This window comes from Ruegeria marina, from assembly GCF_900101475.1.
GTDB lineage: Bacteria > Pseudomonadota > Alphaproteobacteria > Rhodobacterales > Rhodobacteraceae > Ruegeria_B > Ruegeria_B marina.
The window spans coordinates 57,672-232,633 of sequence record NZ_FMZV01000006.1; the positions used below are offsets into that span (position 1 = coordinate 57,672).

The 174,962-nt window shown below is 63.8% G+C and carries 169 protein-coding genes and 1 tRNA gene (1 of these 170 only partly in view); 105 read left to right on the forward strand and 65 right to left on the reverse strand.

Translation table 11 applies throughout. The annotated features are described in order from the left end of the window. Nucleotides 1-102: the start of a hydroxyisourate hydrolase gene (gene uraH / locus BLT75_RS10315; RefSeq protein WP_093031120.1), read on the reverse strand. The gene continues 255 nt to the left of window position 1, outside the view; only the first 102 of its 357 coding nucleotides appear in the window; the start codon lies at nt 100-102; its stop codon lies beyond the left edge, outside the window. Between the two features lie 242 nt (nt 103-344). On the opposite strand from uraH, the gene BLT75_RS24065 reads away from it, so the two are divergent. The 4 genes from BLT75_RS24065 to BLT75_RS10340 all read left to right on the forward strand — a co-directional run bounded on the left by BLT75_RS24065 (nt 345) and on the right by BLT75_RS10340 (nt 5,371). Continuing rightward, complete coding sequence (locus BLT75_RS24065) at nt 345-1,808, forward strand: calcium-binding protein (protein WP_143028541.1); 1,464 nt, start codon at nt 345-347, stop codon at nt 1,806-1,808. A 181-nt stretch (nt 1,809-1,989) separates the two neighbouring features. After that, a complete protein-coding gene (gene puuE, locus BLT75_RS10330; protein ID WP_093030685.1) occupies nt 1,990-3,405 on the forward strand; it encodes an allantoinase PuuE in 1,416 nt (471 codons plus the stop codon). Beyond that, a complete protein-coding gene (locus BLT75_RS10335) occupies nt 3,402-3,890 on the forward strand; it encodes an ureidoglycolate lyase (protein WP_093030688.1) in 489 nt (162 codons plus the stop codon). The genes puuE and BLT75_RS10335 overlap by 4 nt, the downstream gene beginning before the upstream one ends. Before the next feature lie 68 nt (nt 3,891-3,958). Then, nucleotides 3,959-5,371 (forward strand): nucleobase:cation symporter-2 family protein, encoded by a 1,413-nt coding sequence (locus tag BLT75_RS10340; RefSeq protein WP_093030691.1) that lies wholly within the window; start codon nt 3,959-3,961, stop codon nt 5,369-5,371. Between the two features lie 98 nt (nt 5,372-5,469). On the opposite strand, the gene BLT75_RS10345 is transcribed toward BLT75_RS10340, so the two are convergent. From BLT75_RS10345 to BLT75_RS10355, 3 genes are all read right to left on the reverse strand, one after another. After that, on the reverse strand, nt 5,470-6,453 hold the full coding sequence (locus BLT75_RS10345; protein WP_093030694.1) for a type I glyceraldehyde-3-phosphate dehydrogenase: 984 nt from the start codon (nt 6,451-6,453) through the stop codon (nt 5,470-5,472). Between the two features lie 54 nt (nt 6,454-6,507). After that, nucleotides 6,508-6,828, reverse strand: coding sequence for a hypothetical protein (locus BLT75_RS10350; protein ID WP_093030697.1), 321 nt, complete (start codon nt 6,826-6,828; stop codon nt 6,508-6,510). 203 nt (nt 6,829-7,031) lie between these two features. Next, a complete protein-coding gene (locus BLT75_RS10355) occupies nt 7,032-7,859 on the reverse strand; it encodes a bifunctional allantoicase/(S)-ureidoglycine aminohydrolase (RefSeq protein WP_093031123.1) in 828 nt (275 codons plus the stop codon). 179 nt (nt 7,860-8,038) lie between these two features. Here BLT75_RS10355 and BLT75_RS10360 point away from each other — a divergent pair, with 179 nt between their 5' ends. After that, a complete protein-coding gene (locus tag BLT75_RS10360; RefSeq protein WP_093030700.1) occupies nt 8,039-8,392 on the forward strand; it encodes a hypothetical protein in 354 nt (117 codons plus the stop codon). A 197-nt stretch (nt 8,393-8,589) separates the two neighbouring features. Here the strand turns inward: BLT75_RS10360 and BLT75_RS10365 are convergent, their stop codons facing one another. The 4 genes from BLT75_RS10365 to BLT75_RS10380 are packed head-to-tail and all read right to left on the reverse strand — an operon-like array spanning nt 8,590 to nt 12,984. Next, a complete protein-coding gene (locus BLT75_RS10365; RefSeq protein WP_093031126.1) occupies nt 8,590-10,062 on the reverse strand; it encodes an aldehyde dehydrogenase family protein in 1,473 nt (490 codons plus the stop codon). Between the two features lie 37 nt (nt 10,063-10,099). Beyond that, entirely contained in the window at nt 10,100-11,554 is a 1,455-nt protein-coding gene (locus BLT75_RS10370; RefSeq protein WP_093030703.1) for an aldehyde dehydrogenase family protein, read from the reverse strand. Nucleotides 11,555-11,577: 23 nt separating this feature from the next. Continuing rightward, nucleotides 11,578-12,177: a glutathione S-transferase family protein gene (locus BLT75_RS10375; protein ID WP_093030706.1), complete on the reverse strand. Its 600-nt coding sequence runs from the start codon at nt 12,175-12,177 to the stop codon at nt 11,578-11,580. Between the two features lie 9 nt (nt 12,178-12,186). After that, nucleotides 12,187-12,984: an SDR family NAD(P)-dependent oxidoreductase gene (locus BLT75_RS10380; protein ID WP_093030709.1), complete on the reverse strand. Its 798-nt coding sequence runs from the start codon at nt 12,982-12,984 to the stop codon at nt 12,187-12,189. A 363-nt stretch (nt 12,985-13,347) separates the two neighbouring features. Here BLT75_RS10380 and BLT75_RS10385 point away from each other — a divergent pair, with 363 nt between their 5' ends. The 10 genes from BLT75_RS10385 to BLT75_RS10430 all read left to right on the forward strand — a co-directional run bounded on the left by BLT75_RS10385 (nt 13,348) and on the right by BLT75_RS10430 (nt 21,658). Continuing rightward, nucleotides 13,348-14,547, forward strand: coding sequence for an ABC transporter substrate-binding protein (locus BLT75_RS10385; RefSeq protein ID WP_093030712.1), 1,200 nt, complete (start codon nt 13,348-13,350; stop codon nt 14,545-14,547). 114 nt (nt 14,548-14,661) lie between these two features. After that, nucleotides 14,662-15,552: a branched-chain amino acid ABC transporter permease gene (locus tag BLT75_RS10390; protein ID WP_093030715.1), complete on the forward strand. Its 891-nt coding sequence runs from the start codon at nt 14,662-14,664 to the stop codon at nt 15,550-15,552. 12 nt (nt 15,553-15,564) lie between these two features. Continuing rightward, nucleotides 15,565-16,485: a branched-chain amino acid ABC transporter permease gene (locus BLT75_RS10395; RefSeq protein WP_093030718.1), complete on the forward strand. Its 921-nt coding sequence runs from the start codon at nt 15,565-15,567 to the stop codon at nt 16,483-16,485. Next, the gene (locus tag BLT75_RS10400) at nt 16,485-17,252 is read left to right on the forward strand and encodes an ABC transporter ATP-binding protein (RefSeq protein ID WP_093030721.1); all 768 of its coding nucleotides are present in this window, start codon (nt 16,485-16,487) and stop codon (nt 17,250-17,252) included. Before BLT75_RS10395 ends, BLT75_RS10400 begins: the two co-directional genes overlap by 1 nt. Further along, nucleotides 17,245-17,964 (forward strand): ABC transporter ATP-binding protein, encoded by a 720-nt coding sequence (locus BLT75_RS10405; protein WP_093030724.1) that lies wholly within the window; start codon nt 17,245-17,247, stop codon nt 17,962-17,964. The genes BLT75_RS10400 and BLT75_RS10405 overlap by 8 nt, the downstream gene beginning before the upstream one ends. 13 nt (nt 17,965-17,977) lie before the next feature. Next, complete coding sequence (locus BLT75_RS10410; RefSeq protein WP_176827923.1) at nt 17,978-18,880, forward strand: branched-chain amino acid ABC transporter permease; 903 nt, start codon at nt 17,978-17,980, stop codon at nt 18,878-18,880. A gap of 3 nt (nt 18,881-18,883) precedes the next feature. Then, nucleotides 18,884-19,774, forward strand: coding sequence for a branched-chain amino acid ABC transporter permease (locus BLT75_RS10415; RefSeq protein WP_093030730.1), 891 nt, complete (start codon nt 18,884-18,886; stop codon nt 19,772-19,774). Next, nucleotides 19,759-20,511: an ABC transporter ATP-binding protein gene (locus BLT75_RS10420; RefSeq protein ID WP_093030733.1), complete on the forward strand. Its 753-nt coding sequence runs from the start codon at nt 19,759-19,761 to the stop codon at nt 20,509-20,511. The genes BLT75_RS10415 and BLT75_RS10420 overlap by 16 nt, the downstream gene beginning before the upstream one ends. Continuing rightward, the gene (locus tag BLT75_RS10425) at nt 20,505-21,200 is read left to right on the forward strand and encodes an ABC transporter ATP-binding protein (protein WP_093030736.1); all 696 of its coding nucleotides are present in this window, start codon (nt 20,505-20,507) and stop codon (nt 21,198-21,200) included. The genes BLT75_RS10420 and BLT75_RS10425 overlap by 7 nt, the downstream gene beginning before the upstream one ends. A 17-nt stretch (nt 21,201-21,217) precedes the next feature. Then, nucleotides 21,218-21,658 (forward strand): FixH family protein, encoded by a 441-nt coding sequence (locus BLT75_RS10430; protein WP_093030739.1) that lies wholly within the window; start codon nt 21,218-21,220, stop codon nt 21,656-21,658. A 7-nt stretch (nt 21,659-21,665) separates the two neighbouring features. On the opposite strand, the gene BLT75_RS10435 is transcribed toward BLT75_RS10430, so the two are convergent. Continuing rightward, nucleotides 21,666-22,607 (reverse strand): LysR family transcriptional regulator, encoded by a 942-nt coding sequence (locus BLT75_RS10435; RefSeq protein WP_093030742.1) that lies wholly within the window; start codon nt 22,605-22,607, stop codon nt 21,666-21,668. 242 nt (nt 22,608-22,849) lie between these two features. Here BLT75_RS10435 and BLT75_RS10440 point away from each other — a divergent pair, with 242 nt between their 5' ends. The 5 genes from BLT75_RS10440 to citF are packed head-to-tail and all read left to right on the forward strand — an operon-like array spanning nt 22,850 to nt 27,345. After that, nucleotides 22,850-23,797: a glutathione S-transferase family protein gene (locus tag BLT75_RS10440; protein ID WP_093030745.1), complete on the forward strand. Its 948-nt coding sequence runs from the start codon at nt 22,850-22,852 to the stop codon at nt 23,795-23,797. Nucleotides 23,798-23,832: 35 nt separating this feature from the next. Continuing rightward, entirely contained in the window at nt 23,833-24,255 is a 423-nt protein-coding gene (locus BLT75_RS10445) for an ester cyclase (protein WP_093031129.1), read from the forward strand. A gap of 13 nt (nt 24,256-24,268) precedes the next feature. Then, nucleotides 24,269-25,018 carry a glucose 1-dehydrogenase gene (locus BLT75_RS10450; protein ID WP_093030748.1) on the forward strand — a complete coding sequence of 250 codons (750 nt, stop codon included), beginning with the start codon at nt 24,269-24,271 and terminating at the stop codon, nt 25,016-25,018. Beyond that, nucleotides 25,002-25,841 carry an HpcH/HpaI aldolase/citrate lyase family protein gene (locus BLT75_RS10455; RefSeq protein ID WP_245706471.1) on the forward strand — a complete coding sequence of 280 codons (840 nt, stop codon included), beginning with the start codon at nt 25,002-25,004 and terminating at the stop codon, nt 25,839-25,841. Before BLT75_RS10450 ends, BLT75_RS10455 begins: the two co-directional genes overlap by 17 nt. A 1-nt stretch (nt 25,842) precedes the next feature. Then, nucleotides 25,843-27,345, forward strand: coding sequence for a citrate lyase subunit alpha (citF, locus tag BLT75_RS10460; protein WP_093030751.1), 1,503 nt, complete (start codon nt 25,843-25,845; stop codon nt 27,343-27,345). Here the strand turns inward: citF and BLT75_RS10465 are convergent. Genes BLT75_RS10465 through BLT75_RS10485 form a run of 5 tightly spaced genes read right to left on the reverse strand, consistent with a single transcriptional unit; the run spans nt 27,342 to nt 32,582 of the window. Then, nucleotides 27,342-28,328 carry an NADPH:quinone reductase gene (locus BLT75_RS10465; RefSeq protein ID WP_093030755.1) on the reverse strand — a complete coding sequence of 329 codons (987 nt, stop codon included), beginning with the start codon at nt 28,326-28,328 and terminating at the stop codon, nt 27,342-27,344. The genes citF and BLT75_RS10465 overlap by 4 nt on opposite strands. A gap of 11 nt (nt 28,329-28,339) precedes the next feature. Continuing rightward, entirely contained in the window at nt 28,340-29,470 is a 1,131-nt protein-coding gene (locus BLT75_RS10470; RefSeq protein WP_093030758.1) for a mandelate racemase/muconate lactonizing enzyme family protein, read from the reverse strand. Nucleotides 29,471-29,481: 11 nt separating this feature from the next. Further along, entirely contained in the window at nt 29,482-30,378 is an 897-nt protein-coding gene (locus BLT75_RS10475) for an SMP-30/gluconolactonase/LRE family protein (RefSeq protein ID WP_176827925.1), read from the reverse strand. Further along, nucleotides 30,362-31,108, reverse strand: coding sequence for an SDR family oxidoreductase (locus BLT75_RS10480; RefSeq protein ID WP_093031135.1), 747 nt, complete (start codon nt 31,106-31,108; stop codon nt 30,362-30,364). Before BLT75_RS10480 ends, BLT75_RS10475 begins: the two co-directional genes overlap by 17 nt. A gap of 10 nt (nt 31,109-31,118) precedes the next feature. Next, on the reverse strand, nt 31,119-32,582 hold the full coding sequence (locus BLT75_RS10485) for an aldehyde dehydrogenase family protein (RefSeq protein WP_093030764.1): 1,464 nt from the start codon (nt 32,580-32,582) through the stop codon (nt 31,119-31,121). A gap of 112 nt (nt 32,583-32,694) precedes the next feature. Here BLT75_RS10485 and BLT75_RS10490 point away from each other — a divergent pair, with 112 nt between their 5' ends. From BLT75_RS10490 to BLT75_RS10540, 11 genes are all read left to right on the forward strand, one after another. Further along, nucleotides 32,695-33,699, forward strand: a complete 1,005-nt coding sequence (locus BLT75_RS10490) for a 2-hydroxyacid dehydrogenase (protein WP_093030767.1) — start codon at nt 32,695-32,697, stop codon at nt 33,697-33,699. A 25-nt stretch (nt 33,700-33,724) separates the two neighbouring features. Beyond that, entirely contained in the window at nt 33,725-34,501 is a 777-nt protein-coding gene (locus tag BLT75_RS10495; protein ID WP_176827927.1) for an SDR family NAD(P)-dependent oxidoreductase, read from the forward strand. Between the two features lie 267 nt (nt 34,502-34,768). After that, nucleotides 34,769-35,665 (forward strand): ABC transporter permease, encoded by an 897-nt coding sequence (locus BLT75_RS10500; RefSeq protein WP_176827929.1) that lies wholly within the window; start codon nt 34,769-34,771, stop codon nt 35,663-35,665. Beyond that, entirely contained in the window at nt 35,662-36,462 is an 801-nt protein-coding gene (locus BLT75_RS10505; RefSeq protein WP_176827931.1) for an ABC transporter permease, read from the forward strand. The genes BLT75_RS10500 and BLT75_RS10505 overlap by 4 nt, the downstream gene beginning before the upstream one ends. Nucleotides 36,463-36,466: 4 nt before the next feature. Continuing rightward, the gene (locus tag BLT75_RS10510) at nt 36,467-37,303 is read left to right on the forward strand and encodes an ABC transporter ATP-binding protein (protein WP_245706472.1); all 837 of its coding nucleotides are present in this window, start codon (nt 36,467-36,469) and stop codon (nt 37,301-37,303) included. Between the two features lie 70 nt (nt 37,304-37,373). Then, nucleotides 37,374-38,615, forward strand: a complete 1,242-nt coding sequence (locus BLT75_RS10515) for an ABC transporter substrate-binding protein (protein WP_093030779.1) — start codon at nt 37,374-37,376, stop codon at nt 38,613-38,615. Between the two features lie 41 nt (nt 38,616-38,656). Next, complete coding sequence (locus tag BLT75_RS10520; protein ID WP_093030782.1) at nt 38,657-39,568, forward strand: NAD(P)-dependent oxidoreductase; 912 nt, start codon at nt 38,657-38,659, stop codon at nt 39,566-39,568. Between the two features lie 24 nt (nt 39,569-39,592). Continuing rightward, entirely contained in the window at nt 39,593-40,750 is a 1,158-nt protein-coding gene (locus tag BLT75_RS10525) for a UxaA family hydrolase (RefSeq protein WP_093030785.1), read from the forward strand. Then, a complete protein-coding gene (locus BLT75_RS10530; RefSeq protein ID WP_093030788.1) occupies nt 40,747-41,058 on the forward strand; it encodes a UxaA family hydrolase in 312 nt (103 codons plus the stop codon). Before BLT75_RS10525 ends, BLT75_RS10530 begins: the two co-directional genes overlap by 4 nt. A 59-nt stretch (nt 41,059-41,117) precedes the next feature. Continuing rightward, nucleotides 41,118-42,230 (forward strand): tartrate dehydrogenase, encoded by a 1,113-nt coding sequence (locus tag BLT75_RS10535; protein WP_093030791.1) that lies wholly within the window; start codon nt 41,118-41,120, stop codon nt 42,228-42,230. A 12-nt stretch (nt 42,231-42,242) separates the two neighbouring features. Further along, complete coding sequence (locus BLT75_RS10540; RefSeq protein WP_093030794.1) at nt 42,243-43,070, forward strand: N-acyl homoserine lactonase family protein; 828 nt, start codon at nt 42,243-42,245, stop codon at nt 43,068-43,070. Here BLT75_RS10540 and BLT75_RS10545 read toward each other — a convergent pair. Further along, entirely contained in the window at nt 43,067-43,822 is a 756-nt protein-coding gene (locus BLT75_RS10545) for a FadR/GntR family transcriptional regulator (protein ID WP_176827933.1), read from the reverse strand. The two genes, BLT75_RS10540 and BLT75_RS10545, sit on opposite strands and share 4 nt — an antisense overlap. A 145-nt stretch (nt 43,823-43,967) precedes the next feature. Continuing rightward, nucleotides 43,968-44,432, reverse strand: a complete 465-nt coding sequence (locus BLT75_RS10550; RefSeq protein WP_093031141.1) for an Lrp/AsnC family transcriptional regulator — start codon at nt 44,430-44,432, stop codon at nt 43,968-43,970. Between the two features lie 153 nt (nt 44,433-44,585). Between BLT75_RS10550 and BLT75_RS10555 the strand changes: the two genes are divergently transcribed. From BLT75_RS10555 to yghX, 3 genes are all read left to right on the forward strand, one after another. Beyond that, on the forward strand, nt 44,586-46,970 hold the full coding sequence (locus BLT75_RS10555) for a transketolase (protein WP_093030800.1): 2,385 nt from the start codon (nt 44,586-44,588) through the stop codon (nt 46,968-46,970). Between the two features lie 294 nt (nt 46,971-47,264). Next, a complete protein-coding gene (gene gcvH / locus BLT75_RS10560; RefSeq protein WP_093030803.1) occupies nt 47,265-47,624 on the forward strand; it encodes a glycine cleavage system protein GcvH in 360 nt (119 codons plus the stop codon). Between the two features lie 75 nt (nt 47,625-47,699). After that, entirely contained in the window at nt 47,700-48,596 is an 897-nt protein-coding gene (gene yghX, locus BLT75_RS10565) for a YghX family hydrolase (protein WP_093030806.1), read from the forward strand. 2 nt (nt 48,597-48,598) lie between these two features. Here yghX and BLT75_RS10570 read toward each other — a convergent pair whose 3' ends face one another. Then, nucleotides 48,599-49,534: a 2-hydroxyacid dehydrogenase gene (locus BLT75_RS10570; RefSeq protein ID WP_093030809.1), complete on the reverse strand. Its 936-nt coding sequence runs from the start codon at nt 49,532-49,534 to the stop codon at nt 48,599-48,601. A gap of 132 nt (nt 49,535-49,666) precedes the next feature. Here BLT75_RS10570 and BLT75_RS10575 point away from each other — a divergent pair, with 132 nt between their 5' ends. Genes BLT75_RS10575 through BLT75_RS10590 form a run of 4 tightly spaced genes read left to right on the forward strand, consistent with a single transcriptional unit; the run spans nt 49,667 to nt 53,286 of the window. Beyond that, nucleotides 49,667-50,902 carry an acyl-CoA dehydrogenase family protein gene (locus BLT75_RS10575; RefSeq protein WP_093031144.1) on the forward strand — a complete coding sequence of 412 codons (1,236 nt, stop codon included), beginning with the start codon at nt 49,667-49,669 and terminating at the stop codon, nt 50,900-50,902. Between the two features lie 5 nt (nt 50,903-50,907). Beyond that, on the forward strand, nt 50,908-51,699 hold the full coding sequence (locus tag BLT75_RS10580) for a thioesterase family protein (RefSeq protein ID WP_093030812.1): 792 nt from the start codon (nt 50,908-50,910) through the stop codon (nt 51,697-51,699). A 58-nt stretch (nt 51,700-51,757) separates the two neighbouring features. Then, nucleotides 51,758-52,408, forward strand: coding sequence for a DUF1007 family protein (locus BLT75_RS10585; RefSeq protein ID WP_093030815.1), 651 nt, complete (start codon nt 51,758-51,760; stop codon nt 52,406-52,408). Beyond that, complete coding sequence (locus tag BLT75_RS10590; protein WP_093030817.1) at nt 52,393-53,286, forward strand: nickel/cobalt transporter; 894 nt, start codon at nt 52,393-52,395, stop codon at nt 53,284-53,286. The genes BLT75_RS10585 and BLT75_RS10590 overlap by 16 nt, the downstream gene beginning before the upstream one ends. Nucleotides 53,287-53,545: 259 nt before the next feature. Here BLT75_RS10590 and truA read toward each other — a convergent pair whose 3' ends face one another. Further along, the gene (truA, locus tag BLT75_RS10595; protein WP_093030820.1) at nt 53,546-54,334 is read right to left on the reverse strand and encodes a tRNA pseudouridine(38-40) synthase TruA; all 789 of its coding nucleotides are present in this window, start codon (nt 54,332-54,334) and stop codon (nt 53,546-53,548) included. 230 nt (nt 54,335-54,564) lie between these two features. On the opposite strand from truA, the gene BLT75_RS10600 reads away from it, so the two are divergent. From BLT75_RS10600 to BLT75_RS10610, 3 genes are read left to right on the forward strand one after another with little or no spacing between them, the layout of a single operon-like run. Further along, nucleotides 54,565-55,980, forward strand: a complete 1,416-nt coding sequence (locus tag BLT75_RS10600) for a YcjX family GTP-binding protein (protein ID WP_093030823.1) — start codon at nt 54,565-54,567, stop codon at nt 55,978-55,980. Next, on the forward strand, nt 55,977-56,417 hold the full coding sequence (locus tag BLT75_RS10605; protein WP_093030826.1) for a GNAT family N-acetyltransferase: 441 nt from the start codon (nt 55,977-55,979) through the stop codon (nt 56,415-56,417). The genes BLT75_RS10600 and BLT75_RS10605 overlap by 4 nt, the downstream gene beginning before the upstream one ends. After that, entirely contained in the window at nt 56,414-57,409 is a 996-nt protein-coding gene (locus BLT75_RS10610; protein WP_093031147.1) for a YcjF family protein, read from the forward strand. Before BLT75_RS10605 ends, BLT75_RS10610 begins: the two co-directional genes overlap by 4 nt. Before the next feature lie 82 nt (nt 57,410-57,491). Here the strand turns inward: BLT75_RS10610 and BLT75_RS10615 are convergent, their stop codons facing one another. Continuing rightward, complete coding sequence (locus BLT75_RS10615) at nt 57,492-57,905, reverse strand: group III truncated hemoglobin (RefSeq protein ID WP_093030829.1); 414 nt, start codon at nt 57,903-57,905, stop codon at nt 57,492-57,494. A gap of 131 nt (nt 57,906-58,036) precedes the next feature. On the opposite strand from BLT75_RS10615, the gene BLT75_RS10620 reads away from it, so the two are divergent. From BLT75_RS10620 to BLT75_RS10635, 4 genes are all read left to right on the forward strand, one after another. Then, the gene (locus tag BLT75_RS10620) at nt 58,037-58,747 is read left to right on the forward strand and encodes a VIT1/CCC1 transporter family protein (protein WP_093030832.1); all 711 of its coding nucleotides are present in this window, start codon (nt 58,037-58,039) and stop codon (nt 58,745-58,747) included. Between the two features lie 221 nt (nt 58,748-58,968). Then, nucleotides 58,969-61,908, forward strand: a complete 2,940-nt coding sequence (gene ileS, locus BLT75_RS10625; protein WP_093030835.1) for an isoleucine--tRNA ligase — start codon at nt 58,969-58,971, stop codon at nt 61,906-61,908. Between the two features lie 131 nt (nt 61,909-62,039). Next, entirely contained in the window at nt 62,040-62,492 is a 453-nt protein-coding gene (locus BLT75_RS10630) for a methylated-DNA--[protein]-cysteine S-methyltransferase (protein WP_093030838.1), read from the forward strand. Between the two features lie 68 nt (nt 62,493-62,560). Further along, nucleotides 62,561-63,019 carry a hypothetical protein gene (locus tag BLT75_RS10635; RefSeq protein ID WP_093031150.1) on the forward strand — a complete coding sequence of 153 codons (459 nt, stop codon included), beginning with the start codon at nt 62,561-62,563 and terminating at the stop codon, nt 63,017-63,019. A gap of 65 nt (nt 63,020-63,084) precedes the next feature. Here BLT75_RS10635 and BLT75_RS10640 read toward each other — a convergent pair whose 3' ends face one another. The 4 genes from BLT75_RS10640 to fsa all read right to left on the reverse strand — a co-directional run bounded on the left by BLT75_RS10640 (nt 63,085) and on the right by fsa (nt 66,376). Further along, on the reverse strand, nt 63,085-63,792 hold the full coding sequence (locus BLT75_RS10640; RefSeq protein ID WP_093030841.1) for a CDP-alcohol phosphatidyltransferase family protein: 708 nt from the start codon (nt 63,790-63,792) through the stop codon (nt 63,085-63,087). Nucleotides 63,793-63,857: 65 nt separating this feature from the next. Continuing rightward, nucleotides 63,858-64,778: a tyrosine recombinase XerC gene (locus BLT75_RS10645; RefSeq protein ID WP_093030844.1), complete on the reverse strand. Its 921-nt coding sequence runs from the start codon at nt 64,776-64,778 to the stop codon at nt 63,858-63,860. Continuing rightward, nucleotides 64,775-65,482 (reverse strand): DUF484 family protein, encoded by a 708-nt coding sequence (locus tag BLT75_RS10650; RefSeq protein WP_093030847.1) that lies wholly within the window; start codon nt 65,480-65,482, stop codon nt 64,775-64,777. The genes BLT75_RS10645 and BLT75_RS10650 overlap by 4 nt, the downstream gene beginning before the upstream one ends. 240 nt (nt 65,483-65,722) lie before the next feature. Next, entirely contained in the window at nt 65,723-66,376 is a 654-nt protein-coding gene (fsa, locus tag BLT75_RS10655; RefSeq protein ID WP_093030850.1) for a fructose-6-phosphate aldolase, read from the reverse strand. Between the two features lie 15 nt (nt 66,377-66,391). On the opposite strand from fsa, the gene BLT75_RS10660 reads away from it, so the two are divergent. Then, nucleotides 66,392-68,695: a primosomal protein N' gene (locus BLT75_RS10660; protein ID WP_093030853.1), complete on the forward strand. Its 2,304-nt coding sequence runs from the start codon at nt 66,392-66,394 to the stop codon at nt 68,693-68,695. Nucleotides 68,696-68,834: 139 nt separating this feature from the next. On the opposite strand, the gene BLT75_RS10665 is transcribed toward BLT75_RS10660, so the two are convergent. After that, complete coding sequence (locus tag BLT75_RS10665) at nt 68,835-69,896, reverse strand: YeeE/YedE family protein (RefSeq protein ID WP_093031153.1); 1,062 nt, start codon at nt 69,894-69,896, stop codon at nt 68,835-68,837. Between the two features lie 221 nt (nt 69,897-70,117). Between BLT75_RS10665 and BLT75_RS10670 the strand changes: the two genes are divergently transcribed. The 4 genes from BLT75_RS10670 to BLT75_RS10685 all read left to right on the forward strand — a co-directional run bounded on the left by BLT75_RS10670 (nt 70,118) and on the right by BLT75_RS10685 (nt 74,073). After that, the gene (locus BLT75_RS10670; protein WP_093030856.1) at nt 70,118-71,350 is read left to right on the forward strand and encodes an MFS transporter; all 1,233 of its coding nucleotides are present in this window, start codon (nt 70,118-70,120) and stop codon (nt 71,348-71,350) included. Nucleotides 71,351-71,356: 6 nt separating this feature from the next. Further along, nucleotides 71,357-72,751 (forward strand): MATE family efflux transporter, encoded by a 1,395-nt coding sequence (locus BLT75_RS10675; protein WP_245706476.1) that lies wholly within the window; start codon nt 71,357-71,359, stop codon nt 72,749-72,751. Beyond that, entirely contained in the window at nt 72,751-73,629 is an 879-nt protein-coding gene (locus tag BLT75_RS10680) for a 50S ribosomal protein L11 methyltransferase (protein WP_093030859.1), read from the forward strand. The genes BLT75_RS10675 and BLT75_RS10680 overlap by 1 nt, the downstream gene beginning before the upstream one ends. Nucleotides 73,630-73,728: 99 nt before the next feature. Further along, nucleotides 73,729-74,073 (forward strand): hypothetical protein, encoded by a 345-nt coding sequence (locus BLT75_RS10685; RefSeq protein ID WP_093031159.1) that lies wholly within the window; start codon nt 73,729-73,731, stop codon nt 74,071-74,073. A gap of 87 nt (nt 74,074-74,160) precedes the next feature. Here the strand turns inward: BLT75_RS10685 and BLT75_RS10690 are convergent, their stop codons facing one another. Then, complete coding sequence (locus BLT75_RS10690; protein WP_093030862.1) at nt 74,161-74,379, reverse strand: DUF1127 domain-containing protein; 219 nt, start codon at nt 74,377-74,379, stop codon at nt 74,161-74,163. Nucleotides 74,380-74,710: 331 nt separating this feature from the next. Here BLT75_RS10690 and ruvC point away from each other — a divergent pair, with 331 nt between their 5' ends. The 19 genes from ruvC (at nt 74,711) to BLT75_RS10785 (ending at nt 91,850) form a co-directional block, all read left to right on the forward strand. Next, complete coding sequence (gene ruvC / locus BLT75_RS10695; protein WP_093030865.1) at nt 74,711-75,208, forward strand: crossover junction endodeoxyribonuclease RuvC; 498 nt, start codon at nt 74,711-74,713, stop codon at nt 75,206-75,208. Beyond that, complete coding sequence (gene ruvA, locus BLT75_RS10700) at nt 75,205-75,879, forward strand: Holliday junction branch migration protein RuvA (protein ID WP_093030868.1); 675 nt, start codon at nt 75,205-75,207, stop codon at nt 75,877-75,879. The genes ruvC and ruvA overlap by 4 nt, the downstream gene beginning before the upstream one ends. Before the next feature lie 25 nt (nt 75,880-75,904). Beyond that, a complete protein-coding gene (gene ruvB, locus BLT75_RS10705) occupies nt 75,905-76,927 on the forward strand; it encodes a Holliday junction branch migration DNA helicase RuvB (protein WP_093030871.1) in 1,023 nt (340 codons plus the stop codon). Nucleotides 76,928-76,968: 41 nt separating this feature from the next. Next, on the forward strand, nt 76,969-77,592 hold the full coding sequence (locus BLT75_RS10710) for a TIGR02466 family protein (protein ID WP_093030874.1): 624 nt from the start codon (nt 76,969-76,971) through the stop codon (nt 77,590-77,592). A gap of 27 nt (nt 77,593-77,619) precedes the next feature. Further along, nucleotides 77,620-78,243 carry a hypothetical protein gene (locus BLT75_RS10715; protein ID WP_093030877.1) on the forward strand — a complete coding sequence of 208 codons (624 nt, stop codon included), beginning with the start codon at nt 77,620-77,622 and terminating at the stop codon, nt 78,241-78,243. Further along, the gene (gene ybgC / locus BLT75_RS10720) at nt 78,240-78,623 is read left to right on the forward strand and encodes a tol-pal system-associated acyl-CoA thioesterase (RefSeq protein ID WP_093030880.1); all 384 of its coding nucleotides are present in this window, start codon (nt 78,240-78,242) and stop codon (nt 78,621-78,623) included. Before BLT75_RS10715 ends, ybgC begins: the two co-directional genes overlap by 4 nt. Nucleotides 78,624-78,729: 106 nt before the next feature. Continuing rightward, on the forward strand, nt 78,730-79,425 hold the full coding sequence (gene tolQ, locus BLT75_RS10725) for a protein TolQ (RefSeq protein ID WP_093030883.1): 696 nt from the start codon (nt 78,730-78,732) through the stop codon (nt 79,423-79,425). A 3-nt stretch (nt 79,426-79,428) separates the two neighbouring features. After that, nucleotides 79,429-79,905, forward strand: a complete 477-nt coding sequence (gene tolR / locus BLT75_RS10730) for a protein TolR (RefSeq protein ID WP_093030886.1) — start codon at nt 79,429-79,431, stop codon at nt 79,903-79,905. Between the two features lie 9 nt (nt 79,906-79,914). Beyond that, nucleotides 79,915-81,045 carry an energy transducer TonB gene (locus BLT75_RS10735; protein WP_093030888.1) on the forward strand — a complete coding sequence of 377 codons (1,131 nt, stop codon included), beginning with the start codon at nt 79,915-79,917 and terminating at the stop codon, nt 81,043-81,045. Then, entirely contained in the window at nt 81,042-82,361 is a 1,320-nt protein-coding gene (gene tolB, locus BLT75_RS10740) for a Tol-Pal system beta propeller repeat protein TolB (RefSeq protein ID WP_093030891.1), read from the forward strand. Before BLT75_RS10735 ends, tolB begins: the two co-directional genes overlap by 4 nt. A gap of 89 nt (nt 82,362-82,450) precedes the next feature. Then, nucleotides 82,451-82,957, forward strand: coding sequence for a peptidoglycan-associated lipoprotein Pal (gene pal, locus BLT75_RS10745; RefSeq protein WP_093030894.1), 507 nt, complete (start codon nt 82,451-82,453; stop codon nt 82,955-82,957). Nucleotides 82,958-82,961: 4 nt separating this feature from the next. Next, the gene (ybgF, locus tag BLT75_RS10750) at nt 82,962-83,777 is read left to right on the forward strand and encodes a tol-pal system protein YbgF (RefSeq protein WP_093030897.1); all 816 of its coding nucleotides are present in this window, start codon (nt 82,962-82,964) and stop codon (nt 83,775-83,777) included. Then, nucleotides 83,774-85,027 carry a tRNA lysidine(34) synthetase TilS gene (gene tilS, locus BLT75_RS10755; RefSeq protein WP_425441133.1) on the forward strand — a complete coding sequence of 418 codons (1,254 nt, stop codon included), beginning with the start codon at nt 83,774-83,776 and terminating at the stop codon, nt 85,025-85,027. Before ybgF ends, tilS begins: the two co-directional genes overlap by 4 nt. A 78-nt stretch (nt 85,028-85,105) precedes the next feature. Then, complete coding sequence (gene ftsH, locus BLT75_RS10760) at nt 85,106-87,019, forward strand: ATP-dependent zinc metalloprotease FtsH (RefSeq protein ID WP_093031162.1); 1,914 nt, start codon at nt 85,106-85,108, stop codon at nt 87,017-87,019. Between the two features lie 114 nt (nt 87,020-87,133). Beyond that, the gene (locus BLT75_RS10765) at nt 87,134-87,709 is read left to right on the forward strand and encodes an MOSC domain-containing protein (protein ID WP_093030902.1); all 576 of its coding nucleotides are present in this window, start codon (nt 87,134-87,136) and stop codon (nt 87,707-87,709) included. Between the two features lie 165 nt (nt 87,710-87,874). Next, complete coding sequence (locus tag BLT75_RS10770; RefSeq protein ID WP_093030905.1) at nt 87,875-89,551, forward strand: formate--tetrahydrofolate ligase; 1,677 nt, start codon at nt 87,875-87,877, stop codon at nt 89,549-89,551. Between the two features lie 55 nt (nt 89,552-89,606). Next, a complete protein-coding gene (locus BLT75_RS10775) occupies nt 89,607-89,912 on the forward strand; it encodes a chorismate mutase (protein WP_093030908.1) in 306 nt (101 codons plus the stop codon). A gap of 43 nt (nt 89,913-89,955) precedes the next feature. Continuing rightward, on the forward strand, nt 89,956-90,846 hold the full coding sequence (folD, locus tag BLT75_RS10780) for a bifunctional methylenetetrahydrofolate dehydrogenase/methenyltetrahydrofolate cyclohydrolase FolD (RefSeq protein ID WP_093030911.1): 891 nt from the start codon (nt 89,956-89,958) through the stop codon (nt 90,844-90,846). A 254-nt stretch (nt 90,847-91,100) separates the two neighbouring features. Next, nucleotides 91,101-91,850, forward strand: coding sequence for a LytTR family DNA-binding domain-containing protein (locus BLT75_RS10785; protein WP_093030914.1), 750 nt, complete (start codon nt 91,101-91,103; stop codon nt 91,848-91,850). Between the two features lie 27 nt (nt 91,851-91,877). Here the strand turns inward: BLT75_RS10785 and pdeM are convergent, their stop codons facing one another. The 16 genes from pdeM to BLT75_RS10865 all read right to left on the reverse strand — a co-directional run bounded on the left by pdeM (nt 91,878) and on the right by BLT75_RS10865 (nt 107,915). Beyond that, on the reverse strand, nt 91,878-92,540 hold the full coding sequence (gene pdeM / locus BLT75_RS10790; protein WP_093031165.1) for a ligase-associated DNA damage response endonuclease PdeM: 663 nt from the start codon (nt 92,538-92,540) through the stop codon (nt 91,878-91,880). 41 nt (nt 92,541-92,581) lie between these two features. Then, nucleotides 92,582-94,990: a ligase-associated DNA damage response DEXH box helicase gene (locus tag BLT75_RS10795; RefSeq protein WP_093030917.1), complete on the reverse strand. Its 2,409-nt coding sequence runs from the start codon at nt 94,988-94,990 to the stop codon at nt 92,582-92,584. Nucleotides 94,991-95,057: 67 nt separating this feature from the next. Then, complete coding sequence (locus tag BLT75_RS10800; protein WP_093030920.1) at nt 95,058-95,867, reverse strand: NAD(P)-dependent oxidoreductase; 810 nt, start codon at nt 95,865-95,867, stop codon at nt 95,058-95,060. After that, nucleotides 95,864-97,171, reverse strand: coding sequence for an ATPase (locus tag BLT75_RS10805; protein WP_093031169.1), 1,308 nt, complete (start codon nt 97,169-97,171; stop codon nt 95,864-95,866). The genes BLT75_RS10800 and BLT75_RS10805 overlap by 4 nt, the downstream gene beginning before the upstream one ends. Nucleotides 97,172-97,279: 108 nt before the next feature. After that, nucleotides 97,280-97,828 carry a prepilin peptidase gene (locus BLT75_RS10810; RefSeq protein WP_093030923.1) on the reverse strand — a complete coding sequence of 183 codons (549 nt, stop codon included), beginning with the start codon at nt 97,826-97,828 and terminating at the stop codon, nt 97,280-97,282. 4 nt (nt 97,829-97,832) lie between these two features. Continuing rightward, complete coding sequence (locus BLT75_RS10815; protein ID WP_093030926.1) at nt 97,833-98,681, reverse strand: tetratricopeptide repeat protein; 849 nt, start codon at nt 98,679-98,681, stop codon at nt 97,833-97,835. 30 nt (nt 98,682-98,711) lie between these two features. Further along, on the reverse strand, nt 98,712-99,272 hold the full coding sequence (locus tag BLT75_RS10820; RefSeq protein ID WP_245706480.1) for a tetratricopeptide repeat protein: 561 nt from the start codon (nt 99,270-99,272) through the stop codon (nt 98,712-98,714). 37 nt (nt 99,273-99,309) lie between these two features. Continuing rightward, nucleotides 99,310-100,290, reverse strand: a complete 981-nt coding sequence (locus tag BLT75_RS10825; RefSeq protein WP_093030932.1) for a type II secretion system F family protein — start codon at nt 100,288-100,290, stop codon at nt 99,310-99,312. 10 nt (nt 100,291-100,300) lie between these two features. Continuing rightward, a complete protein-coding gene (locus BLT75_RS10830) occupies nt 100,301-101,269 on the reverse strand; it encodes a type II secretion system F family protein (protein ID WP_093030935.1) in 969 nt (322 codons plus the stop codon). Between the two features lie 11 nt (nt 101,270-101,280). Continuing rightward, a complete protein-coding gene (locus BLT75_RS10835) occupies nt 101,281-102,720 on the reverse strand; it encodes a TadA family conjugal transfer-associated ATPase (RefSeq protein ID WP_093030938.1) in 1,440 nt (479 codons plus the stop codon). 24 nt (nt 102,721-102,744) lie between these two features. Next, on the reverse strand, nt 102,745-103,983 hold the full coding sequence (locus BLT75_RS10840; RefSeq protein WP_093030940.1) for a CpaE/TadZ family protein: 1,239 nt from the start codon (nt 103,981-103,983) through the stop codon (nt 102,745-102,747). Between the two features lie 192 nt (nt 103,984-104,175). Further along, nucleotides 104,176-104,802 carry an OmpA family protein gene (locus BLT75_RS10845; RefSeq protein WP_176827939.1) on the reverse strand — a complete coding sequence of 209 codons (627 nt, stop codon included), beginning with the start codon at nt 104,800-104,802 and terminating at the stop codon, nt 104,176-104,178. A 16-nt stretch (nt 104,803-104,818) separates the two neighbouring features. Then, complete coding sequence (locus BLT75_RS10850; protein ID WP_093030946.1) at nt 104,819-106,225, reverse strand: type II and III secretion system protein family protein; 1,407 nt, start codon at nt 106,223-106,225, stop codon at nt 104,819-104,821. 194 nt (nt 106,226-106,419) lie between these two features. Further along, nucleotides 106,420-107,277: a Flp pilus assembly protein CpaB gene (gene cpaB / locus BLT75_RS10855; RefSeq protein ID WP_093030949.1), complete on the reverse strand. Its 858-nt coding sequence runs from the start codon at nt 107,275-107,277 to the stop codon at nt 106,420-106,422. Between the two features lie 171 nt (nt 107,278-107,448). Next, nucleotides 107,449-107,637, reverse strand: coding sequence for a Flp family type IVb pilin (locus BLT75_RS10860; RefSeq protein WP_093030951.1), 189 nt, complete (start codon nt 107,635-107,637; stop codon nt 107,449-107,451). A gap of 89 nt (nt 107,638-107,726) precedes the next feature. Beyond that, nucleotides 107,727-107,915, reverse strand: coding sequence for a hypothetical protein (locus tag BLT75_RS10865; protein ID WP_093030954.1), 189 nt, complete (start codon nt 107,913-107,915; stop codon nt 107,727-107,729). 354 nt (nt 107,916-108,269) lie between these two features. On the opposite strand from BLT75_RS10865, the gene BLT75_RS10870 reads away from it, so the two are divergent. Then, nucleotides 108,270-109,115 carry a lytic transglycosylase domain-containing protein gene (locus BLT75_RS10870; protein WP_093030957.1) on the forward strand — a complete coding sequence of 282 codons (846 nt, stop codon included), beginning with the start codon at nt 108,270-108,272 and terminating at the stop codon, nt 109,113-109,115. A gap of 44 nt (nt 109,116-109,159) precedes the next feature. On the opposite strand, the gene BLT75_RS10875 is transcribed toward BLT75_RS10870, so the two are convergent. The 5 genes from BLT75_RS10875 to tldD all read right to left on the reverse strand — a co-directional run bounded on the left by BLT75_RS10875 (nt 109,160) and on the right by tldD (nt 116,318). After that, entirely contained in the window at nt 109,160-109,789 is a 630-nt protein-coding gene (locus tag BLT75_RS10875; RefSeq protein WP_093030960.1) for a CoA transferase subunit B, read from the reverse strand. After that, on the reverse strand, nt 109,789-110,493 hold the full coding sequence (locus BLT75_RS10880; RefSeq protein ID WP_093030963.1) for a CoA transferase subunit A: 705 nt from the start codon (nt 110,491-110,493) through the stop codon (nt 109,789-109,791). The genes BLT75_RS10875 and BLT75_RS10880 overlap by 1 nt, the downstream gene beginning before the upstream one ends. A gap of 130 nt (nt 110,494-110,623) precedes the next feature. Next, a complete protein-coding gene (topA, locus tag BLT75_RS10885) occupies nt 110,624-113,275 on the reverse strand; it encodes a type I DNA topoisomerase (RefSeq protein WP_093030966.1) in 2,652 nt (883 codons plus the stop codon). 235 nt (nt 113,276-113,510) lie between these two features. Further along, on the reverse strand, nt 113,511-114,674 hold the full coding sequence (gene dprA, locus BLT75_RS10890; RefSeq protein WP_093030970.1) for a DNA-processing protein DprA: 1,164 nt from the start codon (nt 114,672-114,674) through the stop codon (nt 113,511-113,513). Nucleotides 114,675-114,896: 222 nt separating this feature from the next. Next, the gene (gene tldD / locus BLT75_RS10895) at nt 114,897-116,318 is read right to left on the reverse strand and encodes a metalloprotease TldD (protein ID WP_093030973.1); all 1,422 of its coding nucleotides are present in this window, start codon (nt 116,316-116,318) and stop codon (nt 114,897-114,899) included. Between the two features lie 177 nt (nt 116,319-116,495). On the opposite strand from tldD, the gene coxB reads away from it, so the two are divergent. The 12 genes from coxB (at nt 116,496) to BLT75_RS10950 (ending at nt 127,300) form a co-directional block, all read left to right on the forward strand. Next, on the forward strand, nt 116,496-117,332 hold the full coding sequence (coxB, locus tag BLT75_RS10900; protein ID WP_093030976.1) for a cytochrome c oxidase subunit II: 837 nt from the start codon (nt 116,496-116,498) through the stop codon (nt 117,330-117,332). Nucleotides 117,333-117,417: 85 nt separating this feature from the next. Then, nucleotides 117,418-118,374, forward strand: coding sequence for a heme o synthase (gene cyoE / locus BLT75_RS10905; RefSeq protein ID WP_093030979.1), 957 nt, complete (start codon nt 117,418-117,420; stop codon nt 118,372-118,374). Then, nucleotides 118,371-118,538, forward strand: coding sequence for a hypothetical protein (locus BLT75_RS24360; protein ID WP_176827941.1), 168 nt, complete (start codon nt 118,371-118,373; stop codon nt 118,536-118,538). The genes cyoE and BLT75_RS24360 overlap by 4 nt, the downstream gene beginning before the upstream one ends. Continuing rightward, entirely contained in the window at nt 118,538-119,113 is a 576-nt protein-coding gene (locus BLT75_RS10910; RefSeq protein ID WP_093030982.1) for a cytochrome c oxidase assembly protein, read from the forward strand. Before BLT75_RS24360 ends, BLT75_RS10910 begins: the two co-directional genes overlap by 1 nt. Nucleotides 119,114-119,135: 22 nt before the next feature. Continuing rightward, nucleotides 119,136-119,951 carry a cytochrome c oxidase subunit 3 gene (locus tag BLT75_RS10915; RefSeq protein WP_093030985.1) on the forward strand — a complete coding sequence of 272 codons (816 nt, stop codon included), beginning with the start codon at nt 119,136-119,138 and terminating at the stop codon, nt 119,949-119,951. A gap of 180 nt (nt 119,952-120,131) precedes the next feature. Continuing rightward, nucleotides 120,132-120,803, forward strand: coding sequence for an SURF1 family protein (locus tag BLT75_RS10920; RefSeq protein WP_093030988.1), 672 nt, complete (start codon nt 120,132-120,134; stop codon nt 120,801-120,803). 5 nt (nt 120,804-120,808) lie between these two features. After that, entirely contained in the window at nt 120,809-122,200 is a 1,392-nt protein-coding gene (gene thrC, locus BLT75_RS10925; RefSeq protein ID WP_093031172.1) for a threonine synthase, read from the forward strand. Then, a complete protein-coding gene (locus BLT75_RS10930; RefSeq protein ID WP_093030991.1) occupies nt 122,197-123,459 on the forward strand; it encodes a M16 family metallopeptidase in 1,263 nt (420 codons plus the stop codon). Before thrC ends, BLT75_RS10930 begins: the two co-directional genes overlap by 4 nt. Beyond that, complete coding sequence (locus tag BLT75_RS10935) at nt 123,459-124,043, forward strand: GNAT family N-acetyltransferase (protein ID WP_093030994.1); 585 nt, start codon at nt 123,459-123,461, stop codon at nt 124,041-124,043. Before BLT75_RS10930 ends, BLT75_RS10935 begins: the two co-directional genes overlap by 1 nt. 341 nt (nt 124,044-124,384) lie before the next feature. Continuing rightward, nucleotides 124,385-125,209 carry an MBL fold metallo-hydrolase gene (locus BLT75_RS10940; RefSeq protein ID WP_093030996.1) on the forward strand — a complete coding sequence of 275 codons (825 nt, stop codon included), beginning with the start codon at nt 124,385-124,387 and terminating at the stop codon, nt 125,207-125,209. A 39-nt stretch (nt 125,210-125,248) separates the two neighbouring features. Beyond that, entirely contained in the window at nt 125,249-126,685 is a 1,437-nt protein-coding gene (locus BLT75_RS10945) for an FAD-binding oxidoreductase (RefSeq protein WP_093030999.1), read from the forward strand. Nucleotides 126,686-126,865: 180 nt separating this feature from the next. Beyond that, entirely contained in the window at nt 126,866-127,300 is a 435-nt protein-coding gene (locus BLT75_RS10950; protein ID WP_093031002.1) for a DsrE family protein, read from the forward strand. Nucleotides 127,301-127,348: 48 nt separating this feature from the next. Here the strand turns inward: BLT75_RS10950 and BLT75_RS10955 are convergent, their stop codons facing one another. The 3 genes from BLT75_RS10955 to BLT75_RS10970 form a co-directional block, all read right to left on the reverse strand. Further along, a complete protein-coding gene (locus BLT75_RS10955) occupies nt 127,349-127,831 on the reverse strand; it encodes a fasciclin domain-containing protein (protein ID WP_093031005.1) in 483 nt (160 codons plus the stop codon). 168 nt (nt 127,832-127,999) lie between these two features. After that, nucleotides 128,000-128,539: an adenine phosphoribosyltransferase gene (locus BLT75_RS10960; RefSeq protein ID WP_093031009.1), complete on the reverse strand. Its 540-nt coding sequence runs from the start codon at nt 128,537-128,539 to the stop codon at nt 128,000-128,002. A 677-nt stretch (nt 128,540-129,216) separates the two neighbouring features. After that, a complete protein-coding gene (locus BLT75_RS10970) occupies nt 129,217-130,089 on the reverse strand; it encodes an S-methyl-5'-thioadenosine phosphorylase (RefSeq protein WP_093031015.1) in 873 nt (290 codons plus the stop codon). 311 nt (nt 130,090-130,400) lie between these two features. Between BLT75_RS10970 and BLT75_RS10975 the strand changes: the two genes are divergently transcribed. Then, nucleotides 130,401-132,035, forward strand: coding sequence for a SulP family inorganic anion transporter (locus BLT75_RS10975; protein WP_093031018.1), 1,635 nt, complete (start codon nt 130,401-130,403; stop codon nt 132,033-132,035). A gap of 113 nt (nt 132,036-132,148) precedes the next feature. Here the strand turns inward: BLT75_RS10975 and BLT75_RS10980 are convergent, their stop codons facing one another. Beyond that, the gene (locus BLT75_RS10980; RefSeq protein ID WP_093031021.1) at nt 132,149-132,787 is read right to left on the reverse strand and encodes a CatB-related O-acetyltransferase; all 639 of its coding nucleotides are present in this window, start codon (nt 132,785-132,787) and stop codon (nt 132,149-132,151) included. Continuing rightward, entirely contained in the window at nt 132,784-133,392 is a 609-nt protein-coding gene (locus BLT75_RS10985; protein ID WP_093031024.1) for a flavin reductase family protein, read from the reverse strand. The genes BLT75_RS10980 and BLT75_RS10985 overlap by 4 nt, the downstream gene beginning before the upstream one ends. Before the next feature lie 83 nt (nt 133,393-133,475). On the opposite strand from BLT75_RS10985, the gene BLT75_RS10990 reads away from it, so the two are divergent. The 10 genes from BLT75_RS10990 (at nt 133,476) to eda (ending at nt 144,980) form a co-directional block, all read left to right on the forward strand. After that, nucleotides 133,476-133,964, forward strand: a complete 489-nt coding sequence (locus BLT75_RS10990; protein ID WP_093031027.1) for a GNAT family N-acetyltransferase — start codon at nt 133,476-133,478, stop codon at nt 133,962-133,964. Nucleotides 133,965-134,020: 56 nt separating this feature from the next. Further along, nucleotides 134,021-134,779, forward strand: a complete 759-nt coding sequence (locus BLT75_RS10995) for an EcsC family protein (RefSeq protein WP_093031030.1) — start codon at nt 134,021-134,023, stop codon at nt 134,777-134,779. Between the two features lie 115 nt (nt 134,780-134,894). After that, on the forward strand, nt 134,895-135,398 hold the full coding sequence (locus BLT75_RS11000; protein ID WP_093031033.1) for an NUDIX hydrolase: 504 nt from the start codon (nt 134,895-134,897) through the stop codon (nt 135,396-135,398). A gap of 51 nt (nt 135,399-135,449) precedes the next feature. After that, nucleotides 135,450-135,887: a DUF1178 family protein gene (locus BLT75_RS11005; protein WP_093031036.1), complete on the forward strand. Its 438-nt coding sequence runs from the start codon at nt 135,450-135,452 to the stop codon at nt 135,885-135,887. A gap of 1 nt (nt 135,888) precedes the next feature. Next, nucleotides 135,889-136,527 (forward strand): SDR family NAD(P)-dependent oxidoreductase, encoded by a 639-nt coding sequence (locus tag BLT75_RS11010; RefSeq protein ID WP_093031039.1) that lies wholly within the window; start codon nt 135,889-135,891, stop codon nt 136,525-136,527. Nucleotides 136,528-136,778: 251 nt separating this feature from the next. Continuing rightward, entirely contained in the window at nt 136,779-138,017 is a 1,239-nt protein-coding gene (locus tag BLT75_RS11015) for an aspartate kinase (protein ID WP_093031042.1), read from the forward strand. A gap of 46 nt (nt 138,018-138,063) precedes the next feature. Beyond that, entirely contained in the window at nt 138,064-140,307 is a 2,244-nt protein-coding gene (gene ptsP, locus BLT75_RS11020; RefSeq protein ID WP_093031046.1) for a phosphoenolpyruvate--protein phosphotransferase, read from the forward strand. A gap of 779 nt (nt 140,308-141,086) precedes the next feature. Continuing rightward, a complete protein-coding gene (gene zwf, locus BLT75_RS11025; RefSeq protein ID WP_093031049.1) occupies nt 141,087-142,538 on the forward strand; it encodes a glucose-6-phosphate dehydrogenase in 1,452 nt (483 codons plus the stop codon). 2 nt (nt 142,539-142,540) lie between these two features. Further along, the gene (edd, locus tag BLT75_RS11030) at nt 142,541-144,346 is read left to right on the forward strand and encodes a phosphogluconate dehydratase (protein WP_093031052.1); all 1,806 of its coding nucleotides are present in this window, start codon (nt 142,541-142,543) and stop codon (nt 144,344-144,346) included. Nucleotides 144,347-144,350: 4 nt separating this feature from the next. Continuing rightward, nucleotides 144,351-144,980, forward strand: coding sequence for a bifunctional 4-hydroxy-2-oxoglutarate aldolase/2-dehydro-3-deoxy-phosphogluconate aldolase (eda, locus tag BLT75_RS11035; RefSeq protein ID WP_093031055.1), 630 nt, complete (start codon nt 144,351-144,353; stop codon nt 144,978-144,980). Here the strand turns inward: eda and BLT75_RS11040 are convergent. Continuing rightward, nucleotides 144,977-146,842, reverse strand: coding sequence for an ABC transporter ATP-binding protein (locus tag BLT75_RS11040; RefSeq protein ID WP_245706483.1), 1,866 nt, complete (start codon nt 146,840-146,842; stop codon nt 144,977-144,979). The genes eda and BLT75_RS11040 overlap by 4 nt on opposite strands. Before the next feature lie 158 nt (nt 146,843-147,000). On the opposite strand from BLT75_RS11040, the gene speB reads away from it, so the two are divergent. Beyond that, a complete protein-coding gene (speB, locus tag BLT75_RS11045; protein WP_093031058.1) occupies nt 147,001-147,978 on the forward strand; it encodes an agmatinase in 978 nt (325 codons plus the stop codon). Between the two features lie 52 nt (nt 147,979-148,030). After that, nucleotides 148,031-149,236, forward strand: coding sequence for a pyridoxal-phosphate-dependent aminotransferase family protein (locus BLT75_RS11050; RefSeq protein WP_093031178.1), 1,206 nt, complete (start codon nt 148,031-148,033; stop codon nt 149,234-149,236). 1 nt (nt 149,237) lies between these two features. Here BLT75_RS11050 and BLT75_RS11055 read toward each other — a convergent pair whose 3' ends face one another. Both BLT75_RS11055 and BLT75_RS11060 read right to left on the reverse strand, forming a co-directional pair. Further along, nucleotides 149,238-149,417 (reverse strand): hypothetical protein, encoded by a 180-nt coding sequence (locus tag BLT75_RS11055; RefSeq protein ID WP_093031061.1) that lies wholly within the window; start codon nt 149,415-149,417, stop codon nt 149,238-149,240. A 50-nt stretch (nt 149,418-149,467) separates the two neighbouring features. Then, nucleotides 149,468-150,574, reverse strand: a complete 1,107-nt coding sequence (locus tag BLT75_RS11060; RefSeq protein ID WP_093031064.1) for a pyridoxal phosphate-dependent aminotransferase — start codon at nt 150,572-150,574, stop codon at nt 149,468-149,470. A 91-nt stretch (nt 150,575-150,665) separates the two neighbouring features. On the opposite strand from BLT75_RS11060, the gene BLT75_RS11065 reads away from it, so the two are divergent. Next, nucleotides 150,666-151,736: an SMP-30/gluconolactonase/LRE family protein gene (locus tag BLT75_RS11065; RefSeq protein WP_093031067.1), complete on the forward strand. Its 1,071-nt coding sequence runs from the start codon at nt 150,666-150,668 to the stop codon at nt 151,734-151,736. Nucleotides 151,737-151,809: 73 nt separating this feature from the next. After that, on the forward strand, nt 151,810-152,592 hold the full coding sequence (locus BLT75_RS11070; protein WP_093031069.1) for a crotonase/enoyl-CoA hydratase family protein: 783 nt from the start codon (nt 151,810-151,812) through the stop codon (nt 152,590-152,592). 10 nt (nt 152,593-152,602) lie between these two features. On the opposite strand, the gene BLT75_RS11075 is transcribed toward BLT75_RS11070, so the two are convergent. The 5 genes from BLT75_RS11075 to BLT75_RS11090 form a co-directional block, all read right to left on the reverse strand. Further along, nucleotides 152,603-154,000, reverse strand: a complete 1,398-nt coding sequence (locus BLT75_RS11075) for an alpha/beta fold hydrolase (RefSeq protein ID WP_093031181.1) — start codon at nt 153,998-154,000, stop codon at nt 152,603-152,605. Nucleotides 154,001-154,073: 73 nt separating this feature from the next. Beyond that, nucleotides 154,074-154,406: a DnaJ family domain-containing protein gene (locus BLT75_RS11080; RefSeq protein ID WP_093031071.1), complete on the reverse strand. Its 333-nt coding sequence runs from the start codon at nt 154,404-154,406 to the stop codon at nt 154,074-154,076. A gap of 81 nt (nt 154,407-154,487) precedes the next feature. Further along, nucleotides 154,488-157,655 (reverse strand): valine--tRNA ligase, encoded by a 3,168-nt coding sequence (locus tag BLT75_RS11085; RefSeq protein WP_093031184.1) that lies wholly within the window; start codon nt 157,653-157,655, stop codon nt 154,488-154,490. Between the two features lie 29 nt (nt 157,656-157,684). After that, nucleotides 157,685-158,002 (reverse strand): hypothetical protein, encoded by a 318-nt coding sequence (locus BLT75_RS24080; RefSeq protein WP_143028545.1) that lies wholly within the window; start codon nt 158,000-158,002, stop codon nt 157,685-157,687. Between the two features lie 20 nt (nt 158,003-158,022). Further along, entirely contained in the window at nt 158,023-158,910 is an 888-nt protein-coding gene (locus BLT75_RS11090) for a phytanoyl-CoA dioxygenase family protein (protein WP_176827943.1), read from the reverse strand. A 104-nt stretch (nt 158,911-159,014) separates the two neighbouring features. Between BLT75_RS11090 and BLT75_RS11095 the strand changes: the two genes are divergently transcribed. Beyond that, nucleotides 159,015-159,926 (forward strand): LysR family transcriptional regulator, encoded by a 912-nt coding sequence (locus BLT75_RS11095; RefSeq protein ID WP_093031078.1) that lies wholly within the window; start codon nt 159,015-159,017, stop codon nt 159,924-159,926. Here the strand turns inward: BLT75_RS11095 and BLT75_RS11100 are convergent. Next, nucleotides 159,899-160,627, reverse strand: coding sequence for a dienelactone hydrolase family protein (locus tag BLT75_RS11100; protein WP_093031081.1), 729 nt, complete (start codon nt 160,625-160,627; stop codon nt 159,899-159,901). The genes BLT75_RS11095 and BLT75_RS11100 overlap by 28 nt on opposite strands. Before the next feature lie 159 nt (nt 160,628-160,786). On the opposite strand from BLT75_RS11100, the gene BLT75_RS11105 reads away from it, so the two are divergent. Further along, on the forward strand, nt 160,787-163,078 hold the full coding sequence (locus BLT75_RS11105) for a xanthine dehydrogenase family protein molybdopterin-binding subunit (RefSeq protein ID WP_176827945.1): 2,292 nt from the start codon (nt 160,787-160,789) through the stop codon (nt 163,076-163,078). After that, the gene (locus tag BLT75_RS11110) at nt 163,053-164,132 is read left to right on the forward strand and encodes a DUF2235 domain-containing protein (protein ID WP_425441134.1); all 1,080 of its coding nucleotides are present in this window, start codon (nt 163,053-163,055) and stop codon (nt 164,130-164,132) included. Before BLT75_RS11105 ends, BLT75_RS11110 begins: the two co-directional genes overlap by 26 nt. Before the next feature lie 237 nt (nt 164,133-164,369). Here BLT75_RS11110 and BLT75_RS11115 read toward each other — a convergent pair whose 3' ends face one another. Both BLT75_RS11115 and metF read right to left on the reverse strand, forming a co-directional pair. Beyond that, a complete protein-coding gene (locus BLT75_RS11115) occupies nt 164,370-164,855 on the reverse strand; it encodes a PaaI family thioesterase (RefSeq protein WP_093031087.1) in 486 nt (161 codons plus the stop codon). 61 nt (nt 164,856-164,916) lie between these two features. Continuing rightward, entirely contained in the window at nt 164,917-165,783 is an 867-nt protein-coding gene (metF, locus tag BLT75_RS11120; protein WP_093031090.1) for a methylenetetrahydrofolate reductase [NAD(P)H], read from the reverse strand. 97 nt (nt 165,784-165,880) lie between these two features. On the opposite strand from metF, the gene BLT75_RS11125 reads away from it, so the two are divergent. After that, nucleotides 165,881-166,786 carry a LysR family transcriptional regulator gene (locus BLT75_RS11125; RefSeq protein ID WP_093031093.1) on the forward strand — a complete coding sequence of 302 codons (906 nt, stop codon included), beginning with the start codon at nt 165,881-165,883 and terminating at the stop codon, nt 166,784-166,786. Between the two features lie 64 nt (nt 166,787-166,850). Here BLT75_RS11125 and BLT75_RS11130 read toward each other — a convergent pair whose 3' ends face one another. Then, nucleotides 166,851-167,891, reverse strand: a complete 1,041-nt coding sequence (locus BLT75_RS11130; RefSeq protein ID WP_093031096.1) for an NADP-dependent oxidoreductase — start codon at nt 167,889-167,891, stop codon at nt 166,851-166,853. Between the two features lie 177 nt (nt 167,892-168,068). On the opposite strand from BLT75_RS11130, the gene BLT75_RS11135 reads away from it, so the two are divergent. Beyond that, on the forward strand, nt 168,069-168,854 hold the full coding sequence (locus BLT75_RS11135; RefSeq protein WP_093031099.1) for an inositol monophosphatase family protein: 786 nt from the start codon (nt 168,069-168,071) through the stop codon (nt 168,852-168,854). A 51-nt stretch (nt 168,855-168,905) separates the two neighbouring features. Here the strand turns inward: BLT75_RS11135 and BLT75_RS11140 are convergent, their stop codons facing one another. Continuing rightward, a complete protein-coding gene (locus BLT75_RS11140; RefSeq protein WP_093031101.1) occupies nt 168,906-169,649 on the reverse strand; it encodes a rhomboid family intramembrane serine protease in 744 nt (247 codons plus the stop codon). Between the two features lie 125 nt (nt 169,650-169,774). Then, nucleotides 169,775-173,179, reverse strand: a complete 3,405-nt coding sequence (putA, locus tag BLT75_RS11145) for a bifunctional proline dehydrogenase/L-glutamate gamma-semialdehyde dehydrogenase PutA (RefSeq protein WP_093031190.1) — start codon at nt 173,177-173,179, stop codon at nt 169,775-169,777. 103 nt (nt 173,180-173,282) lie between these two features. On the opposite strand from putA, the gene BLT75_RS11150 reads away from it, so the two are divergent. The 3 genes from BLT75_RS11150 (at nt 173,283) to BLT75_RS11160 (ending at nt 174,686) form a co-directional block, all read left to right on the forward strand. Continuing rightward, nucleotides 173,283-173,771, forward strand: coding sequence for an Lrp/AsnC family transcriptional regulator (locus BLT75_RS11150; RefSeq protein ID WP_093031104.1), 489 nt, complete (start codon nt 173,283-173,285; stop codon nt 173,769-173,771). 30 nt (nt 173,772-173,801) lie between these two features. After that, the gene (locus tag BLT75_RS11155; RefSeq protein WP_143028546.1) at nt 173,802-174,365 is read left to right on the forward strand and encodes a tetratricopeptide repeat protein; all 564 of its coding nucleotides are present in this window, start codon (nt 173,802-173,804) and stop codon (nt 174,363-174,365) included. Nucleotides 174,366-174,600: 235 nt separating this feature from the next. After that, a tRNA-Leu gene (locus tag BLT75_RS11160) sits at nt 174,601-174,686 on the forward strand. The last annotated feature ends 276 nt before the right edge of the window (nt 174,687-174,962 follow it).

The window sequence follows — 174,962 nt, forward strand, 5'->3', positions numbered from 1 at the left end:
GCGCCGCTCGCTGCCATCCAACCTGTACAGTGTGATGTTCAACCCTTCGGCTGGGCACCCGCGGGCCGTGTCCAGTACATGAGTGGTCAGATATCCGTTCATCTCGGCCTCCTTGCTAACGCCGCCAGATTCCACGGCATCCCCCCTCTATGCAAATCCTGTTCGCCAGAGGCTGTTTCTGTTCCTTTTTGAAGATCACCGGCGATAATCCCTTGCAAACACGAGAAACAATGGATTGCGGGAAACTGGAAGCACGCTAATCTGGGTCTGTCTTGGTGCGACCGTTATTTGGTCAAGCGCCCAGGAATTATTTGAATTTAATTCGTGACGAGGGGAACTCGCAAGTGAACAACCTGACTGACATTCTGAGCCTTGAAACTTGGACCCAATATTTGAGCGGGCTGATGGCCTTCTCGGGAAACACCAGTCTGATCAATAACTTCAACTGGTCCGAGATTTCGAGCCTGACGGTAGGGCAATATCTGAACCTGATCGATCTCGCCGAGAATTTCCTCAACACGTTCGATTGGGGATTCCTGTCGGCGCAACTGCCTGTGATCCGTTCGCTTCTGGCGGGGAACGGCCTTTCGACTACGCAGATCGACCTGGCGATCGGAGTTCTTCAGGATTTCATCAATGGCGATACCTCGCTTATCACGGATGGTTTCAACTTCATCCGCCAGCAATTCGCCAATGTTCCGTTGGACACCCCGTTGCTCGATGCAATCGCGGGCAACTTCAACCCGGGCAATACGCCCAGTGCCGGTGCCGACCAACTGGACGGCGACGCAGGTGGCAACTTCATCAACGCGCAGGCCGGTAACGATACCGTCAACGGCGCCGGAGGCAATGACACGCTGCTTGGCGGCGATGGCAATGACAGCCTGAATGGCGGGGTTGGCAACGATGTCGCCTATGGTGGAAGTGGGCAGGACACCTTGATCGGTGGAGATGGGGCTGACCTGTTGGGCGGTGGTCCCGACAACGACCGGATCGAAGGCGGTGGCGGCAACGATCTCCTGTTCGGTGCGGGCGGCAACGATACGGTTCTGGGGGGCGACGGAGACGATGTCCTCGGCGGCGCCGGTGGCGACGATTCGCTTGATGGCGGCAACGGGAATGACGGTGTCTGGGGCTCTGACGGCAACGACACGCTTGCAGGCGGCGCCGGAGCCGACACACTGGGTGGAGCATCCGGCAATGACAGTCTTTCCGGCGGTGCGGACAATGACGATATCTGGGGAGCGGCCGGCGACGACACCGCTTCGGGGGGCATTGGCGATGATCTGTTGGGCGGATCGATCGGCAATGACAGCCTGTCCGGCGACGAAGGCAACGACGAGATCTGGGGGGCGGCCGGCAACGATACGCTGGCCGGCGGCGATGGCAATGACCAGATTGGCGGTGGCTCGGACGACGACCAGATCAGCGGAGGCAGTGGAAACGATCAGCTCTTCGGTGGCAGCGGCAACGACCAGATCTTTGGCGGCAGCGGCAGTGACACGATCTTTGGCGCGGCAGGGGCCGACACGATCAATGGCGGTGAAGGAGACGATGACATTTGGGGCGGCCCCGGTGGCGACCAGTTCGCATTTTCACCGGGCAACGACACAGTACATTTCTTCGCGGGTGCAGACGACGTAATCGACCTGACAACCACGGCGCAGATCATCAGCTTCACCGATCTGGTCGACAACCACCTGACCGAGGTTGGCGGAAGCGCGGTGATCAGTGACGGGCTGGGCAATTCGATGACACTGGTCAACGTCTCTTTGGCCTCGCTCGTCGCGGATGACTTCATCTTCTGAGCGCCGCTGGCCTGCTGTGCACAGCGGGCATCGCGACCAAGTCAAGCTGCCGGCCCCGCTGCGAATGTGGGGCCGGTATTTTTCATTTCCGAAAACTGCGTCAAATTGCATTTGATAAAGGGTCGCGATTTTCTGCGCTATTGAGGAAGTCATACACCCGGAAACTTGCAGGACCTTGCCCATGACAGCCCCCCGCTACCCGCGCGACATGATCGGTTACGGAGCGACACCTCCAAAGGCGAACTGGCCGGGCGGTGCCCGTATAGCGGTGCAGATGGTGCTGAATTACGAGGAGGGTGGCGAAAACAACATCCTGCATGGCGACGCCGCGTCCGAAGCCTTTCTGTCCGAGATCGTCGGCGCCGCGCAATGGCCGGGTCAGCGCCACTGGAACATGGAGTCCATTTACGAATACGGCGCGCGCGCCGGGTTCTGGCGGCTGCACCGGCTGATGAAGGACCTCCCCGTAACCGTTTATGGTGTAGCCACTGCGCTTGCCCGCTCGCCGGATCAGGTGGCGGCGATGAAATCGGCCGGCTGGGAGATCGCCAGCCACGGGCTGAAATGGGTCGAACACAAGGACATGCCCGAGGAGGAAGAGCGCGCCCAGATTGCCGAGGCGATCCGCCTGCATGCAGAGGTCACGGGCAGCCGCCCGCGCGGCTGGTATACCGGGCGCTGCTCTATGAACACGGTGCGCCTCGCCGCCGAGGCGGGGATGGATTACATCGCCGACACCTATGACGACGATCTGCCCTACTGGAAGCGGATCGGCGGGCGCGACCAACTGATCGTGCCCTATACGCTTGATTGCAACGACATGCGCTTTGCCACGCCGCAGGGGTTCAACTCGGGCGATCAGTTCTATGCCTATCTCAAGGACAGCTTCGACGCGCTCTATGCCGAAGGGGCAGAGGGCGCACCCAAGATGATGTCCATCGGCCTGCATTGCCGGCTTATCGGGCGTCCGGGCCGGGTGATGGCGCTGAAACGCTTCCTCGACTATGCGCGCGGACACGCGGACGTATGGTTCGCCACCCGCCTGCAAATCGCCGAGCACTGGGCGCGGGAACACCCGCCCGTGGACCGGGTGCGCCCGTCGGAAATGGACAGCGCCGATTTCGTGGCGGCCTATGGCGGCATATTCGAGCATTCCCCCTGGATCGCCGAACGTGCCCATGATTTGGAACTCGGCCCCGCCCATGACACGGCGGGCGGGCTGCACAACGCGCTTTGTCGCATGTTCCGCTCGGCCAGCACCGAAGAGCGTATGGGCGTACTGACCGCCCACCCGGACCTGGCGGGCAAGCTGGCGCAGGCCAGGCGGCTGACGGCGGAAAGCACCTCGGAACAGGCATCGGCCGGGCTGGATGCATTGACGGACGAGGAACGCGCCACCTTTACCCAGCTCAATACGGACTACGTCGCGCGCTTCGGCTTTCCCTTCATCATCGCGGTGCGCGACCATGACAAGGCGTCGATCCTCGCCGCCTTCCGCCGCCGCATCGACAATGACCGCGAGACGGAATTCGCCGAGGCCTGCCGGCAGGTCGAACGCATCGCTGAATTCCGCCTGCGCGATGTGCTTCCGTCATGAACCGCCGGATCCTTACAGAGCCGATCACGGTGGAGGCTTTCGCCCCTTTCGGGGATCTTCTCGATATCGCGGGTGAACCCGACAGGATCATCAACCAGGGGCAATGCGGGCGCTATCACGATCGCGCGCGGCTCGATTTCTTCGAGGGCCGTGCGGGGATCAGCCTGTTCGACGCCAATCCGCGTGCGCTGCCCTATACACTCGACATGGTCGAACGCCACCCGGATGGCAGTCAGGCCTTCATCCCGATGAGCCACCAACCCTTTCTGGTGATCGTGGCGCCGGACGAGGGCGGCCGCCCCGGCAGGCCGCGCGCCTTTGTCACCGAAGCGGGGCAAGCGGTGAACTATCACCGCGGCACCTGGCACGGGGTGCTGACGCCGCTGGCCGCGCCCGGCCTGTTCGCGGTGGTCGACCGCATCGGCCCCGGCGCCAATCTCGAGGAATTCTGGTTCGACGATCCGTATGAGGTGGTCGCCGGATAGATGAAGCCGCCCGCACAAGAAGAGGCGGCAAGGCCCCCGTGAGATCCAACAGAGAGGACAGAGAGATCATGGCCGACACTTCGATAGGGACGTCGGAGCAACTCCGCGACCCGAACTACACCCCGCCGCTCGCCAAGGCGGTGCCGCTGGGTATCCAGCATGTCCTGGCGATGTTCGTCTCGAACGTCACGCCTGCAATCATCGTGGCGGGCGCCGCCGGTTTTGGTTTCGGCTCGAACTCGCCGGACTTTCCCGAACTTCTTTACCTGATCCAGATGTCTATGCTGTTTGCCGGTGTGGCAACGCTGTTGCAGACGGTGACCATCGGGCGGGTCGGTGCGGGCCTGCCCATCGTGCAGGGGACCAGCTTTGCCTTTTTGCCGATCATGATCCCGCTGGTCGCGGGCAAGGGGGTGGATGCGCTGGCGGCGCTCTTTGGCGGTGCGATCATCGGCGGGCTGTTCCATTTCTGCCTTGGGTTCTTCATCGGACGGATCCGCTTTGCCCTGCCGCCGCTGGTCACGGGACTGGTGGTCACGATGATCGGCCTGGCGCTGGTCAAGGTCGGCATCCAGTATGCCGCCGGCGGCGTGCCCGCCATCGGCACGCCGGAATACGGCTCGCTTCTCAACTGGTCGGCGGCATTGGTGGTGATCCTTGTCACGCTGGGGCTGAAATTCTTCAGCCGCGGGATGCTGTCGGTCTCGGCGGTGCTGATCGGGCTGATCGCGGGCTATGTCTATGCGCTGCTGGTGGGCATGATCAGTTTCGAGGCGATCGGCACCAGCTGGAGCCGCGCCGCCGGGTTCGCCCTGCCGGTGCCGTTCAAATACGGGTTCGAATTCTCGCTGGCCGCGGTGATCGGCTTTTCGATGATGGCGGTGGTCTCGGCCATCGAGACGGTGGGCGATGTCTCGGGTATTGCCAAGGGCGGTGCCGGGCGCGAGGCGACCGACAAGGAGATTGCCGGCGCCACCTATGCCGATGGTATGGGGACCGCGATTGCGGGTCTGTTCGGGGCCTTCCCCAACACCTCGTTCAGTCAGAACGTGGGCCTGATCGCCATGACCGGCGTGATGAGCCGCCATGTCGTCACCATCGGCGCCCTGTTCCTGATCCTGTGCGGGCTGGTGCCCAAGGTGGGCGCGATCATCCGCACCGTGCCTATCGAGGTGCTGGGCGGTGGCGTCATCGTGATGTTCGGCATGGTGGTCGCCGCCGGTGTCTCGATGCTGTCGGATGTGGACTGGAACCGGCGCAACATGGTGATCTTCGCAATTTCGCTGTCGATTGGCCTGGGCCTGCAACTGGAACCCGGCGCGGTGCAACACCTGCCCGATACCGCGCGGATCCTGATGACCAGCGGCCTGTTGCCGGCCGCCGTGATTGCCATTGTGCTGAATCTCGTACTGCCGCAAGAACTGGGCGAGGAAGCGACCGAGGAGGTCTCGGGCGGCATGGCCGGACACGGGCGCACGTAGGGCCGGACAGGAGGCGGGGCGCTCCCGCCTCTTTGCCCTGCATTACGGATGCAGGGCACAAGACTTGGGCCGGGCAGCGCGCGGGGAGGTCCGCGCGCTCAGCCCGCCATCAGGCGCGCCACATCCAGCATCCGCGCCGAAAACCCCCATTCATTGTCATACCATCCGAAGACGCGGACCTGACGCTCGCCGATCATGCGGGTTTCCGGCCCGGCGACGATCAGGGATTCCGGCCGCGCGCGCAAGTCTGAGGACACCAGAGGCCGATCGGTCCAGCCCAGCACCGGCGCGGCGGCCACAGCCGCACGCAGGGCGGCGTCGAATTCGGCCTCGGATATCGGGCGCTGCAACTGTGCCACGAGGTCCACCGCCGAGACGCTGGCCGTCGGAACCCGCACCGCCGCGCCTGAGATCCGGCCCGCCAGATGCGGCAGCACCGCGTCGATCAGGTGGGTGGCGCTGGACGTGGTGGGCACCATCGACAGCGCGCCGGCCCGCGAGCGCGCGGCATCGCCGCGCGGCGCGTCGACCATCGGCTGGCTGTTGGTGTAACAATGAATGGTCGTCATGTGGGCGCTGGCGATGCCTGCGATTTCGTCGATCACCCGCGCCAGCGGCGCCAGAGCGTTGGTGGTGCAAGAGGCGTTCGACACGATCCGGGCATTGCCCAGCCTGTCCTCGTTGGCGCCCAGCACCACGGTGATCTCGGCCGCCGGAGACGGCCCCGAGATCAGCACCTTGCCCGCCCCGGCCGAAAGGCCCCGCGCCGCAACGTCGGATGTGCGCGCGATCCCGGTGCAGTCGAGCAGCACATCCACCCCCGACAGGTCCACTCGCGCCAGGTCGGCGCTGTGGGCCACCGGGATCTCGACTCCGTCCACCACCAGGACCTGATCCCCGGTCGCGACGGTGCCACGCCAGGGGCCGAATGTACTGTCGTATTCGAAGAGATAGGCACAGGTATCGAGCGGTGCGATATCGTTGATCAGCGCGAGCTCTATATCCTTGGCCTGCGGTGCAGCCATCAGCTGCCGCAGGATGGTGCGGCCGATGCGGCCGAATCCGTTGATCGCGATTTTCATGCGCCAGCTATGGCAGTTGCGCTGACCGACCTCAATGCCCCGGCGGCGCTGGACTCAACGGCAAGTGACCCGGGCAAAGAACTGGCCGGAAATGTTCTGGTAGAGCGTGTTGCGATCCACCGTGCATCCGGTCGCCTGCTGGACGGCAGCAATCGCCTGATGGGTGCGCAGCCGGGCGGGCGGCCCATAGGGGTTGAGGTTGTTCCAGTCCCGCGTGGCGCGGTAGACGACCGGCTCCTGCGACACTTGCGTGACGGCCCAGGTCCGGTTCATCACCCGGACGGTGATCGTCTCGTCCTGCGCGATGGCGCTTGTTCCGAAGGTGGACAGGGCGACCAGTCCGACCAGGGCCGGACGCATCAGACGCACATTCATGGTAGGGCCTCCTGTGCAATGCGACTACCTGCCCTGATTTGAGCAGATCGCGCGCGTTCTGAGAAGCCCCGGTGGACGTATGTATGGTCCGGGCGGTGAAGGTTGGAGTTCTGGATCAGCGCCTGTCGCCACCGGTGACGCGCCCGAGAGACCGGCTTGCGGCCGCCCACCGGACAGCCGCCGCCTTTTTCCTCTGCCCTGCCTTACCGCCGGGGCAGCACCATGTGCCGGTTCACGTCCTTGTAGAGCAGGTAGCGGAACCGCCCCGGCCCCCCGGCATAGCAGGCCTGCGGGCAGAACGCGCGCAGCCACATATAATCGCCCGCCTCGACCTCGACCCAGTCCTGGTTCAGCCGGTAGACTGCCTTGCCCTCCAGCACGTAGAGCCCGTGTTCCATCACATGGGTCTCGGCAAAGGGGATCACCCCGCCGGGCAGGAAGTTGACGATATTGACATGCATGTCGTGGCGCAGGTCCTCGGGGTCGACAAAGCGCGTGGTCGACCAGCGCCCCTCGGTGCCCGGCATCTCGCGCGGGACGATGTCCTGTTCGCGGGTGACGAAAGGCTCGGGCCGGTCGATCCCCTCGACCGCCTCATAGGCCTTGCGCACCCAGTGGAACCGCGCCGCAGGTCCCGCATGGTTGTGCAACTGCCAGTCGCAGCCCGCTGGCAGGTAGGCATAGCCGCCGGGTTCGAGCACGTGATCGGCGCCCGCGATGGTCAGCGTTACCGCGCCCTCGACGACAAAGATCACACCCTGCGCGCCGGGATCGGTCTCGGGCCGGGAGCTGCCGCCGCCGGGCTGCACCTCGACGATGTAATGCGAAAAGGACTCGGCAAATCCGCTGAGGGGTCGCGCCAGCACCCAGACCCGCGTCCTGTCCCAGAACGGCAGGAAACTGGTGACGATGTCGCGCATCGTGCCCTTGGGGATCACCGCATAGGCGGTGGTGAACATCGCCCGGTCGGTCAAAAGCTGCTCTTGCCCCGGATGCCCGCCCTGGGGCGCGTAATAGTTGGGATGTGCCATCTGTGCCTCGTTCCTGTCTTGTCCGCCAATCTGGAACACGCGGTTCCCCGGTCCTAGGGTGAAAGGCCCGATAGGTTCATTCGGGATATTTTGAAGATGACGGCATAGTCCGGCCTCTTGGTCTGTGCTGCGGCGGCGTGTAACGATGGCCGCAGAGCTGAACCGATTTCGAGGACCAGATGAAACGCGCAATTCTCATTTTTCTGACCGCGACCGCCATGATCCTTGCCGCCGGGGCCGGCGCCAAACCGTTGTCGCGGATCATTGCCGAACTTGGCCTCTCACCCGAAGATTTCCAGCTGATGGGCGCGGCCTCGCGCCAACTGGTGGTCGATGACCGCCCGGTCGTGGGGCGCGAGGCGACATGGGAGAACGCCGCCACCGACTCGCGCGGGTCCGTGCGGGTTGACGCGGTGCAGGGCGATTGCGCCGTGCTGCATCACACGATCCACCCGACCGGAGCCGAGCAGGCCAAGCTGATTGGCACCCGCCTGTGCAAGGGTGCCGACGGCGTCTGGATGATGACGCCGTAAGGAAGGGCTCCGGGCCGGGTACTTCGGTGTCGTTCATTGCCCGCGCGAAGGCTTGCCGAGTTCGCGGATGACCTGTTCGGACATCTGCGCGGTGCGGGTATAGCGGCATGCCGGGCGCGAGATAACTGAGTGGAATGTCCTGCAAAGGCCCCATGTGAGCCTGCGGAAAACACACCCCCTTGTATTGCGGTGCCGTCTTATCCGTGCCGCAGAACAAGGGTCCGCGTTGCGCTGAAATCGTAAAGAGCGGCGAAGCCCTTTTCGCGCCCATGGCCCGACTTGCCGATGCCGCCGAACGGCAGTTCCACACCGCCACCGGTGCCGTAGCCGTTGACATAGACCTGCCCCGCCGCGATCTGGCGGGCGACGCGCAGGGCGCGGCTGCCATCGGCGGACCAGACCCCGGCGACCAGCCCGTAGTCGGTGCCATTGGCCAGGGCGATGGCCTCGGCCTCGTCCCGGAAGGTGAGGAGGGCGAGAATGGGTCCGAAAATCTCATCCTGGGCCATCGGGTGGTCGGGGGGCACGGGGCCGTAGAGGCGCGGCGGGATGAAATGGCCGCCCGCCGGGGCGCCTTCGGCGATCCGGCCCTCGGCGATGAGCGGGATGCCATCGGCCTCGGCCATGGCGCAATAGCGTTGGACGCGCCGGTGCTGGGTGAGGTTGATCACCGGACCGAGTTCGGGGTTTTGCGCGGGCGCTCCCGCGACCAGCCGGGAAAAGGCGGCCCCGAGGCGGGCGGTAAAGCCATCGGCAATAGCGGCATCGACCAGCACTCGGGACCCGGCAGAGCAGGTTTGCCCGGCGTTCTGGACGATGGCGGCGATGACCGCAGGGACGGCGACATCGAGATCGGCATCGGCAAAGACGATCTGGGGCGACTTGCCGCCAAGTTCGAGCGTGCAGCCGATATGATGGCGGGCGGCGGCGACCTGAACCAGGGTGCCGACTTCGGGACTGCCGGTGAAGGAAATGAAGTCGATCCCACGATGGGCGGTGAGCGCCGCGCCCGCGATCTCGCCCCGGCCGGGCACGACGTTGATGGCGCCGGCGGGAAAACCCGCCTCCCGTGCCAGTTCGGCCAGATGCAAGGCGGTGAGACAGGCATCCTCGGCCGGTTTCAGGACCGTGGCATTGCCCATGGCCAGCGCTGGCGCAAGGCTACGGCCGACCATCTGTGCGGGATAGTTCCAGGGGATGATATGGCCGGTGACGCCGTGCGGCACGTATTCGGTGCTGGCGTGCAGGCCGGGGCGCATCGGTATGGTGATGCCGTGCACCTTGTCGGCGGCGGCGCCGTAATATTCGAAATAGCGCGCGGCGGTGTCGATATCGCCCCGGGCCTGGTCCAGCGGTTTGCCGGTATCACGTGCCTCCAATCGGGAGAGATCGTCGCGATGTGTCTCGATCACCTGGCCCAGGCGCGAGAGCAGGCGGCCGCGTTCGGTGGCCGAAAGCCGGCCCCAGGGGCCGGACAGGGCCCGGCGCGCGGCACCGACGGCGGCATCGATATCTGCGGCGTTCCCGGCTGCGATGCGGGCAAAGACGGCACCCGTTGCCGGATCGGTCACGTCGAGCGACTTGCCTGAGGCGGGCGGGTGCCATTCGTTGTCGATGAACACGCCGTTGAAACGGGTGATTGGGTCGGCGGCGCCAGGCGTGTCATGCATTGTCATGGCTTGGCGCTGCCTTTCCGGTTGCGGGTCGTCAGATTTTGACGGTGACCGTCTTGAGGTGCGAATAGTGGTGGATCGCCTCGATCCCCTTTTCGCGGCCATAGCCCGAGTTCTTGTGCCCGCCAAAGGGCGTCTGCACCGACATCGTGTTCCAGACATTGACAAAGATCTGGCCCGCATCGATCCGGTCGGCCACACGCAACGCGCGGGAGATGTCGCGGCTCCAGAGCGTTCCGATCAGGCCGTAGTCGCTGTCATTCGCGATGCGGATCGCGTCTTCCTCGGTGTCGAAGGGGATGGCAACGAGTACCGGGCCAAAAATCTCTTCCTGCGCGATGCGCATGGAGTTGTCGACATCGGCATAGACCGTGGGCTGGATGTAGAAGCCGTTCTCCTGGCCTTGGACCTCGGCCACCGCGCCGCCGGTCAATACGCGGGCGCCATCCTCCTTGGCGACCTCGAAGTAGCCCTGCACGCGCTGGAACTGGGCCGGGGTGATGATCGGACCCAGCGTTTCGCCCGGGACGATGGATTCGGTGGCCTTGGCGACCTTTTCGAGGAAGGCATCATAGACGGAGCGTTGCACCAGAAGACGGGTGCCCGCCGAACAGACCTGCCCGCAGTTGAGTGTGAAGCCCTTGACCGCCTCGGTGGCGGCGGAATCCAGATCGGCGTCCTCGAAGACGATGTTGGCCGATTTGCCGCCCAGTTCCAGCGTCAGCGGGATGATCCGCTCGGCGGCGATGCGACCGATGGCGCGGCCGGTGGCGACCGAGCCGGTGAAGGCGACCTTGCGCACGGCCGGGTGGCTGACGATGGCTTCGCCGACCTCTTGCCCGGTGCCGAGGACAATGTTGATCACGCCCTTGGGGAACCCCACTTCACTGGCCATGCGGGCCATTTCGATAGTGGTGCGCGACGTGATCTCGGACGGTTTCGCCACCACCACGTTGCCGGCCACCAGCGCCGGCGCGATGGCGCGGGCGGCCTGGTTCAGCGGCAGGTTCCAGGGCGTGATGATGCCGATCACGCCAAAGGGTTCGCGCTTGGTAAAGACATGCTGGTCGGGGGCGACGTCGAGCACATCGCCGGTGGGGAGATAGACAAGGCTGCCGTAGAATTCGAAATACTGGGCGCTGCCCTCGATCTCGGCCAGGGCGCCGGCCATGGGTTTGCCGGTGTCAGCGCGTTCAAGTTCAGCGAGGCGGTCTTTCTCGGCACGCATCCGGGCTGCCATGGCGAGCATCAGGCGGCCACGTTCGGCGGCGTTGAAACGGCGCCAGCCATCGGCGGCCGCCTGGGCCGCGGCAACGGCGGCTGCGACATCCTCGGACGTGCCGGCGGCGACGCGGTGTGACGGTGCGCCGGTCATTGGTGAGACATTTTCGATATAGCTGCCGCCCGATGGCGCCGTCGAGGCACCATCAATCCAGTGGTCATAGGAGGCAAGCGCCGTGTTGGTCTTTGCTTGGGCTTGGGGGTTCATGTCTGGCCTCTCTGGAACTGGGCTCAAATGAATGGCATGGTCGCTTCGACCGAAGCGCGGCCCTTCTGGCGCTCGCGCCAGGCGGCGAGGACGGGCAGATCGGCCAGCCAGTTGCGGTCGGGGTAGCGGAAAACGATATAGTCGAGGGCGGTGATCGCGGCGATGTTGGCTATATCGGGCCGCTCGGCGAAATCGCGCGGCGGGTTGGCGTCCAGCCGGGCCAGCCCCTCGGCCATGGTGCGGAACCGCTTGGCGCCCACCATGTCCGTGTCGAACCCGGGCGCCGACTTGCGGCCGATGATGACGGCCGTGGCAGCCTCGGCCGCGCCTAGAGCCGGGGCGGCGATGGAAAGCGTTTCGGCAAGACCCTGGGCGGGGTAGATCGGCACGTCGGGCGCGATCTGGTCAAGATAGCGCAGGATCAGGTGGGCCTCGGCGATGGCGTGACCATCATCGGTGATCAGTGTAGGCACCCGGCCAGCCGGATTGGCGGCAAGGAAATCTGCGGGGTCGGCCCAGGGATCGACGATCTGGATTTCAACCTTTTCGGACAGGCCCTTTTCCTCGATCGCGAGGCGAACCAGTCGGACAAAGGGCGATGTGGTGTTGGCGAAAAGTTTCATCTTCGAGCCTCACTTGACTTTGAGCGTGATGCCGCCATCCACCACCAGTTCGATGCCGGTGATGAACTTGGCTTCGTCCGAAGCCAGGAAAACGCTGGCCCAGGCGACATCCCAAGCGTCGCCCATGTGGCCGAGCGGCACAAGGGCGTCACGCTGGCGGACCATCTCCTCGGTCGAGCCGTAGACATCGGTGACATTGCCCATGTGGATGAGCGGCGTATTCATCAGTCCCGGCAGGATCGAGTTGCAGCGGATGCCCTTGCGGCCATAGTTCAGCGCGATGTCGCGGCTGAAGGCGTTCACCGCTCCCTTGGAGGCCGAATAGGATATGCAGGAATAGCCCAGCGAGTGGGTGGAGGCGATGGAGCTGATGTTGATGATCGAGCCGCCGCCCTGGCGTTCCATGATCGGCAGGATGTTGCGGCAGGTCAGGTAGATCGACTTGACGTTGATATCCATCAGCCGGTCCCATTGCTGCTCGGTCAGGTCCTCGGGGCCGCCCGGATCGATGATGCCGACATTGTTGTGCAGCACGTCGATACGACTGAATTTCTCCATTGCCTTTTTGACGGCGGCTTCGACGTCGGCGGCCTTGGATACGTCGCAGACGGCGGTTTCGACGATCCCGCCCTCGTCGCGGATGATCTGGGCAGTTTCTTCCACCGCTTCCGATTTCAGATCGAGGGCGAACACCTTGGCGCCTTCGCGGGCAAAGGCAACCGCAGCGGCCTTGCCATTGCCCCAGCCGGGGCCGATCGAGCCTGCGCCGGTCAGGAAAACCACCTTGTCCTTAAGACGATCACCCATCTGACATTCTCCGTTCTCTTGCAATTGAGGTTGGGCCGACAATCCCGCCCGCCGCCTGTGTGCGCAAATATTGTTGTGGTCTAGGGGTGATAGTTATTTTTTATACCGGGCTGTCTATCGGGCAGAGCGGTCATGCGGCGGGATGGCGTGACGGGATAAAATCGCTTTTTTTCATGTGTTTGTTGTTTTTCGCGGTGAGCTGCCAGCTGGCCGATATAAGAAAATCATCTGAGGGACATGGGAAATCGCTATTTGTTGACTGCATATTACGCACCTCATCCTGCTGCCACCGGATCATGGGCGGTCGATGGAATCTGAACGTGCCGATCCTTCCGGACCAAGACAGTCACCTGGAGGAGACACATGAAACTCAAATCTCTCATCACGGCCGGGATGATCAGTGCGTCAGCGCTGGCACTTTCGTCCGCGGCATTCGCCGCCGACAAGACCGTGCGCATCGTCGGCTTTGGCGCCAGCTCGGGCGTTGTGGGCATTTTCGGTCAGAACTCGGGCGCGGCCATGAGCGCGGCGTTCGAGAAGATCAACGCGGAAGGCGGGATCACGCTGGCCGATGGTTCGAAAGCGATGATCGAAACCGAATACTATGACGACCGCTGCAATGCCGAGGAGGGCATTTCGGTCCTGCGCCGGATCGCCTCGACCGATGCACTGGTCGCCATCGGTCCGACCTGCTCGAACGTGGCAGAACCGCTGTTCGGCATCCTGCAGGCCAAGGTTGACGACGCTGGCGATACCGGTCTGCAATTCCCGGTCTTCACCGACGTGGCGATCAAGGGCGGGCTGGCCGGTATCTCAGAATGGGTGTTCCGCAACACGCCGTCCGAGGCCAAGATGTATGATGACCTGTTTGCATGGATCCGCGAGACCTATCCCGATGCCAAGACCATCTATGGCGGCGTGGAAGAGGACTTCGCCCATTCGCGTTTCACCTGGTATTCGGTGATGAAAACCGCCGCTGAAGCGCATGGTTTCGAACTGGTCGGCGAGGCGCAATGGCTGCTGAACGACACCAACTTCTCGAACCAGGCGCGCGGCATGCGCCGGGCCGAACCGGACGTGGTGGCGATCTCGGCCCATCCGTTCACTTCGTGCGGGATGCTGCGCGAGATGGCGCGGCAGAAGATCCAGCCCAAGGTACTCGTTGGCCTGACCTCGTCGTCGAGCCTCGAGACGCTTTCGGGCTGCGCCAACGAGGCACAGGGGATCATCATCCCGACAAGCTTTGCCCCGGTGAATGACGAAGCGAAAGCCGCGGCTGAGGCGGTTGCCGCCAAGGGCGGTGCGTTGGACCTGCACAGCGCTGCGGCCTGGGAAAACGCCATGATCCTGCGTGACGTGATCAATGCCGCCGGCATCGAAGGAACACCCGACACGCTGGAAGCCGACCGCCGCAAGATCCGCGACGGGCTGGCTGCGCTGACCACCGCGCATGGGCTGTTGGGAGAGAACAAGCGGATGCCCGATGGCGAGGCCGTGAAGCCCTATGTCTTCGTGCATGCCCAGGGCAACGCCTGGGAAGTCGTTCACAACCCCGGCAGCTGAGCCGGATCGGCGGCGCGCGCGGAACCTCGTGCGCGCCATTCCCGCCAGTGCCCGGGCTGCCCCTGCTCCCCTGCGAAAACCGGCGCGGCCCGGGCCTCCTAAACGAGCGCCACAATGGATTATTTCTTCATCATCGATTTCGTGCAGTCGCTGGCCGATGGCCTCCTGTTCGGAACCACCTACGCGCTGATCGGGATCGGGTTCACCCTGATCTTCGGTGTGATGCGCAAATTGAACCTGGCCTATGGGGCAGCCGCCCTGGCGGGAACCTATGTGGGTCTTGGATTGTTCCTGACCTTCAACGCGCCGCCCTTCGTGGTGTTCCTGGCCTCTGCCATCGGGGCCGGTTTGATCGGCCTCGTGGTCTATTACTGCTGCTTCAGGTTCACGCCCGAGGCCCATCCCATGGCGTCGCTTCTGGCGTCGGTCGGGATGCTGCTGTTCCTTGAGGAAATGATGACCCATGTCAGCCACGGCATGCCACATCCCTACCCGTCGGTACTGAGCGGTGCGACGCTGGAACTGGGGGATATCTGGATCCGGGGCGACCTGCTTTTCGTGTTCGGCATCTGCGTCGTGGCGATGGCGCTCCTGTTCTGGCTGCTCTACCGCACGCCGCTGGGCCTGGCCACGCGGGCCGTGTCGCAACAGCCGCGCGCCGCTCAACTTTGCGGTATCGACAGTGCTCGTGTGAATGCGCTGACATTTGTTATCGCCGGTGTTCTGGGCGGCACGGCCGGGGCCATGACCGCCGCCGCCGTCGGGATCCTGTCGCCGATCATCGCGACCGGGCTTACCGTCAAGGGGCTGATCGTCGTTGTCATCGGCGGTCTGGGCTCGATCCCCGGCGCGATCATCGGCGGACTTCTCGTCGGTGCCGCCGAAAACATCTTCCTGTTGCTGCGCGGAGTCACCGAGCGCGACATCTACGTGATGCTGCTGCTCTTCCTCTTCCTCACACTGCGTCCCGGTGGCCTATTCGGCTCGGCCGCCACGCGCGATTGATCGGAGGCCCCGATGGATTTCTATTTCGGACTCTTGCAGATCTTCGGCGTGCACACGCTGCTCGGTCTCTCGGCCTATGTGGTTTTGCTGACCGGGCAGGTCAGCATGGCGCAGGCGGGCTTCTATGCGATTGGCGCCTATACCGCCGGAGCCGGCACCGCGATGTTCGGCATCCACATCCTGCCCGCAATCATCGTGGCCGGGCTGGTGACGGCGGTGATTGCCTGCATCGTCGGGTTCCCGGCTCTCAGGGTAAAGGGGTTGATGCTGGTCGTGGCGACGCTCGCCTTTGGCGAGATGGTGCGGCTCTTCTTCTTCAACCTGACATGGCAGGTTGATCGCGGCGGCGAGTTGGTTGGCCCGAACGGCGCCGAAGGTTTCCGTTCGATCCGCTACTTCCCCGAACATGGCTGGGAGGTGTGGCATGTGACGGCGTTCATCTGGGCCGTGGTGATCGTGGTGATGGTCGCGCTGTGGTGGGTCGACCGGACCCGTGCGGGTGCCGTGCTGCGCGCCGTCGGCCATGACGAAACCGCCGCGCAGTCGATCGGGCTGAACCTGACGGCGGTGAAAGTGGGCGCGATGACCGCCGGCGGCTTCATCGCGGGCCTGGGCGGCGGTATATATGCCCATACGGTGACGCATATCGAACATGGCGTGTTCGGCGTTCTGCTGGCTACTTTTGCCATCGCCTATCCGATCCTTGGCGGGCTCGGGTCGGTCTTTGGTACCGTGATCGCGGTGCTTTTCATTCAGGGGTTCCTGATCGAAGGACTGCGCTTCCTTGGCGACTGGCGGTCGCTGCTCTTTGGCGCGCTGATCGTGCTGGCGATGAACCTGCGGCCGACCGGCCTCTTGGGCGAACATGCGCCCCGCTGGTTCCGGCGCCGCAAGACCGGCTCCGAACCCCTCGAACTGAAGGAAGCCAACTGATGCTGACGCTGGAAAACCTTTCGAAGCTTTTCGGCGGTGTGCGCGCGGTCGACGATGTCAGCCTGACGATCCGCGAGGGAGAGATATTCGGCCTGATCGGCCCCAACGGGTCGGGCAAGTCAACCACGATCAACCTCATCACCGGGCTTTATACACCGACGACGGGCAAGGTGACGCTGGATGGCCACGACCTGACTGCGATGGCGCAACACGAACGCACCTCGATGGGGGTGGCGCGGACGTTCCAGAACATCCGCCTGTTCGGCAACCTGACTGTGGCGCAGAACCTTTGGGTGGCGCAGAACGGGCACGAACAACGCCGGGCGCATTTCCTGGCGCGCTGGTTCAAGGCGGGCGGCGAGCACGGACCGGATATCGAGGAACTGCTGCGGTTCTCGCAGCTGCATTCCAAGCGCGACCTGCAGGCCAATGCGCTGTCCTTCGGCGAGATGCGGCGGCTGGAAATGGCCCGTGCGCTGGCCTCGAACCCCAGGGTCCTGCTGCTCGATGAGCCGGCGGCCGGTGCCAGCCAGGAAGACGCGCAACTCTTGGCCGAACGCATCCGCGCGGTGCGCGACCGCGGCGTCACGGTTCTTCTGATCGAGCACATGATGGAACTGGTTATGGGCATCACCGACCGGATCGCGGTGCTGAATTTCGGCCGCAAGATCGCCGAGGGCAGCCCGGCCGAGGTGCAAATGAACGAGGATGTACGCGCCGCCTACCTGGGTGGCAGCCACAAGAACGAGGAGCTGGTTCATGCTTGAGATCCGCGACATTCACACCTCTTATGGCAAGATCGCGGCGCTGAAAGGGGTTTCGCTCGATATCGCCGACGGCGGGCTGACCTGCCTGTTGGGGCCGAACGGTGCTGGCAAGACGACCTTGATCTGGACCATCGCCGGCATCCTGAAGGCGCGGGCCGGGTCAATGAAGCTCGACGGCGAGGAAATCGCGGGGCTGCGGGCGCCGCAGATCGTCGGCAAGGGGATCGTGACCGTGCCGGAAAACAGGCTGGTGTTCCCTGAAATGACCGTCAGGGACAATCTGATCGCCGGTTCGTTCAGCCGCCGCAAGGACAAGGGCGGCGTGGCGCGGGACCTGGAAGAAGTTCTGGAACGGTTCCCGCGTCTGCGTGAGCGGGCGAACCAGGATGCCGGTACGCTGTCGGGCGGTGAGCAACAGATGCTGGCCGTTGGCCGGGCGCTGATGGCCCGGCCCAAGATTTTGCTGATGGATGAGCCGTCAACCGGTCTGGCCCCGATCATCGTCGAGGAAATCTTCCAGATCATCGGTCAGCTGCGCGATGAAGGAAAAACCATCTTCCTGGTCGAGCAGAACGCCCATATGGCCTTGGATTATGCCGATCATTTCTACCTGCTGGAACAAGGGCATGTGACCTTTGGCGGAGTGCCGGGCGAAGTGGACCACGACGAGTTGATCCAGCGCGCTTATCTGGGTGCGCGCAAGGCGAGCTGAGCGAGGCCGGGCCGTGCTACTCGACCTTGTACAGAACACCGTGGATGGGCTGGCCGTCGGTGCGGCCTACGGATTGCTGGCATTGGGTTTCACCCTCATCTTTGGCGTGATGCGGCGGCTGAACATCGCGTTCGGGCCGTCGATCATGATCGGGATCTTTGCCGGTGCCTGGCTGCACGCGGAATGGTCGGTGGGGATGGTGCCGGTGTTCCTGGCGGTGCTGGCAGGCGCGGTGATAACGGCGGCCTATGTCGAGCGGATATCCTTTGCCGCTATCCGGGGAGATGCGGCGCTGGCCTCGATGGCGTCGAGCTTTGCCATCTGGATGCAGCTGGAAGAGGCCGTGGCGCGCGTGTTTCCCGGCCGGACCTATGGCTTTCCCACTTTTGACGGGATGCCGATGATCGAGATCGGGCCGGTGCTGCTGAGGCCCGAGTACCTGGTCATGCTGGTCACGGCGGCGGCGCTGGTTGCGGCGCTGCAATGGGGGCTTGCGCATACGCGGTTCGGGCTGGAGTTGCGCACGCTGGCCGACCGGCCCGAGGCGGCGCGGGTTTCCGGTGTGAATGTGGCGCGGGTGGCGTTCCTGACCTTTCTTCTGGCCGCTGCAATCGGCGGCATCGCCGGCTTCCTGATTGCGGCGGCGGATGGGCAGATCACGCCCAAGATCGGATTGTGGGCGACGATTAAAGGGCTGATCGCCATGGTGATCGGGGGCCTCGGATCGCTGCGCGGCGCGCTCATTGGCGGGCTGGTTCTGGGCGTGGTCGAGGCTAATGCACAATGGTTCCTGGGCGCCGCCGGGCGCGAGATGACGACCTATGCTCTCTTGTTTCTGGCGCTGGTGCTATTGCCTGCGGGGCTGGCCGGGCGCACCGAGGCCGGCGCCCGGGCCGAGGCCGAGCGAAGGCTCTGAGCGATGGACTCCTACACGATCTCGGTGCTGTCGAATATCGGGCTGTTCTCGTTCCTGGCCATCTCGGCCTGGATATTGCTGATCGCGGGTGAGATCAGTTTCGGGCAACAGGCCTATTTCGCACTTGGGGCCTACGGCGCCGGGATTGCCACGGCGGTTTGGCAATGGCCCTTCGCACTGGGGCTGGGGTTCGGTATCGTTCTGGGCGCCGGAATCGGCGCGCTGGTGGCGTGGCCGGCGATGCGGCTCACCGGGGTGCATTTCGCGATTGCGACCTTGGCCTTTGCCGAGTTCCTGCGCAGCGGGCTGAACATCTTTCGCTACCGGCGCGAGGTCGGGGGCTATCTGACCGGGCCGGACGGCGCCAACGGGTTTCGCGATATCCGTTGGGCCTATGAGGCGGGGGTTGAGCCTCTGGGCTATCTGATCCTGATCGGTGGGTGCCTGCTGTCCGTCATCGCTCTGGTGGCCTGCCTGGCGCGGGGACGTGGCATGGCGCTCCTCCGGATCGTAGGAGAGGACCCGATCCTGGCCGCGATGCAGGGGATAAGCGTGGCGCGCGTGCGCATCGGCGCGGCGGCGCTGGCGGGCGGGGTCGCCGGGTTCGGCGGCGGGCTTTATGCCCATATGGCGACCTATGTGGAGCCGGCGCAGTTCGGAGTGATGCCGGGCGTACATGCGCTGGCCTATGGCCTGATCGGCGGGCTGGGCACCGTGTTCGGGCCGATCCTGGGGGTGCTGGTGGATATCGGTGCGCTGGAATCCCTGCGCGTCTTTTCTGGTTACCGGATGATCGTGTTCGGCGGGCTGGTGGCGCTGGTGTTGATCGTGCGGCCACGCGGGCTCCTCGACGAGGCGGCGCTGCGGCGGGGGTTGGCATGGCTGCGGCGCTAGAGATTTCCGGACTGACCCGCCGGTTTGGTGGTGTGACCGCTTTGGCGGGGGTGGATCTGAGCCTGCTTCCGGGCGAGGTGCTGGGCCTGATCGGACCGAACGGATCTGGCAAGACATCGCTGTTCAACGTGCTGAGCGGGCATTACGCGCCGGATGCAGGGGCCGTGCGGCTCGATGGCCGCGACATTGCTGGTTGGGCGCCGCGCCGGATCGCACGGGCGGGCGTGACCCGGAGTTTCCAGAACCTGCGGCTGCTCAAGCGGTTGTCGCTGTACGAGAATCTGCGCGCGGCGACCCATTCGGCGGCGTCAGGGCGCGAGTTGTTCTGGCAAAGCCGGGCGGCGAAGCGGCGTGAGCGTTCACAGCTGATGGATCTGCTGGCGCTCTTTGGCCTGGAGGACAAGGCCGATGACGCGCCGGGTGCGCTGACGCTGGTCGAGATGCGGCAACTGGAGATCGCGCGGCTGTTGGCGGCGCGGCCTCGGTTGGTGCTGCTGGACGAGCCCGCGGCGGGGATGACGCCCGCCGAGACGGCGCGGATCAGCAGGATCATCGCCGAACATGTCCTGCCCGGACGCAGCGTGATCGTGATCGAGCACAAGATGCCGCTGATCACCGCGCTTTGCCGGCGCATCGCGGTGCTGCAGGCGGGGGTCAAGATCGCCGATGGCCCGGCGCGGGCAGTGCTGGACGACCCGCTGGTGCGGCAAAGCTATTTCGGGTCGCGGCCATGCTAGAGTTGTCGAACCTCTGCGTGCGTTATGGTCACATCCGGGCTTTGGAGGGTGTCTCGCTGACGCTGAAGGCGGGCGAGGCGCTGGCGGTGGCGGGCATGAACGGGGCCGGGAAGTCCTCGCTCGTGCGGGCGATCTGCGGGCTGGTTCCCGTGCGCGAGGGACAGGTGCGGCTGGACGGACAGGCGATCACCGGGCGGCCCCTGCACCGGCTGGAAGGTGTGGCGCTGGTGCCCGAGGGTCGCGTGTTGGCGCCATCTCTGAGCGTGAGCGAAACGCTGTGGCTGGGCGCGGGGCGGGTTTCCGCGCGCACCCTGGCCGCGCGGCGCGATGGCGTTCTGGCTCGGTTCCCGGAACTGGCCGGGCGGCTCACCCAGCGTGCCGGCACGCTGAGTGGTGGCGAGGCGACGATGCTGGCGCTGGCGCGCGGGCTGATGGCCGCGCCACGCATTCTGATACTGGACGAGCCGTCTCTGGGCCTGTCACCTGCGGCGACGGCGCGGGTATTCGATACGCTGGCCGAGCTGCGGCAAGACGGGATCGGTGTCTTGATCGTCGAGCAGAACCTGCATCTGGCGCTGGGCTTTGCCGACCGGTTCCTGCTGTTGCAGCACGGGCGCCCGGTGGGCGAAGGGAGTACTGCCGAGGCCGACCGCTCCGCCGGGCTGGAAGAACTGTTGCTTGGACATTAGAAACGAGGAGAGGGCGCATGTCGAAACCTGTTCTGATAGCCTGGTTCCTGGCCGTGACAGCCAGTCCGGCACTGGCCGACCGGATGCTGGCCGAGGTGGATTGCACAGCCACCGAAACGGTTTTTGCCTATGATTGCGCGATACACCTGTCGCAGGCCGGGGCGCCGGTCGAAGGGGCGGAGTTTACCGTGAAGGCGGACATGCCCGAGATGCCGATGGCCCATAACCTCGCGCCGGTGGCGGCGGTTCCGGGGGGCGAACCGGGCAGCTACACTGTGCCGCTGACCATCGAGATGTTCGGGCGCTGGATGCTGCGGCTGGAAGTGAACGCCCCACGCCGCGACGTGATCGTCCTGGATCAGGAGTTCATACCGGGTCAGGGCGCCCGGTGCGATGATAACACCAAGGCGGATCATGCAGGTCATGCCCGCCACACCGGCATGACGCACTGCAACTGAGCGCCGATCAGCGCGCCGCCGGATCGAAGGCCTGCCAGATGCCGCGCGCCACCAGATCCCGGATGACTTCGAGCGTTATCCGTTCAAGTTCGAGGCTTGCACGGGTGACCGGCCGGGCCGGGTTGCGCACGAGGTAGACCGGCCGCACCATCGCCGGTTTCACGATAGGGGCCATGATCAGTTCGCCCCGCTCGACGAAATCGATGGCGGCGGCGGGGGCGAGGATGGTGTAGCCGCTGCTGCGCGAAACCATGATCTTGATCTGCGCCAATGCATCCATTTCGGTGGCCACATTCAGGCTTACGCCCTGGCCGCGGGCAAAACGGTCGATCATGCTGCGCAGCCCGTGATGCGGCGAGGGCAATACGAGTTCGACTTCGGCCAGATCGGCGAAACGCACGGGGCTGCCGGCGCGGCTGTGGAAGGGCCAGGCATCGGGGGCCGAGAAGAAGTGCAGCTCTTCCGTCATCAGTTGGCGATGGCTCAGATGGCCGACCGAGGCGATGTCGTAAAGCATGCCAAGGTCGATGGACTGGTCTTCGAGCCATGTCTTGATGAAACCGCTCATCGCGTCGATGGCGCGCAGGCGGACCTTGGGCAGTTCCAGCCTTACGGTTTCTGCCAGCGGCACCGAAAGCACCATGGCGATGGAACTGGGCAGGCCGAAGCTGACCTCGCCTTGCGGTTCACTGCCGCTTTCACGGACGGCGGCGCGGGTACGTTCGAGCGCCGCGATCACCTCGCGCGCGTGGCTGAGCAGGACCTCGCCCGATTCCGTAAGGGACACGCCGCGGGGGCTACGATCGAGAAGGGTAACGTCAAGTTCGCGTTCGAGAGCGATCACATGCTGCGACAGCGATGGTTGGGCCACGTTCACGCGCTGGGCTGCGGCGGAAAGCGAACCTTCCTCGGCGATGGCGACGAAATAGCGGAGTTGACGGATATCCATCGCTTGTCCTTGACCGGTGCCATCCCTGCTTCATACGCAAAACCTCTGACAGGCAGAGATGAATTGTCGTCAAATGCCAGTAAGCGCCGGGCTTTTATCGGTGTCAAAACTTTTTCCTATGACGGGCGGAGTGAATGCATATTACCGACGCTTCGGGAAACCCTGTTATCGAAAGGCAATGCGCCGCGACTGCGCTGTCCGCGCCGCTGTCATCACTGGACCCAGCGGAGAGGAGCCGCCCCATGACCGACATCATCCTGCATCACTACGACCTGTCCCCGTTCTCCGAAAAAATTCGGCTGGCGCTGGGGTACAAGGGGCTGCCGTGGAAGTCGGTCAAGGTCGAGGCTGTTCCGCCCCGTCCGCTGCTCGACGCTCTGACCGGCGGCTATCGCCGGGTGCCGGTAATGCAGATCGGCGCCGACATCTATTGCGACACCGAGGTCATCTTTCGCGCGCTGGAACGTATCCAGCCGCAGCCCAGCCTCTATCCGGCCGGCGAGGGTATCGCCAAGGCGCTGTCGTTCTGGTGGGACCGCGCGACCTGGAAACCGGCCATCGGCATCCTGGTGGATTACATCGGCGAGCATCTGCCCGAGGAGTTCCTGCGCGACCGCAAGGACCATTACCTGGGCTATGACATTTCCAAGTCGGCAATGGCGCCGATGCTGTCGGCCTATGTGCAGCAGATGACCGCCTTCGGGGAATGGCTCGCCTCGATGCTGGCCGAGAATGGCGATTACCTGACCGGCCAGGCGGTAAGCGCGGCCGATATCACCTGTTATCATTCGCTGTGGCTTTTGCGCGCGAATTGCGGGGCCGAGGCGATTGATGCGCAGTTGCGGCTGAGCCCCGCCGTGACCGCCTGGATGGACCGGATCGCCGCGATCGGCCACGGCACGCCAACCGAGATGACGCCGGAGGAGGCGCTGGCGGTGGCCAAGGAGGCCGAACCCGCCGACAGCTTTGCCGCCGACGCCGATCCGACCGGGCTGAAACCCGGCCAGGCGGTGACGGTCACACCCGACGACAATGCCAAGGTGACCGTCGCTGGAACGCTGGTCGCCGTTGACGCGCAGGAGATCGTGATCGCCCGGCAAAGCTCCGAGGCGGGTACGCACCACATCCATTTCCCGCGTGCCGGTTTCGAGGTGTTCGCTGCACCCGCCGACGCGCAAACCGCAGCCTGAGACCCGAAAAGGTCCTCGTAATGAAGGATATCGACATGACCGAAACGACCACGATCGAAGCGAACCGCAAACGCGCCAAGGATTATTTCAAGGCATTTGCCACCAAGGACCGGGCATGGCTGGAGGCCAACGTGGCCGCGACCTATATCCGCAACGACTCCACGCTGCCCTTCGAGGTGGTCGGCCCCGAAGGCGTGCTGCAACTGGGCGACCTGCTGCTCGGCGCCTTTTCTGAGATCGAGCTCGACGTGCAGGATACCGTGGCCGAGGGAGACAAGGTGCTGGTTCGGTTGCAGTTCCGCGGGGTCCATTCCGGGCCGTTCGGTGACTACCAGGCGACGGGCAAGCGGTTCGACGTGGCCGTGCTGGACCTGTTCCGGATGGAGAACGGCAAGATCGCCGAGCAATGGCCCGCCATCGACAACATCGGCCTGCAACAGCAGATCGGCATGCTCTGAGGAAGATGGCAGGATGCGTCTGAACGGAAAGACCGCGATCGTCACCGGCGGTGGCGCCGGGTTCGGGGCCGAGATTGCCCGTGTGTTTGCCCGGGAGGGGGCCAGGGTCGTGATCCTGGACCTGAACGGCGCGGCGGCCGAGGCCACTGCAGCCGAGATCGGCGCAGCGGCGCTGGCGGTGGCGGGCGACGTGACCAGAGCGGCGGATATCGATCGCGCGGTACACGAAGCTCGACGCTTTGGCGGCCGGGTGGACATAGTGGTCAACAACGCCGGTTGGACGCATCGCAACAAGCCGATCCTGGAGGTCACGGAAGAAGAATTCGACCGCGTTTATGCAATCAACGTGAAATCGATCTTTCACATGACCAATGCCGTGGTGCCGGTCATGCGGGCGCAAGGCAGGGGGGTGATCCTGAACATCGGGTCGACGGCGGGCATTCGCCCGCGTCCGGGCCTGACATGGTACAACTCGACAAAGGGAGCAGTGAACCTGCTGAGCAGGTCGATGGCGGTGGAACTGGCGCCTGACGGCATCCGGGTGAACTGCGTGGCCCCGGTGATGGGCGCGACCGGCCTTCTGGAATCGTTCATGGGCGTGCCCGACACGCCCGAGAACCGCGCGAAATTCATCGCCACCGTACCGCTGGGCCGGCTGGCCGAGCCGCGCGACGTCGCCGGGGCTTGTCTCTACCTCGCTTCCGACGATGCCGAGTTCATCACCGGCACAGTTCTGGAAGTGGACGGTGGGCGCACGGTCTGAGGTCTGGCCGATGCGCACGCCTGTCACATATCTCTTCGTTCCCGCCGACCGGCCCGAGCGGTTTGCCAAGGCGATGGGATCCGGCGCGGATCGGGTGATCCTCGACCTGGAGGATGCCGTGCGCCCGGAGGCCAAGCCCGCGGCGCGGGCGGCGATACGGGCCGCCGCGCTGGACTGGCCCCGGGTGGTGGTTCGGGTCAATCCCGCGACGACGGAATTCATCGCCGATGACCTGTCTGCGGTGGCTGCAACGGGGGCTATGGCGGTGATGCTGCCCAAAGCGGAAGAACCGCGCGAAGTGGCCCGCGTGCGCGACGCCATCGGGAGGGAAATCGAGGTGATCCCGCAAATCGAAACGGCACTTGGACTGGAGCGGGTCGATGCCCTGCTGGGGGCGCAGGGCGTGCGGCGGGTGGCATTTGGCCATCTGGACTACGCGCTCGACCTGGGTTGCGTGCCCGAATGGGAGGCGCTGACGCTGGCGCGGCAACGGCTGGTCTGGCGGTCGCGCCTGGCGGGGCGCGATGCGCCGGTCGACAGTGTGACGCCCGAGTTGGATCCTGCCCGCGTGGCCGAGGACACGGCGCGGGCCAAGGCGCTGGGTATGGGGGGCAAGCTGTTGATCCATCCGGCTCAGGTTGCGCCCTCTGCAGAAAGTTTCGCCCCGACCGAGGCGGAACTGGCCTGGGCGCGCAGGGTTCTGGCAGCCGTGGCCGCTGGCGCTGGCGCGATCGCTGTTGATGGCCGAATGGTCGACAAACCGGTCGAAGACGCGGCGCGCCGTATCCTCGATCTTTCCCCGAACGCCCAGGAGCATGTGTGAAATGCTGGATCTTCCCCGTACCCTGGCCGGCTATGGCCGCCTGCGCAGCCCGGACACGACCGAAACGCTGAGCCGCCGGTTGACCCGCCGCAACAAGATCCTGCCGGATCTCGATGCGGCCCTGTCCGCCTGTGAACTGAAGGATGGCGACACGATTTCCTTCCACCATCACCTGCGCAACGGCGATGGCGTGCTGAATGCGGTGATGGAGGCGGTGGCGCGGCGCGGGCTCCGAGGCATCCATGTCGCTGCGACCTCGATCTTCCCGGTGCATGCGCCGCTGGTCGAGCATATCCGAAATGGAACGGTGCGACGGATATCGGCCAACTTCATCTCTGGTCCGGTGGGCGAGGCGGTGAGCGCCGGGGCGCTGGAGGAACCGGTGATCCTGCGGACCCATGGCGGACGGGCGCGGGCGCTGGACCAGGGCGAGCTGAAGGTCGATGTCGCCTTCGTGGCGGCGCCCGCGGCGGATGAGCTGGGCAATATCAGCGGCCGGATCGGGCGGGCGGCCTGCGGTACGATGGGCTATCCGTTATGTGATGTCGAGGTTGCAGCCCGCGTGGTGGCGGTAACCGACAGCCTGATGCCCTTTCCCTGCGGGCCGGTGGACATAGCCCAGGACAAGGTTGATCACGTGGTCGTCGTTGGATCGATCGGTGATCCGGGCGGGATTTCGTCAGGGACGACCAGACCGGCGGAGGATCAGCTTGGGCTGGCTATCGGTGAAACCGCCGCGGCGGTGATCGCGGCCAGCGGTTTCTTGGAAGACGGGTTCGCGTTCCAGACCGGGGCCGGGTCGATCTCGCTTGCCACCGCGGCGGCGGTTGGGCGCGAGATGGCGCGGCGCGGGATCACCGGCAGTTTTGCCGCAGGGGGGATCACCGGTTTCCATGTCGACATGCTGGAGGCCGGTCTGTTTCGCAACCTGATGGACGTGCAATGTTTCGACCAGGCTGCCGTGCGGTCCTATCGCGATGACGCGCGGCACCTGTCGATGTCGGCGGGTGTCTATGCCGCGCCGCATATCGGGGGGGCCGTGGTGGATCGGATCGACACGGTGGTTCTGGGCGCGGCCGAGGTGGACCTGAATTTCAACGTCAACGTCACCACCAAGGCGGGCGGCGTGATCATCGGCGGGTCGGGCGGGCATGCCGATACCGCTGCGGGTGCAAGGATGAGCGTGATCACCACGCGGCTGAATGCGGCCGGTTATGCGAAGATCGTGCCGCAGGTCGGCACGCTGACGACGCCGGGCGCGACGGTGGACGTCGTGGTGACGGATGGCGGCATCGCGGTGAACCCGGCACGGGGCGATTTGTGCGAACGTTTCCGCGCAGCCGGTTTGCCGGTTTTAAGCATCGAGGAACTCGGGGCGCGGGCCGCCGACGCCGCGACGCGGGCCGTACCGGCCCGAGCGGATGGGCGGGTTGTCGCCGTCTCGGAATACCGCGACGGATCGGTCACCGACGTGGTGCGGCAGATCGATCCCGAAAGGCTCTAGGTAATCATCCGACCGGTGAGCACGACCTTTCCCCGGGCACCGGGGCGCAGCACGTCACGCTGGGCCTCGGCTGCCTCCGCCAGCGGATAGGTGCGGTTCACCACCGGACGCAGACTGCCATCCGCAAGACCCGCGCCGATATCGGCGAGCGTGTCCAGCACCCGCGTGCGGGGTGCGTTCCATACGGCGGTTCCCGCGATATCAAGCTCCTTCATCATCGCGACACGCGGCGAGATCACGATTTCTCCGCGGCACCCGACGATCACGATTCGCCCGAACGGGGCGGCAAGGTCCATGTCGGCGGCAAGGTTTGCGTTGGCGAGCATTTCGAGGATCAGCGCGGGGCCCTCGCCGCCCGTCGCGCTTCGGACCTGGTCAAGGTATCCCGGCCGGGAATGATCGACCGCGACTTCTGCACCCTGTGCGCGAACGAGGTCGAGGCCCGCGGCGCTGCCGGCGCTGCCGATCGCGCGCATCCCGGCACGATGGGCAAGCTGGATTGCCGCGGTGCCGACTGCACCGCTGGCGCCATGGATGAAGACGGTCTCGCCCGCCTGCGCTCGGCCCCGGGTGAAAAGGGCAAGATGAGCGGTGACATAGGGCACGCCGATTGCTGCGGCCTCGGCGAAGCCGACGTTCTCGGGCAATGGCAGAATGTTTTCCGCCGGGCGCAGCACGTATTCGGCATAGCAGCCCGAGAGGTCGCGACCCAGCGCGGCGCTGACGAAAACGCGGTCGCCGGGGGCGAATTTTTCCACCTGCGGTCCCACTGTAGCGACCACACCGGCACAATCGCCGCCGGGAATGTAGGGAAGATCGGGGGTGATGGCGTAATTTCCCGTCAGCATATAGGTATCGGCCGGGTTGACACCGGCGGCCTTCATTTCGATCAGCACCTGGCCCGGGCCGGGTTCAGGCGCGGGGATTTCGTCAAGGACAAGGGTTTCGGGGCCGCCGAAGGCATGGGCGCGGATGGCTTTCATCGCTTGGTTCCTCAGCACCGGTCGGATGTCCAGGTGGCAAAGGGCGAGAGCGCGGCGAGGTCCGGTTCGGTACCGAGCCCGAGGCCGGCGGGCAAGGGGACCGTGCCTTCGCTTACAGGCAACAGATCGCCGACAATCAACTCGCGCCCTGCATTCGGATGGCAATCCATCTCGAGATTTCCCTCTCCACCGGCAGCCGCCAGCGCGTGGAGAGACGAGAGACTGGCAATGCCGCCGCCGAAGACATGCGGGCAGTAGACGGCGCCAGTTTTTGCCGCCGCGCGGGCCACGCGCATGCAGCCGGTGACACCGCCCCATTTGGTGATGTCGGGCTGGTAGTAGCGCAGCGCCTTCCGGGCGAACCAGATATCGAAATCGCCGCCGCGCAGGTTTTCGCCCCCGGCAAGCGGAATCGGTGACGCCTTGGCCAGCGCATCCCAGTCGTCCAGCGGCGTGTCGACGCGCATCGGTTCCTCGAACCAGCGTAGGTGATGCTCGGCCGCGGCGCGGGCCATTTCCGCGGCGTCGGCGGGCGAAAGCGACTGGTTGGCGTCGATCATGAACTCGGCAGCGGGTCCGATGGCCGCGCGAACCTCGGCGATGTTGGCAAGGTCGCGCGCGCGCCCGAAACCGATCTTGAGCTTGAAGGCGCGGTGGCCCTCGGCGTACCGAGCGGCGGCGAACTCGGCCGCGCCATCGGGGTTGATGCCGGTGGCATAGACCGGGATGCGCTGCATCGGGGTGTCGGAGAGCAGCCGCGCCAGCGGCTTACCCGCGCGCCGCGCGGACATGTCCCAGAGCGCTATGTCGATACCGGCGATGACTTGCGCCACGGGGCCGACCTCGCCGGTTTGCAGCACCAGGACCTCTGTCAGCTGTGTCAGGTGGTCGAAGGCCTCGGCCGGATCGCCGAAGCTCTTGCCGACCAGCGCCTGGCCCAGATCCACCGCCAGCCTGGCGCGGTGTTCGGCGCCGACGGCGGGCCAGTTCGACCAGACCTCGCCCCAGCCTTCGGCGCCCTCGGTATCGGTGACCCGGACCAGGACCATCGGCCTGTCGCGGAACGTGCCGAAGGCGACCTTGATCGGCTGCGCGATGGGCACCCGAAAGGCGAAGGCGTCGATACGGGCGATGGCGGGCATGGGGGCTCCTTTCAGCGCGGCGGCAGGATAACGCGGGGCTCGGGCAGGCCGGGCACGGGCACGCGGACCGAGAAGAGCGCGCCGGCAAGCGGTTCGGCGATGCGCTCGGCTTCGGTCATGTTCTGGCAGGTGGTGGTGATGTAGAGAGTTCTCAGGTCGGGCCCGCCGAGGGTGCAGGCGGTCGGGCGATCGACGGGCATGTCGATGCGGTCCGAGACCGTGCCATCGGGGGCAAGGCGGGTGACGCGGCCGCCGTTGAATTCGGCTACCCAGAGGTGCCCTTCGGAATCGACAGTGGCGCCGTCCGGAAAGGCCGGCGGTGTGCTGGCGGCGAAGGGGCGCGGTTGGCTCATGGCGCCGGTGATCGGGTCGAAATCATGGGTATCGATCCGGTGTTGCAGGCTGTCGGCGAAATACATCCGCGTCCCGTCGGGGCTCCAGGCCAGGGAATTGGGGATCGCGATACTGTCCCTGACCGGGGTCAGCCCTTCGCGGTCAAGCCGGTAGAGCGTGCCTTCGGGCGCGCGGGTGATGTTGTGCATCGTGCCCGCCCAGAACCGCCCCTGCCGGTCGGCCCGACCATCGTTCCAGCGATGGCCTTCGACCTCGGGCAGGTCGGCCAGGGTTTCAAAGGCGCCGCTGGCCGGGTTCCACAGGCACACCCGGCGTTCCAGCGCCACGATCAGGCCGGGGCCTTCGGTCAGCGCCAGGGCGCCGATCATTCCGGGCATGTCCCAGCTGTCGAAGGCGCCGGTGGCCGGGGCGAGCCGACAAATCGCCGGACGGCGGATATCGACCCACCACAAGACACCCGCGCGCGCGTCCCATGTCGGGCATTCTCCCAGGATGTCGCGGCTGCTGCCCTCGCGCCGAAGCCCTGCGGGGGCCGGATCAGATGCAGCGGCCACCATCGACCTCAAGCACCGTGCCGGTGACCATCGCCGCCTCGTCCGAGGCCAGGAACAGCGCGCCATTGGCAATGTCGAGCGGGGTCGAAAGCCGGCCCAGCGGAATGGTGGCGCGGAACTGGGCGCGCTTCTCGGGCGTGTCCTCGCCCATGAATTGCGCCAGAAGCGGCGTTTCCCCGGCCACCGGCGCAATCGCGTTGACGCGGATCTGCTCGGGTGCCAGCTCGATCGCCATCGCCTTGGTCAGCAGGTTCACCGCGCCCTTGGAAGCATTGTACCAGACCAGGCCGGGGCGCGGGCGCAGCCCGGCGGTGGAGCCGATATTGACGATATTGCCGCCGCCATGGGCGCGGAAATGCGGGATCACGGCCTGGGCCATCAGGTAGATCGACTTCACGTTGACGTCGAACACCCGGTCGTATTCCTCTTCCGTGACATCAAGCATCGGCTGGTTGCGATGCGTGGTGCCGGCGTTGTTGACGACGCAGTCGAGCCGGCCAAAGGCGGCGATGACCTGGTCCACCACCGTTCTCAGCGCGGCGCCATCGGTCACGTTGCAGCCGAAGGCGAGGGTGCCATGGCCGATCTCGTCGGCGGCCTGCTGTGCCTTGTCGGTGTTGAGGTCCAGAATGGCGACACGCGCCCCCTCTTCGACGAAGCGCTGGGCGATGCCATAGCCAAAGCCCTGGGCCGCGCCGGTGACGATAGCGGTCTTGTCCTTCAGACGCATGGTCATTTCCTTATCCGTGATTGAGTACGATGGTTTTCGAGGCCGAGAATTCGTAGAGCGCCTCGAAGCCCTTTTCGCGGCCATGGCCGGATTTCTTCACCCCGCCGAAGGGCAGTTCGATGCCCCCCGCCGCGCCGAAGCCGTTCACGAAGACCTGGCCGCAGCGCATGGCGCGGGCGACCCGCATCGAGCGGTTGGTGTTGCCGGTCCAGATGCCGGCAACCAGCCCGTAATCGGTGCCGTTGGCCAGCGCGATGGCGTCGGCCTCGTCCTCGAACGGCATGAGCGAGAGAACCGGGCCGAACACTTCCTCGCGCGCCAGCTTGGTTTCACGCGGGACGGGGGCGAAGAGGGTGGGCTGGACATAGAACCCACCTGCGGGTGCGTTGCCGACAACCTGGCCCTGCGCCAGGACCGGGATGCCCGCGGCCTCGGCCTCGGCCACGAAGGCCTTGACGCGGGCCTGCTGCTTGGCCGTCACCATGGCGCCCAGGTCGAGATCCTGCTCGTGCGGGCCGGCCTTGGTCGCGGCGAAGCGGCGCGCCAGTTCGGCGGCGACCTGATCGTAGATCGGGCGTTCCAGCAGCACCCGGCTGCCGGCGGAACAGGTCTGCCCGCCATTCTGAAGGATCGCCTTGACCAGCACCGGCATCGCGGCATCGAGATCGGCATCGGCAAAGACGATCTGGGGCGACTTGCCGCCCAGCTCCAGCGTGCAGCCGATATGGTTCTCGGCCGCCGCCTTCTGCACCAGGGTTCCCACTTCGGGGCTGCCGGTAAACGAGATGTAGTTGATGTCTGGATGTGCGGTCAGCGCGGCCCCCGCTTCGGCGCCGAGACCGAAGACGATGTTGAGAACGCCTTCTGGGAAACCCACCTCCAGGGCCAGCTCGGCGATCCTGAGCAAAGTCAGCCCGGCGTCCTCGGCCGGTTTCACCACGCATGTATTGCCGCAGGCGAGCGAGGCGCCGACCGACCGGCCGAAAATCTGGCTGGGATAGTTCCATGGCACGATATGGCCGGTCACTCCATGCGGGTCACGCACCACGGCGACGGTATAGCCGTTCAGAAAAGGAATAGTCTCGCCATGCAGCTTGTCTGCGGCCGACCCGTAATACTCGAAGTAGCGGGCGGTGGCGACGATATCGGCCCGGCCCTGGCTGATTGGTTTGCCGGTATCGAGCGATTCGAGCGCACCCAGCTCGTCGGTCCGGGCAAGGATCGCCTCGCCCAGCTTCATCAGCAACCGCCCCCGCTCGATCGCCGTGAAACGGCACCAGGTGGTTTCGAACGCATGGCGTGCGGCGCGCACCGCGCGATCGATCTCGGCGACGCCGGATCGCGGGATCGTTCCAAATGCCGTTCCGTCCGAAGGGGAAAGTGCCGCGAGCGTTTGGCCAGCATCTGCATCTTCGGAGCGGCCGGCGATCAGGTTGCGAAACACGGTAAGCGAATCAAGAGCGGCGGTGTCCATCAAAACATCTCCTGCTGTCAGTATGCTCTTGCTCCTACAACTTGTAATTAATATTGACAAGCGGAAAACATGTAACTAGCCGTAAGAATGCATTGGCTGGCGAGGTGCGGATATGGAAAGTTTCACAGATGATCGGCAACGGCGGGGCGAGCTGCCCAGACTGGTTGTCACCCGCGCCCTGCCGGATGAACTCTCCCGGCGCATTGCGCGGGGGTGGGATGTCTGGACCAACCCGTTCGATCGCACCCTGACCGCCGACGAGCTGATCGCGGCGGCGGAACGGCAGCGCGCCGAGGTGCTGCTGGTCATGGCAATGGACCGCATCGACGCCCAGGTGATCGAAAGGTTGCCCGATGCCGTGCGCATCATTGCGACACTCTCGGTCGGCCACGACCATATCGATCTCGATGCGGCGCGGGCGCGCGGCATTGCGGTTGTGCATACTCCCGACATCCTGTCCGACGCGGTGTCGGAAATCGCCCTGATGCTGATGCTCTGCGCGGCACGGCGTGCCCGCGAAGGCGAGCGGATGCTCTACGAGCGCACGTGGCAGGGCTGGTCGCCGACGCAACTGCTTGGCCGCGACGTTACCGGCGCAAGGCTTGGCGTACTCGGCATGGGGCGGATCGGGCGGACAATTGCGCGGCGCGCCCGCACGGCTTTCGACATGGAGCTGCACTATCACAATCGCTCGCGACTGGCGCCCGGCCTGGAGGAGGGGGCGATCTATCATCCAGATGCCGAGGGCCTTCTCGCGGCAAGCGATTTCCTGGTCCTGGCCGCGCCCTCCAATCCGCAGACCCGTGGATTCTTGAACCGAGAGCGTCTCGCATTGCTTCCCCGCGGTGCGATTGTGGTGAATATCGCACGCGGCGATCTGGTCGATGACGAGGCGCTTGTCGCCGCCTTGCAATCCGGGCATGTCGCGGCGGCGGGGCTCGACGTATTCAATGGCGAACCCGACATTCATCCGGGGTATCTGGATCTTCCCAACGTGTTCCTGCAGCCGCACCAGGGCAGCTCGACCGTGGGGACGCGGGTTCGCATGGGGCACATGTTGCTGGATGCAATCGAAGCCTGTTCGGCGGGGCAGAGCGTGCCCAATCGCCTAGTGTAATTCCTTGAAAGCAATGGAGGTCAACATGTTTGACCAACTCGCACCATCCCGACTGTTCTCTCTTGAGGGGCGCGTGGCGCTGATAACCGGGGCTGCTGGCGGCATCGCCTCGGGCGTTGCCGAAGCCTTTGCCGCTGCCGGCGCCAGGCTGGTCCTGGCGGACCTGAACGAGAAGGTGCACGCGCGCGCGCAGGCGCTACGCGAAGCGGGAGCCGAGGTGCAGTCGCTGACCTTCGATGTCAACGATGCCGAGGCTGCCGGCGCCGCCGTGAACCAGGCTGCGGGCATCTTCGGGCGGCTCGACATCCTTGTGAACAATGCCGCCGTCATCGTGCGCAAACCATTCCTGGAATTGGAGCAAGCGGATTGGCGAAAGGTGATCGATACCGACCTCAATGCCTATTTCACCGTCGCGCAGGCAGCGGCCCGCATCATGGTCGAGCGCGGCGCGGGGCGCATCATCAACATGGGTTCGATCATGGGCCATGTCTCGCGTCCGAACCTCGTCCCATATGTCTCGGCCAAGGGGGCGGTGCATTCCTTTGCCCAGGCCGTTGCTGCCGATCTCGCGGGAACAGGGGTGACGGTGAACGTGCTTGCGCCGGGATATACCATCACCGAATTCAGCCAGGCCAATGTCAAGGAATTCCACGATTTCGTGCGCGACTGGACGCCATGCCGGCGCTGGGGAAAACCGCAGGATATCGCCGGGGCCGCATTGCTCCTGGCGTCCGATGCGGGCGCGTATATCAACGGGCAGGTGATCTACATCGACGGCGGGTTCACTGCGGTGACACGCTGATTCACTTTCGGGCCGTCTCTTGGGGCGGCAAGTGCCTTTCGCGGCCGCGCAGCAACCTGCGCGGCCGCTTGCCGTGTTGGGGGTGAAAGCATGCGCGGCGAGAATCTACCGGGCGAACGCATTCGCCGCCAGGTGCGAGCAAAAGGGCTGTCAGTTGCGAAAAACCGTTGTGCGTCAAGGAGTAACTCTCTCCGATTTTAAATTGTAAAAATAGTTGACAACTATGAAAGTTGATATGTAGCCTTACAAGTAAATGGAGCTATGGAAATGCCTGCGACAATGCCGAAACAGCGACCATTAAATGCAGCCGTGCTGCCGGGCGGCGAACGCGGAGCCGCGGTACCGCCACAGGCTGCGACCGCGCCGGCGGCTCGGTACGGAGCCGGGCTTTTCCTGCGGGTCTGGCGGTCGCGCTGGTTCATCGCCCTGCGGTCCTTTGCGATCTTCGTTGGGCTTTGGGCGCTGCTGGCGGCTTGGGTCGCCAGCCCGCTTCAGCTTCCTTCGCCCGCCACGGTCTTTGATGCGATGGTCGGCCTCGCCCGCAAGGGCGAGCTCCTGAGCCAGACCCTGATCAGCGCGTCGCGCCTTGGTGTCGCGCTGCTGGTGGCGGCGGTCATCGCCGTGCCGTTGGGATTTGCCATGGCCCTGAGCCGCGAACTGAACGCCTATCTCGACCCGATCGTAGAGTTGCTGCGGCCGATCTCGGGCATCGCCTGGATCCCTCTCGGGCTGTTCATCTTCGGCGTCGGAGGTACATTGCCGGTCTTCATCATGACCTATGTCGCCTTCTTCCCGCTGCTCCTGAACACGATCGACGGTGTGCGGGACATCGACCGGAAGCTTCTGGCCGCCGCCAAGACGATGGGCGTGACCCGAAAGGCGCAGCTCGTGCATGTTGTGGTGCCTGCGGCGTTGCCATCGGTGATGGTCGGTTTCCGGATCGCCTTTGCCTCGGCATGGGCTGCGATCATCGCCGCCGAACTGATCGGTTCGCCCAGCGGGCTGGGGTTCTCCATCGAATGGTATCGCCAGCTGCTGATGAGCCCGAAAGTCTTCTCCTTCATCGTGCTGATCGGTGTCGTCGGCTATCTCAGCGACCTCGTGCTGCGCGCCCTGCAACGCAAACTCACGCCCTGGGCCGAAGGATTGGGGATCGACGCATGAGTATGAACGTGAACACCCGTCCCGCCGATGTCATGCCCCCCTGGGCCAAGGCGATCACTTTGCCGATAATCCTCGTGGTGATCTGGCAGGCCTGGGCCATGACCCTGCCCGAAACTTCGCCCGCCCCCGCGCCGCTGAAGGTCGTTCAATCCTTCGTCGAGCTCACGGCCAGCGGCGAACTGGTCTGGGCCACCCTGCAAAGCCTTGGCCGGGTGCTGGCCGGATTTGCCATCGCACTGGCCGCCGGCCTGAGCCTGGGCGTGCTGATGGGATCAAGCCGGATGGTGCGCGAGAACCTTGACCCGATTGTCGAGAGCTTCCGCCCGATCGCGCCGATGGCGATCCTGCCGATCGCGATCCTGTGGTTCGGCACCGGAACCCCGGCCGCCCTGACGATCGTGGCCTACGCCGCCTTCTTCCCGCTGCTGATCAACACCATTCATGGCGTCAGCCGGGTCGACCGGCAGCTGATCCGCGCCGCCCAGACAATGGGCATTTCCCGGCTGCGTATCGTCATCGCCGTTGTCGTCCCGGCGGCCATTCCCAGTGTCCTGCTGGGATCGCGCCTGGCCATGGGCGTCGCCTGGACCGCAATCATCGCCGCAGAACTGGCCGTCGGCGCCAAGTCGGGCGGCGGAACGTCGGGCGGCGTCGGTCAGATGATGTTTGTTTTCTACGCCTATTCCATCGACCTGAACGGGATCGTCGTCTGCATGATCGTGGTCGGTGTCATCGCCCTGTTGATCGACCGGTTGTTCCGCCTTGTCGAACGCCATCTTCTGCCCTGGAGGAACTGACCCGATGAGTGTCCAGATGATCCAACCGAAACCCGCTCCAAAGCTGCGCCTGAAAGGAATCTCCAAGGAATTCATTGCGCCCCGGACAGGGCAGCGCACCCTGGCGGTGGCCGATTTCAACCTCGATGTGCAGCCGGGCGAGTTCATCTGCATTGTCGGCCCGTCGGGCTGTGGCAAGTCGACGGTTCTGAATATGATCGCGGGGCTCGAGAAATCCACCTCCGGCTCGATTGAGATGGACGGCAAGGCGATTTCGGCTCCGGGCGCGGAACGCGGCGTGATGTTCCAGGACTATGCGCTTTTCCCTTGGAAGTCGGTCCGCGACAATGTCGGCTTCGGTCTGCGTCACGGCACCGCCGGCGCCGGGATGGCGAAAGCCGAACGCGAAGACCGCATCAACCATTTCGTCCAGCTTGTCGGACTCAAGGGCGCCGAAAGCAAGTACCCGCACCAGTTGTCCGGCGGTATGCGTCAGCGCGTGGCGCTTGCCCGGCTGCTGGCCAACGGACCCGACGTGCTGTTGATGGACGAACCGCTTGGTGCGCTCGACGCCCAGACCCGCCTTGTGCTCCAGGTCGAACTCCTCCGGATCTGGGGCGAGACCGGCAACAAGGACGACCGCAAGACAGTAATCTTCATCACCCACGGCATCGACGAGGCAGTCTTTCTGGCCGACCGGGTAGTGGTGATGTCGAGCCATCCGGGTCGCGTCAGTGCGGTGCTCGATGTCGATATTCCCCGCCCCCGGACCGAGGAAGTCCGGCTTGACCCGCGCTTTGCCGAACTGAGCGAGGAAATCTGGTCGCTCATCCGCGACGAGGCCTATCGCGCCATCGCCTGACCCGGCCTCAGACCCATTTTCACCGGCCCGCCACGCAAGGGCCAGCCATTCGGACCAAGGGAGGAAAACCATGTCCGTTTCCAAGTCTCGACTACTGACCCTCAATCGCCGGTCTTTCCTGGCGGCAACAGGTGCCGTAGGCGGCCTGCTTGCTGCGCCCGGGATCGTCCGCGCGGCCACCGACAAGCTGACGGTCTCGTGCGGCAGGATCCCATGGGCTGCGGGCAACGCTCCGATGACCGCCCTGATGATCAAGGAAAAGCTGTTCGAAAAATACGCCGCCGAGCTTGGCTATGAGCTGACCGTCGACTGGCGTGACTATCCGACCGCCATGCCGCAGGTCGAAGCCTTCGTCGCCAATGATCTCGACATGGGCATGTGGGGCAATACGCCGATCATCCGCTCCATCGCCGCCGGCCTGCCGCTCAGCCTGATGGTGGTCGGTGAAGGCCGCCTTCGCTTCATGATCGTCACGCGCGAAGATCGCGGTATCCGCAAGCCGGAAGACCTGAAGGGCAAGACCATCGGTTCGCTTCTGGGCGGTGACCCCTACAACGCCCTGTCGCAGATGCTGCGTTGGGAGCTGGGTTCCGCCGACCCGCGCGAACTGGGCATCAACCTGGTCAACGTGCCGGTGCTGAGTCAGGCCGCCGCGGTGCCCACCGGGCTCGACGCAGCCATCGCGATCCAGCCGATGTATCTTGCCGCCGCCAAGAACGGCACAAAGGCGATCTGGAACTCCTACGGCTACACCGAGGATTTCTACGACGGTCCGCTTGGCACCGGTGCCGGCATCCAGCTGCCTTCGGTGAAGAACTCGCCCTTCTATCCGGAAGGCTACTACATTCACCGTTCCTTCTGGGTTCTTCGCAATTCGCTGGCCGAACAGCATCCGAACATCGTCGTTGCCTTCATGGCGGCTCAGCAGGAAGCCGTGGCGCGCCTGTCGGCACAGGATCCGGGCGAGGTTTCGCAACTGGTCCACGACTACTGGAAGCTCGACCCCGAGGATGGCGCCAAGGTTGTCAACGACGACCTGATCTTCAGCCGCGGCTGGGCCTGGCCCACCAACGCCGAAGCGCGCGCCGTGCAGCAGGCATCGCAATACCTGGTCGACGGCGGCGTGATCGAACAGCCCCTGAGCTGGGATCAGGTCAAGGGCGCGTTCGAACTGACCGCGCCGCTCGCCAAGCAGGCTTACGAACTTCTGGGCTCGAAGACCGCGGATGCCGAGTTCACCCGGACCGACGTGAACGACCTGCGCGGCCTGCCGCTGTGGAACATGGATAATTGGACCGAGAAATCGGCCTGACGATCCGCGGATAACGAAACGCCAGAGAAAGGTAAGAGAGAATGGCCAACGTTGGATTTATCGGTCTGGGTGTCATGGGCGCGCCGATGGCGCTCAACATCCTCAAGGGCGGTCATTCGCTCAGCGTGTTCGACCTCAACCCGGACGCGGTCGCGCGCCTGGTCGAGGCTGGCGCAACAGCCTGTTCGTCGCCCCGCGAGGTCGGGGCGGCGAGCGATTTCGTCGTTACCATGCTGCCCGAGCCGCGCCATGTGCGCGAGGCGATCCTCGGCAAGGACGGCGTTGCAGAGGGGCTGCGCAAGGGCGGCATCGTGATCGAGATGAGCACTATCGACCCGAAGACTTCGCAATCGGTGGGCGATGAACTGCGCAAGCGCGGCATGAACCTTGTCGACAGCCCGGTGGGCAAGACCTCGGAACATGCGGTGACCGGCACGCTGACGCTGATGATCGGCGGCGAGCCGGAAGCGATCGCCAGGGCCGAGCCGGTGCTCGACTGCATGGGCAACGAGAAATACTATTGCGGCGGCCCCGGCATGGGGCACGCGATGAAGATCACCAACAACGTGCTGGCGACCACGATCATGGTAGCCAATACCGAGGCGCTGGCGATGGGTCTGAAATGCGGCCTGACGCTGGAGTTGATGCAAAGCGTGATGAAAAACACCATGGCCTGGAACAGCCAGTTTTCGACGGCCATGCCGAAGAAAGGTTTTCTGGGGGACGACAGCCCCGGTTTCGCGATCCGTCTGGCCGCCAAGGATGTGCGCCTGGCCTGCGAGCTGGAGGAAAGCCTCGGCATTCCGTCACGGATCGGCCGGGGTGGACTGGCGGCGCTCGATGCCGCCATCGTGGCGGGCTACGGCGACCGCGATACCGCGCGGCTGATGTTCATGCTCGAAGAAAAGCTTGGCGTCGAGGCGCGCCAGCAGCCGGTCAAGAAGGCCGGTTGAGAAAGGGCGCGCAGGGTCGGGACGATGACCACCTTCGAGGGATATCACCGGCCAGACGGCCGCGTCGGCATCCGCAACCGGCTGTTGATCCTGTCGGTGGGGGGGCTTACAGGCCCGGCCTGCCGCCGGATCGCCGCCGGGCTGCGCGATGCAGCCGTTGTCGTGCTGCCTTACGAGGCCGGGCTGATCGGCGAGGACAAGGCGATCCACGACCGCGCGGCGCTGGGGCTTGCATCCCATCCCAATGTCGGCGCGGCGTTGCTTGTCGGTGACAACCCGGCAGTGCTGGAGGAACTGGCGTCCGGGCTCGCGACCCGCCGGGTGCCGCATGTCGCGCTCAGCATGGACGCGTGCGGCAACGACACCTTCACCCTGGTCGAACGCGGTCTGCGCGCAGGCGCCGGGCTTGTCCGCGCCATGTCGCGCCAACGCCGTGCGCCCGCGCCGCTGTCGGCACTGGTTCTGGGTCTGGAATGCGGGCGCTCCGATCCCAGTTCGGGGCTGGTGGCCAACCCGCTGCTGGGCCGCGTTTCCGACCGGCTCGTCGATGCCGGCGGCACCGCGATCCTGGGGGAAACCACCGAATGGCTGGGTGCCGAACACCTGCTGGCGGCCCGCGCCCGGACGCCCGGTGTCGCGGACGCCATCACCACGGCAGTGAAGCGGCGCGAACAGGCGGCCATCGCCGCGGGCGTCGATCTGCTGGGGCGCAACCCGACGCCGACCAATATCGCCTCGGGATTGACCACCATCGAGGAGAAATCGCTGGGCAGCACCGCCAAGTCGGGCGCCCGGCCCATCGAGGGCGTGCTCGGCTACGCCGAGGCGCCGGCCCATCCCGGACTCTGGCTGATGGATGCGCCGGCCTTTGCACCGGAATCCCTGACCGGTTTCGTCGCGGCGGGGGCGCAGGCGATCCTGTTCACCACCGGCGTCGGCAATTCCTATGTCTCGGCCCTGGCGCCGACGATCAAGGTCAGCGCCAACCCGGAAAGTTGCGCCCGGCTGAAAGAGCAATTCGATTTCTGCGCCGATGCCACGCTTTCCGGGCAGGAGGAGCCCGAGGCGCTGACAGATGGGCTGCTGGCGACGCTGCAAGGCGTCGCCAGCGGCGATCTCACCTGGGGCGAGATTCTGGGTGAGGGCGACGAAGTGGTCAGCCGGTTCGGTGCCGCGTTATGACAGCTCAGGATAGACGCCCGGGCTTCGACGCCATTGCCCTTGACCAGGGCGACAACGTCGCCACCGCGTTGCGCCCCTTGTCGGGTGGCGAAATCGTTCGCATCCGCGGGCGCGGAGACGAAGCGAAAGTCGTTCTGCGCGACCCTATACCGTTCGGCCACAAACTGGCGCTTGCAACAATCGAGGCCAACGCGCCGGTTCTGAAATATGGCACCCCCATCGGCCGGGCCACCGCCCGGATCGAACCGGGCGCCCACGTGCACACCCACAACCTGATCAGCGACCGGGCCCGCCCGAACGCCGACTGACAGGTCCAGAGACAACAGTGCCCGGCACCAGGCCGGCACCCATCAGAGAAGGACGCATCATGGCGGCTCGACGCGCAAACGCACTCAAGATAGCGGTGATCGCTGGCGATGGTATCGGCAAGGAGGTCATGCCCGAAGGGTTGCGGGTGCTCCGCGCCGCCGCCGAGCGTTTCGGGCTAGATATCACCTTCGATGAATTCCCGTTCTCGTCTTGGGACTATTACGAACAGCACGGCCGCATGCTGCCCGTTGACTGGAAAGACCAGATCGGCGGACATGATGCGATCTATTTCGGTGCTGTCGGCTGGCCCGAAAAGATCGCCGACCATGTCTCTCTCTGGGGGTCGCTCTTGCTGTTCCGGCGGGAATTCGACCAGTATGTCAACCTGCGACCCGTGCGCCTGATGCCGGGTGTCCCGTCGCCGTTGGCCGGGCGCAAGCCCGGCGACATCGACTTCTACGTGGTGCGCGAGAACACCGAGGGCGAATATTCGTCGATCGGCGGTCGCATGTTCGAAGGCACCGAGCGCGAAGTGGTGGTTCAGGAAACCGTGATGAGCCGGGTCGGCGTCGACCGTATCCTGCGCTTTGCCTTCGAACTGGCCCGGCGTACCCCGAAGAAGCACCTGACCTCGGCCACCAAGTCCAACGGCATCGCCATTACCATGCCCTATTGGGACGAACGGGTGGAAGCGATGGCGAAGCATTATCCGGATGTGAAATGGGACAAGTATCACATCGACATCCTGACCGCGCATTTCGTGCTGAACCCGCAGCGGTTCAACGTGGTGGTCGCCTCCAACTTGTTTGGCGACATCCTTTCCGATCTCGGTCCGGCCTGCACCGGCACCATCGGTATCGCGCCGTCGGGCAACATCAACCCTGCGGGTGACTTCCCGTCACTGTTTGAGCCAGTTCACGGATCGGCCCCCGATATCGCTGGTCAGGGCATTGCCAACCCGGTGGGGCAGATCTGGGCCGGGGCCATGATGCTGGACCATCTCGGCCATGCCCAGGCAGCAGCGGCGATCGTCCGGGCCATCGAGGAAGTTCTGGCGCAAAAACCCTTGCGCACCCGCGATCTGGGCGGGCTGGCCGATACCGAAACCTGCGGCGCGGCGATTGCTGACGCGGTCGCGCGGTCCGCGGATCGGGCCGCGATTCCGGCCTGAGGCGGCGCGGCAATGGGCAGCGCGGACACCGGCATCTGGGAGGCCTATGCCATCGAATACGGCCGCCACGCTGACAGGCAGGTCCATGAGAATTTCACGGCGCCGCTGCCGTCGGCCTTCCCGCGGGCCGATGCGGCGATGCCTCTGAGTTTCTTCATCTGGCTTCTCAGGTCGGGCGACCGGGTGATTGCCGTCGATACCGGCTTTGCCGAGGCCGAGGCCAGGGCGCGCGGCCGCGAGGTTCTGCTTTCGCTTGAAACCGCGCTGGCCGCGCTGGGCATCGCCCGCGACAAGGTTCAGGATGTGATCCTGACCCACCTGCACTGGGATCACGCCGGCAATCACGATCTTTTCCCGCAGGCGCGCCTGCATGTGCAGGCGGTCGAGATGGCCTATTGCACCGGTCCCTGCATGTGCCACGCGGCCTTGCGCAAACCCTATGATCCGGCCTCGGTCGCCGCGCTGGTTAAGCGGGTTCATGCCGGCCATGTGCAGTTTCACGAGGGCAGGGCCGAGATCGCGCCGGGGGTCTTCGTCCACCTCGTCGGCGGCCACACAAGGGGCCTGCAGGTGGTCACCGCCGAAACCCGGCGCGGACGGCTGGTGCTGGCCTCGGACGCGGTGCATTACTACGCCAATGCCGAACTGGAGCATCCCTTTCCTCTGATACATGACGCCGAGGCGATGCTGGAAGGCTTCCGGACGGTCAAGCGGCTGGCGCCCAGCCCTGCGCATATCGTGGCGGGGCACGATCCGCTGGTGCTGGAACGGTTCGCCCCGGTCGATGCCGCCGGGCTGCCCGGTATCGTGCGGCTGGATATCGAGCCTGCCCGCTCCTAGGGGCGGTGCTCCATCATTCGGATGCGCGCCTGTTCAAGATGTTCTGTCATCAGTTTGCGGGCCAGTTCTGCATTCTGGCTTTCGATCGCCTGATACATGCCAAGGTGCTCGCTCCAGACCTTCTTGGCCCGTTCGAGATGATCGAAACGCGCCAGGTAGCGCACCAGGTTCACGGCGTTGTCGACATCGTATTCGACGGCCGAGATCGCATCGACGAACCGGCGATTTCCGCTGGCGGTGGCAACCGCGTGGTGAAACTTGAAATCGAGATGCCGGCCCACCTTGCCACCCTTGACGGAATAGGCTTCGAAATCGTCTACAGCGGCCTTGATCATGGCGAGGTCGGCATCGCTGCGCCGCTGGGCCGCGAAATAGGCGGCCGCCGGTTCGATCACCTTGCGAAACTCCAGGTTCATCAGGATCTCGCGCAGGCGGCCATCGGTGAAACCACCTTCGTTCGCCAGTTTCTTGCGCCGTTTCACGAATGACCCCGATCCGCGCCGCGAGTCGATCAGATCATCCTCGCGCAGCCGCTCGAGCGCCTTGCGCACGACGGGGCGTGAAATGCCGAACAGCTCGCAAAGCTCGTTCTCGGACGGCAGCTGTTCGCCTTCGCCATAGGCGCCAATGGTGATCTGGTGAAACAGATAGGCATAAGCCTGGTCTGCATAGCTCGTGCGATTGAGCGTCGCCTTGCTGCGATCGGGCGGGAAGCCGACCGCCTCCTTCAATGCAGATTTGCCTTTGGCCACGTCACCCTCCGGATTCGGCATAACATGTAAACTTACTTTACAACGTAGTGGCTACCGAAGGCAAATCAACAAAAAAGAACAACATGCTGCAAAAGCCGCGACTGCCAAGGCGCCAAGAATTGTTCCCAGATCACCGGCCTTCCGATCATGGCGGGACCGGAAGCGCGGTCTTGTATTTAACCTGTTTCAAGGCGAAGCTCGACTTGATGTTGGCAACTCCGGGGATGGTGGTCAACTCCCGGACGATGAAACGCTGCAAGCTTTCGATATCCTTGACGACGAGGCGCACAAGGTAATCGCTGTCGCCTGTCATAAGGTAGCATTCCATGACTTCATCGAAAGCCCGCATCCTGGATTCGAAATCGGCAAGCCCACGTTCCGTCTGCCGTTCCAGCGTCACCTGGATGAAGACGCTCAGCCCCAAACCCAGCGCTTCAGGCTTCACCAGGGCCACGTAGCGGTCGATCGTGCCCGACTTTTCCAGCGCCTTGACCCGCGCAAGACAGGGGGACGGGGAAAGATTGATGCGTGCTGCAAGGTCGACGTTCGTCAGTCGACCATGCTTCTGAAGCTCGGTCAATATCCTGCGATCTGTCGCATCTAGAGTCATTTGCCGCATTTCCTGCTGTTAAGTCTCCTGAACAATGCCGAATCTGCCAAAACTTGTAAAGTTCGCAGCCACCTTTAGCAGCACTTGCGGCCCGTCCCAGGGCAGGATGACAGGCAAAACAAGCTCGCGACGATGCGCGAAGGAGGCATTGCCATGACCGAAGATGATCTGCACCACCTCGCAACCCTGGAAAAGCGCCTGTTGTGGCTCTCCAACTGGATGATCCACAATGCCAACCATCTGCGAGAGAAAGACGAGCACGATGTCAAGGTCGGTGGCCACCAGGCCTCCTGCGCCTCGATGGTGTCGATCATGACGGCGCTCTATTTCTCGGCGCTGCGCCCAGAGGACCGGGTCGCCGTCAAGCCGCATGCCTCGCCGGTGTTTCACGCCATGCAATACCTGATGGGCAACCAGAGCCTGGAGAACATCCGCAACTTCCGCGCCTTGGGCGGCGCGCAATCCTATCCCTCGCGCACCAAGGACGTGGACGATGTCGATTTCTCCACCGGTTCGGTGGGCCTTGGCGTGGCGATTACCGCCTTCGCCTCGTTGATCCAGGACTATGTGCAGGCCCACGGCTGGGCGGCGGGCCGGCCCGAGGGGCGGATGGTGGCGCTGGTCGGCGATGCCGAACTTGACGAAGGCAACATATACGAGTGCTTGCAGGAGGGTTGGAAAAACGACCTGCGCAACACCTGGTGGATCATCGACTATAACCGCCAGTCGCTCGACGGTGTTGTCCGCGAAGGGCTCTGGCAACGGGTCGAGGGCATTTTCGCCGCGTTCGGATGGCGCGTCGTGCGTGTGAAATACGGGGTCCTGCAGCGTGCGGCCTTTGCCGAGCCCGGTGGCGAAGCGCTGCGCAACTGGATCGACACTTGCCCCAACGCGCTTTATTCGGCGCTGACCTTCAAGGGCGGCGCGGCCTGGCGCCAGCGGCTTCTTGACGATCTGGGCGATCAGGGCGACGTGAGCGCCCTGATCGAACGGCGCAGCGATGCCGAGTTGAATGACCTGATGAACAATCTTGGCGGTCACTGCCTGCGGAGCCTGTCGGAAACCTTCGCCGGCGTGACCGATGATCGCCCCACGGTTTTCCTTGCCTACACGATCAAGGGATGGGGTACACCGCTGGCCGGCCACAAGGACAACCATGCCGGGTTGATGACTGCGGCCCAGATGGAAACGCTGCAAACCGCGCTGGCGGTGCCGCGTGGCGAGGAATGGGAGCCGCTTGCCACCGTCTCCGATCGCCCGGCCTTCCGCGCCTTCCTGGATCGTACGCCGTTCTTCGCGAAAGGGCCGCGCCGACTGACCGCTGACGCGGTGGCGTCCACCGGACCGGTCTGGCTTGACGAGGCCGTTCAGTCCACCCAAGCCGCTTTTGGCAAGATCCTCGACCGGTTGGCGAAATCCGACAGCGACCTTGCCCGGCGCATCCTTACAATGTCGCCCGACGTGACGGTCTCGACCGGGCTCAGCCCCTGGGTCAACCGTCGTGGCCTGTTCGCCCGCGATCCGCGTTCGGATACCTTCAAGGCCGAGAACATCCCGTCGAGCCAGAAATGGGTGTTCTCGCCCGAGGGCCAGCATCTGGAGCTTGGCATCGCCGAGATGAACCTGTTCCTGGCGCTCGGGGCCGCGGGGCTCAGCCATTCGCTGTTCGGCGCGCGGTTGCTGCCGGTGGGAACGGTCTATGATCCCTTCGTCTGCCGCGGCCTCGATGCGCTCAACTACGCCTGTTACCAGGATGCCCGGTTTATGTTCGCAGGCACGCCCTCGGGCGTCACCCTTGCACCCGAGGGCGGCGCGCACCAGTCGATCGGCACGCCGCTGATCGGGATGAGCCAGGATGGCCTGGCGTCCTTCGAACCGGCGTTCACCGACGAGTTATCGGTGATCATGGACTGGGGTTTCGATTACATGCAGCGGCAGGACGGCAATGATCCCGATCCCCGGACCTGGCTGCCCGACAGCGCCGGGGGCGCGGTCTATCTGCGGCTTTCCACCCGGCCTGTCGAACAGGTTCAAGGCCCGCGCGACGACACCTTCCGCCGCGGGGTCACGGATGGCGGCTACTGGCTGCGCCAGCCGGGCCCGAATGCCGAGGTGGTGATCGTCTACCAGGGCGCCGTGGCCCCTGCCGCGATCGAGGCCGCTGGACGTATCGGCAATGACCGGCGCGATATCGGCGTGCTGGCGGTCACCTCGGCCGACCGGCTGCATGCCGGATGGGCTGCGGCCGGCCGCGCCCGCGCGACCGGGATCGCAACCGCGCGCTCGCAAATCGAGCGGCTTCTGGAACACATTCCTCCGCATTGCCTGCTGATCACCGTAGTCGATGGGCATCCGGCCACACTGTCCTGGATCGGTGGCGTTCACGGTCATCGTGTGGCGGCACTGGGCGTTGACCGGTTCGGACAAAGTGGATCCATCGGAGATTTGCACCGGTATTTCTCGATCGACGCCGATGCCATCGTTTCCGCCGCTTCGGCAATGTCGTCCGGCCGTCCGCTGCGCTTGTTGGCCGTTTGAAGCAGGGCACCCGCCGCGCGTCGTCGCGGCGGGTTCGTCCTGCCCTGCGTATCGTCGACAAAGGACACTGCACCGGGGTGCCGGCCCATGTCCACGTCTGTTCGGATGCCGGCCATGTTCGTGTACCGGTAACTGCATCCGGGTGCAGCAAAACGCGGAACCGTGGCTGTTGGCAGGTGTTGGCGCCGATCGTGGCGAATGATCGGCCTGCGTCCTGATCGATTTGATCTATTGCCGCGATTCGAGAGCGCGGCTAGGCTCTGTTCGTGCGTTTTTCACAGGGAAAGACATCGGATGAAATACACCGAAGAACATGAATGGTTGCTGCCCGAGGACGATCTGATCGTGGTGGGCATCACCGCCTATGCCGCCGAACAACTGGGCGATGTGGTATTCGTCGAGCTGCCCGAGGTCGGCACCGAGGTCAGCAAGGATGACGAGATCGTGGTGATCGAATCGGTCAAGGCCGCCTCGGACATCCTCGCGCCGCTTGATGGAGAGATCGTCGAGGTCAACGAGACGCTTGCCGACAACCCCAGCCTCGTGAACGAGGACCCGACGGGCGATGCCTGGTTCTTCAAGATGCGCCCCAGCGACCTGTCGCCAATGGACGACTACATGGACGAGGCCGCCTACAAGGATTTCATCAGCTGATCCTGACAACGCCTCTGTGCTGACCGGGTTTCGTGTTATTTTGCGCCTGCCCGCTCAGCATCGGAGGTTTCCCGGATGGCACAGGCCCCCCGCAAGTCCGCGCAGGATTTCGATCCGCGTATTCTGGAGATTTTCGACGGCTACGTGCACGGCACGCTGTCCAAGCGGGAGTTCATCACCCAGGCTGGGCGCTATGCCGCCGCCGGTGTGACCGGGGCGATGCTGCTCGACCAGTTGCAGCCCAATTATGCGCTGGCCCAACAGGTGGCCGCCGACGATCCGGCCATCGAAACCGCGCGCGTTGCCTATGACAGCCCGCAGGGCAACGGCGAGATCACCGGCCTGATGGTGCGCCCGGCAGGGGTGTCGGGCAAACTGCCCGCGATCCTGGTGGTGCACGAAAATCGCGGATTGAACCCCTATATCGAGGATGTCGTGCGCCGCTGTGGCAAGGCGGGCTATCTCGCCTTTGGTCCCGACGGGCTGAGCTCGCTGGGCGGCTATCCCGGCACAGATGAAGAGGGTCGCGAGATGCAGAAGATGCTCGACCCCGCCAGGCTGATGGCGGATTTCTTCGCCGCCTTCGAATTCCTGCGTGACCACGAAGGGTCCACCGGCAAGGTGGGCGCGGTGGGCTTCTGCTACGGCGGTGGCGTCTGCAACGCGCTGGCGGTGGCCTATCCCGACCTTGCCGCCTCGGTCCCGTTCTATGGCCGTCAGCCCGCGGCCGAGGACGTGCCCGCGATCGAGGCGCCGCTGATGATCCATTACGCGGGGCTGGACGACCGTATCAACGCCGGTTGGCCCGCCTATTCCGAGGCGCTGCGCGCCAATCAAAAGGCGTTTACCGTGCATTTCTATCCGAACGTGAACCACGGGTTCCACAACGACACCACGCCGCGCTATGACGCGGAGGCGGCGGAACTGGCCTGGGCGCGAACGATGGAGTTCTTCGGGCGGGAATTGTCCTAGTCTCAGTACCCTCGCTGGCGGTCGACCTCGTGCAACAGGGCCTCGCCGGCGCCGAGGCGGCGGAAATTCTCGGCCACGTCCTTCATCGCGTCGCCCAGATGCCAGCCCGAGATATGCGGGGTGAGCGTGACGCCCGGATGCGACCAGAGCGGGTTGACGGAGGGCAAAGGCTCGGTGCTGACCACGTCCAGCACCGCGTGACCCGGCCGCCCGGCGTCGAGCGCCGTCAACAGCGCCGCCTCGTCGATCAGGTTGCCTCGGCCCGCGTTCAAGAGCTGGCTGCCCGGTTTCATCGCGCCCAGCAGGCCGGCGTCGAACAGGCCGGCGGTCTCGGCGGTCGAGGGCAGGATGGCGCAGACGTGGTCGCAGTCGCCCAGCATCTCGGGCAGCGCCGCCGCGCCATGGCGGCAATCGACCCCCTGAATGTCACGCGGCGAACGTGACCAGCCCCGCACCTGAAACCCGATATCGCGGAACATGCGCGCCGTCCGCCCGCCGATATGACCCAGACCCAGCATCCCAACCACCGTGTCAGGGGTATATTTCGGCTCGATATCGACCCAGGCCGCCCGCGCCTGATTGGCGCGGTGGGCATCGAGGTTGCGATGCGCCCGCAGCACATAGGCCAGGAACCATTCAGCGATCTCGCGCGCCGGGTCGTCGGGTTTCAGCCGCGTCACCCGCACATGGGGCGGCAGGGCGGGATGGGCGACGATGGTTTCGACCCCTGCGCCCAGTTTCTGCACCAGCGCCAGGTTCGGCAGTTGCGCGGGCCAATCGGCGCGCAGGTTGGCCACCGCCATCATCGTCACCTGCGACGGATCCCCCAGCCCTTCGGGCGTGCGGATATCGGCGCCGGGCAGATGCCCCTGCAACTGTGCCGCGATCTCTTCGTTCGACATCCAGCCGGATATTCCGGTATCGACCAGCAGGGCCATGCGCGTCTCCCTCTCACATTCAGCGCGGTGACGTTTCGTCACGCCGCTAGACTTTGTCGTGGCAGCTAAGTCATCCTTTCGGCCAAGGTAAACCCCGAATGTCGGGGTATGGGAGGCACCATGGCAAACATCATGAACATGTCCTTTGGGATGCGCGAGGAAAACCGCAAGCTCTTGAGCCGGGTGGCCGACATGATCCGGGACGAGATCATGCCGCTCGAAGATGAATACCATGCCGAGGTCGCCAAGGGTGACCGCTGGCAATACACCGAACGCCAGACCGCGATCCTCGAAGGGCTCAAGGCCAAGGCCAAGGCCGCCGGCCTGTGGAACTTCTGGCTGACCGACAGCGAGCGCGGCTTTGGTCTGTCGACCGTCGAATACGCCTATTTCGCCGAGGAGATGGGCAAGACGCCGCTGGGCGCCGAGGTGTTCAACTGTTCCGCCCCCGATACCGGCAACATGGAAGTGTTCGAGCGGTACGGCAGCGAGAAGATGAAGAAGCAGTGGCTGGAGCCGCTGCTGGATGGGCAGATCCGCTCGGCCTATCTGATGACGGAACCCGATGTCGCCAGTTCGGATGCCACCAACATCTCGATGTCCTGTGTGCGCGACGGCGACGACTATGTGCTGAATGGCGAGAAATACTGGGCCTCGGGCGCGGGCGATCCGCGCTGCAAGGTCTATATCGTGATGGTCAAGACCGGGGGCGAGGATACGCCCAAGCATCAGCGCCATTCGATGATCGTGGTGCCGGCCGGGACCGAGGGCATCGAGGTGCTGCGCCCGATGCTGGTGTTCGGCCACGATGACGCGCCGCATGGCCACATGCATATCCGGTTCACCGATGTGCGCGTTCCGGCCGAGAACATTTTGGTGGGTGAGGGGCGCGGGTTCGAGATCGCGCAGGGCCGGCTTGGGCCCGGACGCATCCACCATTGCATGCGTTCGATCGGTCAGGCCGAGATCGCGCTGGAACGCATGTGCAAGCGGGCGCTGGCGAAAGAGGCGTTCGGCAAGAAGCTGGCGCATCTGGGTGCCAACTATGACATCATCGCCGAGTGCCGGATGGAGATCGAGATGGCCCGCCTCCTGTGCCTCAAGGCCGCCTGGATGATGGATCAGGGCGATGCCCGGGCCGCAGCACCCTGGATCAGCCAGATCAAGGTGGTGGCGCCGCGCGTCTCGCTCAAGGTGATCGACGAGGCGATGCAGATGCATGGCGGTCAGGGCATCAGCCAGGACACGCCGCTGGCCGCCGCATGGACCGGTCAGCGCACTCTGCGCTTTGCCGATGGTCCCGACGCGGTGCACCGCCGCCAGATCGCCCGGACCGAGCTGAAGAAGTACACGCAGGAAAAGGTCTGATCTCCGTGACGGCCCCGGTCTATTTCACCGAAACCGAACCGGGGCTGTTCGTCGGCAACGACCCCGCGCGCGGGCCATGGTCGGCCGATCACTGCCATGCGGGGCCGGTCACCGGCCTTGTCGTCCGCGCCGCCGAGACCGCCGCCGGGCCGGGAAAGATGCTGACGCGGCTCACGCTCGATGTGCTCCGACCACTGCCCCTGTCGGGGCTCAGGGTCTCGGTCGAAATGCAGCGCAACAGCCGTACGCTGACCACGACGCGGGTCGCCGTGCACGATACCGATGGCACGCTCTGCCTGTCCGGCACCTCGATGCACCTGGTGCGCAAGGATCTTGGCGCGGTGCCCACTGCACAGGTCGCCGCCCCGGATTTCAGCGAAGCAGAGAGCGGTGCGCCCCTGCTGGTGGGCAAACTGCACGACCGGCCTGCCTTTGGCCAGTTCGTCGAAATGGCCTATCCGCGTGGCGAAAACCTCGGACCGGGTCCGAAAACCGTCTGGATGAAGGCGCCGCGCCTGCTGGCGACCGAGGCGCCTTCGCCGATCCAGGCGATCTGCCCGCTCGCTGATTGCGGCAACGGCCTGTCGTGGAACGAACCGCCGGTGCGGTTAGGCTTCATGAATACCGACCTGACCCTGCAGATTCACCGCGAACCGCAGGGCGACTGGTTCGCGGCCGAGGCCGTTTCACACTGGCAGCCCAACGGGATCGGCATGTCGCAAGCCGTGCTCTATGACACGGCCGGGCCGGTGGGGATGGCCCTTCAGACGCTGGTGCTGCATCCGATGGCGAAATAACGCCATCGGCGCACAGAGCCGGATTGTCAGGCCGCCGCCTGCGCCCTATCGTTTGGCCATGCACCGGATCGCCCTGCTCCTTTCCCTGTTGCTCCCCGCGCCGCTTGGCGCGCACCCGCATGTCTTTGTCGACACCGGGGTCGAACTGATCTTCGATGCGGACCAAAAGCTGACCCATGTGCGTGTCACCTGGGCCTATGACGATTTCTATTCCCTGATCATTCTCGAGGACATGGGCCTCGATCCCGATGGCGACGGTCTGCTGACGCGGGAAGAAGAACAGCAACTGGCCGGCTTCGACGCCCAATGGATCGAAGGCTATACCGGCGATCTCGACATACGGCTGGGTGACAGCGCGCTAGACCTGTCGGGCCCGCTCGAACCCACCGCCACGACCGAAGCCGGGCGCATCGTGACGACTCATCTGCGCGCGGTGAAGAATGCCCCCCGTCTGGGTGGCGCGGCGCTCTCCGTCAAACCCTATGACGAGACCTACTATACCGCCTACGAGGTCGCCCGCCCCGTCACCCTGACCGGGCGCGACGATTGCACGGTCCAGCGGTTCGAGCCGGATATCGACGGGCAACTGGCGCAGATGCAGCAGATGCTGCTGCGGATCGACGCTGATGCCGACCTCGAGGAATTGGATATTCCCCTGATGGGGGCCGAGTTTGCGACCGAGATCCGGGTGACATGTCCCGTTTCGTGATTTTGCCGGTGGCGCTGGCGCTCGCAGTGCTGGGCTGGGTCTGGGCCAGCGGCGGGTTCGATCAACTGGCCTTGTGGGCGGGGGGAGAGCAGCGCGCCTTTCAGAACCAGATCGCCCAGGCGCTGCGCGGCTTGCGCGGCGGGCAGGCGGGCGCGCTGGCACTGCTCCTGTCGGTCTGTTTCGCCTACGGGTTCTTTCACGCCGTGGGTCCGGGCCATGGCAAGGTGCTGATCGGCGGTTACGGCCTGGGCCGCCGGGTGCCGGTGCTGCGGCTCTCTCTGATCGGGCTGGCCGCCAGCCTCGGGCAGGCGGTGACGGCTGTGGTGCTGGTCTATGCCGGTGTCGCGGTGCTGAACCTCTCGCGCCAGCATCTTGTCGGTGTGACCGAACAGGTCATGGCTCCGCTCAGCTATGCCGCAATCGCGCTGATCGGCCTCTGGCTGGTCTGGCGCGGATTGCGTCGACTGGCCACCGCGCGCAGATCCCACGATCATCATCACGCGGGGGACACCTGCGCCCAGTGCGGCCACAAACACGGCCCCGACCTGGCCGAGATCGAACAGGTCGGAACCCTGCGCGAGGCGCTGGTCCTGATCACCAGCATCGCCGCGCGCCCCTGTACCGGGGCGCTCTTCGTGCTGATCCTGACCTGGCAGATGGGGATTGCGGCTGCCGGTATCGCGGGGGCTTTCGCCATGGCCCTGGGCACGGCCAGCGTCACCATCGGTGTGGGCCTCGCCTCGGCGGGACTGCGCGGCGGGCTGCTCGGGGCAGCTTCGGCCTGGCGCGTTGCGGATGTCACCCTGCCGATGGTCGAATTGGCGGCCGGGTTGATCGTTGCCACCATCGCGGGCGGGCTGTTCCTGAACGCGGTCTGACGGCACTTTCCCCATGCCCCCCATCAGCGCCCGAGAACGTCCTCCTGGAGGGCCAAGGACCAAGGACCGACCAAGCTCTGACAATCATGCCCGACCACCAGACGGGACTCTCCAGTCGCGCATATCCAAACCAACTATCTCGATCACGTCGCGGGCACAAATGTCGATTGCCCTGTCCGCCGCGCCAGGCCAGCGTGACAACAGGTGGCTCGGCAGATCCGGGACCGGGGCACCCCTTTGCCCCCGAGACCAGACGTTTTCAGCGCGAGCCCAAGCCTGCGTGGTCGAAAACCGGCTCCGGATAGCCCACCCGTGCCAGGTAGAGCCCCTGCGGCGGGCAGACCGGACCGCAAGCGGCGCGGTCGCGCGCCTGAAGCGCCGCCTGCACATCCGCTGGCGACCAGGCGCCGGCGCCCACCCGTTCCAGCGTGCCGACAAAGCTGCGCACCTGGTTGTGAAGGAACGAGCGTGCGCGCACGTGGAAGCGGATTTCCGGTCCCGAAAAACTCTCCACCTCTTCGACGCGCAGCTCGTCCAGCGTCTTGACCGGGCTGGCCGCCTGGCAGATCGACGAGCGGAAGGTGGTGAAGTCATGCCGGCCCACCAGCAGGTCGGCCGCCGCCTGCATGGCGCCGACATCCAGCCGGTGACCGATCTGCCAGACCAGCCCCGCATCATGCGTCGCCGGTGCCCGCCGCATCAGCAGGCGGAAGAGATACTGCCGTTCGGTAGCCGAAAACCGGGCGTGCCAGTCGTCGGCCACCCGTGCCGCCGCCACGATGGCCACCGGCTGCGGTTTCAGGTGCCAGTTCAGCGCCTCGGATAGCCGGAACGGCTCCCAGTCCTTGGCCAGGTCGCAATGCGCGACCTGCCCCAGCCCGTGCACGCCGGCATCGGTGCGCCCGGCGGCGGCAATGGTATGCGGCCCAGGCTCCAGCCGCGCAAGCGCATCTTCGATGGCGCCCTGAACCGATGGCAACTCCTTCTGCCTCTGCCAGCCGGCAAAGGGGGCGCCATGATACTCGACTTTCAAAGCGTAACGGGGCATGACCGCGCTGGTATCGCGCCGCCGCCGCCCTGTCCAGTGGGGGCGCTGCCCCCGTCGCCTGCCGGCGACTCCCCCGGAGTATTTCCGACCAGAAAGAAACCAGGCAGTTTTGGCTTCTTTCTGGTGAAAAATACTCCGGAGCGCGAGGCAGAGCCTCGCAAGAAAATGGCAACCCTAGCAACCGGGCGCGCCGGTCTCTATCTTGGCCGGGAAACAGGCAGGGGCAGAGTTTGGTCATTTCCTCTATCGCAGATCGTCTGGTGCGCGGCGTCGAGACGGTTTCCGACACGGTCAGCGAAGCGCTGTTCGAGCCGGTGGTCCGTCTGGGCGTCACCGGGCTGGCACGCTCGGGCAAGACCGTGTTCATCACCTCGCTGGTGGCCAACCTGCTCGACCGCGGTCGGATGCCCGGCCTTGTCGCGGCGCAAGAGGGGCGGATCGAGGCCGCCTTCCTGCAACCCCAGCCCGACGATACCGTGCCGCGTTTCGATTACGAAGCGCACCTGGCGGCGCTCACCGGCCCTGCGCCGCACTGGCCCGAAAGTACCCGCGCGGTCAGCGAGTTGCGCCTGTCGCTGCGGGTGCGCCCCGCCGGACTGCTGGCCGGTTTGCAGGGACCGCGCACCGTGCATCTCGACATCGTCGATTACCCCGGCGAATGGCTGCTCGACCTCGGCCTGATGGAAAAAAGCTATGCCGAGTGGGCGGCCGAGACGCTGGAGCGCCTGCGCGCCCGGCCCGAGGCGGCTGAGTATCTGGCCGCGCTCTCGGGGATCGACCCCGATGCCCGCCATAACGAACCGCAGGCGCAGGCGCTGGCACGCCGCTTTACCGCCTATCTCGAAACGGCCCGCGCGACCGGTTATTCCGATTGCACCCCCGGCCGCTTCCTGCTGCCGGGCGACCTGGCGGGCTCGCCGGTGCTGACCTTCGCGCCGTTGCCGGTATCGGGCGCATCCCGCCGCGGGACGCTCCTGCGCGAGATGGAGCGCCGCTTCGAGGCCTACAAGTCACAGGTGGTGCGGCCCTTCTTTCGCGACCATTTTGCCCGTATCGACCGGCAGGTGGTTCTGGTCGACGCGCTGGGCGCGATCCATAAGGGGCCGCAGGCGGTCGAGGACATGCGCCGCGCCATGGCCGATATCCTGGGCGCCTTCCGCCCAGGCCGCAACGCCTGGCTGAACCGGCTGCTGCTGGGCCGCCGGGTCGACCGCATCCTCTTTGCCGCCACCAAGGCCGACCATCTGCACCACCAGCAGCACCCGCAACTGACCGCGATCATCGAGGCACTGACCCGCGAGGCCCGCGACCGCGCGCAATTCGCGGGCGCAGGGACCGAGGCGCTGGCGCTGGCCGCGCTGCGCGTCACCACCGAGGAGATGCGCACGCATCAGGGGCGGGAATTGCCCTGCGTGCGTGGCACCCTGCTGGAGGGCGGGCGGCAGGCCGCCTTTTATCCCGGCGCCTTGCCGCAGGATCCGGGTCAGCTCCTTGGCACGGCCCGCAGCGGCGCCACCGAATGGCTGAACGACGGGTTTCAGGCGATGACCTTTGCGCCCGCCCCGATGCAGTTGAGACCTGGCGATGGCCCGCCGCATATCCGGCTTGACCGCGCCGCCCAGTTCCTGATCGGAGACCGCCTGTGACCGCCCTGCTGCGCCCCGGGCTGCCCGGCGATGCCGCGGCTACGGGTGAGATCCTCTATGCTTTCGCCCGCGACACCGACTGGATGCCCCTGCTGCACTGCCGCGACGAGACCGAAATGTTCTGTGGCGTGATGATCGCGCGCGGCTGGGTCACGGTGGCGGTTCTTAACGGCCGGGTCGCGGGGTTCATCGCGCGCGATGGCGGCGAGATCTGTTCGCTCTACCTGGCGCGCAATGCGCAAGGTCGGGGCCTTGGCGCGCGGCTGTTGCAACAGGCGCAGCACAGCGCCGAGCAACTGGAGCTCTGGACCTTTCAGGCCAATGCAGGCGCCCGGCGCTTTTACGAGCGGCACGGGTTCCGAGAGACCCTGCGCACCGATGGCAGCCGCAACGATGAGCGCCTGCCCGACGTCCGCTATGAATGGAGCCGCACATGACCCAAGGCCCGGTGCTGATCGACCTCGGCGACGAGACCACACCGCCGCCGCCCGTGACCGAGGCACCCGCGGTGCCCGATCTCGACCGGCCGCAGGGAACGGCGATGCAGGCCGCCGCGCGGGTCGCGGCCCGGCGGCCCTCGCGGCTGGCGCGCTGGTTCTGGGGGCTGGCGCTGTCACTGTTGGGGGCCATGGTCTCGCTCACGGCCTGGAGCTGGGTCAATGACCTGATCGCGCGTGTTCCGGTGCTGGGCTGGGCGATGGCGGCTCTGCTGGCGGTTTTCGTGCTGGTTTGCGGACTGATCGCCCTGCGCGAACTGGCGGCGATCGGGCGGCTGGGACGTATTGATGGCCTGCGCCGCGCCGCCGATGCGGCGCTGGCCGAGGACAATCTGGCACAGGCACGCGCCGTCTGCGCCCGGCTCGACGGCTTTTATCGCGGACGCGAGGATTTGGCTTGGGGCCGCGCGCGGCTGACTGAGCGCGCCGGCGAACAGTTTGATGCCGCCACGCTGCTGGCGCTGGCCGAAGAGACTCTGCTGGCGCCGCTCGACGCAGTGGCGCAGCGCGAGGTCGAGGCGGCGGCCCGCCGGGTCGCCACGGTAACGGCGCTGGTGCCGATGGCGCTGGCCGATGTGGCAACCGCGCTGGCTTCGTCGCTCAGGATGATCCGCCGGGTGGCCGAGATCTATGGCGGTCGCGCCGGGGTGCTGGGCAGCTGGCGGCTGACGCGGGCGGTGCTGTCGCATCTGGTGGCCACCGGCGCGGTCGCCGTCGGCGACGACCTGCTGGAACCGGTGCTGGGCGGTTCGGTGCTCAGCAAGCTGTCGCGCCGGTTTGGCGAGGGGCTGGTCAACGGCGCGCTGACCGCGCGCGTGGGCGTCGCTGCGATGGAGGTCTGCCGGCCCCTGCCGTTTTCCGGTGGGCGCAGGCCCTCGGTCCGCAAGGTCGTGCGCCGGGCGCTGACCGGTTTGATGAGCAAATCGGGCTGACCGGAGGGGGAGAAGGGGGCGCTGCCCCCGTCGCCGCAGGCGGCGACTCCCCCGGAGTATTTCAAACCAGAAAGAAGCGGGATCAGAACAGCGAGGGCACTTCGTCGGGTCGCTGGCGCATCGAGACGATGCCGGTGCGGAAGCCTTCGCCGATCCGGTCGGCCAGCGCGGCCCATTGTGCGGCGATGTCTTCGGGAAGTTCGTCGCGCAGCACCTCGCGGAACAGGCCCAGCCAGACCGCGAAATGTTCGGGCCGGATCTCGGGACGCGCCACATGCACCCGCATCGGGTTGCCGTCATAGCTGCGCTCGCGCAGGATCGCGTTGCGCCAGAACCCGGCGATCTTGGCCTCGTGGCCGGGCCAGTCCGTCACATGGGCGGCGAAGACCGGTCCCAGCACCGGATTGGCGCGCACCCTGGCATAGAACCGGGCCACCACCCGGTCGATCTGACCGGGAGCGATGTCGAACCGTGCAAGAGGATTGGGCAGGGTCATGGGTGGAAATCCTGAGTGAGCGCCTTGCATATAGGCGTTTGCCGTGCCGCCGCAAACCCGGTTTGACCTGACGCAAGGTCGCGGGGGCAATACCGGTGCACACTGTCCCCAGCCAGACGAGGAAATGCGCCATGACCGATCACAGCCACTCGCCCGATGCCATCGCCGCCCGGATCGGCGCACCGCCGGGGCGCGGGGTGTTGCGCGACATCGTTTATGGCGGCATTGACGGGTCGGTGACGACCTTTGCCATCGTGGCGGGGGTGGCGGGGGCCGGGCTGTCGCCCTTTGTCATCGTGGCGCTGGGTTTGGCCAATGTGCTGGCCGACGGGTTTTCGATGGCGGCGGGCAACTACTCGGGCACCAAGGCCGAGCTGGACAATATCCGCCGCCTGCGCGTGGTCGAGGAGCGCCATATCGCCCGCTACCCCGAGGGCGAGCGGCTGGAGGTGCGCGAGATCCTGGCGCAGAAGGGCCTGTCGGGCGATGTGCTGGAGCAGGCCACCGACGCCATCACCGCCAATCGCGAAAACTGGGTCGCGCTTATGATCGAGGGGGAATACGGGCTGGGCAGCGTCGATCCGCACCCGATGCGCGCGGCACTGGCCACCTTTGCGGCCTTTCTGGTGGCAGGCATGATCCCGCTGCTGCCGTTTCTCTTCGGGCTGGCCGAAGCGTTCACCGTATCGGCCTGGATGACCGGGGCGGTGTTCTTTGCGATTGGCACGATGAAGAGCTTCTGGTCGCTGGCGCCCTGGTGGCGGTCCGGCCTGGAGACACTGGCCATTGGTGGCGCCGCGGCGCTGATCGCCTATGGGGTCGGGCTGTTGTTCCATGCCTGATGCGGCGAATTGAGCGCGCAAAAGCGGTCTGCACCCGCGTCTCGGCGCTTTACCCCGGCGTGGCCCCGCCATATAAGGCGCGCATGAGCCATCCGCGCCTCATCATTATTCGAATTACGTCCCCGGCGCTCTGATCTATCCGAGACGCCGGGCAAAGGTGTTCGAGACCTCGCACCGACCGCACCCATTTTCGCTAAGACGACCATCCAAGGGACGCCCCCATGTGCGCCGACACGCCTGACTACAAAGACACGCTGAACCTGCCGAAAACCGAATTCCCGATGCGCGCCGGACTGCCCGCGCGCGAGCCGCAGTGGCTGGAGCGCTGGGAGCGCATCGGTGTCTATGACCGCCTGCGGGAAAAAGAGGGCCGCGCGCCGTTCACCCTGCATGACGGCCCTCCCTACGCCAACGGTCACCTGCATATCGGCCACGCGCTGAACAAGACGATCAAGGACATGATCGTGCGCAGCCATCAGATGATGGGGTTTGACGCGCGTTACGTGCCCGGCTGGGACTGTCACGGCCTGCCCATCGAATGGAAGATCGAGGAACAGTACCGCAAGAAGGGCAAGAGCAAGGATGACGTCAATGTCGTCGAGTTCCGCCAGGAATGCCGCCGCTTTGCCGAGGGCTGGATCGACATCCAGCGCGAAGAGTTCAAGCGCCTGGGCATCACCGGCAACTGGGCCGACCCTTACGTCACCATGGACTATCATGCCGAGGCGGTGATCGCCGACGAGTTCATGAAGTTCCTGATGAACGGCACGCTCTATCAGGGCTCGAAACCCGTGATGTGGTCGCCCATCGAACAGACCGCCCTGGCCGAGGCCGAGGTCGAATATCACGACAAGGAAAGCTTCACCATCTGGGTGAAGTTCCGGGTCCACTCGGTGTCTCAAGACGATGACATTGACCTTTCGAAGACAGACTATCTGCGCGGAGCCTATGTCGTCATCTGGACCACGACACCCTGGACCATCCCGTCGAACAAGGCGGTGGTTTTCGGCGATGACATCGCCTACGGTCTCTACGAGGTGACCGGCACTCCAGACGAGTGTTGGGCGTCGGTGGGCGACAAATACATCCTGGCCGACAAGCTTGCTGGGGATGTGTTCCGCCGTGCACGGCTTGACGAAGGTCAATGGAAACGTACCGCAGATGTTCCGACAAGTGACCTTGCTGGGGTTTTCCTTACCCACCCGCTGCATGGTGCCGAAGGCGGCAATGGCGAATGGGACGACCTACGCGATTTCCGCGCCGCCGAGTTCGTGACCGATACCGAAGGCACCGGTTTCGTCCATTGCGCCCCTTCCCACGGGATGGAGGAATTCGAGCTTTACCGCGATCTGGGCATGCTGGAGCAGGTCATCACCTGGAACGTGATGGACGATGGCAGCTTCCGCGCCGATCTGCCCTTCTTCGGCGGCAAGTACATTCTCAACCGCAAGGGTGGCGAGGGCGATGCCAACAAGACGGTGATCGACAAGCTGGTCGAGGTGGGCGGCCTGCTCGCGCGTGGCAAGATCAAGCACAGCTATCCGCATAGCTGGCGGTCGAAGGCGCCGATCATCTATCGCAACACGCCGCAATGGTTCGCCAGCGTCGACCGTCCCGTGAACGACGGGCAGGACAGCTATGGCAAGACCATCCGCGAACGCGCGCTGACCTCGATCGACCAGCTGGTCAAGTTCACGCCGCAGAGCGGCCGCAACCGGCTCTATTCGATGATCGAGGCGCGGCCCGACTGGGTGCTGTCGCGCCAGCGCGCCTGGGGCGTGCCGCTGACCTGCTTCACCCGCAAGGGCGCGCTGCCGACCGACGCGGACTTCCTGCTGCGCGACCCGGCGGTGAATGCCCGCATCTTTGCCGCATTCGAGGCAGAGGGCGCCGATTGCTGGTACGCGGAGGGCGCCAAGGAGCGGTTCCTGGGCGCGGATTACAACGCCGATGACTGGGAACAGGTGTTCGACGTGCTCGACGTCTGGTTCGACAGCGGCTCGACCCATGCCTTCGTGCTGCGCGACCGCGAAGACGGCACCGCGGACGGCATCGCCGATGTCTACATGGAAGGCACCGACCAGCACCGCGGCTGGTTCCATAGCTCGCTCTTGCAGGCCTGTGGCACACTCGGTCGTGCGCCTTACCGCAACGTGGTCACGCACGGGTTCACCCTCGACGAGAAGGGCATGAAGATGTCCAAGTCGCTGGGCAATACCATCGTGCCCGACGAGGTGGTCAAGCAGTACGGTGCCGATATCCTGCGGCTCTGGGTGGCGCAGACCGACTATACAGCCGACCAGCGCATCGGGCCCGAGATCCTGAAAGGCGTCGCCGACAGCTATCGCCGGCTGCGCAACACCATGCGCTTCCTGCTGGGCTCGCTCGGTGATTTCACCGAGGCGGACCGGGTGAGCGACCCGGCTGAAATGCCGCCGCTGGAACGCTGGGTGCTGAGCCGGATGGCCGAACTCGACGAAGAGGTCCGCAAGGGCTATGCCGGTTTCGACTTCCAGGGCGTCTACAGCGCGGTGTTCAACTTTGCCACCGTGGACCTGTCGGCCTTCTACTTCGACATCCGCAAGGACGTGCTCTATTGCGATGGCGACAGCCCGCGCCGCCGGGCAGCGCGCACGGTGCTTGACCTGCTGTTCCACCGCCTGACCACCTGGCTTGCGCCGGTGCTGGTGTTTACCATGGAAGAGGTCTGGCTGGAGCGCTATCCCGCAGATGACAGCTCGGTCCACCTGATCGATTTCCCCGACACACCCGCTAACTGGCGCGATGCCGAACTGGAGGCGCGTATCGCCCGCATCCGCCGGGTGCGCCGGGTGGTGACCTCGGCGCTGGAAATCCAGCGCCGCGACAAGGTGATCGGGTCGAGCCTTGAAGCGGCCCCGGTGGTGCATGTCGAGGACGCGGGCCTGCGCGAGTTGCTCGCGGGCCTTGACATGGATGATCTCTGCATCACCTCGGGCCTGACGGTGACGGGCGACCCGACCCCTGCGGAGGCGTTCCGCCTGCCCGAGGTCGAAGGGGTCGGCGTGGTTTTCGAGACGGCGGAGGGCGAGAAATGCCAGCGCTGCTGGAAGATCCTGCCCGATGTCGGCCGCCACGCCCATGCCGGCGTCTGCGGCCGCTGCGACGCCGCGCTGGGATAGGGGTTTCGCCGCCTGACGGCGGCGACCGGGCGAGGGGCGCTGCCCCTCGCGCTCCCCGGAGTATTTCTGAAAAGTTGAAACCGGATCGGGGCAGGCTTGCGTTGCGATGGGTGTAGGGCGAAACTGGCGCCATGCCCAGCCTGACTGTCGACACCCCCACCGGCCCCTTTGTCCTGACCGAAGAGAAGGGGGCGATCACGCGCGCCACCTGGGGACGGGGCGGGGCGGATCATACACCGCTGCTCGACCGGGCGGCGGCGCAGCTCGAAGAATATTTCCGGGGCGCGCGCAAATCCTTCGACTTGCCGTTGCATCTGCGCGGCTCGCCCCTGCAACGCGCGGTCTGCGCCGCGATCATCGCCATCCCCTATGGCGATACCCTGACCTATGGCGAGATCGCGCGCGACCTGGGCTCCTCGGCACAGGCGGTGGGCCAGTGTTGTGGCGGCAACCCGATTCCGATCCTGATCCCCTGCCATCGGGTTCTGGGGGTCAGGGGGCTGACCGGCTTTTCCGGGGTCGGCGGGGTGGAGACAAAAGTGGCTCTTTTGCGTCTCGAGGGCGCTGCGGGCTTGCTCATATGACCCAGATCAAGGCAATCTGACCCGCAGCCCGGCCAGATAGCGTGCCGGAGAAAAACAAGGAGACGCCCATGACCGACCGCGCCGTTCTGAAACAGGCCGTGCACGACAAGCTGATGTCGCTGGAGGCCGCCGAACTGGCCGCGGCCAAGGCCCATTACGAAGCCTTCCTGAAGGAATCGCAGCTCTCGGACCGCGAGGTGCATGACAAGGACGACCTCGTCGCCTCGCGCGAGAGCCGCGACCTGGCTGCCGCGTTCGACGCGCCCGTGCAGGCCCATCATGCCAAGATCGACGTGATCGAGAATACCGATTTTTCCCTGACAGATACGGTGCGGCCCGGCGCAGCGGTGTCGTTCGGTGGCCGCAACTTCATCGTCTGCGTCTCGACCACCCGGTTCGAGGTCAATGGCAAGACCTATATGGGGATCTCGACGCAGAGCCCGATCTACCTGGCGATGGCGGGTCTGCAAATGGGCGAGAGTTTCACTCACAACGGCTCGGAGTTCGTGATCGACGACGTGATGTAGGGCCGTGCGGGGGTGGCCATCTGGCCGCCCCCCAAGTCGCCCACCAAGCCGCCTGCCGGGCGGTATCAGCCGTAGCGGGGCTGGTCCCTCTCGGGGATGATCATCTGGGCGATGCCCGCAAAGATCAGGTACAGGCTGGTCACGACCAGACCCCAGTGCGCCCAGCTTTCGGGGTGGAATTCGACCCATGCCGCCCAGCCCGCGAAAAAGGTCCAGGCCAGCGCCATCGGCAGGGTGACCGCCCGCCAGCGCTCGGTCCGGACCGGATGGACGAATTTCAGTGGCAGGAACATCGCCACCGCCAGCACGGTGACCAGCACCAGGCTGACCCAGAAATTGGGTTCGAGCGCAAAGATCACCAGCACCACCATGTTCCAGCAGCCGGGAAAGCCCGAGAACGAATTGTCCTTGGTTTTCATCCGCGTGTCGGCGAAATACATCGCGCTGGCGAAGGTGATGACGATGATCGCGAACCAGCCGGTCCAGCCGTCCATCAGCCCCGATTTGAACAGGGCAAAGGCGGGGATGAACACATAGGTCAGGTAGTCGATGATCAGGTCCAGCAGCACCCCGTCGAATTCGGGCGCGTAGGTCTTGACGTGGTACTTGCGTGCCAGCGGTCCGTCGATTCCGTCAACCACGAAGGCCACGACCAGCCAGAGAAACATGAGGTCCCACTTGGCATCCACTGCTGCCAGCATCGCCAGCATGGAGAAAACGGCGCCGGTGGCGGTGAAGAGGTGAACGCAGAGCGCGCGAAACTGTGAAGTCATTTCCCCCTCATGACGGAAAATCGGTTGTCTTGCAAACCGAGATCACGGCCCGGCCCGGTTTGAGGTCACGCCTTGGGATGGGTGCGATTGTAGACATCCATCAGATGCGCGGTGTTGACAGCGGTATAGGCCTGGGTTGTCGACAACGAGGCATGGCCCAGCAACTCCTGGATCGCGCGCAGGTCACCGCCGGCCTCCAGCAGGTGGGTGGCAAAACTGTGTCGCATCGCGTGCGGCGTTGCGGTCGAGGGCAGGCCCAGTTGCATCCGCGCCCGGGCCATGACCGCCTGGATGCTGCGCGCGTTGAGCGCCCCGCCCCGGACGCCGCGGAACAGCGGCCCGGTGGCCTCCTGCGGCCAGGGGCAGAGGCGCAGATAGGTGTCGACAGCGTGGCGCGCGGCGGGGATGACCGGCACCAGCCGCTCCTTGCCGCCCTTGCCGCGGATGCGCAGCGTCGAGGGCAGCGGCGCGTCGCGTCCGGTCAACGCCAGCGCCTCGGAAATTCGCAGCCCGCAACCGTAGAGAAGTGTTACCACCGCCACGTCCCGCGCCGCGACCCAGGGTGTCTGCGATTGCAGCTCGATCGTGTCGATCATGGTGCGGGCGGCATCCTCTGCCAGCGGGCGCGGCAGTTTCTTCTGGAATTTGGGGGCGCGGGTCGACAGCACGGCGGTCGGTTCGAAGCCTTCACGTTCCGCCAACCAGCGGTAGAAGCTTTTGACTGCCGACAGTTTGCGCGCCAGCGACCGCGCGCCTGCGCCGTCGGCTCGCATGCGCGCCATCCAGGCGCGCATGTCGGGCACTCCGATCCGGGCCAATGCGCCCAGACCCTGCGGTGCGCCGCGATGTTCGGTCATGAAGGCGATGAAATCGGTTACGTCGCCGCGATAGGCGGCGACGGTGTTCCCGGCCTGCCCCGCCAGCGCCGACCGCGTCTCCAGCCAGTGCTGCAGCGCATCGCGGCAGGCCGGCGAGATCAGGGTCACGACAGCCAGCGGCGCATCGACCGTTCGAAGACGCCGGCGAAGAAGGACAACAGATCCGAGCCCAATTGCGGAGTGAACTGATGCGGATCCTCGGCGCCGAAGGCCAGCATCCCAGGCAGCCGTCCGGCTCCCAGATCGAGCTTGAGGCAGGCCTCGGAGCGGATCCAGTCCGCTTGCCGTCCATAAACCTGCCGAGTTCCGGTCTGCATCTGGCGCAAGGTGACCTGCCGCGCGCCCGGTCCGCGGCCGCCGGTCAGGTAGCGCTCGATGAAACCGGGTTCGGCCACGCTCAGCACCTCGCCCAGCCGTTCCAGCGCGCGGCCCTGTTCCGGCTGGTTGCTTTCCAGCACCAGCCGTACCGAGTCGACCCGAAGGATCTCGCCTATCTCGCCGCCGAGGTCGCGCAGGAAGGATTCGAAGTCGGTCGCCTCGAGCAGCCGAAGCACAGCGCGATGCACCTGGTTGGTTCCGGCGAGATTCTCGTAGGCGGCCGCGATGACCGAACGATGGGTGTCTTCCAGCCGGTCCAGTCGCGCCTCGAGCCGCTCCATCGCGATGCCGCGCAGGTCAATGATATTGCCGCCCATTGCGCGCTCGTTGGCGGCCACGAGGGCGTGCATGACATCCTTGTCGTCCAGCACCGATTGGGGTTTCGCGAGGATCGCCTCGCGCAGCATGTCGTCCAGTTTCGGGCTGCCGCTCATTTAAGCCTCGTGTTCTTGTTGGACCGTTTTATAACACGGGATTGCTGTTTTGCTGCCGAAAAAATCAACATCTGGGCAGATTTCTACCAGCGGATGCAAGCGTTGGGGCAGGCGGCTCCCGCATGTCGTTGCCCGATCTTGCGATCGGGCGCCTCCCGTTGGGCCGGGCGCCGCGCCTGCGCGCGGCGCGGGGAAGAAAATTCGGCGAATTTTCTTCCATACTCCGCCCCCGAATCAGGCTCAGAGGATCTTGATGCCGGCGGCCTTGATGTCGGCGAGGAAGGCGTCGAGCCCCTTGTCGGTCAGCGGGTGATTCACCATCGCCTTGATCACCGAGGGCGGCGCGGTAATCACGTCGGCGCCGACGCGGGCGCTGTCGGCAATGTGGTTCACCGAGCGGATCGAGGCCGCCAGGATCTGCGTCTCGAACCCGTAGTTGTCATAGACGGTGCGGATATCCTCGATCAGTTCCATGCCGTCGAGGTTGATGTCGTCGAGCCGCCCGATGAAGGGCGAGATGAAGGTCGCCCCCGCCTTGGCCGCCAAAAGCGCCTGGTTGACCGAGAAGCACAGCGTGACGTTGACCATGTGGCCCTCGTCCGACAGCACCTTGCAGGCTTTCAGCCCATCCCAGGTCAGCGGCACCTTGACCGCGATATTGCCGGCGATTTCCACCAGCTTGCGGCCTTCGGCGATCATCGTGTCGGCATCGGTTGCCGTCACCTCGGCGGAAACCGGCCCGCTTACCATGGCGCAGATCTCGCGGGTGACCTCGATGATGTCGCGGCCCGATTTCTTGATCAGCGAGGGGTTGGTGGTGACTCCGTCCACCATGCCCAGGTCGTTCAGTTCGGCGATGGCGGCGATCTCGGCGGTATCAACGAAGAATTTCATGTCGGCAGTCCTTTGATGGGTTGGCCTCGGTCTGGCTTGCCTTTACCTCATGAGACAAGGTCCGGGAACCCCGGAAACATCGGGTTCGTTGGCACCGGCAGGCAGAAGGCAGGGGAATCGGGCTTGGACGAACCGGGATATTTCCAGCAAGGCGACCTGGTCTCGGTCCTGACCACCCAGCCGCTCGACCGGCCGCTCGACTATCTCGCGCCCGAGGGCGGCTGTTTTGCCGGGGCCTTTGTCGAGGCCCCGCTTGGCCCGCGCAAGGTGCTGGGTGTGGTCTGGGGACCGGGGCGAGGCGATTTCGACCGCTCGAAAATCCGCTCGCTGAACCGGGTGCTCGACGTAGCGCCCATGCGAGAGGAAATGCGCAGCTTCCTGATCCGTGCCGCCGATTACACGCTGACGCCGCTGCCCGCGATGCTGCGGCTGGCGACTCGTGCGCCGGGCCTGGGCGATCCGCCCTCGATGCGCAAGATCTACCGGCTGGGCGGGGCAGAGCCCGACCGCATGACCGAGGCCCGGGCCCGCGTGCTCGCGGTGCTGCGCGACTATGGCGGGCTGGCCTTCACCCTGCGCGAACTGGCCGAGATGGCGGGTGTGACCTCGTCGGTGGTCAAGGGGCTGGTCAAGCAGTGCGCCGTGCGCGAAGAGGACAGCCCCCGCGATCTGCCCTTTCCGCATCTGGACCCGGACCTGCCCGGCAAGCCGCTGACCGCTGACCAGGCGCAGGCGGCCGACAGCCTGCGCGCCGGGCTGCGCAGCGGCGGCTATGGCACCACGCTCCTCAAGGGTGTCACCGGCGCGGGCAAGACCGAGGTCTATCTGGAGGCGGTGGCCGAGGCACTGCGCATGGGCCGGCAGGCCCTGGTGTTGCTGCCGGAAATCGCGCTGACGGCCGAGTTCCTGACTCGGGTCGAGGCGCGCCTTGGCGCGCGCCCGGCCGAGTGGCACTCGGGCGCCACGATGACCGAACGGCGCCGCATCTGGCGGATGGTCGGGCAGGGCGAGGCGCAACTGGTGGTGGGCGCTCGTTCGGCGCTGTTCCTGCCGTTTCGCGACCTCGGGCTGATCATCGTGGATGAGGAGCACGACACCTCTTACAAGCAGGAGGACGGCGTGCTCTACAATGCCCGCGACATGGCCGTCCTGCGCGCCTCGATTTGCGGCGCGCGGGTGGTGCTGGCCAGCGCCACGCCGTCCCTGGAAAGCTGGGCCAATGCCGAGGCGGGCAAATACCTGCGGCTGGAGCTTTCGGCGCGGTTCGGCGCCGCCACCCTGCCCGAGATGCGCGCCATCGACATGCGGGCCGAGGCGCTGACCCCCGGCATCTGGATCTCGCCAACCTTGCGCGCGGCGGTGGCCGACCGGCTGACCAGGGGCGAACAGTCGCTCCTCTTCATCAACCGGCGCGGCTATGCCCCGGTTACGCTCTGCCGCGCCTGCGGCCAGCAGATCGGCTGCGACCACTGCGATGCGCGCATGGTCGAACACCGGTTCCTGAAACGGCTGATGTGCCACCAATGCGGCGAGACCAAGCCGATCCCCGACACCTGCCCCCATTGCGGCGTCGAGGGAAAGCTCGCCCCGGTCGGCCCCGGCATCGAGAGGCTCGCCGAAGAGGCCGCCGCCACCTTCCCCGAGGCGCGGCTGGCGGTGCTCAGCTCCGATCTCTTCGGCTCGGCCCGCGCCCTCAAGGAGAGGATCGAACAGATCGCGGCGGGCGAGGCCGATATCGTCATCGGCACCCAACTGGTGGCAAAGGGACACAACTTTCCCCAGTTGACGCTGGTGGGGGTGATCGACGCCGATCTGGGCCTGCAAGGCTCCGACCTGCGTGCCGCCGAACGTACCTTCCAGCTGATGCGGCAGGTGGCGGGCAGGGCCGGCCGGGCGGAGAAACCGGGCCAGGCGCTGCTCCAGACCCACCAGCCCGAACATCCGGTGATCCGCGCGATTCTCGGCGGCGAAGAAGAGGGGTTCTGGCGGGCCGAGGCCGCCGAGCGTCAGGCCGCCGGTGTGCCGCCTTATGGGCGGATGGCCGGGATCGTGCTGTCCGGGCCCGAGGCCGGGCCGGTCTTCGACCTCGGCAATAAGCTGGCCCGAAACGACGCGGCCCTGCGCCAGATCGGCGCGCAGGTCTTCGGCCCTGCACCCGCTCCCATCGCCCGCATCCGCGGCCGCCACCGGGTGCGTCTGTTGGTCAAGGCCCCCAAGGGGGCCGCGCTGCAAGAGGCGATCGCCCGCTGGATCGCGCCGGTCAGGCTCAAGGGCGATTTGCGCCTCAGCGTCGATATCGACCCGCAGAGCTTTCTCTGAGGTCCTGCGAGGCTCCGCCTCGCGCTCCGGAGTATTTTCAACCAGAAAGAAGCAAAAGCGTTGCGGCTTCTTTCTGGTCCCAAATACTCCGGGGGAGGCGCCCGCAGGGCGACGGGGGCAGCGCCCCCTAATTCCCGCGTCAGGCGCGCAGGGCGCCGCGTTCCTGATCGATCAGGAAATCGGTAACCATCGCGCCCACCCACATGAAGAACAGCGCCGCCCAGGCGGTGCCCGCGAAGATCGAGCCGCCGGTGACACCGGCGCCGATGGCGCAGCCGCCCGCCAGCATGCCGCCGAATCCCATCAGCGCCGCGCCGATCATCGCCTTGCGCATGGTAACCGGCCCGTCGAAGGCCTGAAGCTTCATCTCACCGGCCAGCGCCGCCGCGATCATCGCGCCGATGAAAACGCCCGGCACCAGCCCGATGTCGAACTCCAGCACCGCGTTGCGGTCCAGAAAGAACATCAGTGTATGCGCCGACGGACCGGTAAAGGTGGCGCTCTCGATTTGTACCGGCTCGAAGGCGACCTGCGCCAGCGAGAAAGTAAGCACCCAGCCCAGTGCCACCGCGAACCCCACGCCCGAGGCGAACACCAGCCGCGCCGCGCCGATCGCGTTGCGCCGCGCGATCACCAGCGCCACCACTGCGCACATCAGGCCCAGCACCAGCCCGCCGTAGTCCGGCAGCCCAAAGGTGGTGAGCAGGTTCATGTTGCGCCCGCCTTCGGTGATCCACAGCGCCGCCAGCCGGTCGCGCAGCGGCGACAACAGGCCCGACAGGCTCATCTGCGCCACCACGGCAAAGATCAGCCCCGACACCACCGAACGCAGGTTGCCGGTCGCCGCCAGCACCAGCAAGCGCCCCGAGCAGCCGCGCGCCAGCACCATGCCGGCGCCGAACATCAGCCCGCCGATGATCGCCCCCGACCAGCTGCCCGGCACCGCCATCATGCGCGCGTCGGCGGCGTTCATCAGCCCCATGAGTTGCGCGGCCTGCACCCAGACCAGCGCGGTCGAGAAGGTCAGCAGCCAGACGGCGACCTTGTCGCCCATCTGGCCGCGGGCGAATTCGACCGTCGCCGCGCGCAGGCAGAACCGCGATCGCTGCGCCGCGACGCCGAAGGTGACGCCGGTGATCAGCCCGAACAGCGCCGCTGTCGGCGCTTCCCCGATGCGTTCGACAAGGCCGACGATATCCATGTCATTCTCCATCCGAATCCGGTTGGAGATTTATAGAGACACATTCCGATCTTTGATTTGATTTATGTCATCCCGGGCCAGGTGCCTTGCACGCTTCGGCCAACTCTGTTCTGGCTGCTTGTAAAGAGCGACGCAATCGTGTCTCTGCGCATCGGCGCAAGGTGTCTGTGCGGCCCGGCTTTCCTCTCGCCAAGCGTCCGGATTGGGCGTAGAGGGAATTCATGATATCGCTCGTTCCCCTGGCCGAGGCGCAACGCCTTCCGTTCTGGCGCCGTCCCGTCACGCTGTTGTTCGTGATGGCGATGACCATGCCCATCGCCTTCAATGCGTGGAGCGCGCTGCTCAACAACTTCGTCATCGAGGCGGCCAATTTCGACGGTGCCGACATCGGCCTGCTGCACACGGTGCGTGAAATACCGGGTTTCCTGGCCATCGGCGTAATCGCCGTTCTTCTGGTGATGCGCGAGCAGGTTCTGGGCCTTGTTTCCCTGATCCTTCTCGGCGTGGCGACCGCCGTCACCGCCTGGTTTCCAAGCCTTGGCGGATTGCTGATGGTAACACTCTTCAGCTCGATCGGCTTTCACTATTACGAGACGGTCAACCAGTCGCTGCAACTGCAATGGCTGCCCAAGGATCGTGCGCCACAGGTGCTGGGTTGGCTGGTGGCCACCGGGTCTGCCTCGACCCTGGTGATCTACGGTCTGATCGTGCTGACCTGGGACCGCTTCGGGTTGAGCTACAACACCGTTTTCATGGCGGCTGGCGGGCTGACGGCGGTCATGGCCCTGTTCTGCCTCCTGGCCTATCCACAGTTCGAGGCACCGACCCCGCAGATCAGAAAACTGGTACTTAGGCGGCGTTACTGGCTTTATTACCTCTTGCAGTTCATGGCGGGCGCACGCCGGCAGATCTTTGTCGTGTTTGCCGGGTTCATGATGGTCGAGAGGTTCGGTTTCGATGTGCATGAACTGACCGCGCTCTACCTGATCAACCTGGTGGTCAACATGATTGCCGCGCCGATGCTGGGGCGGGCGGTCGCGCGGTTCGGCGAACGGCATACGCTGATGTTCGAATATTCGGGTCTGGCGCTGGTCTTTGCCTGCTACGGCGGCATCTACTGGTTCGGCTGGGGCGTGATGATCGCTGCCGTTCTCTATGTCATCGACCATATCCTGTTCGCGCTGGCGCTGGCGCTGAAAACCTATTTCCAGAAGATCGCCGACCCTGCCGATATCGCGCCCACGGCCGCCGTCGCCTTTACCATCAACCACATAGCAGCGGTGTTCCTGCCGGTTCTGCTGGGGCTGCTCTGGGTGGTCTCGCCTTCGGCGGTGTTCGGTTTGGCGACCTGCATGGCACTGTGTTCGCTGGCGCTGTCGCTGTTCATCCCGCGCCATCCCGAACCGGGCAACGAGACGGTGCTGTCGAAATTCGCTCCCGCCCCGGCGGAGTAGGCAGGGGTGGAGCGGCGCGGGCGGTTTCTGAGCGGCTCGACCATGGGGCACGTGGTCCGGATGACCCTGACCGGCGCCATGGGGATCACCTTTGTCTTTGTGGTAGATGCGGCCAATCTCTACTGGATCTCGCGTCTGGGCGACCCGCAGTTGATGGCGGCAATCGGCTTTTCCTTTGCCATCCAGTTCCTGTCGGTCAGTGTCGGTATCGGGTTGATGATCGGTGCGGTGGCATTGATTTCGCGGGGGATCGGGCGGGGACAACACGGCCTGGCGCGGCGCCACGCCACCAGCGCGATGATGATCGCGTTTGCCATTCAGAGCCTTGTCGGCCTGCTGATCCTGGTATTCCGGCACCAGATCGTCGACCTGTCGGGTGCCACGGGCGAGACGGCGGCGCTGGCGGCGCGATACCTTGCGATGACGGTGCCCTCGCTAGGCGTGATGGCGGCGGGGATGGTGGCCAACGGTGCGCTCAGAGCCGAGGGGGACGGCTTGCGGTCGATGTCGGTCACGCTTACCTCGGGCGGAGTTGCGATGGTAATCGACCCGTTCCTGATCTACGGTCTCGGCATGGGGCTGGACGGGGCAGCGCTGGGCGTGGTGTTGTCGCGATTCGTGATGCTGGGCATGGCATTCCGCTTCGCCACCGGGCCACATGACCTGCTGGCGCGGCCCCGGCGGCGCGACGTGATGGCGACGCTCCGGCCATTCATGGCAATCGCCATCGCCGCGATCCTGACCCAGTTGGCCGCACCGGTCGGCAACTATGTCCTGACTTCGGTCATGGCGCAGTTCGGCGATCAGGCCATGGCGGGCTGGGCGGTTGTCGGGCGGCTGATGGTCGTGGCTTTCGGCGGCATCTTCTCGCTGGCGGGCGCCATCGGCGGTATCTTTGGCCAGAACTTCGGCGCGCGCGATCATGCGCGCGTGCTGTCGACCTATCGCGATGCGGTGTTGTTCGGGGTCGGCTACACGCTGATCATGTGGGCGCTGCTGAGCCTGGCAGCACCCGGTATCGCCGCCCTGTTCGACCTGCAAGGCCCCGCGCAGGAGGTTCTGCGGGCCTTTACCCATGTCGGCGCGGGCGGTTTTGTCTTCGGTTCCATGCTCTTCGTATCGAACGCGGCTTTCAATGCGCTGGGCAAGGCGCGCCGTGCGACGCTGACCAACTGGTTGCGCGACGGTGTGCTGGCCTTGCCTGCGGCCCTTTGGCTGGCCGGGGTTTTCGGGGCCGAGGGAGTGATCTATGCGCAGGCCCTGTGCAGTCTCGTGGTTGGGCTGGGGGCGGTCTATTGGGGCTGGCGGTTCGTGACCGGCCTGCAACGCCAGATGCTGCCGCCGCTTGACCTCGCGCCGCCGCGGCCCTACGCGCATCCCGACAGATACAGGAGGCGCTGATGCCCACTTTTACCGCGTTGACCACCCTGACCGGCAAGTCCCAGGCCGAGGCGCTGGGCGAAGCCATGGAGCAGCTTACCCCCGAACCCACCGGTGTGGGCGTCTTTGAATTGGAGGACGGGTCGGGTCTTTGGGAGGTCGGCGGATATTTCACCGAGCCCCCCGATCAGGCCGGGTTGGCCCTGCTGGCCGCGGCCCATGGTGCGCAGCCCTTTGCCGTCTCGGAACTGCCGGAAACCGATTGGGTCGCGCATGTAAAACGCGAGTTGTCGCCGGTCGAGGCGGGGCGGTTCTTTGTCTATGGCAGCCACGATGCCGACAAAGTCCCCGCGGACCGGATTCCGCTGCTGATCGAAGCGTCAATGGCCTTCGGCACCGGGCACCATGGAACGACCCTGGGTTGCCTGCGGGCGCTGGACAAGTTGATCGAGCAGGGTTTCAGGGCGGGAAAGGTTGCGGACATCGGCTGCGGAACCGCCGTGCTGGCGATGGCTGCCGCACGGGTCTGGAGCGGTGACATCCTGGCCTCGGACATCGACGCGGTGGCGGTCGAAGTCGCCGAAGCCAATCTGAAGGCCAATGGAATGGCCGGGATGGTAAGATGTCTGGAAGCGGCCGGGTTCGAGCATGAAGAACTGGCGGCCCACGCACCCTATGACCTGATCTTTGCAAACATCCTCAAGGGGCCGCTCGTGGCGTTGGCACCCGATGTTGCGGCGCATCTGCGCGACGGCGGATACGCGATTCTGTCAGGAATATTGAACGAACAGGCCGACGACGTGATCGAGGTTTATTCACGGTTCGGAACCAATCTGGTTCAGAGGGACAGGATTGGCGACTGGACGACTCTGCTGCTGTCCAAAAATGCCGCATTTTAGGCCAGTTTTAAGGGGTTTTTAGGGGTGAGCCTTGGTTTCGCCCCAATTTCGACGTAGGTTAGTATCAACGCTGGTGGGGGCCAGTGTATGGAGGCTGCCATGGTCGATAACCGTATCGACTTTGACCACCGGGTCCGTCGTCTGACCAAGAAGCACGAGGCAATGACTCGTGGTTACTATGGGCGGATGCGCAAGGACGGTCTGATCGAAGTGAAACCGCGGCGCGGACGGATTCAATTTCCGATCCGGGCGCTGGTTCTGCTGATCGCCGCCGTTTTCGTTTTCAAGGGGTTCCTGCTCGCAAGCCTTGGGGCCGACACATATAATTATCGTGTCGAGCGCCTTGCCGCCGGAACGCCGGTCGAGCAGGCGGGGGCCTGGGTCATGCAACCCGATCCGGTCAGTGTCTTTCTGGCCGAGCAAGCCGGACCGATTTTGCGCTGAGTTTTCCCTCGGCCAAAAAAAACGCCGCATGCATAGGATCTGCATGCGGCGTTTTGCGTATTCCCCGAGAGGGAGATCGGGGTGTACTCAGAATCCCGCCTTGCCGGCAGCCACGGCTTCGATATCGCTGCGGCTCATCCCGATATCTTCCAGCTCACGGTCGGACAGCTTGGACAGGGCGTTGCGGGTGACGCGCGCATCGTTCCATTCGACGATTGCGGACGCGATGCTATTATAAACGGCTGCGATCCGGCCAACGAGGCCGTTCGAGCCAGTGATGGTGCGGGTGGTGTCCAGTGCAGCCATTTTCCTGTGTCCTTGTAATAGACGTTTTGTGTCGGTGTTTCAGTCTGCGGGCATCTAGGGGGTGCGATTGCGTCAGGCAAGTGCGGAAATCGCATGGTCGCCATGCGTTTTCGGAATGGCGGAATATGGGCGAAACCTCTTTGAAACATTGGTGAATTCGACCCTGAAATCATGTCGATTTCTGCGTTGCAGCATGTCGTTTTCGGGCGTTATGTCGAAAATGGATCCCGAGACGTCGAAAACGAATGTGATGCAATTCGCTTGGATAATGTTCTCGTTTCGTGCTAATTCGTGAGAAAAGTTTCAAAAACAGGCAGATCAGGGCGGCACCATGCGCATTCTCGGGATTGATCCAGGCCTCAGGACTATGGGCTGGGGCGTGATCGAATCGCGGGGAAGCCGCCTGAGCCATGTCGCCAACGGGCTATGCCATTCTGATGGGGACGATCTGGGCGAGCGCCTTCTGTCCCTGCACAACCAGCTTGTCGAGGTGATTGCCGCATACAGCCCGGACCAGGCCGCCATCGAACAGACCTTTGTCAACAAGGACGGCGCCGGCACCCTGAAACTGGGGCAGGCGCGCGGGGTGGCGTTGCTGACACTGGCGCAGGCGGGGTTGCCGGTGGGCGAATATGCCCCCAACAGGGTCAAGAAAACGGTGGTCGGCGTCGGGCATGCCGAGAAGGAACAGATCATTCACATGGTCAAGCTGCAATTGCCGGGTTGCCTGCCCAAGGGCGCCGATGCGGCGGACGCGCTGGCCATAGCCATCTGTCATGCCTATTACGGCGGGGCGCAGGCGCTGAGCCTGAGGGAGGTGCGGGCATGATCGGCAAGCTGACTGGGCGGCTGGACTATCGCGCCGCCGATCACATCCTGATCGACGTGCGCGGTGTCGGGTACATCGTCTATTGCTCTGACCGGACGCTGGCGGGTCTGCCGGGCGTGGGCGAGGTTGTCGCGCTTTATACCGACATGGTGGTGCGCGAGGACCTGATGCAGCTCTACGGCTTTCCGTCGCTGGCGGAAAAGGAATGGCACCGGCTGTTGTGTTCGGTGCAAGGGGTCGGTGCCAAGGTATCGCTGGCCATTCTGGGCGCGCTGGGACCGGACGGGGTGAGCCGGGCGATTGCGCTGGGTGACTGGGCCTCGGTCAAGTCGGCCAAGGGCGTGGGGCCAAAGACGGCGCAGCGCATCGTGCTCGACCTGAAGGACAAGGCGCCTGGCGTCATGGCCATGGGGGGTACGGTCGCACAGGCCATGGAAGGAGCGGCGGACGTGATAGAGATGTCCGAGCCCGCACCGCGCGCCCGGCCGCAACCCGCTGCGCCGAGCGGTGCCGCCGCCGCGACCGCAGGCGCATTGTCGGCGCTGGCGAATCTGGGGTACGGTCCTTCCGAGGCCGCAGCTGCCGTGGCGCAGGCGGCCGGAGAGGCGCCGGACGCAGGAGAGGCGGCTCTGATCAAGGCGGCTCTGAAACTGCTGGCGCCCAAGTCATGATGCGCAGTTGCGCGGGAGAGAGCCGATGATCGATGCCGATCCGACCCTGCGGCCCGAACCGCTGCCCGAGGACAACGACCGCGCCCTGCGCCCGCAGGCGCTGAGCGAGTTCATCGGTCAGGCCGAGGCGCGCGCGAACCTGCGCATTTTCATCCAGTCGGCCCGCCAGCGGGGCGAGGCCATGGACCACACGCTGTTTCACGGTCCGCCCGGACTGGGCAAGACCACGCTGGCGCAGATCATGGCGCGCGAACTGGGGGTGAATTTCCGCATGACCTCGGGGCCGGTGCTGGCCAAGGCGGGCGATCTGGCGGCGATTCTGACCAATCTCGAAGCGCGCGACGTGTTGTTCATCGACGAGATTCACCGTCTGAACCCGGCGGTCGAAGAGGTGCTCTATCCCGCGATGGAGGATTTCGAACTGGACCTCGTGATCGGCGAGGGACCGGCGGCGCGCACCGTGCGGATCGAGTTGCAGCCCTTCACCCTTGTCGGAGCGACGACTCGGATGGGGCTGCTGACGACGCCGCTGCGTGACCGGTTCGGTATTCCGACCCGGTTGCAGTTCTACACGGTGGACGAGTTGTTCGAGATCGTCACCCGCAATGCCCGCAAGCTGGGCGCGCCCGCGGAAGAGGCCGGTGCGCGCGAGATCGCCCGCCGCGCGCGCGGTACGCCACGTATTGCGGGGCGGCTTTTGCGGCGGGTCGTCGATTTTGCGGTGGTCGAGGGCGACGGGCGCATCACCCGCGAACTGGCCGACAACGCCCTGACGCGGCTGGGTGTCGATCAATTGGGCCTTGACGGGGCCGACCGGCGCTATCTGCGGCTGGTGGCCGAGAATTATGGCGGCGGCCCTGTCGGGATCGAAACCCTGTCAGCGGCGCTGAGCGAAAGCCGGGATTCTCTGGAAGAGGTGATCGAGCCCTATCTGCTGCAACAGGGCCTGATCCAGCGCACGCCGCGCGGGCGTATGCTGGCGCAAAAGGCCTGGAAGCATCTGGGGCTTGCGACACCTTCCACGCCGGGGCAGGCGGAATTATTCTGACCGGGCGCCGGACGTGGCCGCTGTCTAGAAAAGGTGAAACGATGACCACCCCGGATTTTGTGGCGCTCTGGCCGACCCATCTGATGCGGGTGCGCTTGCCGGGCGCGGATCAGGCGAACCCGATCCTGGCGCGTCTGATCGGGCAAATGGACGCCGAACGCGACCAGATGACCACGGATTATCTGTCCGGCGACCTGTTCGCGCATCCGCACCCGGCGCTGGGCTGGCTCAAGTCCTGTATCGAGCGGGCGGTTCTGGATTACGCGCGCGGCACCGGCATCGACTATCCGCTGGATTTCCGGGTGCAGGCCTGGCCCAACGTAAACCGGTTCGGCGATTATCATGATCTGCACAATCACCCGCATTCCTGGCTGTCGGGCACCTATTATGTGCGGGTTCCGCATGGCGACGGCGCCCCGCCGGGCCGCAGCGACCGGACCCCGAATGCGATCAGTTTCTTCGACCCGCGTCCGCAGGCCAACATGCTGGCCATCAGGGGCGATCCGCAGGTCGATCCTGAACACCGTATCCTGCCGCAGGGCGGCGAAATGCTGATCTGGCCCGCCTTCCTGCATCATATGGTGCACGTGAACCTCAGCCAGGAGGCGCGGATTTCGATTTCCTTCAATATCATGCTGCGTTGGCGTGATGAATATCTTCCATAAGCCGGGCGGATCGGTTAGCCCGGGCGCATGGACCATCTCGAGATCGCAAGACATTTCACCCGTTCGGACGGCAGCTACCATTTTTCACGCTGGGGGCGGCCGATCGTGCCTATCGTCTTCGGGGTCGAGGACCAGACCCTGCCGGTGGTCAAGGGCGCGTTCGAGGCAGTGGTGGCGGTGGCTGGCCACAAGATGGCCGAGACCGACCCCGAACTGGGCGCCAATTGCATGGTCTTCTTCTTTCGCGACTGGAAGGAACTGCTGGCCGTTCCCGATCTGGACAGGTTGATCCCTGATCTGGGGCCGCTGGTCGAACGCCTGATCAAGGCAGGCGCAAACCAGTACCGCGCCTTCCGTTTCGACCGGGACGGGGCGATCCAGGCGGCTTTCGTCTTTCTGCGCATGGATGCCGAGATGTCCGAACAACCGGCCGAGACACTGGCGCTGACACAGGTGGTCCAGGTGATGCTTTTGTGGTCGGAACAGGCATTTTCCGCACAATCTCCGCTCGCGCTGGCCGGTGAATCAACGATCCTGCGGCCCGAGATTGCCGGGCTGATCCGGGCCGCCTATGATCCGGTCCTGCCGGGGTCGGCGCGGGATGCGTCCCATGCGCTTCGCCTGTCTGCCCGCATGGAGCGCGCGCAATGAGCCATGTCTATCACGTCAGGGTCTATTACGAAGACACCGACATGGCAGGTATCGTCTATCACGCCAACTACCTGCGCTATATCGAACGTGCCCGCTCGGACTGGGTGCGCAAGCTGGGCAATGACCAGAACGCGATGCGCGATGCCGGACTTGTGTGGGTCGTGCGTCGGATCGAGGCCGATTATCTCGCTCCAGCGAAATTCGAGGACGAGTTGGTCATCGAGACCGATGTGGTGTCGCTGTCTGGCGTGCGGCTGACCATGTCGCAACTGGTGCGGCGCGGCGAGACCGAGGTTTTCCGCGCCATGGTGACTGCGGTCTGCATGAATGCCGAAGGCCGCCCGGTGCGGCTTCCGGCGGAGATTCGCGCATTGATGTAACATTTCGCGGCGCCGCATCTGTTCTGTTGGAAATCGCCGGGAATCTGCTATAGCCTGCCGCGAAACAAGGCCGAAAAACGGCCATACGGCAGAAAAGAGCAGGTTTATGGAAACGGAAGCCCTGGCGCTGGCGCAGGAAATCGATTTCTCGATGTGGGGGCTCTTTGCCCGTGCGACATTTACCGTCAAGCTGGTTATGCTCTTGCTGATCGTCAGCTCGTTCTGGGCCTGGTCGATCATCATCCAGAAACATATTTCCTACCGCGCCGCCCGTCGCGACGCCGATACGTTCGACCGGGCATTCTGGTCAGGAGAGCCGCTGGACGAGTTGTTCGAACAGATTGGCACGCAACCCTCTGGTCCTTCGGAAAAGATATTTGCCGCCGGAATGATCGAATGGCGGCGCTCGCACCGCAACGACGGGGGGCTGATCGCCGGGGCGCAATCGCGGATCGACAGGTCGATGGATGTCGCGATCGCCAAGGAGGCCGAAGACCTGCAACGCGGCCTGCCGGTGCTGGCCACCGTGGGATCGACCGCGCCTTTCGTGGGTCTCTTCGGTACGGTCTGGGGCATCATGCATTCCTTCATCCAGATCGCCGAACAGCAGAGCACCAACCTTGCCGTCGTGGCCCCGGGTATCGCCGAAGCGCTGCTGGCTACCGGGCTTGGCCTTTTGGCGGCCATCCCGGCCGTGATCTTCTATAACAAGCTCAGCGCGGACAGCGACAGGATCCTCGCGGGCTACGAGGCGTTCGCCGACGAATTCGCCACCATCCTGTCCCGCCAGCTGGACAGCTGAGCCATGGGTGCTGCGGTTCAACAATCAGATGCGGGCGGCGGGCGCCGCCGTGGGCGGCGGCGTGGCCGGGCACGCCCGATGTCCGAGATCAACGTGACACCTTTCGTGGATGTCATGCTGGTTCTTCTCATCATCTTCATGGTGGCCGCTCCGCTCATGACCGTGGGCGTGCCGGTCGAACTGCCGAAGACCGCCGCCGGCGCTCTGCCGTCGGACGACGAAGAGCCGCTGACCGTGACCATTACCGCCGAAGGCGAGGTGCAGATTCAGACCACGCCGGTGGCACGAGACGAGTTCATTGCCCGCCTGCGCGCGATCGCGGCCGAGCGAACCAGCGACCGGGTCTATCTGCGGGCGGATGGCAACATTCCCTATGCACAGGTCATGCAGGTCATGGGCGCTTTGAATGCAGGCGGGTTTTCCAACGTGGGGCTTGTGACCGATACTGGCGGCCCCCGCCTTGACGGCAGTGGAGAGTGAGGCAGCGGGTTGCAGACCGGCACCAAGATCTCTGGTATCGCCCATGTCACACTGGTTGCATGGGCCTTTCTGGGCGGTGCGTTCCGCTCGGAACCATTGCCATTTGAAGTTCAGGACGTCTCGGTGATATCGGCCGAGGAGTTCGCCGCGCTCAGCGCGCCGCGCGAGGCGCCGGAAGTCATCCAGAACCCTGCCGAGCCCGCGCAGCCCATCGCCCCTGCGGAACAGACCACGCCATCGGAGCCCGCCGCCGAACCCGAACCGGTGGAAACCCGGCCCGAGCCGGAACCGGTTCCCGCCCCCGAGCCGGAACCCGCCCCCGAAGCGGTTGCCCCGACGCCGGAACCGGCCCTGCCGGAAGAAAACCCGAGCCTGGAACAGCCGGAACCGGAGACGGTGCTGCTGCCCGAACCGCCGGGCAAGCGTCCGAAACCGCGTCCGGTCGAGCGCGTGGCCCCCGAGCCGGTCGCCGCTCCACCGCCCGATGCGCGGCCCGACCCGGTCGAAACTCCGCCCGTCAGTGCCGAGCAGGGGGCCGAAACGCCCCAGCCCGAACAGCAGGCTACCGCGCCCGAGGAGGCGACAGACCGGATCACGCCCGAGGCGGAACCGACCGTCGAGGTCGCGCCGTCGCGTTCGCCACGCCCAAGGACACGGCCACAGGTGACGCAGACCGCCGAAGCAAAGCCGGAAAGCAAACCCGAGGTCGAACCGTCGGAAAATCCGGCGCCCACGCCGAGCAGCGCCGTGAACGCCGCTCTGGCCGAGGCCCTTGCCAGCGCTTCCGAACCCGTCGCAGCGCCCGCGCCCAGCGGCCCGCCGCTGAGCAGCGGCGAAAAGGACGCGTTGCGGGTGGCGGTCTCACAATGCTGGAACGTCGGATCGCTTTCCACCGAGGCATTGAACACTACTGTCGTGGTGTCTGTGCGTATGAATGCCGACGGAACGCCCGATACCGGATCGATCCGCATGATCGAAAGCTCGGGCGGATCGTCGGGCGCGGCGAAACAGGCTTACGAGGCCGCCCGCCGTGCTATCATCCGATGCGGGACGAAAGGTTACAATCTTCCCAGTGAAAAATACGATCACTGGCGCGATATAGAAATGACATTCAATCCCGAGAGGATGCGGATCAAATGATTAGATTTCTGACCAGCCTGCTTGTCGGCGCCACTTTGCTTGCCGCGCCCGTGCATGCGCAGAACCAGCCGCTCAGGATCACCATTGACGAGGGGATCATCGAGCCCTTGCCATTGGCCGTGCCCAATTTCGTCCCCGACGGGGCCGCCGCGACCGAATATGCCGCCCAGATTGCCCGTGTGGTTGCGGCCGACCTGACGGGCAGCGGCCTGTTCCGGGAAATCCCGTCGACGGCCTATATCAGCCAGGTCACCAGTTTTGACGCGCCCGTCCAGTTCGCCGACTGGAAGGCGATCAACGCGCAGGCGCTGGTCACCGGCAGTGTCAGCCTGTCGGGAGACCGGCTGACGGTGCGGTTCCGGCTGTGGGATGTTTTCGCGGGAACCGAACTGGGCAGCGGCCTGCAATTTGCCGGGACCACGGACGGCTGGCGGCGGATGGCGCACAAGGTGGCGGATGCCGTCTACAGCCGGATCACCGGCGAAGGCGGATATTTCGACAGCCGGGTCGTGTTCGTCTCGGAAAGCGGACCCAAGGACCAGCGCCGCAAGCGTTTGGCAATCATGGACTACGACGGTGCGAATGTTCAGTACCTGACCGACAGTTCCTCCATCGTGCTGGCGCCGCGTTTCTCTCCGACCGGGGACCGGGTTCTGTATACCAGCTATCAGGGCGGTTTCCCGCGTATTCATATCCTTGACGTGGGTCGTGTGGAGCAGCGGGTGCTGCAAAGCCAGGAAGGCACCATGAGCTTCGCCCCACGCTTTTCGCCCGACGGGCAGACGGTGTTGTTCTCTTTGTCGCAGGGCGGCAATACCGACCTTTACACGATGAACATCGCCAGCGGGCAGAGTGCGCGGCTGACCAGCGCGCCGTCGATCGAGACCGCGCCCAGCTATTCGCCCGACGGCAGCCGTATCGTGTTCGAAAGCGACCGCTCGGGCACGCCGCAGCTTTACATCATGTCCGCATCGGGCGGCGAAGCGCAGCGGATCAGTTTCGGCCAGGGCCGCTACGGCACGCCGGTCTGGTCGCCGCGCGGCGACCTGATCGCCTTTACCAAGCAGAACAAGGGACGGTTCCATATTGGCGTGATGCGTACGGATGGCAGCGAGGAGCGCCTTCTCACCGCGTCCTTCCTGGATGAGGGGCCGACCTGGTCGCCGAACGGGCGTGTCATCATGTTCACCCGTGAAACGCAGGGTGCGGACGGGCGTGCATCGCTCTACTCGGTGGATATCTCGGGCCGCAACCTGCGCCCGGTGCGAACCCCTGACGGGGGCAGCGACCCGACCTGGTCGCCACTTCTGGAATGATCCCGGATATCCGGCCTGCGTCCGCGTTCACATGGCGCATGGGCTATGGTATGAAAGTCTTAACAACAAGCACACATGAGGCACTTGGAATGAAGGTATTGAGCAAGATTGCAGCCGTCGCCACACTGGTGGCTCTGGCGGCCTGCACCAACCCCGACCGGTTCGGCAGCGACGATGCGGTCAACCTGAACAACAGTGCCGGCGGCAGCGGCCTTGTCAGCGACCCGACATCGCCGGCCTATTTCCAGCAGGCGATCGGTGATCGGGTCCTGTTTGCGGTCGATCAGTCCAACCTGAGCGACGAGGCGCAGGCCATTCTGTCGGCGCAGGCGCAGTGGCTGCTGACCAACACGGATTACTCGGCCACGATCGAAGGCCATGCAGACGAACAGGGTACCCGCGAATACAACCTCGCGCTTGGTGCGCGCCGCGCAAATGCCGCGCGCGAATTCCTTATTTCGCGTGGTGTGGCCGGGACGCGCCTGAAAACGGTCAGCTATGGCAAGGAGCGCCCGATCGAGATTTGCAGCGACGAGGCCTGCTACTCCAAGAACCGTCGCGCGGTCACGGTACTTGCCTCCGGCTTGACGAGTTAACGGCATGAGACTTGCGGCCTTGGCATTGAGCGTTTCGACCATGCTGGCGGGGCAGGGCATGGCGCAGGACCAGCAGACCCTGGCGGATATCCGCCAGGAACTGACCGTTCTGCATGTCGAGATTCAACGGCTGAAGCGCGAGTTCTCGACCACTGGCGCACCGTCTCCGAACCTCGCGGGCAACTCGGTTCTGGAGCGGGTCGATGCAATCGAAACCGAGTTGCAACGACTGACCAGTCTGACTGAACAGTTGAATGCGCGAATCGACAGGATCGTCGCGGATGGCACCAACAAGGTCGGCGATCTCGAATTCCGGCTGTGCGAACTTGAGGCCAATTGCGACATCTCGAAGTTGTCCGAGACCTCGACCCTGGGCGGCAGCTCGCCATCGGTGACCGCTCCGGTGGCGACAAGCCCGCAACCGCAGACAGAACTCGCCGTAGGCGAGAAAGCCGAGTTCGATGCGGCAAGTCAGGCGCTTGCGGCGGGCGACTATCGTATGGCGGCTGATTTGTTTGCGCAGTTCGACCGGTCATACCCCGGTAGTCCCCTCGCGGCCGAAGCGCGGCTGAATCGCGGCAAGGCGCTGGAAGGCCTGGGGGATACACGTGAGGCAGCCCGCGCCTTCCTTGCCAGTTTCACCGGGGACAGCACGGGACCCGTTGCGCCCGAGGCGCTCTACAAACTGGGTGCCGCGCTTGGAAAGCTGGGTCAGACCAGCCAGGCTTGCGTGACGCTGGGCGAGGTCGCCGTACGGTTCCCGAATGCGCCCGCGGTCGCGGAAGCCGGACGAGAAATGTCTTCGCTGGGGTGCTCTTGAGTCAGAACGAAGCAGAGCTTCTTTCGGTTCTCAGGGCGCAGTTTCCTGCCCAGCCGCCCAGAAGGCTTGGCATTGCCGTATCCGGAGGGAGCGATTCCATCGCTCTGCTGCATCTGGCAAAGCGCTGCTTTTCGGGCGAAGACTTTCAATTGTTTGCTGCGACAGTTGATCACGGATTGCGTCCCGAGGCAGTGGCCGAGGCCGAATGGGTTGCGCGGGTGGCCGCGGATATCGGCGTCGCGCACGAAACTCTGATCTGGAAAGACTGGGACGGAACCGGGAATCTGCAAGACCAGGCGCGTCGGGCGCGTTATTCCCTGCTGACAGAATGGGCGCGGCGCAACCAGATCGAAACCGTCGCGCTGGCACATACTGCGGATGATCAGGCTGAAACCGTGCTGATGCGGCTTGGACGGGCGGCCGGCGTTTCGGGATTGGCGGCCATACCGAAAAGACGGATGCAGGACGGGGTGGTCCTGGTCAGGCCGCTTCTGGGCGTGACGCGTGCCGCGCTGCGTGAATTTCTGACGGCTGCGGGTCTGGGCTGGTGCGATGATCCATCCAATGAAAACACCCGCTATGACCGTATCAAGGCGCGCAAGGCGCTTGCAACATTGCAGCCGTTGGGCCTGGATGCGCAGGTATTGTCCGAAGTGGCCTCCAACATGGCCCGTGCGCGCGAAGCCCTTGATTGGTATACGTTTCTTGCAGCCAGGGACCTCGCCGTGATCGATGCAGGCGATGTCATGCTGGACCTACGCGGTTTCCGCACGCTGCCGGATGAAATCGCGCGCCGCTTGCTGTTGCATGCGGTGTGCTGGATCCGAGGAGGCGAATATCCGCCGCGCCGGGCCGCCGTGGCAGCGGTGATGTCTGCCCTGCGCCAGGAAAAATCCGCTCAACTGCATGGGTGTCTGATCCTGAACCGCGGACGACGTGTCTGGATCTGCCGGGAGTTCAAGGCGGTCGAGGCGGCGCATGCGCGGCTTGGCGAACTCTGGGATGGGCGCTGGGTCTTGTCGGGACCGGTGTCGGCGGATGCCGAGATCAGGGCACTGGGACCGGGTGGTCTGGCGAGATGCCCGGAATGGCGCAATACTGGCCGCCCCTATGCGGCGTTGCAGGCGACACCGGCGGTCTGGCGGGGCGACGATCTGATCGCTGCGCCCCTGGCCGGGATGCCGGGCAGCTGGACCGCACGCCTGAAGGGCGGGGAAGAAGACTTCTACGCTTCTCTTTTATCGCATTGAACCTCGCCCGATCATCTCTATTTTAAGGAACAAGCCGGTCGTACCCCTGTTCGGTCGGGAAGTTTTGGGAGAATGTCCTTGGGCAACGCACGCAACATCGCCTTCTGGGTCGTCCTGTTTCTGTTGATCCTCGCCCTGTTCAACCTGTTCAGCGGGTCGGGCGGAACATTGCAGAGCCAGGAAAAGACCTATTCCGAATTTGTCAGCGCCGTGGATGCGGGCAATGTGACCAAGGTAACCCTGGATGGGGAGCAGATCCGGTATCGGACAGCCGATGGCCGCGACTATGTCACGATCAAGCCGAGCGACGCCGAGGTTACGACTCTGCTCATCGACAAAGACATTCCGGTCCGGGCCGAGAAGCAGCAGCAATCCGGGTTCCAGTCTTTCCTGATCACGCTGTTGCCGTTCCTGCTGCTCATTGGCGTCTGGGTCTATTTCATGAACAGGATGCAGGGCGGCGGACGCGGTGGCGCCATGGGCTTTGGCAAGTCGCGCGCGAAACTGCTGACCGAAAAGCATGGCCGCGTGACATTTGATGACGTGGCGGGTATCGACGAGGCCAAGGAAGAACTGGAAGAGATCGTCGAATTCTTGCGTAATCCGCAGAAATTCAGCCGCTTGGGCGGCAAGATCCCAAAGGGCGCGCTGCTGGTCGGCCCTCCGGGCACCGGCAAGACGTTGCTGGCGCGTGCGATTGCCGGTGAGGCAGGCGTGCCGTTTTTCACCATCTCGGGTTCGGATTTCGTGGAAATGTTCGTGGGTGTCGGTGCCTCCCGCGTGCGCGACATGTTCGAGCAGGCCAAGAAGAATGCGCCCTGTATCGTATTCATTGACGAGATCGACGCGGTGGGCCGCCATCGCGGCGCGGGTTATGGCGGGGGCAATGACGAGCGCGAACAGACCTTGAACCAGCTGCTGGTCGAGATGGACGGTTTCGAAGCCAACGAAGGAGTCATCATCCTGGCCGCCACCAACCGCAAGGACGTTCTGGACCCGGCGCTGCTGCGCCCGGGCCGGTTCGACCGCCAGGTCACCGTTGGCAATCCCGATATCAAGGGCCGCGAGAAGATCTTGGGCGTGCATGCGCGCAAGACCCCGCTGGGTCCGGATGTCGATCTGCGCATCATCGCGCGCGGCACACCGGGATTCTCGGGCGCCGATCTGGCCAACCTGGTGAACGAGGCGGCACTGATGGCCGCCCGCGTGGGCCGGCGCTTCGTGACCATGGAAGATTTCGAGAACGCCAAGGACAAGGTCATGATGGGGGCCGAACGCCGCTCGATGGTGCTCACCGCCGATCAAAAGGAAAAGACCGCCTATCACGAAGCCGGTCACGCGGTTGTGGGTCTGGCTCTGCCGATGTGCGACCCGGTCTACAAGGCCACGATCATCCCGCGCGGCGGTGCGCTGGGCATGGTGGTCAGCCTGCCCGAGATGGACCGGCTGAACTGGCACCGCGACGAATGCCAGCAAAAACTGGCGATGACCATGGCGGGCAAGGCCGCTGAAATCCTCAAGTACGGCGAGGATCATGTGTCGAACGGGCCTGCGGGCGATATCCAGCAGGCCAGCCAACTGGCGCGTGCCATGGTGATGCGCTGGGGCATGTCCGACAAGGTGGGCAACATCGACTATGCCGAGGCGCACGAGGGTTACTCGGGCAACACGGCCGGCTTCTCGGTCTCGGCGCATACCAAGGAATTGATCGAGGAAGAGGTCAAGCGGTTCATCCAGGAAGGGTATGAGCGAGCTTACCAGATCCTGTCCGAGAAGCAGGAGGATTGGGAGCGTCTGGCTCAGGGCCTTCTGGAGTATGAAACCCTGACCGGGGACGAGATCAAGCGTGTCATGAGAGGCGAACCGCCTACGGCCGGTGATGACGGGGATGACAGCGCGGACAAGGGCAATGCCGCAAGCGTGACGGCGATTCCCAAGACCAAACCGAAGTCGGCGCCGCGCGGCGGCATGGAGCCCGAGCCGACGGCCTGATTTAGAGCAAAAGCAAAAGCCCGGCCCCGCCGGGCTTTTTTCTTTTCGGCTCTGGCCGCGCGGTCAAAAAGCAGTAAGTTCGGCCCGGCAATCACCCAAGGGAGCGTGATCAGGATGCCGGTGTTGAAGGACAGTGGGTTTTCGGGATGGGTGGAGTGGCTGGGTCATGTGCCTGCGGGCGCTTCGATCAGGGCACAACCCGTTTTGGAACTGGATCTTGGATTTGAAGGTGTGCGGGGGGGACGCCATGCCGGGACCAATCGCGAGTCCTGTGTGCGGGTGCGCAACCTCTATCCCAGGGGGACCGAGATCCGAAACGTCCGGCAACTCACCGTTCTGGCCGCAGAGGAACTTGAAGCCATCGCCGCGAAGATGGGGCTGGAGAAGCTGGACCCGGCGTTGCTGGGCGCGAATGTAGTGCTGCGCGGGATACCGGATTTCACGCATGTTCCGCCTTCGTCGCGCCTGCAATCGGCATCGGGCACAACGCTGACCGTGGACATGGAAAACCGGCCCTGCGTTCTGCCCGGCCGCGAGATCGAGGCGGAAAAAGCCGGGCACGGCGCGGCCTTCAAACCGGCGGCCGAGGGGCGGCGCGGCGTCACGGCCTGGGTGGAAAGACCGGGAAGATTGACGATCGGCGATCAATTGACCCTGTTCATCCCCGACCAGCGGGGCTGGCGCCTGTAGGGGTCTTCTGTTTCCGATCCGCGTCCGCCGAATTCGAGCGGCGACGTTTCACGTCGCGAATATGTCGGAATCCAGATCATGCCTGCCAATTTGCGACGCTAATGCTGTGCCCAAGCCCGGCGCGCGTACGCCGGTATACCGGCACACCAATCAGGGATCGTACCCATGGCTTATAAATCCGACATCGAAATTGCCCGTGAGGCAAACAAGAAACCGATCCTTGAGATCGGCGCAAAGCTGGGTATCGCCAGCGAGGACCTGCTGCCCTATGGCCACGACAAGGCGAAGGTAAGCCAGAACTTCATCAACTCGGTACAGGACCGCGAAAACGGCAAGCTGATCCTGGTAACCGCGATCAACCCGACACCGGCGGGCGAGGGCAAGACCACCACTACGGTGGGTCTGGGTGATGGCCTGAACCGCATCGGCAAGAAGGCGATGATCTGTATTCGCGAAGCCTCGCTCGGGCCGAACTTCGGCATGAAAGGCGGCGCCGCTGGCGGCGGCTATGCTCAGATCGTTCCGATGGAAGAGATGAACCTCCATTTCACCGGCGACTTCCACGCGATCACCAGCGCGCACTCGCTGCTGTCGGCAATGATCGACAACCACATCTACTGGGGCAACGAGCAGGATATCGACACCCGCCGGGTGGCCTGGCGCCGGGTGGTGGACATGAACGATCGGGCGCTGCGCCAGATCACCTGTTCGCTGGGTGGTGTTTCCAACGGTTTCCCGCGTGAAGCAGGGTTTGACATTACCGTGGCCTCCGAGGTCATGGCGATCCTGTGCCTGGCCAACGACCTGAAGGACCTGGAAAAGCGTCTGGGCGACATCATCGTTGCCTATCGCCGCGACAAGTCCCCGGTTTACTGCCGCGACATCAAGGCCGAAGGCGCAATGACTGTCCTGCTCAAGGACGCGATGCAGCCGAACCTGGTGCAGACGCTGGAAAACAACCCGGCCTTTGTCCATGGTGGCCCCTTCGCCAACATCGCGCATGGCTGTAACTCGGTCATCGCCACCAAGACCGCTCTGAAAGTTGCCGACTACGTCGTCACCGAGGCCGGTTTCGGTGCTGACCTGGGTGCCGAGAAGTTCATGAACATCAAGTGCCGCAAGGCGGGTATCGCCCCGTCCGCAGTGGTGATTGTTGCCACCGTGCGCGCGATGAAGATGAACGGCGGTGTGGCAAAGGCCGATCTGGGCGCCGAGAACACTGCGGCCGTCAAGAAGGGTTGCGCCAACCTGGGCCGCCATATCGAGAACGTGAAATCCTTCGGCGTGCCGGTTGTGGTGGCGATCAACCACTTCGTCACCGATACCGAGGCGGAGATCCAGGAGGTCAAGGACTACTGCGCGACACATGGGGTCGAGGCGGTTCTGTCGCGGCACTGGGAACTGGGCTCGGAAGGGTCCGAGGAACTGGCCCGCAAGGTCGTGGCGCTGGCGGACTCGGGTGTTGGGATTTTCGCCCCGATCTATCCCGACGAGATGCCGCTGTTCGAGAAGATCGAGACCATCGCCAAGCGCATCTATCGCGCTGACGAGGTCCTCGCGGATTCCAAGATCCGTGGCCAGCTGAAGGAGTGGGAAGCAGCCGGATATGGCAACCTGCCGGTCTGCATGGCCAAGACCCAGTACAGCTTCTCGACCGACCCGAATCTGCGTGGCGCGCCCACCGGCCATTCGGTGCCGGTACGCGAGGTGCGCCTGAGCGCCGGTGCCGGGTTCATCGTGGTGGTGTGCGGTGAGATCATGACCATGCCCGGCCTGCCCAAGAAGCCGGCTGCGGAAACGATCCGCCTTAATGACGCAGGCCAGATCGAAGGCTTGTTCTGAGCCGCCGATTGGGTCAACTCGTGGCCCGGGATCACCCGGGCCACAGGAGTTTCGAATGCAGCCTCTGACACCACCGGAACGATGCAGGTCGATGTTGGATCTCAGGTGCGAGATCGACAAGTTCGACAGGCAATTGGTGGAAATGCTTACCCGGCGCGCGGCCTATATTGACCGGGCAGCCGAGTTGAAACCGGACGAGGGGCTGCCGGCCCGTATCCCGGAACGTGTCGAGGCCGTGGTGCAAAACGTGCGTGCCGAATCGCTGCTGACCGGGTTGGACCCGGATTTGGCGGAAAGGCTTTGGCGCATTCTGATTGACTGGTCCATCGCCCGCGAAGAGCGGGTGCTTGGAGCCGCTTGAGGGGCCGAACGGCCCTGTTTCGTTTTAGGGAAAGGGACCAAGGATGGTAGCCAAAGTCATCGATGGAAAGGCCTTTGCGGCCAACGTGCGTGCGCAGGTGGCCGATCATGTCGCCAGTCTGAAAAAGACCAACGGAATCACTCCCGGTCTCGCCGTCGTGCTGGTGGGCGAAGATCCGGCCAGCCAAGTCTATGTCCGTTCCAAGGGCAAGCAAACGGTCGAGGTCGGCATGAATTCCTACGAGCACAAGCTCGATGCGTCGACTTCCGAGGAGGATCTGCTGGCTCTGGTCGACCGGCTCAACAATGATCCGGACGTGCATGGCATCCTGGTTCAATTGCCGCTGCCCAAGCACCTGAACGAGGATCTGGTGATCAACTCCATCGATCCGGCCAAGGATGTGGACGGGTTTCATATCTCTAACGTGGGGCTGCTGGGAACGGGGCAGAAAAGCATGGTGCCCTGTACCCCGCTGGGCTGCCTGATGATGCTGCGCAACCACCACGGTTCGCTCAGCGGTATGGACGCGGTGGTGATTGGCCGGTCGAATATCGTCGGAAAGCCCATGGCCCAGTTGCTGCTGGGGGACAGTTGCACGGTGACCATCGCACATTCGCGCACCAAGGACCTGCCGGATGTCGTGCGTCGAGCCGATATCGTGGTGGCCGCGGTGGGACGCCCCGAAATGGTGCCCGGCGACTGGATCAAGCCGGGCGCGACAGTGATCGACGTGGGCATCAACCGGATCGAGCGAGACGGCAAGAATGTGCTGGTGGGTGACGTACACTACGAAAGCGCCGCGCAGACCGCAGGAGCGATCACACCCGTGCCGGGCGGGGTTGGCCCGATGACCATTGCTTGTCTCCTGGCAAACACCCTGACAGCCTGCTGCCGGGCCAACGGACTGCCCGAACCCGAAGGGTTGACGGCCTGACGGCAATTGCGGACGGCTGATTTCAAGGCGGGGCCACTGCGGCCCCGTCTTTGTTTCGGAAACACCCTGCTCTTGTCGGTTCCCAAAAGACTGAACAATATCCGTATACTAACAGGAGCCAGATCACGCTTACCTGCATCGGTTCCAGAATTTCAAAGGATTTTGGGCGCTGAAGTGCTGCAAGGGTTTGAGGCTTGGGTAACTCTGCTATATGACGTTACTCTGCGTCAATTTTTTCCCAAGCCAATCCGTTCATGTTCGCCAGGATCAGATCTTTTCTCGTCAGCGACAACATAAGCATTCTCGCGCCGTCGCTTCTTTTTCTGTCGCTGCTGGCGACAATCGCCAATCCTTTCGGCGCGACAGGGATGTCCTTTGCCGGCCGCTTGCTGTTCTGGCTTCTGGTTCTGTGCGTGGCAGCGCTGGTTGTCTGCTTTAGCTGCCTGATGGTGGACCGCCATGCAGCGCATGTGCGCCAGGGCATCAGGGATGGCCTGATCGTGGCTGCGATAACGATCCTGTTCACGCCAGCCTTGTGGCTTTTGATCCACTTGATCGCCATGCCTGCACCAGCGGACAGACCAGACGCCTGGAGCATGACGCGCTATGGAACGATTTTCGCCTCGGGCCTCCTGATTGTCCGGCGTGGAATCGCATGGGGCGGTCCGAAGGTCCATGAAACGAATCCGGAACTGCCTCGTATTTACAAGCGACTGCCCGAAGCGTGCTCTGCGCAGATATTGCGCCTGACGGTGCGTGATCATTTCGTGGACGTGATCACGACAGAGGGGGTGCATACCATCCGATTGCGATTTGCCGACGCCATAGACGAAATGCACCCGGTGCGCGGGCATTGCACGCATCGGTCCCATTGGGTGACCGAGGCCGCGATCGAAAGCATCGAACGCAGTGCCGGCAAGATCCAGATCCGGCTGAGCAACGGCGACCTTGTTCCGGTCAGCCGAAAATACCGCCCCACGCTCGAAAAGGCGGAGATCATCTAGCGCCGTTGGAGGTATAGCGGGCAACCCTTAGCGGGGCATCGGCACTGCGCAGGGGCTGGGGCCCGTCAGGATCGCCCGTGCCTCGGAGGCCATCAAGCCTGCCAGCAGCGGGTCGTGGCTGCGCAGGCCGCCAGTGTAGGTGCCGTAGGCGGGCATCACGATCCGCGCGCTGTCCACGAGAAATGCCGGGCGCGAAATCATGCGGCCTCGCAGGCGAAGACTGGCCTTGGGGTGATAGTGCCCGGATATTTCTTCGCTGGCGGCCGGATCGGCAATGTGGCGGAACGTCAGCGGTCCGACCCGGAGATCTTGCAAGTGAGTGCCGCCGATCCCCACCGGTCCCGGATCGTGATTGCCTTCGATCCAGATCCACTTCCGCCCTGCCTGCAGTGTAGCGATGCGCAGACGCGCATCTTCCGGCAGGGCTATTGCGGCTTCGCGGTCATCGAAACTGTCTCCAAGACAGACAACCGTTTCTGGCGCCGTGTGGTTCAGGTCATGCGCCAACCGGTCGAGCGTATCGGCGACCTCGTAGGGCGGCAGTGCCGCGCCGCCACGCCGTGCGATGCGCTCGGATTTGCCGAGGTGCAGGTCGGAAACGCACAAGAGGCGCTGCGCGCGCCACCAGAGCGCGCCTGATCCAAGTGCCGTCAACCGCTGCCCGGCAAAGGTGAAATCGCAACCGTTCATGTTGTGTTCTTTGCGCGTTCGCGCGATCGGTGCAAGCCCCTTCAACCGAGAACCCCTGCCACGGACAGAAGGCGCGCACTTTCCTCGGCCAGCAGACGTTCTTCGGCCGAGCCCTTGACCGGAACCTTGCCCACTTCGAGAAACAGAGGCGCCGCCAAGGGCGTCACCCGGTCAAGCCGCACGAGGTCGATCCTGTCACCCACGCGCGCGATCAATTCTTCGATACGGCCGAAATCGACCAGACCGCGCATGGCCTCTTCTCGGGTGATCCCCAGCATGAGGTGGTCAGGGTCGTATTTCAGCAGGGTATCGTAGAGAATATCGGAACTGAAGGTCGCTTGCCGCCCGGTCTTTCGCTGGCCGCCCTGATTGCGCTCGATAAGCCCGGCGATGGTGGCCGAGGCGCGAAAGGTGCGTTTCATCACCGCATTGCCTGCCAGCCACTGGTCCAGCCCGTCGCGCAGGCTGTCGATGTGAAACAGGGGCGCAGGATCGGCAAGCGCATCCAGCCCCCAGATCAGGATCGCGTAGTCGGTCGCAACAAAACCGAGAGGGTTGAGGCCCATTTCCTCCATCCGTTTCGTCAGCAGAAGGCCCAAAGTCTGCATCGCATTGCGTCCGGCAAACCCGTAGAAGCAGACATGTTCCAGCCCGTCATGCGGAAAGCTCTCGATCAGCAACCGCCCCTGTTCGGGCAGGCGCGAGATTTGCCGTTGCAAGGCCAGCCAGTCGGCCGTGTGGCCGGGCAGTTGTGGCCAGTCCGGTTGCGAGAACATGTTCAGGATCCGCGCGCTCAGTTGCGTTGAGGTCGCGAATTTCGTGCCCATGAAGGTTGCGATCTTTGGTTTCCTGTCAGCGCGGCGAGTGACCTCGACCGTCATGTCCCGCATACCCTCGTAGCGGACGATTTGGCCGCCGATCAGGAATGTGTCTCCCGGAGTCAGAGACGCGGCAAAGCCTTCCTCGATCTCGCCCAGCGGCTTGCCGCCGCGATTGCGCCTTAGGCGGACCTTGAGCGTGTCGGTGTTCTGAATGGTGCCGATGTTCTGGCGGATGCGCTGGGCGCTGCGCGGATCGCGCAGCTGCCAACGCCCATCCGGGCGCTGCAACAGGCGCTGCCAGCGATCATAGGCGCGCAGGGCGTACCCGCCAGTGGCGCAGAAATCGAGGCAGGCGTCGAATTCTGCGCGCGACAGAGCGGCGTAAGGGCCGGCGGTGGTCATCTCGGCAAACAGCACGTCCGCCTGAAAACCCCCGGCACAAGCGGCGATCAGGATGTGCTGGCAGAGCACGTCACGCGGCCCCCTGCCGCGCGGTTCACCATCCAGTTCATGCGCCTTGACCGCTTCGAGCGCGGCCATGCATTCGACCACCTCGAACCGGTTGGCGGGAACCAGCAGCGCCTTGGAGGGCGCGTTATACCTATGATTGGCCCGCCCGATCCGCTGCACCAGCCGCTTGACGTTCTTGGGCGCGCCGATCTGGATCACCAGATCCACATCACCCCAGTCGATACCCAGATCGAGACTGCCCGTACAGACGACAGCGCGCAACTCACCCCGCACCATCGCCGCCTCGACCCGCTCTCGCTGTACCCGGTCCAGGCTGCCGTGGTGGATGCCGATGGGAAGGCCCTCATCATTCGCAAGCCACAGGTTGTGAAAGAAGATCTCGGCCTGGGCGCGGGTGTTGTGAAAGATCAGGGTGGTCTTGTGACGCCGGATCTGATCGAGCACGGCCGGCACGGCATAGGCAGCGCCGCCGCCCGACCACGGCGGCATCTCGGCGGTGTCGAGCATGGAAATGTCGGGGTCTGGTCCCGGATCTGCCAGCAAGATCTCGCAGGGATCGGGGTGCCGGGCCAGGAACCGGGCGATTTCGGCGGGGTCCTCCACCGTGGCGGACAACCCGACCCGGCGCAGATCGGGGCAGAGCGTTTGCAGCCGGGCCAGCGCCAGCATCAGCTGGTCGCCCCGCTTGCTTTCGGCGAGGGCGTGAATTTCGTCGACCACCACTCGTCGCAGCCCGGCAAACATATGCGGCGCGTCCTCGTAGGAAGTCAGCAACGCCAGGCTTTCCGGTGTTGTCAGCAGAATATGCGGCGGGTCGGCACGCTGACGTTTCTTTTGCGTGGCCGAGGTATCGCCGGTCCGGTCCTCGATCCGGATCGGCAGGCCGATGTCCTCGACCGGGGTGCGCAGGTTACGCTTTATGTCTGCGGCCAGCGCCTTGAGCGGCGAGACATAGAGCGTGTGCAGCCCCTGGTGGTTGCCGTCGGCCAGGTCCGCAAGCGAAGGCAGAAAGCCCGCCATGGTCTTGCCGCCGCCCGTCGGCGCGATCAGCAGGGTTGCCGGGGCAGCGGCACGTTCGAACATGGCCCGCTGGTGCGGGTGGATGGACCAGCCCTTGGCGGCGAACCAGTTGGTGATCGGGGCGGGGATTTCCGACATGGCGAGACATTAGCACGGGCCGCGCCGGAGGAAAGGGGCGCAAGGATCCGCGCGTGCCGGTATGGTTTCAGCTGGAGACCGGGCGCGGTTTCAACTTGCGGATTTGGGCCTGTACCGCACCGGGCAGGGTGGTATTCGCCCCCGCCGGGGCGGCATCGAGCGCGCTGGCCACGTCCTTGATCAGAATGCCGATTGTATTGTCCTCGCTCAGACCGTCGCGGGCAAACTCGATACTGTCGAAGTTGCTGGCAAACCAGTTCTGACCCGAACTTGTATGGATGAGGTCAAGTAGCGCCCGTTCGTCCAGACCGGCAGCATCTGCCCAGTCGAGCACCAGGCGCGTCATTGCCGTGTTCGAGGCGGCCAGCAGGTTGTTCAGAACCTTGGCCTGCATACCCGAGCCATAGTCGCCCATGCGGTGGAAATGCTTGCCCATGGCATCGAAAAGCGGTTGCGCCTTGTCGAGATCCGCCGCCGCACCGCCCAGCATGAAGGACAGCCGCGCTTCCTCGGCCGCGACCTGCGCGCCGGACATCGGCGCGTCGATCAGGGTGATATGCGCGGGCACCCGTGCCCGCAGGTCACGAACATAGCGCGGTGACAGGGTGGAGCAGATGATAATACGGGAGAGGCGCTTTGCGTGAACCAGCTTCTGGTCGGTGAACAGCACTTGTTCAGTTTGCGAAATATCGCGAACTACGGTGATCAGTGTTTCCAGGTCTTGCGAAAACAGGGTTGCGTCATTGCTGATACGCTTCTCCATGTTGCCAAATTCGCAAGATGGCCGAACGTCGAACCCAAGGGCATCGAACCCCGCCCGCTGAAGGGCGGCCAGCATGGGCGCGCCCATCCTGCCACAGCCTGCGACGCCGATCATTTGACGATCTTCTCGTCCTTGACGAACATGTTGGCCCAGGCCCGGTCGATCAGTTCCGGGCTCATCTGGTAGGGTATGCCTTCGAACTCGCAGATGGCGATCATCTGGTCGATCAGGAACACCGGTTGATAATTGGCATAGACATTTCCGATGGTTGGATATTTCACCTTCAGCAGGTGCACCAGCGCCTTTTCGTCCAGTGGCATCCCCTTCTTGCGGGCGACCAGGGCGAAGATCTTGAGGAAGTTTTCCTGGCTTGGGCCGTCGATCTTGATCTTGAAGAAGATCCGGCGCAGCGCTGCCTGGTCAAAGATCTCGTTGGGGTGGAAGTTGGTGGAGAAGATCACCAGCGTATCGAAAGGTACTTCGAATTTCTCGCCTGATTGCAGGCCGAGGATGTCCTTGCCCTCTTCCAGTGGCACGATCCAGCGGTTGATGATCGCCTGTGGCGGTTCGGCCTGGCGGCCAAGGTCGTCGATGATGAAGATGCCGCCGGTGGATTTGAGTTGCAACGGCGCCTGATAGGTGCGCGCGGTCGGGTTGTAGACCAGGTCGAGCATCGAGAGCGACAGTTCGCCCCCGGTGATCACGGTTGGGCGTTCACACATGACATAGCGGCTGTCGAACCGGGCGCGCCGCCGCAACTGTGTCGGATCTTCGGGTTCCTGCTCGATCGCGTTATGCACGATCGGGTCATAGACCGTGATGACCTGGCCCGAGTATTCGATGGCGCGCGGTACATAGACCTTGTCCCCCAGCGCGTCCCGGATACCGTTGGAAATCGAGGATTTGCCGTTGCCCGGCGGCCCGTACATCAGAATCGAACGCCCGGCGCTGACGGCCGGGCCGAGGTGATCCAGCAGGCTGTCGGGCAGGACCAGGTGGCCCATTGCCTTGATCAACTGGTCGCGGGTGACCTGTATATTGCGGATGGACTGCCGCTTGACCTGTTCGCGATAGACATCGAGCGGGACAGGCATGGCGCCGAAATATTCCGACTGGCTCAGGGCATCGAGCGCGCGTGCCTTGCCCGCATCGGTCAACTGGTATCCCATCTCGTTGCCGCTGTTGGCGTTGAGCGTTCCCGTCGCCTCGAGCAGTTTCTGGCTGCGTGCCATGTCGACCAGTTCCTGCGCAACCGTTATGGGCAGACAGATCGCTTCGGCAATCTCCGAAACGGTCTCGACGGTCTTGCGAAAGATCGTCTTGAGAAGGATGTCCCGCATCATCACGACGGGGAGCTGCATTTCGGACATCCGTTTCGGGGCAGGAGGCGCCATGACGGCGGTGGCTTGCATGTTCATCGTCGGGACCAGATGCAGTTTTTGTGACATGTCGGCGGCTGGGGCGCTTGCAAGGCAGGCTGGCTCATCAATGTGGCATCACAAGGGCAGCCACGCGAAAGGTTTTGTCTATCCGGTGCCATAGAAGGCGCCGAACCCCAGATAGGCGGCCAGGCTTCCTCCCAGGGCCAGGCCCATGGGGAACTTCTTGCCGGTGGCCCAGCTTTTCCAGTTGGGGGCGATGCGGCGCAAGGGCGTGTGCTTGGCGATGCGGTGCGTGACAAACGCGCCCAGCAAACCGGCGGTCAGAAGTCCGATTGCCAAAACCAAGTCTCCGGTCCAGATAAATGGCGCGGCTGCGGCGGCGAATTTGGCATCGCCCGCGCCAATCGCTCCGCCGGCGTTCAATACGATTCCGATCAGCAGGATCATCGGCAGATGCAGCAGCTGCCAGACGTATGTCGGCAAGGCCATTGGCACAGTCGCTATCCGCCCCGAGGCCCAATTGTCGGTGAAAGGCGGGAACACGAAAAAGCCCACCAAAACAAAGACCAGTGCCAAGGCCGTGACCGCGTGGTTGCGGATCTTCATCTCGCTCAGGTCGGTATAGGCGACATAGAGGCAGATCGGCAGCACAAACGGCAGAAACCAGCGCGCCGCCTCGGCGGGGATCACCATGGGCTTAGCCGGCTTCGAGCGCGCGCAGCGACCTTACCGCGTCCTCGAAATGCTGAGGATGGGTGTCGATGGCTTCACGCAGCAGGGATTTTCCAGTGGTGATATCGCCTTGCTTCACTGCCGAGAGCGCCATCGTGTGCAGCAACTGCGCCCGCTCCGTCTGTGTCATCGGCACGACGGGAAGGGTGTAGTTGCGCTGGGCGCTGCGGGCGAGCACCAGGTTGTTCTTTGCGGTGAACAGGCTGCTGTCCTGGCGAATGGCTTCGCCGAACAGACGTTCGGCTTCGGCAAAATCGCCGCGGGTCAGCTTGGAATACCCCCAGTTGTTCATGACACCACCGGGCCGCGTGGTCAGGCCGACGGCGGTCTCGTAGAACGTATCTGCATTGTTCCACTCGCGGTTCGAGTCCGCGATCATCGCCTCTAACCGGTAGCGATTGAAGGTTTCGTGGGTCGGCGGTACCGAATCCAGCACCTGTTCGGCACGCTCCCACTCGTTATTGCGGATCAGCGCATCCGCATAGTCAACCGAGTCGTCCGGAAGGGCACCGTCCATCTTGACGACCTTGCCCCAGACGGCGACCGCTTCGGTGTTGCGATGCGCGCGCGTCAATGACTTGGCCAGCCCACGCTGCAGGTCGATGCGATCGGAATTGTTGTTGAGGGCGCGTTGAAAATAGTCGACCGCCTCATTCGGGTCTGCAACCGTAAGCATAACGTCGTTGAGATTGGTTTCATCGACGACATTGACGTCCTGAAACGCGCGTTCGACTGTTTCGTCGGCATTCTCCGAACAGGCCGAAAGGGTCAAACTGCCTGCCAGCATGACTGGAATCAGAATATGGTGGCGCATTTTTGCGTCCTTTTGCTGCTCTTGCCCTCGTCACGGTGTCTTGCGGATTACAAAGTCGCCCTGTCCCCGCTGCACCAATTTGAACTCTTCTTGTTTGGGTTCAGTATTAACAACATTTTCCGATTTTGCGAGTGCTATCCGCAAATTGTCCCGGATTGAGTCACTTTCGCCATTGTCCAGTGCATAGGCTTTCTGGAAGACTTGCGTTGCTTCCGGCAACTCGCCCTTTTCCATCAGGAGCACGCCAAGGTTGTTCCAGGCTTCAGGCCAATCCGGCGCCTCGGCAACCGCGCGGCGCAGCAGCGGTTCCGCCTGTCCCAATCGCCCCAGCCCCAGGTTGGCAGTGCCGATACCTGTCAATATTTCGGCTGTCATGCCTTCGTCGAGCGCCGCGCGGGTGAAGCTGTCCAGAGCAAGCTCATACTCTCCGGCAGCCATCAACCTTTGGCCGACTTCCACACCGCTTACCGCGTCTTTGCGATAATCGATGCCGGGCGGGAACGGATTCTCTGACAGAGAAAGATCGTCTTCTTTCGTGCAATTGGCCATCGTCACGATCATGACGATGGCCATGGCTGCGAGGTGGTACATCGGTGTGGGTCGTCTCACACCCGGATTTTTCATCTTGTCAGTTACTCATGTTGCCCAGGTCCATGATACCTTTTGCCGAAGGGCCGACGAGGATGATCAGCAGCGGCGGGACCGTCAGCATCATTGTGGCGAGGGTCATTTTGGTTGGCAACTTGTTTGCGGCCTCTTCGGCGCGCATCACGCGCTTGTCGCGCATTTCGCCGGCATAGACCCTCAGCGCTTCGGCAATCGATGTGCCGAATTGTGACGACTGGATCATCACCGTCACGAAGGAGGAAACGTCGATAACACCACAGCGTGTGCCCATGTCGCGCAGGACCTTGTCCTTTTCCTTGCCTGCTTTCATCTCATAGGCAACGATCTCGAACTCGTCTGCCAGGTCAGGGTAGGAGGCGCGCAGTTCTCGGGCGACACGAACGATGGATTGATCCAGCGACTGACCGGCCTCGACGCAGACCAGCATCATGTCGAGCGCGTCGGGGAAGGCCCGGGTAATGTTCTCCTTGCGGGTATCGACCCGTCGGGTGATCCAGTACTTGGGCAGGAAGTAGCCCACGGCCCCAGGACCAAGGACACGGATCAACATGGCCTGCGCGTCGTAGTTCTGATCGCCGTTGATCACGGTTACGTAAAGGACTCCCAGCAGAAGGCCAACAAGGCCCAACGCCATCTGCGCGAAATGGAAGAACCGGACCGCATCCTTTGACTGGTACCCCGCCTGCCGCAGCTTGAGCTGCATCGCAGACAATTCCTCAGCGTCCTGAGGTTCAAGAAAGTTGGCAAACCGTTGCAGTTGTTCGTTTCGGCCGGCCTGCCGCAACTGTTCCTTCTTGGATTTCGCCGGCTTCTTGGGGTTCTGGTCCCGTTTCAGTTTCTTGAGCGGGTCTTCGGGCTGGTTCAGCATCATCGGGATGGTGATCAGGATCATGAAAAGACCCAGCACCCCCACCGCGATGAGCGGCCCGAATTCGCCAAGATTGGCGGTGAGAAAATCGTTGACCGTCTTCAGCAGTTCCATTGCGATCTCCTCAAACCTTGATGTTGGTCAGCATGCGCATGACGAACAGGTTGGCGGTGAGCAGGATACCCACGACAAAGCAGGCGGGGATGAACAGCTCGTGGTCCTGAACGCCGTCATAATATCCGGGGTCGTTGATCAAGATCACCATCAGCGCCACCAGCGGGAAGGCTGACAGGAACTTTCCGGACCATTGCGCCTCGGCGGTGATGGCCTTGACCCTCCGGAACAGGCGGAACCGGGCGCGGATAACCTTGGCCAGGCCCGCAAGGACTTCGGCAAGGTTGCCGCCCGATTGCTGCTGGATGGTCACGGCGACCGATAGAAAGCGCAAGTCCTGCATGTCGAGTCGCTCGGCCATTTCCTTCAGCGCCTCGCCGATCTCGCGGCCATAGGCGGCTTCGTCCGCGATGATGCCGAATTCGGTGGCGATCGGATCCTCGGATTCCTTGGCGACGATCTGGATGGCCGACACGAAGGGATGCCCCACCCGCAAGGAGCGGACCATGAGTTCCACGGCGTCCGGCAGTTGCTCTTCGATCATGCTGAGGCGCTTCTTCGCCTTTTGGTTCACCCAGATGTAGACCGCACCGATGCCGATCGCGACCGAGATTGCGGCGCGGATCTTGACCTCGGTCTGGGTGCCGACGCTGAGACCGACAAAGGCGATGCCGGCCAGCAGCACCATGATCATGATCAGCTGTTGCGGGGTAAAGGCGATCGCGGCCTTCTGCGCCTTTTCGGCAAGCAGGGAGTAGAGCGGGATCGACTTGGATTTCATGTGCTGCTGCATCTCCTTGCGGAGTTGCTCCAGCACCTGTTCGCGACCGGCGCCCTTGTCGAGCATTTCCAGCCGGCGGTTCACCCGGCTGTTCAGGCTGATGGATTTGCCAAAGGCCACCAGGTAGATGCCCTCGACCAGGACAAGGACCCCAACAAAGATCAGGCCGTAGATAATCGGTTCGGCGCTTAGTTCCATGATCCGTTTCCTTACATCGTGGTCGGTTCGTAGATCGACGGCGGCAGGTCATAGCCCCACATGCGGAACCGTTCCGAGAAATGGCTGCGCACGCCGGTGGCCGTGAAATGACCGATGATCTTGTTGTCGGGGGTCAGGCCCACCCGCTGATAGCGAAAGATTTCCTGCATCGAGATCACGTCGCCTTCCATCCCGGTTATCTCGGTGATCGACGTCATGCGCCGACTGCCGTCCTGTAGGCGACTGGCCTGAACGATCAGGTTGACGGCGCTGGCGATCTGGCTCCGCACGGCCTTGATCGGCATTTCGATCCCGGCCATGGCGATCATGTTTTCCAGTCGGCTTACCCCGTCTCGGGCGCTGTTGGCGTGGATCGTCGTCATCGACCCGTCGTGGCCGGTGTTCATCGCCTGCAACATGTCGATGACTTCCTCGCCGCGGGTTTCACCCACGATGATGCGGTCGGGGCGCATCCGCAGGGCGTTCTTCAGACAGTCCCGCGGCGAGACCTCGCCCTTGCCTTCGACGTTCGGCGGACGGCTTTCCATCCGGCCCACATGGGTCTGTTGCAGCTGGAGTTCTGCGGTATCCTCGATGGTCAGGATCCGTTCGGAATTGTCGATGAAGCTCGACAGGGCGTTGAGCGTGGTCGTCTTGCCCGAACCGGTACCGCCCGACACGATGATGTTGAGCCGGGTCGCGACCGCAGCTTGCAGATAGGCGGCCATCTCTTCGGTGAAGGCGCCGAACTTCACAAGATCGTCGATGCCCAGCTTGTCCTTCTTGAATTTCCGGATCGATACCAGCGAGCCATCGACCGCGATCGGCGGCACCATCGCGTTGAAACGCGACCCGTCGGCCAGGCGGGCGTCAACATAGGGGTTCGATTCATCGACACGGCGGCCCACGGCGGAAACGATCTTGTCGATGATCCGCAGCAGGTGCTTTTCATCCTTGAAGGTGATGTCGGTCATTTGAAGCTTGCCCGCGCGTTCGACAAAGATCTGGTGCGGGCCGTTGACCAGGATGTCGTTGACCGTCTCGTCCTGAAGCAGGGTTTCGAGCGGGCCAAGCCCAGTGACCTCGTCGTAGAGTTCCTTGTTGAGCTGTGCACGGTCTTCACGGTTCAGAACGATGCCCTTTGTTTCGAGCATCTCGCTTGTGATGGACGTGATTTCCGACCGCAGCTCGGCCTCCGAGGCATGTTCAAGCGCCGCGAGGTTGAGGTTTTCCAGAAGGTCGCGATGTAGCTCGATCTTGATCTCGCTCATCCGCTCCTTGCGCTTGCGGTCGCGGTCCTGGGGCTGGGCCTCGGCCGCCGCCTTTGCCATCGGTTTGCGCAAGCTGGTGATCGGTTTGGCGTCGGCCTTTCCGGGGTGCGACTCGATCTTGGGTGCAACCACTGCGGCGATCGGTTGTGCCTTGTCTGTCTTTTTGTATCTGGAAAACACGTTCGAGCCCCTCGTCTGATGGAGTTATGCGGCCTTGGCGTCGCTTTGACCAAGCTCATGCAATGATTGCGCCAGTTTCGCGATTTCGCGGCGCAGTGGATTCTTCGGTGCGGACGATGCCAGCGGCAGACCGTGGTCTGCCCCCTGCGTGACCTGTTTCCCGCCGTCGGGCAGTTGCAGGTCGATGGAAATCCCAAGCGATTCACCCATCCGCTTGACACGGCTCTTGCCACTGAGATCGGTAAACTTCGGCGCCTTGTTGAGGGCAAAGCGAAGCTTGTTGAAGGGCAGATCCTCGGATTGCAGCGCCCGTTTCATTCGCAATGCGTTCTGGGCCGAGCGCATGTCCAGTTCGATCATGGCGAAATACACATGGGCGGCCTGGAGGACGGTTTCCGACCAGTGGACCAGTGTCTTGGGCATGTCGACGACCACATAGTCGAAATGGGCTCGCGCCATCTCGATCACGCGTGAGATGTCCTCGGGCGTGATGATATCCAGCGGCACCATATCGGCAGGCGCGGTCAGGACCTGAAGCTTGTTTTCAAAGCTGAGCAGGGCCTGTCCAAAGACTTCCTCGTCCATGCCGGCGGTCTCGGACAGCATCTCGAAAACAGCCTCGCGGCGCGGCAGATCGAGATAGGTCGAAACCGAGCCGTATTGCAGGTCGAGGTCCAGCAGACAAACGCGGGGTGCTTCGGTGCCGCCGATATTGGCAAGTTCCCAGGCAAGGTTTACGGCCAGTGTCGTGGCTCCGGTGCCACCTGCCAGCCCATGCACCACGAACAGCGCGCCCTCGCGCGATGATCCCTTGTTCAGGTGGGCGGTGTTGTGCTGGGAATAGTCGACTTGTGGTTCCGGCTGGCTCAACCGGTCGATTGCGGATTGCAATTCCCGTTCCGGCAGAGGGTAGGGGACGAACTCGTCCGCTCCCTTGCGCAGCAGCTGGTGCAGCGACGCCGGGGTCACGTCTTCCGCGATCAGGATCACCTTTATCCCGCGCGATTTCGCCTGGGTTATGATTTCGCCCATGAGGACAAGATTGTCCTCATCATCCGAGTCGATCGCGAGCGCGATGAATTCAAGGGATTCGGCTTCCGGCTGTCCGAAGAAGGCCAGTGCTTCGGCGAAACCGAGGTCGCCCCAGCTTTCGCCCATTGCGGCTTCCATGTCTTCGATCAGGAGATCGAAATTCTGCACATCGCGGCTGACCGTGCAGGCCAGGATCGGAGTTGCTTCGGGTTGCGGCATCGCGCTGCTCATTGCCTATTCCTCTTTACAGGCGGGCAGCAGACGTTTGCCGGTTTTCCGATCCTGCCTGACTTGTCCCGCGAACGACCGAACGACTGGTCGCACGTCACCTATTGAAAGCAATGTCGCGGGTAAGTTGGGCGAGATTTGGGCCGAAAAGAACCAATTGTAGGGAATGGGGCGACGATGCCGCCCAATTCAACCCTATTGTTCGAAGGCGCTGGAGGTAGTTTCGATCTTGAGCGAGGTTTTCGGCTCTGCGCTCTTGATATATTCGCGATAGATGACTTCAGCATATTTGCCATCGAGAATGTTCGGATGGCGATCGAGGAAGCCGGACACCTGGGTAACGGTGCGCCGGTTACGGCGTTCGCGTTCACTGGTCGCAACGAGCGGCTGTGTTTCGCCATAGGAAACGGCCGCCTCAAGTCGTGAACGGCTGATTCCGCGGCTGGCAAAGAACGAGACCACGGCCTGCGCGCGGCGCATCCCAAGGCTATTGTTGTAGGCATTGGAGCCTACCGCGTCAGTGTGGCCATAGACTCGGAACCGCACTTCGGGGAATTGCCTGATCCAGTCCGCCTGCAGCGTGAGTATCTGCTGCGCCGACGCGTCCAACTGGGCGCTGTCAAAGGCGAAATTGATCTGGGTCGGCACTTCGCGGGCGAAGCGGTCAGCCAATGTCTGTGCATAGCTGCGTTCGCCGTTCATCATCTGGACATTGTTCAGCGTCGCATTGCCGAATGTGCCCGAGTCAACCTGGTATCCGGCTTCCAGTCCGCAGGCGGACACAGTTCCGGCAACGCCCAGGCAGATCATCCAGTTCCGCATCGGTCCCATCCTCCGATTACTCCAACACGTAGCCGTAAGAGCCGCTGAAATCCTGGCGAGCTACCTCGGACGCGGCACCACTACGGGCGCGTTCCGTGCGCGTTGTCTTGCCGCGCAGGAACAGATCTGTCTCGCTCGGCGGCTTCACCCGATCGGTCGGCAGCGCGAGCGCCTCGCCCCTGGTAGGCGAAACCAGATGCGCGGTGATGATGATCACGAGTTCCGTTTGCGAGCGCTGATAGTTTGCGCTGCGGAACAGGGCGCCGAGCACCGGAACGTCGCCGATCCAGGGAAGTTGCGAGTTGTTGTCCAGGAATTCGTCTTCGATCAGCCCGGCGATGGCAAAGCTCTCTCCATCCCGCAACTCGACGGTTGTCGAGGTTTCACGGCGCTGGAAGGCGGCAATGTCAAACCCGTTCACCGTAACGGAATTGTTGGGATCAAGCGAAGATACCGCGGCCAGCAGTTCGAGGTTGATCAGATCGCCATCGACCACACGCGGGATGAAGGTCATCTCTACGCCGAAGGGTTTGTACTCGACCGAGAACAGCCCATCACGCTGTGCAACAGGAATGGGATACTCGCCGCCGGCAAGGAACTTGGCTTCCTGACCGGAAAGCGCCGACAGGTTGGGCTCGGCCAGGGTCCGAGCGACCCCTTTTCTTTCCAAAGCCTCGAGAAGCAGTCGGACCTGAGTGGCCCCCGCGCTGAAGCCAAAGAGAATCGCTCCGGTGTTTGCGTTCAGCGGAGGGATGTTGCCGCCAAGCGCATTGTTCAAGGCGGGCTGATTGTTCAGGGTGTTGATGCCGCCGATCGCGTTGCCGCCACTGACGCCCAGCGAGGCGCTCAGGGATTTCGATACGGCGCGCTGCATTTCAGCAAAACGTACCTTGAGCATGACCTGCTGCACGCCTGCCACGCTCATCAGGTTCGAAACGCGCTCGGGCGCGTAGCGTTCGGCCAGATCAAGCGCCCGCTGCAGGCGCGCGGCGCTGGTTACCGTTCCGGACAAAACGATACCGTCATTGGCGGTGCGCACTTCGATCCGCTCGTTCGGCAGGATCTGCTTCAGGCGCTCCTTGAATTCCGTGACATCCGCCGAAACGCGCACATTAACGTTCGTGATCAGCCGCCCCCCGGCATCGAACAATGTCAGGGTCGTCAGGCCGGGCGATTTGCCCAGTACGTAAATCGTGCGGTCCGAAAGCGAAGAAATGTCGGCTATGCCCGCGTTCGCGATCGAAAGCTCTGCGAAGGGAGTTTCGCTTTCCACGACAATCGCCCGGTTCATCGGAACGTCCAGCGTTTCGGCCATGCCCTTTTTGACTACGCGCAGGTCCTGCGCCCATACCGGGTCAGCCATGGGTGTCCATGCCAGCGCGAACCCGGCGACTGCCGCCTTGATCAATGCGTCAATTTTCATGTGACCTGCCTTTCCGATCACGCCTCAGGTGCGGGTCTTTTCGCCCGATCTTTCCCATAGTGTGCGCGACCTGCCGTTTTTTTGCAAGAATCAATGCTTTTGCGTTCGATGTTTATGTGTGGATTGAGCAACAACCGAAAAAATCGGCCGCGGTACTCCGCGACCGATTGTCATGTCGTTTCGAAGATTTTGCATCAGTTCGTGCACGGGATCGGGATATCCACGACATCGGCGCCGCGTCTGGTCCGGATGGTGCAGACCTTTTCCTCGACTGCTTCGGGCGCGGCTTTCAATTCCCCAAGGCCCAGCAGGCTGCGCTGATCGACTTCGACTGCAGATACCACGGTATCGTCATCGACACCGACCAGTGCCAGAGACAGACGTCCGGTGGTCTGGGCCTGTGCCAGGGCCGCTACCTGTTCCGGACGCGCTGCCACCGTCACGGTCCGCGCGATCATTGCTCCGGTCACGTCGCCCCCGGCGGATTGGTCCACGGCGACAATCTGGATGCTGCTCTGGATCAGGCGGGTAATTTCGCCCTGCGTACCCTCCAGCATACCTTTCAGGCCGCCGGTCCAGTACACATCGACCCTGTCACCCGGGCGCAGAAACCCGGATACGCCCGAGGCAACGTCGACCTTGATTGCAAAAGCGCGCATGCCGCGTTCCAGTTGCGAGGTCAAACCGGCGTCTTCACCAGGCTTGGTCACCTTGACGACCATGATCGCCTCATCCTTTTCGATGGCACGCAGAACGAAGCGGTTCTCCTCTTCGCGTTCTGGGAAAAGTAGAGAGGAATCGGTGAACGTACCCTCGGGAATGGCATTGACGGGCCATTTCACGACACGGACGTCTTCTTTGGTGAGGCGCTCGCCATAGCGAAGCGGCCGGGCTGCAACCAGGACTTCCTGTGTCGGAACGATCTGGGCGCGGGCCTGGCGCTCGCGTGCGAGTTCGCTTTGATATGCGGAAATATAGTTCCGGGCCATCATCACCGCGCCACCGGCGAGTGCAATACCCACGATGAGGACAAGTCCAAATACTGCTCGCATCCTATCACCTCTTTTCTGTACCCGCCATTTCGGCAAAACGACTGTTGCCGGCGGCGGGGTTCGGCTCGGTATTCATAGGCTTCAATTGTGTCAGAATGAGGGTTTCAACAGGCCGGTTGCTGGCCTACTGAGACCAATTGAAGCTTTGTGGCCTGGTGGGGTTCAGGTCAGTCAGAGACCCGAACTCACCGTCACCCCGCCAATCGTATTTGATACGGCCGTAGAAACGTCTCCGGTCGGACCATTGATGGCTGAGTATGCAATTCCAGCCAAAGACACGACTGCAGCGGTCAGGACCACCCAGTCGACCGTGACGGCGCCGTCTTCGTCTTTTGTAAAAAGTTTGCAGCGTTTCAGCATGGCAGTACCTCCGTCGCGTTTAATTCAGAAAAAAGGGCCACGTCTTTGTTCAAAGACGCGGCCCCGTTCTGATTTGGCGAGCCTGCCTATTAGAGGCCGGTCGACGGCGTCACGCCGCTCAGTTCGGTGTTGATGGCGGTCGACAGAGTGCCAGTGCCGCTCGAGATGCCGTTGTAGGCGACGGCGGCCAGGGCCACCACAGCTGCGGTCAGCACGACCCAGTCAACGGTCACTGCGCCATCTTCGTCTTTGCGGAAGTTTTTGATGAACTTGATCATGGTTAGTCCCTCCTAAGGATCACAAGATTGTCTCTCAACCTCGCCGTCCGTCTGAACCTGCTCTCTCTCGTTGGCTCATGTCCGTCGCGGTATGGATGTATATTTGCCGGTCAGCCGTGGCAGGATTTGGGCCAAAACCAGAATTTTTCGGCACGCGCTTAACTTTTCCCTCACTTTTCGTATAAGCAATTGTTTTTGAATGAAAAAAAAGTTGAAAAGGATTTCATGCATTGGTTGTGCCGATGCGCAAAGGCTTCAAATGAGGCAAAATCGCCGTATTTGTGCAGGTTTTTCTGGCTTTTGGCGCCGTGTTTGAGCAGAAATACTTGAAAAAACATATCTAGAGGCGAGCAGATGGCCCTCAGATACCTTTCGCTGATTGCGGGATTCGTCCTGGCGGTTGAACCTGTTGTTGTGTCGGCCGACACGCCACCGCCATTTCCCGAGGTCAAGCCCAAACGGATCAAGGCGCCAGCGCCGGGCAGCCGTCCGCGAGTCGATGTGCAGATCACCGCAGAAGAGCATGCGCGGGCGCCGGTTGGCCGCAGCGCACGACCGGTCGAAGCGACGGAAACGGACGAAGTTCAGGTCGCCGGGGTTGCTCCGACGCCCGACAGGTTGGGGCGTTATGCCTGGTTCTGGGACAAGGTTTCCCCATCTCTGGAACAATCGACCCCGGCGCGCCTGGACGATATCCTGCGGACCTTGACCAGCGGCGGCGTGGATGCGCCGCGAATGCAGGCCTTGCAGGACATCGCACGTGCGCAGGGTCGTTCCATCCTGCGTTCGACGATCGGGACCGAGGTGTCTCCGGCTTTGGTCCTGGCGGTGATCGCTGTCGAATCGGCCGGCAAATCGGATGCGGTCAGCCGTGCGGGAGCGCAAGGATTGATGCAGCTGATGCCGGATACAGCCGCGCGTTTCGGCGTGACCGACAGCCTTTCGCCAGACGAGAACATTGCAGGCGGAGTAAAATATCTGGATTGGTTGATGGGGGAGTTCGGGCGCGATCCGGTCATGGTTCTGGCCGGCTACAACGCGGGCGAAGGCGCCGTGCGTAAGCACAGCGGCGTTCCGCCCTATGCCGAGACCCGCGACTACGTGCCCAAAGTTCTGGCCGCCTACCAGGTGGCGCGGGGCCTGTGTGCAACGCCGCCGCAACTGATCACCGATGGGTGTGTGTTCACGGCCCTGCAATAGAAAAGGCCCGCCGCAGGGGCGGGCCTTTAGGATTTTTCACCCGATCAGTTGACCAGGGTTGCGTTGGTCGCGGCGCGGAACTCCTCTTCGCTGACACCGTCGGCGAGTTCCACGATCTTCAACCCGCCCTCGACGACGTCCAGCACGCCGAGGTTGGTGATGATGCGGTCGACCACGCCCTTGCCGGTCAGCGGCAGGGTGCATTCCTTCAGCACCTTGGATTCACCATGCTTGTTGGCGTGGTCCATGACGACAACAACTCGGCCCACGCCGGCCACCAGGTCCATCGCGCCGCCCATGCCCTTGACCAGCTTGCCGGGGATCATCCAGTTCGCCAGATCGCCGTTCTCGGAGACTTCCATCGCGCCCAGGATCGCCATGGCGATCTTGCCGCCACGGATCATCGCGAAAGAGGTCGCGCTGTCGAAATAGGCGGTCTGCGGCAGTTCGGTGATGGTCTGCTTGCCCGCGTTGATCAGGTCGGGGTCCTCTTCGCCCTCGAACGGGAAGGGGCCCATACCGAGCATGCCGTTTTCCGATTGCAGGGTCACGTTGACGCCTTCGGGGATGTAGTTCGACACCAGCGTCGGAATGCCGATGCCGAGGTTCACGTACCAGCCGTCCTGCAGTTCCTGCGCCGCACGGGCGGCCATCTGGTTGCGGTCCCAAGCCATTATGCGGTCTCCTTCTTGCGCACGGTGCGCTGCTCGATGCGCTTTTCATGCTCGCCCTGGATCAGGCGATGAACGTAGATACCGGGCAGGTGGATGCAATCGGGGTCGAGCGAGCCGGTCGGCACGATCTCTTCCACTTCGGCGACGCAGATCTTGCCGCAGGTGGCGGCCGGCAGGTTGAAGTTGCGCGCGGTCTTGCGGAACACCAGGTTGCCGGTCTCGTCGGCTTTCCAGGCCTTGACGATCGACAGGTCGGCAAAGATGCCTTCCTCGAGGATATAGGTCTGGCCGTTGAACTCCTTGTGCTCCTTGCCTTCGGCGATCACGGTGCCGACGCCGGTCTTGGTGTAGAAGCCCGGAATGCCCGCACCGCCGGCGCGCATGCGCTCGGCCAGGGTGCCCTGCGGGTTGAACTCAAGCTCCAGTTCGCCCGAGAGATACTGGCGCATGAACTCGGCATTCTCGCCCACGTAGGAGCTGATCATCTTCCTGACCTGCCGGGTCTGCAACAGGATGCCGATGCCGAAATCGTCGACCCCCGCATTGTTCGACGCAAAGGTCAGATCCTTGACGCCGGATTCCTTGATCGCCTGCAACAGCAACTCGGGAATGCCGCACAAGCCGAACCCGCCCGCCGCGATCAGCATGCCGTCCCGCAGCACCCCGTCGAGCGCTTCGGTGGCGTTGGCATAGATTTTCTTCATGGAAACTCCCCCAATGACTTGGTGATTGCGCAGGTTTTGCCGCCACGTCATCGCGCTGTCAATGAGACGTTCACCGGGGGGTATTTCTACTTAACGAAATGACCCGGCCGGGGACCGGGTCAGTGCAAGCTCAGGAACTGGGGGCCTTCTTGGCCGCAGTCTTCTTGGCAGAAGATTTGCTGGATGCGGCCTTTTTCGCGGTTTTCTTGCCGCCTCCGGATTTCGCGGATTTTTCCGCGATCAGCTGTACTGCCATCTCCATTGTGACATCCGAAGGTTCCACATCCTTGGGCAGGGTTGCGTTGACCTTTTCCCATTTGACATAGGGTCCGTACCGTCCGCTGAGAACATTGACCGCGCCGCCCAGTTCCGGATGCTCCCCCAACTCCTTGAGCGGAGCTGCAGCCGCGCCGCGCCCGGCACGGCCGGCAGCTTTCTGGGCCAGGACTTCGACCGCCCGGTTCATCCCGATGGTAAAGACCTCGTCCACCTCCTTGAGGTTGGCATAAAGCGAGCCATGCTTCACATATGGTCCGAACCGGCCGATCCCGGCCTCGATCATTGCGCCGTCTTCCGGATGCGGGCCCACTTCACGCGGCAGGTTTAGCAGCATGAGCGCCTTTTCGAGATCGAGATCATCCGCGGACCAGCCGCGCGGCAGGCTGGCGCGGGGCGGTTTCTTGTTGTCCTCACTGACCTCGCCGCGCTGCACATAGGGGCCGAAACGCCCCGATTTCAGCCAGATCTCGTCGCCTGCATCCTCGCCCAGCATCCTTTCGCCGCTTTCGTCGGCATCGCCGCTGAGCGGGCGGGTATACCGGCACTCGGGGTAATTGCCGCAGCCGACAAATCCGCCGGTACGCGAGGTTTTCAGGTGCAGTTGCCCGGTGCCGCATTTGGGACAGATCCGCGGATCGGATCCATCCTCGCGCGGGGGGTACAACTGCGGGGCAAGCGCCTCGTCCAGCTTGTCCAGCACTTCCGAGATGCGCAGTTCCGAGGTTTCGCTGATAGCGGCTGAAAAGTCGCGCCAGAACCGGCTCAGCAGGTCCTTGTAATCGCGTGATCCGGCGCTGACGTCGTCGAGTTGCTCTTCCAGATTGGCGGTGAACTCGTAACCGACATACTGGCGAAAGAAGTTCAGAAGGAAGATGGTGACGATACGCCCCTTCTCCTCGGGGATCAGCCGGTTCTTGTCCTTGCGGACATATTCGCGGTCCTGGATCGTGGTGATGACCGAGGCATAGGTCGAGGGCCGGCCGATGCCCAGTTCCTCCATCCGCTTGACCAGCGTCGCCTCGGTATAGCGGGGCGGCGGCTGGGTGTGGTGCTGCAGCGCCAGCACCGACTCGTTCTCGGATAGGATCGCCTCCTTGGCGATTTGGGTGCCTTCGGTCACGGATGCAGTGCCGGTTGCCTTGGCAAACTGTTCTGCAAGAGACGTGCGGGAAAACACGGCCTTTTCCCCCTGCATGATCTGCGGCAGGCGGGCGTCGTCGTCGCCTTCGACATCGTCGCGACCTTCCTCGTAAACGCGCAGGAACCCGTCGAACAGCACCACCTGACCTGTGGCGCGCAGGCCCACCTGGCCATCGGCGCTGCCGATCTCGACCGTGGTCCGCTCCAGCCGGGCTGCCGCCATCTGGCAGGCGATGGTCCGCTTCCAGATCAGGTCATAGAGACGGCGCTGGTCCTCGTCCTTCAGCCTGAGCGCGGTGGCATCCTTGCGCATGTCGGTGGGCCGGATGCATTCATGCGCCTCCTGCGCGTTCTTCGCCTTGTTCTTGTACATGCGCGGGCTGTCGGGCACGTATTCCGAACCGTACCTGTCGGCAATCGCGTCGCGGGTGGCGGCAACCGCCTCGGGTGCCATGTCGATCCCGTCGGTCCGCATGTAGGTGATGTGCCCGGCCTCATAGAGCCGCTGCGCCGCGCTCATGCATTGGCGTGCACCCATGCCGAACTTGCGGCTGGCCTCCTGTTGCAGGGTCGAGGTCATGAAAGGGGCGGACGGGTTGCGCGCGGCCGGTTTCGCCTCGACCGACTGGATGGTCAGCGCCCGGCTGGTAATCGCCTGCACCGCCAGTTCGGCCTGCGTGGCGTTCGTCAGGTCCATCCTGTCGAGCTTCGTGCCCGCCAGCGTGACCAGCCGCGCCTCGTAGCTCTGACCGCGGGGGGTCTCCAGCAGCGCCTTGACCGACCAGTATTCGACGGGCTTGAACGCCTCGATTTCCATCTCGCGCTCGACGATCAGGCGCAGGCAGACCGATTGCACTCGTCCCGCGCTGCGCGCGCCCGGCAGCTTGCGCCACAGCACGGGCGACAGGTTGAATCCCACCAGATAGTCGAGCGCCCGGCGGGCCAGGTAGGCCTCGACCAGCGGCATGTCGACCTGGCGGGGATGCTCCATCGCCTTGCTGACCGCATCCTTGGTGATTGCGTTGAACGTCACCCGGCTGACAGCGGTGTCCTTCTTGATCGAACGGCGCTTGGTCAGGGCTTCCTGAAGGTGCCAGCTGATCGCTTCGCCCTCGCGGTCGGGGTCGGTTGCGAGGATCAGAGCGTTGTCCTTGGCAAGCGCGTCGGCAATCGCCTTGACATGCTTGCGGCTGTCCGCCGACACCTCCCAGGTCATGTCGAAATCATGCTCGGGGTCGACCGATCCGTCCTTGGCCGGCAGGTCGCGCACATGACCATATGATGCCAGAACCGTGTAGTCCGAACCGAGATATTTATTGATCGTTTTGGCCTTGGCAGGGGATTCTACAACAACAACAGGCATTTATCTGAAAACCTCATTCATCGGACACGGCGCGTTCTATGGCGGGGCAACATGTGGCGTGCAAGACCAGATTGTCAATCTGTGCCGTTTCGGCACGGTTGCACAGTCCGAGTGTCGGGTTTTCAGGCAATCCGGCGGGCCGGTTTGCGGCGGTGCCGGCTAGGGCGCCGATTCATGAAGGGTGGACGAGGCGGGCAGTCCGGCGCCATTTGCCGGAACCCCGTGCGCCGAATGTTCAGGTCGCGAGCGAAAGCAGGCCGCCGGCCTGCCGATTGATCTTGCCATCAAGTTCCAGGTCGACCAGGACCGGCCCGATCTCGCCGGGAGGCAGGGAAAGATCACGGATGAGTTGATCTTCGGCAACGGGTGAAGGCCCGAGCCGGTCCAGGATCTGCATATGCAGCCTTGCGGTTTCACGCAGGCTGCGCTTGGCCTGTGGTCCCGATGTGCGCTGTGGCGGATGACCGGTTTCCGCTCCGGCGGGCTGCCGACGCGGGGCGGGCGGGTTTGCCGGCAGGGCGGCAAGCACATCCTCCGCGTTGCGGACCAGTGTCGCGCCGTCGCGGATCAGCATGTTGCAGCCCGCTGCACGGGCATCGAACGGGTGACCGGGGACCGCCAGGACTTCGCGTCCCTGATCCAGCGCATCGCGCGCGGTTATCAGGCTGCCGGATTTGGCCGCCGCTTCTACCACCACCACAGCCTGCGCCAGGCCGGAGATGATGCGGTTGCGGCGTGGGAAATGCCTGGCCTGCGGGGCAAGCCGCATCGGTTGTTCCGACAGCCGCAACCCCCGGCGACCGATATCTTCGGCAAGGTGCATGTTCTCGGCGGGGTAAATGACATCGACGCCGCCGGCCAGGACGGCGATGGTACCGAAGGGCAGGGAACTCAGATGGGCCGCAGTGTCTATGCCGCGTGCCAGTCCGGAAATGACCGTGTAGCCTGCAGACTCGAGATCATGCGCCAACGCGCGCGCCATGCGCGTCCCCAGCGACGAAGCGTTGCGCGCTCCGACAAGCGCGATGGATGGGCGTTGCAGAAGCGAGACGTTGCCGATGGCCCAAAGCAATGGGGGAGCATCGGCAAGTTCCGCCAGATGCTCGGGGTAATCGCTGTCACCCAGGCACAAAAGCCGCGCTTGCGCGGCTTTTGCAGCCTTGAGTTCTGCTTCGACAATGCCGGGCGGGCATATTTCATATCCCTCGACCCCGGCGGCTTGCGCCACTTCAGGCAATGCGGCCAGGGCATTCTGCGCCGAACCGTGCTCGTGCATGAGGCGTCGGAAAGTGGTTGGACCAACCCTGCGCGAGCGCAAAAGGCGAAGCCACGAAAACCGGTCTTCTTCCGTGGTGGGTGGGAGTGGGGGGTGATAGGAAGAAAACTGTTCCTCGGTCATCCGTCGCTCCGCCTGTTTGCAAGAACAGGTTTACAACCCGGCCTGTTAACAGGCGGTGAATCAAAACAAATTCTCGGCACTTTTTTTCGGAATGCCCGAGGTTTTAAGTCAAGCGATTGAAAACAAGAGATTTTATCATCCGAGTGGAGGTGTGACGGGGATCTTGCGCGGCAATTCGGACGGAAAACCCGGCCAACTGCGTTTACCTTGCCGTGCCGTCTGTCATGCCGCCGAACCGCCGACCGTCAGCCCGTCCATCAAGACCGTCGGTTGCCCGACGCCCACCGGAACCCATTGACCGTCCTTGCCACAGGTTCCCATGCCCGGGTCGAGCGCCATGTCGTTGCCCAGCCCCCGGATCCGTTTCAGCGCCGAAGGGCCATCGCCGATCAGGGTGGCCCCTTTCACGGGGGCACCGATTTTGCCGTTCTCGACGCGGTAGGCCTCGGTACAGGAGAAAACAAACTTTCCATTGGTGATATCGACCTGGCCGCCGCCGAAGCCCACTGCCCAGATGCCGTTCTTGATCTCGGCAACCAGATCCGCGGGGTTGGCATCGCCGCCGAGCATCAGTGTGTTGGTCATGCGGGGCATCGGCTTGTGGGCATAGCTCTGACGTCGGCCATTTCCCGTGGGGGCGACTCCCATGAGGCGGGCGTTCTGACGGTCCTGCATGTAGCCGGTCAGAATTCCGTCCTCGATCAGCACTGTCCGGCCCGAAGGTGTGCCCTCGTCGTCGATCGTGATCGAACCGCGCCGGTCGGGAAGGGTGCCGTCATCGACGACGGTGACGCCCCGCGCCGCCACCTGTTGCCCCATGAGCCCGGCAAATGCGGAGCTTCCCTTGCGGTTGAAATCGCCTTCCAGCCCGTGACCGATCGCCTCGTGCAGCAGGATGCCCGGCCATCCCGGCCCCAGGGCGACCTCCATCACGCCCGCGGGTGCGGGTACGGCGTCGAGATTTACCAAGGCAATTCTCAGGGCCTCGCGCACTTGCGCCTGCCAATACGAAGGGGCGATGAGCCCATCCAGCCCGATCCGGCCGCCGCCACCGGCGCTGCCGCTTTCGCGGCGTCCGTTGCGCTCGACGATAACCGACACATTCACGCGGGTCATCGGCCTGACATCCCGCAAATGCACGCCGTCGGGTCGCAGGATCTCGATCTCCTGTAGACTGGCCGCGATCGAGGCGGACACCTGAACGACCCTTGGATCGAGATCCCGCGCAAACGCGTCGATTTCGCGCAAAGTCTCGATCTTTACCGGGAAAGGGGCGGAGTCGATGGGATCATCTTCGGAATAAAGATGTCTGTTGGTCGGTTGCGGAGCCGCCGCAAGGGTGCCGCCACCCGCCTCGACGGCCAATCGCGCCGTTTCCGACGCGCGCCGCAATGCCGGTATCGAGACCTCGGTCGAATGTGCGTAACCGGCCACTTCGCCGCAAACCGCCCTCAGGCCGAAACCTTCGGAGGCATCGTAGGAGGCCGATCGCAGGCGGCCGTCGTCAAAGCTGAGCGCCTCGGATTTTCGCCGTTCGACGAAGATTTCGCCGTCATCCGCGCCATGGGTGGACTGCCGCAGAACGGACAGTGCCTCGTCCAGCGGAAGCGATGTTTCAAAGGGGCGGAAAGGGTCTTGCGCCATGGATTGCGGCCTCGTCGTTTGATCCAGATCAAAAATAGCGTCTGTTTGACGCAAGCATTTTGCTTTATCTGCCCCCCGGAATATGATTTTTAACGCGACCAAAGACAACGGGCGGAGTGGATTTGATTCACTATCTGCCCGTTCAGGGACGCAAAGATCAAACGATCAGGACAGAACATGAAGAACGCTTTGACGCTTTCGGCGCTTCTCGCCACATTCACCGGTCTCCCGGCCGTGGCGCAGGAACTTGAAATCATCGGGAAACCGACGGATGCAGCCATGGGGTTCCAGCCGGCTGCTACCGAGCTGGCCCGCGAGTTGCAGTCGCTCGACCATATGGTGCTGATCATCATCACTGCCATCTGTATCATGGTCGCCGGCCTTCTGGTCTGGTGTATCGTGCGTTTCAACAGCCGCGCGAATCCGAACCCTGCCAAGTTCTCGCACTACACCCCGGTTGAAGTTCTCTGGACCGTTGGCCCGATCATCATCCTGGTGTTCATCGGGGCGTTCTCGCTGCCGGTTCTGTTCAAGAACCAGGAAATTCCGAATGCCGATATTCACATCAAGGTAACCGGTTACCAGTGGTACTGGGGATACGAGTACACCGACGAGGGCTTCGGTTTCGAAAGCTTCTTGCTGGCCAAGGATTCGCTGGCCGAGCACGGCTATTCCGAGGATGAATACCTGCTGGCAACCGACACCGCCGTCGTGGTCCCGGTCGGCAAGGTCGTGGTCATGAGCGTGACTGGCGCCGATGTCATCCATTCCTGGACCATTCCGGCTTTCGGTGTGAAGCAGGACGCCGTTCCGGGCCGTCTGGCGCAACTTTGGTTCGCTGCAGAAAAGGAAGGCGTCTACTTCGGCCAGTGTTCCGAACTTTGCGGCAAGGATCACGCCTATATGCCGATCACGGTCAAGGTCGTGAGCGAGGCGGAATACGCCAAGTGGCTGGAGTCGGCCAAGGAAGAGTATGCGGGCGTTCCGCAGTCCTTCCAGGTAGCCTCCAACTGATCCGTTTCCGGCAGGTCACCTGCCGAAACCAGACTGACACAGGCTGCGCGGAGATCGCGCAGCTTTCGCCCCAAGAGACCATTGCATGAGCGACGCAAGCATCAACGCAAGCCCTTCCCGGATCGCGAGCCGGCAGGACGAGGCCGGCTTTGGCGATTATTTCGCGCTGCTGAAACCGCGGGTGATGTCGCTTGTCGTGTTCACGGCACTGGTCGGTCTTGTCGCCGCGCCTGTGCCGGTCCATCCGTTCATCGCCTTTTGCGCCATCTTGTTCATCGCGATCGGCGGTGGCGCTTCGGGCGCGCTCAACATGTGGTGGGATTCGGATATCGACCGGATCATGAAGCGTACCAGGAAGCGCCCGATTCCGGCCGGCAAGGTGGAACCGGGAGAGGCGATGGCGTTTGGCCTGGCGCTGTCCGGGCTGTCGGTGATGATGCTCGGTCTCGCGACCAATGTCTTTGCCGGCGCCTTCCTAGCCTTCACCATTTTCTTCTACGTGGTGATCTACACCATGTGGCTGAAGCGGACGACTCCGCAAAACATCGTCATCGGCGGAGCTGCCGGTGCGTTTCCGCCGGTGATCGGCTGGATTGCCGCGACCGGCGACATGTCGGTCGAACCCTGGCTGATGTTCGCCCTCACCTTCATGTGGACCCCGCCGCATTTCTGGGCGCTGGCGCTGTTCATGCGGTCCGACTATGATGATGCCGGCGTTCCCATGCTGACTGTGACGCACGGGCGTCGCGCCACACGGGTTCATATTCTCGTATACACGATCCTGCTTGCGCTGCTGGCGCTGGGCACCGCTTTCTCGGATATCGGCGGGCCGGTCTATCTGGCCGTGGCCCTGGTTCTGAATGCGCTGTTCCTGATGGGAGCGATCCGCATCTGGCGCCGGGACGAGGCAGCGTCCGAAGCCGACAATTTCCGGACCGAACGGGGATTCTTCAAGCTGTCCCTGCTGTACCTGTTCCTGCATTTCGGCGCGATCCTGGTCGAGGCCATCCTGAAGCCCTACGGGCTGGGAGGCTGGCAATGAGCCTGAGACCGCCCCATGAACTGCATCAGCGACGCTTTGGCCGCAACCTTGGCGTTGGGCTCACGCTGGCAGCTTTGATCGTCATCATCTTCGGTCTGACCGTAGTCAAGGTGACCCGCGGGGATTTCGAACCGCCGCGTGGCAATGTGGAGGTGCAGAACTGATGGCTCTGAAAGGACCTCAGAAGACGGTTGTGCAACTGGTTTCCGTCGTTTTCGTGATGGGGGCGCTCGCCTGGGCGTCTGTCCCGTTCTACGACTGGTTTTGCCGGGTAACAGGCTTTGGCGGGACGACAGGTGTCGCCGAGGCGGCTTCGGACAGCATTCTTGACCAGACGATCAAGGTGCGTTTCGACGCCTCCAAGGAACGCGGAATGCCGTGGGAGTTCCGGCCCGTCCAGCAGGAAATGGAACTGCGCATCGGTGAAACCGGTCTGGCCTTCTACGAAGCGTACAACCCGACCGACCGGCCGGTCGCCGGGCAGGCGTCCTATAATGTCGCGCCCTATTCGGCCGGCGGCTATTTCGACAAGATCGCCTGTTTCTGCTTCGAAGAACAGGTTCTGCAACCGGGCGAACGGGTTCAGATGCCGGTCAGCTTCTTTGTCGATCCCGAGATCGTAAACGACCGGGACGGGAAATATGTGCATACGATCACGCTGTCGTATACATTCTACGAAATCGATCTGCCCGAGGGCTATGCCGCCCTCGATAAGCAGACGGAAACCAATACGAACTAACGCCGCGAGGTGAGGGACACTGATGGCACACGCTAAGAACCACGATTATCATATTCTTGCCCCGTCGATCTGGCCGCTGGTCGGCTCGATCGGTGGTTTCGCCATGCTGTTCGGAGCCGTGCTCTGGATGCATGGCATTACGGCCTGGCTGTTCTGGGCCGGCTTGGTGGCCGTGCTTTACGTCATGTTCGCCTGGTGGTCCGAAGTGGTCGCCGAGAGCCGTCAGGGCGATCACACGCCGGTTGTCCGGATCGGGCTGCGCTACGGCATGATCCTGTTCATCATGTCCGAAGTGATGTTCTTCTTTGCCTGGTTCTGGTCCTTCTTCAAACATCGCATGTATCCGATGCAGGACTATGTCGGCACCGAATATGTCGCTCCGCACATCCATGCCGTTGATCCGTTCCATCTGCCTCTGATCAACACGCTGGTTCTGCTTCTGTCGGGCTGCGCGGTCACCTGGGCGCACCACGCACTGGTTCACAACAACGACCGCAAGGCGCTGATCCAGGGCCTTTCCATCGGTATCGTGTTGGGTGTCGCCTTTACCTTCCTGCAAGGCTATGAATATGCGGAACTTCTGCTGCATGAAGACTGGACCTTCGGCGGCGACCAGTTCTATTCGAACTTCTTCATGGCGACCGGCTTCCACGGTATGCATGTGATCATCGGTACCATCTTCCTGGCCGTCTGTCTGCTGCGGGCGCTCAAGGGGGACTTTACGCCCGAAAAGCATATCGGTTTCGAAGCCGCCGCATGGTACTGGCACTTCGTCGACGTGGTCTGGCTGTTCCTGTTCTTTGCGGTCTACGTCTGGGGACAGGCGCCGTATCTCTAAGCTGGGGTCCGGATCCGAATGATGGAAGGCCGCCTTTCGGGCGGCTTTCTTTTTGACCCGGACGACTTTGGTGGATGCCGAATTGCATCCGATACAATTGTGCGGTTGCAAATTCTGGGTCTCCCAACATAACAAGGCACCGGCCCTGAACGGGCCGGTCATCATCCTGCCGGAGCCACCATGCGCCGAGTATTGTTTCTGCTGATCTTCGGGGTTTCCGGCCTCGCTATTCTGCTGTCACTGGGGACCTGGCAGGTACGTCGGCTGGCCTGGAAGGAAGCTCTGCTGGCCGAGATCGACAGCCGCATCGCGGGCGCGCCTGCACAACTGCCCCAGCACCCTGACCCGGAACGGGACAAGTACCTACCCGTTGCGGTAAGCGGGTCCTTCGGCCCGCAGGAACTGCATGTGTTGGTCTCGGTGAAAATGGTGGGGCCGGGCTACAGGGTCATCGCGCCTTTTGTCACCGACACGGGCAACCGCATCATGATCGACCGTGGGTTCATCACAACCGAAGCCAAGCAGACCCGGCGCGACCCGGGACCGATGGAGATTGCCGGCAACCTTCACTGGCCGGATGAGATAGACGGCTATACACCGGAGCCGGATCTCAAGTCGAATATCTGGTTCGCCCGCGATGTCCCGGCGATGGCTGCGGCACTGGGAACCGACCCTGTTCTGTTGGTCGCCCGCGACCGGACCGACCCCGGCGTAACGCCGCTGCCGGTCGATACCGCCGGCATTCCGAACGACCACCTGCAATATGCAATCACCTGGTTCGGGCTGGCCCTAGTCTGGGCCGCCATGACCACCCTGTTCCTGTGGCGCGGCCGCGCCCGCACGAAAGGCTGATACCAATGAAATACATCTCGACCCGGGGCCAGGCGCCTGAACTGTCCTTCGAAGAGGCGATGCTGACTGGGCTTGCCCGCGATGGGGGTTTGTATCTGCCCGCGGAAATCCCGACGCTGAGCCAGGGCGAGATCGCCGCGCTCGCCGGGCTGCCTTATGAAGAGATCGCGTTCCGCGTGATGTGGCCCTTTGTCAGCGGTTCGTTTTCCGAAGAAGAATTCAAGGGAGCCATCGCCCGCGCCTATGCCGGCTTCGGTCATGCAGCCCGCGCACCGCTGAAGCAGCTGAACGAGAACCACTTCCTTCTCGAGCTTTTCCACGGGCCCACGCTGGCCTTCAAGGATTTCGCCATGCAGCTGATCGGCCAGCTGTTCCAGCTGGCTCTGGAACGGAGGGGCGAGACGGTGACCATCGTCGGCGCCACCTCCGGCGACACCGGCTCGGCCGCGATCGAGGCATTCCGCGGGCTCGATGCGGTCAATGTCTTCATCCTGTTTCCCCACGGCCGCGTCAGCGAGGTGCAGCGCCGCCAGATGACCACGCCGGCGGATGGTAACGTGCATGCGCTGGCACTGGATGGCGATTTCGATGATTGCCAGGCGCGGGTCAAGGACATGTTCAATGACTTCACCTTTCGCGACGGGGTCCGGCTGGCCGGTGTGAATTCGATCAACTTCGCGCGGGTTCTGGCGCAGGTTGTCTATTATTTCTCTGCTGCCACCAGCCTCGGCGCACCACACCGCAAGGTCAGCTTTACCGTGCCTACCGGCAATTTCGGCGACATTTTCGCGGGCTATATCGCCAAGCGCATGGGCCTGCCGGTGGACCGGCTGGTTGTCGCGACCAACCAGAACGACATCCTGCACCGCTGCCTTTCGGGGCAGGGGTATTTCAAGGGTGAAACGATTCCCTCCATCAGCCCGTCCATGGATATCCAGGTCTCGTCAAACTTCGAACGGGCCCTTTACTACGCCTATGGCGAAGACGGGAGCGCCGTGGCGCAGTTGATGGACGAGTTGAAATCGGGCGGTTTCAACGTCAGCCAGGGCGCGATGGAGAGCCTGCACGAGACCTACAGTTCCGGCCGCGCCTCGGAAGAGGAAACGCTGGCGACGATCACGGCAACCCTCGCGGCCAGCGGCGAACTGCTCTGTCCTCACTCGGCAGTGGGCGTGAAAGTCGCCGAAGAGGCGCGCAAGGGCGACCATGTTCCAATGATCACACTCGCCACTGCGCACCCGGCAAAGTTCCCGGCGGCGGTCGAAAAGGCCAGCGGCGTGTTTCCGCCCCTTCCCCCGCGCATGTCCGACCTGTATGAACGTCCGGAACGGCTGACCCGCATCGCCAACGATCTGGCGGCCATCCAGGACCATATCAGAGGGCAAATCGCCGAGTGACTGTAAGACAAGACCAACTGGCCAACGGCTTTCGCATCGTCAGCGAGCATATGCCGGGCCTGCAATCGGCCGCCATCGGCATCTGGGTGACAGCGGGCGGCCGCCACGAGCGGATCGAACAGAACGGAATCGCTCATTTCCTTGAACACATGGCGTTCAAGGGCACGAAGCGACGTTCGGCGCTGGAGATTGCCGAGGCAATCGAGGATGTGGGCGGTTACATCAACGCCTACACCTCGCGTGAGGTCACAGCCTACTACGCGCGCGTGCTGAAAGAGGACGTAGGACTGGGGCTCGACGTGATCGGGGACATCGTGCTGAACCCGGTGTTCGACCCGCGTGAGATCGAGGTCGAGCGGGGCGTGATCCTGCAAGAGATCGGACAGGCGCATGACACGCCCGACGACATCATCTTCGATTGGCTCCAGGAAGAAAGCTATCGCGACCAGCCGCTGGGCCGGACCATCCTGGGACCGGTCGAACGCGTGCGGTCCTTCTCGCGCGATGATCTGTCCGCATTCGTGTCGGAACATTACGGCCCCGAACAGATGATCCTGTCCGCCGCCGGTGCGGTCGATCACGACGAGCTGGTGCAAATGGCCTCGGAAATGTTCGGTCACCTCAAGCCGCGCAAGGGGCTTGTCCCCGCGCCGGCCCGGTTTACCGGGGGCGAGGCGCGGCACGACAAGGCCCTGGAACAGGCGCATTTCGCCCTTGCTTTCGAAGGTCCGGGGTATCGCGAAAATTCCATCTATACCGCACAGATCTATTCTTCCGCGCTTGGGGGCGGCATGTCCTCGCGGCTGTTCCAGGAAGTGCGCGAGGTGCGCGGCCTCTGCTATACGATCTTTGCCCAGACCGGTGCCTACGCCGATACCGGAACGACCACGATATACGCGGGAACCAGCGCCGAGCAACTCGGAGAACTGGCGGCGATCACCATCGACGAGATGAAGCGCGCCGCCGATGACATGTCCGAGGCCGAGGTTGCCCGTGCACGTGCCCAGATGAAGGCCGGAATGCTGATGGGGCTGGAAAGCCCGTCGAACCGGGCCGAACGGCTGGCGCGGCTGGTCCAGATCTGGGGCACCGTGCCGTCGCTGGAAGAGACCATTGCCCGGATTGACGCGGTCACGACCGCGGATGTCCGCGCCTTTGCCGAGACCATGGCCATAACCGCGCCGGCGGCCCTGGCTCTGTATGGTCCGGTCTCGGGCGCGCCTGGACTGGCGGAGTTGCAGGAGAGGCGCGCGGCGTGATGCTGTTGGGCAGGCGCAAGCTGAAACTCGAGACCGAGCGGCTGAGCCTGCGCCCGCCCGTGCATTCCGACTATCGCGACTGGGCGGCGCTGCGCCGTGCCTCGGCGGCCTATCTTACCCCGTGGGAACCGTCCTGGGCGCCCGACCACCTCAGCCGCAAAAGTTTCACCAACAGGGTCTATTGGGCGCAGCGATCTGTCGCCAACGGCACTGCTGTTCCGCTTTTCCTGTTCCGGCGCGAGGATGACGTCCTCGTCGGTGCAATCACGCTCGACAATATTCGCCGTGGTCCCGCACAGGCCGGAACGCTGGGATATTGGACCGGGCAGAGCCATGCGCGGCACGGCTATATGCGCGAGGCGATCGGCGCAGTTGTGCATCATGCCTTCACGCGACTCGACCTGAGCAGGCTCGAGGCTGCCTGCCTGCCCGAGAACCAGCCCTCGCGTGGGCTGCTGGAAAGCTCGGGTTTCAAGTATGAAGGCGTCGCGCAATCCTACCTGCAAATCAACGGCCGCTGGCGCACGCATGTTCTTTATGCCGCCTTGCGCTCGGACAGGCGTGGTCGTACCGACGCCGGCTGAGGCCGTCAGGCATGCAGAAACGCATCGGTACTTTCGTAGAAAGTGACGTGATCCATCCCCGATGCCGAAGCCTATGCTCGAGTATACCGAGGGAGGTGCGGCTTGGTACGGTTTCCCGACATAGGATGACTTGGGTTTGACTAGAGCGACGAGCAATCCGCGGTTCGAGATAGCGTGGCGCGATTCGTTGAACCGCTTTCCCGAGATGCCCGTATCCTGTGCATCTACGAGGGAACACGCGAGATACAGCGCGAAGTCTTCGCCCGCGACCTTCCGGGGGGCTTGAGCAAGGTTCGACGAACGCTGGAAGCGTGCTACCCTCCCGGAAAGGAGGGATACGGATGTTGCGACCGCTTTTTTCTGTCTTGCTCGCCTTGGCAATGACCCCCGCAGGCGCACAGGAGCGTCGGCCAAGCCACTGCATCGCGATCGCCGATGCCGCGCCGGGGGTTGAATACCTGCATCGGGCCAGTTGGCAATTGCCGGTGCCGGATTATTCGGTACGGATCAGTTATATCGCTCATGCGTCTTTCCTGCTTCAGACACAGGGCGGATTGACTGCAGTAACCGACTTCACGGGCTTCATCGGCACCGCGCCCCTGATCCCCGATGTCGTCACGATGAACCATGCGCATGAAACGCATTGGACGGCCTTTCCCGATCCGGCGATTCCGCATGTCCTCGAAGGTTGGGGGGATTTCGGCGAAGGGATCGACCACTATCTCGACCTCGGCGAGATGCTGGTTCGCAATGTCTCGACCGACATCAGATCCGATTTCACCGGTATCGAGCCCAATGGAAACTCCATCTTTGTCTTCGAGGTGGCGGGACTGTGCATCGGGCATCTTGGCCATTTGCATCATGTGCCCGACGATGCGCAATTTGCGGCCTTGGGGCGGCTCGATGTCGTGATGGCGGCGGTCGATGGCGGCACCACCATGTCTTTGCCCGAGATGATGCAGGTGCTCAGGCGGTTGAAATCATCGGTGGTGATCCCGATGCACTGGTTTTCAGGATACTCGCTGAATGCATTCCTGGCTGGAATTGGCGATGAATTCGACATCCGGCGCGACGGTGCTTCCTCGATCGAGGTGAGCTTGCGCAATCTGCCGGATCGCCCCACCGTAGTTGTGCTGGAGCCGCGTTACCTGCGCCCTGATGAATAAGGCTTGCCGGGCAAAAGGCGCTGCGGCATCACTGGTATCATGACGCTCAATGACGCCGACGCCCTGTTTGCCGCCCATCTTGACAGCCTGCTGCCCAAAGCTGTGCTGCGTCCTGTCGAACCGCGCTATCTGGCCGAGCCGCGCGGCCGCTGGAACGGGCGGGCCGGGGTGCTCGCCCTGCCGCGCAACGCGGAGGAGGTGGCTGTCCTGGTGCGTGCGGCATCGGCGTGGCGGGTGCCCGTGCTGCCCTATGGCGGTGGTACAGGGCTGGTCGGTGGGCAGATCATGCCGGAAGGGCCTGCGCCGCTTGTGATCTCGCTGGAGCGCATGAACCGAATCCGTGCCGTTTACCCAAGTGAAAACGTGCTGGTGGCCGAGGCTGGCTGTATCCTCGCCGATATCCGGGCTGCCGCTGCCGATGCGGGCCGCCTGTTCCCCCTGTCGCTCGCGGCCGAGGGTTCGTGCCGGATCGGTGGCAACCTGGCGACCAACGCGGGCGGGGTCAATGTGCTGCGATATGGCAATACCCGTGACTTGTGCCTGGGGCTTGAGGCCGTGCTGCCCAGCGGGCAGATATGGCATGGCTTGTCGCGGCTCAGGAAGGACAATACAGGCTATGACCTGCGGAATCTGCTGATCGGGTCGGAGGGGACGCTTGGCATCATTACCGCCGCCGCGCTCAAGCTCTCGCCGGTGCCGGCCTCGATCGGAACCGCCATGCTCGCGGTGTCCTCGCCACAGGCAGCTCTTGACCTGCTGGCCCTGGCCCGTGAGCAGGTGGGCGAGGCTGTCAGCGCCTTCGAACTGATCCACCGCCAGGGTCTCGATTTCCTGACCGAGGTCTTGCCGCAGGTACGCCAGCCGTTCCACACAACGCCAGAGTGGTGCATTCTGATCGAATTGGGCCTGTCAGGCGGCGCTGATGCTGGCGAAGCGCTTGAACGGCTGTTCGAGACGGGCAATGAGGCAGGGCTTGTGGAGGATGGTGTCATTGCCCGGAGCGAAGGGCAACGCAACGCACTCTGGACGGTCCGCGAACACCTGCCCGAGGCAAACCGTCTGATCGGCTCGGTGTCCAGCCACGATGTTTCGTTGCCCTTGTCTGCGATCCCCGATTTCATTCATCGGGCAGCTGAGGCCATCGCGGGCATCGGACCGTTCCGGATCAACAATTTCGGGCATCTCGGCGACGGGAACCTGCACTACAACGTCTTTCCGCCCAAAGGCCGCAGCCGAGCGGAATTTTCCGAAATGGCCGATCCCGTGAAACGTGCCGTGCATGACATCGTGCATGACCTGGGCGGGTCCGTGAGCGCCGAACATGGAATCGGGCGGCTGAAGACGGACGATCTGGTCCGCTATGGCGACCCGGTAAAGCTGGTGGCCATGCGCGCAATCAAGGCGGCGATCGACCCGTGCGGAATCATGAACCCGGGCGCGGTTCTGGTCCCCGACCAAAGGGGCGGCGCTGGCTGAAAACGGCGGCCCGTCGGAGTGGCAGATACGGTTCCGCGACTCGCAAGATTTCCGCGAAGTTTTTGCCCTTCGAGGTCGCGCCGGGTTGTTACAACAAAATGAATGCAGAAAACATGTTTTTTCTATGCATGGCGTCGAAGTTGGGTGAAACTGTTCTTCAGATCAGGGAGGAGGATCAGAATGAAAAACCTCGTATTGGCCATGGGCCTTACTCTTTCAATGGCATCGGTTGCCTGGGCGGAAGGCCAGACCCACCATGTCGCCATCCATGTGGACGAGAACGATCCGCAGGTGATGAACATGGCGCTGAACAACGTGGCGAATGTTGCCAAGTATTATGAAAGCCAGGGCGACACTGTCATCGTCGAGGTTGTCGCCTATGGTCCGGGTCTCAACATGTACATCCCCGACAAAAGCCCGGTGGCGGACCGCATATCGGCCATGAGCCTCGAAATCCCGAACCTGTCCTTTGCTGCTTGCGGAAATACCAAGGCGGCGATGAGCAAGAAGGCGGGGCACGAGATCGAATTGATGGCCGAAGCGACTGTCGTGCCGTCGGGGGTTGTTCGGCTCATCGAATTGCAGGAACAGGGCTACGCCTACGTGCGTCCGTAAGGTTCGGGAGCATTCGGGGCCGGATAATCCGGCCCCGACGCTGTAGGGTCAGCTCTGCGGCAGGATGACCTTGTCGATGACGTGAATGACGCCGTTGCTGGCCTCGATATCCGCCGTGGACACGGTCGCGTCGTTCACCATGACGCCGTTGTCCAGATCGATGGTCACCGCACCGCCCTGAACGGTGGTTGCGGTCATGTCGTCGCTCAGATCAGTCGACATCACCTTGCCGGGTACGACGTGATAGGTGAGAACGGCTACCAGCTGGTCCTTGTTCTCCGGCTTCAGCAGGTTTTCGACGGTGCCTGCGGGCAGGGCGGCAAAGGCTTCGTCCGTGGGCGCGAAAACGGTGAAGGGGCCTTCGCCCTTCAGGGTGTCAACAAGACCGGCGGCCTGTACGGCGGCAACAAGGGTCGAGAACGAGCCCGCGCCTGCGGCGGTATCGACGATATCCTTGGCGCCGCCTCCCGCGCTGGCGGAGGTTGCAAAGAGGAAAGCGGTTGCAGTTACGAGTGCAGTCTTGCGAAACATTCCATAGCTCCTGTGCTAAAGCTGCCGGTCATGGCATCGCAAAGGTTACGCACTGCCTTGCCCGCTGGATGACCGCCTGAACGGCGCACGGGTCCTTGACACAAAAAACCTGCGGACTAAGCCACAGGCTTTAGAGTTTTCCAGTCAACAATTCGTGAAGTTCCGTGATCAAAGGCCTTCGAATTCGCAGAGCGCGTGCACGTCCATCCCCATATTTTCGAGCACATTGCGCCCGCCAAGTTCGGGCAGGTCGATGATGAAGGCGCAGGAGACGATTTCGCCTCCCAACCGTTCGATCAGTTTGATTCCGGCGGCCGCCGTTCCGCCAGTGGCCAGCAGGTCGTCGACCAGAAGAACCTTTTCGCCGGGTTGGATCGCGTCGTCATGGATTTCGACGATGGCTTCGCCATATTCCAGCTTGTAATCTTGGCTGATCGTGGTGCCGGGCAGCTTGCCCTTCTTGCGGATGGGGACAAAGCCGACCGATAGCTGGTGCGCGATGGCGCCGCCAAGGATAAAGCCGCGGGCCTCAAGCCCCACGACCTTGTCGATCCGCTCACCCGCATAAGGGTGCAGCATCTGGTCGATGGCTATTCGAAATCCGCGCGGATCAGCAAAAAGCGTTGTGACGTCCCGGAACATGATCCCTTCGTGCGGGAAATCGACGATGGTACGGATGTAGTCCCGGACGGATTTGGTTCTGGACATGCGGCATCCCTCGCTATGCTTTTTGACCTTTGTCGGTGTGGCGCAAGCCGAGCCGCTATTCAAGCGCGAAGACATGCCGGGAAAGCTGGACCCGCGACCTGACGCGGGCCCTTGCCTACTTGTTCCGTCGCGTTGAACTGTAGAACCGGTACAATGATCCGGGGAGCCAGCCGAGATGCGGTTTGACCCAATCATGACGGTCCTGAACAAGCAAGTTCTGTGCGGTATGCAGGTTCATTTGCCAATGCCTCCTTATTGTTGTTACGGTGCTGTTGCACCGACATATCATATGCTATGTATATACAATGCATATGCTGTGAATTCAACCGCAACGGATCTCGAAGTGTCAAAGAAAGAAACGAAATCGCACTCGAAAAAGGATTCTCAACTGGTCCTTCGGCTGGGCAAGAAGGAAAGGGACGACTTCGTTGAGATGTGCAAGTCGCTCGATACCAGCGCAGCGCGGGAAATCCGGCGGTTCATCCGAACCTTCATGAAGGAACATGAAAAAGGTCAATAACGGCGCCATGCAGGGTGTCGCAGCAGCGCGGTCGGCCCCGGCTTCGGCAAAAGGGCTGTAAGGGCCAGCCACAGGTCACAGGCATCGCCACGCCCAAGGTTTGGCCCCGGACACCTCGGGCTGGGCCTACGGATGACGTCAGGCCGCGGGCAATGGACTACAGCACACGCCCCGCCACGGCATCGAGCCTGGAAAGCAAGGCGGGATCGCGTTTGTCGGGCGCGGTGAGGATGGCATGATCCAGCGACCGGTCACACCCATGCGGGCAGGGCGCGCGATCCGGTCCCAGCAGGGCAGGAAGCCCCTTGACCAAGGCGCGTCCATTGTCGGCATTGCGCATCAGTGTGGCGATGATCTGCGCGACATCGACTTCACCGTGATCGGGGTGCCAACTGTCGTAATCGGTGACCATGGCGACCGAGGCATAACAAAGCTCGGCTTCGCGGGCGAGCTTGGCCTCGGGCATATTGGTCATGCCGATCACATCCGCGCCCCAGTGCTCGCGATACATCTTCGACTCGGCCAGTGTCGAGAATTGCGGTCCTTCCATCGCCAGATAGGTGCCGCCCCTGTGAACGGGGATGCCGGCAGCGCGCGCCGCAGTTTCGCAGGCTTCCGACAGGCGCGGGCAGGTGGGATGCGCTACGCTGACGTGAGCGACGCATCCGGTGCCGAAGAAGCTCTTTTCGCGCGCAAACGTCCGGTCGATGAACTGATCGACTATCACGAAATCTCCCGGCGCCATCGCTTCGCGGAAGGACCCGCAGGCCGAGACCGAAATGACATCCGTTACGCCCAGCCGTTTCAGCGCGTCGATATTGGCGCGATAGGGCACGTCGGTCGGAGCATGCACATGCCCGCGCCCGTGCCGGGGCAGAAAGGCCATGTCGACGCCTTCAAGTCGGCCGGTCAGGATCTGGTCCGAGGGAGACCCCCAAGGCGTTTCGACCGATACCCATTCGGCACTTCCCAGCCCGTCGATGTCGTAGATGCCAGAGCCGCCGATCACGGCGATCTTGGTGCTGGTCATGTGCGGGCCTTTCCGTCTGCTACCGGCTTCGCGCCCGAGTTGTGCGGATTCCCGGCGCATTTTCAAGGGGTAAGTTCTGATAGAACCGGCCGCAACCGAAGAGCCGGGAGGTTGCTTTTGGGTGGAAATCACGGAAGACGGCCAGGTCGATCCGCCTGCTCGAATGCCCTTGTGCCAGGCAAGGGCCACGATGCGGCGATATACCCGCTATGTTCTCAGTGCAATGCTGCTACCCGGCCAAGCCCATGGCCGGACCGGGACTGAACCGTTAGAAAGCCCGGAACGCGAACAATCCCCACTGGACAAGATCGATGCCCCGTGCCTTCCTGGCAAGTGTTGCCAATCGCCTAGCATTTCCCGACCTGCGCTGGATGCCGGACGAGCCATTCAGCGCATCACGGCTGCGGATCGAGCTGTTGTCCGGCTTGACCGTGGCACTGGCGCTGGTGCCCGAGGCGGTGGCCTTTGCCTTTGTTGCCGGCGTGCATCCGCTGGTCGGCCTTTACGCCGCCTTTCTGGTCGGGCTGATCACCGCGCTGATCGGGGGGCGGCCCGGCATGATCTCTGGCGCAACGGGCGCCCTGGCCGTGGTGATGGTGGCGCTGGTGGCCCAGCACGGGGTTGAGTACCTGTTCGCCACCGTCGTGCTCATGGGCCTATTGCAGGTGATCGCGGGGGTCATGCAATGGGGCAAGTTCATCCGCCTGGTGCCGCATCCGGTCATGCTCGGGTTTGTCAACGGTCTGGCCATCGTGATCTTTCTGGCGCAACTGGGGCAGTTCAAGGTGCCGGGCAGCATGGAAAACACCGGCCACGGAATGGGCGGCGGTGAATGGCTGTCCGGCGGGCCGCTCTACCTGATGCTCGCGCTGGTGGCGCTGACCATGGCGGTGATCTGGATCATGCCGCGCGTTACCCGCATCATCCCGGCGCCGCTGGCCGGTATCGCGGTGGTCGCGGCGCTGGTGATTGGTGTCGGACTGGATGTGCCGCGGGTGGGCGACATGGCCTCGATCGAAGGTGGTTTGCCGCAATTCCATATTCCGATGGTGCCCGTGACCTGGGAAACCCTTGAGATCATTCTGCCCTATGCGGTGATCCTGGCCGCCATCGGCCTGATCGAAAGCCTGCTGACGCTTAACCTTGTCGGCGAGATTACCGGCAAGCGCGGCGGCGCCAGCCAGGAATGCATCGCCCAGGGCGCGGCCAATGTGGTTACCGGGTTTTTTGGCGGCATGGGTGGCTGCGCGATGATCGGCCAGTCGATGATCAACGTGAAATCGGGCGGGCGGACCCGCATCGCGGGGGTTGCGGCGGCGCTGTTCCTGCTGGTTTTCATCCTGTTCGCGGCACCGCTGATCGAACAGATCCCGCTGGCTGCGCTGGTGGGCGTGATGTTCATGGTGGTGATCGGGACCTTTGCCTGGAACTCGCTGATGATCCTGCGCAAGGTGCCGCTGACGGATGCCTTCGTCACGGTACTGGTGACCGTCGTGACGGTGATGGAGGACCTGGCTGTCGCCGTAGTCGTGGGCGTGATCGTCTCGGCCCTGGCTTATGCCTGGAACAATGCCAAGCGCATTCACGCGGTGACCCGCGAGTCCCATACCGAGAAGGGGGCCAAGGTCTACGAGATCCAGGGGCCGCTGTTCTTCGGCTCCACCGACGGGTTCGGCGAGCTGTTCGAGGTCGATACAGACCCCGAGACCGTCATCGTCGATTTCAAGCAGAGCCGGGTCGTTGACCAGTCGGCGCTTCAGGCGATCGAGGCGGTTGCGGGGCGTTACGAGGCGGCTGGAAAAAGGGTGATGCTGCGACATCTGAGCCGCGACTGCCACCAGTTGCTGACAAAAGCGGGGCACCTGATGGTCGACAGCGATGATGACCCCGACTATGGGCTGGCGGTGGACTATTCCGTGCGCACCGGCATTCTGGGCGGTCACTGATCCGATGCAAGGCGGAGCGCGCCTTTGGCGCGCGCTTTTTTGCGCCGCGCCTTTCGGCGCGGGATGCGAGGCGCTGCCTCGCGCTCCTAAGTATTTGGAACCAGAAAGAAGGATTAGGGACGAAGGCTGACGAGCCGGTCGATATCGCCTTCGAGCAGCGCGGTTTCGGCCTGGGCAATTCGATCGGCAGGCCAGTCCCACCAGGCGAGATCCAGAAGGGTCGCGATGGCATCGGCGTCGAACCGGTATCGGACTGTATGGCCAGGGTTGCCTGTAACCACTGCATAGGGCGGCACGGTGCCTCGCACCACCGCGCCCGCGCCGATCAGGGCTCCGTCGCCGATGACCGCGCCGGGCAGGACAAGCGCGCCATATCCGATCCAGACATCGTTGCCGATCACGGTATCGCGCCGGTCGGGCTGATAGCCGGCCATCCGGTCGGGGTCGAACACCGGAAAGGGGAAGCAGGTCAGACCGTCCATGGCGTGATTGGCCGAGGCGGTGATGAACCTTACCCCGTGGGCGATCTGGCAGAACCGGCCAATGCGGAGCGTTTCCGCCGAGGTGGGAAACAGATAGGGTGCCAGTCGCGCTGCCCAATCCGTGGGCGGGTCGAAATCCGACGCATAGGTGTAATCCCCGACAACAAGCCGCGGGTGGTCGATCACCTGGTTCAGAAACACGGTTCCGGCATGATCGGAGCCATCCGGCAGGGTGATCGGATAGCGGCGGCCAGCGTCTGGCAGGGTCATCTGTCGTCCGGTCGTGCGAGCGCAAAGAGTTCGCGCACGACGGTGTAGTCGCGATACCCGAGCCGGGCCAGCGGCTGATAGGTGGTGATGTCGAAAATGCCATCCCTCAGGCAGTCGTCGCGCATGTGGATCCCGGTCACCTCGCCGAAGACCACACGGTTCGACGCACCGGGCAGGGTGACGATCTGGGTCAGCCTGCATTCCAGCGCGGCGGGCGCGCCGGCGACGCGTGCGCAGCCGATCGTCTCGCACTCGACCGGCGTCAGGCCGGCATGGGCGAACTCGTCCACCTCGCGCGGCAGGGTTTCGGAAGAGGCGTTCATCGCGTCCTTCATCGCGTATTCGACGATGTTCACGCAGAACACGCCCGTCGCCTCGATATTGGCAACGGTGTCCTTGGTGTTGTCCTGGTCGGGCTTGCTGCCCGTGGTCGAGAACATCACCTGCGGCGGCACATAGGCCGCACCATTGAAGAAACTGTAGGGGGCAAGGTTGTTGGTGCCATCGGCGGCCCGGGTCGAGATCCATCCGATCGGACGGGGCGTGATGATCGCGTTGAACGGGTTGTGCGGCAGGCCGTGGCCATCCTCGGGTCGATAGAACATGAGTGGTTTGTCTCCAAGCGTTTGCCCTAGGGGTAACGAAGTGATAGGGCGATTGCCACCCATGAGGAGAGGCAGGGCAGCAGGTGATCGAAGTAAAGCCGGAAACACCGGACGATTGGTGGGAAATCGAGGCGCTTTACGACCTGTGCTTTGCGCCCGGGAGAACCGCCTTGTCCTCGTACCGTTTGCGTGACGATGTCCCGCCGGTCGCCGGCCTGTCGATGGTGGCCCGCGACAGTGACGGCACGGTCGCGGGTGCGATCCGGTTCTGGCCCGTTCATGTGGGGGCGGTCGACGCCCTCTTGCTGGGGCCTGTCGCCGTTCACCCGACCCACCAGGGTGAAGGTCTGGGGGGGTTCCTGATCCAGGAGGGGCTGGAAGCGGGGCGCAAAAGCGGATGGGACCGGGTGATGCTGGTGGGCGATGCGCCCTACTATGGCCGATTCGGGTTTTCGCGGCTGGACGGGGTGGTCATGCCGCCCCCGACCAACCCCGAGCGCGTACTTGGGCTGGAGCTGACGCAAGGCGCATGGCATGGAATCAGCGGCCAGGTGACCCGCTGGACGCGCTGAGCCGTTGAAATCCGGTTCGCGGTACCCGATGTTCAAGCAGAACGGGAGGTGCACCCATGCAGGATATCGTGATCGTTGCGCCGGTGGATGCCGAGGCGGAACTGGATGCGCTGGCAAAGCGCTATCGCGCCGCTGGCGGTATCGGCATACATCTGTTGAACGCGGTCGGAGGCAAGGCGGAGTCGCTGCTTGACCGTCTGCCGGCACCGGTGCGCTCGGGTCTGACCGAGGCGACCGAACGTGCCTTGGCCCTGGCGATGCGGGCCGCTCAGGGGTCGCGACAGGCTGTACCGCAACAGAGCGAGCGCACGAACATGGTCTGGACAACGGCCATGGGGGCGGTCGGCGGATTGGGCGGGTTATCCACAGCACTTGTCGAACTGCCCGTCACCACAACGGTCCTGTTGCGCGCGATCCAGGATGTGGCGGTCCAGTACGGTTTTGACCCGGGTTCGGAGAATGTGCAATTCGACTGTGTCCGGGTGTTCTCTGCCGCCGGTCCATTGGCGGTCGACGATGGGGCCGATCTCGGGTTCGTTTCACTCCGCCTGACCCTGACCGGCAATGCGATGCAGAAGATGATCGCGGCCGTGGCCCCACGCCTCGCTGCCGCAATGGGCCAGAAACTTGCGGTTCAGTCGGTGCCGATCCTTGGGGCCATGGCTGGTGCCTCGGTGAACTACGTGTACACCCGCTATTATCAGCAGATCGCGCATGTGCATTTCGGTCTGCGAAGGTTGGCGATAGATGCGGACATCCCGCACAGTGAACTGGTCGCCCGTCTTGAAGACAGGATGGCGCTTTTGCGGAAGTGACCATAGCCAGCCGGTGAATTCCATCATGTACCCCGACTGCTTCATCGGCTAAGCACAAGCCAGTCGCGCGCCCGGCCGCGCATGTTCCCTGCGAGTCATTCCCTTCGGCCTGCTCATGAGTTCCGTCTTGCTGCCTGACATCTCCCTTGTCCCGACGATCGGGGGTGTCCGCGTTCAGTACGGAGCGTTGTGCTACAGGTTCAAGGGCGCTGAACCCAGGGTTCTGATGGTAACAAGCCGCGGCACCGGGCGCTGGATCTTGCCCAAGGGTTGGCCCATGAAAGGGCGTGACGGGGCCGGAACTGCCGCGCGCGAGGCCTGGGAGGAGGCCGGAGTCGTCGGTACGGTTCATGCCAGCAGCGTCGGACTGTATTTCTATTCCAAGATCCTCGGCAAGGAGGGGCCGGTTCCCTGCATGGTGCAAGTATTTCCGATCCACGTCAGCCAACTGTCGGACCGTTATCCGGAACGTGGCGAAAGGCGGCGGAAATGGTTTTCGCCGAAGAAGGCGGCGAAAGTGGTGACCGAGGCCGATCTTGCACGATTCCTGACGTCCGTCGACCTGACCCGGTTGCACCAGGCTCGACAAGAAATGCTTGATGACAGCCGCTCCACTTGATCTTCGGTAAGCGGTGGATATTTACTAGGCAGACCATCTGGGAATGTCTTGATGATTCAATATTCTCTGAAATGCAGCGAGGGCCACAGCTTTGACAGCTGGTTCCAGTCGGCTGCCGCCTATGACAAGCTGGCCGCGTCCGGCATGGTCAGCTGCGCGGTCTGCGGTGGAAGCCGGGTAGAGAAGGCGATCATGACTCCTCGGGTTCGTCCGGCGCGTTCGGCTGCGGAAACCCCGGCTACCGAACGGCCATTGAGCGCGCCGGCAACTCCCGCCGAACAGGCTCTGGCCGAAATGCGCCGCAAGATCGAGCAGAATTCGGACTATGTCGGTCGCGATTTCGCGTCCGAGGCACGCCGGATGCATCTGGGCGAAACGCCCGAGCGTTCGATCTATGGCGAGGCCAGGATCGACGAGGCAAAGGCGCTGATCGAGGAGGGCATCCCGGTCGCTCCGCTGCCCTTCTTGCCCAATCGCAAGGCAAACTGAAATGCACGTGCTGATAACTGGCGCCAATCGGGGCGTCGGCAAAGCTCTGGCCGATCTGTACAGGGCTGCCGGGAGCCGTGTAACCGGCACAGCGAGGGACGGCAGCGCCGAGATCACGCTCGATGTGACCGATGCTGCGGCGCATCGGAACATGGCCTCTGCACTCTCCGGGCAACCGGTCGATCTGCTGATCTGCAATGCAGGCGTCTATCTGGACAAGGGGCAGAAAATCGAAGGTTATCCGGCGCAGATGTGGGCCGACACGTTTGCCACCAATGTCACCGGTGTATTCCTGACCGTTCAAGCCTTGCTGCCGAACTTGCGCGCGGCCCGCGGCAAGGTTGCGATCATCTCGTCGCAGATGGCCTCGCACACGCGGGCGCCTGGAGGGAGCTATATCTATCGCGCCTCCAAGGCTGCAGCGCTGAATCTCGGCCGCAATCTTGCCGCGGACCTTGCGGCTGACGGAATTGCTGTCGGGATCTATCACCCCGGCTGGGTGCAGACCGATATGGGTGGCGGTGCAGCTGACATCGGCAAGGACGAGGCCGCCGCCGGGCTTGCCGCCCGGTTTGCCGATTTGTCTCTCGAAACGACGGGTTGTTTCGAAACCTGGGACGGGCGCGCCCATCCCTATTGAGCGCCGGGCGCTGCGACGGGCAATTCGAAAACTGCGCGAAGAGGTTGGCGGCAAAACGGCGGCGCGCATGGATAATCCTTGATCTCGCAGCTTGCGCTGGCGCGGTGTGATCTGGACCCTGCGCCGAAATCTCGTTCCCGGATTGTTCTCTCTGCGTCAAATAGGTGCGCCCGCAATGCCCACTTGCTCTTGCACCCCCCCTCGCATATGAGGCACCAGATCAATTCCAAGGCGCGGAGACTTTGACCCCCATGCCAACGCTCGTGATGAAATTCGGCGGCACATCGGTTGCCAATCTCGATCGAATCCGCCGCGCGGCCAAACGCGTCGGCGTCGAAGTTGCCAAAGGCTATGACGTGATCGTCATCGTTTCGGCCATGGCGGGCAAGACCAATGAACTGGTCGGCTGGGTCAACGAAACCTCGCCCTTGTTCGATGCGCGCGAATACGATGCGGTCGTGTCATCCGGAGAAAACGTCACGGCCGGCCTTATGGCGCTGACGCTTCAGGAGATGGATATTCCCGCCCGCAGTTGGCAGGGCTGGCAGGTGCCCTTGATCACCAACAGTGCCCATAGCCAGGCACGGATCGAGGATATCCCGCCGCACAACGTCAACCAGAAATTCGCCGAAGGCATGAAGGTTGCGGTGGTTGCCGGGTTCCAGGGCGTCAGCCCCGAAGGCCGTATCACCACGTTGGGCCGGGGTGGTTCGGATACCACGGCTGTGGCCTTTGCCGCTGCCTTTGGCGCCGAGCGCTGCGACATCTACACCGATGTGGACGGGGTCTACACGACCGATCCGCGCATCTGCTCCAAGGCGCGCAAGCTTGAAAAGATTTCGTTCGAGGAAATGCTCGAACTGGCCTCGCTGGGGGCCAAGGTGCTGCAAACCCGCTCGGTCGAGCTGGCGATGCGCTACAAGGTGAAACTGCGTGTCCTCTCCAGCTTCGAGGAACAATCGGACGAGGCGGGAACGCTGGTCGTCGATGAGGAGGAAATCATGGAATCCAATGTCGTTTCCGGTGTGGCCTATTCCCGCGACGAGGCCAAGTTGACCGTGGTATCGGTGCTTGACCGGCCCGGTGTCGCCGCCACCATTTTCACCGCGCTCAGCGATGCCGGGGTGAACGTTGACATGATCGTACAGAACGTGTCCGAAGAAGGCATCACCGACATGACCTTCTCGTGCCCGACCGATCAGGTGGCGCGCGCGGAAAAGGCGATGAACGCGGTGCGCGACGCGGGCGGACTGGAATTTGAGTCGCTGATCATCGACTATGATGTCTGCAAGGTTTCGGTAGTGGGCATCGGCATGCGCAGCCAGTCGGGCGTGGCTGCCAAGATGTTCAAGATTCTCTCGGATGAGGGGATCAACATCAAGGTCATCACAACCTCCGAGATCAAGATTTCCGTTCTGATCGACCGGAAATACATGGAACTTGCCGTACAGGCGCTGCATGATGCGTTTGAACTGGACAAGGCCGCCTGATCAATTCGGACGCGGACGTGCCTGTCCATAACTGGGCAATGAATCGATGGTGGACGGCACGGAAAGCGAATCGCGCAAGCTGCTCGGGCGGCTGCGCGAGGCCATGGCAACGGACGAAGCCGGACAGGCGCGTCTGGACCGGATTACCCATCTGATCGCCCATAGCATGGGGACCGAGGTCTGCTCGATCTACCTGTTCCGTGATTCCGAGACCCTGGAACTTTGCGCGACCGAAGGGCTGAAGCAGGAATCCGTGCACCAGACGCGACTGCGGCTTGGCGAGGGCCTTGTTGGCCGCGTCGCGAAATCGGGCAAGGTGGTCAATACACCCGATGCACCTTCGGCCAAGGGCTTCCGCTACATGCCGGAAACCGGGGAGGAACGGTTTTCTTCTTTCCTGGGCATCCCGATCCAGCGGCTGGGCGAGAAACTGGGGGTTTTGGTCGTTCAGTCGCGCATCGCGCGGGAATTTTCTGCGGACGAGATCTACGCACTCGAAGTGGTGGCGATGGTTCTGGCCGAAATGGCCGAACTGGGCGCCTTTGTCGGAGAGGGCGCCGCGCTGTCGCCGCTGCACCAGAAATCGGCGACCTTCCGGGGAGGTACGGGACAGGAAGGTGCTGCCGAAGGCCATGTCTGGCTGCACGAGCCAAGAGTGGTGATTACCAACCCGATCGCGGATGACCCTCATCGCGAACTCGAGCGTCTCAACGAGGCGATCGACGAGTTGCGCGTCGGCGTCGACCGGATGCTGGAAATGTCACAGCAGGGCGACAAGGAGCAACTTCAAGTTCTCGAAGCCTACCGCATGTTTGCCAATTCCAAGGGCTGGATGCGGCGCATGGAAGAGGATATCGCCCGGGGGCTCAGCGCGGAAGCGGCCGTGGAAAAGGAACAATCCCAGGCACGTGCGCGCATGGAACAGGTGCAGGATGCCTATCTGCGGGAACGGCTGGCCGATCTCGACGATCTCAGCAACCGCCTGCTGCGCATCCTGACTGGACAGGGCAAGCAGACCGGTGCGGAGTTGCCGGCAGATCCGATCCTGATCGCGCGCAACATCGGGCCGGGTGATCTGCTGGAATATGGGCGTTCACTCAAGGGCATCGTGCTCGAAGAAGGCTCGGTCGGAAGTCATGCGGCCATCGTGGCGCGGGCGCTGGCCATCCCGCTGGTTGTGCATGCAGAACGCATCACCACCGAGGCCCTGAATGGTGATCACATCCTGGTCGATGGTGACCAGGGCGTCGTGCATCTTCGTCCCGAAGACAGCGTGGCCAGCGCGTTTCGGGACAAGATGGCCATGCAGGCAGATGCGCAGGCACGATACATCTCGATCCGGGACAAGCCGGCGGTCACGCTGGACGGGCATCGCATCAGTCTGGTGATGAATGCCGGTCTGATGGCGGATCTTCCATCGCTTGAGGGGTCCGGGGCCGAAGGTGTCGGGCTGTTCCGTACGGAATTGCAGTTCCTGGTTCGCAACAAGATGCCGAAACGGTCCGAACTGGTTGCGCTCTACGCAAGGGTCCTCGATGCGGCGCAGGGCAAGCGCGTAGTTTTCCGCACACTGGATATCGGCTCCGATAAGGTGCTACCCTACATGAAGCCCACCGACGAGCCCAACCCGGCTCTGGGCTGGCGTGCGATCCGCGTGGGGCTGGACAAGCCCGGTGTCATGCGGATGCAGTTGCAGGCTCTTATCCGTGCCGCCAACGGCCGTCCGTTGACCATCATGTTTCCCTTCGTGGCGCAGGCCGAGGAGTACCGTCAGGCCCGTGCGGAAGTGAACAAAACCATCGAACGCGAGAAGATTCTTGGTCATCCTTTGCCCGAAAAGCTTGAAATCGGCGCGATGCTGGAGACTCCTTCGCTGGCTTTTGCACCGCAGAAGTTCTTTGACGAGGTTGACTTTCTGTCGATCGGTGGCAACGACCTGAAGCAGTTCTTCTTTGCTGCTGATCGCGAGAACGAGCGGGTGCGCCGCCGTTACGACACGCTGAACTGCAGTTTTCTGAGTTTCATCGAGCGTATTGTCGAGCGCTGCGATCAGTCTGGAACGCAGTTGAGTTTCTGCGGAGAAGATGCCGGGCGTCCAGTCGAGGCTGCCTGTTTTGCAGCGATGGGCATTCGCATCTTGTCAATGCGCCCCGCGTCAATTGGGCCTGTCAAAAGTTTGCTTTTGCGTACAGATCTTGGCGAATTACGCAAGATCATTACCGACGGGCGCCACCGCGGCGTTCAGACAGTACGCCCGGCTGTAATGGAATGGTTCGGCTCTCACGCGTGAATTGCCCAGGCAAAGCCACCTCGGAACCCTGACCGGGCTCTGTTTTGATCAGTCGATCATGAAGAGCTGAATAATCAATAACATATGGCCCATTGTTGAAATCTCCGACCCGCAGGTCGAAGTTGGGATATTCTTTGGGTGTGGATGGATTGTGGATAAGTTCCCGTTTCATCACGGTATTTTTATTGTCATATCATGATTTTCTTACCCGTTTAGTGGGGTTAATCAGCAATAATTTTTCCAATACTTGATTTTCCGCCCAGGATCGCTGTAATGTGAATACAGACTTATCCTCAGGTATTCAATTGCAGAGCAACCCGCGCCGCCTAGCCTTTCGTTGCCTGGCGCACTTCGATCTTTCGAGGCGCCGAGTTCTTGAGAACTCAGAACCGATTCTCTGTGTCTAATCAGATGATTGGATGTTCAAGCAGCTATTCGTCTCAGAAATTTCTTTTAACTAACTGAATTTGCGATGTTTTTGCAGATTCGTTTTGGAGAATTGGCGAGGCTCTCGTTTTTGCTTTGCCTTAAGATATTGAAAGATAACAATGTAGATGACACTGGCCGAACAAGCTTGTGTCGTCTCGCTGTGTCTTTCTGGGTCCGTTGATCGGCATCCAAGGTGTGCGCGATCCGTCACGTCATCGAGAACACGGTTTTGTATTCGCAGCGGCTTGATATTCTCGATCATATCCGTAAAGACGTAGTGAAGAATGTTAACGCTAACATATTTGCTGTAACTGTCAGGGCAACGCCCGGATCACTGTGGAGAGAGCAAGATGGTATCCCGCGTCATTCCGGTCGCTCCGTTCGACCTCGTGCTTTTTGGGGCCACCGGAGATCTGGCCCGCCGCAAGATTCTGCCGGGTTTGTTTCACAGGTTCGAAGTGGGTCAGTTTCCGAGCGAGGCCCGTATCATCGGTTCCGCGCGAAGCGCGATGACACCTGATGAATTCCGGGCCCAGGTACAAGCGGCCATAAGGGAGTTCACCCCTGACACACCGACCCGCGGCACGGTTCTCGAACAATTCCTGCACTGTCTTGACTATGTCGCCGTCGATGCCCGGGGCGACGCAGGTTGGGCAGAACTTGCCGGGCGGATGCGTCCGGACGTCGTCCGCGCGTTCTACCTGTCCGTGGCGCCATCGCTCTTTGCCGGTATCGCCCGGCAGTTGGAACATCATGGCATGGCGACGGCGGATGCGCGCATCGTCGTGGAAAAGCCGTTTGGCCGAGATCTTGAAACCGCCCGCGAGTTGAACGCGAGTTTGCGCAGCTTCTTTCAGGAGCATCAGATCTACCGGATCGACCATTACCTGGGCAAGGAAACGGTGCAGAACCTGATGGCGCTCCGGTTTGCCAATTCGCTGTTTGAACCCTTGTGGAACTCGACGCATGTCGACCACGTGCAGATCACGGTGGCCGAAAGCCTGGGGATAGAAGGGCGCGAAGCCTATTACGATCAGTCCGGCGCCATGCGCGACATGGTTCAGAACCATCTGGTACAGCTTCTCTGCCTGACCGCGATGGAACCGCCATCAAAGTTCACGCCCAACGCGGTGCGTGACGAAAAGGTAAAGGTGATCGAAGCGCTCGACCCTGTCGAGCCGTCCGATATCGCACGGGGCCAGTACCGGGCCGACAAGGGTGGTGACGGGTATCTCGACCATGTCGGCGACCCGCAAAGCCGCACCGAAAGTTTCATCGCCATAAAGGTCCGGATCGCCAATTGGCGCTGGGCCGGGGTTCCGTTCTACCTGCGGACCGGCAAGAGGCTTCGCGCGCGTGTGTCCGAGATCGTGGTTCAGTTTCGCGATCCGCCGCACACGATCTTTCCCAACGTCGGGCCGGTGCACGGCAACAGGTTGATCATCCGGTTGCAGCCGGACGAGGGGATCACCCTGCGTACCACGATCAAGGATCCCGGTCCTGGCGGGTTCCGCCTTGCCGAAGTGCCGCTGGACATGAGCTTTGCCGAAGCGCTGGGAGCGGATTCGCGCCCGCAGGATGCCTATGAGCGGCTGGTCATGGACGTGATCCGGGGTGACCAGACGCTGTTCATGCGCGGGGACGAGGTTGAGGCGGCCTGGGCCTGGGCCGACACGATCATCGAAGGTTGGGAGCGCAGCAGGGACCAGCCATATCCCTATGACCAGGGCAGTTCCGGTCCCGAAGAGGCGCTGATGCTGATGCATCGCGACGGGCGTCGCTGGCGACAGATAGGAGGCTAAGCATGGTTCACGCAGTCATCAAGGGCGTCACCGACAGGATTGTGGAACGCAGCGCCGCCCCGCGGGCGGCCTATCTGGAGCGGATGGAGCAAGCCCGCGGCGCCGGACCCGCGCGGGCACATCTGAGCTGTTCGGGGCAGGCGCATGCCTATGCCGGGGCGGGCGAGGATCAGCAGGCGCTTGCCACCGGAACGGCAGGCAACCTGGGGATTGTCACGAGCTACAATGACATGCTGTCGGCGCATCAGCCGTTCGAGCGTTATCCCGACCTGATCCGCCGCGCGGCGCGGGCGGTGGGTGGCACCGCGCAGGTGGCCGGCGGGGTGCCCGCCATGTGCGATGGCGTGACACAGGGGGCGCCGGGCATGGAACTGTCGCTGTTTTCGCGTGACGTGATCGCGCTGGCTGCCGGCGTGGCGCTCAGCCACAATACATTTGATGCGGCGGTGTTCCTCGGTGTCTGTGACAAGATCGTGCCGGGACTTGTGATTGCGGCGCAGACATTCGGCCATTTGCCGACCGTTTTCATCCCGGCCGGGCCGATGGCCAGCGGCATGCCCAACGATGAAAAAGCCAAGGTGCGCCAGCAATTTGCAGCCGGTGAATGTGGGCGGGCCGAATTGATGGCAGCCGAGATGGCGGCCTATCACGGGCCGGGCACATGCACGTTCTACGGCACTGCGAACACCAACCAGATGCTGATGGAGTTCATGGGGCTGCACCTGCCCGGGGCCAGTTTCGTGCCACCCAACACCGGTCTGCGTGACGCGCTCACCCAGGAAGCCGCGCGCCGGGCGCTGGCGCTGAGCGCGCTGGGAAACAGCTATACCCCGGTCGCGCAGGTTCTGGACGAGCGCGCCTATGTCAACGGTATCGTCGGGCTGATGGCGACAGGCGGGTCGACCAACCTGCTCATCCATCTGGTCGCCATGGCGCGGGCAGGCGGTATCCTGCTCGACTGGGTCGATTTTTCCGAGATTTCCTCGGTCGTGCCCCTTGTCGCGCGGGTCTATCCCAACGGGTTGGCGGATGTGAACCATTTCCATGCCGCTGGCGGGCTGGGATACACCATCCGCACCCTGCTGGATGCGGGTCTCTTGCATCCCGACACGCACACGGTCGCCGGGCAGGGGCTGGAGCGCTACACGCAAGACCCCAAGCTGACCGATGGCGCCCTGACCTGGCAGGACGGACCGGGCCAAAGCCTCAACGACAGGATCCTGCGCCCGGCTTCCGATCCGTTCCAGGAAACGGGCGGCCTGTCGCGACTGACAGGTTCGCTGGGGACCGCGGTGATGAAAGTCTCGGCCGTGGCCCCCGAACACCGCATCGTCGAGGCGCCTGCACGGGTGTTCCACGATCAGGACCAGGTCAAGGCCGCGTTCAAGGCAGGCGAACTGACCGGCGACATGATCGTCGTGGTCCGTTTCCAGGGGCCGAAGGCGAACGGCATGCCCGAGTTGCATTCGCTGACCCCGATCCTGTCGATCCTGCAAGGGCGTGGACAAAAGGTGGCTTTGGTCACCGATGGCCGCATGTCGGGGGCATCGGGCAAGGTGCCAGCCGCCATTCATGTCGTGCCCGAGGCGCTTGACGGCGGGCCGATTGCGCGGGTGCAGGATGGCGACCTTGTCCGGGTTGATGCAGTGACCGGCGTGCTCGATATCCTGACCGAGGGCGCGCTGGATCGTGCCCCGGTGCCGGCGGATCTTGCGGGAAATCAGTCTGGTACCGGACGCGAGTTGTTCGGCGCCTTCCGCGCGGCCGTCGGCTCGGCCGATACCGGCGCCAGCATCTTTGGAGGATAGGACAATGAAATCCGCCGAAACACGCGCAATCTGTGAACTGGCCCCAATCGTGCCCGTGCTGGTGATCGAGGATGCTGAACACGCGCGGCCGCTGGCCGAGGCGCTGGTCGCGGGTGGCCTGCCCGCGCTCGAAGTGACGCTCCGCACCCCGGCGGCACTCGAAGCAATCCGGCGCATGGCCGAGGTGCCGGGCGGGGTGGTCGGCGCCGGCACGCTGGTCACGCCCGAGGATGTGCGCGCCGCCAGGGCCGCCGGTGCCCGGTTCGGGGTTTCGCCCGGTGCGACAGAGCGATTGATCGCGGCCTGCGAAGATGAAGGTTTGCCGCTTCTGCCCGGCGCGGCCACCGCCAGCGAGGCGATGCGCCTGCTGGAACTGGGCTATGACATGCTCAAGTTCTTTCCGGCCGAGGCTTCGGGCGGTGCGCCCGCGCTCAAGGCCATCGGCGCGCCGCTGCCGCAGATTTCCTTCTGCCCCACGGGCGGCGTTTCGCCGTCCAACGCGGAAAGCTACCTGAGCCTGGCCAACGTGATCTGCGCCGGTGGCAGCTGGGTCGCGCCCCGCGATCTCGTGCAGGCAGGCGACTGGGCCGGGATCGAGTCGCTGGCCCGCGACGCGGCGCAATTGCGGCGTTAGTCGGAACCGCCAAAGATCCGCGACATCAGGCGTTTGTACCAGCCGCCCGATGTGTCCGGGTCGCTACTGACGCGGGTCCGCTGCGCCGCCGCACCGACCGGGTCCACCAGTTCCTTGCCGCCTTCGAATTGCAGCCGGTAGAGGTCGGCATAGATGCCGCCGCGCGCCAGCAGTTCCTCGTGGCTGCCTTCGTCCACAACCTCGCCGCGCTCCATCACCACGATCTTGTCGGCGTTGCGGATGGTAGATAGCCGGTGCGCGATGACCAGCGTCGTGCGCCCGCCCGACAGCTGATCCAGGGCCGCCTGCACCACCTTTTCCGATTGTGCGTCCAGCGCCGAGGTTGCCTCGTCCAGCAGCAGCACCGGCGTGTCGCGCAACAGGGCGCGCGCGATCACCACCCGCTGCCGCTGGCCACCCGACAGGGCCGAACCGCGCGGGCCGACCAGCGTGTCGAGTCCCTTTTCCAGCTTGGGCAGGAAATCCGTCACATGGGCGGCATCCAGAACCGCTTGCAGCCGCGCCTCGCTCACATCGGTGCGCCCCAGCAGGATGTTTTCGCGCAGGGTCTCGTCGAAGAGCAGCGCCTCTTGCGTCACCACCGAGAAGAGACCGCGCAGCTTTTCGAGCGACATCTCCCCCACGGGCACCTCGCCGACCGTGATCGAACCCGATTGCGGGTCGACCAGACGGGTCAGCAGGTTGAAGATGGTCGATTTCCCGGCCCCCGAGGCGCCAACCAGCGCCGTGGTCTTGCCCGCCTCGGCGGTCAGAGTCAGGTTGCGCAGAACCTGAGCATCGCCATAGGCAAGCGAGACGTCCGCAAGCGCGATCCCCGGCAGGCCCGATGGGGCCGCGACGGGTCTGGGCGGCGACAGCAGCAGGATGGGCGCGTCGAGCAAATCCTTGATCCGCTCCAGCGCCGCCGCCGCCGCCTGCCAGGTGCCGGAAATCGACGCCAGCCGTCGCATCGGGTCGAAGGACAGGCCGATGGCGGTGAAAAAGCTCATGAACTGGCCGACGCTTTTCTCGCCCGCGATGATCTCGGCCCCGCCATAAAGCAGGACGCCCATGAAACCGAGACCGGCCATCACATCCACCAACCCCGTGATCGAAGCGGTGCCGAAAGAGGCGCGCACCTCGGACCGCACATAGGTGTCCATGTGACCACCGAACCGGCGCATTTGGTAATCTTCCAGCCCGTTCAGCTTGATCGGTACGATGCCGTGAAATATCTCGTCCAGCCGCGTGGCCAGCGTGGCACCCTGATCACGGGCCAGGGCCGCCTTCTTCCGGACATAACGCTGCGCGGCGGCGATCGGCAGAAAGGCGATCGGCACGCCCACCAGCATCACCAATGTCCAGATCAGGTCGACATTCACCGCGACGCCCAGCAGCACGACAAGCGACACCAGATCCTTGCCCGCACCGGTGATGATCACCTGCCAGACCTGGTTGACAGATCCCACGTCCACCTGCACCCGCTGGATCAGGAAGCCCGGAGGGTGGGTCTGGTGAAAGGCGGTATCCTGCCGGATCAGCCGCTTGAGCAGGTCCATCCGCAAATGTGCGGCGGTTTCCTGTGAAATCCGCGCCAAAAGCACCTTTTGCCCCACGCTGGCCATGCCACGCACCGAAAAGATCACGAAAAACGCAAGGCTGACCCAGACCAGCGCATCGGCATTGCCGTTGACAAAGATCTCGTCGAACATCGGCTGCATCATGTAGCTGATCGCGCCCACCATCGAGCCTTCGAGCAGCATGAACAGCATCGCGATGCCAAGAAGGCCCATCCGGCTCTTGAGATAGTTTTGCCACAGCCACCCTACCAACTCGCGCGAGGACATCGGTTTTGCGCTCATGTTCGGGCCTTCATTCGGGGGAGAGGGGACAGATCGCGTGTCATGGTCGGCCCATTTAAGCAGTAGACCGCCATGGCGCAAGCTTTGCACCGCTTGACCCGGCGCCGCATCCGGGCAGGGTGTTGTCCGAAGCGGTTGAGTCGAAGGGAGTATTCAGGATGGCAGGCAACGGGTTTCAACCGGTTTCGGGGTTCGATCTGCCCCGTTTCGCGGGCATCGCCAGTTTCATGCGCCTCCCGGTTGTCGGTCCGGACGACTCGCGCCTGCCCGAGGTGGATATCGGTCTGATCGGCTTGCCCTGGGATGCCGGCACCACCAACCGCCCCGGCCCGCGCCACGGGCCACGGCAGGTGCGCGACATGTCCACGATGATCCGGGCCCAGCACGGTGTCAGCGGGGTTCGCCCGTTCGAGACAGTCAACTGCGCCGACCTGGGCGATGTGCCGCCCAATCCGGCCGACCTAACGGATGCAATGGCCCGGATCACCGAAGCGATCACCCGCGTGCGCAAGGTGGGCGTCCTGCCCGTCTGTGTCGGCGGCGATCACCTGTGCACCTTGCCGGTCCTGCGAGCGCTGGCGGCGGATGCGCCTTTGGGGCTTGTACATTTCGACAGCCACACCGACCTGTTTCATTCCTATTTTGGCGGCTCGCTGTACACCCATGGCACCCCGTTCCGCCGCGCCGTCGAAGAGGGGCTGCTGGACCCGGCCCGGATGATCCAGATCGGTATTCGCGGCACTGCCTATGATTCGGAGGACCGCGAGTTTGCCGCCGACCGTGGCATCCGTATCGTGACCATCGAAGAGCTGTTCGACCGTGGTCTCAGGGATGTGATGGCCGAGGCGCGACTGATCGTCGGCACCCTGCCTGCCTATGTCAGTTATGACATCGACTTTATCGACCCGGCCTTTGCACCGGGGACCGGAACGCCCGAGGTCGGCGGACCGACCGCTTTTCAGGCTTTGCAGGTGGTGCGGGAACTGGCCGGTGTCAACATCGCGGGGGCAGACCTGGTCGAGGTGTCGCCCCCGTTCGACACCAGCGGTGGCACCGCCTTTCTGGCGGCGTCCATCCTGTTCGAGATGCTCTGCGTGATCGCCCCTGCACTGGCGGTTTCGCGCACGTCGGATTGACGCCGCGCAAACGCTGGCTAGGGTGAGCCGACCGCAGACAAGGGACATGGACATGACGGGCAATATCTCACTGGCGCAGGGGCGCGAGTATCTGGCGATTCCGGGGCCGTCGGTCATTCCCGACGAAGTTCTGCGCGCCATGCACCGGGCCGCGCCCAACATCTATTCCGGAGAGTTGATCGACATGATGCCGGGGCTGACCGCCGACCTGCGGCGCATGGCCCGGACCGAACACGAGGTCGCCATCTACATCGCCAATGGTCACGGCGCGTGGGAGGCGGCGCTGGCCAACACCATCGCCCCCGGCGAACTGGTGCTGGTGCCGGCCTCGGGCCGGTTTTCGCATGGCTGGTCCGAAATGGCCCGCGGGCTGGGGGCCGAAACGCAGATCATCGACTTCGGGAAATCCTCGCCCTGGGACATGGAGCGCATCGCCGAGGCGTTGCGCGCTGACACCGCGCACCGGATCAAGGCGGTGCTGGCGGTGCATGTGGACACGTCAAGCTCGATCCGAAACGATGTACCGGGGCTGCGCAGGTTGCTGGACGAACTGGGGCATCCGGCGCTTCTGATGGCCGATTGCATCGCTTCCTTCGGCTGCGACATGTTCGAGATGGACGCCTGGGGCGTCGATGTTCTGGTCACGGCCTGCCAGAAGGGATTGATGGTGCCGCCCGGCGTCGGTTTCGTTTGTTTCAACGACCGCGCGGCGGCCAAGCGGGCCACCATGCCGAGGGTTTCGTGGTACTGGGACTGGGTTCCGCGAGGCAATCCGGACGAGTTCTTCCAGTATTTCGGCGGCACCGCGCCCACCCACCACCTTTATGGCCTGCGCGCGGCCCTCGACCTTATCCATGCCGAAGGCATCGAACATGTCTGGGCGCGGCACGCCAGACTCGCCCGCGCCATCTGGGCCGCCTGCGAGATCTGGGCCGAAGGCGGCGATCTGGCCTTGAACGTGGCCGATCCGGCATATCGCAGCCATGCGGTGACCGCGCTGAGACTCGACAGCGGCAAGGGCACCGCCCTGCGGCAATGGACCGAACAGAGGCTCGGGCTGACGCTGGGGATCGGGCTTGGCATGGCGGCACCGGGGGATCCGGCGCGGGACAGCTTCTTCCGCCTGGGGCATATGGGGCACCTGAGCGGCCAGATGGTCATGGGGTTGCTGGGCGGCATTCAGGCGGGGCTGTCCGCTCTGGACGTGCCGTATGGCAAGGGGGCGCTCGATGCGGCGGCGCAGGTCATCGCATCCTGAGCTATCCGGCTCGCCGCGCAAGCCGGGTTATCGCGTGGTTCAGCACCAGGGCCAGCATCAGCGAGGCAGACATGCCCCATAGCGCCCAGATCAGAACGAAAACCCAGGTCAGGTTCACGCCCAGCATGATCAATGCGGCATTGGTGTAATCGGGCGCCCGCCCGATGCGATGGTCGTCCATGAAGGACAGACTAGGGGATTCCCGAAAAATGTCAGGTAAAACCTTGGCGATCAGCCGCGCGCGATCTCCAGCGCGCGGGGCAGGGCGGCGGCAAAGGCGTCCAGTTCGGCAGAAGGGCCGCAGCTGACGCGGATGCAGCGGTTTTGCGGTTCGGCAAAAGGCATTCGTACAAAAATGCCAAGCGAGACAAGTGAATCCAGAACCGCCTTTGCAAATGTACCGTCACTGCCACAGTCGATGGTCACGAAATTTGTGGCCGACGGCAGCGGTGTCAGCCCGTTTTCCCGCGCGATGGCGGATATCCGGCCGCGCGCCGTGGCGATTTCGGATTGCACATGCGCCAGCCAGTCGCCATCGGCCAGTGCCGCCAGAGCGCCTGCCTGCGCGGCGCGGTTCATGCCGAAATGGTTGCGTACCTTGTTGAAACCGGCAATCAGGTCCGGCGCTCCGATGGCATAGCCGACGCGTGCGCCCGCCATGCCATAGACTTTGGAGAAGGTCCGCATCCGCACCAGCCGCGGGTCGTCCGCGTCCACCGGCGCGGCGGTGCCTTCGGGGGCGCATTCCACATAGGCTTCGTCCAGCACCAGCAGCGTGCCGGCCGGCAGCGCCTGCATCGCCGCGACGATATCGGCGCCCCTGTGCCAGCTGCCCATCGGGTTGTCGGGATTGGCGAGATAGACAAGCTTGGCGTCCACCTCGGCGGCCTTGGCAAACAGGGCCGCCGGATCCTCGTGATCGCCCTTGTAGGGCACCTTGTGAAGCACGCCGCCAAATCCGGCGACGTGATAGTTGAAGGTCGGATATGCGCCCTCAGAGGTGACCACCGTGTCGCCCGGCCCCACCATCAGACGCACCAGATACCCCAGGAGCCCGTCGATTCCTTCGCCCACCATGATGTTATCCGGGCGCACCCCGTGATGCGCGGCCAGCGACGCGCGCAAGTCATGGTTCTCGGCATCGCCATACATCCAGATCTCGCTGGCCGTCGCCTGCATCGCCGCGATCGCGTGCGGCGAGGGGCCAAAGATGCTTTCGTTCGCGCCCAGCCGGGCGGCAAAGGGGGCGCCGCGCTGGCGCTCCTGTGTCTCGGGGCCGACAAAGGGCACGGTGGCGGGCAGTGATTGCGCAAGCGGGGTGTAGCGAGGTCCGGTCATGCGCGCCACATAAGCGCAAGCCGGGCCGCCCGGCAAGACTTGCCTTCGGGGGGTCCTGCCCGCACTGTACGGGCACATGTGAGAGGTGCCCATGCGTTATGTCCTGATCCTGTTGCTCGCCGGTATTTGCTACCTGCTGTTCTGGCCAGTCCCGGTGGCGCCCGTCGCCTATCAACCGCCCGCAAGCCCGGGTTTCACCGGCGCGTTCGTGGAAAACCGGGTGCTGGACAAGGCAATGATCGTATCGCTGCCGAACGGAGAGATCGGCCCCGAAGACCTGGCAGTCATGCCGGATGGCATCGTCTATACCGCTTCGCTTGCCGGAAATCTCTACCGGATTGATGGCGAAACGCCGGTTCTGGTCGACCGCTTGGGCGGGCGTCCGCTGGGGCTGAAGGCTGGACCGGATGGCGCTCTCTACATTGCCGACAGTTTCCGTGGGATCATGCGCTGGAACGGGCCGGGAAGGCTGGACACCGTCGTGTCCGAGATCGACGGTGCGCCGGTGATCTATGCCAACCAGCTGGACCTGGGGCGCGACGGGACGATCTATTTCTCGAATTCCACCGACCGGTTCGACCCCGAAACCCTGGGCGGGACCAAGCCCACCTCGGTCATGACCGTCTGGGAACAGTCCGACACCGGCTATGTCGCCCGGCACGCGCCCGATGGAACGGTCGAGAAGATCGCCACCGGATTTGTCTACACCAACGGTGTCGCGCTGTCGCCGGACGAGGATTTCCTGCTGATCAACGAAACCGGGCGTGCACGGGTGCACCGGCTGTGGCTGACCGGTGCCAAGGCGGGGCAGACCGAGGTGTTCCTCGACAACCTGCCGGGCTATCCCGACAACCTTGAGGCGCAGGGCGACGGCACCTATTGGCTGGCCTTCGCCAGCCCCAGGGTGCCGGCCGAGGCACTGATGTCCTATCCCTTTCTGCGCAAGGTGGTCTGGCGTCTGGGCCCCAGGGTGCGGCCCGCGCCGATCCATCGCGGCATGCTGATCCAGTTCGACGGGGCGGGACGCATCCTGCGTACGGTTCAGGACCCTGACGGGCGGCTCGGCATCACCACCGGGGGCAAGCTGGTGGACGGGCAGCTTTACGTGATGACACTGGACAGCCCGGGCTTTGCCCGCCTGGACGCAAACGATCTTCCGTGATCTGCCCCCACGTCCGGCTGGCAAGTCGTGCCGTAACCGGGCAGTCTGCCCGCAAACAGGACTGGAGGCCCCGATGGCGCGTGTTTCGGTGGAATACAAGGACCATATCGCATTTGTCACGCTGACGCGTGGCGACAAGATGAACGCGCTCGACGAGGCGATGTTCAAGGCGATCATCACGGCCGGGCAGGAGGTCGCGGCCTCGGACGCGCGCGCCGTGGTGCTGTCGGGCGAGGGCAAGAGTTTCTGCGCCGGTCTCGACGTGTCGAACTTTGCCGCCTTCGCGGGCAAGGACCCGGCCGAGATGCTGGTGCCGCGCAGCCATGCGGATGCCAACGATTTCCAGGAGGTCGCATTGGTCTGGCGCCGGGTGCCGGTGCCGGTGATCGTGGCGCTGCACGGGGTCGTCTATGGCGGCGGGTTGCAGATCGCGCTGGGCGCCGACATCCGTATTGCGGCACCGGATACAAAACTGTCCGTGCTGGAAATGAAATGGGGTCTGATCCCCGATATGGGCGGCATGGTTCTGTTGCCGCAGTTGGTGCGGTCAGACGTGCTGCGCCTGCTGACCTATACCGCGCGGCCCATCGGGGCCGCCAAGGCCGCCGAATGGGGGCTTGTGACCGAACTGGCCGATGACCCGCTGGCCGAGGCGACCGCGCTTGCACACGAGATCGCGGGCAAGAGCCCCTCGGCGATCCGTTCGGCCAAGCGCCTGATCGAACTGGCGGAATCCGAATACCGGAGCGATGTTCTGTTGGCGGAATCCCGTGAGCAGGCGCAATTGATCGGCAAACCGGACCAGATGGAGGTGATTGCCGCCCAGATGCAGGGGCGCAAGCCGGTCTTCAAATAGGCATTCGGCCTCAGGTTCCGCCGAATTCCGCGAGGAATGCCGAGAATTCCGACAGGAACATGTCCAGCGCCGGTGATCCATCGACGAGGGCATGGTTGTTTCCGGGCAGGGTGACGAAACGCGCGCCGGGAATCATCGCCGCCATCCGGCGTCCCTCGGTCACGGGCACGCGGCGGTCGCCTTCGGAATGCAGCACAAGCGTCGGCGCCTTGATCCGGGGCGCATGCTCCGAGACATCAATGGAAGCATTCATCGTGTTGATCCGCGCCGCCACCTCGGGCGAACAGGACACGCGCTGCAACTCGTCAAAGCTCGATTTCTGCGCCTCGGTGGCATCGGGCATCATGCTTTCGGTGAAAAGGTGGCGATAGGCCGGGTTGGGCGATCCCCAGCCTTCGCGGATGAGGACATTGGTCGCCTCGGACAGGGCCGACTGTTCGGGGGAGTCGCGCCTGAGCGCACCGCGCAGGTAGCCCGCGACAAGGATCAGCCCCGAAACCTTCTCTGGGCTTTCAGCGGCATAGCGGACGGAAAACGCACAACCCTGGGAGATGCCGAAGAGCAGGAAACGGCCCAGTCCAGCGGCCTCGACGATTCTGCCCATGTCCGAGATCATCGCGTCGTGCGAAATCTCGGCTGGTTCCCGGTCGGAGAGTCCATTGCCGCGCTGGTCGAACCGGACGAGGTCGCACCGCTGCGACATCCGTTCCAGGAACGGCCCCCAGACGGGGCTGCGCCATTCGTAATCCAGATGGTTCAGCCAGTTTGGCGCCTTCAGCACGCTGGGCCCCTTGCCGACCCGCGCCCAGGCCAGTTGAGTGCCGTCTTTGGCCAGACAGAATGAGACATGCTGGACATGGGGCGCGGCTGTGTCTGACCCGCGCTCCCGGCTGGCATCGGGAACCCATTGCCAGACGCGGATCGGACGGGTGATGTTCTTGACCTTCTGCAATCCGAGATCGGTGAAAGGTTCCGATATCCGGTCCTGGGTCATCTGGTGCACGATGTCCGAGACACAAACGCCGCCGGGTTTGGAAATCGCCTCCAGCCTTGCCGCGACATTCACCCCGTCGCCGAAAATATCCCCGTCTTCCAACAGGATATCGCCGATATTGATGCCGATCCGGTACTGGATGCGCTCCTTGCGCGGGGTGCCTGCCTCGCGCTGTTGCATGGCCTGCTGGATTTCCAGCGCGCAGCGCACGGCGGCCTGAGCGGTGTCGAAACGCGTCAGCATCCCGTCGCCCGTCGTCTTGACGATCTGCCCGCCCGCCTGCGCGATGGCGGGGTCGATCAACTCGCGCCGATAGAGTTTCTGGCGGGCCAGCACATCGGTTTCGTTCCGCTCCATCAGGCGGCTGTAGCCTGCCATGTCGGCGGCCAGAATGGCGCAGAGCCGACGCTCCATGACCCGATCCTCCATTTTCTTCGCGCTGTCCGTCCCTGTGATCATACATGGAAAACAGGCAAACTGCGCGGCGCTATTTGAGGAAGGCGCGCCGTGCGTCCCGGGCCATGTTGTAGCGCATTTCAAGCTCAGCGATGCGCGCCATGGCCATCTTGCGGTCCGCCGTATCGGTCACGGTGGCGTAAGCGGCGCGCGCCTCGTCGAGTTGTTTTTTCAGGGAAAATTCTTCTGGCAATACGCCTGCCTGCGCCATGATCCGGAACCCGGCGGCAATGGCCGGATCGGTCAGCGCCTCGTGCGAGCGGTCGGGCAGGGGTTTGCCCTCACCTTCCAGACCCGAGAGCCTGCCCTCGGCGCGGGCCTTGAGGATCTGTCGTTCGATCAGGGTGCGCAGGCTGTTCAGCATGTGGGCAGCCTAGCAAAAACCCCCACCGGTTGCGATACCGATGGGGGCGATTTCATGAGTATTTGGAGCGAAGTGAGGGGGCTACCCGAGTTCCGCAAGACGCGCCAGCGCCTCGTCGATCCGGGCCTCTTCCTCTTCGCGGGCGGCGAGGTTTTCGCGCGCCTCTTCAACCACTTCCTCGGGCGCGGACTCCACGAATTTGGGGTTATGGAGGCGCCCCCGCAGGCCGCCCAGCTCTTTGGCGAGCTTGGCTTTGGCCTTTTCCAGCCGGTCCTTCTCGGCGCTGATGTCGATGATCTCGGCCAGCGGCAGGCCAAAGGCCGCGCCGGGGGCCGCGATCGAGATGCAGCCTTTGGGCATCGCATCCGCCTTGGTCAGGCTGTCGATCCGCGCCAGACGCTTGATCAGCGCCTCGTTCCGGTCCCAGGCCGCCTGTCCGTGATCGTCGATTTCCGTAACGATCATAGGGACATAGAGGCCAGCGGGCACGCGCATCTGGGCGCGCGCGGAACGCGTGTTCTCGATCACCGAGATCACCCAGTTCATCTCGCGATCCGCGTCCGGATCGACCAGATCGGCGGCCTTGTAGGCGGGCCAATCGGCATGCACCAGCATCTTGGGCCGCTCGGCGGTCAGGCCCCAGAGCTCCTCGGTGATGAAGGGCATGAAGGGATGCAGCATGATCATGCACTGGTCCATCACCCAGGCCATCGTGGCGCGGGTTTCGGCCTGCGCGGCGGTGTCTTCGCCCTGCAAGAGTGGCTTCGACAGCTCCACGTACCAGTCGCAGACCTTGCCCCAGACAAAGGCGTACAAAGCGTTCGCGGCGTCGTTGAAGCGGTAGTTGTCGAGCGCCGCGTCCACCTCCTCGCGCACGCGGGCGGTTTCGCCGATGATCCAGCGGTTCACCGCGAATTGACCGTTTTGTACGTCTTCCAGGCTGGTGATTGACCGTTTTGTACCGTCATAAACGCCGTTCATCTCGGCAAAACGGACCGCGTTCCACAGCTTGGTGGTGAAGTTGCGATAGCCGGTGATCCGCTCCTTCGAGAGTTTCAGCACCCCGCCAATGGCCGCCATGGACGCATTGGTAAAGCGCAGCGCATCGGCGCCAAACTCGTCGACAATCTCCAGTGGGTCGATGACGTTGCCGGTGGTCTTGGACATCTTCTTGCCCTTCTCGTCGCGGACGAGCTGGTGCAGATAGACGGTGTGGAACGGCACCTCGTTCACGACCGCAAGCTGCATCATCATCATCCGGGCGACCCAGAAGAACAGGATGTCGAACCCGGTGATCAGGACCGAGGTCGGGAAGTAGCGGCGCATCTCGTCGGTGTCCTCGGGCCAGCCCAGCGTGCCGATGGGCCAGAGGCCGGAGGAAAACCAGGTGTCGAGCACGTCGGGGTCGCGCCAGACCGGGTAGACCAGTTTCGTGGGGTCCTGTGACACCTCGTACTCGGCCAGCCCGGCGGCAAGGGCATGCACGGCGGCGGCGCGATCCTCGACCTCGATCACGCGGGCATGGTTCAGCGGTGTGGGCAGGGGGGCTTCGGCATCGGCCACCTTGCGCATGACCGCCTCCAGGTCGGGTGCGCAGAAGTGACGCTCGTCGCCCAGCAGCAGTTTCTGTTCCGACAGCAGGCGGCCCATCTCGACGAGATCAAGTGCGCCGTCGTTCTCATCGTCGGTAAAACCTTCGCGGGACAGGTCGAACCCGTACCAGACCGGAATCTGGTGCCCCCACCAAAGCTGGCGCGAGATGCACCAGGGTTCGATGTTTTCCAGCCAGTGGTAATAGGTCTTCTCGCCGCTCTCGGGGATGATCCTGACGGTGCCGTCGCGCACCGCGTCCAGCGCGGGGCCGACGACCTTTTCGGCGTCCACGAACCACTGGTCGGTCAGCATCGGCTCGATGACGACCTTGGAGCGGTCACCGAAGGGCTGCATGATCGGTTTGGCCTCGACCAGCGGCACGATGGCGTCTGCCCCTTCGGCGCCGGGTTTCAGCGTGGCGGTGCCCAGGCGCGGGTCGGAGGCCACGGTCGTCACGGCGAGGCCTTCGGCGGTGATTTCTTCCACCACTTTCGCCCGCGCCTCGAACCGGTCGAGACCACGCAGGTGGTCGGGGACCAGGTTGATCACGTCGATCTCGTTCTCGGTGAACGCACGCCCGCGGGCATAGGCTTGCGCCTTGGCGGCCTCTTCGGCATAGGGCGCGCCATCGGCCCGCATCACGCCGCGCGTGTCCATCAGCCGGTAGAGCGGGATATCCCCGCGCTTGGCCACCGCATAGTCGTTGAAATCATGCGCGCCGGTGATCTTGACCGCGCCCGAGCCGAAGGTGGGGTCGGGGTAGTCGTCGGTGATGATCGGGATCTGGCGGCGGTGCTCTTTAGGCCCCACCGGGATTTCGCAGAGCTGGCCCACGATCGGGGCATAACGCTCGTCCGAGGGGTGCACCGCCACCGCGCCATCGCCCAGCATGGTTTCGGGCCTTGTGGTGGCGATGGAGATGTAGTCGCGCTCTTCCTCGAGCACGATGTTCCCGTCTTCGTCCTTTTCCACATAGGTATAGGTCGCGCCGCCCGCGAGCGGGTATTTGAAGTGCCACATATGGCCCGCCACCTCGATATTCTCGACCTCGAGATCGGAAATGGCGGTCTCGAAATGCGGGTCCCAGTTGACCAGACGCTTGCCGCGATAGATCAGGCCCTTGTCGTACATGTCGACAAAGACCTTGATCACCGCGTCGTGAAAATTCGGCGAATTTTCATGGCCGGTGCGTGGGTCGCCGGCGGCGCCTGCCATGGTAAAGGCGTTGCGTGACCAGTCGCAGGAGGCGCCGAGGCGCTGCAACTGCTCGACGATGGTGCCACCGTACTGGCCTTTCCACTCCCAGACCTTCTTGAGGAATTCTTCGCGGCCCAGTTCGCGGCGCGAGGGCTGGCCTGTGGCGGCCAGCATCTTTTCCACCTGCATCTGGGTGGCAATGCCTGCGTGGTCCTGTCCCGGTTGCCAGAGCGTGTCGAAGCCGCGCATCCGGTGCCAGCGAGTCAGGATGTCCTGCAGCGTGTTGTTGAAGGCATGGCCCACATGCAGCGCGCCGGTCACGTTGGGCGGCGGGATCATGATGGTGAAGCTTTCGTCGCGCGAGCGGTTTGCGCCCGCCCTGAAGGCGCCGGCCTCTTCCCAGGCCTTGTAGATGCGGGCCTCGGCCTCGGCCGCGTCAAACGTCTTTTCCATCGCCATCGTGGTGATCCCTTCGGTCAATCGAGGGATCAATTACCCAAAGGCGGCGCGAAGGAAAAGCCGGATGGCGGCGTTTTCTTGCCGCTTCCGGCCTGATTGCCCTTGGCGATGCCGGAAATGAGTATTTGTGACCAGAAAGAAGCCGAAAGGTCTTGGTAACCAGAATCACGCCAGGATGGTGTCGCGGTACAGGCTGGAGAGCCGATGACCGCACCAGGAAGAAGCCGCCCCTTTCCCGCGGCAGGATTATCCCATGCGGACGGACGGCCGCCGGATCGGGGCGCTTCGACTGCTGCTTCTTTCTGGTTAAAAATACTCAGGATGCGGGCCCGCGCGGCCGGGCGCACGGATGGAATGGTGTGACCCGTCAGCCTGCCGCCTGGTAGAGCGGAACAGCGCTGCTGGCGCCTTGGGCCAGTGCTTTGGTCTGGTCACTGCGGATGCGGTTGTAGAGCGCCAGAGCCTCGGGCGAGAAAAGGTGTGATGGTGCGTCGACATGGACGAAATTCTCCGACGCATCGTGGCCGCGCGCGGGCATGGCATAGTCGCGTTCGGCCACCAGTTGCCGGGCGTTTGGGTTGAGATAGCGGATCGCCACGCCGATGCGGCGGTCGTCCGAGCGGTTGCGGCCGGAGCCATGGATGGTCAGCCCGTGGTGCAGCGACATCTGGCCGGGAGAAAGTTCGATATGGGTCCTGTCGGTCTCCGCCACGTCGACGGCGATCTCCTGTCCACGCGACAGCAGGTTGTTTTCCGAGTATGTGTCGGTATGGGGCAGGATCGGGTTCTTGTGGCTGCCGGCCACGAAATCCATGCAGCCGCTTTCGACCGTGGCGGGCGAAAGCGCCAGCCAGGCGGTCACCTGGTCGGAGGTTTCGCCCATGCCCCAATAGGTCAGGTCCTGGTGCATGCCGACGACATGAGTGGTGCGGGGTTCCTTGATGAAGAATTCCGCCGACCAGATCAGCAGGTCGGGACCCAGCACGCCTTCGACGAGATCAAGGATGCGCGGATCGCGGGCGATACGGGCGGCGAGCGGCATTACCACATGGGCGTTGACGCGCTTGTACATGTTGAGCGGCAGCGGCAGGTCGGCGGCGAGCCAGTCGCGCTCGATCTGTTCCAGTTCGGCGCGCAGGCTTGCGGCCTCGTGCCCGGACATCACCTGGAAGGGAAACAGGAACCCGTCCTGCCAGTATTGCGCGGTCTGGGCGGCCGAAAGGCGGCCGTTTTCGGTGGGAATGGGGCTGGGCATGGAGGCTCCGTCTGGTCGCGTTCGAGGCAGGTTAGCCATGGTGCGGCGCGGTTCAGAACGGTAAGTCTTGCCGGTCAGGGCAAGTTCAACTTACCCTCGCCCCCATGGTATCGCGGATCCCATCGCTGAACTGGTTGCGTGTCTTCGAGGCGGCAGCGCGAACGCAGAGTTTTGCCCGGGCGGGGGCACAGCTCAACATGTCGGCGGCCGCGGTCAGCCAGCAGGTCAAGGCGCTGGAGGGGCACCTGGGCGTGGCGCTGTTCGAACGGCGGGCGCATTCGGTCGTGCTGACCGAAAAGGGCCGTGCCTATCTGCCGGGCGTGCAGCAGTCGCTTTTGATGCTCGAGACGACGACGGCGGGGCTGTTCGGGGGCGGGGGCGAGCAGATCGTCTATGTCCGTTCGATCCTGCTCTTTGCGCAGGGTGTGCTGGCTCCGGCGCTGGGCGGGTTCATGTCGGCCCATCCCGGCGTCGACCTGCGGCTCAGCACGGGCAATGACGTGGCTGATTTCCAGGGATCGGTGGCGGACCTGCAGATCGTGTTCGGCAATCCGGCACTGTTCGGCGGGCAGGCGGATGATCTGATGGGCGAGCGGCTCTATCCGGTGGCGCACCCCGATCTGGCCGCCACGATTGCCCGGCCCGAGGATTTGCTGGCGTATCGGCTGATCGATGTCTCGGCGCATCGGGCGGGCTGGTTGCGTCTTTTCGAGACGCTGCGGCTGTCACCGGCGGCGGGGCAGTTCCTGTTCGTCGACAACACGGTGATGGCGGCGGCGCTGGCGGCCGAGGGCGTCGGGCTGGCGCTGGCGCGCGCCCCGGCCAGCGACAGTCTGATGGCGCGTCACGGGCTGGTGCGCTGCATGGCCGAAGTCGAGGCGGCCGGTCTTGAACGCTATCACCTCGTCTGCGAGGACCGTGCCCGCTTGCGCAAGCCCGCGCGTCTGTTCCGGTCCTGGTTGCTGGACTACCTCGGGGCGGAGCGGGATCAGGCCCCAAGCCGGGCGCGGAAATAGGCCTCGACCCGTTTGTAGGCGGGTTCGTGGAAATGCAGCGTCAGCAGGGAATGCCGGGTGCCGGGGTATTCGACCGTATCCAGACCGTTGCCGAACACCTCTTCCATCCGGCGCATCCGCCGCGCGGGTGACAGCCGGTCGCCACGATATCGCATCGCCAGCCCCGGCCCCTTGGTGGCCATGGCGGTGCAGGTCTCGGCGATGTCTGCGTCGCTCATGTGCAGGGCGCTGCCCCCCAGAAGCGGCAGCGCCGGCTGGCTGGCGACCCCGCACAGCACCGCGTCATCGGCCATCAGGGTCAGGGCGAAACTGCCGGTCAGGCACATGCCGATCACGCCGATGCCCGCCGCGCCCTGGCGGTCGCGGATGTGGCGCGCCAGGGCGCGCATCCAGGATGCCACGGGGCTTTGCCGTCCCTTGAGAAAGATGTTGAATTCGCGCCGGATGCAGAACAGCCGCGCCATGTTGCGGGCCATGGTGATCTTGCCAAAAGTGCCGAAGAGATGCGGCAGGTAGACGGTGAAGCCCGCACGGGCCAGCCGGTTGGCCAGATCAAGCGTCTCGGGTCCGATGCCGGGCAGTTCCTGAAGGATCAGGATCGGAGGCCCGCTGCCTTTGACGTGAACCGGGTGCGTCACCTCCGCGCCGTTACTGAGGGCGGCGGTGAAATCGAAACGCGCATCCGGTTCCCAGGTGGACATGTCTGTTTATACGCTTTTGGTCGGCGAATTTCTATCGGCAAGGCCGGGCGCCGGCGGTTTGGGGCGATGGCGATCGGGCACTGCCGACGCGGGCCGTCACTGGACATTCACGCAGGCAGGGCTAGTGTCGGAAGGCACGAACCCGAGCAGGAGAGACCCGTGGAAAAGTTTGGAAAAAGCCAGCCGGTGACCCGGGTCGAGGACAGCCGGTTCCTGACCGGGCAGGGACGCTACATGGAAGATGCCGCGCCGGAGGGGGCATTGGTGGCGATGTTCTTTCGGTCGCCCGTGGCGCATGGCGAGATCCTGGATCTGGATATCGAGGCGGCGCGCACCGCGCCGGGGGTGCATCTGGTGCTGACGCTGGCCGATCTGGAGGCCGCCGGGATCAAGGTGGGCATGACCGGGGCCACCATGCCCAACCGTGACGGCAGCAAGGGGGCGGCGCCCGAACGCCCGATGCTGGCGCGCGACCGGGTGCGGTTCGTGGGCGAACCGGTGGTGGCGGTGATCGCCGAGACCGCGGATCAGGCGCGCGACGCGATCGAGATGATGGGCATGGACATCCGTGACCTGGCCGTCAAGACCGACGTGGGTCCGGGCGGGCCGGTGCTGCACCCGGAGGCGCCCGAGAACCGCGCCTTTGACTGGGGGCTGGGCGACGAGGCGGCGACCGAGGCCGCCTTTGCCGCGGCGGCGCATGTGGTGTCGCTGCGGGTCGATGACAACCGGATCATCGCCAATTCGATGGAGCCGCGCGGCTGCCATGCGGAAATGGTCGAGGGGCGGCTGCATTTTTCCTATGGTGGGCAGGGGGTCTGGGCGCTGAAGGCGCAGCTCTGTGAAAAACTGGGGATCGCGCCCGAGGATGTGCGGGTGACCACGCCGGATGTGGGCGGCGGGTTCGGCATGAAGGCGTTTGCCTACCCCGAGTATTTCCCGGTCGCGCATGCCGCCCGCGTGCTGGGCCGTCCGGTGCGCTGGATGTCGGAGCGGACCGAGGCGATGCTGACCGACAACCATGGCCGCGACCTGAGCTCGGTGGCGGAGCTGGCCTTTGACGCCGATCTGCGCATTACCGCCTATCGGGTGCGGACCCGCTGCAACCTGGGCGCTTATAACAGCCATTTCGGGCAGGCGATCCAGACGCAGCTGTTCTCGCGCGTGCTGACCGGGGTCTATGACATCCCGGCGGTCTGGTTGCAGGTCGAGGGCTATTACACCAACACCACGCAGGTCGACGCCTATCGCGGCGCGGGGCGGCCCGAGGCGATCTATGTGCTGGAACGCGCGATGGACCGCGCGGCGCGCGAACTGGGCGTGTCGGGAGCCGAGCTGCGGCGACGCAATTTCATCCGGCCCGAGGCCTTCCCCTACAAGACGGCTTCGGGCGAGACCTATGACGTGGGCGCGTTCGACCGGCTGCTGTCGCTGGCCGAGGCCGGCACCGCCGGGTTCGCGGCGCGGCGCGCGGCGGACGCAGAGCGCGGCCTGCTGCGCGGGCAGGGCCTGTGTTACTATATCGAAAGCATTCTGGGCGATCCTTCGGAAGGCGCCCGAGTCGTGTTCAACGAGGATGGCACCGTGGACCTGCTGGTGGGCACGCAATCGAACGGACAGGGGCATGAAACCGTCTATGCCCAGTTCCTGTCGGACCAGACCGGCATACCGGCCGACCGTATCCGGGTCGTGCAGGGCGACAGCGACCGGCTGGCGCAGGGCGGCGGCACCGGCGGGTCGCGCTCGGTCACGGTGCAGACCCATGCGACTCTGGCCACGGTTGACCGCATGATCGCCGCATTCGTGCCCTATCTGGCGGGCAAGATGGGGGTCGAGGAGAGCGAAGTGACATTCGACGATGAAACCTTTCGGGCACCGGGGTCGAACCTGACCCCGACCCTGCTGGAGGCGGCCGGGATGGCCCGCGACGACGGGCGCGCCGATCTGCTGAGCCACGAGGCGCGCGCCACGCTGCCGGCGCGGTCCTATCCGAACGGCGCCCATGTCGCCGAGGTCGTGATCGACCCCGAGACCGGCGCCGCGCATCTGGACAGCTACCGGGTCTGGGACGATTTCGGAAACCTCATCAACCCCTTGCTGGCCGAAGGGCAGGTGCATGGCGGGGTGGCGCAGGGGCTGGGCCAGGCGCTGATGGAGCATGTGGTGCATGACGGCGAGGGACAGCTGCTCACGGCAACATTCATGGACTATGCCTTGCCACGGGCAAGCGACCTTCCCATGATCGAATTCACCTCGGTGCCGGTGCCGTCGACGGCCAACCCGATGGGGATGAAAGGCTGTGGCGAGGCGGGGACCGTGGGGTCGCTGGCCGCGATCGCCAACGCGGTCCAGGACGCGCTCTGGGACCGGGGGGTGCGGCAGGCGGACATGCCCTTCACGCCCCTCAGATTGTGGGAACTGCTGAATGCTGAACCTGTCGTGGCTGAATAGACGTCTGCTTGGCTGGCTCGGCCGGCCTCTCAGCACCGAGCATTCGGGCGAAACCCGTGAGCGTGGACCCCAGACCCATGTCATCATCCTCGATGGCACCATGTCGACGCTGGAACCGGGGCGCGAGACCCACGCCGGGCGACTGTATCACCTGATGCGCGAGATGGGCCCACGCGCCTCGGTCTATTACGAGGCGGGGGTACAATGGACCAGCTGGAGGACCACAACCGATGTGATGATCGGCCGCGGGCTGAATCGCCAGATTCGGCGGGCCTACGGCTATCTCGCGTCGCGCTACCGGCCCGGAGACCGGGTGTTCCTGTTCGGCTATTCGCGTGGAGCCTTCGCGGTGCGCAGCCTGGCGGGCGTGATCGACATGGTCGGGCTGCTGAGGGCCGAGCATGCGACCGAGCGCAATATCCGGCAGGCTTATCGCCATTATGAATGCAACCCGAACGGCAGACATGCCGCGGCGTTCCGGCGACTTTACTGTCACGGCGAACTGCCGATCGAGATGGTGGGGGTTTGGGACACGGTCAAGGCGCTGGGCCTGCGCGCCCCGGTGCTGTGGCGGTTCACCGAGGACCAGCACGCCTTCCACAGCCACCGTCTGGGCCAGAGCATACGACACGGCTACCAGGCGCTGGCGATGCACGAGACACGGCAGGTGTTCGAACCGATCCTGTGGGAATACGACCCGGACTATGACGGCCACGTGGAACAGGTCTGGTTTGCTGGTTGCCATGGCGATGTCGGCGGCCAGCTGGGCGGTTTCGAAGCCGCGCGTCCGCTGGCCAACCTGTCGCTGGTCTGGATGCTGGAACGGGCCGAGCGGCACAAATTGCCGTTGCCGAAGGACTGGAACACACGCTTTCCCACCAGCACCGAGGCCCCCTCGGTGGGAACATGGCGGGGCTGGGGCAAGATCTTCCTGTTCCGCTCCGCTCGCCGTATCGGCCGCGACCGCAGTGAGCGCCTGCATGAGAGCGTGACAGCGGAGGCGTGGCCTGAGGGCCTGCCGCCGCTCGACTTGTCGTCACGCAGTTTCAGCTGAAACGCGCTGTTTCCGGATAGTGCGCCTGCGGTGCAAGACGATGTCTCGGCGCCATTCCGTCGCCTCGGGTTGGCGCATGGGGCGGGCGGAAGGCTTGTTCTGTTCCCGTTGTTCCGGTGGAAAGTGAGGGAGCCTCCGGCGGGAGTATTTTGAACCAGAAAGAAGCTGGATCGGTTCGGGCTTCTTTCTGGTTGGAAATACTCCGGGGGGTCTGGGGGGCTGGCCCCCCAGCTTTTGTCAACCGCGCGGGATGTTCAGGACGATGCAGGTGGTGGAGTCGGTCGCGTAGAGGCGGCCGTCTTCTATCCCCCGGATCTCGCCATGGGCGACGCCGGTGGAGCGGCCGACGTGATCGGCGATTCCGGTGCATTCCACTTCGGTCCCGATCGGGATCGCGCGGAGGATGTTTATCTTGTATTCCAGCGTCGTATAAGCCACGCCCTGCGGCACCATGGTCTGCACCGCGCAGGCCATGGCGCTGTCGAGCAGGGTGCCGTACCAGCCGCCATGCACCGCTCCGAGCGGGTTGCAGGCATCGAAGGTGGGGGTTCCGCGGAAGACGACGCGGCCTTCGGCGACCGCATGCAGATCGAAACCAAGCGTGCGGGCAATCGGGGCTGCGGGCAGGCGGCCGTCGAGCACGCCCCGCATGAAGTCGAGGCCTGACATATGCGCCATGTCGGCCGGTCCCAGCAGGTCTTCGGGGCCTTTGGCGAAAGTCATGGCGCGTTCCTCCTAGTCAGGGTCGGAGAAACGCTATCAGCGGATGCGGCGTGCTCAAGCGTTACGCGACGTTCTGGAGCGCCACCTTGGGTGTGACTCCCAGTGCGTGGCAGACATCGCGAGTAAGCTCGGGGCGGTTCAGCGTATAGAAATGCAGCTTGTCGACGCCGCCCTCGATCAGGTCCGAGCAAAGCTCGGTGCAGAGCGCAGTGGCCAGCAGATCCTCGCGTCCGTCGCGGGTGGCCTTGCCAAAGGCGTCCTCGACCCAGGCCGGGATGCGGGTGCCGCAGCGGCGGGCGAAGTTGCGCGCGCCCTTCCAGTTCTCGATCGGCAGGATGCCGGGGGTGATCTGCTTGTCGATGCCGGCCTTGGCACAGGCGTCGCGGAAGCGGAAGAAGGTTTCCGCTTCGAAGAAGAACTGGGTCAGTGCCTCGTCCGCCCCGGCGTCCAGCTTGGCCTTCAGCCAGTCGATGTCGGCCTGGGCGCTGGCGGCTTCGGGGTGGATGTCCGGGTAGGCGCCGACCCTGATGGTGAACCTGCCGGTGTCGGCCAGGGCCTGGATCAGCTCGACCGAATTGGAAAATCCGTCGGGATGAGGCTGGAAGCGGCCCTCGCCCTTGGGCGGGTCGCCGCGCAGGGCGACGATGTCGGTGACGCCGGCCAAAGCGAAACTCTCGGCGATGGCCAGCGTTTCCGCGCGGCTGGCCTGCACGCAGGTCAGGTGCGCCGCGACGTTGAGCCCCGAGGACTTGTGCAGTGTCGCCACCGCGTCGCGGGTCAACTCTCGGGTGGTGCCGCCCGCGCCGTAGGTGACCGACACGAAGCGGGGCGCCAGTGGAGACAGCACCTGGACGGTGTCCCAGAGCCGGAAGGAGGCTTCGAGGTTTTGCGGCGGAAAGAATTCAAATGAGATCTGGGGAGCGGTCATCGGGTGGCCTCGTCTGGCTGATTTGCCCTCTTGTCGCATTCGCAGCATTGTGAGACAACTTCATAATACTCAAGAACAACATGAGTGAAACTATAGAATGCATATCGAATTCCGGCATTTGCGGACCATCAAGGCGATTTACGAGTGTGGCGGGCTGGCGCGGGCGGCCGACCAGCTGAACATCACCCAGTCGGCTTTGAGCCATCAGATCAAGGGGTTGGAGGATCAGGCCGGTGTGGAACTGTTCGTGCGGCGGTCCAAGCCGATGAAACTGTCTGCGGCGGGAATGCGTCTGCTCAGGCTGGCCGAACAGATCCTGCCGCAGGTCGAGGCGATGCAGGCCGAGTTCTCGTCCCTGCGCGACGGACGTTCGGGGCGGATGCATATCGCCATCGAGTGTCATGCCTGTTTCGAGTGGCTGTTCCCGGTGCTGGAAGCGTTTCGCAAGAACTGGCCGGACGTGGACGTGGATATCCGCCCCGGGCTTGCCTTTGACGCGCTGCCCGCCTTGCAGAAGGAGGAGGTGGATCTTGTCGTGTCTTCGGACCCCGAGGACATCCCCGGTGTCGAATTCGTGGAGCTTTTCGATTATAATGCTGTGTTCGTTGCCGCCTCGACCCATCCGCTGGCGGAGAAACCCTGGATCGAGGCCGAGGATTTCCGGGGCGAGACGCTCATCACCTATCCGGTGGAACGGTCGCGGCTGGATGTGTTCAGCCAGTTGCTGATTCCGGCCAAGGTGGAACCCGCGCAGGTGCGGCAGGCGGAACTGACCGCGGTGATCCTGCTGCTGGTGGCGTCAAACCGGGGGGTATCGGTATTGCCGGACTGGGTGGTGCGCGAGGTGAAATACAGCTCGGACTACGTGACCCGGCCGCTGACCGAAACCGGTATCACCCGGCGACTTTACGCAGCGCTGCGCAGCGAGGACCTGGAAAAACCTTTCGTGCAGGAACTGGTTGCGTTGGCCCGGAGCGAGGCACGCAAGCTTCAGGGCATCTAGGCGCGCTCCCGGTGCCGACGGCCGGGGGTGTTCCACCCGGCCCTTTAGGCAGGTCCGGGCCTGTTCAGATCAGCTTGACGATCTGCTTGCCGGTATTGCCGCCCCTGAGCATGGCCATGAAGGCGGCGGGCGCGTTTTCCAGCCCTTCGGCCACGTCCTCTAGATAGCGGATTTCGCCGCTGGCGACCCTGGGCGCCACTTCGGACAGAAAGTCCGGATAGCGGTCGAAATGGTTCGAGATGATGAAGCCGTTCACCGACAGGAATTTCACCAGGATCGAGCGCCAGAGGGCAGGGGCGCTCAGACCCGGTTCCGAGGCGCCCGCTCCAAGACCGCCGGCATTGTACCAGCTGATCATGCCGCAGACCGGGATGCGGCCGAAATTGTTCATCAGCGGCAGCACGGCCTCCAGCACCTTGCCGCCGACATTCTCGAAATAGATGTCGATCCCGTCCGGACATTCGGCGGCCAGTGCCCGGCGCAGGTCGGCGGCAGTGTCGAAGGCGCGGTGATCGAGACAGGCGTCAAAACTGAAGGTCTCGGTGGCGATCCGGCACTTGTCGGCGCCACCCGCGATGCCCACGGTGCGCAGCCCCGCCAGGCGTGCGACCTGTCCCACCATCGAGCCCACCGGGCCGGTCGCGGCGGCCACCACAAGGGTTTCGCCGGGCTTGGGTTTGCCATGTTCCATCAGCCCGAACCAGCCGGTGAAGCCGGGCATGCCCAGCACGCCGAGCGCGGTGGTGATCGGCATCGCGCTGGGGTCGATCTTGCGCAACATCCGGGCGGGTTGCACCCCGTGCGTGGCCCAGCCGAACATGCCAAAGGCAAAGTCACCGGGGGCGAAAGCGGGATCGTTGGACGCGATCACCTCTCCCACGCCGCCCGCCTCCATGGTGCCGCCGATGGGCACCGGCGCGGCATAGGATTTGGCATCGTCCATCCTGCCCCTCATGTAGGGGTCGAGCGACATGTAGTGAACCCGCACCAGCACCTCTCCGGGGCCCGGGGAGGGCATGGGAGCTTCTTCATACGAGAAATTGGCCGTTTCGGGGGCGCCGGTCGGGCGGCTGGCCAGGGCGATGCGATACATCCTGTCTGTCATGGTTCGATCCTTCCTGTGACTGCCCCGAAGCTAGGCGCGACGGTGGCGATTGCAAAGAGCATCGCATGATGACGCCGCGCCATGCAGGCGTATGCGGGCGGCCATGCAAAACCTGCCCCTTGGCAAGGCCCGCCTGCGCGAGTATACGCGCGGCTTGACCGAACAGGAGCTCCCCCGATGATTGGCAGTGCGAACCTCAACATCATGATCAAGGCCGCCCGCAAGGCAGGCCGGTCGCTGGTGAAGGACTTCCGCGAGGTCGAGAACCTGCAGGTTTCGATGAAGGGCGCTGGCGATTTCGTGTCAAAGGCGGATATTGCTGCCGAGAAGATCCTCAAGGAAGAGCTGCGCACGGCGCGCCCCTCCTATGGCTGGCTGGCCGAGGAGGGCGGCGCGGAGGAGGGCGAGGATCCGACCCGGCGCTGGATCGTCGACCCGCTGGACGGCACCACCAACTTCCTGCACGGGCTGCCGCACTGGGCGATTTCCATCGCGCTGGAGCACAAGGGCAAGATCGTGGCCGGGGTGATCTATGACGCCGCCAAGGACGAGATGTTCTTTGCCGAAAAGGGCGAAGGCGCCTGGATGAACGACCAGCGCATCCGGGTCTCCGGGCGGCACCGCATGATCGAGTCGATCTTCGCCACCGGTGTGCCCTTCGGCGGACGCTCGGACCTGCCGGCCACGTTGCAGGACCTGGCCCGGCTGATGCCGGCCTGTGCCGGCGTGCGGCGCTGGGGATCGGCGGCGCTGGACATGGCCTATGTCGCCGCCGGACGCTACGAGGGGTTCTGGGAACGGCGCCTGAATGCCTGGGACCTGGCGGCGGGCATCATCATCATCAAGGAAGCCGGCGGCTTTGCCGAGGCCATCGACCCCGAGGCATCGATCCTCGAAACCGGCGAGGTCGTCTGCGGCAATGGTACGATCTTCGAGCACTTTGCCAAGGTGATCCGCGGCTGAGCCGCGCCAAAGATTTTTCGCCGAAAAATCTTGGTCTGCCCTGGCCTCCGGTCAGCGGCGCGGCACGCGGGGAATGCGCGAAGGCGACAGCCTGTAGCGCGCCTCGGCGTGCGGCGGGTGGCCGTGCGTTCGGTTCCAGAACGCAATTCCGCCCCGTTTCAGCCAGATCGGGACCGTCAACAGCAGCCCCACCACGAATCCGCCGGTATGCGCCCAATAGGCCACCCCGCCCATGTCCGGATCCGCACTCAGCCCGCCCAGGAATTGAAACCCCAGCCAGACTCCCAGCATGACAAAGGCGGGTATCGAGAAGATGCGGAAATAGACCAGCAGGATCAGCAGGATATCGACGCGGGCGCGGGGAAACAGCAGCAGGTAGCCGCCCATGACCCCGGCGATCGCACCGGAAGCGCCGATGGTCGGGACCATCGATCCCGGGGCTGTCACAACGTGGATCAGTCCGGCGCCGATACCGGAGGCGAGATAGAACAGCGCAAAGCCCAGGTGTCCCATCTCGTCTTCGAGATTGTCTCCGAATATCCACAGAAACAGCATGTTGCCCAGCAGGTGCATCCAACCGCCGTGCAGGAAGATCGACGTCAGCAATGTTTCCCACCCCGATCCGTCGCTGATGCGGGCGGGAATGATCGCGTAGTCGAAATAGAACCGGCTCAGCAGGCGCGGATCCTCCATGATGCCCAGATTGGCAAGGAATATCAGGATATTGGCCGCCAACAGCAGGTAGACGACATAGGGCGTTCGGCCCGAAGGGTTGTGGTCGCGGATCGGAAACATGGAGTGACGCTGAGGCCAAATACCCGTCCCGTCAATAGGTCGCGACAGCGCGCCGCGTCAGCGGCGCGCCCGGCCCAACTGCCGCGGATCGCAAGATCCGGCGGCAGGCGGGAGTGCCCGGTGCCTCAACCCATGCCGCCCAGGAGCGCGGCATTGCCGCCCGCGGCGGTTGTGTCGACGCAGACATGGCGCTCGGCCAGCACCCGCGCCCGGTCGGGCAGGCCGGGGAGCAGCGGCAGGATCGGGCCGGGCCGGCGCGACAGGGCCAGCTCATAGGCGCGCGCCGTCTCCTCATCGCCCCACCAGACCACGCCCGAGATGCCCTCGAGCATCTCCAGCGCCTCCGTCGCCAGCGCGCCGGTGGCGCGGATGGCGGTGCCCCCCAGAGCCTCGACCGCCTGCGCCTGCGCGACAACCGCCTCGGCTGTGGGTCCAAGACAGAGGAGCGGCGGCCGCGCCATCTCGCTCAGCCGGTTGGACTCGCCGGTCGGACCTGGCAGGCTGCGGGTCTGTACCGGGGCGGCTGTGCCGGTCGCGGCGGGCAGGGCGGTCATCGACGCGGCCCAGTCGCCTGTCGCCCGTTGCCGGTCGGGCGCACAGAACCGCGCCATGTAGTTCGGCCCGCCCGCCTTTGGCCCGGTGCCCGACAGGCCCTCGCCGCCAAAAGGCTGGCTGCCGACAATGGCGCCGATCTGGTTGCGGTTGACATAGATATTGCCCGCATGCACCGCCTCGGTCACATGCTGCACCCGGTCGTCGATCCGGGTTTGCAGGCCAAAGGTCAGACCATAGCCGGTGGCGTTGATCGCGCCGATCACCTGGTCCAGCTCATCCGAGCGGAAGGTGGCCACGTGCAGCACGGGGCCGAAGATCTCGCGCTCCAGCGCCCCGATGCCCGTGACCTTGATCAGGGTGGGGGCGACGAACGTGCCTTCGGGCGGCAGCGCCAGTTCCTTCAGCACCCGCCCCTCGGCGCGGGCGCGGGCCACATGTTCGGCGATGGTCTGGCGCGCGGCTTCGTCGATCACCGGGCCGCTGTCAGTGGACAGCACCCAGGGGTTGCCCAGGTTCAGCGCATCCATCGCGCCCTTGAGCATGGTCAGCACATCTTCGGCGATATCCTCTTGCAGGTAGAGGCAGCGCAGCGCCGAACAGCGCTGGCCCGCCGACTGGAACGCGCTTTCGATCACCGCCTGTACCGCCTGTTCCGGCAGTGCGGTGGAATCGACGATCATCGCGTTCAGCCCGCCGGTTTCCGCGATCAGCGGCGTGCCGGGGCGCATATGTGCGGCCATGGCGGCGCGGATCTTCTGCGCGGTCGCGGTCGAGCCGGTAAAGGCCACGCCCGAAACCCGCGGGTCCGAGGTGAGCGCCGCCCCCACTGCCGGGCCACCCGGCAAGAGTTGCAGCGCGTCGCGCGGCACCCCGGCCTCGTGCAGCAACTGCACTGCGCGATGCGCGATCAGCGGCGTCTGCGGCGCGGGCTTGGCCAGGACCGCGTTGCCGGTGGCCAGCGCCGCCGCGATCTGACCCGAGAAGATGGCCAGCGGAAAGTTCCACGGGCTGATGCAGACGAAGGTCCCCGCAGGCGCCGCTTCGGGTATGTTGGCGGCGTAGTAGCGCAGGAAATCCACCGCCTCGCGAAGCTCGGCCACTGCATCGGGCAGGGTCTTGCCCGCCTCACGGTGCAGCAGCGCGAAGATCTCGCCATAATGCGTCTCGTACAGATCGGCGGCGCGGTTCAACACGGCGGCGCGCTCGGCTGCCGGGGCTTGCCACGGCTGGGCGCTGGCCAGCGCCAGTTCGGTATCGGCGGCACTTGCGGCGGCCACGCTGCCGGGCACGTCATGCGGATCGGCGGGGTTGACCACGGGTTCCTCAGCCTCGGGCGCGGCCGCGTCGGACAACAGCGGCCCGGCCCGCCAGCGATGCGCGCGGAACGGCGCGCGCGCGGCGTCGATCGCATCCAGCGTCGGTTGATGGCCCAGGTCAAAGCCCATCGAGTTGGGGCGTTCCGGCGCGAACAGCTCCGGGCCGCGTTTGAGCGGCCTGGCCGGTTTCATCACCGTCTCGAACGGGTCGGCGGCCACCACCTCGGGGGCCACGTTCTCGTCCACGATCTGGTTGACGAAGGAACTGTTGGCCCCGTTCTCCAGAAGGCGGCGTACGAGATAGGCCAGAAGGTCGCGATGCGCCCCCACCGGCGCATAGATGCGGCAGCGGGTCTTGTTGGCGGTCAGAACCAGACTATGCAGCGTCTCGCCCATGCCGTGCAGGCGCTGGAACTCGAAGGGCTGGCCGTCCTGTGCCATGTGCAGGATGGCGGCGACGGTATGGGCGTTGTGGGTGGCGAACTGCGGATAGATCCGGTCGGTCATGCCCAGCAGTTTGCGCGCATTGGCGATATAGGACACGTCGGTCGTGGCCTTCTGGGTGAAGACCGGGAACCCGTCGACGCCTGCGACCTGCGCCCGCTTCACCTCGGTGTCCCAATAGGCGCCCTTGACCAGCCGCACCATCAGCTTGCGGTCGTGCCGCTGAGCCATGTCATACAACGTGTCGATCACCAGCCCGGCGCGCGGACCGTAAGCCTGAACCACGACGCCGAACCCGTCCCAGCCTTTCAGCGCCGGTTCCGCCATCACTGCCTCGATCACCTGGAGTGACAGCGCCAGCCGGTTGGCCTCTTCGGCATCGACGTTCAGCCCCATGCCAGCGGCCTTGGCCAATAGCGCCAGCGCCCGCAGACGCGGCACCAGCTCGTCCATCACGCGCGCCTCTTGCGCCAGCTCATAGCGCGGATGCAGCGCCGACAGCTTGACCGAGATGCCCGGATTGGCGCGGATGTCGCCATGGGTGCATGCCTCGGCAATCGCGGCGATGGCGCGCGAATAGCTCAGGTGATAGCGGGCGGCGTCGGCCTCGGTCCGGGCGGCCTCGCCCAGCATGTCATAGGAATAGGTGTAGCCCTTGGCCTCCATCGCCTGCGCGCGTTTCATCGCGGCCTGGATGGTCTCGCCCAGCACGAACTGGCGGCCCATCTCCTTCATCGCACGGGACACGGCGGTGCGGATCACCGGCTCGCCCAGCCGCTTGATGGCGCCCCGCAGCGCGCCCACCGGGGATGTCTTGCGCTCGTCCAGCACCTTGCCGGTCAGCATCAACGCCCATGTCGAGGCATTGACCAGCGAGGACGAGGAATGGCCCAGATGCTTGCCCCAGTCCGAGGGCGCGATCTTGTCCTCGATCAGCGCGTCGATCGTGTCGGCGTCCGGCACCCGCAGCAGCGCCTCGGCCAGGCACATCAGGGCGATGCCTTCGTCCGTGGAGAGACCATATTCGGCAAGGAAAACTTCCATCATGCCGGGCGCGGTGCTGGAGCGGATGTCGCGCACCAGCCTGGCGGCGGCGGCGCAGATCGCGGCACGGTCCTGCGCGTTCAGCGCGGCCTGCGCGATGAGCGTGTCGAGCAGCGGCGCCTGGTCGGCATAGGTATGGGCGTCGATATGGGTGCGCAGGGCGTGTGTCATGATCTCTCCGGTCGTTTGGAGCATGATACACCTGATTTGGAGGTTCATTCGCCTGAATTTTGTGGTATAATAACCAAATTGACCGAAAATGGGTGCGTTAGCGATGCGAACGGACTTTCCAGATATTGATCGGCAGGACCGGGCGATTCTGGCGGAACTCGCCGCCGATGGACGGATGTCGGTGGCGGATCTTGCCCGGCGCATAGGTTTGTCGAAATCCCCGACCCAGGCGCGCGTCAAGCGGCTCGAGGCCGAGGGGATCATCACCGGCTATCGGGCGCTGGTCGATCCGATCAGGATGGGGCTGGATCATGTGGCCTTTGTCGAGGTGCGGCTTAGCGATACCCGGGAAAAGGCGCTGGCAGAGTTCAATGCTGCTGTCCGCAGGATCGCCGAGGTGGAACAGGCCCACATGATCGCGTCGAATTTCGACTACCTGCTCAAGGTGCGGACCCGGTCGATGAACGAGTATCGGGCGGTGCTGGCCGAGCGGATCTCGGCGCTGCCGCATGTGGCCAGCACCTCGACCTTTGTCGCGATGGAAGCGGTGAAGGAGCCGGGACTTCTGGGCGGGCTCGAAACTGTGACTTGACGCAGAGCAGGTTTGCGCCAGCATTGTTCCATGAAAAACGCGCTCCTTGCCTTGCTGCTCCCGCTGTCGCCGGGCCTGCTCTGGGCCTCGGAATGCCCCGAGGCGCCCGATCATTCGGCCCAGATCAACCGCCTGATAGCCGAGATCAGGGTGGCCCCGAACGAAGGGCAGGCGCGAGAACTTTCCAGCCGGATGTGGGAATTCTGGGCTGATGCGCCCGACGAGCAGGCGCAGGCGATCCTCGATCGCGGCATGTCGCGGCGGTCGTCCTGGGACCTGCTGGGCGCGCTTGACGATTTCAACCGGCTGGTGGCCTATTGCCCTGACTATGCCGAAGGCTATAACCAGCGCGCCTTTGTCAATTACCTGCGGCAGGATTTTGCGGCTGCGCTGGTCGATCTCGACCGCGCACTGGAATTGTCGCCCACTCATGTCGCGGCGATGAGCGGGCGGGCGCTGTCGCTGCTGGGACTCAGCCGCATAGACGAGGCGCGGGAGGAACTTCAGCAGGCACTGGAGCTCAATCCATGGTTGCCGGAACGGGGGCTGGTCGCGCCGGGCGGTCCGCTGGAACCGAAGGGCAAGGACATCTGAAAGATCGTGCCGGCGCATGAGCCATGCACCAAAAAAAGTCCGGCTCCAGCCGGTGTCACATTGAGCATCCGCGAATATCTGGTTACAGGGGCGTTGTGCCGGTTGGGGCCGGTTCGTGTCGCGCCGCTTGTACGGATGCCGTGTCGACCTTGTGCCAATGCAGGCGCAGGGGAGAGGTCTTGGCTGCAAATCCGCTGGCGGCAATCCTGCGTCCGCCCCTTCGGTCGCGCGCTGTGCGGGCGTGGTGGAATGGTAGACACATGGCACTTAAAATGCCTGGGCCGAAAGGCCGTGCCGGTTCAAATCCGGCCGCCCGTACCAAAACCCGGAGAGAATTCTCTTGGGCTCTCGCGATCCCGTACAGTTTACCGGGCCGGTTTCGAAACCCGCATCCTGTGGCTGATCCGTGCCCGGGCGCATAATGCTGACGTCGTTGGAGTTTTTCGAAGAGCAGAGGCGTTGTTGCATAAATCAGCCAAGGGGCGGACTTCCCCTTTCCCCGGACGGATTTACTCTACGGGCACGGTGACGGGTATGCCAAGCGCGGTGTAGCCGTTCAGCACGGCGATGCGGACCTGCAATTCCGCGACCTGGCGA

Coding starts and splice junctions, on each gene's coding strand:
- puuE (WP_093030685.1), top strand. CDS start 1,990: ATGACAGCCCCCCGCTACCCGCGCGACATGATCGGTTACGGAGCGACA.
- BLT75_RS10335 (WP_093030688.1), top strand. CDS start 3,402: ATGAACCGCCGGATCCTTACAGAGCCGATCACGGTGGAGGCTTTCGCC.
- BLT75_RS10340 (WP_093030691.1), top strand. CDS start 3,959: ATGGCCGACACTTCGATAGGGACGTCGGAGCAACTCCGCGACCCGAAC.
- BLT75_RS10345 (WP_093030694.1), bottom strand. CDS start 6,453: ATGAAAATCGCGATCAACGGATTCGGCCGCATCGGCCGCACCATCCTG.
- BLT75_RS10350 (WP_093030697.1), bottom strand. CDS start 6,828: ATGAATGTGCGTCTGATGCGTCCGGCCCTGGTCGGACTGGTCGCCCTG.
- BLT75_RS10355 (WP_093031123.1), bottom strand. CDS start 7,859: ATGGCACATCCCAACTATTACGCGCCCCAGGGCGGGCATCCGGGGCAA.
- BLT75_RS10360 (WP_093030700.1), top strand. CDS start 8,039: ATGAAACGCGCAATTCTCATTTTTCTGACCGCGACCGCCATGATCCTT.
- BLT75_RS10365 (WP_093031126.1), bottom strand. CDS start 10,062: ATGCATGACACGCCTGGCGCCGCCGACCCAATCACCCGTTTCAACGGC.
- BLT75_RS10370 (WP_093030703.1), bottom strand. CDS start 11,554: ATGAACCCCCAAGCCCAAGCAAAGACCAACACGGCGCTTGCCTCCTAT.
- BLT75_RS10375 (WP_093030706.1), bottom strand. CDS start 12,177: ATGAAACTTTTCGCCAACACCACATCGCCCTTTGTCCGACTGGTTCGC.
- BLT75_RS10380 (WP_093030709.1), bottom strand. CDS start 12,984: ATGGGTGATCGTCTTAAGGACAAGGTGGTTTTCCTGACCGGCGCAGGC.
- BLT75_RS10385 (WP_093030712.1), top strand. CDS start 13,348: ATGAAACTCAAATCTCTCATCACGGCCGGGATGATCAGTGCGTCAGCG.
- BLT75_RS10390 (WP_093030715.1), top strand. CDS start 14,662: ATGGATTATTTCTTCATCATCGATTTCGTGCAGTCGCTGGCCGATGGC.
- BLT75_RS10395 (WP_093030718.1), top strand. CDS start 15,565: ATGGATTTCTATTTCGGACTCTTGCAGATCTTCGGCGTGCACACGCTG.
- BLT75_RS10400 (WP_093030721.1), top strand. CDS start 16,485: ATGCTGACGCTGGAAAACCTTTCGAAGCTTTTCGGCGGTGTGCGCGCG.
- BLT75_RS10405 (WP_093030724.1), top strand. CDS start 17,245: ATGCTTGAGATCCGCGACATTCACACCTCTTATGGCAAGATCGCGGCG.
- BLT75_RS10415 (WP_093030730.1), top strand. CDS start 18,884: ATGGACTCCTACACGATCTCGGTGCTGTCGAATATCGGGCTGTTCTCG.
- BLT75_RS10420 (WP_093030733.1), top strand. CDS start 19,759: ATGGCTGCGGCGCTAGAGATTTCCGGACTGACCCGCCGGTTTGGTGGT.
- BLT75_RS10425 (WP_093030736.1), top strand. CDS start 20,505: ATGCTAGAGTTGTCGAACCTCTGCGTGCGTTATGGTCACATCCGGGCT.
- BLT75_RS10430 (WP_093030739.1), top strand. CDS start 21,218: ATGTCGAAACCTGTTCTGATAGCCTGGTTCCTGGCCGTGACAGCCAGT.
- BLT75_RS10435 (WP_093030742.1), bottom strand. CDS start 22,607: ATGGATATCCGTCAACTCCGCTATTTCGTCGCCATCGCCGAGGAAGGT.
- BLT75_RS10440 (WP_093030745.1), top strand. CDS start 22,850: ATGACCGACATCATCCTGCATCACTACGACCTGTCCCCGTTCTCCGAA.
- BLT75_RS10445 (WP_093031129.1), top strand. CDS start 23,833: ATGACCGAAACGACCACGATCGAAGCGAACCGCAAACGCGCCAAGGAT.
- BLT75_RS10450 (WP_093030748.1), top strand. CDS start 24,269: ATGCGTCTGAACGGAAAGACCGCGATCGTCACCGGCGGTGGCGCCGGG.
- citF (WP_093030751.1), top strand. CDS start 25,843: ATGCTGGATCTTCCCCGTACCCTGGCCGGCTATGGCCGCCTGCGCAGC.
- BLT75_RS10465 (WP_093030755.1), bottom strand. CDS start 28,328: ATGAAAGCCATCCGCGCCCATGCCTTCGGCGGCCCCGAAACCCTTGTC.
- BLT75_RS10470 (WP_093030758.1), bottom strand. CDS start 29,470: ATGCCCGCCATCGCCCGTATCGACGCCTTCGCCTTTCGGGTGCCCATC.
- BLT75_RS10480 (WP_093031135.1), bottom strand. CDS start 31,108: ATGCGTCTGAAGGACAAGACCGCTATCGTCACCGGCGCGGCCCAGGGC.
- BLT75_RS10485 (WP_093030764.1), bottom strand. CDS start 32,582: ATGGACACCGCCGCTCTTGATTCGCTTACCGTGTTTCGCAACCTGATC.
- BLT75_RS10490 (WP_093030767.1), top strand. CDS start 32,695: ATGGAAAGTTTCACAGATGATCGGCAACGGCGGGGCGAGCTGCCCAGA.
- BLT75_RS10495 (WP_176827927.1), top strand. CDS start 33,725: ATGTTTGACCAACTCGCACCATCCCGACTGTTCTCTCTTGAGGGGCGC.
- BLT75_RS10500 (WP_176827929.1), top strand. CDS start 34,769: ATGCCTGCGACAATGCCGAAACAGCGACCATTAAATGCAGCCGTGCTG.
- BLT75_RS10505 (WP_176827931.1), top strand. CDS start 35,662: ATGAGTATGAACGTGAACACCCGTCCCGCCGATGTCATGCCCCCCTGG.
- BLT75_RS10510 (WP_245706472.1), top strand. CDS start 36,467: ATGAGTGTCCAGATGATCCAACCGAAACCCGCTCCAAAGCTGCGCCTG.
- BLT75_RS10515 (WP_093030779.1), top strand. CDS start 37,374: ATGTCCGTTTCCAAGTCTCGACTACTGACCCTCAATCGCCGGTCTTTC.
- BLT75_RS10520 (WP_093030782.1), top strand. CDS start 38,657: ATGGCCAACGTTGGATTTATCGGTCTGGGTGTCATGGGCGCGCCGATG.
- BLT75_RS10525 (WP_093030785.1), top strand. CDS start 39,593: ATGACCACCTTCGAGGGATATCACCGGCCAGACGGCCGCGTCGGCATC.
- BLT75_RS10530 (WP_093030788.1), top strand. CDS start 40,747: ATGACAGCTCAGGATAGACGCCCGGGCTTCGACGCCATTGCCCTTGAC.
- BLT75_RS10535 (WP_093030791.1), top strand. CDS start 41,118: ATGGCGGCTCGACGCGCAAACGCACTCAAGATAGCGGTGATCGCTGGC.
- BLT75_RS10540 (WP_093030794.1), top strand. CDS start 42,243: ATGGGCAGCGCGGACACCGGCATCTGGGAGGCCTATGCCATCGAATAC.
- BLT75_RS10550 (WP_093031141.1), bottom strand. CDS start 44,432: ATGACTCTAGATGCGACAGATCGCAGGATATTGACCGAGCTTCAGAAG.
- BLT75_RS10555 (WP_093030800.1), top strand. CDS start 44,586: ATGACCGAAGATGATCTGCACCACCTCGCAACCCTGGAAAAGCGCCTG.
- gcvH (WP_093030803.1), top strand. CDS start 47,265: ATGAAATACACCGAAGAACATGAATGGTTGCTGCCCGAGGACGATCTG.
- yghX (WP_093030806.1), top strand. CDS start 47,700: ATGGCACAGGCCCCCCGCAAGTCCGCGCAGGATTTCGATCCGCGTATT.
- BLT75_RS10570 (WP_093030809.1), bottom strand. CDS start 49,534: ATGGCCCTGCTGGTCGATACCGGAATATCCGGCTGGATGTCGAACGAA.
- BLT75_RS10575 (WP_093031144.1), top strand. CDS start 49,667: ATGAACATGTCCTTTGGGATGCGCGAGGAAAACCGCAAGCTCTTGAGC.
- BLT75_RS10585 (WP_093030815.1), top strand. CDS start 51,758: ATGCACCGGATCGCCCTGCTCCTTTCCCTGTTGCTCCCCGCGCCGCTT.
- BLT75_RS10590 (WP_093030817.1), top strand. CDS start 52,393: ATGTCCCGTTTCGTGATTTTGCCGGTGGCGCTGGCGCTCGCAGTGCTG.
- truA (WP_093030820.1), bottom strand. CDS start 54,334: ATGCCCCGTTACGCTTTGAAAGTCGAGTATCATGGCGCCCCCTTTGCC.
- BLT75_RS10610 (WP_093031147.1), top strand. CDS start 56,414: ATGACCCAAGGCCCGGTGCTGATCGACCTCGGCGACGAGACCACACCG.
- BLT75_RS10615 (WP_093030829.1), bottom strand. CDS start 57,905: ATGACCCTGCCCAATCCTCTTGCACGGTTCGACATCGCTCCCGGTCAG.
- BLT75_RS10620 (WP_093030832.1), top strand. CDS start 58,037: ATGACCGATCACAGCCACTCGCCCGATGCCATCGCCGCCCGGATCGGC.
- ileS (WP_093030835.1), top strand. CDS start 58,969: ATGTGCGCCGACACGCCTGACTACAAAGACACGCTGAACCTGCCGAAA.
- BLT75_RS10630 (WP_093030838.1), top strand. CDS start 62,040: ATGCCCAGCCTGACTGTCGACACCCCCACCGGCCCCTTTGTCCTGACC.
- BLT75_RS10635 (WP_093031150.1), top strand. CDS start 62,561: ATGACCGACCGCGCCGTTCTGAAACAGGCCGTGCACGACAAGCTGATG.
- BLT75_RS10640 (WP_093030841.1), bottom strand. CDS start 63,792: ATGACTTCACAGTTTCGCGCGCTCTGCGTTCACCTCTTCACCGCCACC.
- BLT75_RS10650 (WP_093030847.1), bottom strand. CDS start 65,482: ATGAGCGGCAGCCCGAAACTGGACGACATGCTGCGCGAGGCGATCCTC.
- fsa (WP_093030850.1), bottom strand. CDS start 66,376: ATGAAATTCTTCGTTGATACCGCCGAGATCGCCGCCATCGCCGAACTG.
- BLT75_RS10660 (WP_093030853.1), top strand. CDS start 66,392: ATGGGTTGGCCTCGGTCTGGCTTGCCTTTACCTCATGAGACAAGGTCC.
- BLT75_RS10665 (WP_093031153.1), bottom strand. CDS start 69,896: ATGGATATCGTCGGCCTTGTCGAACGCATCGGGGAAGCGCCGACAGCG.
- BLT75_RS10670 (WP_093030856.1), top strand. CDS start 70,118: ATGATATCGCTCGTTCCCCTGGCCGAGGCGCAACGCCTTCCGTTCTGG.
- BLT75_RS10680 (WP_093030859.1), top strand. CDS start 72,751: ATGCCCACTTTTACCGCGTTGACCACCCTGACCGGCAAGTCCCAGGCC.
- BLT75_RS10685 (WP_093031159.1), top strand. CDS start 73,729: ATGGTCGATAACCGTATCGACTTTGACCACCGGGTCCGTCGTCTGACC.
- BLT75_RS10690 (WP_093030862.1), bottom strand. CDS start 74,379: ATGGCTGCACTGGACACCACCCGCACCATCACTGGCTCGAACGGCCTC.
- ruvC (WP_093030865.1), top strand. CDS start 74,711: ATGCGCATTCTCGGGATTGATCCAGGCCTCAGGACTATGGGCTGGGGC.
- ruvA (WP_093030868.1), top strand. CDS start 75,205: ATGATCGGCAAGCTGACTGGGCGGCTGGACTATCGCGCCGCCGATCAC.
- ruvB (WP_093030871.1), top strand. CDS start 75,905: ATGATCGATGCCGATCCGACCCTGCGGCCCGAACCGCTGCCCGAGGAC.
- BLT75_RS10710 (WP_093030874.1), top strand. CDS start 76,969: ATGACCACCCCGGATTTTGTGGCGCTCTGGCCGACCCATCTGATGCGG.
- BLT75_RS10715 (WP_093030877.1), top strand. CDS start 77,620: ATGGACCATCTCGAGATCGCAAGACATTTCACCCGTTCGGACGGCAGC.
- ybgC (WP_093030880.1), top strand. CDS start 78,240: ATGAGCCATGTCTATCACGTCAGGGTCTATTACGAAGACACCGACATG.
- tolQ (WP_093030883.1), top strand. CDS start 78,730: ATGGAAACGGAAGCCCTGGCGCTGGCGCAGGAAATCGATTTCTCGATG.
- tolR (WP_093030886.1), top strand. CDS start 79,429: ATGGGTGCTGCGGTTCAACAATCAGATGCGGGCGGCGGGCGCCGCCGT.
- tolB (WP_093030891.1), top strand. CDS start 81,042: ATGATTAGATTTCTGACCAGCCTGCTTGTCGGCGCCACTTTGCTTGCC.
- pal (WP_093030894.1), top strand. CDS start 82,451: ATGAAGGTATTGAGCAAGATTGCAGCCGTCGCCACACTGGTGGCTCTG.
- ybgF (WP_093030897.1), top strand. CDS start 82,962: ATGAGACTTGCGGCCTTGGCATTGAGCGTTTCGACCATGCTGGCGGGG.
- BLT75_RS10765 (WP_093030902.1), top strand. CDS start 87,134: ATGCCGGTGTTGAAGGACAGTGGGTTTTCGGGATGGGTGGAGTGGCTG.
- BLT75_RS10770 (WP_093030905.1), top strand. CDS start 87,875: ATGGCTTATAAATCCGACATCGAAATTGCCCGTGAGGCAAACAAGAAA.
- BLT75_RS10775 (WP_093030908.1), top strand. CDS start 89,607: ATGCAGCCTCTGACACCACCGGAACGATGCAGGTCGATGTTGGATCTC.
- folD (WP_093030911.1), top strand. CDS start 89,956: ATGGTAGCCAAAGTCATCGATGGAAAGGCCTTTGCGGCCAACGTGCGT.
- BLT75_RS10785 (WP_093030914.1), top strand. CDS start 91,101: ATGTTCGCCAGGATCAGATCTTTTCTCGTCAGCGACAACATAAGCATT.
- pdeM (WP_093031165.1), bottom strand. CDS start 92,540: ATGAACGGTTGCGATTTCACCTTTGCCGGGCAGCGGTTGACGGCACTT.
- BLT75_RS10795 (WP_093030917.1), bottom strand. CDS start 94,990: ATGTCGGAAATCCCCGCCCCGATCACCAACTGGTTCGCCGCCAAGGGC.
- BLT75_RS10800 (WP_093030920.1), bottom strand. CDS start 95,867: ATGATCGGCGTCGCAGGCTGTGGCAGGATGGGCGCGCCCATGCTGGCC.
- BLT75_RS10805 (WP_093031169.1), bottom strand. CDS start 97,171: ATGAACATGCAAGCCACCGCCGTCATGGCGCCTCCTGCCCCGAAACGG.
- BLT75_RS10810 (WP_093030923.1), bottom strand. CDS start 97,828: ATGGTGATCCCCGCCGAGGCGGCGCGCTGGTTTCTGCCGTTTGTGCTG.
- BLT75_RS10815 (WP_093030926.1), bottom strand. CDS start 98,681: ATGCGCCACCATATTCTGATTCCAGTCATGCTGGCAGGCAGTTTGACC.
- BLT75_RS10820 (WP_245706480.1), bottom strand. CDS start 99,272: ATGTACCACCTCGCAGCCATGGCCATCGTCATGATCGTGACGATGGCC.
- BLT75_RS10825 (WP_093030932.1), bottom strand. CDS start 100,290: ATGGAACTGCTGAAGACGGTCAACGATTTTCTCACCGCCAATCTTGGC.
- BLT75_RS10830 (WP_093030935.1), bottom strand. CDS start 101,269: ATGGAACTAAGCGCCGAACCGATTATCTACGGCCTGATCTTTGTTGGG.
- BLT75_RS10840 (WP_093030940.1), bottom strand. CDS start 103,983: ATGAGCAGCGCGATGCCGCAACCCGAAGCAACTCCGATCCTGGCCTGC.
- BLT75_RS10845 (WP_176827939.1), bottom strand. CDS start 104,802: ATGCGGAACTGGATGATCTGCCTGGGCGTTGCCGGAACTGTGTCCGCC.
- BLT75_RS10850 (WP_093030946.1), bottom strand. CDS start 106,225: ATGAAAATTGACGCATTGATCAAGGCGGCAGTCGCCGGGTTCGCGCTG.
- cpaB (WP_093030949.1), bottom strand. CDS start 107,277: ATGCGAGCAGTATTTGGACTTGTCCTCATCGTGGGTATTGCACTCGCC.
- BLT75_RS10860 (WP_093030951.1), bottom strand. CDS start 107,637: ATGCTGAAACGCTGCAAACTTTTTACAAAAGACGAAGACGGCGCCGTC.
- BLT75_RS10865 (WP_093030954.1), bottom strand. CDS start 107,915: ATGATCAAGTTCATCAAAAACTTCCGCAAAGACGAAGATGGCGCAGTG.
- BLT75_RS10870 (WP_093030957.1), top strand. CDS start 108,270: ATGGCCCTCAGATACCTTTCGCTGATTGCGGGATTCGTCCTGGCGGTT.
- BLT75_RS10875 (WP_093030960.1), bottom strand. CDS start 109,789: ATGGCTTGGGACCGCAACCAGATGGCCGCCCGTGCGGCGCAGGAACTG.
- BLT75_RS10880 (WP_093030963.1), bottom strand. CDS start 110,493: ATGAAGAAAATCTATGCCAACGCCACCGAAGCGCTCGACGGGGTGCTG.
- topA (WP_093030966.1), bottom strand. CDS start 113,275: ATGCCTGTTGTTGTTGTAGAATCCCCTGCCAAGGCCAAAACGATCAAT.
- dprA (WP_093030970.1), bottom strand. CDS start 114,674: ATGACCGAGGAACAGTTTTCTTCCTATCACCCCCCACTCCCACCCACC.
- tldD (WP_093030973.1), bottom strand. CDS start 116,318: ATGGCGCAAGACCCTTTCCGCCCCTTTGAAACATCGCTTCCGCTGGAC.
- coxB (WP_093030976.1), top strand. CDS start 116,496: ATGAAGAACGCTTTGACGCTTTCGGCGCTTCTCGCCACATTCACCGGT.
- cyoE (WP_093030979.1), top strand. CDS start 117,418: ATGAGCGACGCAAGCATCAACGCAAGCCCTTCCCGGATCGCGAGCCGG.
- BLT75_RS24360 (WP_176827941.1), top strand. CDS start 118,371: ATGAGCCTGAGACCGCCCCATGAACTGCATCAGCGACGCTTTGGCCGC.
- BLT75_RS10910 (WP_093030982.1), top strand. CDS start 118,538: ATGGCTCTGAAAGGACCTCAGAAGACGGTTGTGCAACTGGTTTCCGTC.
- BLT75_RS10915 (WP_093030985.1), top strand. CDS start 119,136: ATGGCACACGCTAAGAACCACGATTATCATATTCTTGCCCCGTCGATC.
- BLT75_RS10920 (WP_093030988.1), top strand. CDS start 120,132: ATGCGCCGAGTATTGTTTCTGCTGATCTTCGGGGTTTCCGGCCTCGCT.
- thrC (WP_093031172.1), top strand. CDS start 120,809: ATGAAATACATCTCGACCCGGGGCCAGGCGCCTGAACTGTCCTTCGAA.
- BLT75_RS10935 (WP_093030994.1), top strand. CDS start 123,459: ATGCTGTTGGGCAGGCGCAAGCTGAAACTCGAGACCGAGCGGCTGAGC.
- BLT75_RS10940 (WP_093030996.1), top strand. CDS start 124,385: ATGTTGCGACCGCTTTTTTCTGTCTTGCTCGCCTTGGCAATGACCCCC.
- BLT75_RS10945 (WP_093030999.1), top strand. CDS start 125,249: ATGACGCTCAATGACGCCGACGCCCTGTTTGCCGCCCATCTTGACAGC.
- BLT75_RS10950 (WP_093031002.1), top strand. CDS start 126,866: ATGAAAAACCTCGTATTGGCCATGGGCCTTACTCTTTCAATGGCATCG.
- BLT75_RS10955 (WP_093031005.1), bottom strand. CDS start 127,831: ATGTTTCGCAAGACTGCACTCGTAACTGCAACCGCTTTCCTCTTTGCA.
- BLT75_RS10960 (WP_093031009.1), bottom strand. CDS start 128,539: ATGTCCAGAACCAAATCCGTCCGGGACTACATCCGTACCATCGTCGAT.
- BLT75_RS10970 (WP_093031015.1), bottom strand. CDS start 130,089: ATGACCAGCACCAAGATCGCCGTGATCGGCGGCTCTGGCATCTACGAC.
- BLT75_RS10975 (WP_093031018.1), top strand. CDS start 130,401: ATGCCCCGTGCCTTCCTGGCAAGTGTTGCCAATCGCCTAGCATTTCCC.
- BLT75_RS10980 (WP_093031021.1), bottom strand. CDS start 132,787: ATGACCCTGCCAGACGCTGGCCGCCGCTATCCGATCACCCTGCCGGAT.
- BLT75_RS10985 (WP_093031024.1), bottom strand. CDS start 133,392: ATGTTCTATCGACCCGAGGATGGCCACGGCCTGCCGCACAACCCGTTC.
- BLT75_RS10995 (WP_093031030.1), top strand. CDS start 134,021: ATGCAGGATATCGTGATCGTTGCGCCGGTGGATGCCGAGGCGGAACTG.
- BLT75_RS11000 (WP_093031033.1), top strand. CDS start 134,895: ATGAGTTCCGTCTTGCTGCCTGACATCTCCCTTGTCCCGACGATCGGG.
- BLT75_RS11005 (WP_093031036.1), top strand. CDS start 135,450: ATGATTCAATATTCTCTGAAATGCAGCGAGGGCCACAGCTTTGACAGC.
- BLT75_RS11010 (WP_093031039.1), top strand. CDS start 135,889: ATGCACGTGCTGATAACTGGCGCCAATCGGGGCGTCGGCAAAGCTCTG.
- BLT75_RS11015 (WP_093031042.1), top strand. CDS start 136,779: ATGCCAACGCTCGTGATGAAATTCGGCGGCACATCGGTTGCCAATCTC.
- ptsP (WP_093031046.1), top strand. CDS start 138,064: ATGGTGGACGGCACGGAAAGCGAATCGCGCAAGCTGCTCGGGCGGCTG.
- zwf (WP_093031049.1), top strand. CDS start 141,087: ATGGTATCCCGCGTCATTCCGGTCGCTCCGTTCGACCTCGTGCTTTTT.
- edd (WP_093031052.1), top strand. CDS start 142,541: ATGGTTCACGCAGTCATCAAGGGCGTCACCGACAGGATTGTGGAACGC.
- eda (WP_093031055.1), top strand. CDS start 144,351: ATGAAATCCGCCGAAACACGCGCAATCTGTGAACTGGCCCCAATCGTG.
- BLT75_RS11040 (WP_245706483.1), bottom strand. CDS start 146,842: ATGAGCGCAAAACCGATGTCCTCGCGCGAGTTGGTAGGGTGGCTGTGG.
- speB (WP_093031058.1), top strand. CDS start 147,001: ATGGCAGGCAACGGGTTTCAACCGGTTTCGGGGTTCGATCTGCCCCGT.
- BLT75_RS11050 (WP_093031178.1), top strand. CDS start 148,031: ATGACGGGCAATATCTCACTGGCGCAGGGGCGCGAGTATCTGGCGATT.
- BLT75_RS11055 (WP_093031061.1), bottom strand. CDS start 149,417: ATGGACGACCATCGCATCGGGCGGGCGCCCGATTACACCAATGCCGCA.
- BLT75_RS11060 (WP_093031064.1), bottom strand. CDS start 150,574: ATGACCGGACCTCGCTACACCCCGCTTGCGCAATCACTGCCCGCCACC.
- BLT75_RS11065 (WP_093031067.1), top strand. CDS start 150,666: ATGCGTTATGTCCTGATCCTGTTGCTCGCCGGTATTTGCTACCTGCTG.
- BLT75_RS11070 (WP_093031069.1), top strand. CDS start 151,810: ATGGCGCGTGTTTCGGTGGAATACAAGGACCATATCGCATTTGTCACG.
- BLT75_RS11075 (WP_093031181.1), bottom strand. CDS start 154,000: ATGGAGCGTCGGCTCTGCGCCATTCTGGCCGCCGACATGGCAGGCTAC.
- BLT75_RS11080 (WP_093031071.1), bottom strand. CDS start 154,406: ATGCTGAACAGCCTGCGCACCCTGATCGAACGACAGATCCTCAAGGCC.
- BLT75_RS11085 (WP_093031184.1), bottom strand. CDS start 157,655: ATGGCGATGGAAAAGACGTTTGACGCGGCCGAGGCCGAGGCCCGCATC.
- BLT75_RS11090 (WP_176827943.1), bottom strand. CDS start 158,910: ATGCCCAGCCCCATTCCCACCGAAAACGGCCGCCTTTCGGCCGCCCAG.
- BLT75_RS11095 (WP_093031078.1), top strand. CDS start 159,015: ATGGTATCGCGGATCCCATCGCTGAACTGGTTGCGTGTCTTCGAGGCG.
- BLT75_RS11100 (WP_093031081.1), bottom strand. CDS start 160,627: ATGTCCACCTGGGAACCGGATGCGCGTTTCGATTTCACCGCCGCCCTC.
- BLT75_RS11110 (WP_425441134.1), top strand. CDS start 163,053: ATGCTGAACCTGTCGTGGCTGAATAGACGTCTGCTTGGCTGGCTCGGC.
- BLT75_RS11115 (WP_093031087.1), bottom strand. CDS start 164,855: ATGACTTTCGCCAAAGGCCCCGAAGACCTGCTGGGACCGGCCGACATG.
- metF (WP_093031090.1), bottom strand. CDS start 165,783: ATGACCGCTCCCCAGATCTCATTTGAATTCTTTCCGCCGCAAAACCTC.
- BLT75_RS11125 (WP_093031093.1), top strand. CDS start 165,881: ATGCATATCGAATTCCGGCATTTGCGGACCATCAAGGCGATTTACGAG.
- BLT75_RS11130 (WP_093031096.1), bottom strand. CDS start 167,891: ATGACAGACAGGATGTATCGCATCGCCCTGGCCAGCCGCCCGACCGGC.
- BLT75_RS11135 (WP_093031099.1), top strand. CDS start 168,069: ATGATTGGCAGTGCGAACCTCAACATCATGATCAAGGCCGCCCGCAAG.
- BLT75_RS11140 (WP_093031101.1), bottom strand. CDS start 169,649: ATGTTTCCGATCCGCGACCACAACCCTTCGGGCCGAACGCCCTATGTC.
- putA (WP_093031190.1), bottom strand. CDS start 173,179: ATGACACACGCCCTGCGCACCCATATCGACGCCCATACCTATGCCGAC.
- BLT75_RS11150 (WP_093031104.1), top strand. CDS start 173,283: ATGCGAACGGACTTTCCAGATATTGATCGGCAGGACCGGGCGATTCTG.
- BLT75_RS11155 (WP_143028546.1), top strand. CDS start 173,802: ATGAAAAACGCGCTCCTTGCCTTGCTGCTCCCGCTGTCGCCGGGCCTG.